The sequence below is a fragment of the Bacteroides sp. AM41-16 genome (assembly GCF_003603495.1).
Lineage (GTDB): Bacteria > Bacteroidota > Bacteroidia > Bacteroidales > Bacteroidaceae > Bacteroides > Bacteroides uniformis.
The window spans coordinates 114292-344977 of the sequence record NZ_QTNE01000001.1; the positions used below are offsets into that span (position 1 = coordinate 114292).

The 230686-nt window shown below is 46.0% G+C and carries 218 protein-coding genes, 4 tRNA genes, 2 pseudogenes and 2 riboswitches (1 of these 226 cut by a window edge); of the genes and pseudogenes, 69 read left to right on the top strand and 155 right to left on the bottom strand.

Annotated features, from left to right (window positions below; translation table 11 throughout):
• The 4 genes in view from DW896_RS00585 to DW896_RS00600 are tightly spaced (at most 42 nt apart) and all read right to left on the bottom strand, a layout consistent with a single transcriptional unit that may run on beyond the window.
• Window positions 1-178 carry the 5' portion of a DUF3873 family protein gene (locus DW896_RS00585; RefSeq protein WP_118936933.1) on the bottom strand. Its footprint begins 29 nt before the window's first position, so only the first 178 of its 207 coding nucleotides appear in the window; its start codon is at window positions 176-178; the stop codon falls past the left edge of the window.
• An 11-nt stretch (window positions 179-189) separates the two neighbouring features.
• On the bottom strand, window positions 190-387 hold the full coding sequence (locus DW896_RS00590) for a hypothetical protein (protein WP_118744112.1): 198 nt from the start codon (window positions 385-387) through the stop codon (window positions 190-192).
• A 36-nt stretch (window positions 388-423) separates the two neighbouring features.
• Complete coding sequence (locus DW896_RS00595) at window positions 424-681, bottom strand: hypothetical protein (protein ID WP_054349667.1); 258 nt, start codon at window positions 679-681, stop codon at window positions 424-426.
• A 42-nt stretch (window positions 682-723) separates the two neighbouring features.
• Entirely contained in the window at window positions 724-972 is a 249-nt protein-coding gene (locus tag DW896_RS00600) for a hypothetical protein (RefSeq protein ID WP_118936935.1), read from the bottom strand.
• 84 nt (window positions 973-1056) lie between these two features.
• On the opposite strand from DW896_RS00600, the gene DW896_RS00605 reads away from it, so the two are divergent.
• Both DW896_RS00605 and DW896_RS00610 read left to right on the top strand, forming a co-directional pair.
• Window positions 1057-1407, top strand: coding sequence for a helix-turn-helix domain-containing protein (locus tag DW896_RS00605; RefSeq protein WP_230327120.1), 351 nt, complete (start codon window positions 1057-1059; stop codon window positions 1405-1407).
• Window position 1408: 1 nt separating this feature from the next.
• The gene (locus DW896_RS00610) at window positions 1409-2014 is read left to right on the top strand and encodes a hypothetical protein (RefSeq protein WP_118462733.1); all 606 of its coding nucleotides are present in this window, start codon (window positions 1409-1411) and stop codon (window positions 2012-2014) included.
• 11 nt (window positions 2015-2025) lie between these two features.
• Here the strand turns inward: DW896_RS00610 and DW896_RS00615 are convergent, their stop codons facing one another.
• The 8 genes from DW896_RS00615 to DW896_RS00655 form a co-directional block, all read right to left on the bottom strand.
• A complete protein-coding gene (locus DW896_RS00615; RefSeq protein WP_119992671.1) occupies window positions 2026-2463 on the bottom strand; it encodes a hypothetical protein in 438 nt (145 codons plus the stop codon).
• Window positions 2464-2960: 497 nt separating this feature from the next.
• A complete protein-coding gene (locus DW896_RS00625) occupies window positions 2961-3218 on the bottom strand; it encodes a hypothetical protein (RefSeq protein WP_119961668.1) in 258 nt (85 codons plus the stop codon).
• Window positions 3219-3233: 15 nt separating this feature from the next.
• Window positions 3234-3656 carry a YopX family protein gene (locus DW896_RS00630; RefSeq protein WP_119992673.1) on the bottom strand — a complete coding sequence of 141 codons (423 nt, stop codon included), beginning with the start codon at window positions 3654-3656 and terminating at the stop codon, window positions 3234-3236.
• 2 nt (window positions 3657-3658) lie between these two features.
• Window positions 3659-4240 (bottom strand): hypothetical protein, encoded by a 582-nt coding sequence (locus DW896_RS00635; RefSeq protein ID WP_119961669.1) that lies wholly within the window; start codon window positions 4238-4240, stop codon window positions 3659-3661.
• Window positions 4218-4514 (bottom strand): hypothetical protein, encoded by a 297-nt coding sequence (locus DW896_RS00640; RefSeq protein WP_165860112.1) that lies wholly within the window; start codon window positions 4512-4514, stop codon window positions 4218-4220. The genes DW896_RS00635 and DW896_RS00640 overlap by 23 nt, the downstream gene beginning before the upstream one ends.
• An 8-nt stretch (window positions 4515-4522) precedes the next feature.
• Window positions 4523-5122: a hypothetical protein gene (locus DW896_RS00645; RefSeq protein WP_243634815.1), complete on the bottom strand. Its 600-nt coding sequence runs from the start codon at window positions 5120-5122 to the stop codon at window positions 4523-4525.
• Between the two features lie 12 nt (window positions 5123-5134).
• Window positions 5135-5545: a hypothetical protein gene (locus tag DW896_RS00650; protein ID WP_133303682.1), complete on the bottom strand. Its 411-nt coding sequence runs from the start codon at window positions 5543-5545 to the stop codon at window positions 5135-5137.
• Window positions 5546-5547: 2 nt separating this feature from the next.
• On the bottom strand, window positions 5548-5940 hold the full coding sequence (locus DW896_RS00655) for a hypothetical protein (protein WP_119992678.1): 393 nt from the start codon (window positions 5938-5940) through the stop codon (window positions 5548-5550).
• A 140-nt stretch (window positions 5941-6080) separates the two neighbouring features.
• Between DW896_RS00655 and DW896_RS00660 the strand changes: the two genes are divergently transcribed.
• Window positions 6081-6836 carry a hypothetical protein gene (locus DW896_RS00660; RefSeq protein ID WP_119992680.1) on the top strand — a complete coding sequence of 252 codons (756 nt, stop codon included), beginning with the start codon at window positions 6081-6083 and terminating at the stop codon, window positions 6834-6836.
• Between the two features lie 34 nt (window positions 6837-6870).
• Here the strand turns inward: DW896_RS00660 and DW896_RS00665 are convergent, their stop codons facing one another.
• From DW896_RS00665 to DW896_RS00795, 29 genes and pseudogenes are all read right to left on the bottom strand, one after another.
• Window positions 6871-7212, bottom strand: coding sequence for a hypothetical protein (locus tag DW896_RS00665; RefSeq protein WP_119992683.1), 342 nt, complete (start codon window positions 7210-7212; stop codon window positions 6871-6873).
• A 2-nt stretch (window positions 7213-7214) separates the two neighbouring features.
• Window positions 7215-7673, bottom strand: coding sequence for a hypothetical protein (locus tag DW896_RS00670; protein ID WP_119992686.1), 459 nt, complete (start codon window positions 7671-7673; stop codon window positions 7215-7217).
• 2 nt (window positions 7674-7675) lie between these two features.
• Entirely contained in the window at window positions 7676-7849 is a 174-nt protein-coding gene (locus DW896_RS21385) for a hypothetical protein (RefSeq protein WP_165860113.1), read from the bottom strand.
• A 2-nt stretch (window positions 7850-7851) separates the two neighbouring features.
• On the bottom strand, window positions 7852-8064 hold the full coding sequence (locus DW896_RS00680; protein ID WP_119992691.1) for a hypothetical protein: 213 nt from the start codon (window positions 8062-8064) through the stop codon (window positions 7852-7854).
• Between the two features lie 9 nt (window positions 8065-8073).
• A complete protein-coding gene (locus DW896_RS00685; protein WP_119992693.1) occupies window positions 8074-8259 on the bottom strand; it encodes a hypothetical protein in 186 nt (61 codons plus the stop codon).
• Window positions 8256-8444, bottom strand: coding sequence for a hypothetical protein (locus DW896_RS00690; protein WP_133303683.1), 189 nt, complete (start codon window positions 8442-8444; stop codon window positions 8256-8258). The genes DW896_RS00685 and DW896_RS00690 overlap by 4 nt, the downstream gene beginning before the upstream one ends.
• A 176-nt stretch (window positions 8445-8620) precedes the next feature.
• Complete coding sequence (locus DW896_RS00695) at window positions 8621-8992, bottom strand: hypothetical protein (protein ID WP_119992696.1); 372 nt, start codon at window positions 8990-8992, stop codon at window positions 8621-8623.
• 2 nt (window positions 8993-8994) lie between these two features.
• Window positions 8995-9222: a hypothetical protein gene (locus DW896_RS00700; protein WP_119992699.1), complete on the bottom strand. Its 228-nt coding sequence runs from the start codon at window positions 9220-9222 to the stop codon at window positions 8995-8997.
• A gap of 95 nt (window positions 9223-9317) precedes the next feature.
• Window positions 9318-9641, bottom strand: coding sequence for a hypothetical protein (locus DW896_RS00705; protein WP_119992702.1), 324 nt, complete (start codon window positions 9639-9641; stop codon window positions 9318-9320).
• A gap of 11 nt (window positions 9642-9652) precedes the next feature.
• A complete protein-coding gene (locus tag DW896_RS00710; protein ID WP_230321527.1) occupies window positions 9653-10369 on the bottom strand; it encodes a DNA methyltransferase in 717 nt (238 codons plus the stop codon).
• Window positions 10370-10511: 142 nt separating this feature from the next.
• On the bottom strand, window positions 10512-10703 hold the full coding sequence (locus tag DW896_RS21635) for a hypothetical protein (RefSeq protein ID WP_119962234.1): 192 nt from the start codon (window positions 10701-10703) through the stop codon (window positions 10512-10514).
• A gap of 29 nt (window positions 10704-10732) precedes the next feature.
• Window positions 10733-11341 (bottom strand): DUF6633 family protein, encoded by a 609-nt coding sequence (locus tag DW896_RS00720; RefSeq protein WP_119962233.1) that lies wholly within the window; start codon window positions 11339-11341, stop codon window positions 10733-10735.
• Window positions 11316-12332: a hypothetical protein gene (locus tag DW896_RS00725; protein ID WP_119962232.1), complete on the bottom strand. Its 1017-nt coding sequence runs from the start codon at window positions 12330-12332 to the stop codon at window positions 11316-11318. Before DW896_RS00725 ends, DW896_RS00720 begins: the two co-directional genes overlap by 26 nt.
• Before the next feature lie 4 nt (window positions 12333-12336).
• Window positions 12337-13509, bottom strand: coding sequence for a DEAD/DEAH box helicase (locus tag DW896_RS00730; RefSeq protein ID WP_119962231.1), 1173 nt, complete (start codon window positions 13507-13509; stop codon window positions 12337-12339).
• Window positions 13506-13979 carry a recombination protein NinG gene (locus DW896_RS00735; RefSeq protein ID WP_119962230.1) on the bottom strand — a complete coding sequence of 158 codons (474 nt, stop codon included), beginning with the start codon at window positions 13977-13979 and terminating at the stop codon, window positions 13506-13508. Before DW896_RS00735 ends, DW896_RS00730 begins: the two co-directional genes overlap by 4 nt.
• 97 nt (window positions 13980-14076) lie before the next feature.
• Window positions 14077-14150 (bottom strand) — tRNA-OTHER (locus tag DW896_RS21390).
• 740 nt (window positions 14151-14890) lie between these two features.
• Window positions 14891-15008 (bottom strand): annotated as a pseudogene (locus DW896_RS21855) (RNA polymerase subunit sigma); the annotation flags it as partial.
• A gap of 65 nt (window positions 15009-15073) precedes the next feature.
• On the bottom strand, window positions 15074-15643 hold the full coding sequence (locus DW896_RS00745) for an NUMOD4 domain-containing protein (protein ID WP_119962228.1): 570 nt from the start codon (window positions 15641-15643) through the stop codon (window positions 15074-15076).
• Window positions 15643-16083 (bottom strand): hypothetical protein, encoded by a 441-nt coding sequence (locus tag DW896_RS00750; protein ID WP_005862496.1) that lies wholly within the window; start codon window positions 16081-16083, stop codon window positions 15643-15645. The genes DW896_RS00745 and DW896_RS00750 overlap by 1 nt, the downstream gene beginning before the upstream one ends.
• Before the next feature lie 3 nt (window positions 16084-16086).
• Window positions 16087-16539: a DUF3127 domain-containing protein gene (locus DW896_RS00755; RefSeq protein WP_119962227.1), complete on the bottom strand. Its 453-nt coding sequence runs from the start codon at window positions 16537-16539 to the stop codon at window positions 16087-16089.
• The gene (locus tag DW896_RS00760) at window positions 16539-17363 is read right to left on the bottom strand and encodes an HNH endonuclease (protein WP_118936949.1); all 825 of its coding nucleotides are present in this window, start codon (window positions 17361-17363) and stop codon (window positions 16539-16541) included. Before DW896_RS00760 ends, DW896_RS00755 begins: the two co-directional genes overlap by 1 nt.
• Window positions 17353-18285: an ATP-binding protein gene (locus DW896_RS00765; protein WP_118358030.1), complete on the bottom strand. Its 933-nt coding sequence runs from the start codon at window positions 18283-18285 to the stop codon at window positions 17353-17355. Before DW896_RS00765 ends, DW896_RS00760 begins: the two co-directional genes overlap by 11 nt.
• Window positions 18286-18304: 19 nt before the next feature.
• Window positions 18305-18604, bottom strand: coding sequence for a helix-turn-helix domain-containing protein (locus DW896_RS21860; RefSeq protein WP_118132122.1), 300 nt, complete (start codon window positions 18602-18604; stop codon window positions 18305-18307).
• Window positions 18601-18957 carry a DNA-binding response regulator gene (locus DW896_RS21640; RefSeq protein WP_118132121.1) on the bottom strand — a complete coding sequence of 119 codons (357 nt, stop codon included), beginning with the start codon at window positions 18955-18957 and terminating at the stop codon, window positions 18601-18603. Before DW896_RS21640 ends, DW896_RS21860 begins: the two co-directional genes overlap by 4 nt.
• Before the next feature lie 19 nt (window positions 18958-18976).
• Complete coding sequence (locus tag DW896_RS00780; protein WP_117880743.1) at window positions 18977-19171, bottom strand: hypothetical protein; 195 nt, start codon at window positions 19169-19171, stop codon at window positions 18977-18979.
• Window positions 19172-19191: 20 nt separating this feature from the next.
• A tRNA-OTHER gene (locus DW896_RS00785) sits at window positions 19192-19262 on the bottom strand.
• A gap of 257 nt (window positions 19263-19519) precedes the next feature.
• On the bottom strand, window positions 19520-19708 hold the full coding sequence (locus DW896_RS21350) for a hypothetical protein (protein WP_118273778.1): 189 nt from the start codon (window positions 19706-19708) through the stop codon (window positions 19520-19522).
• Window positions 19709-20242: 534 nt separating this feature from the next.
• Entirely contained in the window at window positions 20243-20452 is a 210-nt protein-coding gene (locus DW896_RS00790; protein WP_118358017.1) for a hypothetical protein, read from the bottom strand.
• Between the two features lies 1 nt (window position 20453).
• A complete protein-coding gene (locus DW896_RS00795) occupies window positions 20454-20780 on the bottom strand; it encodes an SH3 beta-barrel fold-containing protein (protein ID WP_118132190.1) in 327 nt (108 codons plus the stop codon).
• A gap of 173 nt (window positions 20781-20953) precedes the next feature.
• Between DW896_RS00795 and DW896_RS00800 the strand changes: the two genes are divergently transcribed.
• From DW896_RS00800 to DW896_RS00815, 4 genes are read left to right on the top strand one after another with little or no spacing between them, the layout of a single operon-like run.
• Window positions 20954-21655: a S24 family peptidase gene (locus tag DW896_RS00800; protein ID WP_005828935.1), complete on the top strand. Its 702-nt coding sequence runs from the start codon at window positions 20954-20956 to the stop codon at window positions 21653-21655.
• 38 nt (window positions 21656-21693) lie between these two features.
• Window positions 21694-23172: a type I restriction endonuclease subunit R gene (locus DW896_RS00805; RefSeq protein ID WP_119992707.1), complete on the top strand. Its 1479-nt coding sequence runs from the start codon at window positions 21694-21696 to the stop codon at window positions 23170-23172.
• A 4-nt stretch (window positions 23173-23176) separates the two neighbouring features.
• On the top strand, window positions 23177-23446 hold the full coding sequence (locus tag DW896_RS00810) for a hypothetical protein (protein WP_119992709.1): 270 nt from the start codon (window positions 23177-23179) through the stop codon (window positions 23444-23446).
• Between the two features lie 16 nt (window positions 23447-23462).
• On the top strand, window positions 23463-23660 hold the full coding sequence (locus DW896_RS00815) for a hypothetical protein (RefSeq protein ID WP_005828941.1): 198 nt from the start codon (window positions 23463-23465) through the stop codon (window positions 23658-23660).
• Window positions 23661-23777: 117 nt separating this feature from the next.
• Here DW896_RS00815 and DW896_RS00820 read toward each other — a convergent pair.
• Window positions 23778-23851, bottom strand: a tRNA-Arg gene (locus DW896_RS00820).
• Between the two features lie 288 nt (window positions 23852-24139).
• On the opposite strand from DW896_RS00820, the gene rpiA reads away from it, so the two are divergent.
• Window positions 24140-24844: a ribose 5-phosphate isomerase A gene (rpiA, locus tag DW896_RS00825; RefSeq protein WP_009038481.1), complete on the top strand. Its 705-nt coding sequence runs from the start codon at window positions 24140-24142 to the stop codon at window positions 24842-24844.
• Here rpiA and DW896_RS00830 read toward each other — a convergent pair.
• Genes DW896_RS00830 through DW896_RS00840 form a run of 3 tightly spaced genes read right to left on the bottom strand, consistent with a single transcriptional unit; the run spans window position 24819 to window position 31341 of the window.
• The gene (locus DW896_RS00830; RefSeq protein WP_005829063.1) at window positions 24819-26270 is read right to left on the bottom strand and encodes an AbgT family transporter; all 1452 of its coding nucleotides are present in this window, start codon (window positions 26268-26270) and stop codon (window positions 24819-24821) included. The two genes, rpiA and DW896_RS00830, sit on opposite strands and share 26 nt — an antisense overlap.
• Window positions 26263-26991, bottom strand: a complete 729-nt coding sequence (locus DW896_RS00835; protein WP_005829066.1) for a DUF5932 domain-containing protein — start codon at window positions 26989-26991, stop codon at window positions 26263-26265. The genes DW896_RS00830 and DW896_RS00835 overlap by 8 nt, the downstream gene beginning before the upstream one ends.
• A 3-nt stretch (window positions 26992-26994) precedes the next feature.
• Complete coding sequence (locus tag DW896_RS00840; protein ID WP_119992711.1) at window positions 26995-31341, bottom strand: DUF5113 domain-containing protein; 4347 nt, start codon at window positions 31339-31341, stop codon at window positions 26995-26997.
• A gap of 124 nt (window positions 31342-31465) precedes the next feature.
• Between DW896_RS00840 and DW896_RS00845 the strand changes: the two genes are divergently transcribed.
• Window positions 31466-32404, top strand: coding sequence for a ribose-phosphate pyrophosphokinase (locus DW896_RS00845; RefSeq protein ID WP_005829068.1), 939 nt, complete (start codon window positions 31466-31468; stop codon window positions 32402-32404).
• A gap of 92 nt (window positions 32405-32496) precedes the next feature.
• On the opposite strand, the gene DW896_RS00850 is transcribed toward DW896_RS00845, so the two are convergent.
• From DW896_RS00850 to DW896_RS00870, 5 genes are all read right to left on the bottom strand, one after another.
• The gene (locus DW896_RS00850; RefSeq protein ID WP_057087589.1) at window positions 32497-33660 is read right to left on the bottom strand and encodes a phosphatidylinositol-4-phosphate 5-kinase; all 1164 of its coding nucleotides are present in this window, start codon (window positions 33658-33660) and stop codon (window positions 32497-32499) included.
• Window positions 33661-33734: 74 nt separating this feature from the next.
• Complete coding sequence (locus tag DW896_RS00855) at window positions 33735-35024, bottom strand: pitrilysin family protein (protein WP_119992713.1); 1290 nt, start codon at window positions 35022-35024, stop codon at window positions 33735-33737.
• A gap of 12 nt (window positions 35025-35036) precedes the next feature.
• Window positions 35037-35792: a 3-deoxy-manno-octulosonate cytidylyltransferase gene (kdsB, locus tag DW896_RS00860; protein ID WP_016273726.1), complete on the bottom strand. Its 756-nt coding sequence runs from the start codon at window positions 35790-35792 to the stop codon at window positions 35037-35039.
• 82 nt (window positions 35793-35874) lie between these two features.
• Window positions 35875-36240 (bottom strand): 2-amino-4-hydroxy-6-hydroxymethyldihydropteridine diphosphokinase, encoded by a 366-nt coding sequence (locus tag DW896_RS00865; protein WP_016273725.1) that lies wholly within the window; start codon window positions 36238-36240, stop codon window positions 35875-35877.
• Between the two features lie 70 nt (window positions 36241-36310).
• On the bottom strand, window positions 36311-38641 hold the full coding sequence (locus DW896_RS00870) for a transglycosylase domain-containing protein (protein ID WP_005829073.1): 2331 nt from the start codon (window positions 38639-38641) through the stop codon (window positions 36311-36313).
• Window positions 38642-39256: 615 nt separating this feature from the next.
• Here DW896_RS00870 and pyrB point away from each other — a divergent pair.
• From pyrB to glyA, 5 genes are all read left to right on the top strand, one after another.
• Window positions 39257-40204: an aspartate carbamoyltransferase gene (gene pyrB, locus DW896_RS00875; protein ID WP_005829081.1), complete on the top strand. Its 948-nt coding sequence runs from the start codon at window positions 39257-39259 to the stop codon at window positions 40202-40204.
• Between the two features lie 26 nt (window positions 40205-40230).
• Window positions 40231-40695 (top strand): aspartate carbamoyltransferase regulatory subunit, encoded by a 465-nt coding sequence (gene pyrI, locus DW896_RS00880; protein ID WP_005829083.1) that lies wholly within the window; start codon window positions 40231-40233, stop codon window positions 40693-40695.
• Entirely contained in the window at window positions 40692-41258 is a 567-nt protein-coding gene (locus tag DW896_RS00885) for a flavin reductase family protein (RefSeq protein WP_005829084.1), read from the top strand. The genes pyrI and DW896_RS00885 overlap by 4 nt, the downstream gene beginning before the upstream one ends.
• 23 nt (window positions 41259-41281) lie before the next feature.
• Window positions 41282-42052 (top strand): porin family protein, encoded by a 771-nt coding sequence (locus DW896_RS00890; protein WP_008663573.1) that lies wholly within the window; start codon window positions 41282-41284, stop codon window positions 42050-42052.
• Between the two features lie 102 nt (window positions 42053-42154).
• Window positions 42155-43435, top strand: a complete 1281-nt coding sequence (gene glyA / locus DW896_RS00895) for a serine hydroxymethyltransferase (protein WP_005829088.1) — start codon at window positions 42155-42157, stop codon at window positions 43433-43435.
• Between the two features lie 105 nt (window positions 43436-43540).
• Here glyA and DW896_RS00900 read toward each other — a convergent pair whose 3' ends face one another.
• The 3 genes from DW896_RS00900 to DW896_RS00910 form a co-directional block, all read right to left on the bottom strand.
• Entirely contained in the window at window positions 43541-45211 is a 1671-nt protein-coding gene (locus DW896_RS00900) for a formate--tetrahydrofolate ligase (RefSeq protein WP_119992715.1), read from the bottom strand.
• A gap of 88 nt (window positions 45212-45299) precedes the next feature.
• Window positions 45300-45974, bottom strand: coding sequence for an ABC transporter ATP-binding protein (locus DW896_RS00905; protein WP_119992717.1), 675 nt, complete (start codon window positions 45972-45974; stop codon window positions 45300-45302).
• Between the two features lie 19 nt (window positions 45975-45993).
• Window positions 45994-48414 (bottom strand): ABC transporter permease, encoded by a 2421-nt coding sequence (locus DW896_RS00910; protein WP_117748783.1) that lies wholly within the window; start codon window positions 48412-48414, stop codon window positions 45994-45996.
• 261 nt (window positions 48415-48675) lie between these two features.
• Here DW896_RS00910 and DW896_RS00915 point away from each other — a divergent pair, with 261 nt between their 5' ends.
• Together DW896_RS00915 and DW896_RS00920 are read left to right on the top strand one after the other, a co-directional pair.
• The gene (locus DW896_RS00915; RefSeq protein WP_117748784.1) at window positions 48676-50082 is read left to right on the top strand and encodes a sigma-54 dependent transcriptional regulator; all 1407 of its coding nucleotides are present in this window, start codon (window positions 48676-48678) and stop codon (window positions 50080-50082) included.
• Window positions 50079-51416, top strand: coding sequence for a PAS domain-containing sensor histidine kinase (locus tag DW896_RS00920; protein ID WP_117748785.1), 1338 nt, complete (start codon window positions 50079-50081; stop codon window positions 51414-51416). Before DW896_RS00915 ends, DW896_RS00920 begins: the two co-directional genes overlap by 4 nt.
• Here DW896_RS00920 and DW896_RS00925 read toward each other — a convergent pair.
• Complete coding sequence (locus tag DW896_RS00925) at window positions 51409-53562, bottom strand: outer membrane beta-barrel family protein (protein WP_119992847.1); 2154 nt, start codon at window positions 53560-53562, stop codon at window positions 51409-51411. The genes DW896_RS00920 and DW896_RS00925 overlap by 8 nt on opposite strands.
• A 201-nt stretch (window positions 53563-53763) precedes the next feature.
• On the opposite strand from DW896_RS00925, the gene DW896_RS00930 reads away from it, so the two are divergent.
• The 5 genes from DW896_RS00930 to DW896_RS00950 all read left to right on the top strand — a co-directional run bounded on the left by DW896_RS00930 (window position 53764) and on the right by DW896_RS00950 (window position 58581).
• Complete coding sequence (locus tag DW896_RS00930; RefSeq protein WP_117689311.1) at window positions 53764-55335, top strand: sensor histidine kinase KdpD; 1572 nt, start codon at window positions 53764-53766, stop codon at window positions 55333-55335.
• Between the two features lie 73 nt (window positions 55336-55408).
• Window positions 55409-56128: a response regulator transcription factor gene (locus DW896_RS00935; RefSeq protein WP_035448477.1), complete on the top strand. Its 720-nt coding sequence runs from the start codon at window positions 55409-55411 to the stop codon at window positions 56126-56128.
• A gap of 21 nt (window positions 56129-56149) precedes the next feature.
• Complete coding sequence (locus DW896_RS00940) at window positions 56150-56956, top strand: hypothetical protein (RefSeq protein ID WP_008663564.1); 807 nt, start codon at window positions 56150-56152, stop codon at window positions 56954-56956.
• A gap of 100 nt (window positions 56957-57056) precedes the next feature.
• Complete coding sequence (locus DW896_RS00945) at window positions 57057-57653, top strand: occludin (protein ID WP_119992720.1); 597 nt, start codon at window positions 57057-57059, stop codon at window positions 57651-57653.
• A gap of 25 nt (window positions 57654-57678) precedes the next feature.
• On the top strand, window positions 57679-58581 hold the full coding sequence (locus DW896_RS00950) for an SDR family oxidoreductase (RefSeq protein ID WP_119992722.1): 903 nt from the start codon (window positions 57679-57681) through the stop codon (window positions 58579-58581).
• Window positions 58582-58633: 52 nt separating this feature from the next.
• On the opposite strand, the gene DW896_RS00955 is transcribed toward DW896_RS00950, so the two are convergent.
• From DW896_RS00955 to DW896_RS01045, 19 genes are all read right to left on the bottom strand, one after another.
• Entirely contained in the window at window positions 58634-60850 is a 2217-nt protein-coding gene (locus DW896_RS00955) for an AAA family ATPase (protein WP_009038490.1), read from the bottom strand.
• A gap of 167 nt (window positions 60851-61017) precedes the next feature.
• Window positions 61018-61908, bottom strand: a complete 891-nt coding sequence (locus DW896_RS00960) for a F0F1 ATP synthase subunit gamma (RefSeq protein WP_008663556.1) — start codon at window positions 61906-61908, stop codon at window positions 61018-61020.
• A 121-nt stretch (window positions 61909-62029) separates the two neighbouring features.
• Complete coding sequence (gene atpA / locus DW896_RS00965; protein ID WP_085929908.1) at window positions 62030-63613, bottom strand: F0F1 ATP synthase subunit alpha; 1584 nt, start codon at window positions 63611-63613, stop codon at window positions 62030-62032.
• 140 nt (window positions 63614-63753) lie between these two features.
• Window positions 63754-64314, bottom strand: a complete 561-nt coding sequence (locus tag DW896_RS00970) for a F0F1 ATP synthase subunit delta (RefSeq protein WP_005829118.1) — start codon at window positions 64312-64314, stop codon at window positions 63754-63756.
• 11 nt (window positions 64315-64325) lie between these two features.
• The gene (gene atpF / locus DW896_RS00975) at window positions 64326-64832 is read right to left on the bottom strand and encodes a F0F1 ATP synthase subunit B (RefSeq protein ID WP_005836994.1); all 507 of its coding nucleotides are present in this window, start codon (window positions 64830-64832) and stop codon (window positions 64326-64328) included.
• Window positions 64833-64927: 95 nt separating this feature from the next.
• Entirely contained in the window at window positions 64928-65185 is a 258-nt protein-coding gene (gene atpE / locus DW896_RS00980; protein WP_005829122.1) for an ATP synthase F0 subunit C, read from the bottom strand.
• 56 nt (window positions 65186-65241) lie between these two features.
• Window positions 65242-66312 carry a F0F1 ATP synthase subunit A gene (atpB, locus tag DW896_RS00985; protein ID WP_009038492.1) on the bottom strand — a complete coding sequence of 357 codons (1071 nt, stop codon included), beginning with the start codon at window positions 66310-66312 and terminating at the stop codon, window positions 65242-65244.
• Window positions 66296-66715: a hypothetical protein gene (locus DW896_RS00990; RefSeq protein ID WP_005829126.1), complete on the bottom strand. Its 420-nt coding sequence runs from the start codon at window positions 66713-66715 to the stop codon at window positions 66296-66298. Before DW896_RS00990 ends, atpB begins: the two co-directional genes overlap by 17 nt.
• Before the next feature lie 41 nt (window positions 66716-66756).
• Window positions 66757-67005 carry an ATP synthase F1 subunit epsilon gene (gene atpC, locus DW896_RS00995; protein WP_034523421.1) on the bottom strand — a complete coding sequence of 83 codons (249 nt, stop codon included), beginning with the start codon at window positions 67003-67005 and terminating at the stop codon, window positions 66757-66759.
• A gap of 19 nt (window positions 67006-67024) precedes the next feature.
• Window positions 67025-68560 carry a F0F1 ATP synthase subunit beta gene (atpD, locus tag DW896_RS01000; RefSeq protein ID WP_005829130.1) on the bottom strand — a complete coding sequence of 512 codons (1536 nt, stop codon included), beginning with the start codon at window positions 68558-68560 and terminating at the stop codon, window positions 67025-67027.
• A gap of 610 nt (window positions 68561-69170) precedes the next feature.
• Window positions 69171-70205, bottom strand: coding sequence for a UDP-glucose 4-epimerase GalE (gene galE / locus DW896_RS01005; RefSeq protein WP_005829134.1), 1035 nt, complete (start codon window positions 70203-70205; stop codon window positions 69171-69173).
• A 131-nt stretch (window positions 70206-70336) separates the two neighbouring features.
• A complete protein-coding gene (gene rsxA, locus DW896_RS01010) occupies window positions 70337-70915 on the bottom strand; it encodes an electron transport complex subunit RsxA (RefSeq protein ID WP_008663551.1) in 579 nt (192 codons plus the stop codon).
• 93 nt (window positions 70916-71008) lie between these two features.
• Window positions 71009-71593: an electron transport complex subunit RsxE gene (gene rsxE / locus DW896_RS01015; protein WP_005829138.1), complete on the bottom strand. Its 585-nt coding sequence runs from the start codon at window positions 71591-71593 to the stop codon at window positions 71009-71011.
• Between the two features lie 16 nt (window positions 71594-71609).
• The gene (locus tag DW896_RS01020; RefSeq protein WP_005829140.1) at window positions 71610-72275 is read right to left on the bottom strand and encodes an RnfABCDGE type electron transport complex subunit G; all 666 of its coding nucleotides are present in this window, start codon (window positions 72273-72275) and stop codon (window positions 71610-71612) included.
• Complete coding sequence (locus DW896_RS01025) at window positions 72272-73264, bottom strand: RnfABCDGE type electron transport complex subunit D (protein WP_005829143.1); 993 nt, start codon at window positions 73262-73264, stop codon at window positions 72272-72274. The genes DW896_RS01020 and DW896_RS01025 overlap by 4 nt, the downstream gene beginning before the upstream one ends.
• Window positions 73265-73270: 6 nt before the next feature.
• On the bottom strand, window positions 73271-74608 hold the full coding sequence (rsxC, locus tag DW896_RS01030) for an electron transport complex subunit RsxC (protein ID WP_005829145.1): 1338 nt from the start codon (window positions 74606-74608) through the stop codon (window positions 73271-73273).
• 60 nt (window positions 74609-74668) lie between these two features.
• On the bottom strand, window positions 74669-75571 hold the full coding sequence (locus DW896_RS01035; protein ID WP_117878096.1) for a Fe-S cluster domain-containing protein: 903 nt from the start codon (window positions 75569-75571) through the stop codon (window positions 74669-74671).
• Window positions 75572-75608: 37 nt separating this feature from the next.
• Window positions 75609-76028: a SoxR reducing system RseC family protein gene (locus DW896_RS01040; RefSeq protein ID WP_005836985.1), complete on the bottom strand. Its 420-nt coding sequence runs from the start codon at window positions 76026-76028 to the stop codon at window positions 75609-75611.
• A 230-nt stretch (window positions 76029-76258) separates the two neighbouring features.
• On the bottom strand, window positions 76259-77698 hold the full coding sequence (locus DW896_RS01045; RefSeq protein ID WP_009038495.1) for a DUF3078 domain-containing protein: 1440 nt from the start codon (window positions 77696-77698) through the stop codon (window positions 76259-76261).
• A gap of 270 nt (window positions 77699-77968) precedes the next feature.
• Between DW896_RS01045 and DW896_RS01055 the strand changes: the two genes are divergently transcribed.
• The 4 genes from DW896_RS01055 to DW896_RS01070 all read left to right on the top strand — a co-directional run bounded on the left by DW896_RS01055 (window position 77969) and on the right by DW896_RS01070 (window position 85068).
• Window positions 77969-79588 (top strand): CTP synthase, encoded by a 1620-nt coding sequence (locus DW896_RS01055; RefSeq protein WP_119992724.1) that lies wholly within the window; start codon window positions 77969-77971, stop codon window positions 79586-79588.
• A gap of 31 nt (window positions 79589-79619) precedes the next feature.
• Window positions 79620-81473, top strand: coding sequence for a membrane protein insertase YidC (gene yidC / locus DW896_RS01060; RefSeq protein WP_119992726.1), 1854 nt, complete (start codon window positions 79620-79622; stop codon window positions 81471-81473).
• A gap of 102 nt (window positions 81474-81575) precedes the next feature.
• Complete coding sequence (locus DW896_RS01065; protein WP_057087615.1) at window positions 81576-82907, top strand: MATE family efflux transporter; 1332 nt, start codon at window positions 81576-81578, stop codon at window positions 82905-82907.
• 37 nt (window positions 82908-82944) lie between these two features.
• On the top strand, window positions 82945-85068 hold the full coding sequence (locus DW896_RS01070; RefSeq protein ID WP_119992728.1) for a S9 family peptidase: 2124 nt from the start codon (window positions 82945-82947) through the stop codon (window positions 85066-85068).
• A 372-nt stretch (window positions 85069-85440) separates the two neighbouring features.
• Here DW896_RS01070 and DW896_RS01075 read toward each other — a convergent pair whose 3' ends face one another.
• The 18 genes from DW896_RS01075 to DW896_RS01160 all read right to left on the bottom strand — a co-directional run bounded on the left by DW896_RS01075 (window position 85441) and on the right by DW896_RS01160 (window position 105917).
• The gene (locus DW896_RS01075; protein WP_034529847.1) at window positions 85441-86388 is read right to left on the bottom strand and encodes a glycosyltransferase family 4 protein; all 948 of its coding nucleotides are present in this window, start codon (window positions 86386-86388) and stop codon (window positions 85441-85443) included.
• A gap of 97 nt (window positions 86389-86485) precedes the next feature.
• Window positions 86486-87382, bottom strand: coding sequence for an NAD(P)-dependent oxidoreductase (locus DW896_RS01080; protein ID WP_009038498.1), 897 nt, complete (start codon window positions 87380-87382; stop codon window positions 86486-86488).
• Window positions 87383-87399: 17 nt separating this feature from the next.
• Window positions 87400-88611: a glycosyltransferase family 4 protein gene (locus DW896_RS01085; RefSeq protein WP_117652762.1), complete on the bottom strand. Its 1212-nt coding sequence runs from the start codon at window positions 88609-88611 to the stop codon at window positions 87400-87402.
• Window positions 88612-88618: 7 nt separating this feature from the next.
• The gene (gene wecB, locus DW896_RS01090; protein ID WP_009038500.1) at window positions 88619-89803 is read right to left on the bottom strand and encodes a non-hydrolyzing UDP-N-acetylglucosamine 2-epimerase; all 1185 of its coding nucleotides are present in this window, start codon (window positions 89801-89803) and stop codon (window positions 88619-88621) included.
• A gap of 25 nt (window positions 89804-89828) precedes the next feature.
• A complete protein-coding gene (locus DW896_RS01095) occupies window positions 89829-90977 on the bottom strand; it encodes a capsular polysaccharide biosynthesis protein CapF (protein WP_009038501.1) in 1149 nt (382 codons plus the stop codon).
• A 45-nt stretch (window positions 90978-91022) separates the two neighbouring features.
• Window positions 91023-92096, bottom strand: a complete 1074-nt coding sequence (locus tag DW896_RS01100) for a polysaccharide biosynthesis protein (RefSeq protein WP_009038502.1) — start codon at window positions 92094-92096, stop codon at window positions 91023-91025.
• A gap of 12 nt (window positions 92097-92108) precedes the next feature.
• Window positions 92109-93218: a glycosyltransferase gene (locus DW896_RS01105; RefSeq protein WP_009038503.1), complete on the bottom strand. Its 1110-nt coding sequence runs from the start codon at window positions 93216-93218 to the stop codon at window positions 92109-92111.
• Window positions 93215-94159: a glycosyltransferase family 2 protein gene (locus DW896_RS01110; protein WP_009038504.1), complete on the bottom strand. Its 945-nt coding sequence runs from the start codon at window positions 94157-94159 to the stop codon at window positions 93215-93217. Before DW896_RS01110 ends, DW896_RS01105 begins: the two co-directional genes overlap by 4 nt.
• Entirely contained in the window at window positions 94153-95301 is a 1149-nt protein-coding gene (locus DW896_RS01115) for an oligosaccharide repeat unit polymerase (RefSeq protein WP_009038505.1), read from the bottom strand. The genes DW896_RS01110 and DW896_RS01115 overlap by 7 nt, the downstream gene beginning before the upstream one ends.
• On the bottom strand, window positions 95285-96349 hold the full coding sequence (locus DW896_RS01120; RefSeq protein WP_117652763.1) for a glycosyltransferase family A protein: 1065 nt from the start codon (window positions 96347-96349) through the stop codon (window positions 95285-95287). Before DW896_RS01120 ends, DW896_RS01115 begins: the two co-directional genes overlap by 17 nt.
• 68 nt (window positions 96350-96417) lie before the next feature.
• Window positions 96418-97698 carry a nucleotide sugar dehydrogenase gene (locus DW896_RS01125; RefSeq protein ID WP_009038507.1) on the bottom strand — a complete coding sequence of 427 codons (1281 nt, stop codon included), beginning with the start codon at window positions 97696-97698 and terminating at the stop codon, window positions 96418-96420.
• A gap of 47 nt (window positions 97699-97745) precedes the next feature.
• Window positions 97746-98861 (bottom strand): DegT/DnrJ/EryC1/StrS family aminotransferase, encoded by a 1116-nt coding sequence (locus DW896_RS01130; protein WP_009038508.1) that lies wholly within the window; start codon window positions 98859-98861, stop codon window positions 97746-97748.
• Entirely contained in the window at window positions 98858-99853 is a 996-nt protein-coding gene (locus tag DW896_RS01135) for a GNAT family N-acetyltransferase (RefSeq protein WP_009038509.1), read from the bottom strand. Before DW896_RS01135 ends, DW896_RS01130 begins: the two co-directional genes overlap by 4 nt.
• Window positions 99850-101304 carry a lipopolysaccharide biosynthesis protein gene (locus DW896_RS01140; protein ID WP_009038510.1) on the bottom strand — a complete coding sequence of 485 codons (1455 nt, stop codon included), beginning with the start codon at window positions 101302-101304 and terminating at the stop codon, window positions 99850-99852. Before DW896_RS01140 ends, DW896_RS01135 begins: the two co-directional genes overlap by 4 nt.
• Window position 101305: 1 nt before the next feature.
• Complete coding sequence (locus DW896_RS01145) at window positions 101306-102640, bottom strand: hypothetical protein (protein WP_009038511.1); 1335 nt, start codon at window positions 102638-102640, stop codon at window positions 101306-101308.
• Between the two features lie 20 nt (window positions 102641-102660).
• Window positions 102661-103830, bottom strand: coding sequence for an acylneuraminate cytidylyltransferase (locus DW896_RS01150; RefSeq protein WP_009038512.1), 1170 nt, complete (start codon window positions 103828-103830; stop codon window positions 102661-102663).
• Window positions 103831-103844: 14 nt separating this feature from the next.
• Window positions 103845-104717, bottom strand: coding sequence for an N-acetylneuraminate synthase family protein (locus DW896_RS01155; protein ID WP_009038513.1), 873 nt, complete (start codon window positions 104715-104717; stop codon window positions 103845-103847).
• A gap of 675 nt (window positions 104718-105392) precedes the next feature.
• A complete protein-coding gene (locus tag DW896_RS01160) occupies window positions 105393-105917 on the bottom strand; it encodes a UpxY family transcription antiterminator (protein ID WP_119992730.1) in 525 nt (174 codons plus the stop codon).
• Window positions 105918-106680: 763 nt separating this feature from the next.
• Here DW896_RS01160 and DW896_RS01170 point away from each other — a divergent pair.
• Entirely contained in the window at window positions 106681-107004 is a 324-nt protein-coding gene (locus DW896_RS01170; RefSeq protein ID WP_005829213.1) for a hypothetical protein, read from the top strand.
• 19 nt (window positions 107005-107023) lie between these two features.
• Window positions 107024-108127 (top strand): annotated as a pseudogene (locus tag DW896_RS01175) (VapE domain-containing protein); the annotation flags it as partial.
• Window positions 108128-108256: 129 nt separating this feature from the next.
• On the opposite strand, the gene DW896_RS01180 reads toward DW896_RS01175, so the two are convergent.
• Window positions 108257-108517, bottom strand: a complete 261-nt coding sequence (locus tag DW896_RS01180; protein WP_005829216.1) for a DUF4248 domain-containing protein — start codon at window positions 108515-108517, stop codon at window positions 108257-108259.
• Window positions 108518-108793: 276 nt separating this feature from the next.
• Between DW896_RS01180 and DW896_RS01185 the strand changes: the two genes are divergently transcribed.
• Together DW896_RS01185 and DW896_RS21395 are read left to right on the top strand one after the other, a co-directional pair.
• Entirely contained in the window at window positions 108794-109303 is a 510-nt protein-coding gene (locus tag DW896_RS01185) for an HU family DNA-binding protein (protein ID WP_005829218.1), read from the top strand.
• Between the two features lie 54 nt (window positions 109304-109357).
• The gene (locus DW896_RS21395; protein WP_005836960.1) at window positions 109358-109459 is read left to right on the top strand and encodes a smalltalk protein; all 102 of its coding nucleotides are present in this window, start codon (window positions 109358-109360) and stop codon (window positions 109457-109459) included.
• Here the strand turns inward: DW896_RS21395 and DW896_RS01190 are convergent.
• Together DW896_RS01190 and DW896_RS01195 are read right to left on the bottom strand one after the other, a co-directional pair.
• The gene (locus DW896_RS01190) at window positions 109456-110586 is read right to left on the bottom strand and encodes a glycosyltransferase family protein (RefSeq protein ID WP_005836959.1); all 1131 of its coding nucleotides are present in this window, start codon (window positions 110584-110586) and stop codon (window positions 109456-109458) included. The genes DW896_RS21395 and DW896_RS01190 overlap by 4 nt on opposite strands.
• Window positions 110587-110815: 229 nt before the next feature.
• Window positions 110816-110998 carry a hypothetical protein gene (locus DW896_RS01195; protein WP_005829223.1) on the bottom strand — a complete coding sequence of 61 codons (183 nt, stop codon included), beginning with the start codon at window positions 110996-110998 and terminating at the stop codon, window positions 110816-110818.
• Window positions 110999-111173: 175 nt separating this feature from the next.
• On the opposite strand from DW896_RS01195, the gene DW896_RS01200 reads away from it, so the two are divergent.
• Window positions 111174-111407 (top strand): hypothetical protein, encoded by a 234-nt coding sequence (locus tag DW896_RS01200; protein ID WP_008663499.1) that lies wholly within the window; start codon window positions 111174-111176, stop codon window positions 111405-111407.
• A 494-nt stretch (window positions 111408-111901) separates the two neighbouring features.
• Here the strand turns inward: DW896_RS01200 and proS are convergent, their stop codons facing one another.
• The 12 genes from proS to DW896_RS01265 all read right to left on the bottom strand — a co-directional run bounded on the left by proS (window position 111902) and on the right by DW896_RS01265 (window position 128086).
• Complete coding sequence (gene proS, locus DW896_RS01210) at window positions 111902-113395, bottom strand: proline--tRNA ligase (RefSeq protein ID WP_005829226.1); 1494 nt, start codon at window positions 113393-113395, stop codon at window positions 111902-111904.
• Window positions 113396-113510: 115 nt separating this feature from the next.
• The gene (locus DW896_RS01215; RefSeq protein WP_005829228.1) at window positions 113511-114068 is read right to left on the bottom strand and encodes a YhcH/YjgK/YiaL family protein; all 558 of its coding nucleotides are present in this window, start codon (window positions 114066-114068) and stop codon (window positions 113511-113513) included.
• A gap of 47 nt (window positions 114069-114115) precedes the next feature.
• Complete coding sequence (locus DW896_RS01220; protein WP_118067024.1) at window positions 114116-115195, bottom strand: metallophosphoesterase; 1080 nt, start codon at window positions 115193-115195, stop codon at window positions 114116-114118.
• Entirely contained in the window at window positions 115192-116277 is a 1086-nt protein-coding gene (locus DW896_RS01225) for an aldose epimerase family protein (RefSeq protein ID WP_009038518.1), read from the bottom strand. The genes DW896_RS01220 and DW896_RS01225 overlap by 4 nt, the downstream gene beginning before the upstream one ends.
• Window positions 116278-116282: 5 nt before the next feature.
• Window positions 116283-116951, bottom strand: a complete 669-nt coding sequence (locus DW896_RS01230) for a D-lyxose/D-mannose family sugar isomerase (RefSeq protein ID WP_009038519.1) — start codon at window positions 116949-116951, stop codon at window positions 116283-116285.
• A gap of 29 nt (window positions 116952-116980) precedes the next feature.
• Window positions 116981-118612 (bottom strand): sialidase family protein, encoded by a 1632-nt coding sequence (locus tag DW896_RS01235; protein ID WP_009038520.1) that lies wholly within the window; start codon window positions 118610-118612, stop codon window positions 116981-116983.
• A 13-nt stretch (window positions 118613-118625) separates the two neighbouring features.
• Window positions 118626-120119, bottom strand: coding sequence for a RagB/SusD family nutrient uptake outer membrane protein (locus DW896_RS01240; protein WP_009038521.1), 1494 nt, complete (start codon window positions 120117-120119; stop codon window positions 118626-118628).
• 31 nt (window positions 120120-120150) lie between these two features.
• Window positions 120151-123330, bottom strand: a complete 3180-nt coding sequence (locus tag DW896_RS01245) for a TonB-dependent receptor (RefSeq protein ID WP_016273669.1) — start codon at window positions 123328-123330, stop codon at window positions 120151-120153.
• Window positions 123331-123496: 166 nt separating this feature from the next.
• Window positions 123497-124414, bottom strand: coding sequence for a dihydrodipicolinate synthase family protein (locus DW896_RS01250; RefSeq protein WP_005829247.1), 918 nt, complete (start codon window positions 124412-124414; stop codon window positions 123497-123499).
• A gap of 37 nt (window positions 124415-124451) precedes the next feature.
• Window positions 124452-126920 carry a sodium/solute symporter gene (locus DW896_RS01255; protein WP_009038523.1) on the bottom strand — a complete coding sequence of 823 codons (2469 nt, stop codon included), beginning with the start codon at window positions 126918-126920 and terminating at the stop codon, window positions 124452-124454.
• 11 nt (window positions 126921-126931) lie between these two features.
• Window positions 126932-127678, bottom strand: coding sequence for a FadR/GntR family transcriptional regulator (locus tag DW896_RS01260; protein ID WP_005829254.1), 747 nt, complete (start codon window positions 127676-127678; stop codon window positions 126932-126934).
• Window positions 127679-128013: 335 nt separating this feature from the next.
• Window positions 128014-128086: transfer RNA gene (locus DW896_RS01265), tRNA-Gly, on the bottom strand.
• 141 nt (window positions 128087-128227) lie between these two features.
• On the opposite strand from DW896_RS01265, the gene cobU reads away from it, so the two are divergent.
• From cobU to cobC, 4 genes are read left to right on the top strand one after another with little or no spacing between them, the layout of a single operon-like run.
• Window positions 128228-128749, top strand: coding sequence for a bifunctional adenosylcobinamide kinase/adenosylcobinamide-phosphate guanylyltransferase (cobU, locus tag DW896_RS01270; protein WP_009038524.1), 522 nt, complete (start codon window positions 128228-128230; stop codon window positions 128747-128749).
• A 30-nt stretch (window positions 128750-128779) separates the two neighbouring features.
• On the top strand, window positions 128780-129817 hold the full coding sequence (gene cobT / locus DW896_RS01275; protein WP_009038525.1) for a nicotinate-nucleotide--dimethylbenzimidazole phosphoribosyltransferase: 1038 nt from the start codon (window positions 128780-128782) through the stop codon (window positions 129815-129817).
• Window position 129818: 1 nt separating this feature from the next.
• Window positions 129819-130562 (top strand): adenosylcobinamide-GDP ribazoletransferase, encoded by a 744-nt coding sequence (gene cobS, locus DW896_RS01280; protein WP_009038526.1) that lies wholly within the window; start codon window positions 129819-129821, stop codon window positions 130560-130562.
• Between the two features lie 15 nt (window positions 130563-130577).
• Window positions 130578-131117: an alpha-ribazole phosphatase gene (gene cobC / locus DW896_RS01285; RefSeq protein ID WP_009038527.1), complete on the top strand. Its 540-nt coding sequence runs from the start codon at window positions 130578-130580 to the stop codon at window positions 131115-131117.
• Here the strand turns inward: cobC and DW896_RS01290 are convergent.
• From DW896_RS01290 to DW896_RS01310, 5 genes are all read right to left on the bottom strand, one after another.
• Window positions 131098-133059: a sensor histidine kinase KdpD gene (locus DW896_RS01290; RefSeq protein ID WP_009038528.1), complete on the bottom strand. Its 1962-nt coding sequence runs from the start codon at window positions 133057-133059 to the stop codon at window positions 131098-131100. The two genes, cobC and DW896_RS01290, sit on opposite strands and share 20 nt — an antisense overlap.
• The gene (locus tag DW896_RS01295; protein ID WP_117652725.1) at window positions 133056-134936 is read right to left on the bottom strand and encodes a HAMP domain-containing sensor histidine kinase; all 1881 of its coding nucleotides are present in this window, start codon (window positions 134934-134936) and stop codon (window positions 133056-133058) included. The genes DW896_RS01290 and DW896_RS01295 overlap by 4 nt, the downstream gene beginning before the upstream one ends.
• Before the next feature lie 108 nt (window positions 134937-135044).
• Window positions 135045-136013 (bottom strand): adenosylcobinamide-phosphate synthase CbiB, encoded by a 969-nt coding sequence (gene cbiB, locus DW896_RS01300; protein ID WP_009038530.1) that lies wholly within the window; start codon window positions 136011-136013, stop codon window positions 135045-135047.
• Between the two features lie 3 nt (window positions 136014-136016).
• Window positions 136017-137051 (bottom strand): threonine-phosphate decarboxylase, encoded by a 1035-nt coding sequence (locus DW896_RS01305; RefSeq protein ID WP_009038531.1) that lies wholly within the window; start codon window positions 137049-137051, stop codon window positions 136017-136019.
• On the bottom strand, window positions 137044-138561 hold the full coding sequence (locus DW896_RS01310; RefSeq protein WP_178611733.1) for a cobyric acid synthase: 1518 nt from the start codon (window positions 138559-138561) through the stop codon (window positions 137044-137046). The genes DW896_RS01305 and DW896_RS01310 overlap by 8 nt, the downstream gene beginning before the upstream one ends.
• A gap of 177 nt (window positions 138562-138738) precedes the next feature.
• Between DW896_RS01310 and DW896_RS01315 the strand changes: the two genes are divergently transcribed.
• From DW896_RS01315 to pncB, 4 genes are all read left to right on the top strand, one after another.
• The gene (locus tag DW896_RS01315) at window positions 138739-140166 is read left to right on the top strand and encodes a TolC family protein (RefSeq protein ID WP_008663462.1); all 1428 of its coding nucleotides are present in this window, start codon (window positions 138739-138741) and stop codon (window positions 140164-140166) included.
• A 12-nt stretch (window positions 140167-140178) separates the two neighbouring features.
• Window positions 140179-141174, top strand: coding sequence for an HlyD family secretion protein (locus DW896_RS01320; protein WP_009038534.1), 996 nt, complete (start codon window positions 140179-140181; stop codon window positions 141172-141174).
• Window positions 141171-143561 carry an ABC transporter permease gene (locus tag DW896_RS01325; RefSeq protein WP_034529802.1) on the top strand — a complete coding sequence of 797 codons (2391 nt, stop codon included), beginning with the start codon at window positions 141171-141173 and terminating at the stop codon, window positions 143559-143561. Before DW896_RS01320 ends, DW896_RS01325 begins: the two co-directional genes overlap by 4 nt.
• A gap of 240 nt (window positions 143562-143801) precedes the next feature.
• Window positions 143802-144986, top strand: coding sequence for a nicotinate phosphoribosyltransferase (gene pncB / locus DW896_RS01330; RefSeq protein ID WP_057281158.1), 1185 nt, complete (start codon window positions 143802-143804; stop codon window positions 144984-144986).
• Between the two features lie 31 nt (window positions 144987-145017).
• Here the strand turns inward: pncB and DW896_RS01335 are convergent, their stop codons facing one another.
• The 5 genes from DW896_RS01335 to DW896_RS01355 all read right to left on the bottom strand — a co-directional run bounded on the left by DW896_RS01335 (window position 145018) and on the right by DW896_RS01355 (window position 149703).
• Window positions 145018-145587: a cob(I)yrinic acid a,c-diamide adenosyltransferase gene (locus tag DW896_RS01335; protein ID WP_119992732.1), complete on the bottom strand. Its 570-nt coding sequence runs from the start codon at window positions 145585-145587 to the stop codon at window positions 145018-145020.
• A 3-nt stretch (window positions 145588-145590) separates the two neighbouring features.
• On the bottom strand, window positions 145591-146184 hold the full coding sequence (locus tag DW896_RS01340; protein ID WP_005829300.1) for a zeta toxin family protein: 594 nt from the start codon (window positions 146182-146184) through the stop codon (window positions 145591-145593).
• Window positions 146184-146381, bottom strand: coding sequence for a hypothetical protein (locus DW896_RS01345; RefSeq protein ID WP_005836934.1), 198 nt, complete (start codon window positions 146379-146381; stop codon window positions 146184-146186). The genes DW896_RS01340 and DW896_RS01345 overlap by 1 nt, the downstream gene beginning before the upstream one ends.
• Before the next feature lie 143 nt (window positions 146382-146524).
• Window positions 146525-148243, bottom strand: a complete 1719-nt coding sequence (locus DW896_RS01350) for a fimbrillin family protein (RefSeq protein ID WP_035448418.1) — start codon at window positions 148241-148243, stop codon at window positions 146525-146527.
• Between the two features lie 50 nt (window positions 148244-148293).
• The gene (locus DW896_RS01355; RefSeq protein ID WP_009038538.1) at window positions 148294-149703 is read right to left on the bottom strand and encodes a cobyrinate a,c-diamide synthase; all 1410 of its coding nucleotides are present in this window, start codon (window positions 149701-149703) and stop codon (window positions 148294-148296) included.
• Between the two features lie 94 nt (window positions 149704-149797).
• Between DW896_RS01355 and DW896_RS01360 the strand changes: the two genes are divergently transcribed.
• Together DW896_RS01360 and DW896_RS01365 are read left to right on the top strand one after the other, a co-directional pair.
• Window positions 149798-151228, top strand: a complete 1431-nt coding sequence (locus DW896_RS01360) for a phosphotransferase (protein ID WP_009038539.1) — start codon at window positions 149798-149800, stop codon at window positions 151226-151228.
• Between the two features lie 25 nt (window positions 151229-151253).
• Window positions 151254-151994, top strand: coding sequence for a nucleotidyltransferase family protein (locus DW896_RS01365; protein WP_057281159.1), 741 nt, complete (start codon window positions 151254-151256; stop codon window positions 151992-151994).
• Between the two features lie 95 nt (window positions 151995-152089).
• Here DW896_RS01365 and DW896_RS01370 read toward each other — a convergent pair whose 3' ends face one another.
• The 4 genes from DW896_RS01370 to accC all read right to left on the bottom strand — a co-directional run bounded on the left by DW896_RS01370 (window position 152090) and on the right by accC (window position 157562).
• Window positions 152090-153775: a putative transporter gene (locus tag DW896_RS01370; protein WP_009038541.1), complete on the bottom strand. Its 1686-nt coding sequence runs from the start codon at window positions 153773-153775 to the stop codon at window positions 152090-152092.
• 127 nt (window positions 153776-153902) lie between these two features.
• Entirely contained in the window at window positions 153903-155435 is a 1533-nt protein-coding gene (locus tag DW896_RS01375; protein WP_009038542.1) for an acyl-CoA carboxylase subunit beta, read from the bottom strand.
• Window positions 155436-155489: 54 nt separating this feature from the next.
• A complete protein-coding gene (locus DW896_RS01380) occupies window positions 155490-156005 on the bottom strand; it encodes a biotin/lipoyl-containing protein (RefSeq protein WP_005829357.1) in 516 nt (171 codons plus the stop codon).
• 45 nt (window positions 156006-156050) lie between these two features.
• Complete coding sequence (gene accC, locus DW896_RS01385; protein ID WP_119992734.1) at window positions 156051-157562, bottom strand: acetyl-CoA carboxylase biotin carboxylase subunit; 1512 nt, start codon at window positions 157560-157562, stop codon at window positions 156051-156053.
• Window positions 157563-157696: 134 nt separating this feature from the next.
• Window positions 157697-157902: riboswitch (cobalamin riboswitch) on the bottom strand.
• Window positions 157903-157944: 42 nt separating this feature from the next.
• Window positions 157945-158153: riboswitch (cobalamin riboswitch) on the top strand.
• Between the two features lie 121 nt (window positions 158154-158274).
• On the opposite strand from accC, the gene DW896_RS01390 reads away from it, so the two are divergent.
• The 17 genes from DW896_RS01390 to DW896_RS01470 all read left to right on the top strand — a co-directional run bounded on the left by DW896_RS01390 (window position 158275) and on the right by DW896_RS01470 (window position 182666).
• The gene (locus DW896_RS01390; protein ID WP_119992736.1) at window positions 158275-160635 is read left to right on the top strand and encodes a TonB-dependent receptor; all 2361 of its coding nucleotides are present in this window, start codon (window positions 158275-158277) and stop codon (window positions 160633-160635) included.
• 21 nt (window positions 160636-160656) lie between these two features.
• Window positions 160657-161979, top strand: coding sequence for a hypothetical protein (locus tag DW896_RS01395; protein ID WP_119992738.1), 1323 nt, complete (start codon window positions 160657-160659; stop codon window positions 161977-161979).
• Window positions 161980-161996: 17 nt separating this feature from the next.
• Complete coding sequence (locus DW896_RS01400; protein WP_005829367.1) at window positions 161997-162944, top strand: sirohydrochlorin cobaltochelatase; 948 nt, start codon at window positions 161997-161999, stop codon at window positions 162942-162944.
• Between the two features lie 69 nt (window positions 162945-163013).
• Window positions 163014-164528, top strand: a complete 1515-nt coding sequence (locus DW896_RS01405; RefSeq protein ID WP_005836677.1) for a PepSY domain-containing protein — start codon at window positions 163014-163016, stop codon at window positions 164526-164528.
• A 15-nt stretch (window positions 164529-164543) separates the two neighbouring features.
• Window positions 164544-168455 (top strand): cobaltochelatase subunit CobN, encoded by a 3912-nt coding sequence (locus DW896_RS01410; protein WP_119992741.1) that lies wholly within the window; start codon window positions 164544-164546, stop codon window positions 168453-168455.
• 16 nt (window positions 168456-168471) lie between these two features.
• Window positions 168472-169029: a hypothetical protein gene (locus DW896_RS01415; protein WP_008663409.1), complete on the top strand. Its 558-nt coding sequence runs from the start codon at window positions 168472-168474 to the stop codon at window positions 169027-169029.
• 33 nt (window positions 169030-169062) lie between these two features.
• Complete coding sequence (locus DW896_RS01420; protein WP_008663407.1) at window positions 169063-169668, top strand: MotA/TolQ/ExbB proton channel family protein; 606 nt, start codon at window positions 169063-169065, stop codon at window positions 169666-169668.
• A 21-nt stretch (window positions 169669-169689) separates the two neighbouring features.
• Window positions 169690-170022, top strand: coding sequence for a DUF2149 domain-containing protein (locus DW896_RS01425; protein WP_005829376.1), 333 nt, complete (start codon window positions 169690-169692; stop codon window positions 170020-170022).
• Between the two features lie 115 nt (window positions 170023-170137).
• Window positions 170138-172207, top strand: a complete 2070-nt coding sequence (locus tag DW896_RS01430) for a TonB-dependent siderophore receptor (protein ID WP_207802300.1) — start codon at window positions 170138-170140, stop codon at window positions 172205-172207.
• A gap of 34 nt (window positions 172208-172241) precedes the next feature.
• Window positions 172242-173066 carry a sirohydrochlorin cobaltochelatase gene (locus tag DW896_RS01435; RefSeq protein WP_119992745.1) on the top strand — a complete coding sequence of 275 codons (825 nt, stop codon included), beginning with the start codon at window positions 172242-172244 and terminating at the stop codon, window positions 173064-173066.
• A gap of 209 nt (window positions 173067-173275) precedes the next feature.
• Window positions 173276-174175, top strand: coding sequence for an AraC family transcriptional regulator (locus tag DW896_RS01440; protein WP_005836667.1), 900 nt, complete (start codon window positions 173276-173278; stop codon window positions 174173-174175).
• A gap of 99 nt (window positions 174176-174274) precedes the next feature.
• The gene (cobJ, locus tag DW896_RS01445; protein ID WP_034529850.1) at window positions 174275-175684 is read left to right on the top strand and encodes a precorrin-3B C(17)-methyltransferase; all 1410 of its coding nucleotides are present in this window, start codon (window positions 174275-174277) and stop codon (window positions 175682-175684) included.
• 99 nt (window positions 175685-175783) lie between these two features.
• The gene (locus DW896_RS01450; RefSeq protein WP_034529813.1) at window positions 175784-177049 is read left to right on the top strand and encodes a bifunctional cobalt-precorrin-7 (C(5))-methyltransferase/cobalt-precorrin-6B (C(15))-methyltransferase; all 1266 of its coding nucleotides are present in this window, start codon (window positions 175784-175786) and stop codon (window positions 177047-177049) included.
• A gap of 11 nt (window positions 177050-177060) precedes the next feature.
• The gene (gene cobM, locus DW896_RS01455) at window positions 177061-178914 is read left to right on the top strand and encodes a precorrin-4 C(11)-methyltransferase (protein ID WP_009038551.1); all 1854 of its coding nucleotides are present in this window, start codon (window positions 177061-177063) and stop codon (window positions 178912-178914) included.
• Between the two features lie 32 nt (window positions 178915-178946).
• The gene (gene cbiD / locus DW896_RS01460; RefSeq protein ID WP_009038552.1) at window positions 178947-180842 is read left to right on the top strand and encodes a cobalt-precorrin-5B (C(1))-methyltransferase CbiD; all 1896 of its coding nucleotides are present in this window, start codon (window positions 178947-178949) and stop codon (window positions 180840-180842) included.
• Window positions 180839-181513, top strand: a complete 675-nt coding sequence (locus DW896_RS01465; RefSeq protein ID WP_009038553.1) for an outer membrane beta-barrel protein — start codon at window positions 180839-180841, stop codon at window positions 181511-181513. The genes cbiD and DW896_RS01465 overlap by 4 nt, the downstream gene beginning before the upstream one ends.
• A 67-nt stretch (window positions 181514-181580) precedes the next feature.
• On the top strand, window positions 181581-182666 hold the full coding sequence (locus tag DW896_RS01470) for a linear amide C-N hydrolase (RefSeq protein WP_005829400.1): 1086 nt from the start codon (window positions 181581-181583) through the stop codon (window positions 182664-182666).
• Window positions 182667-182679: 13 nt separating this feature from the next.
• Here DW896_RS01470 and DW896_RS01475 read toward each other — a convergent pair whose 3' ends face one another.
• From DW896_RS01475 to DW896_RS01505, 7 genes are all read right to left on the bottom strand, one after another.
• Window positions 182680-184059, bottom strand: coding sequence for an MATE family efflux transporter (locus DW896_RS01475; RefSeq protein WP_050756867.1), 1380 nt, complete (start codon window positions 184057-184059; stop codon window positions 182680-182682).
• A complete protein-coding gene (locus DW896_RS01480) occupies window positions 184056-185075 on the bottom strand; it encodes an ABC transporter ATP-binding protein (protein WP_009038555.1) in 1020 nt (339 codons plus the stop codon). Before DW896_RS01480 ends, DW896_RS01475 begins: the two co-directional genes overlap by 4 nt.
• A complete protein-coding gene (locus DW896_RS01485) occupies window positions 185068-186105 on the bottom strand; it encodes an iron ABC transporter permease (protein ID WP_034529853.1) in 1038 nt (345 codons plus the stop codon). The genes DW896_RS01480 and DW896_RS01485 overlap by 8 nt, the downstream gene beginning before the upstream one ends.
• Window positions 186105-187274, bottom strand: coding sequence for an ABC transporter substrate-binding protein (locus DW896_RS01490; protein ID WP_009038557.1), 1170 nt, complete (start codon window positions 187272-187274; stop codon window positions 186105-186107). Before DW896_RS01490 ends, DW896_RS01485 begins: the two co-directional genes overlap by 1 nt.
• 102 nt (window positions 187275-187376) lie before the next feature.
• A complete protein-coding gene (locus tag DW896_RS01495) occupies window positions 187377-188732 on the bottom strand; it encodes an FAD-dependent oxidoreductase (RefSeq protein ID WP_009038558.1) in 1356 nt (451 codons plus the stop codon).
• Between the two features lie 4 nt (window positions 188733-188736).
• Window positions 188737-189327, bottom strand: coding sequence for a DUF417 family protein (locus DW896_RS01500; protein ID WP_009038559.1), 591 nt, complete (start codon window positions 189325-189327; stop codon window positions 188737-188739).
• A 90-nt stretch (window positions 189328-189417) separates the two neighbouring features.
• Complete coding sequence (locus DW896_RS01505) at window positions 189418-190275, bottom strand: helix-turn-helix domain-containing protein (RefSeq protein WP_009038560.1); 858 nt, start codon at window positions 190273-190275, stop codon at window positions 189418-189420.
• A gap of 123 nt (window positions 190276-190398) precedes the next feature.
• Between DW896_RS01505 and DW896_RS01510 the strand changes: the two genes are divergently transcribed.
• The 6 genes from DW896_RS01510 to DW896_RS01535 all read left to right on the top strand — a co-directional run bounded on the left by DW896_RS01510 (window position 190399) and on the right by DW896_RS01535 (window position 198704).
• Window positions 190399-191106 carry a precorrin-2 C(20)-methyltransferase gene (locus DW896_RS01510; RefSeq protein WP_187370428.1) on the top strand — a complete coding sequence of 236 codons (708 nt, stop codon included), beginning with the start codon at window positions 190399-190401 and terminating at the stop codon, window positions 191104-191106.
• Window positions 191107-191197: 91 nt separating this feature from the next.
• Window positions 191198-191593 (top strand): DUF1573 domain-containing protein, encoded by a 396-nt coding sequence (locus DW896_RS01515; protein ID WP_005836647.1) that lies wholly within the window; start codon window positions 191198-191200, stop codon window positions 191591-191593.
• Between the two features lie 97 nt (window positions 191594-191690).
• Window positions 191691-193682 (top strand): OPT family oligopeptide transporter, encoded by a 1992-nt coding sequence (locus DW896_RS01520; protein WP_009038562.1) that lies wholly within the window; start codon window positions 191691-191693, stop codon window positions 193680-193682.
• Window positions 193683-193700: 18 nt separating this feature from the next.
• On the top strand, window positions 193701-194588 hold the full coding sequence (locus DW896_RS01525) for an alpha/beta hydrolase (RefSeq protein ID WP_005836645.1): 888 nt from the start codon (window positions 193701-193703) through the stop codon (window positions 194586-194588).
• Between the two features lie 8 nt (window positions 194589-194596).
• A complete protein-coding gene (locus DW896_RS01530; protein WP_119992747.1) occupies window positions 194597-197818 on the top strand; it encodes a glycoside hydrolase family 2 TIM barrel-domain containing protein in 3222 nt (1073 codons plus the stop codon).
• A 97-nt stretch (window positions 197819-197915) separates the two neighbouring features.
• The gene (locus tag DW896_RS01535; RefSeq protein WP_057098063.1) at window positions 197916-198704 is read left to right on the top strand and encodes an N-acetylmuramoyl-L-alanine amidase-like domain-containing protein; all 789 of its coding nucleotides are present in this window, start codon (window positions 197916-197918) and stop codon (window positions 198702-198704) included.
• Window positions 198705-198781: 77 nt separating this feature from the next.
• Here DW896_RS01535 and DW896_RS01540 read toward each other — a convergent pair whose 3' ends face one another.
• Both DW896_RS01540 and DW896_RS01545 read right to left on the bottom strand, forming a co-directional pair.
• Window positions 198782-200347 (bottom strand): ATP-binding protein, encoded by a 1566-nt coding sequence (locus DW896_RS01540; RefSeq protein ID WP_005836639.1) that lies wholly within the window; start codon window positions 200345-200347, stop codon window positions 198782-198784.
• Window positions 200348-200475: 128 nt separating this feature from the next.
• Entirely contained in the window at window positions 200476-201426 is a 951-nt protein-coding gene (locus DW896_RS01545) for a glycosyltransferase family 4 protein (RefSeq protein ID WP_117719859.1), read from the bottom strand.
• Between the two features lie 60 nt (window positions 201427-201486).
• Here DW896_RS01545 and DW896_RS01550 point away from each other — a divergent pair, with 60 nt between their 5' ends.
• Window positions 201487-202347 carry a KilA-N domain-containing protein gene (locus DW896_RS01550; RefSeq protein ID WP_005836635.1) on the top strand — a complete coding sequence of 287 codons (861 nt, stop codon included), beginning with the start codon at window positions 201487-201489 and terminating at the stop codon, window positions 202345-202347.
• 17 nt (window positions 202348-202364) lie between these two features.
• On the opposite strand, the gene DW896_RS01555 is transcribed toward DW896_RS01550, so the two are convergent.
• From DW896_RS01555 to DW896_RS01595, 9 genes are all read right to left on the bottom strand, one after another.
• Window positions 202365-203345, bottom strand: a complete 981-nt coding sequence (locus DW896_RS01555; protein ID WP_005836634.1) for an NAD-dependent epimerase/dehydratase family protein — start codon at window positions 203343-203345, stop codon at window positions 202365-202367.
• Window positions 203346-203466: 121 nt separating this feature from the next.
• The gene (locus tag DW896_RS01560; RefSeq protein WP_022400683.1) at window positions 203467-204297 is read right to left on the bottom strand and encodes a glycosyltransferase; all 831 of its coding nucleotides are present in this window, start codon (window positions 204295-204297) and stop codon (window positions 203467-203469) included.
• Between the two features lie 38 nt (window positions 204298-204335).
• Window positions 204336-205526, bottom strand: coding sequence for a glycosyltransferase family 4 protein (locus tag DW896_RS01565; protein ID WP_009038568.1), 1191 nt, complete (start codon window positions 205524-205526; stop codon window positions 204336-204338).
• 13 nt (window positions 205527-205539) lie between these two features.
• Window positions 205540-206376: a phosphorylcholine transferase LicD gene (locus DW896_RS01570; protein WP_022400685.1), complete on the bottom strand. Its 837-nt coding sequence runs from the start codon at window positions 206374-206376 to the stop codon at window positions 205540-205542.
• A complete protein-coding gene (locus DW896_RS01575) occupies window positions 206376-207626 on the bottom strand; it encodes an oligosaccharide flippase family protein (protein WP_034529821.1) in 1251 nt (416 codons plus the stop codon). The genes DW896_RS01570 and DW896_RS01575 overlap by 1 nt, the downstream gene beginning before the upstream one ends.
• Before the next feature lie 19 nt (window positions 207627-207645).
• Entirely contained in the window at window positions 207646-208629 is a 984-nt protein-coding gene (locus tag DW896_RS01580) for a hypothetical protein (protein WP_022400686.1), read from the bottom strand.
• A gap of 6 nt (window positions 208630-208635) precedes the next feature.
• Entirely contained in the window at window positions 208636-210069 is a 1434-nt protein-coding gene (locus DW896_RS01585; RefSeq protein ID WP_157131994.1) for an O-antigen polysaccharide polymerase Wzy family protein, read from the bottom strand.
• A gap of 229 nt (window positions 210070-210298) precedes the next feature.
• Window positions 210299-211639, bottom strand: coding sequence for a Gfo/Idh/MocA family oxidoreductase (locus DW896_RS01590; protein ID WP_009038573.1), 1341 nt, complete (start codon window positions 211637-211639; stop codon window positions 210299-210301).
• Between the two features lie 4 nt (window positions 211640-211643).
• Window positions 211644-212723 carry an alanine--glyoxylate aminotransferase family protein gene (locus tag DW896_RS01595; protein WP_022400688.1) on the bottom strand — a complete coding sequence of 360 codons (1080 nt, stop codon included), beginning with the start codon at window positions 212721-212723 and terminating at the stop codon, window positions 211644-211646.
• 468 nt (window positions 212724-213191) lie between these two features.
• Between DW896_RS01595 and DW896_RS01600 the strand changes: the two genes are divergently transcribed.
• Both DW896_RS01600 and DW896_RS01605 read left to right on the top strand, forming a co-directional pair.
• Window positions 213192-213824: a BT4734/BF3469 family protein gene (locus DW896_RS01600; RefSeq protein WP_171030143.1), complete on the top strand. Its 633-nt coding sequence runs from the start codon at window positions 213192-213194 to the stop codon at window positions 213822-213824.
• A gap of 51 nt (window positions 213825-213875) precedes the next feature.
• Entirely contained in the window at window positions 213876-215651 is a 1776-nt protein-coding gene (locus tag DW896_RS01605; protein WP_022400690.1) for a DUF3987 domain-containing protein, read from the top strand.
• 124 nt (window positions 215652-215775) lie between these two features.
• Here the strand turns inward: DW896_RS01605 and DW896_RS01610 are convergent, their stop codons facing one another.
• On the bottom strand, window positions 215776-215994 hold the full coding sequence (locus DW896_RS01610) for a DUF4248 domain-containing protein (RefSeq protein WP_005829478.1): 219 nt from the start codon (window positions 215992-215994) through the stop codon (window positions 215776-215778).
• A 208-nt stretch (window positions 215995-216202) separates the two neighbouring features.
• On the opposite strand from DW896_RS01610, the gene DW896_RS01615 reads away from it, so the two are divergent.
• Genes DW896_RS01615 through DW896_RS01620 form a run of 3 tightly spaced genes read left to right on the top strand, consistent with a single transcriptional unit; the run spans window position 216203 to window position 217258 of the window.
• Entirely contained in the window at window positions 216203-216688 is a 486-nt protein-coding gene (locus tag DW896_RS01615) for a DNA-binding protein (RefSeq protein WP_005829481.1), read from the top strand.
• Window positions 216689-216734: 46 nt separating this feature from the next.
• The gene (locus DW896_RS21400) at window positions 216735-216842 is read left to right on the top strand and encodes a smalltalk protein (protein ID WP_005829485.1); all 108 of its coding nucleotides are present in this window, start codon (window positions 216735-216737) and stop codon (window positions 216840-216842) included.
• 2 nt (window positions 216843-216844) lie between these two features.
• Window positions 216845-217258 (top strand): N-acetylmuramoyl-L-alanine amidase, encoded by a 414-nt coding sequence (locus DW896_RS01620; protein ID WP_035448365.1) that lies wholly within the window; start codon window positions 216845-216847, stop codon window positions 217256-217258.
• Window positions 217259-217271: 13 nt separating this feature from the next.
• On the opposite strand, the gene DW896_RS01625 is transcribed toward DW896_RS01620, so the two are convergent.
• The 16 genes from DW896_RS01625 to DW896_RS01700 all read right to left on the bottom strand — a co-directional run bounded on the left by DW896_RS01625 (window position 217272) and on the right by DW896_RS01700 (window position 230625).
• Window positions 217272-217973, bottom strand: a complete 702-nt coding sequence (locus tag DW896_RS01625; RefSeq protein WP_022400692.1) for a PIG-L deacetylase family protein — start codon at window positions 217971-217973, stop codon at window positions 217272-217274.
• 11 nt (window positions 217974-217984) lie between these two features.
• Window positions 217985-219040, bottom strand: a complete 1056-nt coding sequence (gene pseI / locus DW896_RS01630; RefSeq protein ID WP_057098098.1) for a pseudaminic acid synthase — start codon at window positions 219038-219040, stop codon at window positions 217985-217987.
• 11 nt (window positions 219041-219051) lie between these two features.
• Window positions 219052-220020: a GNAT family N-acetyltransferase gene (locus tag DW896_RS01635; protein ID WP_022400695.1), complete on the bottom strand. Its 969-nt coding sequence runs from the start codon at window positions 220018-220020 to the stop codon at window positions 219052-219054.
• A gap of 6 nt (window positions 220021-220026) precedes the next feature.
• The gene (locus DW896_RS01640; RefSeq protein WP_022400696.1) at window positions 220027-220749 is read right to left on the bottom strand and encodes an SDR family oxidoreductase; all 723 of its coding nucleotides are present in this window, start codon (window positions 220747-220749) and stop codon (window positions 220027-220029) included.
• Window positions 220746-221963: a fatty acid--CoA ligase family protein gene (locus DW896_RS01645; RefSeq protein WP_119992849.1), complete on the bottom strand. Its 1218-nt coding sequence runs from the start codon at window positions 221961-221963 to the stop codon at window positions 220746-220748. Before DW896_RS01645 ends, DW896_RS01640 begins: the two co-directional genes overlap by 4 nt.
• Window positions 221963-222187: an acyl carrier protein gene (locus DW896_RS01650; RefSeq protein ID WP_022400698.1), complete on the bottom strand. Its 225-nt coding sequence runs from the start codon at window positions 222185-222187 to the stop codon at window positions 221963-221965. The genes DW896_RS01645 and DW896_RS01650 overlap by 1 nt, the downstream gene beginning before the upstream one ends.
• Before the next feature lie 262 nt (window positions 222188-222449).
• Entirely contained in the window at window positions 222450-223853 is a 1404-nt protein-coding gene (gene pseG, locus DW896_RS01655; protein WP_119992750.1) for a UDP-2,4-diacetamido-2,4,6-trideoxy-beta-L-altropyranose hydrolase, read from the bottom strand.
• A gap of 21 nt (window positions 223854-223874) precedes the next feature.
• Window positions 223875-224228 carry a DUF86 domain-containing protein gene (locus DW896_RS01660; RefSeq protein ID WP_229034671.1) on the bottom strand — a complete coding sequence of 118 codons (354 nt, stop codon included), beginning with the start codon at window positions 224226-224228 and terminating at the stop codon, window positions 223875-223877.
• A 7-nt stretch (window positions 224229-224235) separates the two neighbouring features.
• Window positions 224236-224529, bottom strand: coding sequence for a nucleotidyltransferase family protein (locus DW896_RS01665; protein ID WP_117887272.1), 294 nt, complete (start codon window positions 224527-224529; stop codon window positions 224236-224238).
• Between the two features lie 103 nt (window positions 224530-224632).
• Window positions 224633-225316, bottom strand: coding sequence for a pseudaminic acid cytidylyltransferase (gene pseF / locus DW896_RS01670; RefSeq protein ID WP_117887273.1), 684 nt, complete (start codon window positions 225314-225316; stop codon window positions 224633-224635).
• Window positions 225313-226476, bottom strand: a complete 1164-nt coding sequence (gene pseC, locus DW896_RS01675; protein WP_005829502.1) for a UDP-4-amino-4,6-dideoxy-N-acetyl-beta-L-altrosamine transaminase — start codon at window positions 226474-226476, stop codon at window positions 225313-225315. Before pseC ends, pseF begins: the two co-directional genes overlap by 4 nt.
• Window positions 226473-227495: a UDP-N-acetylglucosamine 4,6-dehydratase (inverting) gene (gene pseB, locus DW896_RS01680; protein ID WP_022400702.1), complete on the bottom strand. Its 1023-nt coding sequence runs from the start codon at window positions 227493-227495 to the stop codon at window positions 226473-226475. The genes pseC and pseB overlap by 4 nt, the downstream gene beginning before the upstream one ends.
• 14 nt (window positions 227496-227509) lie before the next feature.
• Window positions 227510-227998 (bottom strand): UpxZ family transcription anti-terminator antagonist, encoded by a 489-nt coding sequence (locus tag DW896_RS01685; RefSeq protein ID WP_119992752.1) that lies wholly within the window; start codon window positions 227996-227998, stop codon window positions 227510-227512.
• Window positions 227999-228033: 35 nt separating this feature from the next.
• Window positions 228034-228570, bottom strand: coding sequence for a UpxY family transcription antiterminator (locus DW896_RS01690; RefSeq protein ID WP_008663335.1), 537 nt, complete (start codon window positions 228568-228570; stop codon window positions 228034-228036).
• 542 nt (window positions 228571-229112) lie between these two features.
• Window positions 229113-230222 (bottom strand): PspC domain-containing protein, encoded by a 1110-nt coding sequence (locus tag DW896_RS01695; protein WP_119992754.1) that lies wholly within the window; start codon window positions 230220-230222, stop codon window positions 229113-229115.
• Window positions 230223-230298: 76 nt separating this feature from the next.
• Complete coding sequence (locus DW896_RS01700; protein ID WP_005825341.1) at window positions 230299-230625, bottom strand: PadR family transcriptional regulator; 327 nt, start codon at window positions 230623-230625, stop codon at window positions 230299-230301.
• Window positions 230626-230686: the final 61 nt, after the last annotated feature.

Consider the following 230686-nt stretch of genomic DNA (forward strand, 5'->3'; position numbering starts at 1 on the left):
GTCTTTCTCTACACGCCTCTAAGGTAGGCGCACAACAAGAAAAAAGTTCACCGCTATCAGTACGGTAGTCGTACTGGTACATTCTCACTCTTTTTCCTCTCAACCTGGTGTTGTAGGTACAATAATTCTCTTTACCGGGTTGGCATACGCTGCAACCGTTTTCATTTATTGAGTTCATAATCACTATATTTAATGTTTTGCATTCAATCTTTTTTCACTCGTATAAGCCACTACAAGCCCAGTCTCGTCATGCTGTATGGTGATGTACTTTTCACCCCTCTCTATAGTAGAGAAGTCATAAGGGGTTACCATCTTACCTAACACTTTGCCCAGTTGCTTCATCAGTGGGGCTTCAGGGCTGATAACTAAAACTAAATCTGCTTTCATAATCGTGTATATTGTGGCAGCTCGAAAGCTACCGGATTAGAACTCAACCAATATCAATCTTTCTAAAGAACCTGATGCTTTCACCCACATATGATTATGTCCGAAACCATAATCGAAAAACAGTTTAAAATAAGGGTATCTTACTATTAAAGAGTTCATACAGCCTCTTAACTCGTCTTCTGACATACAAGAAGTTATTTCATTGATAATTTGAACGAAAAGGTGTAAAACTTCTGGTTCATTATTCAATAACGGTTTTTCTATAACTGCTTTTAAAAATATATTTTCTTTCATATTCTTCTATATTGCGCAGGGCTTTCGCCCTGCTGGTTAAACTTATAATATTGTAATCTCTTTATTGCCTATCTCTGTATCTACATTCAGAACCTCGTACTTTTGAGCCTTGTAGTTATAAACAACTTCACAGGTATTGAAGCCTCTGCCATCTTCTCTTTGGTCATAAACAGTATCTATATGCTGATACATTTTATTGCCTAACATGAAGTTTACCTTACCTGACGTGCAGAAGTAAAATGCTACTGCATATTTCAATGTCTTCTCTTCATCAATCTTCTTTGTTGCCATATCTTATATATTTTAATTGTTATTCAAACTATGTTTTTATTATCACGATGCAAATATCAAATTTTATTTTGAATAAAACAAATTTTGATAGAAAATTTTTCAAATTATTTTTTGATACTATTCTTTATATATTCTATGTATAATTTGAAAACTATTCCTATCTTTGCATCAAATTATAATTTGAATATCATGCTAAGAGTACAAGAAATCTGCAAACAGCAGGGCATTACCATGCAAGACCTTGCTAAAAGAATGGGAGTGACATATCAGGCCTTGTATGCCGCAGTGTCCGGCAACCCTACCATTGGGAAGTTAGGTGAAATAGCAAAGGCATTAGATGTAGGAATAATTGACTTACTGAATGAGGATAAAGAAGAAAACGCTATTATTTGCCCCCATTGTGGAAAAAAGATAAAAATAGAGAAAGGAGAATGATATGGATGTCAATACAATTATCAATATTATTGCTGTCATTTTAGCCATAGGGAACTTTATATTCTTGTGCAGTATATCTCGAAAGAAAGCATATAACGAAGAAAAAGGGAAGAATCTTGCTACCAAAGAAGACATAGAAAGCATTACTAATATCATTAAATCAGTAGAATCCCAATACAATAATTCATTAGAATTGTTCAAAATGGAATTACTCAATGAATATGAGTTTTCAAAATCACTTTTTGAAATATGCAATAATTTAGACAAAGAGTTAATAAATCATCTAATTGAATGTAAAAAAGACATTGAAATGGATGAAAGTTATGAGTCACAAGGACAATTAGGACAAGCTATTAAATCTATCAATGATTTAGGAGATTTCTTACACTGTTACGAATCTAGATATTCAAATTTAAAGAACTTCAACAAATTAATACAAGAATGCGATAAAATGTATGGTGTCTATATTGATTTAGATAGCGGAAGAGATATTCAATTTACAAATTATCGTCCCATAACAAAGAAGGTTCAGAAGTATATAAAAGACATACTTAAAATAATAATTCCACCAATTAAAGTAGGTAACGCAGAAAAGCCGGAGCACTAAACTCCGGCTCATTAATTGATTAGCCCTTTGAATTTTAACCGATTTACGATTTCGGTGTAAAGATACTCTATATCTCCACTGAAATCCCCATAATTCTGATAGAGAAACACGACATCAGCACAATTGTCGGAAATGGTACATTCTGATTGAACACCAAGAACCTTTGCTATTTCCGGACGTAACCCTGATGTCATTTTCCCACCGGCGAGCGAACTTGGAGAAAACAGATACAGGATAATGAAAATGAACTTCTTCCGCTGGGTAACACTGTCAATATTCGGCGGACATCCCCTCTTATTCAACAACTCAACAAATATTTTATAGATTTCATGGATAAGGCTCTTATCTTTCAGAACCGGGGAAGTTAAGATATTTTCTTCCTCTGAAAGTTCTGATTTTTCGATACGAATCTTTTTAAGACGAATTATTTTGTTAAAATCCAACTCCATAACACGATTATTTTAAAAGTAAATAGTATATTTGCATCATAATCGTGTGAGGAGCTGATTCATGGTCGTGCGTGGGTTGGCTCTTTCTTTTATTTAACAGACTTATCCTTTTCCTGAAGAACCCGATTTTTCTCGTTCACCTCCCTACCCCACATCATAGCGAAATAAATGGCTTTTGCATACAAAAAGAGTTCCTCACGACTGGTAAGGAACTCAACTCGAAGGGCTGCACATTTCGCATCAGTCCAGACATTTTCATTTCTACTCATTGACTATTTGTTAATTTTATAAATCTATTACGTTAATGGTTAACATACATATCCGCTTGCTAAACCATGTTATAAGATGGCTGAACAAAGGCTCATAATTTGCATAACTCCCACAAATCCGTACCTTTGCAATGTGTTTTTCATAGTATTAGATTAAGGTTAATAAAAAAGATTGGCTGTCTGGGAAGATAGCCTTTTTTTGTAACCATTGGCAATATCTTTTCTTTATTAATCACCTGGTCGTTCATACCGTTTCTTCAATTGTTTCAAGACTATTTCCATGCCGTTATCAAGCCCTTTCTTATACCCGGCTACATTCTCCCCTATATTGTAAACCAAACAGCCTGCAACAATAAGAACTACTCCTAAAGCTCTATGCCAATAAGGAAGTGATATGCTGAACGGCGAAAATGTCAACCGGAAATGCCCGATAAACAATACTGCGATGATGAATATCGCAATAAAGAAAATGAGGTCTGTTTTCATATCTATTCCTTATATTTAATTGGGGTTATCGTAAATATTTCCATTGACTTCAAGGTGATTGCCTCTGCACAATAAAAAGCAACGGTGATTATTTGATAGACAAAATCCACCATCAATATAATTGATAATAAAATTGTCATAACCGACGGAGTTAAAACTTACTTTTCCATTGGGAATTTCAATACCATATTCTTTGGTTTTTACAATATCCCCCTCGTAAATCTCTTTCCCGTTTTTATCACGCAGTCCGGTGAACTGCCCGACGGTTTCAGCCCATACGTCATCGCACCGGCAGTCTTCCGGGGAATATATCCTCGCCTTGTCCGTGAGGATAAGTCCGTTTTCGTCCCTTCCGGCAGTATAGAAAAAAGAGAGAAATCCATATACCCATTTCCCCGTATCAGTACTTTTACCTCTGAATTTTATTTCACGCTTCATAATCAATATCTTTTTCCATGTTTATTTTCTCTCAATTCATTGTACCGCATCTTCTGCTCCACATGCCATATAAGGTCTATGTTCATATGCTTGGCAAGCCCGAAGATTGATAATAACATATGACCTATCTGACTTTCAAAAGAATAATCATATTCATAAAAATAACGAATTGGCAATGTGGATATGGCGTATATGCTTTCAGTAAATGTTTCACCTACGCAACTTTCGGATGCACCATATATCGCTTCTTCAGGAAAATCATCAATGGATATATTTCTTAATCCAGCCAAATCAAGCAGGCGTATGCAGGCGTCGGCAAACTCGTCTTCCACACAGTCTTTGATATATTTTTCAAAACTATACTTAAAATCGGCATTGTAATGCGGCTCTTCATCCTCATAATAATCTTTGAAAGATTTCCTATCAGCATATTTATTGTTTCTATCCGCTTCCACAGCTTCCATAAGTTCGGATATGACAAGGCAAAGGCAGTGTTCATTACTCAGCTCTTCATCGTGAAAACCGTGGTTGCAAGCGGTTTTATAGGCGCGGTCGCGCAATTCATTTAGATTCATGTTTACTATTCTTTAATTTGTTATACTCATCCTCAATACATTTATTGATTTTAGCAGCCTCCTCGTACCGTTCCTCATTAATCATTGCGCTTTTCAGCCATTCAAGTTGGTTTATATAAATGAACCGGTTACACTCTGAAACCCTACGGGTGTATTCCCTTATCTCATTCAGCTTGTCCTCCATGCGCCTATGCCATCTGCTTACCAGGATTAGGACAAATCCTAATGCAATGGCATTGAATAAAGAGATGGAGACTTTAATTATCAGTTCCACGGTTTCCATAATAAATTTTAATCAATCAGTTCAAATTCGTAAACGAAGACATAGGGATTCGATTTCCATGTACCCTTGCAGGATATTCTGTCTATCAATGCGGAAAATGCTTCTTGTGATGTCAAATAAACATCATCCTTACTCTTAACTTCCACGTTTGGCACATAGTAAAAGTTTCTACATGCTGGTGAGTGAAATCTTTTAATAACACCTTCTTTCAAGCAATCTTCTTCGGAGATAGATTGTAACTTTTCAAATTTTATGTTTGTAATTCGGATATGGTGCGGCATGAGGTCGGCACGTACAAACATCTTATTTGCCCATCCTGCAACATATTCGTCTTTAACTTCATATCTTTCATCAAGGAAACCGTCATCGGGATGTGCAATATTTCTATATGGTTGTGCAATGGCAACTACTTCGCCAATATAGTATTTCGGGGATGTTGCTATTTCTTCCCCACTTATATCAAATGTGATTATTTTATTATCTTCAATTTCTAATCCTCCGTATGATTTAGCTGGTAATTTATAAACTCTTCTTGTCATAGTCTTCCGACCATCCAATACGGCTTGGGTTAAGCCGTATTTATCATTAAACATTATTTTCTTAGCCATATCATATAAGTTTTAATACTTCTCAAAATTTGGAATTTGCAAATAGAACGAGTTTCGAGACATGGGAAGCCAAACTCTCGTTTCATTGTTGCACGTATTCCAATTATCTTCTCCAAATTCATCATTTAATGCTTCCACTATCTTATAGGCTACATCTTTTACAAAACGAGTATTAAGCACCTTCTTGCCTTTAATGACGATTGTAGGTGTATAGAGTGAAATTTTATATTCACCGCCATTTACTATCGACCAGTCACCTTGCGCTACTGTAATATGCGGATTAGTTTCATTCTTATACTCTTGCGTTATGCTTAGATAACAATTGAAATAATTAGAAAGTAAATCTGATTTATAAACTTTTATTCCCGTTGCTTTTTCTAGAAGCTTTCTAAGTCTATAAGCATCATTTACAATAGGAGTCATTTTCATATAAGTTTTAACGCTTCTTGTATTCCTGCTTCAAGTGCTTCTTCGTAGGTATCCCACAGACCGCCATCATTAGGCCCCCTGGAATCATCATCTTCCTGCCACGTTCCGTTATCGGATTTCACTATAGCATAGCCGTACCCTACGGCACTTCGGTATATTTCAATCTGTAAGTTCTTGGTTTCACGCAGCCATTTCTGGACGATATATTGAGTTGGGGCAGAGAAAGAGTAAACGCTTGCATTGTAATTCTGGGCATCGTAGCTTTCAAATAGCTCATACTCATAACTACCTTCTTCACACACCAATTCGTAAAAGACACTAACATCTTCTTTAAATCCTTTCTCTTTCAGCACCTTCGCAGTTTCCAATGTTACAAGTTCTTCTGTCATATAATCATTTTTTTCCTTTATAAAGGGCACACCCAAATGAAAAAGAGTAAAGTGTCAAATTCTAAACTTATCATTATGGATGTCGGGTGTGCCCGTTTTTATTTGTATATTTGTTTCGTCAAATTTTAAACTTAGTTATTATGCAATACCCTGTTATTGAAGTAAGCCCTAATATAAGGCTTGCCACTGATGAAGCATTCGGTGATTTCAATGTGTATATCGTGAAAGAGATTCTCAGTTATGTCGATATGACATTTAGCGATGCACTTCAAATCCCTTGTTCCTCGATAGATAAATGTACGGTTAGATACAACTACTTTAAGGATAATCCAATGTGCAGCAACATTGGTAATGATAGGATTATTTACCTTCACACAAGAGGTGATTTTTGGTGCCAATGGATTTACCAATTTGCTCATGAGTATTGCCATCACATTATCAACGGAACTATGACGGGTGAGTTGTCTGGTTTGATGTGGTTTGAAGAATCCGTTTGCGAACTTGCTTCCATGTATAATCTGAATAGTTTGTTCCGAATTTGGAGTCAATATCCGCAATCAGTTCAGCGCCATTACGCCCCTTCTTTCCAGGATTATCTAAATGACCTTCTGGCAGAGAATCCAGAGTTATACGCTTCAACTCTTCATCCAAAATTTCTACAATCCTGGGATAGCCTTCTAAGAGAGAATGTATACCACAGAGACCATTACAATGCGATTGCTGCTCGAATGTTTCCTCTGTTTCTCGAAAATCCTTATCTGTGGAAGATGATTCTTCACATTGGCGACTCCCGTCAGTGGAATTCGCTGGAAGAACTGTTTGTCCATTTGGAGAGGAATGCCGATGACAGTTATTCGGATTCTCTGATTCAATTAAAAAATCTTTTGATTCCATAAGTTTTAGTTTTTAATTTCTGATTGTTCAATTCGATTAAAAATAATAATGAGACGTACACAGAGGAGGGAAATTAATGGTTGCCGCACAACCATTAATCTCTTGCCAGAAGTGTTCCTCCTCTATTTTTACCCATGAGGACCATAACAAACCATCAATATCACTGCGTACATAGAAAGGCGGTCCGTAAGGGTCACATACAGCCAATATCTGCACATGGCTGTTTTCATTGTAGGACACAACTTTCATCTTGGAGGAATCGAACAAATCCTCCTCTATTTTCTTTCCCGGACTGATGTTGAACGAGTAGCTGAAGTCCTTATGCACATCCAGGGTCTTCCACGGGTATTCCGGGAAATCTGTAATATGCAGGTTCATTGCTAGTCTTCCGTTTTAAGTTCAATCTTTTCTGCCCGTCCCCACCATGAGCGCTTGTTGTGCTCTTCAATAAAACCTTCCAGCAGTATACGCTTGTATCTTTCATCAGCAGCTTCTCTACGTCCTGCATAAACTTCATCTTGCAGGGAATTTACTTTATTTTCCAACTTGGCTATTTCTTCGACAAGCTTCTTGACATACTCATCCTTCAAGGAATAGATAGCCCGTGTTTTCCTGGAAAAACTGAATCCTTCTTGTACATCAATAAATTCAGCCAGCGTATTCCCGTCACCCAACGCTACGACAAGCTTGGTAAGGCTTTCCGCGCTTATCTCATAGCGCTCTTTTATACTGAAGGAATCAGGCAGTTTCCCGTTCCTAATTTCTATTCCGTCCACGTTGAATATAAGGTCTTTGCCGTCAAAGACCACTTCTTTCTTGTTTTTAAATTCTGCATCCATGGTTATTCTCCTTTCAGTTTCTTTATTAGTGAATCAGCAAAACCAATACTCCATTCTGCCACCATATTTGAGTCAGCATCCATTATCTGTTGATGTGGATTGCTACAGAATCCTTGCATTGCAGCCTTTGCCAGTTCATAACGCCTCTGTTCCCAGTCAATTTCTTTTTCTTCCATTGTCATTCCTCCTTATCTGTCTTAATATCCGTTACTTTGCCACGATTGATAAAACGTTCATCAGAGTTATGCCGTCCGGCAATTACTGTACATAAGAAGAAGTCTGTTTTATCACATGTTCCTTGCAAGCTGCAATTGTCACACGAGTAGTTTTCTCTTATTGACACCATTTCATGCAGCACTCCGTCTATTATTATTCCGTTCTTTACTTCCATGACCTTCTCCTATTCCTTTTTAAGTTTTAAAAACAACATTATTCTGTCCCATAATACCATATAGCTGTCCCAGTAATCGCTAAAGCTGAAATAGTACCAGCTCATTTGCAAATACCATATCGGCAGATAGGCTATGAATATGGCGAACCATAAAGGGATAAGCAGCCATCGGAGCATCAGTCTTAATTTTATCATAGTGTTAAAATAATATCTATTCTTATACACTCTTTGGGTTGAGATAAAGGTTCTGATTTTGCGTTTTCCCGATACACATAAACTATATTGGATTTCAATCCGGTTTCTAATTCGAGATTTTCCAGAATCCGGGCTATCTCCATTTCTGCTTTCGCTTTCTTTATTTTTGCTTCTTCTATATTCATATCAATCACCATTTAAAACATCCAACAACTCTTTCGCTCTCTTATAGGTATCAAATCCCTTTACATTCACCCATTCGGATGAAATACGTTTGTCTTTTCTGACTTGTACAAAATACACGACTATCGGAATACAGCCGCTATACCTTATTTCTTTCACAATCCTATATCTTTCCATTCTAATCTCCTTTCTCCTTAATCCGTTCCAGTACATCCTTGTTGGCTTCGAGTATCTCATCGAAAGATTGAATAGGTCTCCAATGAGTGACATATCCAGTCTTGATGTAGGGGTATATCCATTTATTCACTTCTCGCATTGCCATTTCTTCAATACTACCATCAGCATATTTCACTTGACACATGCCTTTTGCTCGTTTGTTAGGTATTGCATCTTCTACGCTTATCCACGGTGATTGCTTTGCCTGCCATTCGACACCTTTTCTGAACATGTTTAGCATTGCTTGTTGCTGATATGCAAACTCACCTTTAACCACTATTGCATAGCTTGACATAAGCTCTTGCATTGCCGCTTCTTCTACCGTCTGTTTCATAATTATTTAGAATATTGTTGTTTCTTTGTACAAGTATCAGTACCTAATACACCAATCGGGCAATCATCACAATAAAATGTTTCGCTTCTATAATCTGCATCACATCCACATGGATGTTCACTAAGCTCCATAACTTTATCATTCAAAAGCTGTACATCTTCTTTGAGTTTATCTACCTCACTAATAGGGGTTAAAGCTCTATATTCTTGTTCTGTTAATATGTATTGCATAATTCCTTACTATTCAGTTATGAGCAAAAACCACCGGTTTCCGCTCGTGTTAATACTTCATGTGCAGAAATGGCTTCTTTTTGCACATGTTAATCTCAATTCATTTTCCTTTTTCTATTCCGCTCGCTCTGTACCTCTGCCATACACATCTTGCACCATGACGCTTTCAGATGGTATTCCTTACCGTTACGACGGGCTGTCCTATCGAAAAACCGAGATAACGGAAGCGCTCTACCACAGTGGGTGCACAGCTTCCGCTCCACTCCGTCAATCACCACCCGGTTACGTGGTTTCCTTCTAACAATTTCGCATGGTCCGCATTCGGACGCACCGTACCTCCTACAATATGCAAGTGAGTGCTTGCCGCACTTGGCGAAGGTGGTGCAATCCGAACGGGGAACTGTCTGGTGAATGTTCATATGCCTCTGTTTTATACGTCAAATAGACTTGTTTGAACTAAGGTTCCCTTCTTTGTTTTTATCTCTCCGAAGCATTCTGAACGAAATCTTTTTTCTTGAGATTCAAAATACTCTGTATCTATTTCTGTAGCATAAAAATCAAATCCCAATTTAAACGCAACAATCCGACTGCTTCCACTTCCTAAATGGGTATCGAGTATCTTATCTCCCGAATTGGCATATTTCTTGAAGACCCAGTGATATAATGCTTTAGGCTTTTGTGTTGGATGTATTTTTGTTTCTTTGTTTGCTCCTCCGGTATTGGATAAATGGATAATAGCTGCAGGACAATCAAATGAAGTCCATGCAAGTTCAAATTGGGAAAAATTCTCCCACGGTTGCATCTTGTCCCAACACAATATTCCCCGTGTAGGTGGAAGATGGAAATAATTCCCACCCCATATAATCTGATTTCGGCTTATTCTGAACAATTCTTCAAAGTATTCATCGGTAGGTTTGGATAAATCCCAATCACAAGACATTGTATTTAATGCTCTGTTTCTCAGCTTGCCTGCTCCTTGATTTAATCTTCCCTTTTTCAGCCGTTGCGCAACGCTTTCGCCATTGTAGCCACCATGTTTACGGTTCAAGTTGGTTCCCATTGTCATATTGGGTGCATTTATTCCATAAGGAGGATCTACTATAGCTAAATCAAAAAACTTGTCAGGAATATCCTTCATGTATTCCATACAATCCATATTGTACACCTCACTTATCGGCATGATTCAATCCTTTGGTTTCATTGTTTCTGCTTTTTCTTGCAAGTTCATCAATCATTCGCTGATACTCCAATTGTTCGATTTTCTTTTCAATCTCTATGTCCATGATTATTTACCGTTTGTTTCTTATTTGGATAAACCCTCGTTTTTCGCATTCCTTCAACAGTTCCATATCTTCATCCCTTATATCGCATGGCGTCTCATGATTAACACTCATGTAATCCGATATGCCAAACTTTTTGCATATATCATAGTAAAAGCGTCTTTGCCTGTCTCTTGTCGTCCAACATATTGTAAGTCTCATACTTTATTGTCAAATTTATGCTTTCGCCACTACTTACGTAAACTGATACTACATACACGATTTGCCGCTCGTTTCATGGCTTCTGCATCTCCACTTTCCACAAGCTTACGTTCACGTTCAAGATACTCGGCATAGGAAATTCTGTTGTTGCCACGTTCTTCTATCTCCTTTTGGCGTTGTATCCGGTATTGCTCACGCTCATAGCGTTCGATGTCGATACGGCGTTCCCTGATATAGTCAAGCATGGCACTTGTAATCTTCATCGGGTCTATAGCACCATAGAACCGTCCATATTTACCTGACTTAAACCGTGCAATAAAAAAGCATATCTCAGCCGCATTAAGGTAATAATACTCAGAAATAAATATCTCTGCCAACTCATTAAGCTGCTCCCTGGCAATCTTGGTAGATACCTCTGCAAAGTCATTAAGTGTGCCGAATTGGATTTTCAACCATTCCAAAGGGGTTTCATCTCCATAAGTCGAAGCCAATAGCCCTAATGTAGGTATGGAGGAATTCATGGCTAAATCAGAGAGGGTCGCCTTGCATCTGACAATTTTGAACTGCAAATCGGGATTGTAATCAAGAATGAATTGTGCTGGGTCAGGATATTTATTCAATAACGCCCTCTGCTTCAAGTTCTTTTCTTTTTTTTGCGGCAGCTTCTCTGACGGTTGTAGCGACTGCAAGAACTGAATCACGTTTTCGCTGCTCGCTATCCTGTTGATTTTTACTAAGTCTTGTCCCATTATAGTTTCCTTCCAATATTTTAGTAAAGTTTGCTTGTTTGAAAATCCAATCAAAGTCACATTTCCAATTGCGGTCATTAGCTCCCAGCAGGAACGGGGATTGAAGAATGAGATTGAAAACAGTCCTCACTGACTCTTTTCCATATTGGGCTATCCGGGCTTTTACAGCCTTTTTTCTCACATCGGTCATTGATTTTATCTGCTGGAGTCTATCTTTGAATGTGGAATTATAGTATTCCATCAATCCGCTGTAATCAATCTTTTCAGAAAGAGAGGGCGAAGAAAGCTTGTCTTTCTTTGATACTCCATCAGGAGTATTTTCTTTCTTTTGCTGGGAAGATATATCTATATACTCTCTTTCTTCTTCTTTCTTTGTATTTGTGCCCTCCGTGTGCCCTGATTTTTGCAAAAGTTCGGATTGCGGCAGATTGTTGTTCACAGACTGTGCCCCAAGTTGTGCCCTTAGCTGTGCCCATTCGGACTGTAATTCTTTGATTTTCTTTTCAATATCTGTGCCCTTGCATGTGCCCTTACTTGTGCCCATTGGATTATATTCTTCATATTTACATAGGGTTATAAGGTTCATTCCCTGATTGCACTCAACAGTTATCATACCTTTTTTCTTAAGATGCACAAGAAAGGAACGCACTTTCTTTTCAGACCATTTCCAGCGTTGAGATAAAAATCTTATGGATGCAGGATATTGACCTCTTGAATAAGAGATTTCTCGACCTCCGATACTCTCCTTTCGGGGCGTTGCCTCAAATCGTGCAGACTGGATTAAGTCTAACCACGCTTCACAACTGCTAAAAGTACGGGCTTCATTCCACATTTCATTCGAGAAAAACCTGCGGCTTAGCCTCAAAAATCCTTCGTCCATAATTTTAGAATCTCACGTTTGTTAATTGCCTTCCTTTCGAGTAAACTGCCCATTTCCCATTTCCGCTATCAAACAACCGTAAGTCCGACACCTCTCCGAAACGTTTGATATTACCACATAAATCCACAATCCAGCCACATTCTTTGGAAGGATGTGGGCGGATGGCACGACCGACTATCTGATACCACATAGCAAGTGACATTGTAGGACGTGCCATAACGACTGTATCAAGTTCCGGATAGTCAAAGCCGGTGGTTAATACCCCGACATTCGCCACTACCGAAATTTCACCAGCCTTGAACGCTTCAAGTATCCTTTCGCGCTCACCTTTTGGGGTGTCACCCGAAACGATTGCGGCTCCGGGTATAGACCAGGTAAGCCGCTCCGCTTCTTTCAGAAAACGGGTAAATACCAAAATACCTTTCCGTTTTCCTCCGGCTTTGGGATTCATCAGCCTTTGGACAATATGAACGAGATAGCCGTAAAAGTCTATCCGTTCATATTCTCTCTGAACTGACCTATCCGTGTAGTCGGCACCAGTGGTATTTACTTTCAAATTGAGTTCGTTCCATCCCGAAGGATTCATTGGATAATAATTTAGTTTTGCTAAATATCCCAAATCTAATAGGGTTGATACCTGTACATGGTAAATGACCTCTGAAAAGACATGAGGCTTTGTCCGGGTGATGAATTTCAGCATAGAGCCGAAATCACGGCTAGAGCTTAAACGGTATGGTGTTGCAGTCAAGCCAAGAACCTTGCACTTTACCGCATCAAAGAAATCCTTGTACATTCCCTCTTTAGGGTTTACAAGGTGGCATTCATCAACAATGATGTTCTTGAAGTGGGTAAACAGCTCAGGATGATTCTTCACACTGCCGATGGTGGCAAATGTTATCCGGCTTATTTCTTTTGAGTTAAAGGATGCTGAATAGATACTGCAATCAAGAATACCGTATGAACAGAGTTTCTTGAAATTCTGTTCGAGTATTTCCTTCGAGGGCTGGAACACCAAGGTATGACCGTCAAGCCTTGCGGCTATATCCGCTATGATAAGCGACTTTCCGCTGCCCGTAGGTAACACCATAATGGCATTTGTTTTCTTCGCCTTATTGTTAAAGAAAGAAACGGCAGCATCAGAGGCTTTCTGTTGATAATCTCGTAATACATAACTCATAAACCTTTCTCCTTTCGTAACTTCTTATTAAGTGCTTTGTAATACTTGATTAGCTGTTCGTACTCAAAATCAGTCATTTTGGAAGTGCTGGCAGCTTTCACTTTTAGCAAATCAAATTTCTGTTGACCGATTTTAGCAATTAGATTCACCCGATAGCCTTCCAAATGATCAGCTTTGAATCTGTTGCAGTGTCGGCATTCGGCATGGCAATTATTCTCATCAAACCGTGTTGCCAAATGTGTACGACTGAAATAGTGCCCGCAGTCCGCTTGTGTAAGCGGCTTTATCTGTCCACATGATATACATCGGAAGGAACCGTTTGGCATACAATCACGAAGCCGGATGAAAAGGGAAAACTCCTTGTCGAGTTTAGCTTTCAAATCCGGCTTCTTCTTTACTGTTACCCCTGCTTTATCAAACAAGGGTAAAGGCTTGTCTTTCTTCTTAGCCTTTTTCTTTATGTAGTACATACTTTCTGATTTACCTAATTAAAAGCCCCGAAGCGTATTCTCCGGGGCACAACCATTATTTAAGACCCGTGCCATTTATGTGTGGCTCACATTTATGAGGGGCGTGACAGAATCGAACTGCCCTCCTCTACAATGCTGCGCATTACATTAGTCACACCAGCCAAACGCCCCATATTCACCTGCCCAATCTTCACAGACCGAGCAGGCAGGTTAACAAAGTTATTCCATATAAGCCATTGAAAACTCTTTCGGAATAAAACGCCCGACCGGGATAGGTTTAGCAGATTCAATGGCTGTATGGATTTCCCTCTTTCTGAACTCATGTCCCTTTTCTTTGGCTTGTTTCTCACATTCTTCCTCTTTGTTTTTGAGATAGTGGGTAATAAGCATCATCGCTCTGTCAACGTTGAAGGTGTTCACGACAAAAGTCTGAACTCTCTCGTCTTCATTCTCCCCATCCGTGAATGTGATTTTCGTCTCAATCTGGTAGAATTTCTTTTCATTCGGTTTAGATTCTTCGTCACTATCTTCCATCTCATCGTCCATTTTGTCAACGTATTCTGCCATAGTGATTTCATTTTTGAGATAGGCAAGCGAAGCATCGTCAACCTTACGTTCTTTCAAGTTGTCAGTAAGAATCACGCAGGAATCGAACTCCTTTATCATTGTCAAGGTGAACCCGAACATATAGTTTAGTTCGATGTAATCTTTCAAGATACTACAAGTATTCTCCAATCCGGTGGCATACAGCAGGAACTTATGTTTCTTGTCACCTATTTGCGCTTGAGCGATGTACGGATATAAAACGCTGTTCTCATTCTCGAACGCCAAACGGTTCTGGTTGCTGACTTCCACTTCCTTGATACCGTCTGCTTCCATACTGAAACGAATTTTCGCCAAAGTGTCTTGGTCTATCAGCGTGCCACGGTCAAAAAGAATTTCATTCCGTTCGATGGTTACTGTTTCACCTGTATCTTCATCAATGAAAGATTCCTCCCATGTTTTGAGGACACGTTTTGCAAGGTACATGTTGAGCATCTTTTTCGGGTCAGATGTCACATACCTGATTTCTGTTTTTCTTGTTTCTATCATAACTAAATAAATTCTTGATTTCTTTGTATTTCCTGCTGTTCCTCAAATTTCCAACAATATCCACCTGCTGTTTTTCTTTTGTTGTTACAACATTGTGAGATATTTTGAAAATTTATGCCGGTATCTCTACAAGCGTCCATTAATGTCAAATGTCGCTTTATAAAAGCTCCATTCTTATCTAATTGAATAACTACTTTACCTTGAGATACGGCCCTTCTTCTTTGGGCAGTACCATAACTCAAATTATAAGCGTGAGTACACCATTCCAAATTAGACAAGCTGTTATTGCTTTTGTTTTCATCTTTATGATTTACAACTGAATACCTATGAGGATTGGGTAAAAAAGCCTCTGCTACTAAACGATGAATGTTAAGTGTATGTGAGCGTCCGCCTTTGAATAGGTTTACACATTTATATCCACATCTATCTTGTAGTTTAAGGATATGCGGCTTTTTCTTCATTAATTCACCATTTTGTAGTCTTACGTAACTGCATATAGATTTAATTCTACCCCTGTCTGATACTTGATATAAACCTTCATATCCGACAACATCTTTCCATATTTCTGCCATTATAAATAATCTTTATTTCGTCCAATCTCTATTTCCATTAGTTGAATCAATCTATCTTCATCAGCAGAAGGTAAATATATTCCGCATTCAGCACTTGCCCAATTACGAAAACGGGTAATACTTGTACTCATTTCTGCACTATCTAAATCAGCAGAGCTGCGCAATATCTTTATCCGTCCCAAATACTTGTCGTCTCTCTCACGAATGAAAATGGATGGATTAACAAGCTTTTTATAATACTGTTGCTTCACCCACTCCAACGTGTTTCCGGTCTCACACGCAAAGTAACCTAAAATCACATGCAAATATTTATTGCTTTGCAGGCTTCTTTTAGGCTTTTTCTCTGTGAGTTCTACAACCTTACCGCTTTCTGCGAGCTTTGCAGAACGAGCCTTAAATTGCTCTTTCTGCAAAGGGTTTGAAGTATCGTAAAGGGACATACGCTAAAAAGGCAAATCATCCTTTACATTGCCATTAGCATCAACCGGAGGCGGGAAATTCTGCGGCTGTTGCTGATAAGTCGGCTGAGGTGTAGGTTGTTGTATCGATGTTGTCTGTTGGGATTGAGATACACCGCCACGCGCTTCTATTTTATAGCATCGAATGGATACCATACGTTTGAATTCTCCGTCTTGATTCGTCCAAGAACGCCCTTGTAAGACAAATGATACAGTAACAACATCACCCTGATTAAAGCGGTCAAGTTCTGTACACTTGTCACCCGAAAACTCTAAGGGAATAATGTTCTCATACTCGCTACGCTCTCCCGTATAAGGGTCGTAAGTGGTAGCATCTAAAATAAACTCCCGTTTTGTAAATGAGGAACCACCGTTTTTGGATGGTATTTGAACGGTTTGTCCGATTTCGATTATCCGTCCGGTTATTTGGTTTGCCATTAATTTTCTCCTCCAAAAATCTTTTTATCGGTTATAAGTTCTCTGTTTTCTTCCAAAAACCGGATAAATTCCTCACAATGATTAGTGAGAATAGGAATATCACGTTCTGGATTGAAAACGTATGTTTCTGTATAGGTATCTACCACAAAACCGCCTTTATTGAACTCTACAATGTTGTACTCAAATATCCGTACATCCGAACCGTTCTTCATCAAAGCGTAAGGATAAACCAAATGTTGATGGTGGTCTTTGAACTTCCCTACGGTATAGCTTCCAGTTGTTTTGATGTCGTGGATGCTGGCCGGCATCAGCTCGTCAATCACCCCATAAACCAAAACATTGCCGTATGCGGTTGAAAGAATCGCTTCTACCCTTTGTTGGGTCAATGCTCCTTTGAAGTAACCGGCGAACTCTCGGCAAAGTGAGATTGGGAAAGTAAAAACACGATTATTATAGGTAACTCTCAAACCTATAACCTCGTTGGTCTGAACCTCATCGTAATACAAAGGTTTACCTGTTTCGTCACAAGCTCCTTCGCGTATTGCCTTATATACCTTTTCAACCTGCACCGTTTCGGATTTCCGATTTTCAACCATACAGTCAATAACCTCATTAAAGGCTGTTCCCTTGTCTGCCGCTTCGCTGTCGAATGGCCTGCGGTTAATCCGGTCTATCAGTTCTTGAAACTGCTTCTGCCGAAACTCTTCTTCCGTATATGGTGGATTCTCACTCCACCCATAATAACGCTCATATATGACATCGCTATTAAGGTAATTGAAGTAAGAATCCAACAATGTTGCATATATACGATAGTTAGGCTGCATCTGAGTAGATTTTAGTTTCCTTATTGAATACCAGTCCCAAAGCCTTTACCTTTGCAGCAAACAAACTTCTCGCCATCATCAAAGAACTACCAACGTGTTCAAACTCATTGATATGTGAAGCGAACTCATTAGCGGAGTTGGCATCGGTGATAAATTCAATGCTTTCTTTTATTTCTTCTATCACCTTGTCATACTTTTCCTGCGCTTCCTTCTTGGCAGCAAGCATACCCAAATACGAATTGATTATCTTGGCGGTGATAAAGTCGTTCTTTGCGGTTGGATTACCATTCTTGTCAAGGATGGTAGGAACTTCCATCACTGAAGGAAGATTGCATGTATTCTTACCGTCATTTCTTGAAGTCGGGTCAAAAGTTATAGTGCGTCTTTGAACACCTCTTTCGCTTTTCATTTCAAGATAGCCGAGCAAATCCAGTTCGGTAACGATGGAGTTGTAGGACTTTTCACGCAAGGCAGGGATAAACACGGTATCATCACCTTCTTTCCGTGTGTCGCGATGGGCAACGAAAATGATGTGCTTGTTAAGCCCCGAAAGTGTTCGTGTCATCCATGAAAACTCCGCATTGATACCACTCCAATCCCTGATAGACGGTTGGCGGCTGCCACATTTATAAGTAATGATGAAATCCATCATCTTACCGATAGTATCAACTACAATGGTCTGATAAGCAGACAAATCCTCCTGCAAGACCTGTTGAACATCACTCCATGAAGTGACCTGTACGGTATCTATGTTTTCCAAATGCGCCATATTCATACGCTTAACGCCATTATCGAAATCCAATAATAACGGTTTCGGTGCGCTCAATGCCACTGTTGATTTTCCCATACCAGCTTGGCCGTAAATCATCATTTTCACTGTGGTAGGGATTACTAATTCATTTGATTTTTTGATAAGACTCATAATAGTAAAATTTAAAGGGTTAATTATTCTCTTTCTGTAGAATAGCATCTACATCACTTTTTCGGTACAATCTCTTACCTCCTATTTCCAACCTGCACAAATATCCAATTTTATGCCATCTCCATAAGGTTGACTTATCGGTATGTAGAATCTGACTTGCCTCTTTAATGGTTAAGTAGTCCTCTTCCGGTCTGATGAAAGAGTCCCTAATACTTCTCACAGTCTTTTTTACAAGATGTTCTGCGAACTCTTTCAAATCAGTGGACTTTATTGTCAAAGTAACATTGGCACCACTATTTAAAATATCCTCCATGTTCATTCTCTTACCCTTTCTATATGTTCAATTCTAAATCTTCGTAACCTCCTCATATCACCTTGTTCGTGGTAAAGTGACAAAGAAAATATACACAGTAAGCAACATGCGACGGACACACGGACTATAGGCGAAAAATCCATCGTGAGCCTCACACCGGCTATCCGTTCATAAAGCATTGTTGCAAGTTCTCTCCCATTCCGTACATGCAATATTTCAAAAGCCTTTTGCAATTGGTTATTAATCGTGCTAACCGCCCGGCATTTAAAATTGGCGATTTCCTTTTTCTCATACCCTTGTGCATACATCCGTGCTGTAATCTCGCATTCAGGGGTGAGTTCTGTGAATACCCGTTCCATAATCGTGTGAGTTAGATGACTATGACTCCCTTTTTACAACGACAATACCTTTTTTCGGATAAGACTTTGAAGCCCATTTTTTACCCTCAAGAAGATGCTTGGCATTTAGAAGTGATACGTTGTTGCGGATTGTCTCAAGTGAAGATATAGGCAGCTCTATCGTGGCTCCTCTCTTCATGTTTCTCATTTTCTCTTTACTTTCTACTTTTTCCATAAATGTTATATTAGAATGATTGGTGGGCGTTGACGGACTCGAACCGCCAGTCTCCTCCAATGAGGTGTGTTAACCATTACACCGAACGCCCCAATAAGAAAGGTGCGCTATCTTCACAGACGGCACACCCAGTACAAACACAAAATAAAACACGACAAAACAGTTTATACTAACACTTTTTACGCAACTCCATACCGGTTATCACTGCGAGTATAACAGACAAAATAAATATTGTGGATGTCAATACAATCCCCGCCATGTATAGAGGACCATCCTTTATTATGGAATTGCATAACATCATTGTCATACACAGCAGTACAAGCAACGAAAAAGAGAACATAATTATCTTCATAACATCGTCATTGCAACCAGTTCATCGCTATAGAATTCTACAAAATCGTGCTTTCCGAACTCTACCATTACTTTATCCCCATTGATGGCGCAAATCGCCCCAATCTTGCTTTCCCATCCGGGATGTTTACACTTAACCGGCATACCTATATATGGCATACGTGATTTATACATACTTTTTCCCATAATCGTGTGATTTTAAATTTTACCGCCCGTACAAGGATGAGGTAAAGCGGTGCGCACTTCGCTTTGCCCGTGGCTTTTAGTACGGTAGTAGCACTAACCTTTGCTGCGGTTGTGCACCCTACCCGATTCTCGCTATCGGATGCCAGTCTTTAGCTGTCAATAGGGCTATATTGTCGATGTGCGTGTCGGTCGCCTAATCCGTCATTACTTACACCTCAAAGACTATGGTTACACATCTATTAATTGTTAAACATTGCACAGCTCGCAAGCCCCAACTTGCTTATGTGCGTTCGTTATCTTTGGTTGGCAAAAACGGCTTATGAATTACACCGTAATTGCTTTCACAGACTTATCAAAGAACCAATCAATAGTACCCTACCCGATTCTCGCTATCGGATGCCAGTCTTTAGCTGTCAATAGGGCTGTCGTGCGTGATATAATCGTGTGATTAATCATCGTAAAAGAACTTCTCGCCCGGCTTTCTGAAAAGCCTATAACTTGCATACAAGCAGCCTAATACTATCAATGCCTCTATCATACAGCCATTCTATCAAGTTGAAACTCTATGTAATCAATCTCTTCTTGAATAACCTCTAAGGCCTCTTCTTTGGTATCGGTATTACAGAAAGCACAAGCCTCTGTGTCAGACATCTTATCAACTCTATCAAGGTCTATACAAGCCTTATCTAAAGCCTTTTCAAGCCCGTAGGCTTCTACACTGTCACATACTCTAAACTGTCTCATATCAGGCGATTTTTAAAAGGTTAGCTTTCTTAAAGCATCTGAACTCTTGGCGTTCAGTATCATAGTAAGTTTGAACGGTGTCGTTCTTCTTTCTGTTGTCAGTACCAGTGACGGCAGGCATCAACTTTTCATTTAGTGTACCGTAGGCTTCTCTCACAGAACCGTCCACCTTTTGAAAATAGAATTTCACAATCTTGCTTTTCATCTGCAATTTCAATTTCATGTTAGCCCAAGCGCATTTTAATGCTTCTGACATCGTGAAACCGTTCTTGCGAACGAACTGCCATGCAAGGCTCATAACTTCATGTAAAAAACTCTTCGTGCTCATAATCGTGTGATTTAATATGTTTATACTATTTGTATCATCAATCATTTAGTTTATCTTTGCTACGTGATTGAATGATGATGCAAATATACTAGAAGTTCTATATCTAGCATAGAATTTCTAGTTAATTATTGTAAATATGCTAGATTTTCTATAATCAAACCTAGAATATCTATATGACTTTAAAAGAAAGAATGTTCTATCTAATTGAAAAAGAAGGACTTAATCCAAATCAATTTTATACCATCTCTGGATTAGGAAATGGGTACTTAAATAACGTAGGTGAAAGTTTCAGAAAGCCAACGATAGAAAAGATAAAAAAAAGCTTCCCGCATTGGAATATGGACTGGATTCTTTATGAAAAAGGAGAGCCTATTTCCAATATATCTAAAGAAAATATAGAAATTCTAGAAGCCATACCATTAAACCAAAACTATATTATAAACGTACCATTAGTAAATCAATACGCACAAGCAGGTTATTTATGCGGATTTCAAGATGCTGCATATATAGCTACACTACCTACTATACCTTTTATAATAGACCACGAAGCTAAAGGAAACTATGTAGCATTTGAAGTAAGAGGTGACAGTATGAATGATGGAACTGAAGAGAGTTACCTTGAAGGAGACAGACTTCTTTGTAGAGAAATAGCTCCATATCTGTGGGCAGAGTCTAAATTGCATATCCGGAAATGGGATTTCGTTATTGTACATGAAGACGGAATTTTGGTAAAACGAATAATAGACCATAATGTAGAAAATCATACTATTACAATACACTCTTTGAACGATATGTATCCTGACAGAGTTATTGATTTGGCAGAAGTTAGACAAATCTTCAATGTGATAGAATTGCAAAGGCCAAGAAGAAGATAGTTTAAAAGTTTAATATACAAACTATTAAAACTAATACTATGAAATTCAATCAATACACATGGAACCTATATAAGCAATCTTCTGACGGACAAAAAGCTATTAAGGAGTTTGAGGAACCATCCAACAATGATACGATGATGGATTTGGTTTTCAAATACAATCCAAGAATGAAGTTATGGTTTAATGATGACAAATCCAGACTATCCATATCAAACATCAGTGAAAGCTTATGGTGTTACAATATCTGCGAATTTCCAGATGAGGAAAGACCTAATACACTGGAAGAAGCGAAAGAAAAGTATGAAGATGTTCTTTTTCGTGGGTTAACAGACAATGATGAAGTACTAATACCAGTCAACGACTATGAAATGATGTTGAATAGCATAACATGGACATCATTCTTATTATATTATTTTGCACCAGAGTTTTTCTTCCCTAATATATTTATTTACCGTTTCTTTGATTTACATAAGATAGCAGATATGTTTGAGATAGATTTACCGTCTATCCCAAAGAAATCAAACTATAAGGCGAGATGTATGTACTACTGGAGTTTATGCGAAGTGTTTTATCGATTTAGGGCAGAGAATGAGCTTTCTCCAGCAGAATTATGCGCTTTCCTATATGACTTTGCACCCAACTTCATGCCCCAAAAAGAAGCAGACGTTCCACAGCCAACACAAGCATGGTGTATCGGTGGATTGATTGATAAAAATGAATTATTTAGAACTACTTTTTGGCAAGCGAATCCAGAAACAAAGAAAGGCGATATTCTCATTCATTACGAAACCGCTCCAATTAGTGCAATTACCCGAGTATGGATAGCCCAAACAGATGGAGTGATAGACCCATTCTTTCATTACTATGGAAACACCTACATAGGGAATAAAATTGATATTCCACATATCAGCCTGAAAGAACTCCGAGAAGATAAATACTTCTCCAATCATCCGCTTGTTCGCAAGAACTTTCAAGGGGTAAACGGATGGTCAATGAGTGGCGCGGATTATTCGGAACTCCTGCGAATGATAAAGGCAAAAGGATTTGACACTGATGTTCTGCCCAAACTATACGTTCCGACATTACCTAAAGGAATAGTTATAGAGTATGAACATGATGTGGAGCAACTGTTATTAGAGCCGTTATTAAACTCTATGGGATGGTATGAAAAGAAAGACTTCATCCGGCAGTTACCTATTCAAGCAGGGAGAGGACATCGGGTGTTCCCGGATTACGCCTTGCACTATGACAACAAACCGGACGAAGAAAAAGCGAAAGTTCTGATTGAAGCCAAACTTCACATGAAGAACAACCAAGACATAGAAGCAGCCTTCTTGCAAGCACGTTCATACGCTCGGCTATTAGGTTCTTCTGCTATTGTCTTATGTGACAAGGACTATTTACTTGTATATGAGAAGAAAGATAACTTCGACCGGGACAGATACAAAAAATATCATTGGGGAGAATTTGAAAACCCCGATGTGTTTAATGAATTAAAGAACAAACTAAATATCTAAGATTATGAAGAAGATTTTATTTTTAATGGTGGCTGCTGCATTAGCGATAGTTGGGTGTAGCCAAAAACAAAAAAGCATTTCTGATATGACCCCAATGGAAAAAGAAGTATATGTAGATAGTCTCGTTAATGTTGCATCTGGAATAGATGGAGTTACATTGAGAGAAAATAGAAAAAACGCACTCGAAATTCTACGCAAAGAATATCCAAACCTCGAAAATAGATGGAAAAGAATGGAGGAGTGTATTAACAATATGGAATTATATTCAGAATAAATAAAACAATAATGCTATGGTTGACTTTCTAACCATCATACTCCTAATATTCGGAGTACTGCAAATCATCCTCTTCTTCAAGGTATGGGGAATGACGAATGACATCAAAGAGATAAGGAACAAGTACCTTAAAGACGAGGATGAGAAACGAAGACAAAAAGCAGAATACGACCCAACTCCCAAAATCAGCGGTGGGGTTAAAACAACAATATAGCCGGAATTATTTCCCGGCTTTTTCTTTCCCTATTCGCGAGTTGTGCAAATGTTGTGCAACTATCATAAAAAGAAAATGCTAACAAGTTTTCAATGAACCTATTAGCATTTTTTCTTGTGATTCCGTTGCGATTCGAACGCAAGACCCACGCCTTAGAAGGGCGTTGCTCTATCCAGCTGAGCTACGGAACCAGCCTTAATTGCGGTGCAAAGGTACGCTTTTTTACGAATATTGCAAATTTTTGTATCACCTTTTTTCGTTACCTATGTATAAAAGGCTCATTTGCTACATAAAAAGTAATGATTAGTTACCTTTACAAACAAGATACACGGTATTTATATACAGATGTATTAAAACATTTTGCAAATTATCAATGTTACTAATTATAAAAAGTAAAAATATGGAGGAATATTCAAGTAGGAAAAGTAGCATTGACCCGAAAATGAATGAAAGAGTAATAACAACTAAATTTTAAAGAGATGGAATGGGAAAATCAGTTGATACAGGAATTGCAATGGTCAAATAAAATCAGCAATAAGGCGAGTAAGGAATTGGTAGCCCAGGAGATTGCCGGACTGGCCAAAGACGGTGATGTCATAGGAGCAGGCTCCGGCTCTACCGTTTATCTCACTTTGTTTGCATTAGCTCAACGAGTTAAACAAGAATCTTTGCATATAGAAATCATTCCGGCATCTGCCGAAATTTCGATGACATGTATACAGCTTGGCCTGCCGCAAACTACTCTGTGGAATAAGCGTCCGGATTGGACATTCGACGGTGCAGACGAAGTGGATCCGCATAATAACCTCATCAAAGGACGTGGTGGAGCCATGTTTAAGGAGAAGCTCCTAATTAAAAGCAGTGGTAAGACTTACATCATTGTCGATGAGAGCAAGCTTGTCAGCAAACTGGGGAGCAAATACCCCATACCGGTAGAAGTATTTCCACATGCTCTCTCCCATGTGGAAAACGAGATACGCTTATTGGGAGCTTCAAAAATCAGCCTACGTCTTGCAGAAAGAAAAGACGGTCCGGTATTTACCGAAAACGGTAATTTCATTCTTGACATTCATCTCAGCAACATTGTTCCTGATTTGGAACAGAAACTGAAAGCCATTACCGGGGTTATCGAAAACGGGCTGTTCATCGGTTATGATATTACAGTCCTAATGGCAAACCGCTGATGTACCAAAGTACAAATAAGGCAGTCCATGCCAATAGAATGACTAAAGAATATCTCCAAGTATACTTCAGCAGTGAACCATAAGTGGATTGCCTATCATATTGCTGCATATAGGTCAAGACAAGTGGCATGTAGAACATAAAAGGTGTTATGGCATTTGTTGCACTGTCACCTATACGGAACGCACATTGGGTCATATCCGGCGAAATGCCCATACTTGCCAATACCGGAACAAAAATGAAAGACATGAAAGCCCATTTAGCTGTGGCAGATACCATAAAGAGATTGACCAGCGCCGTAAAAAGAATGAAGAGAATCAATATCCATAAACTACTCAAAGAGGCGGAGGACAGCAGATTAGCGCCTAAAATGGCAATGCACTTGTCCAAGTGGGAATATTCAAAACAAGCAAACATCTGTGAGGCAAAGAAAGCTATCACAAAATAAACGCCCAGCAGTTTCATCGGCTGCGTAAGTCCTTCTATCACATCACCGTCCGTACGGTATCGGCCGGAGGCAAAACCATAGACCATCCCCATCAAACCTATTCCAAACGAAAGCAAAAACAGAATACCGACTATAAACGGAGAACGAATCAACCCACCATTGACACTCCGCAATATCCCCCATGAAGAGAATGTAGCCCACAGAATAATGGCAATATACAGCAAGCCTGCAAATACAGCTCCCAACATAGCTCTCCGTTCCTTGCGGGACAGTTGTTTGTAGCCATTAAAATGAATATCCCCTGCATACATTCCCAAGTGCGGCAACAAGCTCCTGCGGGTAATATGATTAATGATGAATGCAAGCAGGAACGTGGAAACAAAGAGAAAATAATAATTGCACAGCGGTCCAGTCTGCCCCGGAGCAATATTCATCCTATCAGCCGCTTCTTGCGTTACAGAGGCAATCATGGGGTCTAATGTACTCAAAAACACATTAGCGCTATAGCCACAAGAGACTGAAACATAAGCTGTAATTATACCTCCAATGGGGTGCAGACCGACGGACTGGAACAAAGTTGCAGCTATCGGCAACAGAATGATATATCCTGCATCTCCCACTATATTGGACAACAGTCCTAAGACAATAACCAGCAGAATAATGCGCCAAGGATCACGTGGACGTCGTACCCCCCTGCGAATACATGCATCGATGAAACCCGAATGCTGTGCCACCCCTATTCCGAACATAGCCACAATCACCAGCCCTAACGGAGCGAATCCCGTAAAATTGGTTATGACATGGCGCAGCAGCCAGCGTATGCCCTCCGGACTCAGCAGGCTCTGCACCCGTATTACTTCTCCAGTCTGCGGTTGCAGCACGCTCAGGCCATAGACATCGAATATCCATGAAAGGAGGATGACTGCCAGCGTCAGCAGGAAGAACATCGTAGCGGGATGTGGCATTCGGAGTTTACTCATCGTCGGCTTCCAGATTGTCTATATTCAGGATTCGAAGTTCCAATGCACGCACCACCAGACGAGTGGCATTCACCCCCACCCGTTCACTAGGCGGGAAAAGACGGCCGACCAAGTCATTCTGCCGTTTCTCCAGCGACTTGACTCCAAAAGGCATTCCCCTAAGATTGGCAATCATTTCTTTGGTATAGCCCAGTGCCAAATGACGGAGGAAACGCTCGTCATACTCATCAATATCATAGCTTATGATTGCTTCCTGACGTTTTGCATCATTTAGGACAGATTTCTTGAAGCGTTCCACTATCTTCTCCAGTATCGGATAGTTAAAGACCAGCTTCTTGCCGTCCATCACTGCCTGCACATCGGTTTTGGTCAGCAACTCTCCGGTTTTCAGGATAATGCCGTCGGCACCGGCTTCAAGTACGTCCACCCATAACTTCTCATTCAATATTTCTCCCGTGAATATCAGCACATGTACTCCCGGATAACGCTTGAAGATATTCCGGCAGATGTCCACCCCGATTGTGGTCGAACCTCCCAGTCCCAAGTCCAGCAGAACAAGATCCGGCACGCCGGCTTCAATCAATGTCCAGAACTCCTGCTCAGTCATAGCAGTACCTATTACCTCCGCATTGGGAATTTCATGGCGGAAAATCTCTTCCGTCCCTTTCAGCTCCAACTTGACATCTTCAACGATGATTACTTTAAATTTTTTGTCTTCCATATTTCATTTTTTCGGTAGCGTAAAATATATTGTAAAACCTCCTTCCTTTCCCGGTTCGGCATTGATACGGCATCCCCGGCGTCCGGCAAACTCGTCATGGTCGCGGATAATCTGCTTGCACACCAGATATTCCGTACCATACAGTTCTCCTTTCTCACCGGCCGTCATGCGGGACAAGTCGGGATAGAACAATTGGTTCAATTCTTCACGGGTCTTTTCCCTGCGCATATCTGTAAACAGAAAACGTATAAATTCCCCATCTTCCCGGGCCGACAGACAGACAGCTCCATCCAGAGTTACGGAGCAAGCCTCGTCTATCAGGTTTTCAAGCAGGAAACGCAACTGGTTCCAGTCACCGGTAATCCGTCCTTCCAACAGTTGTATCTTAAAATCAATATGCGCCTTGTTTCCCTTATACACTTTGCGGAAATATTTCCCGGCAGTAGCCATAAGTTCCGGCACAGATATTGTCGCACGCCTGAAAGTCACCTCTTCCAACTGGCGGGAAGCGCATGAACTGAGTGTCGTAAAGATACCTTTGTAATACTCTATCAATTCGCTGATGGCAACCACCGTTTCCCGCTCCTCCGCTTCTGTCTGTTTGCCGGACCGCAGTTTCCCTATCAGCTGCTTTATCTTGTTCGGATAATAAATCGTTTCATGCTTGATGGTCGAGAGACAATTATCCAGCACCATGTTCTGTACATGCAGCAAACTGTCTTCCCAGGAAGCTCGCCGGGCTTCATCTTGAGCCACTTCGATGTCCCGGTATTTCGTAGCCAACTTAACCACTGCATTGAAGATTACAATGGAGACATAACGGGCTATCAGTTCCAAAAGCAAATGGTCGGTCTCCTGCTCCGTACCTTCCCTGCGTTCCAGACACAGCACACCTATGCAACGACACATATTTCCCGCATCCACAACAAGCGGCAATGTTTGTATACCCTTTTCCGATATGTACTCTTGCTGCTCAAAGCAATTCTCCATATATTTCCTCCAGATAGGCAACTCGTCCACGGCGGTATCTTCCACTGGATTGGAAGTGTATTCCAGCTTATGTGTAGTCTCGTTGTATACAGCTATGCTTAACCGGTCGATACTCAAAAGTTCGTTCACTGCATCAAAAGCGGAACCTACAATCTGCCGCGGGATTTCCTTCAATGTATCCTCCTCACGCTGCAACATTTCCTCCGTATCCGAAACCGGCAACAAGGAGGCATTGAACACCTTTCCATTAATTTCCAGTACTTGCTCCAGATTCCAGCGGTTCACCAGACGTTTACGGAAGTAGAGTATGTAATATCCCAACAGCAATACGAACAGCAAAATCACCGCCAGCAAAATGCCCACCATCTTGTTGTTGGTGGAACGCTCCAGCTGCCGGCAATATTCTTCCAAGGATTGGTCTTCTCCCAACAGTTTGTACAAGGTGGTGTAGGCAGCATTATTATAACTATAGTCATCCCATTGCTTCAATGCAAGAAATGAGACTGCCGCTTCATTCCTGATATCCAGAATTACATGGAAATCCGAATTGAACATCTGGTTCCACCAATCCAGTTCCGCAGGCGTCCCGTCTCCGGTCAGCGTCATATAGCGATGTATAGGATGGGCGTATTGCTTGTAATGTTCGTTCAGGCAATACATTGCCGAATCTATGTATTGTAAAGCCAGTTCGTATTCTCCGTCTACATTGCAGTAATAAGCTTCATTGGCATAATCGGAGGCTTCGTCCAGCAAAGCTTCGTATTCATTCTGTGCAAGCAGTGCCAAAGAATCCGGTAACACCTCTCCGGAAGCAGGCTGTTCCACAGCATGCCGGCAGGATGACATGCACAAAGACAACACGACGAGCAACACCGACACGGACTTACGGATACCCGCAGGCAGACGGAAATAAAAACGGCTGCCTTTTCCCAGCCCGCTCTCCACATTGAACAGACAGACCTTGAACAAATCATTCGTCTTGCGATATTTTTCAATGATGCCCTTACAGTTCATCAGTCCAAAGCCACTTCCTTTGTTCTTCCTCAATTCCTCCTTGTCGGGAGCGTCACTCATACCGATGGCTTTCGAGTCATATACTTTTTCTCCCACGATGCGGGCTACATCTTCCGGTGACAATCCACAACCATTATCCTCTACCGAGATTTCCACGTAATCCTCCTCCTGCCGTGCATATACTTTCACCATACCGCCCTGAGGGGTATATTTACGGGCATTCTCTGCCAGTGTATTTATCATAAACAATGTAAGGGCTTTGTCTGCCTTCACCCGGATATCCGTAGGCTGCACCTCCAACGACTGTCTCTTCATCTCGAATGTACGGCTTCCTTTCCTGAGCAGCTCGAAAAGTTCATTCAATTCGAACGTCTCTATGTTCAGGCTAAGGCTTCCTTGCTTCATCTTTATCCAAAGGGCAAGAATATCATTGTATTCGTTGATGGTAGTAACCAACTCGTCGATATACTGGTATTTCTCCTCCTTTATCCGTTCCTCTTTGATGAATCCTTTTTGAGTCAGTTTCTGCACTTCGTTGATGATACGGTCTATGTACGGATGAATCCCGTTGACAATAGCCATACATGCTTTCTTTATCAGATTTTGCCGTTTGTTCCCCGCGATGTGCTGCTCGTAAATGTAGCGTTGCTTTTCCAGTCTGCGGCGCTCATCCCCAAGGGAGATGGACGTCATGCCGTTGTCGATTGCCCATTGGATATAGGGGGTTATCACCCGTACCATCGCCTGCTCATCCTTGCTCATCCGACGCGGGAACACTAATTGCCCGTTGTCTATGCGGATGTCCTTCACTCCAAACAGCTTTTCCAATTCCGGGCAGACAGCCGTCCGGATAGAGTCGATGATTTCCTCCTCAGTCTGTGCATCTGCCGGAATGGATGCCGTTATCTTCTGACAGATATCCAGCATCAGCTGCAGACGGCGGAGATGCACTCTGTTCCGGTCTTTGGAACGCTTGTTGAAAAACCAGAAGAAGAGGGATACAAGCACGAAGCCCACAATGACCAGTGACAACACGACGTTGAGTTGCCCCGCCTCCTTTTCCAATGCCTGATAGCGGCTTTCCAGTTCTTTATCCTGGCGTGTATCTTCAAGGATATCCAGGTAAATATTGCGGTTATAGTCTGATTTTTCTTTCATTCCGAGTCCTGCATACGAAACGCTCAACTGTTCACGAATACGTGAAATCCACTCGGGCACGGTTTTCAGTTTCTGCTCCATCCATGCCTTCTCCGCACAAATCGTATCTCGACGGTCAAATGCTTTCAGCCAGTCCAAACTATCGTGGCAGTCATAGAAAAGGCGGTGATGGTCATTTACACATTCCAGAGCAAGTTTTAGCGTGTCAAGAGCTTCTGTATAGTGACTGTGGGCATTCAGGTATTTGCCGATAGATACATATGCACCTGCTATCTGATACAAATCCTTGTATTGGCTGAATTTTTGCAATGCCAACTGCCCCAGACGCATGGGAAGCAGCGAATCTACCGGTACTCCAAAACGTGTCAAGGCATGGGAGCGGCGGTCTTGAAAAAATGCGTAATTATCCGGTGAAGCCATCAAGTTGGCAAGTCCCTGCACTCCATTGCCCTCAAAGTAAAGATAGCCCTTGCGCGAAGCCAACTGCCATGCGGTATAGAGCTCATCAAATTCTCTCAGTCTTCGCTCATCCGGTGTCTCACCCTCGCATAAGGCAGCAGAACCTTTGATGTAGTGATAATACAACAGCTGATTGGTATCTGCCAGCAACTCTTGTTTTTTAGTAACTTCATTAATAGAGGCTACAGCTTCCGGACGCTGTTGCAAATAATAATAATACACAGCAGATACAATATAAAATTCCGAACGGGCATAATTCAAACGCATTTGCTCGTGTTGGTCCACAAACAGATTGTCATCCTCCGCTATTCTTTTCATACGGTGCAAGGCACTATTGCGATAATCGTAGAACTCCTTGTTCAACGCCGTCCGCTGATAAATCTTCATCAAACCGATGTCGGCAATAAGGAGTTCCAGTTCATTCTTGGTCAGATTATAGACATCCATATGAAACTTTTCGGCCTGCTCAAAATCCATGCGCATAAAAGCACAAAAGCCCAGATTATTGGATGCTTCCGCTTTTCCTTGTTTATAGAGGCTGACTTCACGGTAGGCCCTTGATGCCGCATGGCAGGATGAATCCAGGTTTTTATAACGAAAAGCATAAGCCACCTGGTTTAGAGAGTCGATAAGGCGTACTTCCTTCATGGGTGCCGTTCCCATACACGAAACCATTGTTGTACAAAGGCACAACAACCCCGCAAACCATATAAAAGAAAGTCGTTTCATAAAGCAAAGCTACGAATAAATCCGGGAAAGAAAAATAATTTTTATACAATAACTCTTGTTTTATGTAACGGGAAATTCCTACCTTTGCATGCAAATTAACAAATAGGTAACATCTATTACACAAATGAGCGAAAAAGCACCCTTTATGGTATTCTCCGGAACAAATTCGAGATACCTTGCAGAGAAAATCTGCGCTAGCCTTGATTGCCCTCTGGGAAAGATGAACATCACCCATTTTGCAGATGGTGAGTTTGCAGTCTCTTATGAGGAATCTATCCGTGGCTCGCATGTATTCCTGGTTCAATCAACCTTCCCTAATTCTGACAACTTGATGGAACTTCTGCTGATGGTTGATGCTGCTAAAAGAGCATCGGCAAAAAGCGTTGTAGCCGTTATCCCCTACTTCGGTTGGGCACGTCAGGACAGAAAAGACAAACCCCGTGTTTCCATCGGCGCTAAGCTGGTGGCCGACCTGCTCTCTGTTGCAGGTATCGACCGTCTGATTACGATGGACCTTCATGCAGACCAGATTCAAGGTTTCTTCAATATTCCGGTGGATCATTTGTATGCATCAGCAGTATTCCTCCCCTATATTGAATCCTTGAAACTGGAAGACTTGGTAATCGCCACCCCGGATGTCGGCGGTTCAAAACGCGCCAGCACATTCTCCAAATACCTCGGTGTACCCCTGGTATTGTGCAACAAGACACGCGAAAAAGCAAACGTGGTTGCCACCATGCAAATCATCGGTGATGTAAAAGACAAGAATGTAGTATTGGTAGACGATATTGTAGATACAGCAGGAACCATTACCAAGGCTGCCAACATCATGCTGGAAGCAGGAGCCAAATCTGTCCGTGCCATTGCCAGCCACTGCGTAATGTCCGACCCTGCTTCTTTCCGTGTACAAGAATCCGCACTAACGGAAATGGTATTTACTGATAGTATCCCCTACTCTAAAAAATGTGACAAGGTTAAACAGTTGAGCATTGCCGATATGTTCGCCGAAACCATCAAGCGGGTGATGAACAATGAATCAATCAGTTCACAATACATTATCTAACCGCTCCGCGGTTAGAAATTAAAAATTAAAGGCTGCGCGGTTCTGAAGTGAACATTGCGCAGCCTTTAATTTTTAATTTCTAATTTTTAATTCTAATTCTCCAGCCTTCCCATCTTGTAGGTTCCTTTTCGTATCACCTTTCCGTTCTTGTCTGTTTCTACAAACGGACCGTGTTTCTTGCCTTGTTTGAAGAAGCCTTCATAACGGTTTCCGTTCTTGTCCTCCTGGATACCGCTACCTTCTTCCATACCGTTCACAAAACCGCCTTTATATTTGGTTCCATCGGTCTGAATCAGGGTACCTTGGCCGTTGAACTTATTGTCTTTCCATTCACCTTCGTAAGAGTCACCTACATTCCATTTGTAAGTACCGTATCCGTCACGTTGGTTATCTTTCCAATTACCTTCGTAAACGGCGCCGCTTGCCCACGTAAATGTGCCGTGGCCTTCCTGCTTTCCATCCTTGAAGCTGCCCACATACTTGTTGCCGCTGGCATGGTAATAAATGCCCTCTCCGGTACGTTCACCTTGAACATAAGAACCTTCGTAACGGTCGCCGGTATGGAAAAAGTAAATACCTTTGCCATGCTGCATGTCGTCCTTCCAGTCACCTACGTATTTGTCACCGTTGGCATATTCAAAAGTTCCTTTACCGTCCCGGACATCATTTTTCCACTCTCCGTCATATTTGGAACCGTCATTCCAGGTCAGTGTTCCTTTGCCGTCTTTCTTGTCATTCTTCCACGAGCCTACATACTTGGAACCGTTCTTCCAGGTATACGTTCCTTGGCCTTCGCGTTTATCATTCACCCAGTCGCCCTCATAAATATCACCATTGTAATAGTACATGGTTCCTTTACCGTGCTGGTAATCCTGAAACCACATGCCGTCATAACGGTTGTTATTCATAAAATAGTAGATACCCCTGCCATGCTGCTGGTCTTGAAACCATTGCCCCTCATACTTTTCACCGTCGGGAAACATATATGTACCGTAGCCTTCACGCTTGCCCTTCACATACTCACCCTCGTAGACGTCGCCGTTCTTGAAAACGGTCTTCCCCTTTCCATTGGGCTTGCGGCCTTTTATTTCACCAGTATAGACGGCCCCGTTATCTTTGAACGTATAGGTACCTATCTTTATCTCCGAAGAGAATGTATTTTTCACTTTATCGAAAAAGCCGCTTTTTTTTTCCTGGGCAGTGGCTCCACCTTGGCATAAGAAAGCCAGAATGAGTGCAGTATATAGATATTTCATTAATTGATAATTGATAGTTGATAATTGACAAAGGTAGGATTTATCCGGTAAAATGATGCGATAACTCCCGCTTTTTATGACATTTTTTTGCCGCACACTATTTCTTTTAATTTCTCTTTGCATAAATGCCGCCCTGCAAGTTCACGGATTTCTTGTGGAGTAACCTCCTTGACAGCATCCAGTGCTTCGGCAAAGTAGGTATCCTGCAAGCCCGATACCTGCACAAAAATCCAGGCATCTGCCAGCGAGAATGCAGATTCATAACTACGGCACATGTCTCCCAACATATAGTTCTTCACCATGGAAAGCTCTCCATCGGAAGCCAGCTCGTTCTGAAGGCGGTCTATTTCATGATAAACCTCACCGATAAGAGGCTCCACAAATTCGTTGGCGGCTTCGGCACTGACCGCCAACACTCCCTGCCCCGGATAGGGCATGATGGCTGCGGAGATACCGTATGTGTATCCTTCATCTTCCCGGATATTGGACATCAGGCGACTGCCAAAATAACCCCCGAACAGTGTGACCAGTACGCGGGCCTTCAAGTAGTCCGGATGATTACGGTCCAGGGAAAGCATGCCCATACGGACGGCACTTTGCAGGGCGTCCGGACGTTCGATGAAGATACGTTTTCCGGAAGCGGTAACCGGATGAAATTCTGTCTTCTCCGGTTTGCGGAAATCCGTACCGAAAGCCTCGCAGCCAAACAAGGACTCTATCCGGCGGATGCAATCGTCGGTAACCTTGCCCGAGAGGTAGATGCTGCAATTATTGGAATGATAATAACGGTCATAAAACTCGCGTAGCACCGCAGGAGTGATGCGCCGATAATCCTCTTCCTGCACCAGACGTCCGCCGGGATGCTGCCCGCCGTACAGAGCCTTCACCAATCCGCGGTGCGCCAGAAAGTCCACCTTGGAAGAGTTGACAAGAAACTGCTGGATATTGTTGTCTACAATCACTCCCAGCTCTTTCTCGGGAAATACCGGCTCTTTGACGATAGACTCCAATATGTCAAGCGTTTGGGGAAGGTATTTATTCAGAGAATAAAGGGTGACATAGGCATACTCGGATGCACTGGACAATTCCAGCCAGGCTCCGTAATAGTCCAGCTTTTCCGCTATCCGGGCGGCATCGTAGCGTCGGGTGCCCTCGCGAAGCATGCGGTTCGTAAACAACGCCTGCAAGGGCTGTTTCTGTTGCCATCGGCCGCCTGCCATGAGGAGATCGATACGTGTCACTTCATTGTCACCGGCATTGAGCACGCTCAATGGTACGCCATTAGGCAACTTGATACGTTCCGGCCTTTGCACCACCAGTTGTTCCGGTTCGAGAATCCGGGGTTGGTCACTTCGGTTCAGCATGGGCTTTCTAGTTTACAGCCCATGGCTTTTAAGAAATTCTTCTGCCCGTTCCAAATCTTGAGGAGTATCTATGCCGATAGTTTCCACATCCGTGATACCTGCTTTGATAGTGTATCCGTTTTCCAACCAACGAAGCTGTTCCAATGATTCGGCAATCTCGAGGGATGACTGCGGAAGGGCGGTTATCTCTTTCAGTACCTCTACGCGATAGGCATAAAGGCCGATATGCTTATAATACGTATGGTTCTTCAGCCAGTCTTCCTTCGCCGCATTGCGCTGGTAGGGAATGATGGAACGGCTAAAATAGAGGGCATTCCTGTTTTTGTTGAGCACAACCTTCGGAGAGTTCACATTTTCCAGTGCCTCGAAACCATTATCTACCGTAAAGGGTTTCACCAGAGTGGCTATCTGGGTGGCCGGATCGTCGAAACATGCTTTGACGGCTTGTAACTGCGAAGGCTGGATGAAAGGCTCATCCCCCTGGATATTCACCACGACATCAAACTGTCCTCCTATTTTTGTACAAGCTTCCTGACAGCGGTCGGTGCCGCTTTTATGTTCGGTGGAAGTCATTACCACCTTTCCTCCGAATGCTTTTACTGCGGCTTCAATACGCTCATCGTCCGTAGCCACGTATGCATCGTCCAAGATTCCTGCCACTTGCTCGTATACTCGCTGTATCACGGTTTTTCCACCTAACACCGCCAATGGTTTGGCTGGAAAACGCGTAGATGCGTAACGGGCAGGTATGATTCCTAAAAATTTCATTTTCAATCTTCGTTTTTTAAAATGAGAGTGTATCCGAAAGTGTTCATATACTATCGACACATCTCCTTATATTCTTTATTAATTATAACAGTTGTTTCAATCCTCGCAGGATATAATCACGTTTCAAATCTTTTGGCTTATAGACAGTCCCGTCACAAGACAACAAGTCTATATCCAGCCGTACAATTTCCTGCTCCTTCTCCTCGGGCTTCCTTCCGGCTTCCCGTTCGATGGCTTTCAGGCAGGCGGTGACTTCCTCTACCGGATTATCGGAAGCAAAGCATGCCACCTGATTAGAGAACAGATTCGGACGGTGAAAGAACAAAGGTGCCGTCTCCTCCTCTTCCGAGAAACGTATTCCCGAAAAAAGTTCCGTCAAGCGTCTGCGAGCCAGTTCCATGTTCTCCCTCCGCTGCTCGTTGCTCCCAATACTAATCGTATAATCCATTTTTTAAGGTGAAAGGGGAAAAGGTGAAAATTGAAAGTTTACCTTTCCACTTTCAATTTTCACCTTTCAACTAATTAAACAGTTCGTCGAGTCCCTCTATCGGTTCTTCTATATGGGTGTCTCCTTCCAGATTCACATCATCCTTGCACGGGTCATAGCCTTCGGGCAACTGGAATGTTTCATTTTCATCATATCCCAGAGATTTGTCACCGAGCACTTTCACCATGTATTTGGTCCAGATAGGCAATGCCATGGAAGCACCTTGTCCGTGAAGCATCGTATCGAAGTGGATGTCGCGGTCCTCACCGCCCACCCAGCAACCGGACACAAGCGAAGGCGTGAAGCCCATAAACCAGCCGTCGGCATTGTAGTTCGTCGTTCCGGTCTTGCCGCCCATGTCGGCTTTCACACCCAGACGGCGCACACGGCCTCCGGTACCTTCGTTGACAACGGCACGCAGCATGACCAGCATCTTGTAAGCGCTGGATACACTGATGACTTCCTGCATTTCGGGAGCAAAGGTTGCCAGCACGTTTCCATCATTGTCCTCGATGCGGGTCACGAACAGCGGAGCTACCCGGATACCCTTGTTGGGGAATGCGGTATAGGCACTTACCATCTCGCCGACGGAAATCTCGCACGGGCCCAGACAGAGTGAAACGGAAGGTACTATATCACGGTTGCGGACACCGAAAGTATGTATAAGACGTTTCAGATTATAGGGATTCAGTTTACTCATGAGATAGGCCGTAATCCAGTTGTCCGAGTTTGCCAGCCCCCACTTCACAGTCACCATGTCACCAATCAGCTTTTTGTTGGCATTACGCGGCGTCCACGGTTTTCCGTTTTCATCAATCAGCGTGTATTCCACGTGGCGCACTTCGTCGCAGGGAGAAAAACCGTTCTCCATAGCCAATGTATAAAGGAAAGGCTTGATGGTAGAACCTACCTGGCGGCGTCCCACCATGGCCATATCGTACTGGAAGTAATGGTAGTTCGGTCCGCCTACGTATGCCTTGACATGTCCGCTGCGCGGGTCCATGGACATGAAACCGGCACGAAGGAAGAACTTGTAGTAACGGATGGAATCCATCGGGGTCATAATGGTGTCTTTCTCCCCTTCCCAACTGAATACGGACATCTCCTCCGGGGTATCGAAGGCTTTCTTTATTTCAGCTTCGGTGGCTCCGGCTTTCTTCATAATGCGGTAGCGGTCGGACAACCTCATGGCACGTCCCAGAATCTCGTCCACCTGCTCCTGGGTCAGACGGAAGGTGTAGGGAGCTTTCTTGGCCCCTTTCTTTTCCTTGAAGAAGTAACCTTGCAGTTCCTTCAGATGCTCTGTCACGGCATCCTCGGCATACTGCTGCATACGCGAGTCGAGCGTGGTATAGATTTTCAGCCCGTCGGTGTAGAGGTTGTATTTGGTACCGTCTTTCTTGGTGTTCTTTTCGCACCATCCAAAGAGCGGGTTGTTCTCCCAGTCGAGTGAATCCTCGTAGTATTTCTGCATCTGCCAACCGCGGTAGTTGGCCTTGTCGGGCTTCTTGGCGGTGAGCACGCCGCGCAGGTATTCGCGGAAATAAGTGGCCAACCCTTCCTTGTGGTCCACACGGTTGTACTTCAGTTTCAGAGGCAATGCCTGGAGGGAGTCGCGCTCGGCTTCCGTAATATATCCCGCTTTCCGCATCTGGTCGAGCACCACATTGCGCCGTCCGCGGGAACGTTCATTGTAGCGCACCGGATTATAGAGAGACGGATTCTTGCACATGCCCACCAACGTAGCCGCTTCCTCAATCTTCAAATCTTTCGGTTCGCAACCGAAGTAGGTAAAGGCAGCAGTCTTGATGCCTACCGCATTGTTCAGGAAATCGAACTTGTTGAGATACATGGTGAGGATTTCCTCTTTTGTATAGTAACGCTCCAGCTTTACGGCAATCACCCATTCGATGGGCTTCTGGAACAGACGTTCCATCACATTGTCGGCACTGGGAGAATAAAGCTGTTTGGAAAGCTGCTGGGTGATGGTACTGCCACCGCCGGCATTCTTCTGCATCAGGATACCGCGCTTCACTACGGCACGCGTCAGGGCGTAGGCGTCAATGCCCGAATGTTCGGCAAAACGTACATCTTCCGTAGCTATCAAGGCGTTGATGATATTGGGCGACAAATCATTGTATCCCACAAACACGCGGTTTTCCTTACTATAGGAATAAGTACCCAATACTTTTCCGTCCTCGGAAAAGACTTCTGTGGCAAATTTGTAATTCGGATTTTCCAGGTCTTCCACCGGAGGCATATAGCCTATCCAGCCCTTGGCTATGGAAAAGAATATAAAGACACACACCAGCGAAATCAGTGCGATGAAAATCCATAGGATTTTGACGACTTTCCTTATCATGTTTCAGTTGCTAAAATCAAAGTTCAATAATAGGGCAAAGGTACGGAAATATATTGGATGTGCCTATGCTTTTTATATCTTTTTCAGGATAAGATTTCCGGCATCCACAAAAAAAACGCCCGTTTATTTTAATGGAAACTCTCAGTGAAATGCAAAACGATTGCAAAACAATTAGAAAACTTGAAGAAAAAATCGGAAAGGAAAAATACATCGTAATGAGCTATAATACAGATTGGGACAACGAAAACTTGCCCTCGCGCGCGTAAGAGGAGATAAGATAAGAAGAGAAGAGAAGAGAAAAAACGACGTTGTCGTTAAAAAGAACGACGGCGACGGCGTAAAGAGATACCACACTTCACTGTCCGGAATGCCATACTTCGACAAGGCAAACGCCGCACTTGACTAAGGCAAATGCCACACTTGAACATTCGCGAAATGCGGCATTTACTTTGTCGAAGTGTGGCATTTCGGATGATGAAGTGTGGCATTCCGGACAACAAGCCACACGGTTAAAAAAACAGCCCATATTTCGCAAAAAACTTCCCCGCATATTTCCGTAGCCCGCATATTTTCCGTAACTTTACACTCTCGAAAAGTATAAATGAATTCAACGATATGGAAAACAGAAGTTTAGTCACCATTGCCGAGCATAGCCGGGAAAAAATCCTCTATATGCTCGAGATGGCGAAAGAGTTTGAAGCCCATCCCAATCGGCATATATTGGACGGGAAAGTAGTTGCCACCTTATTTTTCGAGCCTTCCACCCGTACACGCCTCAGTTTCGAGACTGCCGCCAACCGGCTTGGAGCACGTGTCATCGGGTTCAGCGACCCAAAGGCCACCAGCTCATCCAAGGGCGAGACGCTGAAAGACACCATCAAGATGGTAAGCAACTATGCCGACATCATCGTGATGCGCCACCACCTCGAAGGGGCCGCACGCTATGCCAGTGAAGTCACCACCGTGCCCATTGTGAATGCCGGAGACGGTGCCAACCAGCATCCCTCACAAACCATGCTCGATCTCTACTCCATCTACAAGACACAAGGCACACTGGAGAACCTGAATATCTTCCTGGTCGGCGACTTGAAGTATGGCCGTACCGTCCACTCCCTGCTGATGGCCATGCGCCACTTCAACCCCACTTTCCACTTCATCGCTCCCGACGAGTTGCGGATGCCCGAAGAATACAAAATTTACTGCCGCGAGCACAACATCAAGTACGTGGAACATACGGACTTTACGGAAGAAATCATTGCTGATGCCGACATCCTCTACATGACCCGTGTGCAGCGCGAGCGCTTCACCGACCTTATGGAGTACGAGCGGGTGAAGAATGTCTACATCCTGCGCAACAAGATGCTGGAACATACCCGTCCCAACCTGCGCATCCTGCATCCGCTGCCCCGTGTCAACGAAATAGCCTATGATGTGGACGACAATCCCAAGGCATACTATTTCCAGCAGGCACAAAACGGACTGTATGCCCGTGAAGCTATTCTGTGCGATGTACTGGGCATCACGCTGGATGAGGTGAAAAAGAGTAAAGGAGTAATTCAGTAGAATCGTCTAATAACAAATATTTCAAGATGTTAAGCGAAAAGAAACAAGAATTGCAGGTTGCTGCTCTGGAAAACGGCACTGTAATAGACCATATACCCTCCGAGAGACTGTTTACCGTAGTCTCCCTGCTCGGACTGGAACACATGAGCAACAATATCACTATCGGCTTCAACCTCAAGAGCAAGAAGCTGGGCACGAAAGGCATCATCAAGATTGCCGACAAGTTCTTCTGCGACGAAGAGATAAACCGTATCGCCGTGGTGGCTCCCAATGTAAAACTGAACATTATCCGCGACTATGAAGTGGTGGAGAAACGCGAAGTCCGCCTGCCCGAAGAGCTGCGCGGAATCGTGAAATGCGCCAACCCGAAGTGCATCACGAACAATGAGCCTATGCCTACGTTGTTTCATGTCGTGGATAAGGACAATTGCGTCATCAAATGCCACTACTGCGAAAAGGAGCAGACCAGAGAAGATATTGAGATTATATGAAAGAAGACTGGAAACCCGGAACCATGATTTATCCGCTGCCCGCCGTACTGGTGAGCTGCGGAAGCACTCCGGAGGAATATAACATTCTGACTATCGCATGGACGGGGACGATTTGTACGAACCCGCCCATGTGCTACATCTCCGTACGCCCCGAACGCCACTCCTACGACATCATCAAGCGGAATATGGAATTCGTCATCAACCTCACCACGAAAGATATGGCACGGGCCACGGACTGGTGTGGCGTACGCTCCGGAAAGGACTACAACAAATTCGAGGAAATGCATCTGACACCGGGGAAAAGCACCGTAGTCAGCGCGCCTCTTATCGAGGAATCACCGCTTTGCATAGAATGCCGGGTAAAGGAGATTATGGCTCTCGGTTCGCACGACATGTTTATAGCGGATGTGGTAAATGTACGTGCCGATACCCGTAATCTGAACCCTGAAACCGGCAAACTGGAACTGGCGGAAACGAATCCGCTGGTCTATGTGCACGGTGGATATTATGAGCTGGGAGAAAAGATAGGCAAATTCGGATGGTCAGTAGAGAAAAAGAAGTAATAATGCGATAAAGGTTTTAAGAGATGGAGTTGCGACGAATCTTGATGGGCTTATATCTGTTGGCCTTCCCCGCCATGATGTGGGGACAGACTCCGGTTGTGCCCGGTACTGCCGACGAAGAGCATTCCGGACACCGCAAGGAAACTCCGGTCAATTTCGGTTTCAAAGGCGGTTTCACCTCTTCCTTGTTCCTTGTATCCCAGTTCAGCGTCAACGGAGTGCCCATCGACGAAGTGCAGAACAATTACAAGATAGGATATTTCGGCTCCCTTTTCATGCGGATAAACTTCGATCGCCACTTCCTGCAACCGGAAATATCCTACAACATCAACCGGTGCAACATCACCTTCGAGAAACCTCTGCCCGAAGACGCCGCATCAGGAGCCCGGCTGGAGGAAGCCTCCATTACATCGTCCATCCACAGTATAGACATCCCCGTCATCTACGGATACAACTTCATCAAGGAGGGGCCGTACAGCCTTGCCGTCTTTGGAGGACCCAAAGTGCGCTATATATGGGACAGGAAAAGTGACATCGACTTCGAGAATTTCGACCAGGTGAATATCCGTGAAAGGCTGCGTCCGCTCAATCTCAGTTTCACCGTCGGCGTATCCGTCACCATCTCACGCGTCTTTTTCGACTTCCGTTACGACATGGGGCTGCATAACATCTCCAAGAGCGTGACATACGATATTCCGGCCGACAACAACGCTGCAGACGAAAACACGAAAAACGAAATCCGTTTTCACCGCAGGGACAATGTGCTGAGTTTTTCTTTCGGAGTGTTCTTTTGACAGTAAATTTCTTCCTTTTCTTTCAATTTATTCATTTATTTCCCGTAAATTTGTGCGCTTAATAAGAGAACACAGATTTATCAAACTTATCTAATAAGCAGAATGAAAAGAGATGATTTAATTTTCGAACTTATCGAAAAAGAACACCAACGTCAGCTCAAAGGCATTGAACTGATTGCATCAGAGAACTTTGTAAGTGACCAGGTTATGCAGGCAATGGGCTCCTGCCTCACCAACAAGTATGCTGAAGGATACCCCGGCAAGCGTTACTATGGTGGTTGTGAGGTAGTGGACCAGAGTGAGCAGATTGCCATCGACCGCTTGAAACAGATCTTCGGCGCAGAATGGGCCAACGTACAGCCGCACTCCGGTGCACAAGCCAATGCAGCCGTATTCCTCGCCGTGCTCAATCCGGGCGACAAATTCATGGGACTGAACCTTGCACACGGCGGTCACCTCTCCCATGGTTCACTGGTCAACACTTCCGGTATTATCTATACTCCCTGCGAATACAATCTGAACCAGGAAACCGGACGTGTGGACTATGACCAGATGGAAGAAGTTGCCCTGCGCGAGAAACCCAAAATGATTATCGGCGGCGGTTCTGCTTATTCCCGCGAATGGGACTACAAGCGCATGCGCGAAATCGCGGACAAGATAGGTGCCATCCTAATGATTGACATGGCTCATCCTGCCGGACTGATTGCAGCCGGTGAACTGGATAACCCCGTGAAATATGCCCACATCGTGACCTCCACTACCCACAAGACTCTGCGTGGTCCTCGCGGTGGCGTTATCATGATGGGTAAGGACTTCCCCAACCCCTGGGGCAAGAAAACTCCGAAGGGAGAAATCAAGATGATGTCCCAGTTGCTGGATTCAGCCGTATTCCCCGGTATCCAAGGTGGTCCGCTAGAACATGTCATCGCAGCCAAAGCCGTTGCCTTCGGCGAAATCCTGCAACCGGAATGGAAAGAATATGCCAAGCAGGTGAAGAAAAACGCCGCTGTCCTGGCACAAGCCTTGATAGACCGTGGCTTCACCATCGTTTCCGGCGGTACGGACAACCACTCCATGCTGGTAGACCTGCGCAGCAAATATCCCGATTTGACCGGTAAGGTTGCCGAGAAGGCGTTGGTATCTGCCGACATCACCGTAAACAAGAACATGGTTCCGTTTGACAGCCGCTCGGCTTTCCAGACTTCCGGTATCCGTCTGGGTACTCCTGCCATCACAACCCGTGGTGCCAAGGAAGACCTGATGCTCGAAATTGCCGAGATGATTGAAACCGTTCTGTCCAACGTAGACAACGAACAAGTCATCGCAGAGGTACGTGCACGCGTCAATGCGAAGATGAAAGAATACCCGCTGTTTGCTTATTAATAAGCAAACAGAATTAAAAATTAAGAATTAAAAATTAAAGGCTGCGCAATGTTCGCTTTGAACTGCGCAGCCTTTAATTTTTAATTCTAAACGCGCTCCGCGCGTTTAGCTCAGCCCTTCTATATTTCCGTCCACAATATCAATGTGTTCGGCTTGTGGTTTCTTGGGTAATCCCGGCATACGGAGAATTTCACCGGCGATGGCTACAATCATTTCCGCACCGTTATTGACCACAATATCCTTGATGTGGAACTCAAAGTTGTTGACTGCACCGTATATCTTCGGGTCGGCAGAGAAGGAGTACTGCGTCTTGGCGATACAGACGGGGTAATGGCTGATACCCATCTGCTCTATCAGTTTGATAACCTTGCGGGAGTGGAGACTGTAAGTCACTACGCTTGCCCCGTAGAGGTTGCAGGCTACCTTTTCTATTTTACGTTCCACGCAATCGCTCTCCTCGTAAGTGAAGGTCAGCGGTTCGGATGGTTTGTTCTCGATAGTATCTACTACCAGATTGGCAAGGTCAACGGCTCCCTCTCCTCCTTTGGCAAAGGCGTTGTTCACGGCAAAACCTACCTCGAGCTTTTCTTCGCAATGGCAGCGGATAGTTTCCACCTCCTCGTCCGTATCACTGGCAAAACGGTTGAATGCCACGATGACCTGCTGGCCGAATGAACGCAAATTGCGTATATGCTTGTCCAGATTGCCGAAGCCCTCTTTCAGTCCTTCCATATTGGGTTCCTTGATGCGGTCCAGACTGACGCCGCCATGCATCTTCAATCCTTGTGCGGTAGCAACGATTATCGTCAACTTGGGCTGTAGGCCGCTCTTGCGGCACTTGATGTTGTAGAACTTCTCCGCACCCAGGTCAGCCCCGAAACCGGCTTCCGTCACTACATAATCGCCGAATGTCATCGCCATTTTTGTGGCAAGAATGGAGTTGCAACCATGGGCAATATTTGCGAACGGTCCTCCATGAACAAAAGCGGCAGTACCTTCGGTAGTCTGTACCAAGTTGGGATTGATGGCATCTTTCAGCAGAACAGTAATGGCACCGGCTACTCCTAACTCCTTCACAGTAAATGGAGTACCATCAAAACGAAATCCCAAGATAATGTTTTCGATACGGCGGCGGAGGTCATCAAGGTCTGTTGCCAAGCAAGGAATGGCCATAATTTCGGAAGCCGGAGTAATGTCGAAGCCCGACTCCTCGGTAATGCCGTTAGTGCTCGGACCCAATCCGGTGACAATACTGCGCAAGGAACGGTCGTTTACATCGAGTACACGCCGCCAGATGATTTCTTTCAGTCCGAAGCCGTCCGCCTGATGTTGGTACAAGTAATTGTCGAGTAATGCGGAAATCATGTTGTGTGCCGAAGTAATGGCGTGAAAGTCGCCCGTAAAGTGCAGGTTTATCTTCTCCATGGGCAGCACCTGGGCATATCCTCCACCAGCGGCACCGCCTTTCATGCCGAAACAAGGACCCAAAGAGGGTTCGCGCAGAGCGACAATTGCCTTTTTGCCTATCTTGTTCAGTCCGAGTGCCAGACCGATGGATACGGTTGTTTTACCGATACCCGCCTTTGTCGCAGTAATTGCCGTCACCAGTATCAGATTACTTTTCTTCACCTTCTCTTCATCAATCAGATGAGTGGGAATCTTGGCTATGTATCGTCCATAGTTCTCTACCTCATCACGTGGGATATCCACACTTTCGGCAACCTGCTTTATCTTCTTCAGCTCTATGCTGCGGGCTATTTCAATGTCCGATTTCATACAGAGTCTTTTCTTTAGATAACAACTTTAATGTTTTGAAAGTTGCAAAAGTACGAAAAATCCCCGATTATTCCATCTGTATTTGATACTAAGAATAGCTTTCCGTCAGTATACATCCATCCATCATCCGGACAATCCTTCCCGCTTCGCGGGCATTCTCCTCCGAGTGAGTCACCATCACCACAGTGGCGCCTTCACTGTTCAGTTCTTTCAGCAACGCCATCACTTCGTTGCCGTTGATAGAATCCAGGTTACCCGTAGGCTCGTCGGCAAGAATGAGATGGGGATTGGTAACAATGGCACGGGCAATGGCAACGCGCTGTTGCTGCCCCCCCGAAAGCTGCTGCGGATAATGCTCCGTGCGGTGTGCAATCTGCATCCGTTCCAAAGCACAATTTACACGCTCCACACGCTCGCGAACGGGGACTTCGGCATAAAGCAGAGGTAATTCTACGTTTTCAAAAACCGTCAGTTCGTCTATCAAGTTGAAACTCTGGAAGACGAATCCGATGTTTCCATTACGTAAGTCTGTACGACTGTTCTCCGAGAAGCGGGACACCTCCTGCCCGAGGAACCAAAGTTCGCCCGATGTCGGATTGTCCAGCAATCCCAGTATATTCAATAAGGTGGACTTGCCGCATCCGGACGGCCCCATGATTGCCACAAACTCGCCCCGATTGATTTCAATATTCACCTCATTCAAGGCTGTGGTCTGCACATTCTCCGTGCGGAAGATTTTACTGAGTCCGATTGTCTTTATCATATATCTTTATTTTATGTTATCATTCATATCTCAATGATTTCACCGGATTCTGCGACGCCTTTCTCCATGTCTGCCCAATGACCGTCAGCAAAGCAATGCCTGCAATGACAGCACCCACTGCCACGAATAGCCACCAGCTGATTGGTGTCTGGTAGACAAACTCGCTGATCCAATGCCGCATGAAGAAATATCCCAAAGGGCAAGCTATGATGAAGGCAATCCCCACCCACTGCAAATATTCGCGGCAGAACATTTTCACGATACGGTCGGAATGTGCACCGTTCACTTTACGGATGCCAATTTCCTTGGTCCGTTGCTCTGTAGAGAGGGCAACCAGGCCAAACACTCCCATCATGGCTATGACGATGGCAAGCACTGTGAAGAACAGCAACATCTTGCTCTGCTGTTGCTCTTTGGCGTAGTTCTTGTTTAAGGCATCAGAAAAGAACTGATAACGAAATTCTTTCATAAAAAGCGGTGCCATCTCATCAAATTTCTGCTGTATGAATTTCAAAGTCTCCTTCTTGTTTTCGGGAGAGATTCTAATAAAAAGATATTGCATCTGTTCAGGTGAATAAAAGATAAAAGCAGGCCTTATCTTCTCACGCAAGGACTGGAAGTTGAAATCCTTCACCACCCCTACTATCCGATAATTAAAATGCCCCCACCAAGTATCCGTAAGGCGGAATTCCGTTCCGATAGGATCTGCCACCTTCATAGCCTTCCAGGCAGACTCATTGATTACGACGGTACGCTGTAGAGCGCCTCCACCCCAGTAGTTGTCATAATCTGCCTCCAGCGATTCCCCCTTTATCATCTCCAGGTTGAAAACCTTTATGAAATCATCGTCTGCAATGATAGGCACCATTTTCAAAGTATTCACCTTTCCATCCATATCTATCCATTCCGCTTCGCCCCCCTCTTTCTTTTCTCCGTTTTCATACAGATTTTCTATCGGGCTTCCCATTGCCACACTCTGCACATTGGGATTCTTCAGAATTTCCTGCCTAAAGTCATTGACATTGTACCACAGATTGGTATAGACCGTCACTACATTTTCTTTGTTCAAGCCCAAGTCCTTATTCTGCATAAAATACAGTTGCTTATAAACCAACATCGTAGCAAGCATCAAGGTGATGGTGATGATGAACTGTACGCATATCAGGCCTTTCAGCATCCCTCCCTTCTTACCGGTTTTCTTGCCCCCCTTGAATGCTATCAGCGGATTGACGGATGAAAGGTAGAATGCCGGATAGCTGCCTGCGACACACCCTATCCCAACAATGCCGAACAGGACATAAAGCACGACACTCCAACTCAAATTCAGTGATACTTCAGTACCCATTGCCTCATTGAAAAGAGGAAGCATCAGTTCCGTCAGAGCCAAAGCCAACCCCAAAGAGATGACAGCCTGCACCATACCTTCGGACAAGAACTGTGTAATCAACGTCTTGCGCTTGGCGCCTGTCACCTTGCGCACCCCTATCTCTTTGTAACGCATGGATGCCCTTGCCGTAGAGAGTGTCATAAAGTTGAATGCCCCCATAAAAATGACCAGGACAGCCAGTCCGATAAACAAATAGATGCTTGCCATACTGCCATGATTCTTTACATTGGGATCGGCAAAGTTTGTCTTCAGGTGAATATCCTTGATAGGCTGGAAACGAATCAGTGTATTCTTGTCTCCAAGCTTGGAAAATACCCGGCTCATCTCGCTGTGTTCTTTCGCATACATCTTTCCTGCATCTCCAAGTTTCATCTTGACGTAGACATGCTGATCCTCACGGAAAGTGTTACGATCGATACCATATGCTTTTGCAAAATTATCAAGGTCACAGAGTATATCAAAATAGATATGGCATTTGGAAGGAATCTTCACGACTGCCACCACTTTCTTTGCTTCCCAGCCATATAAATCGTCAGCCACTTCTTTCAATTTCTGCCCGATTGCCGCCGTGGCGCTGCCAAACAGTTTAATCGCCATCTTCTCGGATAACACAATGTAATTACCCTTTTTCATATCAGTAAGGTTACCCGCCATTACTTCAAATGGAAAAACTTGAAAAAAGGCCGTATCCGTATACACACGATATCCTGAAAGACTTTTTCCTTCACCAGTCTCCATGCTCCCTTCTCCGATATACTTGATGGCAGTGGCAGCCTCTACTTGTGGGAAGTTTTCTTTGAAGATTTCAGGCAAGGCGAGAACAGTACTGGATGACTCTGTTATTTCACCGGTTTGCTGCCGGACAACTTCTACTACCCGATAAATGCGGTCGGTATCGGGGTTATAATCTTCATAGGTCAGTTCGTTCACCACCCAAAGATAAATAAGAAATGCCGCCGCCATACCAAACACAAATCCCAGCATGTTGATGAGAGAAAAAAGCATGCTCCGTTCGATAAGACGGAGCGCCACTTTGATGTAATGTTGTATCATACCATTCTACTATTTTACAATGACGATAGAGCTTTTTTCGTTGCAAAGCTTATCTACGAATAATTCGCAATAACCATACCAAAACCATAAATATCTATTTATCAAATATTTAGCTTAAATACACTTACATAAAAATGCACGGTATCGTACACCAAATGCACGCTTCCGTACACTGTACTTTCAAAAAGTTTCTGTACCTTTGCCCATATCTGTAAGGAGAAGATGTTTTTTAATCTCTATCTAATCACTTAATTATCCGCAATGAAAAAAGGCAAAATACTGATTGTCGATGACAATGAAGATATCCTTTTCACTCTGAAGCTGCTGTTGCGCCCACTGGCAGAAAGCGTCACGCTCCTTTCCGACCCTCGGGAATTACTTCCCGTCATTTCCCGTACTCGTTTCGACGTCATTCTGCTGGACATGAACTTCCGACGGGATGCCGTCAGTGGAAAGGAAGGATTCCACTGGCTGGAAGAGATTCTAAGGTTGGACGCAAAAGCCGTCGTCATCTTCATCACAGCCTATGCCGATACGGAAAAAGCCGTGCAAGCCATCAAACAAGGTGCTACAGACTTCATTCCAAAACCGTGGCAGAACGAAAAACTACTGGCCACCGTGTCTTCTGCCCTGCAACTAAGTTTCAGCCGTACGGAAGTGGAAGCCTTGAAGAAGCAAAAGGAAAAACTGAAAAAACAGCAGGAGACCTTGAAAGGACAAGCCGGAACTCTCTGCATTCCTGCCGAACCGACAAAAGTAATCGGGGAGTCGGCTGCCATGCACGCCATTTTCCAGACCATCCGCAAATTTTCCGACACAGACGCCAACCTCCTGCTACTGGGAGAAAACGGAACGGGAAAGGATTTGATTGCCAGATATGTCTACGAACAATCGCCCCGGAAAAAGGAAGTGTATGTGCCGATAGACTTGGGAAGCATCCCCGAAACATTGTTCGAAAGCGAGCTCTTCGGCTATGAAAAAGGAGCTTTTACCGATGCGCGCAACGGTAAACCGGGACGGATGGAAGTAGCTTCGGGAGGTACCTTGTTCCTCAACGAAATAGGCAATCTGAAACTGCCGCTACAAGCCAAACTGCTCTCAGTCATCGAGCAACGGAGAAGTTCACGGATCGGCTCCACCGCTTCTTATCCGGTGGATGTGCGGTTGATATGCGCTACCAATTCCGACCTATACGCAGCTATTGACAAGGGAGAATTCCGCCAAGACTTGCTGTACCGCATCAATACGATTGAAATCCGTATTCCTCCTCTGCGTGAACGGGGCAATGACTTATTCCTACTGGCCGATTTCTTTCTGCAACGCTACAAGAAGAAATACAGGAAAGACCTTCGTGGCATTTCAAAAGAAGCACGCAAGCAGATGCAGCTTTATCGCTGGCCGGGAAACGTAAGGGAATTGGAACATGCCATCGAACGTGCAGTAATTCTTTCCGGAAGTACACTGCTGACTGCGGAAGACTTCAACCTCCGGAACAGGCAATCACAAGAAGCGGTCTCCGAAAGGGAAAGATACAATATAGAACGGATGGAAAAAGAGAACATCAACGAAGTACTCCGCATCTGTGGCGGCAACATCACGCTGGCGGCAGAAATGTTAGGCATCACAAGAACATCACTCTACAGAAGAATCGAGAAATTTAAGCTATGAAACAAACCTGGACAAAATCTCCCCTCTGCCTGACAATGGCCTTGCTGCTATGCTGCATAACCACCGCCTGCCTTGCCCTTCATGGCTTCTACATCAGTTTATGCATCTCCATCCTGCTAACGCTGGGCGTAGCCTATGCCATCTACCGTTATATTCTGCGTTCAGCCCGGGCTATGGCACAATTCATATGGGCTGTACGTTATTCCGAATTTCTTTCTTCTCCGATACAAGGCTGTGAAAGCCAACGTTCGCTGCCGCCGGAACTGCTGGCAGAGATGCAGGAAGCATTGGAGCACTACCGCCGTAATCTGCAAAAGAAGGAGAGTCGGCTGCAATACTTCCAGGCACTTGCCAACCACATAGACATTGCCATACTGGTCTATACCCCGGACGGAACTATGGAGTGGATGAACGAAGCGGCCAAACGGCTCATCGGCTCAAATACCGACAATATAGCCCTCAAAGTACCCAAAAGGATCGACGACCTTCATCCTTTCCACTCCGAATTGCCCGGAAAATTGTATAAGCTCAAGGCCGGTGACCTATCTGTCCTGCAAATTAAACGGAAAGATGAGCATATCCAACTTGCCCTCTCAGGTATGGAATTTACCATTCAAGGCAGACAACTCATCATCGCCAGCATGAAGAACATACACTCTGCCCTGGACAGCCAAGAAACGGAGGCTTGGCAGAAACTGATCCGCGTACTGACGCATGAAATCATGAACTCCATCACCCCCATCATCTCTCTCACTGAACTGCTGTCCAGACAGATAGAAGAGCTGAAGGGCGATGAGGGAACCAAATCCGAAATACTCCAGATGCTCCAGACCATCAGCCGACGCGGCAACGGATTGGTACACTTTGTCGGCAACTACCGGGAGGTTTCCCATCTTCCACAGCCCTTACTGAAACCACACACCGCGCAGGATATTCTGCAAGATACCCTGCAACTTATGCAAAGTGAACGGAACGACTTACAGCTCTCGCTTCCCAGAAACTCCCTATGCATCATTGCAGACAAAGCCCAGATTGAACAGATCCTTATCAACCTCATAAAGAATGCCCGTGAAAACGAGGCAGAACATATCGTTCTTTCCTCAGGCATCACTTCCACTGACCACCCCTACCTGCGTGTGGCAGACGACGGGACCGGCATCGAACCGGATGTACTGGAACGTATCTTCATCCCTTTCTTTACTACCAAGCCATCCGGTTCAGGAATCGGGCTGACCATTTCACGACAAATCATGCACCAGCACAACGGAAACATCACTGTCAGCTCTCACCTTGGAGAAGGAAGTACCTTCACGCTGCTATTTCCATCTATTTAAACCGCGACGTATCCACCGCCTCCCGTTGCTTCTCCTTATATCCTCCGAATTTATAGGTAAACGATACGCCGAATTCGCGGAAGCATGAGTAATGATTCGTCACATTCTGCGTCTGGAAGCGGATGCGGGGAGAAATCTGTCCCGTCTCAAAAATGTCGTTGCAGTAGAGGTTGAGGATGGCTTTGTTCTTGGCGAAGCCGTAGCGCAGGGCAATATTCACATTGCCCGACGTAGGCAGGTCGTAGATGCCCTGAATGGCTTTACTATGCACAAATCCGGTCACCGTCAGCTTCAAGTCGGGTTTGGTGGAGAGAGTAAAAGTATTGTTCATCTGGGCAATGCCATAGCATTGCTTTCTGTCGAAAGGAATATCCCAGAAATCACCATCCTTTTCGCGATGCCACAAGCCGATGAGGGTAAGGCGAGAATTCAACCAATCCTTCACCTTAAATGGGATAGAGGCTTGTATTCCTGCTTGTTGCTGATAATCAAAATTGAGTGTCTTGTAGATTTCAACCAGACGTTCGGAAGATTGGTAGAGCGTCTGTACGGAGTAGTCCTTGGTATGGTTGAACCAAGCGCTGAAGATGTATTTGCTCTTCAAAATATAGGTCATTTTAAGCTCATACTCTTGCGCCGGTTTCAGCAACGGATTACCATGCAGCTCAGAGTATCCGCCACCGATGTAAGAGACGGCATCCTGCACCGCCCAGTAGTCGGGATAGTCCTTGTCGCTGCTCAGAGAGAGCTGAAGGATATGTCCCGGTGACGGCATATAGTTCAAGTTGACGATGGGATACCAGTCCCACTGGTTCCAGACGGGAGTCTTGTAATGCTCCACAGCCAGGGAAGCGTCCAAAGCGAGTTTGTCGCCGAAACTCTTGCTGGAACCTGCATAGATATTCCAGGTCTGCTCGCGGCGGCGGGACTTCATATTGCTCAAGGCATCCGATGAGGTCAGTTGTCCGCCGGTTTCGGGGTCATAATAATATTGGTAGCTGTTGTCGATGCTGGTAGTATAGATGGCTCCGTAATTCAAATCCCAACCTTTTCCCAGACTGTGCTCCTGGGCCAGAAAGAATTTCCATCGGTTGATACGTTGGCAATCTTCGGTGTAGAAGTCGAGTTCCTCGTCCTGCATGCGGCTATGCAGCAACTGGTCGGACGGGGAACGGTAGTAGGTCAGTTCGGCACCGGCTTTGAGGCCGAAAGGGGTACGATAGTCCAGACGGCCGTTGTGCAGCCAGTCGGTGCTATTGCCATGAGTTGTGGACACCTGCGTGCCCGTCACGCCCTTCCAGTTGTGGGAGGTGGAATAGCCACCGTTATAGACGAAACTCAGCTGATGGTCCTTGGCGATGTTATAGTCCGCCCCTACCCTGAAATTATGGGTATGACTGCGGCCACGGCCCACCTCATATGTTGTCATGGGGTGAACCGAGCCGTCTGCCAGGGTGTGCACAGCCTCTTTGTCGGTAGTAGAGTAGCCCCGGCCATGGCTGTGCGAGTAAAGAAAATCTGCTGAGAATTTATTTTTGCTGAAGAGCAGGCTGGCGCGTTCCTCAAAGCCTTCGTTATGCTTCTGGCGATACTTGGCATAGAGTTCGCCTTGCCAGGAGTCTGGGCCGCCTGCCGATTGTTTCAAGGTGATATTGATCAGTGCGCCACGCACCTGGTAGCGTGCAGGGGCGTTGTACATCACTTCCGCCTTCTCTATGCGGCTGGCAGGGATGCTGCGCAGCAAGGAATAGAGCTGCTCTGTGCTGAGGGTGGTTACTTTGCCGTCCAGGATAACGGTGACTCCCTGGCCTGCCAACTGCAGCCCGCCATTCATCTCGATGACACCGGGAAGCTCTTTCACGGCATCGTAGGCATTGTCTACGGGGAGGTTCCGGATAAGGCGGGGCAGGTCGTACACCAGCTTGCCTTGCGCTGCCTTAACGATGGGGCGTTCACCGGTAATCATCACTTCCGGCAAGGTCTGATAAAGACTGTCCAGACGGGCATCGGTCGTAATAAGGCTGTCGGCGCTGAGGATGCGGTTGTCGTCCGCACCGGAGGTGGTTGCAGTGCCGTTGTTCTCTTGTGCCGAAAGGCTGATGCTCAAAGCACAGCATACAATAGGGAGTAAATAGAATCGTTTCATGTTCTTCTTTTTATTTATGTTTATATTCTTCTTCTGCAAATCTTCGTCTGCAAAGTACGGCAGAATCAGCAGAAACTTGTGTTATCAGCGGCTTACCAAGTGTTATCCAGTGTTATCGGGAGTGTTATTTAGTCTTATCGGATGATAGGGTTCACAATATTAATCTTACCTTTGTATGTATAAAAGTAACCGGAAACAAACATGAAACTGCCATTCAAATATATTGCCATACTTGTCATCGTCTCCCTGGCTGGCATCTTCGCCTACCAAGCCTACTGGCTGACGGGGCTCTACCATACCATGCACAGTGAAATGGAAAGGGACATCACCGAAGCCATGCGCATGAGCGACTATAACGAAATGATGATACGCGTGGATAAAATGAAGCAGGACGACATAAACCACGGTGAAGTCAGCGTATCAGCCGGATACAGCGATGACGGAAAATCATTTGTCCGTAGCAGTACCACCATCTCCCGTGAAGATTCTTTGGACAACACCACCCTGCACGAAACCTTCATGCCCAAAGGAGACAGTGTTTACGTGACCCACCCGAACGATTCAACCCGCGTGGAAGTCAGTGTCAGGGACTCGGACAGCTCTCCCCAATCCGCATTGAGTGCCAAAGGGGGACTGGATGTGATTTTGCGCGACCAAAACAGTATGCTGGAACTCGCCACCTACTTCCAGCGCGGACTGCATTCGGGACTGGACATCATTTCCGACCCCGACGTAATGCTTTATGACAGCCTGCTGACTTCATTCCTGCACGACCGTAACATCAATCTTCCCCATAGGCTGCTACATCTTCACAAAGGCAGTAAATGGGACTCTACCATTCTCTATATAGATACATTGGTAAACATCGGTACTCCCGGCTATGTGCCTACCTCAAAAGCTGTGGAATATAATTATTCTTTCGACATCAATACAAGTCAAAGCTACCGTCTCATCATGGAACCGGTCGGCATGCTGGTTCTGCGGCAGATGTCGGGCATTCTCACCACGTCATTCATCATCTTGATTGTACTCGCTTTCTCCTTCTGGTTCTTGATACGCACCATCTTGAAACAGAAGACACTGGAAGAGATGAAGAGCGATTTCACCAACAACATCACCCACGAACTGAAGACCCCCATCGCCGTAGCCTACGCCGCCAACGACGCTCTGCTCAACTTCAACCAAGCGGAGGAAAAGGCCCAGCGCGACAAATACCTGCGTATCTGCCAGGAACAGCTTCAGCGCCTCAGTGGACTGGTTGAACAGATACTTTCCATGAGTATGGAACGCCGCAGGACTTTCCGCCTGCACCCGGAGGAGTTTGCAATACGTGATATTCTGGAAACGCTCATCGAACAACACAAGCTGAAAGCGGAAAGCTCCGTCCACATATCGGTGGACATCGAACCGGAAGATTTGAGCGTACTTGCCGACCGCACGCATTTCAGCAACATCATCAGCAACCTGATAGACAACGCCATCAAATATTCGCACGGAGAAGCCGAAGTGGCCATCCATTGCCGCAAGGTAACCGTCGAAGGGCAGAATGAACAGACTGAAATCTCCGTCAGCGACCACGGTATCGGTATTGCTCCCGAGAAGCAGAAGCACATCTTCGACAAATTCTACCGCGTACCCACGGGTAATCTGCACGATGTGAAAGGCTATGGGCTGGGATTGTTCTATGTGAAGACCATGATAGAGAAGCATGGTGGCAGCGTATCGGTAAAGAGTGAGTTGGGAAAAGGAAGTACCTTTACGATAAGGATATGATAACATTATTTGTTAGGGTACTTTACATTACTTGTTAAGGAGCTTTACATTACTTGTAACAAAAGCGACAATTATGGAAAAGATAACCGTACTTCTGGTTGAGGACGAACAGACCCTCGCCATGATTATCAAGGACACATTGGAAGGGCAGAACTTCATCATCCACACCGCAGCAGACGGTGAAGAGGGATTGCGCAAGTTCTTCGACCTCCGTCCCGACGTGCTGGTGGCAGACGTGATGATGCCCCGCATGGACGGCTTTGAAATGGTGCGCCGCATCCGGCAGACCGACAAACAGACCCCGGTACTATTCCTTACCGCCCGTTCCGCCATCAACGATGTGGTGGAAGGGTTTGAGCTGGGTGCCAACGACTACCTGAAAAAGCCTTTCGGAATGCAGGAACTCATTATCCGCATAAAGGCCCTGGTAGGCAAAGCTTTCTCCTTTACAGAGGAAAAGCCCAAAGAAACTACCGTTTTTGAAATCGGTGACTACCGTTTCAATTCCGTCACTCAACGACTTGCTTTTGCAGGCACCCCGACTTCACCTAACGCGGATACGGAAGTGGAACTCTCCCACCGCGAGTCCGAGATACTGAAACGTCTTTGCGAGAACCGCAACCAGGTGGTCAACACCCAGAATGTATTGCTCGACCTCTGGGGAGACGACAGCTTCTTCAACTCCCGCAGCCTGCATGTGTTCATCACCAAACTGCGGCATAAACTGGCCGGAGACGAGCGCATCCGTATCGTCAATGTGCGGGGAATAGGATATAAACTAATAGTGAACTAAACTAAAACTAAACTACTATTTATGAAAAAGTTATTATTCATTACTTTTATCTGTTCCTCACTCTGCGCCTATGCACAGAGCGAGATTCCGGAAGACACAATAAAGAACCGGCCTCCCGTAAAGAAAGAGCAGATTCCCTTTTCTCCAAAAGAGAACAAGCGTACAGGCCTTGATGAAAGCCAGCCCCAACAAAGTCTGCAGGGCGAACAGCAGGAAGAGATAAATCTCCATCTCCCTCCCTCCGACTATGTGGAGCCCCTGCCCTGGACGGACATGAAGAAGATACACTTTCAGAAAAACATCTTTGAATGGGACTTCCAGCGTTTCGCCGATTTCCTGCTCTCGCCGGAAGTCGTACTGACGATGTACGGCAGCCATAACACCTATCCTGCAATGGGCTCCATCATGCAGGCTGGCGCAGGAGTTACTTATTACAGTCCCGACGGACATTGGGAATTGAGCGGCGGAGTGTATGCCGCCCACTATTCCATCTCCCAACCTTCATCCATTACCGGTGCCCAGTATGCCAAAAGGGATGCCCCCCGGGGTACTCAATGGGACATAGGCTACAATGCCTCCGTATCCTACCGCATCAATCCCTACATGCGTCTACATGCCTTCGGCCAGTATTCGGGCTACGGGAGAAGTAACTCCTTTCATGGATATATGAACCCGATGTATCCGCAAAGCGGTTATGGCATGGTACTGGAACTGAAAGTGACGGACTGGCTCGACCTCAACGGAGGGATGGAACGAAGATACGACCCCACTAAAATGAAATGGGTAAATTCGCCCATCTTCGCCCCTACCATTCGTATAAAGAAATAGAAATAATACAAAGATATTTCCGGAAATAGAGGGAAACGAGTATCTTTGTTCAGTCCGCCCCTATGCGGCAGACAGCAACTGAAATTGTGAACAAAGAACTATGAAACGAATCTTCTTCTGCATCATCATTTTACTTGCAGGCATGTCATCCGTCAGCGCACAGAACGGGATGCCTGCCGATACGGTACGTACTGCAGTACATGGCGAAGCGTCTCCCGAAGGCATGTCTCCGTCTGAAAAGGAGCTTCTGCCGGACGTGAAGAATTACGACGGCTTCCTGCTGGATATGGGGCTGATGAATCTGTCCACCCCCACTCTTCCCAAATTCACTTTGGAGATACCGGATGCCAGCAAAGACTATAGCCGCATCTTCCAGTTGAACCCGAACGTGACTTATTCACAAGGTCTTTCGAACATATTCTCACTCAGCAACTCTCGGTATTTCAGTTCGAATCCCTTCGGACTGACGGGCTTCTGGGGCTCTACTGACAACCTGCAAATGGGAAGTTTCACTTTGAAGAACGGCATGCGCATCCATACGTACGGCGAATATGACAAGGACGGCTGGAAAGTGCCCAACCCTTCCGCACTGCCTTGGGAAAAGAACAATTTCAAAGGGGCGTTCGAGCTGAAGTCTGCCAACGGAGCCTTTGGCATACGCATCGAGGTACAGCAGGGCAGACACGTGCCCTATTGATGCCCATCACTTAACAACAGAATCAATGACAAGAAAGAAAATACTGGTGATAGGCGCCAACGGTTTTACCGGCAGACGCATCCTGGATGATTTGTCCCGCAACTTGTCTTACCAGACAACGGGCTGTTCCCTGCACGACGACATCTGTCCCCATTCGGGCGACTATCGCTTTATCCGTACGGATATATGCAACCGCCAGGCGGTGAAAAAGCTTTTCCAGGAAGTACAGCCGGATGTTGTAATCAATACCTCCGCCCTCTCCGTCCCCGATTACTGCGAAACGCACCATGCAGAAGCGGATGCCGTCAACATTACTGCCGTGAAGCATCTGGCAGAATGCTGTGAGGCGGGAGGCAGCCGTTTTATCCATCTTTCCACCGACTTCGTTTTCGGTGGTGATACGGACCGACCCTATACGGAGGAGGATATTCCCGCTCCCGTTAATTATTACGGCTACACCAAACTGGAAGGTGAGAAACGTATCGCTGCCGTTTGCAGGGATTATGCCATCGTGCGCGTAGTGGTGGTGTACGGTGCCGCCCTGCCCGGACAGCATGGAAATGTGCTCCAACTGGTGGCAAACAGATTAAGGAACAATGAGGAAGTGTTCGTCGTATCCGACCAATGGCGTACGCCCACCTTCGTGGGAGACGTGTCGCAAGGAGTGGAGAAGCTGATAAGTCATCCGCAAAACGGTATCTATCATCTCTGTGGCAGCGAGTGCCTGACCATTGCAGACATCGCTTATCGGGTAGCGGACGTATTGGGGCTGAATCGCTCGCTCATCCGTCCCGTCACCACGAAGGAGATGAACGAAAAGACACCACGTCCCCGTTTCAGCGGGCTGAGTATAGAAAAGGCACACCGGGAACTGGGGTATCAGCCGCGCACGCTGGAGGAAGGAATAAAGCAGATGTTCGGATGGTAAATGATGCAGTCGGATGGTAAATGATGCAGGTTGAGGATGGCAGCAGATTCGACTACAGCAACTCCGGCTCTGCCAGTCCTTTCTCTTTGCGATACACACGTACCATCTCCAGAATCACATCTCCATATTTCTCCGCCCCTTTCTTTCCGAAATACGGAATGCGTACAAGCATAGCCTTATCCGAAGGAAGCAGATTGCTGATACCCAGAATTGCCTTCTGCTGAATGACGGTGTATACGGGCAACCCCAACGCGGAAGCTTCTGCATTGCGCCATGCCACCAAGCGGTTGTAAAGTTCCGGATGCAACACATCCGTGGGTACTTCAACAGCCGCAGCATCGCGTTTCCGCTCACGCGGACGTTTCTCTTTATCAGCCTGCTTACTGCTTCCCTGCCCTTCTTTGGCAGCGGCACTTCTCCCTTTGCCTTTACCCTTCTGCAAAGCCGAATCATCAATGGAAAGCAGTGCTTTCTGCTTCAAGTATTCTGCCACATGGAAACCATTCTCCAGCACATAATCCAGCAAATCAGTCTTCAAGTCAAACATTTCCTCCAGCTCCTCCATGGCATCCCGGAGCTTCTTCTTCAACTCTTTATTATCAGAAGTTACCGCACTCGCCATCACCGCATCCAGCGGTTGCAACTGCTCTTGAAAATAAGTGGCGGCAGCGTGTATGCGCCCCTGCAAAGTCGGGTCGGCTGCATAGTCCTGCGCAGTATCAATCAGGCGGGTATACTGGATACCGAACTTCTGGGCCACTTTCGTCACTTTGTCGTGAAAACGTTCCACTTCCTCCTTGCAGGCTGCGAGTTGCTTGGGAAAGAGCTTGTACAAGTGTTCGTCTATCAGCCGCACATACCGCCGCAAAGCCTGCTCCATGGGCTGGAAATCGAACAAGCCCGACAGCAGTTCCAGGAAATAGGTCTGCTGCAAGGAACGGAAGCGTTTCTCGTCCGGCTCGTTTCTCCGTGCCTCCATCGTGAAGGTATCTACTGCATGGTCACTGATAACGGCCTTTGCAGAAAGCGGGGCACTGAGCACCACTCCCTCCAATGTCTTGCAGCGGCTCAGAGCCACATAGGTCTGCCCATGCGCAAAGGAGGCACCGGCATCAATCACGGCACGTTCAAACGTCAGTCCCTGGCTTTTGTGAATGGTAATCGCCCACGCCAGCTTCAGCGGATATTGCCGGAATGTTCCTTCAATATCTTCTGTAATCTCCTTGGTTTCCTCATCAAGCACGTATTTGGCATTCGTCCACTCTTCCTCCTGAAGTAAGAAGGTAGCGTCGCTTCCCTTACTGCGCACTTCAATTCCATCTGCCGACACGGCTGTCACCTCTCCAATCATGCCATTGTAGTAACGGTGCTCACCGGAGGTGTCGTTCTTCACAAACATTACCTGGGCACCGCGTTTCAGTTCCAGTACTTCATCCGTGGGATAGGAATATTCGGGAAACTTTCCGTCAATCTTGGCACGAAAGGCATACGAGCGTCCCGGAAGTTGTTCCAGCTCATGGTCATTAATCCGTTGGGCCTGATAATTGTGGGTCACCAGGCGGATGTATCCTTCTTCTTTATCTGGTACGAAATTGGGAATATACCGGCGGTTCAAGGCTTCCAGCACTTGCCCGTCACAACGGTTTTCGCGAATGCGGTTCAGTAATTCAAGAAAAGTCCCGTCGTTCTGCCGATAGACTTTCTTTAGCTCTATGGTGCAATATTCCGTCTGCTTCAAGGCCTGGCTGGAGAAGAAATAAGGCGTGTCATAGTATTTGCGCAGCATCTGCCACTCATCGTCTTTCACTACGGGAGACAGCTGCTGTAAGTCGCCAATCATCAGCAGTTGCACGCCGCCAAAGGGTTTGTTCCGGTCGCGGAACCGCCTCAAGACGGCATCCACCGAATCGAGCAAGTCGGCACGGACCATACTGATTTCATCGATGACCAATAAATCTATGCTGCGTATAATGTTGATTTTCTCTTTCCCGTAACGAAAACGGTAGGTTGCCTTGCCATCTGCGCTGAATGAGCTTTCGGGCACATAAGGAGCGAAAGGTACTTGGAAAAAGGAGTGGATGGTGACACCGCCTGCATTGATAGCGGCAATTCCCGTCGGTGCAAGTACAATCATCCGTTTCGGACTCTCTGCCCTCAGTTTTCGCAGGAAAGTTGTCTTACCGGTACCTGCCTTGCCGGTCAAAAAAAGATGAGTGCCTGTGTTTTCAATGAATTGCCATGCAAGCGCTATTTCGGGATTATTCTCCATTGATATGTTTATTATTCAACCAATCCGCTCTCTCTCAGAATGATACGGATTTCATCAGTAGCCATATATGATAATAGGACAAAGATAGCGGTTATTTCGTTATCCTTGTCCTATTATTCCATTTATTTGTACCCATCCTGAGAAAGCCCTTTACGGGGCGATCCGGGCTATTTCAAGCTACCGCCGATAATATCGAGCAGCTCATTCGTAATGGCCTGCTGACGGCTCTTGTTATACTGTTTCGTCAAATCTTGAATCAACTCGTTGGCATTATCTGTCGCCGTCTGCATGGCTAGCATACGGGCAGCATGTTCCGAAGTATTGGAATCGAGAAGCACGGTAAATATCTTCTGACTCAACACTTTTGGCAGAAGTTCCGCTATCAGTTCACCGACGGAAGGTTCCACAATGTAATCATTATTAAAACTGCGGGCATCCTCCGGTACATCTTCTGCCGCCTCCTGCGCTACTTGCGTCAGGTCAATGGGCAGATAATTCTCGCGGAGCAGCACCTGCGAACCCATCGATTTGAAGTGATGGTAAATCAGCTCCACATGGTCAATCTGCTTTTCCACAAACTCATGCATCAACTTCTCTGCCAGCTCATACGCTTCAACGTACGAAGGCTTGTCTGCCATCACCTGGTAGCTGCCTTGCGGCACATATCCCATTTTCTTGACGGCTTCCTCCACCTTTCTCCCAACGGGATATATCAGAATATTCTCCTTGCCCAGCGACTGGTAATCTTCCAAAGTCCGTTCCAGCATCTTCGCCACATTCGAGTTGAATGCACCGCACAAGGAACTATTGGACGAAAACGCCACGACCGCTACCCTCGTCACGGGTCTTTTCTCGGTATAGGGCGACTCGAAGGAAGCATCCGTACGCAGAAAGTTCGTCAGAATCTCATTCAGCTTCCGTTGATAAGGCAGCATATTCTCAATCCGCCCCTGCGCCTTATGCAGTTTGGCAGATGCCACCATCTTCATAGCCGATGTTATCTGGCGTGTACTCTTGACGGAGCTTATTCTATTTTTTACCTCTTTCAGTGAAGACATATATCTATTTACGATTTAATTATTTACGATTTACGATTGAAGTTACTTTTGCTTGCAGCCGATTTACCACTTACCATATAGAGTAGCCCCAATCGTAAATCGTAAATCGTCCAATCGTAAATTACATGAATTGCCTTGCAACCGCCTCTGCTGTCTCCTCAATCTTCTTGCAGACATCGTCATTGATGGCACCCGTCTTTAAAACGTCGAGTACCTCCATGCGATAGTTCATCTCAAGAGACTCAAGGAAGTTGCGTTCAAACTCGCTGACCTTGTCCAAAGGAACATTCCTCAACAAGCCGTGCGTGCCGCAATAAAGAATGGCAATCTGCTTTTCTACCGGCATCGGGCTGTATTGGGGCTGTACCAGCAGGCGTGTATTCTTCTGTCCCTTGTCGATGGTCAATGCCGTCACGGGGTCCATATCGCCACTGAACTTGGTAAACGCTTCCAGCTCCCGGTACTGTGCCTGGTCAATCTTTAATGTACCTGCCACCTTCTTCATAGCCTTGACTTGGGCATTACCACCCACACGGCTCACAGAGATACCCACGTCAATGGCCGGACGGTTACCCTGGTTGAAGAGGTTCGTATCAAGGAATATCTGCCCGTCAGTGATTGAAATCACATTCGTTGGGATATAGGCGGACACGTCTCCTGCCTGAGTTTCGATAATGGGCAATGCAGTCAGCGAACCGCCACCTTTCACCTTGCCTTTCAGACTGTCCGGCAGGTCGTTCATCTCGCGTGCCACTTCCTCCTGGCTGATAATCTTCGCCGCACGTTCCAACAAACGGGAGTGCAGATAGAAGATATCACCCGGATAGGCCTCACGTCCTGATGGACGGCGCAGAATCAGAGACACTTCACGATAGGCCACCGCCTGCTTGGACAAGTCGTCATAGACCACCAACGCATGACGGCCGGTATCACGGAAATACTCTCCGATGGCAGCCCCTGCAAAGGGAGCGTAATACTGCAATGCAGCCGGGTCTCCCGCCGTAGCAGCCACCACAATGGTATAGTCCATCGCACCGTACTGGTGCAGGGTATTCACGATAGAGGCAACGGTAGAACCTTTCTGGCCAATGGCTACATAAATGCAATATACCGGATCGCCAGCATCAAAATTGGCACGCTGGTTGATGATGGTATCGATGGCAATGGCCGTCTTACCGGTCTGGCGGTCACCGATAATCAGCTCACGCTGTCCACGGCCGATAGGTATCATGGCATCCACAGCCTTCAGACCGGTCTGTAGCGGCTGATTCACCGGCTGACGGAAGATAACTCCCGGCGCCTTGCGTTCCAGCGGCATTTCATAAAGTTCTCCGCCTATCAGTCCTTTGCCATCGAGCGGCGCACCCAGAGGGTCTATTACACGGCCCAGCATACCCTCTCCCACCATGATGGAAGCAATACGCTTGGTACGCTTTACAATGAAGCCTTCCTTGATTTTATCCGTAGGGCCAAGCAACACAGCACCCACATTATCCTCTTCGAGGTTCATCACAATGGCCTTGATGCCGTTGTCGAACTCCAACAACTCGTTGGCTTCGGCATTGCGCAACCCATAGATACGGGCTACACCGTCACTGACTTGCAGTACCGTGCCAATCTCGTCCAACTGTACGCGGGTGTCAATCCCTTCCAGTTGCTTGCGGAGAATATCGGAGACTTCGCTTACTTTTATATTTTCAGACAACATCTTAGTATTTACTATTTTACAATTTACAATTTACTATTTACTATTTGAAAGAACCCGAATCATATACTGTTTGACCTCTACAACTTACGCATCACAAGACTATTAAATAAGTAAATTGTAAATTGTCAAATCGTAAATCACACGATTCTTCTATTCTTATCAATGAACTGCTGTTTCACTTTCTTAAGCTGCGTAGCAATACTGGCATCCAGACGGAAGTCGTTGATGTCGAAGATAAAACCACCTTCAATGGAGGGATCCACTTCAGTCTGCAGCTCCATGCTGGCATGCAGCAGGGAGGAAGCACTGTCATGGATGCGCTCCCGCACTTCCTGGCTGACGGGAACGGCTGTTATCAGCTTTCCTACACCGATATGCTTGTCTTTCCGGTACAAATCCAGAAAACTCAGGCAGATGTACTGGAGAAAGTTTTCCCGCCGGTTCTTCAACACCAGGGTCATGAAACGCGCAAACTCACGGCCCGCAGGAGCATCCCCCACAGCAGCGGTACAGATAAGTGTTAACTTCTCACGTATCGTCAGGATGGGGTTTTCCAATGCCATGCGCAAATCGGGATGTTTCCTGAAGCTACGGTCGAGCATACAAAACTCCTTGTACAGAGTATCTTCTGCCCCCATGCTCTTGGCATATTCCATCAATGCTTTCGCATAACGCATCGAAACGATTCCTATATCCATTTCTTTGAGAATTAATTGTTTTTACTTGCGGCCAGCACTTCATCCAACATCCGGTCTATCATCTCCATCTGCTCATGTTTCTCGTCCAGATTCTTGCGGATAATTTTCTCGGCTATATCTACGGACAAGACTGCCACCTGGCGGCGAATATCGCGGATGGCCTCTTCCTTCTCTTGCTGTATCTGCTTTTTAACTTCGTCCAGCTCCTTCTGCGCGGCGGCTTCCGCCTGCTTGCGTGCTTCGACGATAATCTTGTCACGCTCATGCATCGCCTCCCGCAGAATACGTCCTTGTTCTTTGTTGGCAGCAGCAATCAACGCTTCACTCTCCTCTTTCAGTTTGGAGAGCTGGGCATTTGCTTCGCGTGCCACTTCCAAAGACTGGTCGATGTAGGTCTTGCGACCTTCCACCATCTTGGTGATAACGGGAAAACCGTACTTGGCAAGCACCACAAACACCACACCGAATGAAAGGAGCATCCAGAACAGCAGACCACTATCGGGTAATAACAATGACATAATTTTATTTACTATTTGACAATTTACGATTTACAATTTGGCTGCGCGGTGATGCTGCACGGACAAATTGTAAATGGTAAATGGTAGATTGTACATTATAAAAAGAATACCAATAAACACACAACTACTGCCAACAAAGCAACACCTTCAATCAAGGCAGCGGCAATAATCATGTTCATACGGATATCTCCGGATGCTTCCGGCTGGCGGGCAATGGCCTCCATAGCAGAACCGCCGATTTTACCAATACCTACACCAGCACCAATAACAGCCAAACCAGCACCAATGGCTGCACCCAGTTTACTAACTCCCACACCTGCCGCAGCAGCTTGCAATAATACAGATAGTAACATAACTTTCAGTTTTTAAATGGTTATTTTTATTAATATTTATATTCCCAATAATCGTATCACTTCACCGCCTTCTCCTTATGCTCTTCCTGCGCCAGACCGATGAACACGGCTGACAGCATGGTGAACACATATGCCTGGATAAAGGCAACCAACAACTCAAGTGCATTCATAAAGATATTGAACAACACCGATGCCACGGTCAGCGTTCCGTTCAAAGCAGGTCCCATACTGGCCGAGATGAATATCAGGCAGGTAAGCACCAGCATTGCCATGTGCCCTGCCAGCATATTGGCAAAAAGACGTATCATCAAAGCAAACGGTTTGGTGAAAATACCGAAGAACTCGATAAACGGCATCATGGGGACCGGTACCTTCAGCCACCAGGGCACATCCGGCCAAAAGATATCTTTCCAATAAGTCTTGGTTCCAAAGATATTCACGGCCAAGAAAGTACAGATGGCCAATACCATCGTAATGGCTATATTTCCCGTCACGTTGGCCCCTCCGGGAAAGAAAGGAATCAGCCCCATAATGTTGTTGATGAAAATAAAGAAGAAGGCCGTCAGCAAGTAAGGTGCGAATTTACGGTACTTCGGACCGACACAGCTCTTTATAATATCATCGTTCACCATCATGATAAACATCTCCATAAACCCGATGAAACCACCGGGAGCGGCACTTCCCTGCGGGTGCTTGCGATACCAGTGCGCCACACTCAAAATGATGAGAAGCAGCAATGCGCTGTTGATGAGCAAAGCCAGTGTCACCTTCGTGATGGAGATGTCCAACGGGCGTATTTCGTTTCCGGTGGCATCATACTCCACCAGCTTGCCTTCGTACTTGCTTCCTGCGGGAGCGATGGAAAAGCCTTCATAACTTCCACCGTTCTCCTCCAGACGTGAGGATAGAAAGGCATGCCATCCGGTGGTAGAGCTATGCACTATTACCGGCAAAGGAATCGTAACGTGAGTTTCGCCCCACGTCGTGATGTGCCATTCGTAAGAATCGCCGATATGCCCGAAGACAATCTCCTTCACGTCCACCGTATTCTCGGCCCGCACCGTGGCGGGTAGCAACATGCCCAGTGCCAGCAGAATTACAGTCAGTATGTTACGCAATCTTTTCATTGTTACTTTTCTTTTTCAGTTTCCGATTCGCCTCAAAAGTGAAGAAGAACCAGGAATCATAAATCAAATATATCAGATAGTTGGCTATAAACGTCAACAAAAACGCCCTGGCTTCCTCACGTACTGCAACGCAATAAACCAGCATCACAATCATGGAGACCAGCATTCTCATCACACGCATCAGCAGATAAATCTGCAACATTCGTCCTGGCATCCGGTGACGGCAGCTTTCGGTCATATTAATCATGAATACTCCGAAAACAAAGAAGAAAAGCGGAATCAGCGGATAACCGCCGAAATAGTGATGCGGATTTATCGAAAAATACGCCCAACCGCCTACAATTCCTATCAATACCGTCAAGAGCGCTGTATGCAATAAGTAGTTTCTCTTAGTAATAGTCACGCCAACAACCTCTATTTTTTAATTTTTAATTTTTTAATAGCCTATTGCTGTTCTATACAGACGGCAACCCTTCCGTTACTCATCTCCACGAATCCGCTTTGAATATCCAACTCATGTTCCTCACCGTCCGTTGCGTAAATCAATTTCCCCGTTCCCAACGATGATACAATCGGTGCATGCTGCGGCAGGATAGAAAAAGAGCCCATAGTGCCCGGCAATGTAACACTTTCCACTTCCCCGTTGAAGAGTTCCTTCTCCGGTGAAACAATATTCAAATGCAACTTTTTCATCATCAAAGCTCCCAGACTTTTAATTTTTAATCGTTTTTCCCCCTGCCTGCTCCAGTAGTTTCTTACCCTTCTCAATGGCTTCTTCAATGGTTCCCACATTCAAGAAAGCAGGTTCGGGCAGGTAGTCCACCTCTCCGTCAAGAATCATCTTGAAGCCTTTGATAGTGTCCTCAATGGAAACCATTGTACCTGGGACACCCGTAAACTGCTCGGCAACGGCAAACGGCTGTGAAAGGAAACGCTGCACACGACGTGCACGGTTCACCAACGTACGGTCGGCATCAGAGAGTTCCTCCATACCAAGGATGGAGATAATGTCTTGCAATTCCTTGTTGCGCTGCAATATTTGTTTTACACGTTGTGCCACTTCGTAGTGTTCTACCCCCACGATGTGTGGGTCGAGAATGCGTGAAGTAGATTCCAACGGGTCCACAGCAGGATAAATACCAAGTTCAGTAATCTTACGACTCAACACCGTGGTGGCATCGAGGTGGGTAAACGTTGTGGCAGGTGCCGGGTCCGTCAAGTCATCGGCAGGCACATATACAGCCTGCACGGAAGTGATGGAGCCGTTTCTTGTAGAGGTAATACGCTCCTGCATGGCACCCATTTCCGTTGCCAGTGTCGGCTGATAGCCTACGGCAGAAGGCATACGGCCCAGCAAGGCCGAAACCTCGGAACCGGCTTGGGTGAAACGGAAGATATTATCAATGAAGAACAGAATGTCACGCGGACCGTCCGTCTCCGCTCCCATGTCACGGAAGGACTCGGCCACCGTCAACCCAGACAATGCCACGGACTGACGCGCACCGGGAGGTTCGTTCATCTGACCGAATATCAAAGACACTTGTGATTTGGCCACTTCGTCATAATCTACTTTGGACAAATCCCAATGGCCTTCCTCCATACCTTTCTTGAATTCTTCTCCGTAACGGATAACGCCGGATTCAATCATTTCTCTCAGCAGGTCGTTGCCTTCACGTGTACGTTCTCCTACACCGGCAAACACAGAGAAGCCGTGCTGCTTCTTCGCAATATTATTAATGAGCTCTTGGATAAGCACCGTCTTGCCTACACCGGCGCCACCAAACAGACCGATTTTACCGCCCTTGCTATATGGTTCCAGCAAGTCGATAACCTTGATGCCTGTATAAAGCACCTCTTGTACGGTAGTCAAATCTTCAAACTTAGGGGGGTCGCGATGGATGGGATAAGCACCGGTACGGTCCAACTCCTTCATGCCGTCGATAGAGTCGCCCACTACGTTCATCAGGCGGCCTTTGATTTGTGTACCTATCGGCATGGTGATGGGGCCTCCCAGCGGATGCACTGTCATTCCTCTCTGCAGGCCGTCCGTACTGTCCATAGCAACAGTACGCACCGTGTTTTCACCAATGTGCTGCTGTACCTCTACAATCAGTCTTTTGCCGTTCGACCTTTTTATTTCCAGTGCGTCGTGAATACTCGGCAACATCATTTCTGCCTCCGTTCCTTCGAAATAGACGTCTACTACAGGCCCGATTACCTGTGAGATATGTCCGACAATCTGTGACATAAGCAATCTTTTTATTCTATATTTCCTTAATTATTTTTCCCAATACTAAGTTGTAAGTCGCGTGTATCCTCATTAACAAGTCAGCCAAGTCGCGTCTTTCATCAGCTATGTACTCGTACCTATTAACGTTTGTCAGCTATGGTTTGTTCATCCCAATAGTTACATAAACAACAACGCAAATGTATAAACAATTTGCATGTAGTTGTTACCGTGTATAGCATTTTTTGAACAAAAAAGACTATTTTGAACGATTAATACTACAATTGGAACAAATTGTTACAGACATGATAACGTCAGTTAACAATTAGTAAGAAAAAGGAATTGCCTACCCATCTTATGAAAAAACACTGAATTGACAACAGAGATTCTGTATATAATATACAAAAAATAAGCCTTGTCTCTCGACAAGGCTTATTCACAACACAAACACAAAATAAAACACGACAAAACTACTATGCAATCTTACCTGTCTATGCCGGGGAGGCATACGTACTAGTTACGGATATTCACATATACATAAACAGCTTCAGGCTGATTTGCACATTATAAACAAATGCGGGGAGGCATTTGTTTATTGCCTATTTGTTAAAAAACACAAATTCAAAGTTTGTCATTGAATACCTCTTTCACGAAGCTTCAACTGCCATTTCCATGCAGAAAGTAAAGTATCTTCAATACTTGTTTCTGCCTTCCAACCCAGTTCATTGTTTGCCAATTCCGGGTTTGCCCATACCTTCTCAATATCACCGGCACGCCGACCTACTATCTGATAGTTCAGTTTTACACCGGTAGCCTTTTCGAAAGCATTAATCAGTTCCAATACGGAAAGTCCACGACCTGTACCGATATTGAATACTTCCACTTTTTCCTTCTGCTTGTTCTCCAAGATACGGTGGATAGCCACTACGTGTGCTTTGGCCAAATCGACTACATTGATGAAGTCGCGGATACAAGAACCGTCGGGAGTATCATAATCGTCACCAAACACGCTCAGTTTCTCACGGATGCCGATAGCGGTCTGGGTAAGATAAGGAATCAAGTTCTGCGGTACACCGTTAGGCAACTCTCCCAACAATGCTGTGGGGTGTGCACCTATCGGGTTGAAGTAACGCAACAAGATGGCGTTTATCGGAGCACCGGAAGCAACCGTATCACGTACAATCTCTTCATTGATTTGCTTCGTGTTTCCATACGGAGACTCAGCTTTCTTAATAGGTGCCTTTTCCGTTACCGGAAGTTCGTCCGGCTGGCCGTAAACTGTGCAGGAAGAAGAGAATACGATACCTTCCACTCCATGCTTCGGCATCAATTCCAGCAGGTTTATCAGTGAAACCAGGTTATTACGATAGTAAAGCAATGGTTTCTGGACAGATTCACCCACAGCCTTGCTGGCCGCAAAGTGAATGATGGCTTTAATGCCTTTATATTTGGTAAACACAGCGTCAAGACCGGCATAATCCAAGCAATCCAATTCCTCGAATGCAGGGCGGATGCCCGATACCTTCTCTATGTTATCTACAACATCTGCGCTGGAGTTTGACAAATTATCAATAATAACAACTTCATAACCTGCGTTTTGAAGTTCCACCACCGTGTGAGAACCAATATAACCGGTTCCACCCGTAACTAAGATTTTCCCTTTCATATTAAATATAGATAATTTAGCTTTTAGGTTATCAATACGCCACAAATGTAAGGAAATAAATTAATAAAAACAGAAAAAGGGGGATAAATTTTAGTTTATCCCCCTTCCACTTTATTTCCGTTTTTTCTTCTTTAAATCTTCACAACCCCCGAAAAGCCCATGAATGCCATTGCCAGCAGTCCGGCAGTAATCAAAGCTATCGGAGTACCCTGCATACCTTTCGGTACACTAACCAGGCTCATTTGCTCGCGCAGGCCTGCAAACAGTGTCAGTGCCAAGCCGAAACCAAGTGCCGTGGAGAATGCATAAACCACTCCCGTCAGCAAATCATAATCTTTTTGGATAACAAGGATAGCCACACCGAGAATACAGCAGTTGGTAGTAATCAACGGCAGGAACACGCCCAAGGCCTGATACAGAGAAGGAGAAACTTTCTTCAGGATAATCTCTACCATCTGCACCAATGCGGCAATCACCAGGATAAAGGTAATAGTCTGCAAATAGCCCAAATCAAAAGCGTCGAGCACATACTTCTGAATAAGGAATGTCACGATAGTGGCGATGGTGAGCACGAATGCCACCGCTGCCGACATGCCCAATGCAGTCTCCACTTTCTTGGAAACTCCCAAGAACGGGCAAATTCCCAAGAATTGCGACAATACGATGTTGTTTACAAAGATTGCCGAGATAAATATCAATATATATTCCATAATCATTAAATTAAGAATTAAAAACTAAAAATTAAAAGCCCGGCAGCTTACCGCCGATACGTTCTCAATTTTTTCATTTTTAATTTTTCATTATTAATTCTTCTTCATACTGTTGATTAAAGCAATGAGATAGCCCAATGCAATGAATGCACCCGGAGCAAGGACAAATACCAACATGCCGTATTCTTCGGGAAGGATACTCAAGTTGAATATCTTGCCGGTTCCCAGGAACTCACGCACGGCACCCAGTAATGTCAGTGCAATGGTAAAGCCCAAGCCCATGCCCAGACCGTCGAACAAGGAAGCCACCGGATTGTTTTTGGCAGCAAATGCCTCGGCACGTCCCAATACGATACAGTTTACAACAATCAGCGGAATGAACAAGCCCAGCGTGGCGTACAATGCAGGAACGTAGGCTTGCATTATCATCTGCAACAGTGTCACAAATGATGCTATGACTACAATGAATGAAGGGATACGCACCATATCGGGAATCAGATTCTTGATGGCAGAAATCACCACATTGGAACATATCAGCACGAACATTGTAGCCAGTCCCATACCCATACCGTTAATGGCAGAGGAAGTGGTACCCAGTGTAGGACACATACCCAGCAGGAGTACAAACGTAGGATTCTCTTTGATAATCCCGTTCATCATAACTTTAAAATTATTCATATCTTCTACTCCTTTCTCATTTAGCGCTGAGTGTATCCACAGCTTCGGGAGCTGCGGAATCAGCAGGTTGTTCAACATTCTTTTGAGTAGCGCCGGTAGTGCCGTCGGCAGTTTCCTGACCGGCATAGGCAGCATAAGCCGCATTCACTGCATTCAAAAAAGCACGTGAGGTGATGGTAGACGCTGTAATGGCATCTACTTTACCACCGTCCTTGCTCACTGTCAATGCAGCTTCACCCGGATTCATGCCGGTGATGTCACCTTTATTGCCTTTCTTGAACCAGTCGGCAGCCTTGGAACCCAACCCCGGAGTTTCCACATGCGACAACAAGGAGTAGTCGATGATTTTGCCTTCAGCATCGAAACCGACCAACACTTTCAGCTCACCGCCAAAACCCATGGCAACAGCTTCCACAGCAGCTCCGATATATTCTCCGCCTTTGGTGGCAGGATATACAGAATACTGTACTCCGTTTACTTCCTGCATCTTCTTCTCGGCGATGGGGTCATTGTCGAAGCCCGGAACCACCGCACTTACGGCATCGCTCAAGGTCTTTGCATTGGCCTGCGCAATGGGCTCCTTCGTCAATTCGTTTACATAAGCCAGCAACGCTACGGAGATTGCGGTAACGCCCGTAAGTACCAGCAACATATTCTTCAAGGATGATTCTAACTTTTTCATTTCTTCTTCGCTACCTCCCCAAAGCGTTTAGGTTTAACATAGGTGTTGATGAGCGGAGTGAACGCATTCATAATCAGAATGGCAAACGACATACCCTCCGGATATGCACCGAACAGACGGATGATGACAGTCAGTAGGCCGATGCAAACACCATAAATCAGCATACCTTTGTGGCTCATCGGAGAAGTCACGTAGTCCGTAGCCATAAAGACAGCACCCAGCATCAGACCACCGGACAACAACTGTACGACCGGGGATACATAAAGTTCCGGATTGACCAGATACATGATACCGGAGAACACGAATACCGTCACCAGAATAGATACCGGAATGTGCCAGGTGATGATTTTCTTCCACAACATGTAGAACAAACCAAGCAGCAGCGCCAAGGCACTCACCTCACCGAGACATCCTCCATTATTACCTATCAGAAGGTCGAAAGCTCCCGGAAGGTCGCTCAGGGACATGCCCGGAGCACCATTGATGACACCTTTCATAATAGCCAGCGGCGTAGCAGCCGTCGTGGCATCCGTATAGGCTGTCAACTGGCCTACAGCCGGCCATGTCGTCATCTGCACGGGGAATGAAAGCAACAGGAATACACGTCCTGCCAGTGCAGGGTTAAAGGGATTGCAACCCAAACCTCCGAAGGACATCTTGCCTACCCCGATGGCAAACAAGGCACCAAGGATGATAATCCAGATGGGCAGGTTGGAAGGCAGGTTAAAGGCCAGCAACACACCGGTAATGATGGCAGAGCCGTCGGTGATGGTTGTGGTCTCTTTTTTCATGAGGAATTTGCCGATGGCCCATTCAAAGAACAAGCAGGCTGCTACGGAAGTGGCCGTAACAATCAGCGCACCCAGTCCGAAAAAGTAAAGCGAAACAAGGAATGCCGGAATCAATGCGATAAGCACACCGTACATATTCTTCTTCACGCTGTCACCGCCGTGAACGTGGGGCGAAAGGGATACGATTAATTTATTCATACTTCGTTATTTTTTAGCTTGACGTGCACGGATCATCGCTCCTACCTTACCCTTACCCAAGCGGATATAATCCAGCATCGGACGGTTGGAAGGACAAGTGAACTGGCATGAACCGCATTCTATACACGACATAATGTCTTCTTTCTCTACTCTTTCAAAATCTCCGTGGGCCGAAACGGTAGCCAGCAGATACGGCTCCAACCCCATCGGGCAGGCTCCCACGCACTTGGCACAACGGATACAAGGCTGTACTTCGCCGCGCTTGGCTTCCTTCTCGTTCATAATCAGAATACCGGAGCTTCCTTTGGCTGTCGGTACATCCGTATTTACCAGAGCTTTACCCATCATCGGGCCACCGCCGATAATCTTACCCGTATCTTCGGGCAGACCGCCGCAAGCTTCAATCAGCTGCTTCATCGGCGTACCGATACGTGCCAGGAAATTGGACGGCTTTGCCAACGACTTACCAGTCACGGTAATGACACGCTCAAACAGAGGTTTGTTCTTCTGTACGGCCTGGTAAACGGCAAATGCGGTACCCACATTCTGCACCACAGCTCCCGTGGAGATAGGCAGCGCACCGGCTGCAACCTGGCGACTGATGACAGCATCAATCAACTGTTTTTCACCACCCTGCGGATATTGCACCTTCAAGGGTACCACCTCGATACCTGCATAGCTGGAAGCGACTTTCGTCATCAGCTGGATGGCATCGGGCTTGTTGTTCTCAATGCCGATGAACGCCTTGTTCACCTTTACCGCTTTCATCAGAATGGATACACCTACCATAATTTCTTCCGCATGTTCCAGCATCAGCTGATGGTCGGCAGTCAGATACGGTTCGCACTCTACGGCGTTGATGATGACACACTCTGCCTTGAATGCAGGAGGAGGACACAACTTGACCTGCGTAGGGAAGCATGCACCGCCCAGACCTACGATACCGGCATCGGCAATTTTCTTCACGATTTCCTCGGAAGTCAGACTGCATTCCTTCACCAACGTTTCGGAACGGTCAATGGATTCTTCCCATTCATCCCCTTCTACGTCAATGAATATAGCAGGCTTGGCGTAACCGCTGGCATCGACAATCGTGTCAATCTTAGCGACTTTCCCGCTGACAGACGAATGAATGGCTGCTGATACAAAACCGCCGGGCTCGGCAATCTTTGTACCCACTTTCACAACATCACCTTTGGCAACGATAGGCTTGGCAGGAGCACCGATGTGCTGTCCCAGCAAGATAGCGGCCTTGGCCGGAATCTCTGCCTTGATGATAGGCTGATGTGCTGAAAGTTTATTTTCGTGTGGATGGACTCCACCAATTGAAAATGTCTTCAACATACAATTCTGTATTTTTAGTCGTTTATTTACTTTATTAATTCATACCTCAACTTGGGAAGTCTAAACCTCTGCTTTGGGAGTCTCAACCTCAGCATTAGGAGCTGCAACCTTTACTTGGGGAGCTGCATCGTCAGCCTTCGGTTTGCGCGGCGGGAAGTTGAGGGCAATGATTGTGTTTTGCGGACAAGCTTCCTCGCACTTGCGACAGGATTTACACTTATTGGGGTCAATGTAAGCCAGATTGTTTTCCAGCGTGATAGCCTCGAACGGACAAACCTTCACACACTTGCCGCAACCGATACATGCCACGGTACAAGCCTTGCGTGCTACGGCCCCCTTGTCCTTGTTTACACACTGTACGTAAATACGACGTGATTTCTTGCCTTGAGGACGGATTTCAATAATAGATTTCGGACAAGCCTTGGCACAAGCTCCACAAGCCGTACACTTTTCCTCATCCACTTCGGGAAGTCCGGTCTCCGGATTCATGTGGATAGCATCGAACTGGCAGGCAGCCACACAGTCGCCGCATCCCAGACAGCCATAACTACAACCCGTTTCACCACCATAGAGAGAAGCCGCAATGGCACAACTCTTGGCGCCATCGTATTGGTTCACACGAGGACGGTTGGCACAAGTTCCATTACATCTCACCACCGCAACCATAGGTTCGGCAGCAGCGGCATCCAAGCCCAGAATCTCGGCAATCTTTGTCATGACGGGCTGTCCACCCACCGGACAAAGTTTACCATCCAGCGAACCTGCCTTTACGCAAGCATCTGCAAATCCGCTACAACCGGGGTAACCACATCCACCGCAATTTGCCTGGGGAAGCACCTCTGCTACCTGGGCAATCCGCGGATCTTCATACACGGCGAATTTCTTGGAAGCCACGTAAAGAATAGCGGCCGATACCAGCGCTATAACTCCCAATGAAATCACTGCAATCAGAATTACATTCATAAATTAGTTGTTTATTAATTATTTGTTTTATTATTAGTTAGTTCATCGGTCGTACGGAGAATGAGAACTTCTTACCCATCCGCGACTTGTTCAGCCACAATATATAATAATAAGGTATAAGAAGTGCCAGCGAACAAAGTGCAGAACGCAGCTCGTCATTCCAGATAGCCATAAAGACAAACAGTGAAATTATCAGAATAAGGAAAGGAAATATAAAGGCAAACAGAACTGCCATCACTCCCATTGAAAGTTCGCCCGTCACCCATACACGGTCACCGGGCTGGTAGGATGCGGCATTGGCATCGGCCACATCGACAAGTTTCTCTTTCGTATCCGCAGAGGTACAATGCCCCTTGACACTACACGAAGCGCACGCTGAAGTCTGGATGATTCTCACTTGGAGATGAGAACCGTTTATGTTTTCCACAATACCTTGATGTTTTATAGTATTCGCCATTTTGCAAAGTGTGCATTACAAATCACGGCAAATTTACGCATTATTTGTGAACTGCAAACCTTTCCTATGCATTTTCTGTGTTCGTAAACGTGCTTTTTCTATGTTTTTATGTTTTTTCACCTGCCACAGACTACAAAAAGACAAAAAACAGACGGTCTGTCAAGGAAAAACAGACCGTCTGACTAACCAAAACAGATAATCTGTTCACTCCGAACAGACCATTTGTTTATTTACCATTTATAATTGATACCGAAACTGAGCAATTCTTTTACCTGAAAATAGCTGTCCCCTTCCGTCGGCTTGGCACTGTCGTCATAGCGGGCGTGCACATAGAGCTTGGTGGAAAGATAGCGGTTCAGCACAAAGTTCACCGTGTTTTCCCATTCAATACGTGTCCACTCATAACTGGTCTGGAAGTCCAAGCGGGAATCCAGCGTGATGGAAGGAATGATGGTCCATGAAAGTGTAGGCTGTATCTGCGAACCGAAGTTATGCTTCACGCATTTGCCCTCATCAAGACCGAAACTCACTTCATTCACCCCCTTATTTCCTACATAGCGCAGCATGTACGTCAGCGGAGCCATGAAAACGGACAAGCTGAATTTCTGCTTCTTCAACTTGTAGTCCATACCGATACTGCTCGACCAGTCCGCCGGAGCAAAGAAAGCCGAAACCAGCTCTTCACTGTTGGCCTTGTAGCCATTGCAGAACTGGGTCTTAAACTCAGTCGTGATGGTATAATACCACTTGGACGCAGCCTGAATACCCAGTTTACTGTACAGCCGGAGTTGGTCGGTACTTACCAGATAGTTATGAAACTCGTCGGAAGGTGCGGAGCTGAAGCCCAGCTTGGCATCGAGCAGATTTTCCCACTGCACCTTTTCACGGTCATTATAGTTGGCAAACAGTTGCAGGTTGGCAAGCACGGCGTTAGTGCTCTCACCTCCCTTGTACCAGTTGTCGGAGATATAGTTCTGGGTAATCTGCAATGAACCGTTTCCACCCGTCACCCACCAGTTGGGCTTGTGGATAATCACGTCGGCTTCCTCCTTCACTCCCACCATATTCTCTTGTGCAAACAGTTTCACGACGGACGGCTTGGAAGAAGCCTCCTTCTCTATATTATCCTTGAATATCTTCCCTTTCATCACCTCCTTCTCGGTCATTACAACCAGATTGGGACAATTCACATACGTGTTCAGCAGCGTACGGTCCACCAGTTTGTTGGCTCGGTCCTTTGAGGTGAAACTCAGTGTGTCGAACGGCAACATCTCGCGCGTCAGGGCAGGCACCGTATCAGGCACCTGGAAATGCCAGTCCACCTTGGAAAGGCGTCTCATGGGGGCATAATAATAGGTAAGGGGAAGGAACAACCTATAGTAGTTCGGATTGGAAGGTATATAACGCTCCGGAGTCGTGGGGTCATTCAAATAATCCAGCACTCCGATATACCTTTCATATAATATGGAAACAGTATCCAGCCTGTACCCCATACCTTCCGGTTTCAATTTCAGAATCATGTATTCTTTCATTATATCCGGCAAGGTGTCGGCTTTGGCAGTTGTTTCCTGTCCACTGTTCTTCGAGGCGGTATCCAGCGTATTCTGTGCCATCACCGACGAAGAAATCATCGTAGCAATTAACCAAAATGCAATGTGTCTATTCTTCATAATGCCCTAAAGTCTATGTTTCGAGCGCAAATTTAGCTTAAAATGTTTAGAAAACATAGAAAAGCCATAAGAAAAAGGCAAGAAGGACTTTCTTCGATGAAATCGTATTTTTTAATAATTGTTTCATCGAAACTTTCTCTACTTCCTCTTTTTTTTATAATTTTGCGCTTTTTAAGTTCTACGTGTACTGACGGGAGCAGTGCGCACCCTGAACGACAAGCCGTATAGGCTCTTGGCATTAGATTAAACAATTAATAAAATAATATAGTTGTGGGAGAAACAAAGTATATTTTCGTCACCGGTGGTGTTGCCTCTTCATTAGGTAAAGGTATCATCTCATCCTCCATCGGTAAATTGCTGCAAGCAAGAGGTTACAAGGTAACCATCCAGAAGTTTGACCCGTACATCAACATCGACCCGGGTACACTGAACCCTTATGAACACGGCGAATGCTACGTTACCGTGGATGGCCACGAAGCCGACCTCGATTTGGGCCATTACGAACGCTTCCTGGGCATCCAGACCACCAAGGCCAACAATATCACGACCGGACGCATCTACAAAAGCGTCATCGACAAAGAGCGCCGGGGTGACTATCTGGGAAAGACCATCCAGGTTATTCCCCATATTACAGACGAAATCAAGCGTAATGTAAAACTGCTGGGAAACAAATACAAATTCGACTTTGTTATTACCGAGATTGGCGGTACAGTGGGTGACATCGAGTCTCTGCCCTATCTGGAAAGCATCCGTCAGCTGAAGTGGGAACTGGGAAAAGACGCCTTGTGCGTACACCTTACTTATGTCCCCTACCTGGCAGCTGCCGGTGAGCTGAAGACCAAGCCCACCCAGCACTCCGTAAAGGAACTGCAAAGTGCCGGTATCCAACCCGATGTCCTCGTACTGCGTACGGAACATGAGTTGAGTACCACCCTGCGCAAGAAAGTGGCTCTGTTCTGCAATGTGGACGAGAATGCCGTGGTGCAAAGCATCGACGCGCCTACCATCTACGAGGTGCCCATCTTGATGCAGAGCCAGGGACTAGACGTTACCATTTTGAAGAAAATGGGACTTCCCGTCGGCGACACTCCGGGACTGGGACCGTGGCGCGCTTTCCTCGAACGCCGTCACAAAGCCGAAGAGACTGCCCCGCTGCACATCGCATTGGTGGGCAAATATGACTTGCAGGATGCCTACAAGTCCATCCGCGAGGCCCTTTCACAAGCAGGAACCTACAATGACCGCAAGGTATCGGTAGACTTCGTGAACAGTGAAAAGCTGACTGACGAGAATGTGGCAGAAGCCCTGAAAGGCATGGCAGGCGTACTTATCGGTCCGGGATTCGGCGAACGCGGCGTTGCCGGCAAGTTCGTAGCCATCAAATATGCGCGTACACACGACATCCCCACCTTCGGTATCTGTCTGGGTATGCAGTGTATCGCCATCGAATTTGCCCGTAACGTACTGGGTTATGCCGATGCCAACTCACGCGAGATGGACGAAAAGACACCACACAATGTCATCGACATCATGGAAGAGCAGAAGTCCATCACCAATATGGGTGGAACCATGCGTCTGGGTGCCTACGAATGTGTTCTGCAGAAAGGCAGCAAGGCATACGAGGCATACGGTACCGAGCATATCCAGGAACGTCACCGCCACCGCTACGAATTCAACAACAGCTTCAAGGAGGCCTACGAAGCAGCAGGCATGAAGTGTGTGGGTATAAACCCCGAATCGGACCTGGTGGAAATTGTTGAGATTCCCGCATTGAAGTGGTTTGTCGGTACCCAGTTCCATCCCGAATACAGCAGTACGGTATTGCATCCGCACCCACTGTTCGTAGCATTCGTGAAGGCCGCCATCGAAAATGAAAACGAAAATAAATAATTTGTAATAAGTAATTTGTAATCAACAAAGAATGGATAAAAATACCATCACAGGTCTTGTTCTGATAGCGATATTGTTAGTAGGTTTCAGCTTTCTGAGCCGTCCCAGCCAGGAGCAGTTGGAAGCACAGCAACGTTACTACGACTCCATAGCCCAGGTGCAACAGCGCGAGGCTGACTTGAAAGCCAAGGCAGAAGCAGCCCTGGCCAACGAAAGTGGAGCGGAAGCAAGCGTTGACTCCACTGCCCTCTTCTTCGACGCCCGTCAAGGAACCAACTCGCAGGTAACCATCCAGAACAACCTGGCAGAAATAACCGTAGATACAAAAGGCGGACGCATAGCTTCGGTCACACTGAAGGAATACATGGGACAAGACAAGACGACCCCCGTCACACTGTTCAGCGGCAATGACGCTTCCATGAATTTCCTCTTTTACAACAAGAAAGAGACTATCCAGACGGAAGACTATTATTTCACCGCAGTAAACCGTACGGACAGTACCGTCACCATGCGTTTGTCGGCAGACAGCAACAGCTATATCGACTTTACATATCGCATGCACAATGACACATACCTGATAGACTTTACTATTCAGGCAGTCAATATGGAAGGTAAGCTGGCGGCTACCAACAATTATGTGGACATCGAGTGGTCTCAGCGTGCCCGTCAGATAGAGAAGGGTTACACCTACGAGAACCGTCTGGCTGAACTGACTTACAAAATCACCGGAGAGGGTACCGATTATCTGTCCGCCAACAAGAACGACGAAAAGGAAGTTCCGGAACGCCTGGACTGGATTGCTTTCAAGAACCAGTTCTTCTCTTCAGTATTTTTGGCAGATGCCGACTTTGAAAAGACCAAACTGAGTTCCAAGATGGAGACTCAAGGCAGCGGCTACATCAAGGACTATTCTGCGGAGATGAGCACGAAGTTCGACCCTGCCGGCAAGGAACCTACCCAGCTGTTCTTCTACTTCGGCCCCAATCACTACAAGACTCTGACCGCACTCGACAAGGGGCGTGACGAGAAGTGGGAGCTGAACCGTCTGGTCTATCTGGGCTGGCCGCTCATCCGCTGGATAAACAAATGGTTCACCATCAACATCTTCGACTGGTTGTCCAGTTGGGGGTTGAGCATGGGTATCGTACTGTTGTTCATGACGTTAATCGTAAAAGCTGTAGTATTCCCCGCAACGTGGAAAACCTACATGTCATCCGCCAAGATGCGCGTACTGAAACCGAAAATCGACGAGATAAACAAGAAGTACCCCAAGCAGGAAGATGCCATGAAGAAGCAGCAGGAAGTGATGGGCCTCTACAGCCAGTACGGAGTCAGTCCGATGGGCGGATGTCTGCCGATGCTGATACAGTTCCCTATCTTGATGGCCTTGTTCATGTTCGTGCCGAGTGCCATTGAACTCCGCCAGCAGAGCTTCTTGTGGGCAGACGACCTTTCCACTTACGATGCGTTCATCAACTTCCCGTTCCATATCCCGTTCCTGGGAAGCCACCTCAGCTTGTTCTGCCTGCTGATGACGGTTACCAACATATTGAACACGAAGTACATGATGCAGCAACAGGATACGGGTGCCAATCCGCAGATGGCTGCCATGAAGTGGATGTCATACCTGATGCCTATCATGTTCCTCTTCATATTGAACGACTATCCTTCGGGATTGAACTATTACTACTTCATCTCTACGTTAGTCAGTGTGGTAACAACGCTCATCATGCGCAAGACAACCAATGAGGAAGCCCTTCTTGCCCAGTTGGAAGCCAACAAGAAAGACCCGAAGAAGATGAAGAAAACCGGTTTCGCCGCCCGTCTGGAAGCCATGCAGAAACAGCAGGAACAGATGATGAAAGAAAAACAGAACAAAAAGTAGTAAGACTACCGTTCAAGATATTCTTTTGCAGAAAGCCGGACAATGACATTTGCCCGGCTTTCTTATCCTTACACCAACGAAAAAATTCACAGACTCTAAATTATGCAGACTAAATACACTTACAAACAAATCTGGCTCATAGCCTACCCTATCCTAATCAGCCTCCTTATGGAGCAGATGATAGGTATGACGGACACCGCCTTCCTCGGGCGTGTGGGCGAAGTCGAGCTGGGAGCATCTGCCATCGCCGGTGTCTTCTATATGGTCATCTTCATGGTTGCCTTCGGTTTCAGCATCGGGGCACAGATACTCATTGCCCGGCGCAACGGCGAACGGCAGTATAAGGAAATCGGTGACTTGTTCTATCAGGGCATCTATTTCCAAGTCGGAATGGCGGCAGTCATGTTCCTGCTATCCTATTGTTTCTCACCGATTATCCTGAAACGCATCGTCGCTTCGGAACATATCTACGAAGCAGCCACCAGCTACCTGCATTGGCGTGTATTCGGTGCCTTCTTCTCGTTCAGCGCAGTCATGTTCCGTGCCTTTTTCTTGGGAACCACCCAGACCAAGACACTGACACTGAACTCTATCGTCATGGTGTTGAGCAATGTTGTATTCAACTATATCCTGATTTTCGGTAAATTCGGTTTTCCTGCACTCGGCATTGCCGGAGCCGCCATCGGCTCCTCATTGGCCGAGCTGGTTTCGCTGTTATTCTTCATCCTCTATACCCGTAGCCGTATTGACTGCCGCAAGTACGGGCTGGACCGTATTCCGAAGTTCCGGCTGGACGTATTGAAACGGATGCTGAACGTCTCTTTCTGGACCATGATACAGAATTTCTTCTCCCTCTCCACCTGGTTCTTGTTCTTCCTTTATGTGGAGCATCTGGGAGAGCGCTCGCTGGCAGTGACCAACATTGTCCGCAATGTGTCCGGCATACTGTTCATGGTACTCATGGCATTTGCCTCTACCTGCGGTTCATTGGTCAGCAACCTCATCGGTGCAGGCCACTCCGATTGCGTGGCAGGCACTATCCGGCAACATGTACGCATAGCCTACGTTTTCGTACTTCCGCTGGCATTGCTTTTCGCGCTGTTCCCCAAGCTGATTCTGGGAATTTATACCGACATACCCGACCTGCAGGATGCTGCCGTGCATTCGCTTTGGGTGATGTGCTCCACCTATCTGTTCCTGGTTCCTGCCAATGTCTATTTCCAGGCAGTTTCCGGAACCGGCAATACGCGTACTGCATTGGGCATGGAGCTGGCAACGCTGGTCATCTACACAGCCTATATCACCTACATTATTCTGATTCTGCAACTCGACGTGGCCATTTGCTGGACCTCGGAAATGGTTTATTCCAGCTTTATTCTCATTTTCTGCTGGCTATATATCAAACGTGGGAATTGGCAAGGAAGGAAAATTTAGTATCTTTGCATTGAAATAACCGAAACAAAAAACATATATGAAACAAGTAAATCTACTACTTATGTCAGCAGCCATGACATTGGCCTCCTGCGGAGGAACAAAAGATGCCGGACAGCAGCAGGACGCAGCAGCGCTCATCCAGCGGTCGGACATCAAGATTGAAGGAAAGCGTATGACACCCGAGGCACTCTGGGCGATGGGACGTATCGGCAGTGTAGCCGTATCTCCCGACGAAAAGCAAATTGCCTACACGGTATCCTATTACAGCGTGCCCCAGAACAAGAGTAACAGCGAAGTCTTCGTCATGAATGCCGACGGTAGTGACAATACCCAGATAACGCATGACGCCTGGCAAGAAGAACAGCCCACATGGTTCAAGGACGGCAAGAAGCTTGCCTTCCTTTGCAACGAAAGCGGCAGCAGCCAGGTATGGGAAATGAATCCCGACGGCAGCGGACGCAAGCAGCTGACCCAATACGAAGGAGACATCGAAGGGTTCTCTTTCTCGCCCGACGGCAAGAAACTCCTTTTCATTGCCCAGGTAAAGACCGTGAAGAGTACGGCAGACAAACATCCGGACCTTCCTAAAGCCACCGGCATCATCGTTACCGACCTGATGTACAAGCATTGGGATGAATGGGTGACTACTGCTCCCCATCCGTTTGTTGCTGATTTCGACGGCAATGCCATCAGCAATGTCACTGATATTCTTGAGGGAGAGCCATACGAAAGCCCGATGAAGCCCTGGGGCGGTATCGAGCAGCTGGCATGGAGCCCGTCTTCTGATAAGGTGGCCTATACATGCCGTAAGAAAACCGGACTGGCGTATGCCATTTCCACCAACTCCGACATTTATATCTACGACCTTGCCTCCAAGGAAACCAAAAACATCACGGAAGAAAACAAGGGATATGATACGAATCCCCAATACTCTCCCGACGGCAAATACATCGCCTGGCAGAGCATGGAACGTGACGGCTACGAAGCCGACTTGAACCGCTTGTTTATCATGAACCTCGAGACCGGTGAGAAACGTTTTGTAAGCAAAGCTTTCGAATCGAACGTGGACGCCTTCTTGTGGAACAAAGATTCCCAGAGCATCTACTTCATCGGTGTATGGCATGGCGAGACACAGATTTACAACATCGACCTTGCCGGAAACGACAAGCTTACCCAGCTCACCGACGGCATGTACGACTATGCTTCGCTTGCCCTTTGCGGAGACAAGATTATCGCCAAACGCCATTCCATGAGCATGGGCGACGAAATCTATGCCGTAAACAGTGCACGTAACGGCGACGCTTTTGCAGAAGCAGTGCAACTGACCACAGAAAACAAGCAGATTTACGACCAGCTGGAAATGGGTAAAGTGGAAGCCCGCTGGATGAAGACCACCGACGGCAAGCAGATGCTGACCTGGGTGATTTATCCTCCGCAGTTCGACCCTAACAAGAAGTACCCCACCCTCCTCTTCTGTGAAGGCGGTCCTCAGAGTCCCGTCAGCCAGTTCTGGAGCTACCGTTGGAATTTCCAGATTATGGCGGCAAACGACTATATCATCGTAGCTCCCAACCGTCGTGGTCTTCCGGGCTTCGGTGTAGAGTGGAACGAAGCCATCAGCGGTGATTATGGCGGCCAGTGCATGAAGGACTACTTCACTGCCATTGACGAAATGGCGAAAGAACCTTTCGTCGACAAAGACCGCCTGGGTTGCGTAGGTGCCAGCTTCGGAGGTTTCTCCGTATATTGGCTTGCCGGACACCATGACAAACGCTTCAAGGCATTCATCGCACACGACGGTATCTTCAACATGGAAATGCAATATCTGGAAACGGAAGAGAAATGGTTTGCCAACTGGGATATGGGCGGCGCTTATTGGGAAAAGAACAACGCTACGGCACAACGCACTTTTGCCAACTCCCCGCATCTCTTCGTCGACAAATGGGACACCCCTATCCTCTGCATCCACGGAGAGAAGGACTTCCGCATTCTTGCCAACCAGGCAATGGCCGCCTTCGATGCAGCCGTGATGCGTGGCGTTCCTGCCGAACTGCTTATCTATCCGGACGAAAACCACTGGGTACTGAAACCTCAGAATGGCGTGCTGTGGCAACGTACCTTCTTTGAATGGCTGGACAAATGGTTGAAGCCGGCTAAGTAAAGCCCCTCAAAAACGATAAAAACAAATAGTCCCGGATTCTTGACAAAGAATCCGGGACTATTTGTTTTTATTGTACACCGCCCGATTCATTTTTTATGACTATAATTTGAAAGTATTAGGTGTAATACGTACCTTGATAGAAGTCCAAGAAAAAATCAAATCTCATCCCGATTTAAAGAAACGTTACTTTCTTAAGCCTGATGAAGTTATTTTATTGGCAGACGGAACAAAAATTGTTGTCAACAACCAGTGGGGAACATTATTTCCAAGATTTCTTGAAGCAGCAAAGAAACTGTACCAAGTAACCAATGATTCGGAAAGCAATACTCCAATATCCCGATTAAAGATTACTTTTGGTAATGGGAAAGTAATTCAAGAGATATGTCTTGAAAAATACTTTTTCATGAAGAGTACGTATATTACGCTCAATAGTAAGATACACCCTATCAAGAAGATATAGCCATACTGTTGGTAATAAATATATCCTACTATTATAAAAGTCTGTATTGTCATATAGGCCAGAGAGACTATGACATGAGGAATCTTCAGCTCATTCGCCATAATCTGATACAGATGTTTGCGATGCGGCAGCCCGATATTCTCATGAAGCATCAGGCGGTGAATGATAGTCAGTACACTATCCACACCATAAACGGATAAAAGGACTATCCAACTGAAATCTTCCGTTTCAATGATGAGCCTGCCTATCAGGAAAAGAAGGATAAAGGCAATGCTCACCGACCCCACATCACCGGCAAAGCATTTAGCACGCTTGCGGAAATTGAAGAAACAGAAGACTAGAACGGAACAGATAACGGTATAGATGAAATCCGCTTCCACAAAAGTAACCACCTCCTTATTGATATAGGCCAACGCAGCAAGAATAACCAGAGAATAACCACCGGTTATGCCGTTAATGCCATCCATAAAGTTGTAGGCATTGATGATGCCCGTACAGACTATCAAGGCTATGACTATCCACCACCAGGACAAGGAGAAAAGTCCCCACTGATAAAACATCATAGCCATAGCAGAGAAATGAAAAAGCAGCCTTGTCATCTGTCCGGTGGATTTTATATCGTCCACGAAGCTGATGAACGTCACCAGTGTCAAGGCAAGCAGGAACCAGGGATATTCAAAGCCACTCGTCAGGAAATAGGCCAACGCTCCGAAATAGAAAATAATCCCACCACCGCGTAAAGTCACTTTCGTATGGGAACTCCGCTCATTGGGCTTGTCGATGATATTGTACCTATCAGCCACTCTAAAATAAAAAAGTTCTGCCAAAAACAGCAGAACCAAAACCATTAAATAATACATCATCCGTTTTTGATTATCCAGTAAAACCAGAGCTGAATACATGTAAATCCTAAAGATACAATACCCAGCCCTATCAATAAGACACCTAAATATACATTCATTCTATATTGAAGTTTTCCAACACATTGGTCGGCTTCCATCCCAATTCACGTATCGCCTTTTCATTACTGAAAGTCAAGGATTTCGTAATCTTATCTAACTTCAAGGAATTGATTGGAGCTTTCCTTCCCAAGCAATCACCTGCCAAAGCCATGCATTTAGCCACCCAGTACGGTATTGATAAAGGCAATTTCTTATCCAGTTGCCTGCAAATAGTAGTCTCAAGTTCTCTGAAAGTCGGGTGATGACTGTCACATACATTGTAGATGCCTCCCTTTTCTGCCAACAGAGGAACTAATTTTGCAATATCCTGCACCATCAATACACTCTTTCGTGCCTGACTGCCAGCAATACTGAGGTATTTCCCACTGCGGATACCATAAATCATAGCCCCCAGATTTCCCGGAGGGTTGGGACCGGCAATCAAGGAAGGACGGATTATGCCTAAAATGACATTATGTTCGTAACACCACTTTTGCAGATATTCCTCCGCAAGACGCTTACTCATGGCGTATGGTGTGTCTCCATTCAAAGGATGGTCTTCCGTAATATTCTCGCCATAAGCACAACCGTAAACTGCCACCGTGGAAATAAAAATAAATACTCTCGGTACTCCAACTTTTTCCAATGCAGCACAGAGATTCTTTGTACCCTGTAAATTCACATCAAAAAACATCTGTTTCTCGGCTTCACTTCTGGGCACAGAATGGGCTTTTCCTGCAGCATGGAGTATAATATCATACCGTTCATGTAATTCAGGAATCTCATTGGCTATATTTACAGTATAGTCATTCTGCGATAGCAGTCCTACAGTTGCAACAGTATACATTCTATCCAAAAGGGAACGTATGCCATTACCCAAAAAACCTGAGGCTCCGGTAAATAAAAGCTTCATAAAATGAATAGGTTATCTTAGCTCAACAGTCTATAATACTTTTCCAGTATCCGTTCTTTTGCAAAAACAGTATCCGCCACCGTTTTCGCATTGTTTTGCATTGCGGACAGACATGTCCTATTAGAATAGATATGCTCTATCATACGGGCCAGCATTTTAGGATTATCCGGCTCTACAACCCAGCCCAACGAATATTCTTCAATGCATAAAGCAATCTCCGACTGTCTGTCACCGATAAATAGCATAGGCTTGCCGCTTGCCATTATATTATATGATTTGGAAGGAACCCCCAAACCGTACATCCCATCAGATAAAGTCACAATGCCAATATCACAAGCATTCAAGAAATCATTCTGATTCGCACGATCCTGGAAACCCAACAAGGATACATTCTTATGTGTCCCTTTTTTCATATATGACACTATGTCACCAGCCTTGGCACCATCACCTATGAATAGGAAATGAATGTTATCATTTTTAATGAGTCCTATAGCTTCCAGCAGATTATCTATACCTTGGGCATAGCCCAAATTCCCTGCAAACTGAAATACAAATCTGTCCTGCAACCTCAAGGATGAACAAATCCGGGTACCTGCTTTATCCATAGGAAAGACCACTCCATTCTCAGCCCAAATAGGTATAAAACAGATTTTGGAAGCATCCCCTATTTTTTTTTTCAACACCTCACTCATATCCCTGCCTATCGAAATACAAAGTACAGCTTTAGAATAAGCGGCATCAAATACCCTTTTCAGACTTTTGTAAATGAAGGAGGAAGAAGACAGACGCTTTATGGCCACCAAATTTTCAGGAAATATATCATGTACGAGAATCTTATATGAAACGCCTTTTATCCATGCAACAAGTGGCATCATCAGTATTAGAAAAGCAGGATTGGTTACCACCAGGACCTCATCTCCATTCCTTACCAGCTTTAGTATTTTGCCGAACAGCAACAAACTGGACAACGACAACCTAAGAGTTCTTTTTACGAAGTTGTTCTTATCAATATTGGGTACATATACCCTATGAACCTTTACTCCATTGCGTGATTCCTCATTCAAGCGTGACCGCTTTTCGCCATTATTATATACAGACCCAGTACATAACACATGCACGTCCATAGCTCTAGCTGCCAGATATTCGGCTATTTCAGTCATGTAATATCCCGTAGAAGTTTTTACTGGATAATATATTTCAGAAACAACCCACACTCTTTTAGAAGACATTGCGTTTTCAGAATTTTCTCCAAACCATCTTGTTCACCACCCCCGTATAGCTCTGAATTATCTTCACGACCTTGGCCGATACATTCTCATCCGTATAATTGGGCACCGGCAGACCGTGATCCCCATTCCTATTCATCTCCACGGCAGTATCTACAGCCTGAAGCAAGGATTTGCCATCAATGCCGGCAAGGACAAAGATACCCTTGTCAAGAGCCTCGGGACGCTCCGTACTGGTACGGATGCATACAGCAGGGAAAGGATGCCCCACAGAAGTGAAGAAACTGCTCTCCTCAGGCAGGGTACCGCTGTCACTCACAACGGCATAGGCGTTCATCTGCAGGCAGTTGTAGTCGTGGAAACCGAGAGGTTCATGCTGAATCACACGTCTGTCAAGTGCAAAGCCGCTTGATTCCAGACGTTTCCTGCTACGAGGATGACAACTGTAAAGTATGGGCATGTCATATTTCTCGGCCATAGCGTTAACCGCGCTGAAAAGAGACAGGAAGTTCTTCTCCGTGTCAATGTTCTCTTCCCGATGCGCGGAAAGCAGGATGTATTTACCTTTCTGGAGATGCAATCTCTGATGAATATCGCTGGACTCTATTTCGGATAAATTCTCATGCAGGACTTCCGCCATGGGCGAACCGGTTACGTATGTACGTTCTTTCGCCACGCCCGAAGCGTTCAGGTATCTGCGGGCATGCTCCGAATAGCAGAGGTTCACATCGGAAATGACGTCCACAATACGGCGGTTGGTCTCCTCAGGCAGGCACTCGTCAAAGCAGCGGTTGCCTGCCTCCATATGGAAGATGGGGATATGCAGACGTTTCGCACCTATCACGCTCAGGCAGGAGTTCGTGTCTCCCAACACCAGCACGGCATCAGGTTTCACCTGCACCATCAGCTTGTAGCCGGCGTTGATAATATTCCCCATCGTGGCACCGAGGTCATCGCCGACGGCATCCATATACACATCGGGGTCTTTCAGCTTCAGGTCACGGAAGAAGACACCGTTCAGGTTATAGTCGTAATTCTGGCCGGTGTGGGCCAGAAGACAGTCAAAATAACTGCGGCATTTGTTGATGACAGCCGCCAGGCGGATGATTTCCGGACGGGTGCCCACTATAATCAGAAGTTTCAGTCTGCCGTTCTCCTGAAACCTGACTTGCGAATAATCCAATTTTATATCCATCTGTTCCTATATTCTTTAACTCGTTTCAGACTTTTTCAAAATAAGTGTCCGGACGTGCCGGGTCGAAACACTCGTTGCACCACATGAAGGTCACCAGGTCTTCCGTTTCCGAAAGGTTGACAATGTTGTGCGTATAGCCGGGAATCATCTCCACGACCTCCATCCTCCCGCCGTTTACCTCGAAGCTGACAATTTCCTCCGTACCTATCTTGCGGAGCTGTATCAGACCATGTCCGCTCACCACCACAAACTTCTCGTTCTTGGTATGGTGCCAGTGCTGGCCTTTCGTAACGCCCGGCTTGGAGATGTTCACCGAGAACTGCCCGCGGTCGGAAGTACGGATAATCTCTGTAAAACTGCCGCGGTCGTCCACATTCATCTTCAGGGGATAGCTGAACCGTTCTTCAGGCAGGTATGAGAGGTATGTGGAATAGAGTTTCTTTGTAAAGGCATCGCTCAAATCCGGGACGGACAAGGTACCGGGCATTTGCCTGAAAGACCTTATCAGTTCCACAATGCCGCCCAAGGTAATGGTATGCACCACGGGCACTTCGCAATAATCACCGTTGCGGTGTTCCCTGCCGCTCAGGGCAGAGATAAGCTCGTCCACCACATCGTCTATGTAAACCAGATGCATCACCACCGAAGGGTCGTTTACCCGGATGGGCAAGTCATGGGCGATGTTATTGCAGAAAGTGGCCACCGCGCTGTTATAGTTGGGGCGACACCATTTGCCGAAAACATTCGGGAAGCGGTACACCAGTACCTTTGCACCCGTTTCCCTGGAGTACTCGAACAACAGTTGCTCCCCTGCCCGCTTCGATTCACCGTAAGGGTTGTCGAGTGCGGCCTGCGTGGAAGAGGAAATCATTACCGGACAGGTATTGCCGTGCTTCTTCAATGTATCAAGCAGCGTGGAGGCGAAGCCGAAGTTCCCTTTCATAAACTCAGACGCATCCTGGGGACGGTTCACGCCCGCCAGATTGAAGACAAAGTCAGCCTGTCTGCAATAGACATCCAGTTCGGCAGAGTCACTGTCCATGTCATATTCGTAGATGGTAAGTTCCTCACCTGCAATGCCGTAATTACGGGCTTTCCCGTCACGGATGTTGTGCAGCTGGGATACAAGGTTCCGGCCGACAAACCCTCGGGCGCCGGTTACTAAGATTTTCATAAACTAATGGGATTGGATAGGATGGAAAAGTTAACAATGGCTATACTATTCACTCTTGATTTCCGCGCTCTTCGCCTTTTCCTCCATCCCGAGGTCTTCGCGGATGAAACGGAGTTTCAAAAGAAGCTTTTTCATGCCCTCCACATCCAGGCGGGCGGTGTTATGGCTGTGATAGTCCTCTATACGGGCAATATCCTCATTGCCTTCCGTGAAGAACTTGTCATAGTTCAGGTCACGGGTGTCGCAGGGAATGCGGTAGTAGTCGCCCATGTCGACAGCCTTTGCCATCTCTTCGCGGGTTACCAGTGTCTCATACAGTTTCTCGCCGTGGCGCGTGCCGATGGTCTTCACCTCCGTCTCACCGTATTTCGGATCAACCTGCGCGTATGTTTCCTTCAAGGCCTGCGCCAGTATATCCAAGGTGGCGGCAGGAGCCTTCTGCACGAACAGGTCACCGTTATGCCCGTGCTCAAACGCATAGATTACCAGATCCACGGCATCGTCCAGCGTCATCATGAAGCGGGTCATGTTGGGGTCCGTTACCGTAATGGGCCTGCCGTTCTTTATCTGCTCCACCCACAACGGTATTACAGAACCGCGGCTTGCCATCACATTGCCGTAACGGGTACAGCAGATGGTCGTACCGGCTTCCTCACCCAACGCACGGCCCTTGGCTATGGCAACCTTCTCCATCATGGCCTTGCTGATGCCCATGGCATTGATGGGATAGGCGGCCTTGTCGGTAGAAAGCACCACCACATTCTTTACACCATGCGCTATGGCGGATTCCAGTACATTGTCCGTACCGATCACATTGGTCTGCACAGCCTGCAACGGGAAGAACTCGCAGCTGGGAACCTGCTTCAAGGCGGCGGCGGAAAACACATAATCCACTCCCATCATGGCACCGTCCACAGACTGGCGGTCACGGACATTACCAATGTAAAATTTTACTTTGGAATTTTGCAGGTGATGACGCATGTCATCCTGCTTTTTCTCGTCACGGCTAAAAATACGGATCTCTTTGATGTCACTATCAAGAAAACGACGCAATACGGCATTACCAAAAGATCCGGTGCCTCCGGTGATAAGGAGGACTTTATCTTTGAAGATGGACATATAAAAATACTATTATTTATTCAATAATTGAGAATATAATTGCACGACCTGATTATTAAATGATTGCCTATATGAATCTATCCTTTCTTTTTTAATAGAAGTTTCCTTATGTAACTCTTTATAAAAAGAACACATTTTTTCAAATAAAGAGTTACTATTGCCACATTCAAAATAAGATTCTTTGCCAATCAATGGATTATTTTTAAACATAGGAATATCAGATACTATCAAGTCAGACCCTAATGAATATACAGATGAAGGTATTCCGCTATTAGTTCCTCTTAAATACGGAAGTATTACACATTTCGCCGATGCTATATATTGTGCATAAACAGCATCATCTACATAATGAAGAACAAACTTTATATTATACTTCTTATACTTAGTAACATCAATACCTGAATTTGGTGGATTATTCCCTACAACATATAAATTAGCTTCAGGATATAAACTGCTAAATTTTTCCCACGATTCCAATAATATATTTATCCCTTTTTCACATCTTAAATGGCCAATAAAAAGGAAATCTATTGTTTTTGTTATATCTGCCTTTATCCACGGATTTAAATCCATAATAGGAAAAGGATGGCAAATTATTTTTGAAGGCTTTATCTGATAATATTGCATCAAATCTACTATTGAATTTTCATTATGTACCAACAAGAAATCAGCCATATTCAACAAATAAGCACGCCGACTATTTTCCTTTGAAATATTTAAATATGAGTTTGCAAAAGGCACCACATCGTGACAAGTTATTATGAGTTTTATTTTCAACATTTTTTTTATTAAAACCAAAAAAGCATATTCTGGAAGGTATGAAGAATTAAGAGAGTAATTTATATATCGAGGACGTTTAAATAGAGCTTCAAAAAAAATGATAAGTAAGCCACAAATTAATTCTACATATCTAATATACGGCCTATACTTAGTTTTCTTCTTTCCTGCTGCTAAATCCGTAAAACGATAAAAAATTTTTTTTCCATTTTTAAACGGATAATAATAGCTGACAAATGCATTTTGCTTTATATTAGCTAAATCAAGAGCTTTAATTATCTCATTAATATATAGACCTGCAGAACCTTGTGTACCAGCATAAATATGAAAAAGGCTATTACTCATCTGTTTAAAAATAAATTAAGAATTACTCTTATATATTCTTTGAATAATACTTTTGAACGTGAAATGCGCCCATTAATTAAGCGTAATAAGATAGTAAACGCACACATCGGCAATACAGATATCAAACACAAAGGATAAAATCTTTTCGTAAAAAGAATACGATTTTTTAACTGACAGATATCTGCAAATTCACTAATCATTATCCCTTTTTCTTTTGTACTCCCCCCTTCTTTATGGAAAACTATGGCTTCTGGAATATATCCTATATTCCAACCACAAGCTTTACCTCGAAGAATCCAATCCAATTCTTCAAAATATAAAAAATAGTCTTCTGACATATATCCAACCTCCTCAATAAATGTTTTTCTAACAAACATGGACGCTCCTACCACATAGTCCATTACTGGTATTGGATTATCGTATTGACCTCTATCCGTTTCATAAGCCCCAATATGTTTACAACGTGCAAACCATTTATTATATACACCTCCAATTGCTTGAATTTTTGTAGGATCATCTAAAAACAATAGTTTATTTCCTAAAATACCTAATTGAACATCTGCATTACTCATGTAATTAACTAAACAATATAATGTATTCGGTTTAACAGTTGTATCATTATTTAATAACCAAATGTATTTTAATTGTTTCAGAGTATCGACAGCATATTTGACACCTATATTATTTCCGCCCGCAAAACCACAATTTCTACTAGAAAGAATAAGAGTAACAAATCCATTAAAATAAACTATTTTTCCATTTTTTGATTCAAAACTCCCATACTTTTCTAATCCCATTCTAAGAATATTCAATGAATCAGGAGTTGAAGCATTATCAACGACTATTATGCGATAATCTGTATAACTCGATTTTAGCAAGGACTCAATACAAGTTAATGTATCAACACTGCCATTATAATTCACTATAACAATTGCTACCATCTAATCTTTCGTAAAAAATAACTAATAGGTCCCCAAATTATAGGAAATGAAATCGCAGAAAAAGTCCACATATTAGCAAATGCATTTAATATTACGACCGAACAAGATAAACTTACAGTCGTTGTATAATATGGATTTTTTTTAGCACTAAAAGCCAAGAGTACAGTATACAATACAAATGTTTGCATAACAAATAATATCCCCATACCCAAGTATCCAAGTTGTGCATAAGCATCAGTATACATAGTAGACACATTAAAAACTGGGGAAATCAAAGGAGGTGATTCTAATTCAGACTTATAAAAATGTTTTGAAATAAAATCAGGACATATACACTTCCAAAAAAAAGTAGAAAATGATCCCGTAGGCTGATATATATCAATACAATTTTGAAGATTACCAATAGGAGAAGCTATATACATGTATGGCCAAAGAAACATATTAGATATGCCTAATGATTCGAAATCATCAGTTGGCTGTGTAAAAGCGACAAATACTGTACTATTCTCATCGTCATTAATACGTACACTACCTATGATACTGAAAAGGTATAATGCCAAGGATATACTAATAATACAATAAATCAATATTTTTCGTTTAAATGCTTTTAATGAAAAAAGATACACAAATAAACATGCAAAAAAAATCGTGAAAAGCATACCTCTATTTACCATCAGTAAAGGAGGGAAAAAAGCTATTATAAGGAAATTATACAAAAGTTTTCGACTAAAATTGCAAATTAGTCTATGAAATATAAAAGTACTGAAGAACACTGTATAAGTAACAAGAAGTACATGAATTGTCGGAATTCCTCCAAAATGAACAAATCCTTCCGTGCCCAATAAAATCTCTAATAAAGGTAACCGTTTAGCATATAAAAACTCTAATACATATAATATTCCCAATAACACAACTCTCCTGTTAACATTTATCGAAACATCAAATGGATTTGAAAAAAAAGACTTCCTACATTTTTGAATATGCAGACCATAAATTAGAGATAGAATAAATGTTATCAACAAAAAGACTATTAACTCTATTGACAAATCAGGTAAAAGAATAGACCAATGCAATGAATATAACATCAAAATAATTACAAAAACATAAATATATAAATAAAAAGGATTAATTATTTTTTTCATTACACATCTTGTCTATCAATGTTCTACAACTCTTATACTGATATCTATACCATTTAATATAGACGAGACGAAATCTAAGCTCATAGATAGGGCACAATAGCATAAGAGAAAGATTTATAAATAGCTTATTTGAAATATTCATTTTATTTTTTATCCATGCTATTAAAACCAACTTAAATCGAACAAAAGGATGTTTTAAGTAGAACGAACAAGAAAGAAGTTTTTTAATATTACTATAATTCATATTAAAAGAGAATATTTTAAACAGTAAATCTGAAAATACTAAAAAATCATTTTCATATAGATTACCATTATGTAACCGATTAAATTGCTTCTCAAAAAAATAAATATGCGAATCAACATGAACTGAAGTAATAATTTTTTTAGATATAGAGTGCTCATTACCAGAAATCCTATAATAATAATCAGGCTTTAAGTTTGAATAACAATATTTGCCTCCAACAGCAATAACTGATAAATTAAAATCAGAATCTTGGAACGATTTTAACTTTATATCCCACTCAATGCTATTTTCTCTTATAAAATCTAATCTATATATATTCGTAACAACAACAAAAGGTAATGTGCGTCTAACCAAATTAGAAATGTCATTACCATTTTCTCTATAACCATACAAAATAGTATCTACATCCATCAATTGTTTTTTAAATCCTATCATAGGAAATACTGCAAAATCTAATTCGGGATGATTTTCAAGGTAATCAACACGTTGTTCAAAGCAATAAGAAGCTATCAAATCATCAGCATCTAAATAAATAAGATATGTACCATTCACAAAATTTATAGCATAATTTCTACAAGACTGAGCACCTTTTATTAATAAATTTGGACGAACAAACAAATGGAAACGAGAATCATAAGAAACCATTTTTTTTACCACCTCTACACTATTATCTGTTGATTGATCATCCACTATTATGACTTCAAAATTCGTATAACTTTGATTTTGTATTGCTTTTATCATACTAGCAATAAACTTTTCAGCATTATACATAGGTATGATTACTGATAACAACCTTCTTTCCATTAATCCCAATTTTTTTAATCCTCTAAAAAAGCATTACAATAGTCTATATCAACTAAAACATTTCCTTTTTATAATCTTCCATCAATCATCTCCCTATCCAAAATACCTTTCACATCATACACAACACCATTTTCATTCTTCAAGAATGAACGTATATCAAGAGAAACAAACTCTTTATGTGCAACAGCAAGTATTACCGCATTGAATTTGCCTTTCAGGCTTTCTAATGAAGATGAAGTGAGTTGCACACCATATTCATGCTCAACTTTATCTGCATTTGCCCAAGGATCATAAACCGTTATGTTCTTGGTATATTCCTCCAATGTGTGATATATGTCAACAATCTTAGTATTTCTTACATCCGGACAATTTTCTTTAAACGTAAAACCAAGGATCAATACATTACTATCTTTCACCAAGACACCCTTTTTATTCATCAGTTTTATCACCTGGTTGCCCACATAATCACCCATACCGTCATTCAGGCGACGGGCAGAAAACATCACACGAGGCAACACACCATATACTTGCGCTTTTTGAATCAGATAATAAGGGTCCACACTGATACAATGACCACCAACCAAACCCGGCTTCAACTTAATGAAATTCCACTTTGATGAAGCAGCCTCTATCACATCGTTGGTATCAATCCCCATCGCATTGAAAATTTTCGCCAACTCATTCATAAAAGCAATATTCACATCACGCTGGGAGTTTTCTATAATCTTTGATGCCTCTGCTACTTTTATGGAAGGGGCTTTATGAGTACCGTTTACCAATACCGAATTATAAACATTATCCACAATATCAGCAATTTCAGGCGTAGAACCGGAAGTCACTTTCTTAATCTTCTCAACCGTATGTTCTTTATCGCCCGGATTAATACGTTCAGGCGAATAACCAGCAAAAAAATCCTTATTAAATTTCAGACCTGACACACGTTCTACTACAGGCAAACATTCCTCCTCAGTAACACCTGGATAAACCGTTGACTCATAGACCACGATATCTCCTTTTGATATGACTTTACCAACTGTTTCACTTGCTCTCCATAAAGGTGTCAAATCCGGACGATTATTCGCATCTACCGGAGTGGGCACTGCAACCACATAAAAATTACATCCACGAATTCTATTGATGTCTGAAGTACACACAAAATCATAATTGCTAATAGCATCTTGCAATAATTCATCAGAGACTTCAAAAGTTGAATCGTGCCCAGCCATCAATTCATCCACACGCTTTCGATTCATATCAAACCCAACAGTGAAATATTTTGTTGAAAAAAGACGAGCTAAAGGAAGCCCTACATAACCGAGACCGATTACGCAAATCTTAATTGAATTCATATACTCTATTTTATTGATTTATAATAACATACAATCATACAGACTCATTAAAACTCATCACTCCAAATCGGTATATTTACATATTCTTTTATTACCGAATCTGCTATAGGATAATTATTGTCAGAGTCAATAAGATATGGCCAATTATATAGAGCAACTTCTACATTCTCTTTATTTATAGTTGGCCCATCATGAAGAATTCCACGTTTTGCTAAGGAGCATTCTATCAAAGAATTGCACATATATAAAGGTAAATGCAAATGATTTTTTCTGCAATAAGCAATCAAATTTTTATTGTTATTATTGAATCTGTCAATCATATGTAATACATATTGCTTTTGCAAATCAGACATGCGCTTTATTTTATATTCATGTTTAACAACCAAATGGAGTTTACAAAAAACTCTTCCCACAATAGAATAAAGCAATGCCCTTAATAAAAGAAGGGGGCATGATAAAGGATAATATCCTAATAATACTTCATTCCACAAAGAATTATTACGAAAATCATATTTATAATACTGAGGTTCCAACAAGTAACTCATCCAAAATAATTTCCGTAATAACAACTTTCCACGACTATCAGATTCTTTCTCTAAAGCATTATAAACATCAAAAGCTTTTGTATATAAATCATCTGACAACTTTAACATCCCCCCAGAAGTAGCTGAAATTGGCTTGTCATAAAAGAAACTATAAAAATAATTATCTGACAAATCCTCTAAAAAATATCCACCTATTTTAGCATGAAAAGTCTGACATAAATCATCTATCAAGACTACTCCTCTTAATTGACAGAGTTGTTTTATACGCAAATAATCCGGGTTGGGAATGCCAAAAAGATGAGAAAGAATAAGAATATCTATCGAATCAATATGTTTCTCTACAATGTCATAAGTTGTAGTAAAATAGTCTTTATCAATATCCATTAATACAACCCTATCCTCGGCCATTTGTATTACATCAAGAACAGTAGAACATGTAAAAACTTGCAACCCTACACGCTTTTTAGTTCCAAATAAATTCAAAAAGAAAAGCAAGGAAGAAGCTCCACTATTAAAAAAAAAACTATTAGATATAGTATTATCAATTTGTTGTCCTTTTCCACAAATACACTCCCACAAAAAATTATAATCTACATTGGGTTTAGAACGTGCTATCATATTCTTCCAAGCATTTTATTTATCAAATTTTTCGCATATTGCCAAGTAGTATCATAACCATATTGTAATTTAAAATATTGACGAGGCTTAGAACTGAAATTTCTAAAGTTTCGTTCTACATGCTCTATCATTGAACCTCCAAAATTAAAAAAGTGTACTTTTGACGAAAAATAACGTATTGCATACCATGTAAGATAAGTATGTCCCCCACTATCACGTAGTTTTTCATCGCTGGCTCCCAGCCAATAATATACTTCTTTTTGGTTATGAAGATAAAATGTTATTGCATGTATCTGATTTTGAGAATCCACTATTTTCAATATCGTCCCCATACCTCTTTTCATAACTTCCTTATATAATTTCCGGACTGTATCATTAAAATAAGGTTTCTTTAGTCCCTGACGCAAATAAGTTTTATCAGACTCTACAAGATACTCTTCCACATCATCAGTCTTTACAACCTGCAAATCAGACTTCTTCTCGACTTTATTCAAGATCCATTTATGTCCTTTACTAAACCGTTTAAATTCCTCTTCAAGCACATAGTTAGAATAGTCTATCACATAAGTATACAAAGTAGTTTGAGTAAATTTTTTCCAATACAAAGGCAACCAATAATCATAATTGTAGTTGAAATGCATAGAAAATCGTTTTATATCCTTCATAACGAATTCTATGATTTGATTAGAATATTCTTTTTGATTAGTAAGCTGCTTTTGTAAACGCATATTATTACGTTTACTCATATCTTCATACAACATACCTAATGATTGCGTCAATGGGGGCTGATGAATATTCCCCGATGAAAAATACGGAAGAGCTAAACCTGCAACAATAAGATTATCTTCATCAAAAAGCGCACAAATTTTAAAATCCGAATCTGTTATTGCATCAAGCCACCAAGAATAATCCCACAAAAAACCTTGAGGCGATTGGTCGACAAAATGGTTCCATACTTCATAATCATCCTCGGATAAATAACGTACAATCATATATACTTATTCTTATTTAATATTTGATTTTTGAATAAACGCAAACTATGCCTATAAATATAAGAGACACACCCTAACACACTTAGCATGAAAGCAATTTTCAGTATCAATCTATACCACAAATCATCTACTAACTGAAAGAAAAAAATTGAAATACACAATAGAAAAAAAATGAAACAAAAAAAATACATTTTTTTCCAATAATATCTAAGATAAGGAACTAACTTCATTGACAAAAGCAATGAGATAACTGAACTTACAAATTGAGATAGCAAAAATGCAACACCTGCCCCTAGATAGCCATAATTAGGAATAAGAATCATATTAAATACAAAATTCAATAAGACTGTGGAGAGGCTTATAATCATTACATATTTAGTATAGGAGAAAAATAGAGATTTGGAAAAAAAGAAATATAGTCCATTTAAAACATACCCAAATGTAATAAATACAATCGGTTGCCAAGATGAATAAAATTCGTCTGTGGTCATGAGCCGTATGAATTCAGGCGAAAAGAAAGTGATAACCAAAGCAACAAAACAACACAGTACATTGGAAATTTCGGCAAATTTATATATTGATTTATAATTTGATGATTCATTTTCTTTCTCCAACTTTTGGTAAAGCCAAGGAGTAAAAGCTTGATTAATACTCGAAGTAAATAAGTTAAGAATATTGCCAAATTGATTAGCTACGCCATACAAGCCCACTTGCTGAATACCAATAAGCTTATTCAATAATATGCGATCTAACATGACAGATAAATATCCTGAAACAGAATGGGGAATCAATGGCAGCGAGTATTTAAAAGCAGCAACTGATATTTCTTTATTAATACACAATGTAATATGAGGTAAAAAACTAATCATAGAATATATAAAGAAAATCATTGATACTATGAATGAGGATATAATTATACCTAATACACCTTGATGAAATACCATCAACATGAGTAAATTTAAAAAGACTTGCAATAGAAAATTACACATCAAATTTAATGTATATCTTAAGCCATCTTGTGTACATTGAAGCCATTGCTGATAAAACAAATACAAAGGACTAAGCATTGTCCCTAATATGGCAAGAAGCAACAAAGGATAAAAAGGTATTCCTTCTGCCAAAGGAACCAGAAGGGCATCATGGAAAATGATACAAATCAATCCCCAGAATGCGGAATTAAAAAGTACCATTAGCAAAATAGTTCCCCACACTATAGCTTGACCTTTAGATGTAACATATTTAAAATGAAAACGGGCAGCAGCAGCATGAAGAGAAACAAGAAATAAAATAGAAAGGAAACCCGTTATAGATGTTATCAAATTCATTATACCATAATCTTCCGGCTTTAAATAAGTTGTGTAAATTGGCAATAGCAAAAAACCAGTGCCTTTTTGCAATAGTGCACAAAAAGTATATAAAGATGAATTTTTCAGTATTTTATTTACAGTCATGTTATTTGGTATACCCCTTTAACCTTTGCTTCACTTTCTCTTCAAATCCATCAGCCCATAATTGACTTGAATCTATGGTATTCCAATTATCTCTATCCAACATCTCTAATTCTATCGCAGACTTCACCCAAACACCTACATCTGCAGGAAAATATTTGCGCACGATGGGAATGTCTATAATGATAATCTTTTTATGAAAAGCCATAGCTTCAAATAAACACGTAGAATAGCCACCCACAATGTAATGCGACTGCGAAATATCCTTATAAAGATTTATTTCTGAAAATGATAACGAAAGATTGGAATATTCATCTATAATCTCTTGATAGAACTGGATGACATCACGAGGATGTAATCTAAGCACAATCTTCTTTTCCGGATAAAAAGACGCCAAATCTTTTGCGAAAGACAACACATGTTCTCGAATGGAAGGTTGTGAAATTATTAAAAAATCATTAATCACTTCCTCACTGGCATATTGCTTAATATACCGATTCAGATGAGGACTGCCAACCGAAATAATCTCATACTTCCAATCTATATATTGTTTCCAATAGTCACCAAAGCTATATAAAATATCAGGAAGATAAGTTGCATATTCATCATGATTTACAATAAAATCATCTGCATGATAGCCTAAATGAGATTGCAAAATAGCACCATGTTGCATTTCTATTACTTTAATACCTAAATCGTGAGCAGCCTTGATTAGAGGAGCATAAGTTTCACCGTACGAACCACAGTTTACAGCAATCAAATTGCATTGTGTCTTTTTTAAGACCCATTTTATCAAAGAATAATATATGCGATGAAAATAATCCAAACGCCCTAACTCTTCAATTGTATAAAGTTCAGGATAATTTTTAATTATATAATCAAAGTCTATTCTCCTTATAGGTTTAATCTTATTAAAAACACGACTAAGTGTAAAAGACAAAAACAGCAAATAAGTTCTTATAAATGACATTGACTTATAAGAATTTTTGGCACGCCATTTAAATTCTTCATCAGCATCTTCAATCAATAGACTATCCTCAGGAAATAGATCATAATAGTAACCATCCATTGAATTATAATAAATCCCTTTTTCGCCTTCTACTTCTACATTAAAAAGAGTAGAAGAGAAAAATACAAGTTTTTTCTTCTTTACTCTTATTCGGATTAGATTACTAAATAATCTAAAAAAAATAGTAGGTTTAGACACTGGATTTCTACTAGAGGATGAAGTATTATCTTGATTCTTACTGCATAACAATTTATATCGCACAAATGGTAAGATCATCATTCCATTACTAAAACGTAACTCTAGCAGTTTTTTATCTTCCAAATAATCCATTCGAAAATGAAATTAAAAATTCACTCCTTTTTAAGAAAATCAATTATCTTTTCTGCAAATTCTCTCACACACCCTTCGCCTCCCTTTTTATTCATTAAAAGAATATCATCAATTTGCTTTACCTTTTCACAAGCATCAGCAGGACAAGCCTTTATACCTACAGCATTAAGTAATTTGCAACAATTTATATCATCGCCTATATAAGCCACTTCATCAAGCGATATACCTTCTTGTTCACAAATACCCATAGCAGCCTCTAACTTACCCTCCCCATGTTTACCTTGAATTAAATAATCTATTTTCAACTTGTTAGCTCTATCTTCTACCATCCGAGTATTTTCACTAGTTATGATACCAGTTTTAATACCTGCCTCACGCAAAAGCTGAAAGCCCATTCCATCACGAGTATTGAATTTTTTGAGTTCATATCCTGGTTCAGCATAATACATCCCTCCATCTGTCAACGTACCATCTACATCACTAATGAACAATTTGATTTTTCTTGGCCTTTCGATTCGTGAAAGTATATGCTTTTGCATCAATTTTTCTAAAATAATCCAATCGTCAGGTTCATCAACTTCAAAAGCTGTATATTCTGGCATTTCATATATACCAATATTTCCACTCAAACGATTACCTTTTTCTAAAATATTCTTTATGGTATTAATATAAAATGCACCATTTTCCATCAACATACCCGAGAAATTTTGACGGCGGGGACGTTTATGGTAATCATAATTTAAAGGGGTACCATCCTCATTCCAAAAAAAACGATAATTACGGACACAAGTCAACATAGAATCATATTTACCTTGCTTATATATAGAAAGAGCTTCTGTAAAATGGAGAGTTCCAGTTAAAGGTGAGGTCGCTTGAACTAGCATAAAAACGTCAAGTTCATTGAGCTTAGCCAATTTAATGTATTCAAGCATTACACTCTCTGTAGTAGCTGTATCAGAAGCATTTTCAGCTAAACGACGATAAATTACTGTTTTTTTATATGATTGTGCCACTACTGCGCATTCTATTTCATCACTATCAGTAGCTATTACTATTTCATCTACCAGAGAACAGTTCTCCAAGGCCTCAATATTCCAACAGACCAGAGGTTTACCACAAAAAAGTTTTATGTTTTTAAGAGGGATAGATTTACTCCCTCCTCTTACCGGTATAAATGCTATCGTTTTCATTTTTTATTCTAGAATTACCATTTTACTTGGTGCTTTTTCAATTTATCACGCTGAATCTTTTCAATATCCAAAATTTCCTCTTTTTTATAAGTCAGAGATTTAGCAACTGCCTTACAATCACGTACAAGTTTTCTTACGCCATCAGGTTCTAATGAAGCTGCATGGTCTGTTCCTTTCCAAGTACGGTCAAGCGTATAATGCCGTTCAATCCATTCTGCACCTAATGCAACAGCAGCCGAATCCACAGCAATTCCTAAATGATGTCCCGAAAATCCGATAGCTTTTATCCGGTCAGCATACAATTCACGTAAACGAGTTAATTCAAGTAAACATATATCTTCAAAAGGCACAGGATAACCAGATGTACAATCATAAATTACAAGATCTTTATTTCGTCCTTTCGATTCAAAAAAACGTATAATCTTTTCTTCTTCATCATGAGTAGTCATTCCAAAAGAAAGATGAATTTCTCCTTCAAAATGCTCACATAGATATTCAAGTAAATCTCTATTTAGATTACAAGCGGATGGAACTTTTATTAAATTAGGCTTTAAAGAACAGATTTCCTTCGCTGATGTAACATCCCATACTGAGGTAGAGTATTCAATACCATATTCATTACACCACTCTTGCAATTGGCGGTGTTGGTCAATCGTAAATTCAAGAAATTCACGATGTTTACCATAAGTATCGCCATAAGAATTCTCAGGATGAGGATGAGGGGAATTATATTCTTCAAAAGTGAGAAGTTCTCGATTACATCGCTTCTGAAATTTCACGACATCAGCGTTACAATAAGTTGCAGCTGTTTTGATTAACTCTTTTGCGATTAACATATCACCTTTGTGATTACAACCAATTTCTGCAATAATTTTAGGATTTTTCATTGGAATATCTATTTTATATGGAATAAATAACACCATTTATCAATATTCCATTTTTGACATTATAAGTCAACAATGCCCATTACTTCATGTCAAAAACAGATAAAATATATAAGCGTCCAATTTTGACGTATTGTATAGAAGAAAACACCATTTAATAATTTCCCTTTAAATAAAAAAATAACACTTGATTTTAATATATTAGTACTGATTCCTATCATTATGGACAGAAGATTCAAGTAGTCGAATATTGATATCCTGTTTATCCTTCAGTGATATCAATGTGTGGTGTACAATGACCACATTAATCGCTCCTCTTCGGGAGCGATTTTTTTTCTATACAAGAGGTCGGATTTTACTCATGCAGACATCTATTATGATTCTTACCGAAATTATTGCTATTAGAAGCAAAAATACATTATATGGGAATATTTACATATTGCAAAACATGATGCTAGAAAACAGTTTACGTAAACGAATTACATCTATTTATTTTAAGTAGAGCTTCGCTTTCCTTTACATATTGTCGAAATTTCTATCTAAAAAAACAAAAATAAGGATCCCAATACGAGCTATAACAAGTATTATCTTTATTCTTAACAAAAAATCATTACTCCAATGGATATTATTCTTCAACAAAAAAAAGAAAAAACTCAAAAACACAATCTGTTTTCCCTTCTACCCTTCTCCTATCTCCTCCACCAGCGACGCATGCACAAACGTCGTCGCCACCGCCATCACCCCCTCGATGTTCACCACCACCCTCCTATCATGGCGCACACGCACAAACACCCCTTCCACTCCTTCGAAGATGCCGCCGGTGATACGTACCCGGGTTCCTTGGGAGAGGTTCAGCTCGGTGGGTTCAAGATAGAGCACAGCTTGGTCGTAGGTGCCAGACACGGCGATGAAGCTGCGCATCTGCGAGTCCGGGATGACGATGGGCTGGCGGGTTTCGCGGTCCATGATATAGCGGATGGGGATGTTCATGCCCGGTTGGTTCTTTATTTCGTCCATACGCTCACGGGTGGAGCGGACGAAGACCAGGTTATGGACCGCAGGAACAAGCTTGCGCAAGCGGCGCTCTTTCCTCACGACATACTCATAGCGCATGGGTATATAGTTTTCAATGCCCTCTGCATCCAGGTATTCCTTGAAAAAAAGCTCTCGGCTATAGGTGACACGCACTGCATACCAGTGCATTTCTGCATTCTCGTTCACAAAAAAATATGATTGGGGGACACCGGAGTAGCGAAGTACCTCCCGGTCAAGTAATGTAATGCGGTTACTTTAAATAGACTATGTGCATTCATTTTATTTCAAAACCCTCCACCATCTCGGAAGGAAGGCGACGAAATAGTTATATTCAAGCTATCTTGCGATAAGCTGTTATAAACGAAAGGTTTATAATAAAAAAAATGTTTTATGACACGCTCCGTTTAATGAACGCAAAGGTAATGTCAAGAAATGAAAGTACAAAATATTCTGATTGATAAAATGATAATCTTTTTTAATGCAGGTATCATCGCACTATATATCAAATAATTACGCTCATTAGGTAAGATACACGCGCACGCGCGTCATTTCTTATTTTTTTAAAGAAAGAGTGTGTTACATATATAACCATAGGTTCCGGTACCTCACCCTATACATACAGACTACACACACGCTTCACTAGTTCACGGAGAGGGGCACCACAGATTACACAGATTGGCACAGAGGAGCACAGAGAAGAATTCTTCGCTACGTTCTGAGTGACGGATACTCACGGAAACACAATAAGGATGATACGCACGTACATACACAAAAGTGATACGCACAAAAACTACAAAAATCCGTGCCAATCCGTGTAATGCATAATGCACCGGTTCTTTTTTTTGTTAATTTTGCAACCGATTTACTAACTTAATATAAAATTAGATTTTCAAATTGTAATTATGAGAACAAAAAAACGCCAATTAGCGTGATGCAAATCAAAGGGAGAGATTACCAAGTGCTGTACACCAAAGAGAGCAAAGAGGTGCAAGTGGCTATCGACCTGCTTTCTATGGTAGAACACAAGTCGTTAACCGTGGAATACAAGGAGCGGAAGGCTTTCCTGACACCCTTCATCCCGCTGCTGATAAATCCCCAAAAGGAACACGGACTGAAGGGGGTAAGCCCCTTCGCCAAGCTGCTGCATCTGCTTGTAAACTTTATGGACGCGGACGGAAGCGGCAATACGCTGAACCCCGATTGTATTGAGGATGAGATATATAAGCTCTTCAATGAGCTATATCCCAAGGAGTAAAACGGACCGAGGAATTCAAATTGTAAAAAAACTCATCCTGGACCGCCTCGAATTCATGCCCTACACCCCGTCGGCAGATGCCGGAAAAGGTTACCGCCCCATGCGCGGAAAGGACTACAACACCATGTTCGTAGACCTGCAGATGGCCGGCATCTCCTGCTACCAGAATTTCCTCAGAGCCGTGATAGACTCCAACTACGCCAAGGAGTTCAACCCCTACACCGACTATCTGTACGCGCTTCCCCCCTGGGACGGGACGGACTACATCGCCCAACTTGCCGACACCCTGACGACCGAGAACCGGGAGCTATGGCAGAAGGGCTTCAAACGGTGGATAGTGGGCCTGGTGGCCTGCGCACTGAGCGACGAGGACATGAACCAGCTCGTCATCATCCTCTACAGCGAGCAGGGAAAGGGAAAGAGCAGCTGGATTCGGCGCCTGCTGCCGCCCGAGTGGAAAGAGTACTTCTACAACGGCATAATAGACCCGAGCAACAAGGACGATGCCCGCCTGCTCGCCACGCGAATCATCATCAACATGGAGGAGTTCGAAGGCGTGAAGCCCGGCGAGCTGGCAGCATTGAAGCGAATCATCGCGCAGGACAACGTGACGCAGCGCAAGGCCTACGACATCGAAGCCTTCACCCTGCCCCGCCACTGCTCCTTCATCGCGAGCACCAACAACCGGCAGTGCCTGCAGGACATCGGCGGAAACCGGCGTTTCCTCCCCATCACCATCACCGGCATAGACTACCACACCCCGGTGAACCATCCCGGTATCTACGCCCAGGCGCTCGCCCTGCTGAAAGGCGGTTTCAGATACTGGTACGAGGGCGAGGAGATAGAACAGCTGAACAAGCACAACGAACGGCACCGCATGAAAGACCCCGTGGAGGAGAACCTCTTCGTCTTCTTCCGCAAACCGCTGCCCGAGGACCTGCAGGTAAAATGGCTCCCTGCCAGCGTCATACTGACCAAGCTCAGCATATTCGGAAAGGTGCAGGTGAACCCGCACACCCAGCTGGTACTGGTGCAGGCACTGGAAAAGTACGGATTCGGCACACGGACCAACGAGCAGGAGACGACCGAATATGAGGTAGTGGACATCCAGCTATATCAGTAACCGGCATTCGAGGAGAAGAGAGAAGCCCCGTAACATATATTGTTGTGCATGACAACATATATTGTTACGGGGCTTTACATATATTGGCGTTTTCCTTACAAGGCTTCCCTATTTCCGGCCGGCATCCTGTCAGGGTTCTCCCAGATACTTCACCAGCACTTTCACTTCCAGCGGAGTGAAGGTGCGTCGGTATTTGTTGTAACCCACCTTCTCCAGCTCACCCTTCAGCGCCTTGTTGTGGCGTATCCATGCCGCCAGGGTATAGATGGCATTGCTGATGCAGTAAGTCGGGTTGTAGAGCATGGCAAGCTCCTCCTTCGAATAGGCGTGGATGCGGAACGGACGAAGGTCTTCCTCCTCCTCTTCCCTCTTTTCTTTTTCTGTTTTCATTCCTTATGTTATTGGTTGATTATTACACCATAAAGATACTGAATATCAGCGGTATGACCAAGCGTATACAGACATAAACGGGCATCGGACGAAGAACTTTTCCTGAACAGAAAGGAAACGGGAAAGAGACGGCGTAACCCGAAGAAAGCCATGAGCAGAAAAAGCCGGAGAAGTACTTTTGCAGCACCCCTCTTCCCCCCCTAAAGGAGAAAGAGAAGAGTATTGCAATACGGGACTTTAATTTCTAATTGTTAATTTTTAATTATTTAATTGTTTATGGGAGTACCATTCAAGAAGATTGCGAGGAAAGATCCTCGAAAGGCAGATGCGGTGGCAAAGTTCTACCCGCAGCTGGTGACACTGGGCGACAATGCGACGCTGGACGACATTGCGTATGTGATGAAAGAGAAGAGTTCGCTGACACTGGGAGACATCCAGAGTGTATTGACCAATTTTGTGGAGGCCATGATAACAACCCTCTACAGCGGCCAGTCAGTGAATATCAAGAACTTCGGCGTATTCAGCCTGTCGGCGCGTACGGCAGGCGTACTGGATGTAAAGGAGTGCACCGCCAAGAACATCAAAGCGGTGAAAATCAATTTCCGGCCTTCCAGCACCGTAAGACCGGACATCGCCGCCACGCGTGCCGGGCAGAAGATTGACTTCTACGACCTGGAGGCATTGGTGAACAAGGGAGACGGTGAAGGAGGAAGCTCCGGCGGCGGTTCCGGCTCGGGAGACGGAGGCGGTTCGGACGGAGACCAGGGCGAAAATCCGTTGGGATAAGTATGACTGATTTTACTACCGATTCGTATGTTCAACTTTTAAAACGTATATAGCATGAAAAAAAGTATCTGGGATAAAATTCTGAAAGTCGTAATTGCAGTAGCCTCTGCCATCTTAGGGGCATTGGGAGCCAATGCGATGAACGTGAACATTTAAGTCGCCGGAAAGAAAGGACGGCAGGAAGAGGAAACCCCGAAAAAGGTTTCCTCTTTCTCTTCCCTCTCTATACAGCGCAGGATACGCCAGTCGCAGCTACGCACCCAATAGCGGAAAGCCATGTTCGGGTGGAAATGCTCCGAGAAGTCCAGCAGACGTTCCAAATCAAACTCCTCGGAGATGACACCGGCACCGCTACGGAATGCATCGTAGGCGTTACAGTCCTGCTCGATATGCGCCGGAACCATCAGCAAAGGCTTGCCCAGATACATCGCCTCGCAGACCGACTCGAAGCCGGCAGTGGTGGCATAGGCCTTGCAGCCTGCCATGTAGCGCAGGAACTTGACGTCATCGAGCTGATGGAAACTCAAGGTGTCGTCCACACGGCACACCTCGGCTTCGTCCTGCTTGTCCCAGAAGAAGTGGAGGGGTATTTCCGGATGGGCACTGTGCCAGTGGAGGATATTCTCGCCAAAACCGGAGTTTACCATGTATCCGTGGAGATAATCCCCTTCCGTACCTTCGCACGACAGCACCTCCCTCCGCAGCAATGGCGGAACCACGCGGACATACGCTTCTTCGTCATCCTCCATCTCGCGGAAGGAAAGGGCGAGCTTTTCGCGGGCACCTATGCACGTGAGGCGGGTGAAAAGGCGGAGCAGCCACAGATGGAAGCCGTTCTTACCGGGAAACTCGAAATCGCGGTGCAGGAACAGGTACTGGTGCCCGACGCTTATTTGAGGAACGGAAGGACGGAAGAAGAGATAGGTCATCCCCGTGAGCAGTTCGTAGAAGTTGATGACCAGTTCGGCACCACTCTCCTCGATGCGGCGGTGTATATAGTGCATGCTTTTCAGATAGACGGGCAGACGGGTGAGATTATAGGCCACACTACGCGCAAGACTTGCCCGCTTGTTGGCAGGCGTAGGCAGGAAATTGGGACTGAGAAAACGTTTCACCGGAGCTTGGATGCTGCGGTTGAAGAAACCGGGCAGACAGCGCGAATTGCTTTTGCCCACCAACACTTCCACTACCTCGTGACCGTTGCGGCGCAGCAGCTCTTCCATTGTTATGGCTTGGGTCAGATGCCCGCGGCCTTCTCCTTGAACGATAAAAAGGACTTTCATTGGGACGACTTGATGATTTACAAATTAATGTTGAAACACATGCAGCACATGACGTTGCATTTAGTTGATGCAAATATCGCACCTCCGTGTTACGGCAGAATGTGAAGAATGTGACAATTCGGTTATAAATGACAAAAGTCACACCGGCATCGCGCAGACATGACTTCAAGAGAATTTATGGAATAAATACGTAAAAAGGATAATTCGGTCGGCATATGATGCCGGAATATCAGACAAATTCCTCGACCATATACATATCACTGACAAAGTCGTCAACAATCTGTTCCAGGTTTTCGCAGGCTTCGTCAGGCGTTTCACCGTAGGCGCTGCACAACACATTATTCATAAAATAAGCGTAAAAACCACCGCCGGCTGCCGCCTCTACGGTATAGTCATTTCTGTTCAGTTTCATATTCGGGCCTCCTTCTTTTTTTACGCTGCAAAAATGAGGGAAAGTTGTTACGAGGAGATGTGAAGGAGGTTACAATAGTATGTAGATTGGTTGGCTTTGATGCAGTAGAAAATAAATGGATTGAATATTAGGAGTTTTCATTTATTCAGTTTACCTTTGATTAAAAATAAAAGCAATGGGTAAAATTAAACCATATAAAGAGCAGGACTCTCCCAAACAAACGGCACAAGAACCGATGATGGCAACTTATCATCAATCAGCCATACCGATGGACGACTTTATCAACAGTATTCCCCGAGATGCTTTGGCTGAAGCCCTTCTATTTGCCTTAGAAGAGAATAAAGCAGGACACTGTATATCAAACTCCCAAATAGAGAGTATGATAAATGAACGCATGGGATGGAAATAGTCTGGTCTAAGTTGGCTTATGAGCACTTTTTAGAGATACTTATTTATGTAGAGAATAATTTTGGCATGTTGACGGCACAGAAAACACGTCAAAAGATACAAGACAAAGTAAATCTTTAAGCAAAACATCCGTATATAGGAATTATAGACAGTGATTTTTCTACTCTATTTAACAACATTACTGTCCGTCATTTAAAACTTTCCCCTAACGTGATATATTATTTGATTGATGAGAATAGGATTGTCATTGCAGCAATGCTTCATTCAAAACAATCTCCGGAAACTGTACGTAAAACAATCTCAGAATTTCTGAAGCAATATAAATAGCTGTTCATCAATTCATGATGAGAGATAACTCTATAAATTTAAAACCGAGAGGACGTATCAAGATATACAATCACCCCGGATTACGCGGATTGACACAGATAAAAGTTTCTGATTATCAGAACTCCTAAAATCATCTGTGTTAATCCGCGTAATCCGGGGTGGGTATTATTAATAGGAACGTGCGAAAATCACGCGGCAGGCAGAAGGCTTGCCGGTAACCATACACTTGCCCGGTTCCTTGTCACCCGGAACAAATGAATCGAAAGGAATACAACGGATGGTTGCTTTGGTCTCTTCCTTGATTTTCTCTTCGGTTTCGGTAGTCCCGTCCCAATGAGCCAGAATGAAGCCGCCTTCTTCAATCTTTTCCTTGAATTCCTCGTAGCTGTCCACGCTGGTGATGCGGCTGTTACGGTAATCGAGCGCTTTCTTGTAGACATTTGCCTGAATGTCCTCGAGCAAATCCTTCACGTACTCTTCGATACCCTCGCAGGAACGCGTCTCCTTCTCCAGTGTATCGCGACGCATGATTTCCATTGTATTGTTCTCCAGGTCGCGGCCACCCATCACCAGACGAACGGGAACACCCTTCACCTCATAGTCGGCAAACTTGAAGCCCGGACGTTTGTTGTCGGCATTGTCGTACTTCACGGAAATACCCATTGACTTCAGCTTGGCAACAATGCCTGCCACTTTCTCGTCAATCTTAGCCAGCATCTCCGCATTCTTGTAGATAGGTACGATGACTACTTGTATCGGAGCCAGGTGCGGAGGAAGTACCAGACCGTTGTCATCGGAATGCGTCATGATAAGCGCTCCCATCAGACGGGTGGAAACACCCCAGGAGGTAGCCCAAACATACTCCAGCTTGTTCTCCTTATTGACGAACTGTACATCGAACGCCTTGGCGAAGTTCTGTCCCAAGAAGTGGGAAGTACCGCTCTGCAAAGCCTTTCCGTCCTGCATCATCGCTTCGATGGTGTAGGTGTTGAGGGCACCGGCAAAACGCTCGTTGGCAGACTTCACGCCCTTTACCACGGGCACCGCCATGTATTTTTCGGCAAACTCGGCATATACATTCAGCATCTTTACCGCTTCTTCTTCGGCTTCCTCGCGAGTGGCATGTGCCGTGTGTCCTTCCTGCCAGAGGAATTCGGCGGTACGGAGGAACAGACGGGTACGCATTTCCCAACGGAACACGTTTGCCCACTGGTTGCACAAGATAGGCAGGTCGCGGTATGAATTAATCCAGTTCTTGTAGGTGTTCCAGATGATGGTTTCGGAAGTGGGGCGGATAATCAGCTCTTCTTCCAGTTTTGCAGCAGGGTCCACCACCACACCGCCGCCATTCGGATCGTTCTTCAAACGATAGTGCGTCACGACGGCACACTCTTTGGCAAAGCCTTCCACATGTTCCGCTTCACGGCTGAGGAATGATTTCGGAATAAGCAAGGGGAAATAAGCGTTGACGTGTCCCGTTTCCTTGAACATATCGTCCAACTGACGTTGCATCTTCTCCCAGATAGCGTATCCGTAGGGCTTGATCACCATACAGCCGCGTACTGCCGATTGTTCTGCCAAATCGGCTTTTACCACCAACTCGTTGTACCACTGAGAATAGTTCTCACTACGTTTGGTAAGGTCTTTCAATTCTACTGCCATTCTATTTCGTTTTTTAAAGTTTTCGTTGATTTCTCTAAACAGTCGGCAAAAGTACAAATTTTAAAGGAAATTTATTTGAAAAACAAATAGTATTTTTAGTAGAACCCAAAACACACTAATCTACATATTCTATTTTAATCACAATCTTCCTGCTTTTAACAAGTTCCCCCTTTCCCCGGACAGAAGGCTGGTGAATGTCCGAAGGGAAAAACAAGAAGAAACTGCCGGCATCGGCAGAGTAGTGTTTTATCCGGGAAGAGGTATAAAAAGCAACATCTTTTTTTGAATTATACGCCTGGCGTACTTCGACGTCACTTGCCAGCCCCATCTTTTCATTTCCCCAGAGTACATACTGAAGGTCGACAAAACGGAGGTGGCTTTCAATATTCCCTTTCTCCACCTCTTTGGGAATGTATTCACTGACCGTAGCCCAGCATTTCCCCTCCAGAATGACATGGTTGCCAATGGACAGCGCTTCCAAATCATGTTCGGCAAGAAAGCGGAATGCAGCATCCCAGACATCCTTGTTCTTATGATATTGGCAGGCAAATTCAACAGCATTGACTGATTTATGGGGAGAGACAGTCCAGCCATTGGACCAAACGGCACTTTTCATCCATTTCTTCGCATTTCCGGAAGTCCACTCCGGACTTGTCTGTGCTGATAAATACATACAAAAGAGTATTAATGAATAAATAATTGATATACGCTTCATATTTTTTATTTTATCGTGAATTGAAACTGGTCATAAGATTCCGTACGCCATGCCTTGTCCTTGGTTTGAGGAGAAAAGCCGAAAAGCGGAGAATAGGTCCTGACCTGCACCGTATGTCCGTCGGGCAGGAATTCGAGCAGACGCAGCCAGCCGTCTCCCCCGTTTCCACTCATGCCGCCACCCAACGCCTGGCAGTTGAACATCATCTGGTGCACATCGTGTCCGGCTGCATTCTTGTCGGTACGGAATCCCGTGGTATAGTCCAACCGTTCATTCGGAGTGGCATAGTGTCCGCACAGCACAAGACGGATGTTGGCAGAAGGTTGCACCAGCTTCTGCCAGATGCCTTCGCCCGTATTGGACGGGGTTATCTTATAGCCTTCTTTGGTGATGCGCTTGCTGTCGAAGCCGGTAAGATAGGAATGGGTGATGAGAATCACTGTGTGGTTTTTGAAGCGTGGGGTAGCCACCAGCTCCCTTGCCCATGACAAGACCTCATCACGTGGGGCAAATTCAACGGCAATAATCAAAATCCTCCCCCAATGCTCGTCCGTTATCTCCATTGCGGCATTTTCCAGCGTAGGCAGGCCGTTTCTATTATTGGTTGCAGCCACGATGGTCTTTTTCCATTGGCTGTTGCGCTCTATCGGGAAATATTCCGGGAAACGGGTCATCGAGTTCTCCGAACGGGTGTAGCCGTAATCATGGTTTCCGGTAGAAATGAGATAAGGGACCTTGTTGTCCAACCGCCCGAAAGCCCGCGACACAAATGTCCACTGCTCCCGGCTCGTAAGATTCCCGAAACGTGGGAAGGGAGGTAGAATACATTCATTCTGGTCTACCAAGTCGCCCGTACAAAGCACCGCCTTTACACGGAGGGAGTCTATATGATGAGCGGTCCACGCCGTCATCAGCTCAAAAACCGGTTGGTTATAGTCATACTTCACGTAGTTTTGCGGGTCGCCCAGCAGGACGATGGAAAAAGAATTAGGATTGCACAAATGCTGCTGGTTGGTATTGACTTGTGCCCGGAGCTGGAGGAATGCCAGCAGGCATCCCAAACAAAGAATGATTCTGTTTTTCATGGTTGCGTACTGAATTGATAAATACATGTCTGTTTATAAAGGTCTCCTTCACGTAATACGATGGAGGGGAAATGCGGATTGTTCGGTGTATCGGGAAAGCACTGGGTTTCAAAGCAGACGGCGCTACGACGCGGATACACAGTGCCATGCATGCCCGTGAAGCCCGGCAAATAATTGCCGGTGTACATGATAAGCCCCGGCTCTGTGGTATAGATATCCATTCTGCGCCCACTGGACGGACTGATGCAGGTGGCGGCGAAAGAGAGCTCATGCAGCGCGGGTTTCTTCAAGACAAAACAGTGGTCATAACCGTGGCCGTTGAGCAACTGCAAGTCTTTCCGGTTGATGCGTTCGCCTATGGAATGGTAGTCGCGGAAATCAAAAGGCGTATCGCCCACTGCCCTGACTTCACCGGTATTGTTCGTATTCATGTCGATAGGCAGGTAGAAATCCGCGTTTATCCTCACCAGATGGTCTTCAATGGAGGTAGTGGGAGTTTCCATGCCCGCCAGGTTAAAATAGGCATGATTGGTGGGACAGAACAAGGTGTCGCGGTCTGTCTCCGCCTCATAATCTATACGGAACCCATTGTCGTCCGTCAAGGTATACATCATCCTTACCGTAACATTGCCCGGAAAACCGGCTTCTCCATCGGCATGGAAATGCCGGAGGAGAAGTTGGTTTTCACACGGTTGCTGTGCTTCCCACACCACCGTGTGAAAACCGTTATCACCACTGTGCAGAGTATTAGAAACAGAGTTAAGCTGTAAGTGATAATCTTTTTCTCCTACACGGAAAGCGCCGTGCAATATGCGTCCGGCTACGGGGCCTATAGTAGCTCCTATATAATAGTCCTTGCTTTGCCTGCGGGCCTCTTCCAGCGTATCGAAGCCTATGACGACATTTTCAAACTTACCATGACTATCAGGAGCCATGATGGATAAGACGATGGCCCCGTAGTTCGTGACGCACATCTCCATACCGCTGCCATTGCGCAGTATATAAAGGCCGGTATCCTTTCCGTTGATTACGGACCGGAAATTATCAGGATTCAATCCCGTCAGGTTGGTCTTATCTTTCATACTTTCTAAACTTCGGGATATTCGTTGCACAATAGATGTTCGGCCGGAACATCCTCTTCTATCTGCGGGAAACGCCCCTTGGGGGTGAGGAAACGGTTGTCTCTCATGTCATCGTTCACTGTAGAGACTTCGCCTACCAGACAATGGTCGTCCTCGGCCCAGAAAGTATGGTAGAGATAAGGCTCATAACAAATGCTTTGTCCGGGAGCAAGACGCACCGTTTCTCCGGGAGCTACCCGTGTACTGACTCCGTCGATGGAAACGACAAGCGGTTCTTCAGTCAGCATTTCAGTTTCCTTGTCGGCCTTCCACAGACGCATGCAGAGGATTCCTCCGCCCCGGTTGATGATGTCTTCCGTTTTCAGCCAATGGAAATGGGTAGGAGTAACTTGTCCGCAGCGGACAAACATAATCTTTTCACAATAGGGTTTGTCTTTCTTCTGCAGACTTCCATTACGGAGGGTTACCAGAGTCAGGCCGATTTTCAGGAAATCGCCCCAGCCGAAGTCGGTCAAGTCCCAGCCCATGGCTCTTTCCCGGATATCATTACATTCCAGTCCTTTGCTTTTCCAGTCGTCCGGAGTCCAGTCCGCCCATGGCGGCAGCATGAAGTGATACTTTGTCATAAATGCTTTGGCTTCGCGGATATATTGATTGATTTCACTGCGTTTCATATTTGTCTATTTTTTAAGGTGTTATACTTTTATTTCTTCAATAATTCTTTCAGCGGGATAGCCTGGAACTGAATGTCGGCTTGACTCCCCTCATAAAAGATACCTATGGTATGCTCGTCAATGGAAGTCATGCAAGAGTACCCCGCCCCCCTACCTTCATCCAACAACATCCAATACTCCTCGGGCCAAGTTTGCCCGTCATCGAAACTCACCTTAATGGTAATGTTGTTACGGCGCTCTTTTGAATTAGGATTGGCAAAGAGTAATACATGACGTTCTTCTCCGTCTTCAATATAATCATGGCGCAGCAAGGATGCCTGGCAAGCCGGTTCAATGAGAGCTCTGCGCGACGTGGGATGTTCCGTCCACGTTTTCCCCAAATCGGCAGTGACGGCAATAGCCCGCCCATTACCTTCCTGACGTCCCCGGTTGCTGCGCTCACGCATGTTCAACATCAAGGAATGGTCTGAAAGTTCTACCACCTGACATTCGTTGGTATTGTAGTAGGCCGGTTCGCCTACGGTCCAGTTTTCGCCCTTGTCTTTACTCCACATGATTGTAGAGAACTGAAGCCCGTCTTCGTTTCGCCCCTCTACCGGAAATACCAATGTACCGTCTTCCATTGTGATGCCACGACCCGGTCCGGGAGCAAGCAGCCACCATTTTTCCTTTTTTACTTGGCGGGTAATGTTACGCGGCTCACTCCAGGTAAGTCCGTCGTCAGTACTCTTACTAATCAGGAATTGGGAACTCTGTTTAACGTCATATCCCGGCTGAGAACCGTGCGCACGCCACTGGTGGTTCCATACGGTCGAGGTATCGGTAAGATTCTCTATCCATTTGCCCGTCTTGGGGTCCAAGACTCCGTGCATCCATAACCCTATGACATAGAGGTCTCCGGTGAAATCATCCGACAAGATGCAACCATCACTCACTCCATTATATTTCTGAGGTAACCCGCCCCATTCTTTCATATCCAGAACAGTCTGCATGGGTTGCCAAGTCCGCCCTCCATCTTCACTGCGATTGATGGCAATATCAATGTCACCCTGCAAATCGTCATCTCTTTCATTGCGTGCATCATACAAGGCCAGCAAGGTACCTTTCGTCGAAGTCACCAATCCGGGAATGCGGGAAGTGTGTACCCCGTCCTGACCCGGCTGCCGCAGGGCCACTCCTATACGGAGCGGCTTTACTGCGGGCAACTGGCGGATGCCCACCAGCCCCAAGTCTGTCTGGACACTGCTGCATGAGATTTCAATCTTGCTTGTAGCCTGCGCCGCATCATCCCTCAGTCGGAGTGCCACCCAGCATGTCAGTGTATCTTCCTCTATCTGCCGGCCTACCTTAAAACTCAATTGTTTGTTCACCGGTTTGGCACTTGCACAAACCTGCCCACAATTCTCATCCAAGAACAGCGAAGCGGAAACGACATCACCGGAACGGACAGTTCCATCCAAAGTGAAATTTATCTTTTCCAACTGATATGCCACGCCGCTGTTCCTAATCAGACGCAGACACAATACCGGATTATGCTCCTTCAATGTCAACACCGGATATACCGGTTGCCGAATCTCCACCGCTATCTTATCCGTATAATTTTGGCATGCCATGATGCCCCAAGCAGACAAGACCAGTAAAAGTATAGTCTTATATCTCATATCATCCCAATATTTATTTGTAACCTTCCGTTTGTGTTATATTCGGATTAGTATTGAGACAAGCAGGAGCAATAGGCCACAAGGTAACATTCTTCTCCCCTTCACGCCCCTTCAAGGTCTCAATAAGCTCGAATTCCTTATTAAAGCGAAGGTATGCCCACCATGCTTTTGATTCTGCGACAAACTCTTTCAGTATTTCGCTGATAATGGCATTGTCTATGGCATCCTGAGTCCTTGCCGTGTAGTAGTTGTCTACCCCATAAGCACGCTTGGCCACTACATTCAGATTCTGCAAAGCGGCATCCGTATTTCCCAAGGCATTTTCCACTTCAGCTTTCAAAAGATAGGCTTCGGCCAAACGATAGACGGGGACATCACTGTCAAAACTACGCGTATCATTGGCAAAGGAGCCTTTGAACTTCACAACCATCCTTTTAATCTGTACTTCTTCCGTCAGGAACTTATCCTCGAATACCCGTACTGAAACATCCGTACGCGTGTCACGTGCATCCTCAGCCAGGAAATCGCAATAGGCTTGCGTGGGCACAACATACTGGGCATGGGAACCGGCAGGAACCTCATCCTCGGTATATCCGGCTTCCCTCAGCCGGGTTCTGTCACCGTTAGGTGCCAGATAATAGGCGAAAAAGTTGGGGGATGTTCCCGGAGTCACATTTTCATTGACGATATAGGGCAATGTCCAGATAAGCTCAGAATTGGCTTCGTTGTTTAAATTGAAAATATCGGCAAACGTGGGAAGAAGTGTATATCCGGCTTTCAATACCGCATCAACAGAAGACTGCGCCGTACTCAGAGCCGCATTCCCTCCTCCCAGACGCTTTGCCTTCCATAAGTAATATTCAGTACGCAACATGTTGATGGCTGCCGGAGATGCCTTATGGAGAAGCTTGGAAGAAGCGGGCATCAACCTTAAAGCTTCTTCTATATCGGTTTCGACCTGAGCATATACTTCAGAGGCCGCCGTACGGCTGGGATACATGTCCTCCTGCTTTTCTGACTCAAAGCCGGAAGTCAGTAACGGACAGTCACCGAATACCCGCACCAGAGTAAAGTAACAATATGCCCGTAGGAAATAGGCATTGGCCATCACTTCACTGCGTGTAGCTTCATTGGTGAAAGAGATTTCCGGAGTATGCTTCAGAATCAAATTTGCACTGTTAATGGTAGTATATATGCTACTCCAATTTGTACCTGCATCACCGCTCAGCAATACGTTTGTACCCACTCTATTAAAAAACGCATCATTTACCGCCCCACTCTCATACCAGTTTGAGCGCATCTCTCCATAGATGTTGAGCAAATCGGAAAAGGCGGAACGGAATTGAGTATATGCTCCATTTACCGCACTCGTAGCATCGCTCTCCTCTGTCCACATGGATAGGCTGGTGAACTGGCTGGGCTGTATCACATTCAGGTCTCCATGACATGATGTAAAAAACGAGACCCCACTTATAAGAAGAATGCCGGATAATATTTTTATTTTCATAATTCTTATTTTTCGTATTAAACTTCTTTTATCACAAAGTAACTTTACATCCGATAGAGAACTTACGGATAGGCGGATAGGTGTTGAAACTACCGGAATAGGTACTTGATGCACCTACTTCGGGAGAAAGGCCTATTACTTCCGTAAAATAATGCAGATTGTTTCCGGCCAGGGTCAATACCAGCCCTTTCAGACCAATCTTTGCCAGCAATGCCTGAGGCAGAGCATATTGCAGAGAGATTTCACGGATACAGAGATAATCGGCTTTCTGGGTGAAAACATCGGAGTTGTCCCGGAAATTCTTATTCAACTCATCGGAGTCATTGCCTGAGAAACGGGCATACTTGGCCTTACTCGGGTCATCCCCCACATTCCAGCATTTTAGGATTTCAGCAGGCAGGCTGGTGTTTCCATTCATGAAATTACACATCTGGCGTTGCAGATAACCATTGGAAATGGAGTGCCCCAAAGCAAAATCAAGATAGACATTCAAAGTGAAGCCCTTGTAAGTGAAAGTATTGTTCAAACCTCCGGTGGTATGGGGAATCGTATTTCCCAGCAGGAACATATCATTGCTGTTGATGATATTGTCTCCGTTCAGGTCTTTCCACTCATAGTCTCCAATAGTCTTTTTTCCGACACCCAGTTTCTGTTTCGTGGTCCAGTCCCAACCTTTGGATGAGGTGTCATAACGGGCATTGGCAGCCTGCTCGGGAGTTGTAATGATAAAGTCTTTCTTATATCCATAGAAACGCCCCAACGGTTCACCCTCGGCAACACCTCCGAATTCTTTGGTCGTGCCATCCTGCATTTTTACAGAGTATCCTCCCTGGCGGTTCTTGTCCCGTCCGTTTTCGGGCAGTTTAAGCACCTTGTTCTTTACGTAAGTAATGGTGAATTTAGATTCCCACGTGAAATCCTTCTTGACAATGTTACGTGTTGTTATTTCAGCATCGAAACCACGGAAACGTACTTTTCCAAGATTGGTAAGGATGGAACCGTATCCCGACGTATTGGGCAATACTTTGGAAGTAATCAGGTTATCCGTAATCTTATTAAAGTAATCGATACCCAGAATGATGCGGTTCTTGAACAAGCCTAAATCAAAACCTAAATCCAATTGTGTGGAAGTCTCCCATTCAAGAGCCTTGTTAGGCATGGCCGAAGAAACGGTCGCAGCACTTTGATCGTAACTGGTGGTAATGGCATACAATCCTAATGCATCGTAATAGCCGATGGAGTTGTTACCGGTCTGCCCATAACTGCCACGCCACTTCAAATTACTTATAAAACCGATATTCTGCATAAAAGGCTCATCACTCATAACCCATCCGACAGACAATCCGGGGAAGAATCCCCATTGGTTGCCTTTGGCAAAACGGGAAGAGCCGTCCTCACGGAAAGTAGCAGTCAACATATATCTTTTCAGATAATCATAGTTCAATCGGCCGAAATAACCGATATTCACATCTTCCTGCTTGGTCGACGTTGCATCGGAATAAACAGAACCTCCGTTCAATGTCGGTATCTTGTCGGAGCTGTGTCCGGTAGTGGCAGCATACACATACTTGTACAAATATTGCTGATAGGAATATCCTACCATCGCACTGATGCTGTGTTTATCGGCAAACGTTCTTGTATAGCTGGTGTAGAATTCCAGTTTCTTCCGTTGCTCATCCGTCATGTTGGTAGTCGCCTTCCGCGTTCCATTCATCGGGTTGGCACGCATGAATGTATCTCCATGGCTGTTTTGCGTAAACAAAGAAGCGGTGCCCACAGCATGCCATCCTTTCAAAACTTCCCAATCAAGAGAGCCGACTAACCCCAAACGGTTGGTACGCTGATTGTTATCATTAAAATACGAGTAGAAGCTCGGATTCGGAGACGAAGAGTTTGGACCTGGCGTCGGGGTTCCGTACCATTCATTGTCAGACACCCAATATTTACGTTGAACAGCCGGGGTCATCAGTCCACGGGAAATCACCTGATACTGACTGGCATACTCTTCGCTATTCGTCTGGCTGTAATCTATGTTGCTACTGAAAGTCAGGTTCTCTCTGATTTTGGCAGTTACATTAGTACGGGCATTGAAACGGTCGAATGCCGTGCCTACACCTACACCGGAATCTTTCATATAGCCAATACTGCCCACATAGCTCAATTTCTCCGTACCTCCTTCTATCCCCACATAATAATTTTGCCAAAGAGCATTCTTGAAACAAGTACTGGCCCAATCATTATCTTCAAAAATCAAAGTCTTACTGGGATCCAACGGATCAGCCACAGACTTCCATCCTGCCGGAATGCTCTCTCCATCCCTCAGGTAACGGGTAGAAAACTTGGAAGCATCCGTATTGCCGGAACTATAAGCATATCCGTCAAGGTATAACTTTTCCGGACTGGGTCCGGAAGCCCAACGATCGCGCATGATAGTAACAGCTTGGGTAGCATCCAGATACTCAATCATCCGCTCCACATTCTCGTTTGCAAAGGAAGCCTCAAACGTCACTCGAGGAGCACCGCTTTTTCCTTTTCTTGTCGTAATCAGGACAACTCCATTCGATGCACGCGAACCATAAATAGCAGAAGAAGCGGCATCCTTCAAGACTTCGATAGATTCGATGTCATTGGGATTGATACCCGCTGTACTGCGCTCTACGCCATCAACTAATATAAGAGGAGAATTACTCTGACTGATAGATGAACCACCACGAATCAAGAACGTAGCCTCTGCACCCGGAGTATTGTTCTCATTGTACACGCGTACACCCGCAATTTTACCCTTCAGCCCTTCTCCCACAGTATTGATAGGAGTTGCCTTCAATGTTTCTCCATCCACCTTACTGATAGCGGATGTTACGGTACGCTTGGATTGGGTACCATAACCTACAACCACCACTTCATCCAGCCCCATGGTGGTCGGTTCCATCCGGATGTTAAGAATCTTTTGATTAGTAATCAGGATTTGCTGTTCATCATAGCCCACATAGGAAAATACAAGAGTTTCCCCCTTGCTTACTTTCAGCTGGAAAGCGCCATTCATATCCGTAATAACTCCTCGAGTCGTACCCTTCACAGCGATGGAAACTCCTGGAAGAGTTTCACCAGTATTGTCCACTACTACACCTGATAGGTTAAATTCTTGTGCCCAAAGCAAAAATGGGCAAAATAGTAGAAAAGTTATGAGGTGAAAATGAAATATTTTTCTCATCTTTGTTACGATTTTAATAATAAATTGTTTCAGTAATTTATTTAAGGGGAAACGAGAAGTGCCAATACTCGTTTCCCCTCCCTTTTCGGGGGTCAAACTTAAGTTGGCCAATGAGTTTTTTCATTGGATGTATTGTTGCAATATCTCCATAGGCAATCGTTTTTAGTTAATTAATGTATTTGAAGAATTCCGTATTTTTCAATTCGTTTCTTGTCTCCTCCAGCTCTTCTTCAGAACAAGGAGCTATCGGCAATCGACATGGTCCACAGTCTATTCCTGCCAGTTTCATGAATATCTTACCAGCTCTGACTCCTCCCCCATGCTTTATCAGCACATCAATGATTTCAACAGATTTCCATTGCATTTCACGGGCTGTTTCAAGGTCTCCCTTTTCCATGGCTTCCATCACAGCTTTGTATATACCCGGAACATAGTTGTAGGTACTGCCTACGGCAGCCTTAGCTCCAACCGACAATCCGGTAATCAGTATCTCATCAAAACCGTGCAAGACTTCGAACGCCCCACCGTCCGCATGAATGCACTGCTGCATCTCCATCAGGTTGTTATGAGTAAACTTGACTCCCACCAGATTGGGAATTTGCTTCTTGCCCTCTATAAGGAACTTGTGTACCGGCAAGGAAACCCCGGTTATGGACGGCATGTTATAGTAATAAAACGGCAAGCGGGAAGCCGATGCAGCTATCGGCTTGAAAAAACCTATCAGCTCATCTACAGAACCGGGCTTGAAAAAGCAGGGCGCCATGGCTGCTATCATATCAGCTCCAATAGCTTGCGCATGGGCTGCCAGCTCGGCACACTGAACCTGCGACATGCCACCTACATGCACTATCACTTTCAGTTTTCCCTTGGCTGCCTCCATCCATTTTTCCGCAACAGCCTTTCGTTCTTCTGTTGTCAGAGAAACGGATTCTCCCGTCGTGCCACAAATAAACACTCCCGTCACACATTTCTTTTGCATCAGAAACTCTGCATACGGCCCGATCACCTGCAAATTTAAGGAACCATCTTCGTGCATTGGCGTAAATGGTGCAGCGATTAATCCTGTTAAAAGTCGTTTGTTCATAAATAAAATTATATTATAATTAATGATAGGTTCAAACCTATTTTTTCTTAAAGAACAAGCTTGCCAGATAACCTATGACAAAACATGAGATAAAGCCGGATGCCGTGTACAAAAGCAAATGGAACGTCTGGAATCTGGCAACAAACAATTGTACGATGATACTTGCGACTATACCAATGATTGCTCCTCCGGAATTGGCGCGTTTGGTAAGCATGCCCAACATGAACAGTCCTCCCATACTGCCCAATATGAGCCCGAGTATCTTGTTAAATTCGTCCCACAATGAAGCGATATTCCATGTTGCCATAAGAAAAGCAAAAGATAGACTAATGATTCCTATCACACAAGTTGCCATACGTGCCGCATGCAATTCATTGCCACCCTCTCCCTTATGAAAGAAACGTGAATAAATGTCTACTATATAAGCTGTGGCTGCCGAATTCATACTGCCGCTCAAAGTGGACATTGCCGCAGCGAAGATGCCCGAAATCAACAACCCTACAATACCGACCGGTAATTGGGTAAAAATATACCACGGAAAAATAGCATCGCCGTTAGGAATACTGATACTCAGATTCTCAGGATACACCTTGTAATAGGCATAAAGCGCAGTGCCTATAAAGAAGAAAATCAGTGTGGCGGGAACAGTCAGTATCGCATTGGTCCATACACTCTTCCGTGCCTCTTTCATCGAAGAGGTAGTGAGATAGCGCTGCACCATACTTTGGTCCGTCCCATAGGTGGTAAGATGGGTAAAACATGCGGCAATAATGACAGTCCACATCGTAGCATCCTTCAAGTCAAAGTTCGTCGCTCCCAAATCGAACTTACCGTTTGCCACGGCAATATCAATCGTTTCACCCAATCCACCGGGAAGAGAACACGAGATGTATATCACTGCAAATATCGCTCCTCCCAACAGTACAATTACTTGAATGGCATCTGTCCATACAACCGCCTCTATTCCCCCTATCATTGTATATAGAATACTACAAACTCCCATAATACCGATACATAGGAATATATCCAATCCAGTCACCACATTCAAAGCAATGGAGGGCAGAAAAAGCACAACGCCCATACGCCCTACCTGGAAAATAATAAAGGCCAGACTGCAAATAACCCGGATAAAGACATTGAAACGTATCTCCAGATATTCATAGGCAGTCGTTATATTCAATCTCCGGAAAAAAGGAATAAAGACATAAACAATGACGGGGGCAACAAACACAATACCGGTATTGAACAACACATAACTCCAGTTAGTGGCATATGCCTTGGAGGGTATAGCCATGAAGGTGATGGCACTCAACGCGGTTCCGAAAAGACTCAGCCCGGCAGCCCACCACGGAATACGTCCTCCACCCTTGAAATAGTCATTCGTACTTTTCTGGCGCCGTGAAAAGTAAATTCCAATTCCGGCCAATACGGCAAAATAACCGATAATCACAAGGATATTGACAAGTCCCAACCCCTTTTCCAAAGGAACAATATCCCCTTGAAGGCTGTACAGTCTATTCGTTCCGGAACTGGCATTGCTACCGAGTATAACGAAGGAACGGTTTCTTTGCAAGACTTGCATAGTGTCATAGGTACCTGGAATACATTCAGACTTGACAAGAGTCTGCGTAATTGTATGGTATTTCCATAAAGCATTCTCTTTTTTAAGATGCTGTGTATCTTCCGGCTCTTTCTGAAAAAGAAGTATATGGTTGGCTCCGCTGGCGACAGCAGCACATATTCCTTTCGGAAAATCCGAACCTAATGAACTCCATTTACCCAATTGGGGGTTATAGACATATCCATCAGTCAAGCAAGAAGACAACCCTTCTTCCGTTTCCGTCTGTCCACCCAATAAATACAGACAAGGGGAAACGCCGTTGTTCTGTACCACGAGAATTGCATCTTCCCGGACGCATCCCGGATAGCCCGGTAGTTCTTTCCATCCTCTGGACTTGTTCGACAAGTCCAGCACAAAAAAAGAATCCGATAACCTGGACGGACTTACCGACTTCCTGCCTCCAAACAAATATACCTTATTGTCCAGTAGTGCTCCTGCCGCGTTAGACAACGGAAAAGGAAGTGGCGGCCAATCTTCCGAAACATTCAGTTTGCCCTGCTGCATTGTGACAAAAAATACATCTTCGTAGCATTGGGAAGAATCACGCCCTCCAATACACAAGATACCGTCAGAGAGTGTTATGGAAGCGCCATAAGCCAACGGCTTGGACAACACATCTTCATACAAAGCGAATCCGGCATTTTCAGAAAGGCATACCGCATTTCTTCCCCATCGGCTATAATCGTCGGAAGTGCCGCCTGCCAATACAATTTGTCCGCCAAGTACTCCGGAAAAGAGTCCCAAAGTGTTGTGTTCCTCATTAAAAACACTCTCGTTGCCCCACTTTATCTGCTCAGAATGAGAAGCATCTGCAGCTCTCAGGCTTTGACCCCAAAACAAACAAAGGCATACCAATGCAACACAATTATTTACAATCCGTGTCATTTGTCATATTTTTATTGTGATTGACCCTTATTCTGTTCTCCTAACACTGCCCTATCATAAATCAGCTTCTTATAGACATAAAAGTGTTGCTCGATAGCATTTCTGTAGCCCATTTCATCCTTATTCTTGATAAAGTTCAATAAATCGGTGTGAGTTACAATCTTTCCCTTTTTCTCCAGTTCTATATTTATAGCTTCCACCCGTTCCCTCAAATTGGTTTTTACAAAGTTCATAACCGGATGAATGATGCTTTGGAACTGTACAATCGTCTTATTCCCCGTTATTTCGTATAGTTTTGAATGGAAAGTATATTCGCTGAGATTGGCATATTCGTTGTTCCCCAATGCAACGCCTGCATTAACAATCTCTTCCAGTTCCATAATATCCTGCTCTTTAATATTATGAAATATGTCACTACTGATTCCTATCTCCAAGGCAACCCTGAATCCCAAAAGATCGAGAAGTGATTCCTGGCTCATAATACGGGGATCAACCACTCTCTTCATTCCCCCTAAGATGAAAGGCTCAGTTAATATCATTCCACGACGTGTACGGCTTTCAATCATTCCCATCATTTTCAGACGGCTAAGAGCTTCCCGAAGAACACTACGAGCTACCCCCAACGCTGACGACAACTCAATTTCGTTAGGGATAGAATCACCCACTTTCAAGTCCTGACTTCTGAAATAATTCAATAACTTGTCTTCCACTTGGTCTACCAAAGTAATCGACTGCCCATCAATTTTTAAGTTTTCCATATATTAAATCGTGTTATTATTAGTCCTATTAGTATTATTTGTCAGACAAATAAATGGATAATTTTTAATAAAAGCAACATATAAAGAATATATTATTACTTCTTTTATATTTATTAACTTTTAAAGTGTTGCATTTTTGTAAATTTACTATTCACGATGTAATATATATTTCGGCTATATTACATATGCGAACAAACAATAAGAAAAACAGAAAAAGGGGAAAAACAATATAAGTGCAGCTTAAAAAATAGTTTAGAAGAATTATTAATACCTGAGAATGAATGTTCTTAAAAAAGAAAAAGACTGAATAACTAAGTATTCAGCCTTTTATAAAGAGCGGCAAGCGAGACTCGAACTCGTGACCCTCAGCTTGGGAAGCTGATGCTCTACCAACTGAGCTACTGCCGCATAAACATTTCCAAGGTCATGCCTTAAAAACGGTGGCAAAGTTAATAAATTCCTTCCTAAAAAAACAAACGTTTCGTCAAATATTTCCTATTTTTGCTCGGGAAAACAAAGATATTCTTTCAAAATACAGACTAAATACCAATGAAACGAATCATACTCATCACCGGAGGAGCACGTTCCGGCAAAAGCACCTATGCGGAAAAGTTGGCACTCAAGCTCTCTCCCACTCCCGTTTATCTTGCCACAGCACGCATTTGGGACGAAGAATTCCGCCAGAGGGTAATCCGGCATCAGGAACGCCGGGGACCGGAATGGACAAACATCGAAGAGCAGAAAGAACTCAGCCGCCACCGGCTGGAGGGACGGATCGTCCTGATAGACTGCATCACCTTATGGTGTACCAACTTTTTCTTCGACCTGCATTCAGATACCGACCGGGCACTTGCCGCAGTAAAGGCAGAGTTCGACCGCTTCACGGCACAAGACGCAACCTTCATCTTTGTAACCAATGAAATAGGTATGGGAGGAGCTTCCGAGAACGAACTGCAACGAAAGTTCACGGACATGCAAGGCTGGATGAACCAATATGTAGCCGCCCGTGCCGACGAAGTGATACTGATGGTATCCGGCATCCCACTTACCGTAAAAAACACTCATTCATAAAACAACAAACAATTAAAATTCAACAGACTGATGAAAACATTTCATATCACCCGTCCGGACGAGTCAATCCGTCCCGCATTGATTGACAAAATCAACAACCTGACCAAACCCAAAGGTTCATTGGGCATTTTAGAAGAACTGGCACTCCAAATCGGACTCATACAACAGACATTATCCCCCGCCTTGAAACATCCGCAAAACATTATCTTCGCCGCCGACCACGGCATTGTAGAAGAAGGTGTCAGTCTGTCTCCAAAGGAAATCACCTGGCAGCAAATCAGCAACTTCCTTCATGGAGGGGCAGGTGTCAATTTCCTCTGCCGGCAGCACGGCTTTACCCTGAAAATAGTAGATGCAGGAGTAGACTACGACCTCCCCTACGAGAAAGGCATCATCAATATGAAAGTGCGCAAAAGTACCAGAAATTATCTGCACGAGGCAGCCATGACGGAAGAGGAAATGGAGATGTGCCTGGAACGGGGTGCCGAGGTGGTGCGCCAATGCCATGAAGAAGGCAGCAATGTCCTCAGCTTCGGTGAAATGGGTATCGGAAACACCTCTTCATCCTCCCTGTGGATGACCTGCTTTACCAGTATTCCTCTGGAACAATGTGTCGGCGCAGGCAGCGGACTCGACAGCGCGGGCATCCGCCACAAATACGAAGTGCTGAAACAGTCTATGGAGAATTACAAAGGCGACGGCTCTCCCCGGGACATCATCCGCTACTTTGGTGGACTGGAAATGGTAATGGCCATAGGCGCCATGCTGCAAGCTGCCGAGCTGAAGATGATTATCCTTGTTGACGGATTCATCATGACCAACTGCCTGCTTGCCGCCGCCAGGCTCTACCCGGAAGTGACGGATTACGCCATCTTCGGACACTGCGGAGACGAGTCGGGCCACAAACTGGTGCTCGACGCCCTGCATGCCCGTCCGCTGCTGAATCTGGGGCTGCGTTTGGGAGAAGGAACAGGGGCCATCTGTGCATATCCCATTGTCGACTCGGCCGTGCGGATGCTCAATGAAATGGATAACTTTGTACATGCCTCCATCACCAAATACTTTTAACATGAACAATGTCTTGGCTGCATTCATAATGCTCACCCGACTGCCCTTCTGGAAAATCAAGGAAGTACCGGCAGAATGTTTCAAGCATGTGGTTCCCTATTGGCCGCTTATAGGCTGGCTGACGGGAGGCGTGATGGCGGCAGTGCTGTGGCTTGCCGGACAGATTATGCCGGTGTCATTGGCATGGATTCTTGCCCTCATCGCACGCCTGCTTGTCACCGGTTGCCTGCACGAAGACGGACTGGCGGACTTTTTCGACGGCTTTGGTGGCGGCACCACCCGAGAACGGACTCTTGCCATCATGAAGGATTCCCACATCGGAAGCTACGGTGTCATCGGATTGATATGCTATTTCCTGCTGTTGCTCCAACTTCATCACCTGCCACTGGGACTTCTCTGCATCCTTGTGCTCAGCGGTGACTGCTGGTCCAAGTTCTGTGCCTCCCAGATTGTCAACTACCTGCCCTATGCCCGGAAAGAGGAAGACAGCAAAAGCAAAACCGTCTACAACCGCATGAGTCGGCACGAGTTACTGGCCGGATTTCTTTGCGGCCTGCTTCCTTTCGTACTGCTGCTGCCTATAAAACTGTGGATTGCCACCCTCTTCCCACTGCTCACCTTCTTCCTGCTCTACCGATTGATGAAGCGACGCCTGCAAGGATATACGGGGGACTGCTGCGGGGCTACTTTCCTGCTATGCGAACTGTCCTTCTACTTGGGAAGCCTTATCCTAATTATAAATTAAAACCAAAAATTAAAGATGGAAGTAATACTCATTCGACACACTTCGGTAGATGTTCCTCCGGGCGTATGCTACGGACAGACCGATGTTCCCCTGAAACCCACGTTTGAAGCGGAAGCCGCCGTGACAGCAGAAAACCTGAAGGCATACCTTCCGTTCGACCACGTCTACACCAGTCCCCTGACCCGCTGCGTGCGCCTCGCCACCTATTGCGGCTATCCCGATGCAGAACGGGACAAACGGATTATGGAAATCAATTTTGGCGACTGGGAGATGAAGCCGTTCGAGCAGAATGAGGACCCACGCCTGCAGGAATGGTATGCCGACTACATAAACGTGGCAGCTACCGGTGGAGAATCTTTTGCTATGCAATACCGGCGTGTCAGCCAGTTTTTGGACGAATTAAAGAAGAAGCCCTATACACGCGTTGCCATCTTCGCACACGGAGGCGTATTAATCTGCGCACAACTCTATGCCGGAATCCTTAAAGCCGAAGAAGCCTTCGACGCATTGACGCCCTACGGCGGCATCGTCCGCATCAATCTCGACAAGGAATAGTGAACGAAATAGTAGGGCCTTCCTCCGCTTCGGTTTGCACCTTGTAGATACCTCCAAAATAATGAATAAAATGGGCATTGATTTCATGGCGAATCAAGCTCGTTTTATTCTCAAAATGTACCTTTGCAAACGGGGCGTTGACCACGTCGAAATAAAGGAGCGGTTTACTCCGGTCGCGTCTGATGCGGATAATCGCCTCATAACGGGAAGTGTCATTCTCTGACGGAGTCAGCAGGCTGACAAGCAATGTATCGAACCACCTCCGGTCCGTCCTTGCAAGCTGTTCCTTGAGATCGGTCTGCAGGCTGACAGACACAGTGCTCTCCCCACGACCGTTCACTTTATCCAGCACCTCACTGCACAACTGAATAACGTCACACTCCTCGTCCTCATACTGAATCTTGCCGGACTCCAAGCGGGACAACTCCAGAATGCTGTTGACATAATTCAGCAGACTTTCCGCATTGGTCTGAATCATCTGTCCGTACTCCTTCTTAGTCTCTTTATCCAGCTCCTCTTTCCCGATCAGCAATTCGGCAAAGCCCACCACCACATTCAGCGGGGTACGTATATCATGGCTGATTTCCGATTTCAGACGCTCCTTCGCGATGTTGTCCGTCTCTGCCTGCAAGGCGGCTTCAGCCGTCTTCTTCTCTACGACAGCAATCTTTCCGGAGACATAGCGCGTATACAGATAGAAAAGCAGCATCAGCAGCAGGCAGACACCCAGGAATATAAATCCTATACGGTAATTCATGTCCTGAATCTTCTGCTTCTCCAGCAACAGCTCGTCAATGTGGTAAATCTCCTTCACCTGCTTCAACTGGTTGGCCGAGAAGGCATTGTTCAGCGAATCCTGCTTGCGTATGAGGTAGCGCCGGGTCTCGATGGCCCCGTCAATGTCCCCCTTGTCATATTGCGTACTCGCCTTGTAGTTTATCAAAGTGGCAAAGGTGGAGACGTAGTTGTTCAGTACCGTAGGGGTCACCTCGTCTATCAATGCGATGCTTTTGTCATACTCATCGGTCTTGGCATAATATTGAAGCTGTATCAACTGGACATTCAGCCAGAAGACGGGATCTACATGCGGCTCAAGCAGTTTCTTTACTTTCTCGATATGCTCGTGCGCCACTGTAAAGTTCTTCTGGTTCATGTAGTGCAGGATATACTTCACTTCGCAGTCAATCTCGAAATTGCTCCAGTTCTTCCGTGTCTCGGGTTCTTTGGAAATGACCGCCTGCAACGTCGTGTCCATTTCATGCAAATAGGGCAGCTTCAGGCTGTCTTTACCGCCATTGCCGTATACCTGGGCAATACGCGACAGTATATCCACCTTCAGGCTGGCCTTTGTCTGGGGAGAGAAATTCCGGTAAGCCTCCAAGAAAGAGTCCAGTGCCTCATTCGGGCGGCTGGACACTCCGTAGGCACATCCCAGACTGTTATACGCTGCTATCATCCCGTTATTGCTATGGCGGAGTTTTGATTCCTCCAACGTCTCCTTAGCCACATACACCGCTTTCTCTATCTGTCTCTTGGAAGCCAGGGCGCGGCTGATGGCAGCCTTCTGCTCCAGATAATAATCGTAAGTGCCTACCTGGGGGACAAAATCCTTCAGCACATCCACCCAATACGACAGACTGTCCGGGTCGTGTTTCTTGTCATAACATGCCGCCAGATAGTAAGCGCCCATATTCTCATAGAAAGCGTTCTTCTGCCGCCGCGCCTCCTCGTACAGACGGGTGGAAAAAGTCATGTTATAGGGAGCATACTGGTGCTTGTAGGCCATGTCACGGAGATACGTCAGCCGGACAAGGGTGGCCGGCAGGGTATCGGCAACCTTCAGGATGCTGTCCTGATACCGGACAGCCCCCGTGTCTTCTGCCAGCAGCGGACAGATATATCCGCAAAACAAAACATGGATGAGAATCAGTATTCGTTTCATTGCGCCGTTCCTCCGTGTAATGCGGGATTATACTTCAAAGGATGCGTAAAACAGAAACGCGCGCCACGGGTGTACCCACTGTCCACCCACAGCTTGCCGTTCATATATTTCACAATCAGTTGGCAGATGGAAAGGCCCAGTCCGCTTCCCTGCACAAAATCATTCAGCTTTTCAAAGCGTTCAAAAATCAAGTGCTGCTTCTCCGGTGGAATGCCGCATCCGGTATCCGTCACGGAGAAAAGTGCCGTACCGGCATCAGCCATCTTCAGTTCCAGCACGATGGAGCCTTGTTCCGTAAACTTGGTGGCATTCACCAGCAGGTTTATCAAGACTTGGCGGAGGCGCGCATCGTCCGTATCCAGCATCAGGACGGACAAATCCGTGTCAAAACGCATTTCAACCTCCAGCTTGCGCGAGGCCATCACGGTCTCCACGACCTCATTACACAACTTCACGGCATCATGCGTGCGGATGTTGAAGGTTATATTGTCATTCTCGAAATCCGAGAAATCCAGAATGTCATTGATAAGTTTCAGCAACTGAAAGGAATTCACCTTGATAATTTCGGAGAACTCCCGGCGCGATTCGTCATCGAACGACTCGTCCTCATCCGTCAGTACCGCCGAGAATCCGACAATGGCATTCAGCGGCGTACGTACCTCATGGCTCATGTTCGAAAGAAACATATTCTTCCGTTGTATGGCTTGCACCGCTTTCTCCTTCATCGCCTCCTGCCGCATCTGGGAACGCTTCAAACGGAATATCTTCTTCCAGCCCAGCACCAGGAGGAATATCAGAAACAGTACGGACACAATGATGCCTGCCAGATAGAAACGCATGGATACAATGCGGTCGCGTTCGTTCTGGTAGGCCAGTTGGTCGGCCTGGAAACGGGTACAGAGCCGGTCTATCTCCTTGGGATAGTTCTTCTCGAACGAAGTCTTGATATACGAAAAGACCTTGCCGTACTGTCCGTAGGCTTCTTCCTTATTTCCCATCTTCACCAGTAAATCCGCTTTTTCGAGCAGAGCTTCCTTGTAGATGTTATGGTTTATCCGGGCATATTCGGTTTGAAGGAAATCATTGTAGGCGGTCAAGGCTGCCTCATGCTCTCCGGTGGCCACCAGATAACGGGCATCTATAATCAGAAGGTATTGCCGTATCTCCGGAATCAGCTGCGTTTCAAGCTGGCCTATCTGTACCAGACAATGGCTGGCAGCTTTCAAGTCACCCTTGAATAATTGGCAGGAAGCATTGGAGATGTGACGCATGGCCAGCTCCAGCGGAGAAAGCCGGTCTTCCGGATAGAGGTTCAGACGTGCAAGATAACGCGAGGCACCGTTTACATTCCGTATGCGCAGGTTATAATCTATCAGTTCCACCAGTAGCATACGGATATGCACATCCTCCCCGTCCATCCCATCCAGCAGTCTCAAGGACTCTTCATAAGCGACACCGGCTTCCCGGAGCCTGCCGGTATAGCTGTACACCTCTCCCATGGCATTCAGCGCAAGGGCATTGCCGAAGGGGTAGGCAAGCGCGCGGGCTTTGGAGTACATCTGGTCGCTCTGGGCAATAGCCATACGGATTTCTCCACGGAAAAGGGAGGATTTTATAAGTATTCTTTCCAGTTCGAAATAGGTGTAATAGCGCTGGGATTCATCCAATTGGGACAAAAGGCCGTCGGCATTCAGCGAGTCACACTCCTCCCGGGTCAGATAGTCGAAACCGAGGCTGTTGTGAAAAGTGGAGATGACCTCATGGACTATACTTTCCTTTTCTTTAGTCCAAGAATCCGCTTTATCTGTTGCCGATGCAATTATTGTGCTCCCGAACCAAATAAAGAAAAGGAATATATATAGTTGCTTTATCCTCATTTATAAGACTTTGTCTGCTTTAAAAGTTACATTTTTAATGCAACGCGGTCTTGCAAAGATATTATATCTTTTTGGAACGGACAAAGAATCAGTTAAAATAACAACATTTTAAAAACAAAAGGAAGCCAAGGTCGATGTCACTATTACGGCAACTACCATCCACCACTCCACACGCCGGTTGATGCGGACAGCCACACGCATATCTTCTGTCTTCAGAGGCCGTTCATTAGAACCGATATAAGGTTTCCATACCTCCTCGCCGAAATAGTTGTGCGGCCCCCCGAAACGGCAATTCAAAATACCGGCAAGGGCGGCTTCCGGATAACCGGAATTGGGACTGGCATGCTGGCTGCCATATCTGCCCACAAAAGCAAACAAGGAAAGGCGACCGGAAACCAGTACCATCAGAAAGGCTGTCAGACGAGCAGGAATATAATTGGCAACATCATCCAGACGGGCGGCGAAACAGCCGAACCGACGATAGCGCTCGTTCTTGTAGCCGACCATGGAATCCAACGTGTTCACCATCTTATAGGCAAGCATGCCCGGAACTCCCAACAGCAGATACCAGAATAAGGGAGCAACGACCCCGTCACTCAAATTCTCTGCCAAAGTCTCCAATGCCGCGGTTCTCACCTCCTGCGCCGAGAGCGCAGACGTATCACGCCCAACGATACGTGCCACTTGCATCCTCCCTTCCTCCAAGGAACGGTCCACCGCCTTGAACACCATACGCACCTCGCGAACCAGCGTAGTGCCCGCCAAGCAATAGAATATCAGCAGTATCTGCACCGTCAGCAGCATGCCCGGAGAAAAGAGTGCAGCCAAGCGGAGTAGCAGAAGCGTGACGAAATACACACCTGCCACGAGGAGCACCGTCATAAGCGCTCCTTTCAGGAAACGCGAATCGCCCCGGTTCAACCGGTGCTCACAGAAAGAAATGGCTTTGCCGAAAGCCACCACCGGATGGGGTAGCCACGCCGGGTCGCCCAGCCAGTGGTCGAGCAGCCAGGCTGTGAGAAGCGGCAGGTTCAAGTTGAAGGCGACACCCAAAAGTATAAGCACATCTTCTTCCATCGGTTATTCCTCCTCAAGCCATTGTCCTATTGCTTTTACAAGCCTGTCATTCTCCTCCCGGCTCTGGGCGGCTATACGGAAGAAATGCTCATTCAGTCCGTCGAAGTTGGAGGCGTCCCGAATCAAGATACCATGCTCCCCTGCCAGATAGTCTTTCAAAGCGGAAGCCCTACCCATACGGAGGCACACCAGCATGAAATGGGTTTCGGTGGCCCATACCTCCAGTCCTCCCAATGCCTCGAGCGCACTGCGCAGGCGGGCAGCCTCTTGCAAGTAAGACGCCACATCCAGCGGATTGGGAACATCATGTTCCAGCAGATGGAGCCCTGCCTCAATGGCAAGCTGGTTGACCGACCAGGGCATACGGTTGGTACGCAGACGGTGCAGCAGGTGGGGGGCGCCGGTGACATATCCCAGTCGCAGACCGGGAACGGCATAACGCTTGGTCATGGAGTGCAGCAGCAAGACGTTGGGAAACTCCGCAGCCTCGGCAGCAGAGAAAAGCGGACGCAAGGTGAAAAACTCGTAGGACTGGTCGATGACGAAACAGACCTGCGGATTATGACTGATAAGTGTTGCCAGATATTCCTTCTCCACAACCGTTCCGGTAGGGTTATTGGGATTGCACAGCCACAGCATGCGCACCTCTTCCGGCAAGCGATACCCCTCGCTCTCCGCAGGAAGCCGGTAGAGGGAAGTGACCCGATGGCCGTGCATGCGGCAGGCATCGGCATATTCACTGAAAGTGGGCTGCACAATGGCGGTGTTTGTCCCGCGGAAAGTCTGTGCGGTAAGATAGATGGCTTCGGTAGCTCCGTTCGTCACGCACACTGCCTCGGCAGGAAGACGGTGGCAGCGGGCAAGGCAGGCCTCAAACGTGTAAGGCTCCGGTTCGGGATAGTTGCCGATGCCGTCAATCCGGGCACACAGATGCGCCTTCAAGGCAGAGAGGTCTACCCTGCTGTAAACGTTCGAGCTGAAGTTTGCCGTAATGGGACGGCTGTATTTATAGGAATCGTCTCCGTGTCCTTCAATCATGGTTCTTTGTCAATATTTGGTAGATAAGCGGCAGGTTGACGTGGCGGCGCACGTGCTCGGCAAGCCTATCGTATTGTTCTTCTTTGAATGTATGGTAATCGAAAGCGCCGGCATTCCCGGACAGTTTGTCTGCAAAAGGCGCAAGCAGGAAATCTATGAATTCCGGATTGTCGAGAATGCCATGAATATAGGTCCCCATGCAGGTGGAGTCCACGCAGTAACCGTCGGTAGAGCCGTTCTCCAAAAGATTCAGGGGAGAATCGGGAGTACCTTCCACGGGGGTGGTCACTCCCATATGGATTTCATAACCCTGCATTAATGAAGAATGGAGAGTGGAAGATGGAGAATGGGGACTGCACAGACCGAACTTCACCTGGCGGGTCACCTTCTCTCCCGACATGCGGGTACTGATGGGCAACAGCCCCAGTCCGGGCAGGCGTTCAATGTCCCCCTCCACATGCTCAGGGTCGAGCACCTCCTGCCCCATCATCTGATAGCCGCCGCAGATACCCATCACGGTGGCACCTTCACGGTGGGCACGGATGATGGCAGCCGCCACACCGTTACGGCGTAATTCGTAAAGGTCATCAAGCGTGCTCTTGGAGCCGGGCAGCAGGATGACGTCGGCCTTTGCCAGCTCATCCACATTGTTGGTATAGAAGAGATGTACGCGCGGGTCACGTTCCAGGACATTAAAATCGGTAAAGTTACTGAGGTGGCGCAGCAGAATGACGGCGATGTTCACCTTTCCCTTCTCGGCACGGACAGACTTTGCGGCAAGCGCCACGGAGTCTTCTTCTTCAATGTAGATATCACGGTAGTAAGGTACTACCCCGACAACGGGAATGCCGCAAAGCTCCTCCAGCATCGTAATGCCCGACTCGAAGAGACGTATATCCCCCCGGAACTTGTTGATAAGAATTCCTTTAATGCGTTCCCGCTCATGGGGACGAAGCAACATCAGCGAACCATAGACACTGGCAAACACACCGCCACGGTCAATGTCCCCCACAAGGATTACATCGGCTCCGGCATGCAGGGCCATCGGCAGATTGACAAGGTCGGTATCCCGCAGATTGATTTCGGAGATGCTTCCCGCGCCTTCCAGCACAACGGGATTATAGCGAGCGGCAAGGCGGTCGTAGGCAGCACAAACCTCCCGGCGCAGCTCGTCGCGTCCTTCCTTGCGGAAATACTCATAAGCATTGCGGTTGCCGATAGGACGCCCGTTGAGGACAACCTGCGAGGTATGGTCCGACTGTGGTTTCAGCAGTAGCGGATTCATGTCCGTGTGGCAAGGCACTCCGGCGGCTTCTGCTTGCACAGCCTGGGCACGGCCTATCTCCAGCCCTTCGGGAGTGGCAAATGAATTGAGCGCCATATTCTGTGCCTTGAACGGTGCGGGCTGATAGCCGTCCTGCTTGAAGATGCGGCAGAAGGCGGCAGCAATGATACTCTTTCCCACATCACTGCCCGTCCCGGCAAACATAATCGGATGAAGTTTCTCCATAAATTCCATTTTAGCGAATGCAAAGATAGTGCAAATCCGAATATCTCTCCCATTCATAAGCCATATCTTCGGAAACTATTCGTTATATTTGTAACGTTCTATTCAAAAAGATGACTACTGAACAATTCCCACCTCCTCTTGTTTAGAGAAACAAGAACCCCTAAACCGAACGAACTTATGAATAATCTATTATGCCGGAGATTCTTTCCGGCTGCTGCCTGCGTGCTGCTTGCCATCGGTGGAGTGGCCGCACAAACCTCCCTTCCCCTTAGCTTCGGTGATGCCCTGAGGCAGATGCAAAACGGCAACCGCAGCCTGAAAATAGCCGACAAGGGAATTGAAGCCGCCCGTGCGGAACGTGACAAACTGAATGCCCTCTGGTACCCCTCCCTGCAAGGTGCCGGTACGTTCGTGCATCTTTCCGAAAAGATAGAGGTAAAACAGCCCCTTTCCCAGTTCACCGACCCGGCAAAGGACTTTGTGCACAACATCGTGCCGGACGACCAATTCATCAGCAGCATACTCGACCAGATAGGCTCCCATACCCTTGCCTTTCCACTGGCTCCACGCAACCTGACTTCCGTCGGCCTGACCGCCGAATGGGTCGTATTCTCCGGCGGCAAGCGCATCCGGGCCTCGAAGATAGGCAACACCATGATAGACATCGCCCGCGAAAACCGGGGACAGACCGATGCCACGCAACGCACCCTGCTGGCAGAAAGCTACTTCGGGCTGAAACTTGCGCAAGAGGTAGTACGCGTGCGGCAGGAGACTTACAACAGCCTACAACGCCATTACCAGAATGCCCTTAAACTGGAAGCTGCCGGCATGATAGACAAGGCAGGCCGGCTCTTTGCCCAAGTGAATATGGATGAAGCTGCCCGTTCACTGGAGGCTGCCCGGAAGGAGGCCTCCGTCGTGCAAAGTGCCCTGCGCACCCTGCTCAACCTGCAAGACACATGCAGCATCCATCCTACTTCGGAGCTTTTCATCAACAACCAACTGCCCGCCAAAGAGGAGTTCCTGCAAGCCATGCGGGTGGAGAACTACACCGTGAACCAACTGCAACTGCAGTCACAGATTGCCCGCCAGCAGCTCCGCATCGACCAGAGCGGCTACCTGCCGGACATCGCCGTATTCGGCAAGCAGACCCTCTATGCCCACGGCATACAAAGCAATCTTGTCCCCCGCACCATCGTAGGTGTGGGCTTCACCTGGAACCTGTTCGACGGACTGGCGCGTGAGAAGCGCATCCGCCAGTCGAAGATAGCCCAGCAGACCCTTGCCCTGGGACAAGAAAAAGCCAAAGAAGACCTGAGCGTAGGCATCGACAAGCTATACACCCAACTGCAAAAGGCACAAGACAACGTACGCGCCCTGAATACCACCATCGAGCTGAGCGAAGAGCTGGTGCGAATCCGCAAGAAATCCTTTGCCGAAGGCATGGCAACCAGTACCGAGGTCGTAGATGCGGAAACGATGCTGGCAACCGTCCGCGTGGCGCGTCTGGCAGCCTACTACGAATATGATGTGGCACTGATGAACCTGCTGGCTATCTGCGGAACGCCGGAACGGTTCGAGAAATATTTCGAGACAACTTATTAAAACCTACCCTTTATGAAAATCAATAATAAAAGCATCAGCATTGCATTCGTCATTATCCTGGCCGCAACGGTCATCATTTCGCTTGCCGGCATATTACTCATGAGCCGGCAGCCCCTGGTTCTGCAAGGACAAGTGGAAGCAACGGAAATACGTATCAGCGGGAAGCTGCCCGGACGTGTGGACTCCTTCCTCGTACAAGAGGGCGACTGGGTGAAGGCAGGCGATACGCTTGTCGTCATCAACAGCCCCACCATCGAAGCCAAATACCGCCAGGTGAATGCCCTGGAGCAGGTGGCCCAGGAGCAGAACAAGAAGATAGACGCCGGTACCCGCCGCCAGATTGTGGCCACCGCCCGGCAACTCTGGAACAAGACGCAGAGCGACCTTGCCCTCGCCAAGACTACTTACCAGCGCATTGTAACGCTTTATAAGGACAGTGTCGTCACCTCCCAGCGGCGTGACGAGGTGGAAGCCATGTACAAAGCCGCCCAAGCCGCCGAACGTGCCGCCTACGAGCAATACCAGATGGCCGTGGACGGAGCGCAGAGCGAGGACCGTGCCTCGGCCCGCAGCCTGGTGGAAGCGGCGCGAAGCACCGTCGATGAAGTCTCCTCCCTCCTCGTCGACTCCCGTCTCACCGCTCCCGAAGACGGCCAGATAGCCACCATCTTCCCAAAACGCGGAGAGCTGGTGGCCCCCGGCACTCCCATCATGAGCCTTGTCGTGATGGACGATGCACACGTGGTACTGAACATACGCGAGGACCTGATGCCGCAGTTCAAGATGGGAGGCACTTTCCGTGCCGATGTCCCCGCCATCGACGGCAAGGACATTGAATTCCGCATCTATTACATCAGTCCGCTGGGCAGCTTCGCCACCTGGAAATCCACCAAACAGACGGGCAGCTATGACATGCAGACGTTCGAGATACACGCACGTCCCACACAGCAGGTAGAGGGATTGAGACCGGGGATGTCCGTACTCTTAAAAATGAAGAATAAAAAATGAAAGATAAAGAATTTGGCTACGCAATGAAAGCGCTCCGCATGGTTATCCGTCGCGAATGGCACCGCATGACCTCCCGCCGTCTATACCTCGGCGTCTGCGTCGTGCTACCCTTGCTCTGTCTGTTCTTCATGGCCACCATCTTTGGAAACGGACAGATGGAGAACATTCCCGTGGGTATCGTCGACCTGGACAACACTGCCACTTCGCGCAATATCTCCCGACGCATCTCTGCCGCCCCCACCTTCCGTGTGACGGAGCACTTCACCGACGAAGCCGACGCCCGCCGGGCATTGCAACAGAAGGACATATACGGCTACCTCGTCATCCCGCCCCGCTTCGAACAGAAGGCGGTGACGGGAACTGGCGCAACGCTCACCTATTATTACCACTATGCCCTTCTTTCAGTAGGCAGCGAGCTGATGGCGGCGTTCGAGAATACGCTTGCCCCCGTGGCGCTCTCGCCCATCGTGATGCAGGCCGAAGCTCTGGGAGTCAGCGGAGAACAGATACAGACCTTTCTGCTCCCCGTAGAAGCCAGTACCCATCCCCTCTACAATCCGGACATGGACTACTCCATCTACCTGAGCCAGCCTTTCTTTTTCGTACTGTTCCAGATACTCATCCTGCTCACCACCGTCTACTCCATAGGCAGCGAACTGAAATTCGGCAGCGCCGGCGAATGGCTGGAGATGGCACGAGGCAATATCCTCACTGCCGTAGCAGGGAAACTGCTGCCCTATACCCTCATCTTCTCGTCCATCGGTATCCTGGCAAACTATGTACTGTTCGGCCCGCTACATATCCCCTTCGCTGGCAGTCTGTGGCTGATGAATGCAGTGACCGTGCTCTTCATCATCGCTACCCAGGCATTGGCGGTCTTTATCTATTCTGTCTTTCCCAAGATTGCCTATATCATCAGTGTAGTATCCATGGTGGGGTCGTTGGGGGCTACGCTGTCCGGAGTCACGTTTCCCGTTACAGCCATGTATGCGCCCGTGCATGCGGCCTCCTACCTCTTCCCCGTGCGGCACTTCACGGAGGCGGCACAAGCCATGATTTACTTCGATGCAGGATTTGCCTACTTCTGGCAGTCGGTAGCTACACTCTTCATCTTCCTATTGGCAGCACTGCTGATACTGCCATTGCTGAAATGGTGGATAAAAAAAGAGATAAGGGAAGAAGCAATCTCCGCCTCCCCATCACCTTGCCCACCTACCGCATTGTCAACAGCTTCCGTCATCCGCCACGAGTGGCATGCCATCGCCACCAATCCCGCCATCCTGCTCGTGCTGGCAGGCGGTATCTTCCTCTACGGACTGCTCTACAACTACATGTACGCCCCCAACCTGGTGCGCAAGGCTCCCGTCGCAGTGGTAGACCTCTCCCACTCCGCCCTCAGCCGCGAATACATCCGACTGCTCGACGCCACTCCCCAGACCGCCGTCTACGGCCAGACACCCAACATCCTCGAAGCCCGCCAATGGATGAAGCAGGGCGACGTGGCAGGCATCCTTTACCTGCCTGCCGACTTCGAGGCACGTGTGGCACGGGGCGAGACTTCGGTCTTCGTACTCTATGCCGCCACGGACGCTTTCCTCAACTTCAAAGGACTGCAAGAATCCAGTGCGCGCGTCATGCTTGCCGTGAACGATGCCCACCGCATGGAGGGCACCGTATTCCTACCTCCGCAAGGACTGCTGGCAGTGGCTTCGTCCGCTCCCGTCAGCGTGTCCGGCACGGCGCTCTACAACTATACAGAGGGCTACGGTTCCTATCTGATTCCCGCCGTCCTAATTGTCATCATCTTCCAGACGATGCTGATGGTGATTGCCATGCTGACGGGCGAGGAAGCGGAAGCCCGAAGAAAAGGAATACGGCTGATGCGTGCCGACTCATTGAAGGATACATTACGGATTGTCGGAGGCAGGACCTTCGTATACTTCATGCTCTACGTGGTGTTTTCCCTATTCCTGCTGGGACTGTTGCCGCACCTGTTCAGCATCCCACACATCGGCAGCGGAGGAGACATCGTCACAATGATGATACCCTTCCTGCTGGGCACGAGTTTCCTTGCCCTGGCCGTCTCCCGCTGGTTTACAGACTCCGAAGCGCCGTTGCTGATGATAGCCTTCTTCTCTGTGGGCTATATCTTCCTTTCGGGCGTGTCCTATCCGCTGGAGCTGATGCCGTGGTATTGGCAGACAGCCCACTATCTGTTTCCGGCAGGTCCTGCCGTACTTGCTTTTGTAAAACTGAATTCAATGGGTGGAACGCTGGCCGACGTATGGCCGCAGATGTTGACGATGTGGATACAAGTATTGGTCTATGGAACTTTGGCGCTCTGCACTACACGCCACCTCTACGGAAAAGGAAAAGTGAAGGCATAAAAAAAGGCTATCTATCCCAGACAGCCAATCTTTTGTTAACCTTAAATCTAATACTATGAAAAACACATTGCAAATATACGGACTCCTCCGAATTCTCCAAAATTTCAGCTCATAACGGTCTTATTTATAACATGGTTTAATAGGAATATGCCGTTGTTAACAGATAGAGGCTGGTCAAATAAGAAATTTTCACTATCTTCATCCCCAAAATCGAACATCATAACTAAAGAATATTTTGCCATGATTCATACCATACTCGATACAGACCTTTACAAATTCACCACCTCGTATGCCTACATCAAATTGTTTCCCTATGCCATGGGCACTTTCAGCTTCAAGGACAGAGACGACACCGCCTATACGGACACGTTTCTGAAGGAACTGCAAAAGGCGGTGGACAGCCTGGCACAGACCGTACTTACTGCCGAAGAGCTGGAATACATGACCCGCCACTGCCGTTTCCTGCCGAGGGTCTATTGGGAGTGGCTCTCCTCCTTCCGCTTCCAGCCGGAGAAGGTAAGCATCCATCTGGACGAGGACCGGCACTTGAACATTGAAATCACGGACTATCTGTACAAGGCCACCCTTTACGAAGTCCCCCTGCTTTCCATCGTATCCGAAATAAAGAACCGTTCTTTGGGAAACGTGGCCGACATGGACGGCATACTCTGCAAACTGTCCGAAAAGGTGGCACTCTCCAACCGACACCAGCTATATTTTTCGGAGTTCGGCACCCGGAGACGCTTCTCGTTCGAGGTACAGGACAAAGTCATAGACCGTCTGAAGGAAACCGCCGAATACTGTACCGGGACTTCCAACTGCCACTTCGCCATGAAATACGGCATGAAGCCTATGGGGACGCATCCGCATGAATGGTTCATGTTCCACGGCGCACAGTTCGGCTACAAACACGCCAACTACATGGCCTTGGAAAACTGGGTGAACGTGTACGACGGTGACTTGGGCATCGCACTGTCCGATACCTATACCTCCGGCATTTTCTTAAGTAACCTGAGCCGCAAGCAGGCCAAACTATTCGACGGTGTACGCTGCGACTCCGGCGATGAATTCGATTTCACCGACAAGCTCGTTGCCCGCTACCGCGAACTGGGTATCGACCCTACCACTAAAACCATCGTCTTCAGCAATGCGCTCGATTTTGGCAAGGCACTCGACATCCAGGAGCATTGCAGGGGCAAAATCCGCTGCTCCTTCGGCATCGGCACCAATCTGACGAATGATACCGGATTCAAGCCCTCCAACATCGTAATGAAACTGACGCAATGCAAGATGAACGTCAACCAGGAATGGCGCGAATGCGTGAAGCTGTCCGACGATGCAGGAAAGCATATCGGCAGCGAAGCGGAAGTACGGGCATGTCTGTATGATTTAAGGCTCGGACAGCAAATAGAACCCCTATGCTGAAAACAGCTTCCCGGCGGTTAGCGATAAGTGCTTACTGTCTTTTCCTTTTGTAGGCAAACTCTTGCCATTTCTCCTCCGGCCAGTCCTGCCGCTGCATCTCCATGCGGGCCATGACGAAGAACAAGTCCGAAAGGCGGTTGATGAAGCGCAGAATATCCTCGTTCACGGGGTCTTGGCGATGGAGTGTCCACAAACGGCGTTCGGCACGGCGGGCCACGGTACGGGCAAACTGCAGTTGGGCTGATATGGGAGTGCCACCAGGCAAAAGGAAGTAGCCGTTGTCCGTCAGCAGGACGGTCATGGCATCCATCTCCTGCTCACAGCGCAGCGTGAGCTCTGCGGCAGAAAGCGGATTAGGGTTCACCACTCCCGAGGGAGTGGCCACATGGCTCATCACCACCATCAGTTCCCGCTGGACAGCATGCAGCAACTCCTGCCATCCATCTTCTGCCGCCAGCATGGAGCGCACGATACCAATCACGGCATTCAATTCATCAAGGCATCCGTTTGCCTCGATACGGATATCGTCTTTCGGCACGCGCATGCCACCATGAATACCTGTTGTTCCTTTGTCTCCAGTTTTGGTATAGACTCTTTTCATTCTCTATTTGATAAGGAACTGTGCCCACTGCGGGATTTCCTCTACATATTGTTTGAAGAGGGTCCCGTTTACAGTGCGGAACAATAATCGAGGAATTTGATTTTCTATTGAATTATCGTAGACATATACCCTATCAACCAAGGATATTGCTTTGCCTATATTCAATAACGATTTATAATAACGGGAAATAATTTTGGAAATGGGAACTTCATGCCCTCCATTCAAATAGCGCTGTGTAATACGCCGTACATTTATCTCAGGATTATTTGTACAGACAAAAAAAATGCGAATAAAAAATCCTGCTTTTTTTGCTTCTTCAACAAATGCAAGTTTTTCGTCTGAGGAAAAGACTGTTTCAAATACAAAATCTTGCCTTTTCCTTAAACACTCATAACGCATTTTAGTCGCCAATTCTGCTGCCTTCAATACTGCAACGGGAGAATTCCAATCACCATATTGTTCTTGCGCTATATTATCAGGATTAATGTAAAGGCTATTTTCTGCCCATTCATTATGAAGCAGTTGCACTGTCGTAGAAGTTTTACCCGAACCATTCGGACCAGCTACTATACAAAGTGTCGGATTTTTTTCGTTCATCACATGGATATATCACTTACATTTTTAGCTCTATATGCTTTCAATTTTTCTCTCACCTCTTGCATTCTCCGCTCCAATTCTCTTTTTGCCTTGCGAGAACTTTCACGGGCCGCAACAGCCACTTGTTCCATCAAAGCATGCAGTTGTTCATCAGTAGGGTCTTCCAAAGAAGACAAGCGATAAGTATTCAGTTTCATAATCATAATATATTTAAATGAAAACAAAGATACTCCACTATTTCGAGAACACAAACGAAATTACATAAAATATCAATGCGCTATCCGGACTTTTTCATAATGAATTCAAACTTAGATTAGGACTATTTTTAATCAAGGAATGATTAAAATGCAAAAAACGGCCGGACATGCCATGCAGAAGTCTTATTATATCCTTGTAAGCAAACCCTTTCCCACTTATATAAGGGATCATCAATATGCCAGAGAAGCATCCAGCTTCTATCTTTATCATATTGAGAACTGCAACTGAAACCAAGTCTGTAGTTCACGTTAAACTGCGGTAACGATTTACCAACTTTGGATAACTGTCCTTCTAATTTATCTAACGTTTCCTGTCCCCACTTTTCATCTTGTAAACCATTACCGGTATTGTGTTGGAAGTTTTCCGGAGATCTTCCACAAATATTCACCAACATATCAAACCATTGCCCTATACTTGGCAGAAACCACGGACTGCGTTCAATCCCATCCGGTACCTTATTGCTGTTATTGTAAGTTTTCACCAGATAAAAAGCACGACAGTCGCTTACAAAAGATGCATCACCCTCATGATTTGCCAGCATCTGTAAAGTTTCAGAGTAGCCATTCATGTTATTCTTGATTCTACTAAAATCATGCTTTGACTTTACATCAGCTATTGATATTGTGTCAATACCCACTTCGATTAAATCCACCGGTCCCCAATTCCCTTCTTTCAAACTATCCAACATCATCACATAGGCATGATTCCATCCCTTTTCATTGCACTTCTTGTCTGTCATCCTTTTCGGATCGCAAGTAATTACCATTCCGATAGCATTTTTATAATCATAGATTTTCCCATCTTCTTCCAACATTCCATTTCCTGGATGTACCTCTATTCTTCTATCGATTTCGTTCTGAAAGATAAAATCCCCGGGATAAAGCTTTCTTTCTATACTTCCTTTACCGGGTACGGGACTGATAACTTTCAGAGTATAGCATTTTCCAGAAACAAGAGTGATGGAGCTGCCCGAATAATTTATCTTTATATTCGTATCATCTCTTCCATTGGTAGTCGTATAGTTTCCGGTAACCCGTGCATTTGCTTGTGGCGGAACAATGGCACAATATTTCAAAGAATCTATCTGATATGGAGTAATACCATTCAGACTCACATTAATAGCTACCGAGTCTGTTCCTAAAACCCTCGATTCCATATGGTAAACAAAGCCTGCCTTTTCAGGAGCAAAACAACCTACGTATACTTGCGGTTGCAACACAAGCAATGCAAACTGGTGTTGAAACTGCAAGCTCAAGATTATTCCGGAAGAATTGTCAATAGCAGGTACGCCGGTGGCAATCAACAAGTCGCTGACAATATGCTTTTCTGTTGTGGACTGGTCTTTCGAAGGTTGCAGTTTTTCATTCCCGGTCAGTGAGGCAATAGCTCCGTCCATACCCTTTGAGACATCTATTGTGATATTCCTCCTATATGGATAGTATGCGACATAACTCACTCCATCATACCAATAAAGTGTACCATTTCCCACCGGATTCCAACTGCCGCTTGACCTATTGTAAACCAATTTGGCATTATCAATATCATCCATTATAGCACCGTCCTTTATGGCAAAAACACCAATCGAATCACCATCGACAAACTCCATTTTAAGATGTTCATCCTTTACAGAGGTACGTGTAGAGGACTTTCCTGCATGGGATAACTCTTCAAAATCAGCTACTATAGCCCGGATTGTAAAGGGGACTCCCTCACAGCCCGTAGACCTTTTCTCTATCGCAAAGATACAAACAAATTTGGAATATAAATATGCAGAAATACCGGGACTTTTCAAGCAAAACATGAAAGGAAAAAGAAGGAAAGTCCAGCAGATTCAAAAGATGTTTTACAAGATTAGGCTCCACCGAACAAAGACATCACATCCATCTCGCCCCAATACAGATGTGTATAGCTGGCAATCAGGTTCTTATAACGAAAAATGGGAGTAGCGACCTTCTCTCCTCTGGCATTGAAAACCTGCACTATCGAGGGAGTAAGACTGTACGCACCACTTTCTTTTCCACCAGCTTCGGGCACAGCAAGCTGCGTATAATGGAATTCGTGTCCTTTAAGCCGCCATCCGTTATAGTCGAACCGACGGTATCCCAATGTCAGTTTCCTGCGTTTACGCTCGTTCGTGATGCTGAAAGGTAATACTCCCACCATCTCATTTCCGACATTGCTTACACTGTTCCCGGTGCTTCTTCCGTCTGTATCACTGCCTCCCCCGTCCGTATCCCCATCAGAAAGAACGGACTGCGAAAGATATATCATCCCCCCGCATTCTGCCAGCGTCCTGCCACCAGCCTCTATATAGCTGCGGATAGACTCCCTGGCAAGCCTTGCCCCGGCAAGTTCCTCCAGACGGTTCTCGGGATAGCCGCCGGGCAGATAGAGCAAATCCGTCTCTTGCGGAATAGCCCGGTCCTGCTCCGGATTGAAGAAAGTGACCGTGCCCATACAGCGCAGAATATCCAGATGCTCCGCATAGAGGAAGGAAAAGGACTCTTCGTTGCGCGCTACCGAGATATGCAGCTTCCCCGGCTCTGATAGTACCGACTTCTCCTCCACAGCCGCCGCAGGCAATGGAAGCCCGATTGTCGAGAGTAGCAGTTCCCAGTCCACATGTTCCTCCAGCAAGCCTGCCAGCATGTCCAGCCCCTCCGTCTCCTTAGAACGGCTGAAATCCAGCCCCAGATGGCGTGACTCCTGCTCCAGTTCCTTCCGTTTGGGCAGATAGCCCAGACAAGTCACGTTCAAGTCTTCACAGACCTCCTGCAGCATCCGGTAGTGGTGGGGTGAGCCGACACGATTGAAGATAACTCCCGCAATACGTATATCCGGACGGAAATTGATGAACCCCGACAACAAAGGAGCCATGGAATAGGCAGCCGACTTGGCATCGACCACCAGCACCACAGGAATACCCAAGAGCCGTGCCACTTCTGCCGACGAGCCCCGGTCGCGGTCGTACCCGTCGTACATCCCCATCATCCCCTCGACCACGGCAACATCAGCATCTGCCGAATAGCGTGCATACAGACTGCGGACATGCTCCGGAGATGCCATGAAAGTATCCAGATTGATGGAAGGACGGCCACATACCGCCTCGTGATACTTAGTATCTATATAATCGGGACCGCACTTGAAAGGCTGCACCTTCAGACCTTTCTTCACAAACAATGCCATCAGTCCACGACTGACGGTGGTCTTTCCACTGCCCGATGTAGGGGCGGCTATGAGAAACTGAGGAATGGAATCCATTATGAAGCTATCAAATTAAATATTTTCCTCCTGCAAAGGTAAGCATATCTCCGACAAAAGTTTTATCTTAGCTGCGAAAATAAAACATACCACCATGATAACCGAAGAACTTAAGAAACTCTACATCGCACATACCGGACACGAACCGGAACAGATTGACGAACTCCCCTCCTCCGGCTCCAACCGCCGTTACTTCCGCCTCATCGGAAGTCCTACACTTATCGGCGTCAGCGGAGAGTCTGTGGAGGAGAACCGCGCCTTCCTCTACATGGCAGAACATTTCCGCCAGAAAGGACTGCCCGTACCGCAAGTGTTCATCCGCTCCGAAGATGATATCTATTATCTGCAAGAAGACCTGGGCGACTCGCTCCTATTCAATGCCATCGAGAAAGGCCGCAAGACCAGCGTATTCGGTGAGGAAGAGAAACAGTTGCTGCGCAAGACCATCCGTCTGCTGCCCGCCGTACAGTTTGCCGGAGCCGACGGCATGGACTTCTCCTACTGCTACCCGCAGGCAGAGTTCAATAGCCGCAGCATTCTGTGGGACTTGAACTACTTTAAATACTGCTTCCTCAAGGCTACGGGAATGGACTTCCAGGAAGACCGGCTGGAAGACGACTTCCAGAAGATGGCAGACGTGTTGCTCCGTAGCAGCTCCGCCACCTTCATGTACCGCGACTTCCAGAGCCGTAACGTTATGATAAAGGACGGCGAACCGTGGCTCATCGACTTCCAGGGCGGACGCAAAGGTCCGGTCTACTACGACGTTGCCTCCTTCTTGTGGCAGGCCAAAGCAAACTATCCCGACAGCCTGCGCCAAGAGTTGCTGAAGGAATACATCGACGCCCTGCGCAAGTACCAGCCCGTGGACGAGGCTTATTTCTATGCCCAGCTTCGCCACTTCGTATTGTTCCGCACCATGCAGGTGCTGGGTGCCTATGGTTTCCGCGGTTACTTCGAGAAGAAGCCCCACTTCATACAAAGTGTCCCCTTCGCCATCGAGAACCTTCGCCAACTGCTCCAAGAACCTTATCCAGAATATCCCTACCTCTGCCGGATTCTGCGCGAACTCACCGATCTGAAACAGTTTACAGACGACCTGCAAAAGCGTCGCCTCGTGGTGAAAGTCACCAGCTTTGCCTACAAAAAAGGTATCCCCGAAGATTCCACGGGCAACGGAGGAGGTTTCGTCTTTGACTGCCGCGCTGTGAACAACCCCGGCAAGTACGAGCGTTACAAACCCTTCACGGGACTGGACGAACCCGTTATCCGCTTCCTGGAAGACGACGGCGAGATAGCCGTATTCCTGGAGCATGCCTACGCCCTTGTCGACGCTTCCGTGAAGCGCTACATGGAACGCGGCTTCACCAATCTGTCTGTCTGCTTCGGCTGCACCGGCGGACAGCACCGCTCCGTATATTCGGCACAACACCTGGCGGAACATCTGCACAAGAAGTTCGGCGTGCAAGTGAACCTGATACATAGAGAACAGAATATTGAACAGACGTTTAAGGCCAAAGTTTAATGTGCTAATGTGAGAATATGCCAATATGAAAGCCATGATTTTCGCCGCCGGCCTGGGCACCCGGTTGCGCCCCTTGACGGACCACATGCCCAAGGCCCTCGTTCCCGTAGCAGGAAAGCCCATGCTGGAACGGGTGATACTGCGGTTGAAGGAAGCAGGATTCAACGAGATAACGGTCAATATCCACCACTTCGGGGAGCAGATTATCGACTTCCTCCGTGCCCACGACAACTTCGGCACGGAGATTCACATCAGCGACGAACGCGGCATGCTGCTCGACACCGGAGGAGGCATCAAAAAGGCACGCCCCTTTCTGGACGGACAAGAACCTTTCCTGGTGCACAACGCGGATATTCTGACGGACATTGACCTTGCAGGTCTCTACCGCCACCATCTGGAGAGCGATGCGGAGTCTACCCTGCTTGTGAGCGAGCGCAAGACTTCCCGCTATCTCCTTTTTGACGACGACTACCACCTGCACGGCTGGATAAACAAGTCCACCGGAGAGGTGAAACCGGCAGGCTTCGACTACCGGGAAACGAAGTACCGGGAACTCGCCTTCGGAGGTATCCACATCATCTCCCCCTCCCTCTTCCGCCTGATGGACGATGGGCAGTGGAACGGCAAGTTCTCCATCATTCCTTTCTACTTGTCCGCTTGCACAAAGGTGCACATACAAGGCTATCCGCTGCAAGGATTCCGCTGGTTCGACATCGGCAAACCGGAGACACTGACGCAAGCGGAGGAATACTACAAACAAAAATAACAAGTAATGTAAAGCAGCCTAACATTACTTGTTAGCTCCCTTTACATTACTTGTTATCAAATCAACCTATGTACCATAGATTATCTATGGTGAAACTACGCCAACGCCAGTATCAGCAACTGAGCCGTCAGCACCCGCAGGAACATAGCCAGCGGATAGACTGTGGCGTATCCCACCGCAGGGGCATCGCAGGATGTCAAGTCCGAGGAATAGGCCAATGCAGGCGGATTGGTGTTAGCTCCGGACAGCACACCTATCAGCGTATAGTAGTTCAGCTTCCAGAAATAGCGCCCCATGAATCCTGTCACCAGCAACGGAACGACCGTGATGATGGCCCCATAGCCAATCCACACATAGCCGCCTTCGTAGATAATGGTATCGATGAATCCCTTTCCTGCACCCAACCCCACGCAGGCCAGGAACAAGGCGATACCGATTTCGCGTATCATCAGATTGGCACTCATCGTCGTGTAGGTTATCAGCTTATATTGAGGCCCGAAACGGCTGATGAGGATGGAAACCACCAACGGTCCACCGGCCAGTCCCAGTTTCACGGGTTGGGGAATGCCGGGGAACATGAACGGCAGACTGCCCAAGATACATCCCAGGGCAATACCCAGGAAGATAGGAATCAAGTTGGGATGGTTGAGACGCTTCAGCGAGTTACCCAGCACCTTCTCCGCATGACTCACGGCAAGCTCACTGCCTACAATCGTCACACGGTCTCCCATCTGCAACTGCAAGTGGGGAGTTGCCACCAGATCCACGCCCGAACGGTTGATACGGGTGATGCAGGCACCGAAGTTGTTACGTATCTTGAGCTGAGACAGAGACTTGCCGTTCAGTTCCGGCTTGGTGATGAGGATGCGGCGTGAAATCAAGTTCTTGTCCTCCCGTTCCCACTCCACCGAAATTTTTCTTCCGAAGAAGGCAACAATGGCCTCCACATCTTTCGGGTTGGCAATGAACAGAATTTCATCCTGCATGTGCAGCACCGTATCGGCATTCGCCAGTTCTGTTTCCTGACTGCCGGTGTGCCGGATGCGGGAGATGACAAACGCACGGTTCAACAATGGTTTCACATCTCTGATCCGCTTGCCGTCTATTGCCTCATTGCGTATCTCTACCGATATGGGACGCACGGTCAGCTCCTGCAGATGACCCAGCCCGTGCTCGGCATCCTCCTCTTCTTTTTGGGTATTAATCCGCATGAAAATCTTCAAGGCTAGCAGCGCCAGGATGCAGCCCACCACACCCAGCGGATAGGCAACGGCATATCCGAGTGCGATTTCCGGAGCATCCACCCCGTTGAGGTCACTGTTTGCCTGCTGGGCAGCACCCAGACCGGGGGTATTGGTCACGGCTCCGGACAAGATACCCACCATCGTAGTAATGGGGATTCCGGTGGCAAAGTGCAACACAATGGTGATAACCACGCTGAGGAAGACGGAAAGCATTGCTACCATGTTCAGCGTAAGTCCGCCCTTCTTGAAAGCGGAGAAGAATCCCGGTCCCACTTGCAGACCGATGGAATAGACAAACAGTATCAAGCCGAACTCCTTCAGGAAGTGCAGCAGATGTTCGTCGAGGTTCATGTCGAAATGTCCGAAGACAATGCCCACAAACAAAATCCAGGTGACACCCAGCGAGATGCCTGCCACCTTCAACTTGCCCAGCATGATACCGAAGGTGATGACCAGGGACAGAATTAGGACAGAGTGTGCCACTCCTCCGCCCCAAAGGTTGGGATAACCCTCAAAGAGGTTTCTTAATAGTTCCATAGTTTCTATCTTTAGTTTTTACTTTTCAGCCTTATTGTTTAATTCTTAATTCTCTATTTAAAAAGTGTATCCCCACAGAAATCACTTCTCCGGGGATACGCATTTCACACATAAAAAATAACTACTATTATAAAGGCATGTTGCCGTGCTTTTTCGGTGGATTGCTCTGATTCTTGTTGTGCGCCATCTCCAATGCCTGCACCAGCTTGTAGCGGGTGTCACGCGGCATGATGACCTCATCTATGAGGCCACGCTCGGCGGCGCGGTAAGGGTTGGAGAACTTGTCTTCATACTCCTTGATAATCTCCTGCTTCTCTTCGGCAGAGGACTTGCGGTAGAGGATGTTCACTGCACCCTCGGCACCCATCACGGCGATTTCCGCCTGCGGATAAGCCAGGTTCACGTCGGCACCCGTCGGTTTGCTGGACATCACGATGTAGGCGCCGCCGTATGCCTTGCGGGTAATCAGCGTTATCTTGGGCACGGTGGCCTCGGCATAGGCATAGACAATCTTGGCGCCGTGGCGGATGATGCCGTTGTGCTCCTGCATCGTTCCGGGCAAGAAGCCGGGAACATCTTCGAAGGTTATCAGCGGGATGTTGAAGCAGTCGCAGAAACGAATGAAACGTGCCGCCTTGTCGCTGGCATCAATATCGAGCACACCCGCCAAATAGGCAGGTTGGTTTGCCACGATACCTACCGAACGCCCGTTCAGACGACCGAAACCGATAACGACGTTCTTGGCAAAGTGAGGCATCACTTCGAAGAAGTACTGGTTGTCCAGCACCGGTTCTATAATATCCTTGATGTCATAGGGCATGTTCGGGTCCTCAGGAATGACGGTCTGAAGCGCCTCTACCCGGCGATGGATATCGTCGGAGCAGGGAGTGAAGGGAGCATCCTCCATATTGTTGGACGGCAGGAAGCTCAGCAGCTCGCGGATGCTCATCAGTGTCTCCTCCTCCGTATTGCACATGAAGTGGGTAACGCCGCTCTTGCTGCTATGCGTATAGGCACCGCCCAGTTCCTCCTTGTCCACCTCCTCGTGGGTCACGGTCTTTACCACGTCCGGACCGGTGATAAACATGTGGCTCTGCTCCTTTACCATGAAGATAAAGTCGGTAAGCGCCGGAGAGTAGCATGCCCCACCGGCACACGGACCCAGAATAGCGGATATCTGCGGAATGACACCCGACGCAATGGTGTTCTGATAGAAGATGGAGGCATAGCCTGCCAAGCTGTTCACACCTTCCTGGATGCGTGCGCCGCCCGAATCGTTGAGGGCAATGACGGGAGCACCGTTCTTCAGGGCAAGCTGCTGCACCTTTACAATCTTTGCGGCATTCGTCTCGCTGAGCGAACCGCCATGCGCCGTGAAGTCGTAGGCATAGACAAATACAAGGCGGCCGTCTATCTTTCCGTAACCGGACACCATGCCGTCTCCGGCAATCTGTTTCTTCTCCATGCCGAAGTTGGTGCAACGGTGGTTCACGAACTTGTCCAGCTCATTGAACGAGCCTTTGTCCAGCAGCATGTCAATACGTTCGCGGGCAGTCATGCGGCCGGAGGCGTGTTGTTTCTCTATCTTGTCTACGCCCCCACCCAGCGAGGCACGTTTATCCAGTTCCTCAAACTGGCGGTATATTTCTTCTCTGTTCATATTTGCATTTACAATTTAGTGATTTATAATATACGGACTGAATGCGACTCGGGATTATTCCTCCTTTATCAACTCCAATTCAATCAATACTTGGTTGGCATTTACCGGTTCGCCCTCGCCCACGAGGATGTTGCGGACGATGCAGTCGGCATTTACCTTATAGTTACTCTGCATCTTCATGGCTTCCAGCACCACGGCAATGTCTCCGGCAGCCAGTCGGTCGCCCACCTTGACGGGGATGCTCACTACCTTGCCCGGCATCGGCGCCAGAATCTTGTCGCCCTGCTTCTCGTCGGCTCCTTTCTTCATGTGCAGATACTTGGCTTGCGTGTCCACGATGTCCACATGAAAGGAACGCTGGAGCATGCTGATGTCATAACTCTTGCCGCCCTCGCCGCGCACAAGGCCTGCGTTGAACGAGTTTCCGTTGTGCAGGATGGAGCAACTTCCGTTCTCTGCCATCACAATGTCCACTTCGTAGGGCTTTCCGTCAATGGTAAGTTGTACCTTATTCCCTTCCTTACCCACCAGGGTAATGTCTGCGATACGGTCTCCTATATGTATTTCCATTATTAATTATCCATTATCAATTATCCATTATCAATTATCCATTCCTTAAATCCTGAGCACTCCCTTCTGCAAGCCAAATTCCCTCCAACGGCTGATGGGGCGGGCATCGGGTAGCTGTGCCGAAACATTCTCCTCCAGATTAACCAGATAGTCCATATAGGCAGCTATCATGGCTATGTTCTCCAACTCTTCGTTGGCAGTGTTGGTGCGTACCAGCATGCGGGCGTTCTTCTCGATAAAGAGGGTGTTGTACTCTCCCTTCACAAAGTCGGGCACGTGCATGATGCGCTTCAGATAGGCAAGGTTGGTCTTTACGCCCGTAATTTTGTACTCGTAGAGCACACGGCGCATACGCTCGATGGCATACTGGCGGGTGGTTGCCCATACGATGAGCTTACCTATCATAGGGTCGTAGTAGATGGGAATCTCATAGCCGTCGTACACATAGCTGTCTATACGCACACCGATTCCGTTCGGCTCCGTCAGTTGCTTGATGACACCGGGAGACGGCATGAAGTTGTTTTCCGTATCTTCGGCACAGATGCGGCACTCTATGGCATGACCGCGCTGGAACAGGTCCTCCTGCTTGAGGTGCAACACCTCGTCGTTGGCAATACGGATTTGCTCTTTCACCAGGTCTACGCCTACCACCTCTTCCGTGATGGGGTGCTCCACTTGCAGGCGCGTATTCATTTCGAGGAAATAGAAACGGCGGTTCTTGTCTACCAGAAACTCGATGGTACCTGCACCGGAGTAGTTCACTGCCTTTGCTGCGGCAACCGCCTTCTCTCCCATTTCCCGGCGCAATTCCGGCGTAAGGAAGGGTGACGGGCTTTCTTCTACCACCTTCTGGTTGCGGCGTTGCACGGAGCATTCGCGGTCGAAAAGGTGGATAACGTTGCCGTGGTTGTCGCCCAATATCTGGAACTCGATGTGATGCGGTTCTTCCACGAACTTCTCCAGATAGACCGTGTCGTCTCCAAAGGAGGACATGGACTCGGAGCGTGCCGTGTTGTAGGCTTCCACCACTTCGCTCTCGTTATGGATAAGGCGCATACCTTTACCACCGCCACCCATAGACGCCTTCAGCATCACGGGGTAGCCTATCTCGTTGCAGATACGCACGGCTTCTTCGGCACTCTGCAAAGGTTGTTCCGTTCCGGGAACCACGGGTACGCCTGCCGCAATCATTCGCTTGCGGGCAGCTATCTTGTCGCCCATCGCCTCCATCGTCTCGGCGGCGGGACCGATAAAGATAATCCCTTCCTCCTTGCAACGGCGTGCAAACTCCGAGTTCTCCGACAAAAAGCCGTAACCCGGATGGATGGCATCGGCACCGCATCGCTTTGCCGTGGCAATCACTTTTTCAATATTCAGATAACTCTCTTTTGCCACGGCCGATCCTATCGGATAGGCTTCATCGGCATATGCCACATGATGAGAAGTACGGTCGGCATCGGAAAAGACGGCAACCGTAAGCAGTCCCATCTCCCGGCACGAACGCATGACGCGCAAGGCAATCTCACCTCTGTTGGCAATCAATACTTTCTTAATCATTTTACTTTTTCTTTAATATATAAAGGATATATATAGTCACACCACAATGCGGACATACCTTCAACAAAGGCATTCCATTTCTTGTTTAAATGTTCAACTAATATCTTCGTACTGTCTTCCTAACCCACGAGCAAAGGCAGCCTTTAATGAATGGCAGGTCTTCTGACTGACTCCTAATCCTGAAGCCTTCCCGATATTTCAATGCATATCAGTGGCAAAGGTGTTTTTCATGATATAAACGGAGCTTCACAGCAGCGGGACTGTCCGGGATTTACACCCGATTCCCTTTTAATCCAGATGATGGAAACATGCATCCGGAACCAATTCGCGGGCAAAGATAAGAAAAATTATCAGGAGTATTCGCAAACCTAATAGTTTTTGTTATCTTTGTCCCAGTTTTGGTTTCACCTCTCCCGGTTCTGTTGGAGATGAGTGATGAAAAAGGGAATCAGGTGCAAATCCTGAACAGACCCGCTGCTGTAAGTCCTTCCAAAATCTTTGAATATTCTACAAGCCACTGTCCGCCCGGCGGATGGGAAGGCATTCAAAGAGGGATAAGTCAGAAGACCTGCCAAGACAACATAGTTTTAGTGCTTTCGGGGAATAAAGCAACAAAACATTGAGTCGAGGCATTCTTTATCCATATAAAGGAATCTTTCTCTTTGTTCATTTTTCCTTGAGGGCAAGTTACGAACGCTTATAAGGAACTGAAATGAGATTCATCACAGGACTGCTATTTACATTTATCTGCCTACTGCCTGCAGGTAGTATGGCACAGAATAAGGTCACCTTATCCGGAAAAGTCAAAGACCAGCACGGGACACCGATAGCCCAAGCCACCATCGCTGTGGAAAACACCACCTCCGGCACCTATACGGATGACCGGGGGAAGTATTCACTGCAAGTCGCCCCGGGTAAACATACCTTCGTCGTCTCCTTCCTGGGCTACCAAACCGTGAAACAATCCCTCGACATCCGGCAGGATAAAAAACAGAACTTTACATTGCAGGAAAGTGCCGTAACACTGAGTTCTGTCGAGGTCTACGGAAAGACCCAAACGCAGAAAGTGAAGGAAGGAGCCTTTTCCGTCAATGCACTCGACATCAAGCCGATAGTAAACTCACTGAATAACCTCAACGACCTGGTGAACCGTACAACGGGCATTAAGGTGAGAGAGGAAGGCGGAGTTGGCTCGGACTTCGACCTCTCCATCAATGGAATGTCTGGAAATTCAGTCCGCTACTTTTTGGACGGAATGCCACTGGACACCAAAGGAAGCGGTGTTTCCCTCGCCAACTTACCCATTAACATCATAGACCGGATTGAGATATACAAAGGAGTAGTCCCTGCCAGCTTGGGAACAGATGCACTGGGCGGCGCCATCAATATCATTACAAAGCAGGAAAAAAAGGATTATCTGGATGTATCTTACGGCATCGGCTCCTTCCATACCCACAAGGCAGACTTGAATGCACAGTTCGTAGAAAAGAAAAACGGACTAATAGTCCGGCCCACCGTTGGCATCAACTACTCCAAAAACGATTATAGAATGAAGAATGTACAGATGCGCGACGAAAGCGGGGACAACTTCATATATGGCAATCCCAAGCGTTTTCATGACGACTACTTCTCGCTACTGGCACAGGTGGAAGCCGGATTTGTCAACAAATCCTGGGCTGATGCTTTCTTTGTTTCCGCCTCCTATTCAAAAACAGACAAGGAACTGCAGACGGGGTCTGTTCAAAACAAAGTATACGGAATGGCAGAAAGGAATTCCGATTCCTGGAACATCTCTGCCCGCTATCAGAAGTACAACTTCATCCTGAAGAACATGCAACTGAATGCCTCCCTCTCCCACACCTGGGACCATTCCTTGACCGTGGACACTGCCTATCGGAAGTACTATTGGGACGGAGGATACATCGTGAGCCAGCGCAACGAGATTATGGGCAAAGAACCATCCATGCGCCACTACAAGCGTCCGCTCACCATCATGCGCACCAACCTGGACTATCAGCTGAATACCCATCACAGCTTTAATCTGAACTACCATTTGAGCCGTACCGGAAACGACCGCTTCGATGACCTTGATACCAGCTTCGAGCCGTCAAAAGATGTGGTTACCAAACATATCCTGGGACTCTCCTACAACCAGTCTCTGTTGGATGGCAAGATGGAAAACGTATTCTTCATAAAAGACTACATCAACCATCCCAATATCCGGCAGACCGACCAATCCAGCGTGACCGGCTCGAAGGATGTGCAAGGCTCCACCACCAAGAACTACCTGGGTTACGGTGCCGGACTCCGGTATATCATCGTGGAACCTTTATCCATCAAAGTATCCTACGAGCATAGCGTAAGACTGCCCATCGCCCGCGAGCTGTTGGGAAACGGTACCACCATCTATGCCAACGTGGCACTGAAACCGGAAAACAGCAACAACTTCAATGCCTCTCTGTTCGGCACATGGCACCCGGGCAATGGACATACATTCTATTATGAGATGAGCGGATTTTTCCGTAAGGTAGACAACTACATTCAGACCAGCATTGCCGAGAAAGAGGGTACAATGCAATATACCAACGTCCCGGCTGTCCATGTAAAAGGTGCGGAAGGGGAAATGCGCTACGACTGGCAAGGCAGACTGCAACTCGCCACAAACGTCAGCTACCAGGACACTCGCGACCAGCAGAAGTACAAGGGTGACGGAAAGCCCTCTGCCACCTATAACAACCGTGTGCCCAACCGCCCGTGGCTATTCGGTAGCGTAGAGGCTTATTATACCTTCCGCAACATTGCCCTGCCCGAAAGCAGATTGCGCCTGGGTTGTACCTATCAATGGGTACACTGGTACTTCCTGACCTGGGAAGCTTACGGCGCATATGATAACAAGGCACGCATTCCCGCCCAGCACATCTGTAATGCCGACATCACTTACTCATGGAGACGCGGACGCTATAATCTGGCTTTGGAGTGTACCAACTTCCTCGACAAGACAGCCTATGACAACTACAAGCTGCAGAAGCCCGGACGTGCTTTTTTTGCTAAATTCAGACTATTCATTAACTAATCATTTAATAATTCATTCAAAATGAGAAAATTCAAATTTACACTGATTGCCTTTATGGCTGCCATGATGGCACTGTCATTCACAGCGTGTTCCGATGATGACCCGGAACCTAATCCTAATCCCGACCCGGAAGTCAATGAGGATAACTATCACTTCGACCTATTTGTCACCGTAGACAAACACGGTGGGATGAGTAGCAAGAATACCACTATTGTCCATAGCGTCAACTCATTGGCCGCAGAGCAGGGTGTCATCACTGTGAAAAGAGAAGGTTCGGAACTGGGAGATTATTCCATGGAGACTATCTCAAAAGGAAAATATTACTACCAAATACCCGCAACCAACGACCGTTTCGTAAAATATCAAATCAAGAACAATGCAGTTCAGGTTATTGCAGAACGTCCCTTCAAGACCAACAGCTATAAGGTGCGTGCCTACACACATGCCTGGATTGACGACAATACACTCATCATCATGTCTACCAATGGCGGGAAAGACCAAGTGATTTATACAAAGCTGAACGCAAAAGACCTGACAATCCTCGATGAAGGTACTCTGAACATACCTGATCCTACCAACTGGACCAAGCTGACAAGCTCCGGTATCCTTACCTACCGCAAATCGGACAATAGATTGTACTACTTCTATTATTGGAAAGAAAAAGCCGGTCTGACAATTGCAAGCGAACAAGAGCCTAATTTCCACACAGCCATCATCAATCCGGTAACTATGGAAGTAGAAAAAGACATCAAATCTCCCGTTGAAGGTGAAATGGCAGGAAGTGCCTATGGAGAGCTGATGCAAAACTGCGTGATGTATGACGAAGCAGACAACCTCTACCTGGCTTGTTTCCATGAAGAGGCAAGTGGTATTGAAAAGGGGATGCTACTACGCATTAAGGTAGGCGCAACAGAATTTGACACTTCCTACAACGGTTATCAAAATGCAGACGGTAAGTTGATGACAGTTCAGTATTTAGGAAACAACAAAGCTTTGGTCTATGCTCGCAATGACAAAGCTCCTATCAGCGATAAAGCAGCTGCTGCAGGAATCAAAAAGCCTACAGCTATCGATGCATTCTCACACTACTATACCGTCATCGACCTTGCCACCGAAACCAAGACACGCTTAAGCTATGATGGCAAGGAAATCGGTTACAGCGGCGGTCGCTTCTCACAGCGTTCTGTCATCTTCAACAACAAAGCATACATTGGTGTAAACACTGAAGAAGATGCCAACGCCGTTATCTACATCTATGACATCAAGACCGGTAATGTAGAGAAAGGAGCCGAAGTGGACGGACGCTTCTACTTCGATATGATACGTGTCATAGAGAACGATTAAAACAAGCATCAGTATTTATGAAGAATTTGTTTGTCTTTTTATTCCTTTGTAATTTCCTCCTCCTCTGCCATGCGCACGGGGGAGGCAACTACGAGCACAGCGATATGCTTGCAAGTATGAAACCCGGCGACAAAGCCGCCCTGCTCATGGTGCACTTCGGCACTACGCACGACGATACCCGCGCCCTCACCATTGATGCCATCAACGCCAAGGCACAAGCCGCCTTCCCGGAGTTGAAGTTCCAAGAAGCCTATACGTCGCGCATCATCATCCGCCGCTTGAAAGAGCGCGGCATCACGAAGCTGACTCCACTGGATGCCATGCTGAAACTGCGCAGCGAAGGTTACACACACCTCATCGTACAGAGTACCAACATCATTGACGGAGTAGAAATGGAATCCCTCCGCCGGGATGTGGAAAACGCACTACCCTTCTTCAAGGAAATACGTGTAGGTACTCCCCTGCTCTACTCTATCGAAGATGCAGAGAAAGTGGCAAGTATTCTGGGGAACCGCTACAACGCCCCGGCACAAAGCAAGAAAGCTACCAAAGAACACTTCGTCCTTGTGGGCCACGGCACCTATACCCCCAGTACCGCCATCTACAGTCAGATGGACTATATGCTGAAAGCAGGCGGACTGACCAATTTCCATGTGGGCACCATCGAAGGTTATCCAACCTTTGACACCATGCTGGCACAACTGAAAGCCGGGAAAGCCAAACGTGTGACCCTCATACCCTTCATGTTTGTTGCCGGAGACCATGCCAAAAACGACATTGCCGGAGAGTGGAAGGAGATGCTCGAGAAAGAAGGCTTCACCGTCAGTGCACAACTGGAAGGACTGGGACAAATTCCGGAAATTCAAGAAATATTCATTGACCATATCCGTTTCGGACTGAAGCACCGCATGCTGGACATCATGACGAAGAAGGCGGCCTATGCTGCCGGAAAAGACACAGAATAATATACCCATTAGTGGGTATTTAGTGTTCTTGAATCATCTTGTACTTTTGCAGGAAAAACGCGAACGACAATGAATGTTATCACCAAACTGATGTACTCTATTCATAGGATACTGGGCACTTTGCTCTGTATCCTATTTCTCATGTGGTTCCTCTCCGCCTTCGTGATGATGTACCACCGCTTTCCCCGTGTCAGCGCCAAAGAGAAAATGCAAAAGCTGGATATGCTCTCCCAAACCGGAGACTCACTTCCGGACATCTCCTCCGTCACAGCCCGCCTGCCCCGTGGCGTAAAGGTCAGGTCTACGATACTGAACCTCAATGCCGGACACCCCGAGTTCAGCTTTAGTACCACAAAAGGCACGCTTCATTTCCTTGCCGATTCCACCATCTCACGACCCTCTCTGGACAGTGAACACCTGCACCGGACAGCAGCTTTGTGGTGTTCTTCTCCCATTACCCGTATCGACACCCTCCACTCTCTGGACCAATGGATTCCCTTCGCTGAACTGAAAAAGGAAATGCCCATTTATAAAATATACTTTGCCGACGATGCCGGGACACAGCTCTATCTGAGTTCACAAAACGGTGAGGCCTTGCAGTTCTCCAACAGAAGCGAACGCTTCTGGGCATGGCTGGGTGCCATTCCCCACTGGGTATACTTCACCTGGCTGCGGCAGGACACCGTCCTTTGGACTAAGACCGTCATCTGGCTCACAGCTCTGGGTTGTCTCATGGTCATTGCCGGCATTTGGGTAACTGTGGATGTATGGCGTAAGACGCACCGAAGCCGCCATCCCAAGTTCTCCCCCTACCGAAAAAGATGGTATCACTGGCACTACGTCAGCGGAATCTTTTTCGGCATCTTCGTACTGACCTTCACCTTCAGCGGCATGATGTCTCTGGCAGACATTCCCGAATGGATTCATAAACCGGCACTGAAGAAAGGCAGCGCCACACGCACGCTCCATGCCCGTGCCCCACAACCGGAGGATTACCCCTTGGACTACCGCCGTGTCATAGCTGCCTATCCCCAAGCTTTGCAGATAGAGTGGCGCAACTTCCGCGAACATCCCTACTACATCGTAAAAGATAGAAAAAACGAGTATTACATCGATGCCGCCGACAGCCTGCCGCGTCCGTTACAACTCTCCGAAGAAGAAATCCTGAAAGGCGTGGAAAGCATTTATACCTCCCAGCGTGATTCTTCACAACATATCCCCGGCATACGTATCTCCCGGCTCGAACATTTCGAGACCTACTATCGCGACATGAGCAATATGTATCGCGGACGACCCCAGCTTCCCGTCTGGAAGATAACGGTGGACGACCCGGACCGGAGCGTCTATTACATTCACCCGGAAACGGGAATCATCCGCCATGTAGACACCTCCTCCCGCTGGAAATACTGGAGCTATACAGCCCTGCACCGCATGCGTCTGCCCGGTCTGAACTCCAATGCCACCCTGCGCAAGACTGTGCTTTGGGTATTGCTGCTTGGAGGTACAGCCGTTTGCATCACGGGTGTGGCGTTAAGTGTGAATTATATAAGAAGAAAATGTTGTAAAAGACAAAAACGCTATTAACGAGAATAAACTTGTATGAATAAGAAAAGACTTGGAATATTCCTCGGCAGCATAGCCCTATTGATTGTCTGCAGCTTTGCGGCCTATCAGTACTGGCTTGCTCCTACACGTATACTTATTATCAACGCAACCCTGGCACAAGCTGCCGACATTGCCCTGAACAATGACTGCGCCCGGATAGAAGTCACCTGCATAAAAAAAGAAGAGGTGAAGGACCTTTCCGGCTATGATGCCATCGTGATGTACAGCAGAGGGCTATACCTTGACGACGGCCAGATTGCCGAAGTGGAACGGGTGGGTGCCAGCGGAGTACCAGTCTTTACGAATACGTTACGAAATTTCACCCTCTCCCTCAATCACAATGTTACCAATGAACAACAGCATACGCTACGGGAGTATCTCAAGAACGGCAACAAGCACAACTACCGGAATGCCTTACTCTACCTGCGCCACATCGCCACTCCCCACCGGTGGGGACACCAGGATTACGAGCCTCCCATCCCATTGCTGGAGAACATGTTCTACCACCGCGAATACGGCCGCTACTTCAGTACTCCGCAAGAGGTGACCGCCTATCTGAAAGAAAAAAATCTCTACCATGAGGACGGACGCAACCTTGCCCTGATTTCCGGACTCAACTTTCCGATGGAAGGAAACCGTGCCCACGTAGATTCCCTCATCACGTGCTTGACACAAGCAGGCTTCAATGTCTATCCTTTCACAGCCGGAGGTCAACCGCGTGCCGATATGATACGTACCCTCCATCCCGATGCAGTAGTCTACCTGCCTATGGGACGGCTGGGCAATGACTCACTCATCAACTGGCTGCACCAGGAAAACATTCCTTTATTCATGCCCTTCCCGCTGATTCAGCCCCACGAGGAATGGCTGGACCCGGATACCCCCGTCAGCGGTGGCACACTGACCGCCCGTGTAGTGGTGCCTGAGATAGATGGAGGCATGCTACCCCTCTGCATCGCTACCCAAAACGAAAACAAACACGGATACTATCTGTACACCGCTGAAAATGAACGGATAGATGCCGTAGTGGACCATATTACCAAGTACATGTCCTTGAGAGACATGTCCAACAAAGAAAAGCGCGTTGCTATCTGTTACTTCAAGACTCCGGGAAAAGACGCCCTGCTGGCAAGCGGTATGGAAGTGATTCCTTCACTCTATAACTTCTTGAAACGCCTGCGTTCGGAAGGGTACGACGTCAGTGGACTGCCTGCTACTGTAGAGGAGTTCGGCAAGCGGATACATCGTGACGGTGCCGTCATGGGTTCGTATGCCAAAGGAGCACAAGAACAGTTTTTGAAAACGGCACACCCGATATGGCTTTCTACCGAGCAATACGAACAATGGGCACACGAAGTACTCCTTCCCGAGAAATATCAGGAAGTGACAGACAGATATGGAGATGCGCCCGGCAATCTGCTGGTAACAGAGGACAGTATTGCCATTGCCTGCCTGCAATTCGGCAATATCCTACTCTTCCCCCAGCCCCGCCCGGCATTGGGAGATGATGAGTTCAAACTGGTGCATGGAATGCCGGTAGCGCCGCCCCACAGCTACCTGGCTCCTTATCTGTATATGCAAAAAGGATTCAAGGCAGATGCAGTGATTCACTTCGGCACCCACGGCAACTTGGAATACACGCCCGGAAAGAATGTGGCACAGTCGCAGGCCGACTGGTCGGATGTACTGATTGGTAACCTCCCCCACTTCTATTTCTATACCACCGGAAACGTAGGCGAGGGTATCATTGCCAAACGCCGGACACATGCCGTACTGGTCACCCATCTCACTCCGCCCTACGTGGAGAGCGGTATGCGCCAACGCTATTCGGCCTTGCTCGAAGATATTCACAAAGTGCTGGACGAAGGTACCGAAAAACACCGAACCCTAGGAATAAGTATCAAAAAAGAAGCCATGCGTCTGGGACTGCATCGCGACCTCAACCTCGACTCCATCTCCAGTGACCCCTACACAACCAAGGAGTTGGAACGTCTGGATGCCTTCACCGAAGAGATAGCCAACGAAAAGATACTGGGTGCGTACTACACCATGAACGAGCCTTATTCTGACCGCGACCTGCTGACTACCACTCTCGCCGTCGCTGCCGACCCGCTGGCATACGAAACGGCCCGCAAGGACCGCGATAAAGGCAAAATCACCACAGAGCAGTTGCAAGACTTCACCTATATAGCCCACCACTACTTGCCTGCCGCCAGGAAAAGGCTGACCGCCTTACTCCAGAATCCACCCAAGGATACTGCATCTGTAGCACCGGAGCTTCGCCCCGCCCTACTCTATCGCGAACAGTTGCTTGCCTCCCCCGTCAACGAACAGAATGCCATGGTGCGTGCACTCAGCGGAGGAACCGTATTCCCTGCGCCGGGAGGTGACCCCGTACTGAACCCGAACGTTCTGCCCACCGGACGCAACATGTACAGCATCAACGCCGAGAATACTCCCAACCCAAGGGCTTGGGAAGATGGAAAGCGATTGGCAGAAGCGACTTTAAAACAGTACATCAGCAAGCACGGCGAATATCCCCGGAAAGTAAGCTATACCTTCTGGGCAGGCGAATTCATCAATACGGAAGGAGCTACGCTGGCCCAGGTATTCTGGATGCTGGGAGTAGAACCCGTACGCGACGCCCAAGGCAGAGTGGTTGACCTGAAACTGGTGCCCAGTGAAGAACTGGGGCGTCCGCGCATCAATGTGCTGGTACAAGTGTCCGGACAGCTACGCGACATAGCCGGTTCCCGCTTGAAGTTACTGACCGATGCTATACGTCTGGCATCGGAAGCCGGAGATGAGACCTATCCCAACTATGTGGCATCGGGTACACTGTTGCAGGAAAAATTACTGGTAGAAAAGGGAACTTCCCCCAAACGTGCCCGTGAAATGTCTGTGATGCGTGTATTCGGACCGATCAACAGCGGATACAGTACCGGTATGATGGCCTATACCGAGCACAGCGGCTCGTGGGAAAGCGAAAAGGAGATAGCCGAAGGATACCTCAACAATATGGGTGCCTCTTATGGGGACGACGGAAATTGGGGAGACGTCCAGGAAGGTTTGTTTGCCTCGGCACTGTCCGAAACGGATGTTGTCATCCAGCCCCGTCAAAGTAACACATGGGGCCCCATCTCCCTGGATCATGTATACGAATTTACGGGTGGACTCTCGCTCACCGTCAAAACCGTGACCGGCAAGGAACCGGATGCCTATATGGCAGACTACCGCAACCGGACCAACCGCCGCATGCAGGATGCCAAAGAGGCCATTGCCGTAGAGACACGTTCCACCGTCTTGAACCCTACCTTTATACAAGAGCGGATGAAAGGCGGGGAAGGTTCGGCACAGATGTTCGGCGAAATCTTCCGCAACATCTTCGGCTGGCACGTCATGCGTCCGTCGGCCATGGACAAAGAACTGTTCAATGACTTGTATAGAATGTATATAAAGGATGAGAATAAGCTGGGCATTCACGAGTACTTCCTCCGCGTCAATCCCGCCGCATTCCAGGCTATGACAGCCGTCATGCTGGAAAGCGCCCGCAAAGGTTACTGGAAAGCATCTGATGAGCAACTGAAAACCACTGCTTCCCTGCATGCACAAATCACACGCGAAAAAGGTGCCGCTTGTACCGAATTCGTTTGCGACAATGACAAGCTACAGTCGTTCGTTGCCGACCAGTTGGATAATAGCGAGAAGCAGACCTATACCCAGAACATGAAGGAGGTACACGAAGCATCCGCAACCGATGGCAAGGATGTCGTACTGAAAGAACACAAACTGACTTCCGAACAAACGGTACGTAAGAACAGGGTGAACGGAGTGATTGCAGGCAGTCTTGTCGTCATCACCTTCATCGGACTGGTCGTACTGTTGAAGAAAAGAAAAAAAGAATAAATAGAAACAGAGTATTATGGAATACGCCATTCATCTGTTAGCCCTATTCATCGCCCTCAATTTTCTATTAAAGGTGGGGTTCTATCCACGCTGGGGAATGTGGACGGTTGCCGCAGGCTATGCCTTTTTTGCGTGGCTGGTGACTCCATGGATGACGGAACAGTCCAAGACCGTGGTGGCAGCTTTCTTTGCCTCCCGTCCACAGATGTTGAACTTGTCGGTATGTGTCACTCTGGAAGCCGCCGTAATGATAACTTTCTGTTTCGACTGTTTCGCAGAAATGCGTACCCGCAACACGGCCTTCAAACAAGCGGTCACCCTCTTCCTGAAGTTATACCCCGGCATACTGATAGGCGGAGTAATATGCTATGTCCTGGCACTGCTGCTTTTCACTTTTCCCGGAATAGATTTCGGCAGTCTCTCATGGATAGCAGCCGGCGTTACTTTCCTTGCAGTTTGTGCTGGGAGCCTTCTGCTGCGGCATGCTATCGGTGATAAACCACTGCGCTTGGAAGTACTGTTCATTGTTAATATTTTCATTGTTATATTGAGCATCATTGCCACGGGCTATTGAAATAAATTAAAGAATTAAAAACTAAAAAGATATATGGAAACAATCTCAAACACACTGTTCTGGATTTCAAACGGGCTGCTGGTTCCCGTCGTAGTCCTGCTGCTGCTATTCTTTCTACGTGCCATTATCCTTGCGGGAGGTTTCTTCGGTGAGTTCTACCAGCGGATGAATTTACAGAAGCAATTCACTGAAACACTGGAGAACATCACCCCAGAGAATATAGACGGACTGCTGCAGCAACTCCCATCGGCAGGCAACTCCCCTCTCCTCCGCAACTTGTCCAAATTGTCCGCACACCGGGACGACGCTGCCTACTGCGAACACCTGCTTGCCAACTATGAAATGGAAGCCGAGAAGGAGTTGGGACGTTCGCGTACATTCATCAAACTGGGTCCCATGTTGGGACTGATGGGTACCCTCATCCCGATGGGTCCCGCACTGGTGGGGCTGGCACAAGGAGACATCTCCTCCATGGCCTACAATATGCAGGTGGCTTTTGCCACTACAGTGGTAGGGCTGGTCATTGCTGCTGTCGGCGTCATTACCCTGCAAGTGAAACAACGCTGGTATGCCCGCGAAATGAACGACTTGGAATATCTGTACAAAGTGATAAGCCGCCAAACGGCCGAAAAGGAATAACGGACTAACGATACGAAAACTATGAAGAGTAAGAGAAACAGATTACTGCACAGCGATTCGGACTCCGACCCCATGGGTACGGTAGCCAATCTTTTTGACGTAGCGATGGTCTTTGCCGTAGCCTTGATGGTGGCTCTCGTCTCCCGCTTCAATATGACGGAGATGTTTTCCAAAGAAGACTTCACCATGGTGAAGAATCCCGGAAAGGAAAATATGGAAATCATTACCAAAGAAGGGCAGGAAATCAAGAAATACACTCCCAGCGAAGACCAAAAGACCTCCGGTAAAAGAGGAAAGAAAGTGGGAGTTGCCTATCAGCTTGAAAATGGAGAGATTATCTATGTGCCGGAATAAGGGAATACAGTACCTATTAATAGCTATTTGGCCATCGCAGTATAACAACTATTAAGTATTTCACCCTCCGATAATGGTATGTACATTTGCAGCGTTATATAAAATAAAACAATATATGATAAAGAAAAGACTTCTCACAGCTCTCCTTATGGGAGGAATCATCGCCACCGGTGCCTATGCACAAGCAGAAAAAGGTGACAGCGACGATATGACCAAGAAAACTCACGAGTTGAACCCGGTCGTAGTAACGGGTACGGGTACACATCAGCGACTGAAGAACACTCCGTCTCCGGTATCGGTTATCACTGCCAACGAGATAAAGCGTGCCGGTATCACCGACTTCCAGCAGGCCTTGACCATGATGGTACCCTCGCTCTCCTTCCGTCCGAACGCAATGGGGTCCTATCTGATGATGAACGGACTCTCCAACAAACACGTGCTGATATTGGTAAACGGACGCAAGGTCACGGGAGACATTACCGGTAACATCGACCTCAACCAAATAGACATGACCCGCGTCAAGCGCATCGAGGTACTGAACGGAGCCGCTTCTTCCCTTTATGGTTCGGATGCCATCGGCGGTGTAATCAATATCATTACCAACGAGCCTAAAGATGTGGTAGCCTTCAGCAGCAATAGCAGCTATACGAGAAAGAATCAATTCTCCCAAGGCTTGAATCTGGACATCGCCCAAGGAAAAATAGGGTCCTATACTTCCTATAAATACGACCACTCCGACGGTTGGCAAAACAGCCATCTGACAGAAGATGGAGAAGACATCATCGAAACGATTGCCCCGCTCTCCCTGGGCTACAGCTCGAATAACTTTTCGCAGAAGTTTACCTATGATGCTACGGACCAGCTTTCCTTCTATGCCAACGGCGGATACTATAACCGCGGACTCGAACGTCCGGTAGAACGCGAAGACATCACCGGCGGAAGCAAGTACAACACTACCTACGAAGGTTACAACTGGGGGGCAGGCGCCAAATACAAACTGAGTAAACGCAACGTTATCCAGTTCGACTATTCAGGAAACAATTACGCATCACGCTACAAATACCTGATAGAAAACAGCGGATACCTGCCCGGACAGTATGCGCTTACCAAGCTTCAGAAATTCCATGATGCCGAGTTGAAAGGTATCTTCGGTTTTACAACCAACAGCACTACGGTGTTCGGTGTGGACTATCGCCGTGAAGTGCTCCGCCGTCCCGACTCCGATTTGGACAAAAGTGTCTATACGGCATCAGCCTACGGCCAGCATGAAGTGAAGCTATGGAACCATCTGACCGGTGTTGTGGGTGTACGCTACGACCATCACGAACAGACGGGCGGACGCTTCACCCCCAAAGTGGCAGCCATGTACAACATAGGCAACTTCAATGTACGTGCCACCTATGCTGCCGGATTCCGTGCTCCGGGCATCGACGAGCTCTACTACCACATGTTCAAGAAGACAATGGGTACACGGGCCACCATCTCATTGGGTGACGAGAACCTCGACCCCGAACGCAGCAACTATTACTCCATCAACATGGAATACCGCACCAGCCGTTTCAGTGCTTCCGTCACCGGCTACTTGAACTACGTAAAGAACATGGTAACTTCCAAATCCACCAAATTCGATGACCTACCGGAAGCAGAGCAGAACCGGTTGCGTGAAGAGTTCCCCGAAATCGGTGACCTTTCATCCACGAAAAACCTAAGTGTCAAGAACTACTTCAACTTCGAGAAAGCTACCGTCAAAGGCTTTGAAGTGAACTTGAACGGCAATCTGTTCCCGGGCTTCACCCTGGCCGGAAACTATACCTACGCCTATGGACGCGGTCTGAACGAAGGAGGCGAATGGCAAAACATCGAACGCAGCATACGCCATACAGCCACCATCACCGGAAACTATACACACAGCTGGAGCGACTATACCTTGAACCTCAACTTGAACGGTCGTCTGCAAAGCAAAGTCTACTATCCGGGTGACGCGGACGGCAATGCTCCGGGCTACGGCATCTGGAACCTCAATACCCGCCATACCTTCGACGGCTTCCGCAACTTTGTCATCGAACCGGGCATCGGCATAGACAATATCTTCAACAAGAAAGACAACCGCCCGCTGAACAAGAACTTCGCCTTGTATTCTCCGGGACGTTCGGTAGTAATCAGCCTGGCACTCAGACTAAAATAATCTCTCCATAACGCATTTAGAAACAACAACAATTATGAAACATTTTTTCATCACTCTCTATTTACTCGGCATCAGCCTCTTCTCCTCCGCACAACAAGAGGAGAAGGCGGCTCTGCTCATCACCCATTATGGCAGTTCGGACCCCCAGACACGTGCCTTGACGCTCGACGTCGTGACCCGTGAGGCACAAGAAGCCTTTCCGCAGTTTACAGTGCGCGAAGCATACATCTCGCCGATTGTACGAAAAAGACTTGCCAAGGAGGGTGTGTACAAAGACAGCCCTACGGATGCACTGCTGAAACTTTGCGCCGAAGGCTACCGGACCATCTACGTCCAGAGCACCACCTTGATAGAAGGCAGTGAGATGACCTCCGTCCGCAGGGATGCAGACAAGTTCCGTCCCTTCTTCAAGGAGATAAAAGTGGGAAATCCCCTGCTCTACTCCGTCGAAGACTGCGAGAAGGTAATCGGTATACTGACCGCCGAACAGCCGGAAAAGAAAGAAGACATTGTCTATGTGGGGCACGGCAACCAGCTACCCAGCACGGCTACTTACGCCATGCTCGACTTCATGATGAAAGCCCATGGACTGAAGAACTTCCACGTCAGCACCATTGAAGGATATCCTACCCTGGACGCAACCCTGCTGCAACTGAAAGAGACACGCCCCAAGAGCGTGACATTGGTTCCGTTGCTGTTGGTATGCGGCAACCATACCAAGGAAGACATTGCCGGCGTGTGGAAGACGGAACTTGAAAAGCAAGGCTATCAAGTGAATGTACGCATGCAGGGACTGGGCGAAAACAAAGCCATCCGCCAGCTCTATATGGAACACATCAAAGCTATGCTAAAAGATTGATAACCAGCAAGCGTAAAAGGGCTACACCTTTTACATACCAAGGCTACACCCTTTGCTCCGGATGGCTACACCATCCCGGACAAAGGGTGTAGCTCTTTTCAATGTACACAGATTACGGACATTTGTAACCATATTACGGATTCCTCCTCCTGCGATATGGAACTTTCCGGATTATTCTCTACATTTGTACAAAACTAACAGGAACGTTTATGGAAGAAGTAATCAAGCTCAATGCTGTAGACCAATACAACAAGATGTTCGGTCTCGAAACCCTGCATCCGCTGGTCAGCGTAGTCGATTTGTCCGAAGCCACCGGATATCCCAGGCATTTCACCTTGAACTATGGCGTATACGCCCTTTTCCTCAAAAACACCAAATGCGGAGACATACGCTATGGAAAACAGTATTACGATTACCAGGAAGGCACGGTAACCAGCTTCGCCCCGGGCCAGGTGACCGAGGTCAACATGCTGGAAGGTATGCAGCCCAGCGCCTCCGGCCTGCTGTTCCACCCCGACTTGATAAAAGGCACCTCGCTGGGACAGGGAATAAAGCAGTATTCCTTCTTTTCCTATTCCTCTACCGAGGCACTGCATTTGTCCGAAGACGAGAAAGAAATCTTCCTCGACTGTCTGAAGAAGATTAAGATGGAAATCCAACGCCCCATCGACAAGCACAGCAAGGGTCTGATTGCACGCAACATCGAGCTACTGCTGGACTACTGCATGCGTTTCTACGAACGCCAGTTCATCACCCGCTCGGCAGCCAACAAAGACATCCTGATGAAATTTGAAGCACTGATAGACGACTATTTCCAGAGCGACAAACCGCAGACCGAAGGACTGCCTTCCGTGAAATACTTCGCAGACAAAGTGTTCCTCTCCTCCAACTATTTCGGAGATTTGGTGAAGAAGGAAACCGGAAAGACGGCGCAGGAATATATCCAGAACAAAATCATCGACCTGGCCAAAGAAATGATTATAGGAAGCGGGAAGACGGTCAGCCAGATTGCCTATGAGCTGGGATACCAGTATTCGCAGCACTTCAACCGCGTGTTCAAGAAGAACGTAGGCTATACTCCGAGCGAATACCGGCACTTACAGGTTTAGACAATAAGGATTCACCACAGATTACGCGGATTAACACAGAGTTTTTTCGGTTTCATCAAATATAAGTTCTATCTTTGTATGCCAATAGAACATATGGATATGAAACACCCCAAAATAATTGTTGCCGGCATCGGACCGGGCAATGAATCGGATATAACTCCCGCCGTAATTTCCGCTTTGCAAGAATCAGATGTAGTGGTGGGATATAAGTACTATTTCCAATTTGTAACCCCTTATCTCCACCCCTCAACAGCATGCATAGATACCGGCATGAAGCGTGAGCGCGCCCGTGCCGAGCAGGCTTTCGAGCTGGCGGAGCAGGGAAAGACGGTCTGCGTCATCAGTTCCGGGGATGCGGGCATTTATGGTATGACGCCGCTTGTCTACGAGATGAAGCGGGAAAGGAACAGCGACGTAGAAATCGTTTCGCTGCCGGGCATCAGCGCTTTCCAAAAGGCAGCCTCACTGCTGGGAGCTCCCGTAGGACATGACTTCTGTGTCATCTCCCTTTCAGACCTGATGACTCCCTGGGAACGTATTGAAAGACGTATCACCGCAGCCGCTGCCGCCGACTTCGTGACGGCAGTCTACAACCCCAAAAGTGAAGGACGCTACTGGCAGCTTTACCGCTTGAAAGAACTCTTTCTGCAGGAAGGACGCTCACCGGAAACGCCCGTGGGATATGTGCGCCAGGCAGGACGCCCGGAACAAGCGGTACACATCACCACGCTGGGAGATTTCAATCCCGAAGAGGTGGATATGTTTACAGTCGTATTGATAGGCAACTCACAGTCCTACGAATGGAACGGAGCCTTCATCACTCCGCGCGGCTATTACCGGGACACGAATACCGAAGCCACGGGCATCGGGCAAGACATCATGATTCGCAGTTTCCGTACCATCGAAAAGGAACTGAAGAACAAGCATATTCCCCTCGACCATAAATGGGCTTTACTCCATGCCATACATACCACCGCCGATTTTGAAATGGAGCATCTGCTGCATACGGACGAAGGTGCCGTGGCTTCCTTGTATCAAGCCATCGAGAAAGGCGGAATCAAGACGATTGTCACAGACGTCACGATGGCAGCCAGCGGTATCCGCAAAGGAGCTTTGCAGCGGCTGGGCATAGAGGTGAAATGTTACCTCGGCGACCCGCGCACGGCGACGATGGCTGCAGAGAAAGGCCTCACCCGTACCCAGGCAGGCATCCGCCTGGCTGTGGAGGAGCATCCCGATGCTTTCTTTGTATTCGGCAATGCACCTACGGCACTTATGGAACTCTGCGACCTGATACGTAAGGGCAAGGCACATCCGGCGGGCATTGTTGCCGCACCGGTAGGCTTTGTGCATGTGCAAGAGTCCAAACACATGGTGAAACCCTTTACGGAAATACCCAAGATTATCGTAGAAGGACGTAAGGGAGGCAGCAACTTGGCTGCCACGCTGGTGAACTCCGTGTTGTGCTACAACGATGCGGAGCAGTTGCGCCCGGGCAGGGATGTGTAAGTGAAAAAAGACATTCCATAACATTACTTGTTACGACCGATAACATTACTTGTTATGCCCCTTTACATTACTTGATATTTTCATAAGATTACCCGTTGAATGAAACACAGATTTATAATCATAGGAATGGATGACAACCGTTCCCCCTTCTTTCCACCGGAAGCACTGGCACAGATACGGAAGGGGAAGGTCTTCTCCGGTGGCATACGGCATAAGGAGATTGTCGGTCCTCTGCTGCCTGCCGGGGCCGAATGGATTTCCATCACCGTACCGCTGGACTGTGTCTTTTCCCATTATGAAGAAATATTTACCCGCTTCGAAGAGACGGCTACGGACAACTCCATCATTGTATTCGCGTCCGGCGACCCGTTGTTCTTCGGTTTTGCCAATACCATAAAGCGTAAGCTTCCCGAGGCAGACATTCTGCTCTATCCCGCTTTCAATTCCTTGCAGACATTGGCACACCGCCTCGTCATGCCGTATGACGACATGCGCACCGTCTCCCTGACAGGACGCCCCTGGCAGGAGTTCGACCGTGCCCTCATAGAGCGTGCCCCCAAAATAGGCATCCTCACCGACCGCGAACATACCCCGGCCACCATTGCCGCCCGCATGCTGGAATACGGGTACTCCCACTACACACTATACATCGGCGAGCATCTCGGCAATCCCGAAAAGGAACGCATACGCCGGATGACACCCCAGGAAGCGGTTTCCGGTGACTTCGAACATCCCAACTGCCTGCTGCTGGACAGCCATCCCGGACAATGCCGCACAAACTCCCTGCACGGTAGCGAAGCCCCAGACTTTCCAGTCCGTCCCTTCGGCATCCCCGATGAAGAGTTTGCACATCTTGACGGACGCGCCCGCATGATAACCAAGGCTCCCATCCGCCTGCTCACCCTGCAGGCATTGGAACTGAACCGCCGCCGCGTCTTCTGGGACATCGGTTTCTGTACCGGTTCCGTCTCCATCGAAGCCCGCCTGCAATTTCCTCATCTCGCCGTCATCTCCTTCGAGATACGCCCCGAAGGAAAAGAGCTGATGGACACCAACTCCCGCCGCTTCGGCGCACCGGGCATTACGGCGGTAACCGGAGATTTCCTGCACACCGACCTCACTCCCTTTGCCCGCCCCGATGCCGTCTTCATCGGTGGACACGGCGGACATCTGGAGGAAATGATAGAGAAAGTGAAACAAGTGCTGCACCCCGAAGGCTGCATCGTCTTCAACTCCGTATCGGCAGAAAGCAAGGAGGCGTTCTGCCGAGGAATCGAGCGGAACGGAATGGTGCTCCACCCTTCCACCCATATCGCCTTGAACGAATATAACCCCATTGAAATTATGAAAGCCACGCTTTCTTAAACATACCCATTATGAAAACAGCTATTATTCTAATCTCCGAAGCCGGTTTGAGCATAGCCCAATCACTACTCAACGAACTTCCCGACTCCGAAATCTTCACCCTCAGGCACGAAGAGGGATGCACACATATAGAATCCGCCGGCAAATTCACAGCGGAAAACTTCAACCGCTATGATGCCTTTGTCTTCATTGGCGCCATGGGAATCTGTGTCCGCACCATCGCTCCTTGCGTGAAGAACAAATATACCGACCCTGCCGTGGTTTGCGTGGACAGTACCGGTAAATTTGCCATCTCCGTACTTTCCGGACACATCGGAGGAGCCAACGAACTGACCCACCAGGTAGCGAATATCCTCGGGGCCGAACCGGTAGTCACCACGCAAAGCGACTGCACCGGTCTATGGGGACTCGATACCCTGCCCCAACGTTTCGGGTGGTTTCCGGTCATCAACGCCGAGCCCTCCACCCTCCTGTTGGCAGAACTTGCCAAGACGCCCGAAGAGAAAAAAAGAGTATGCATGAACGAGCATATCAGCCTCTTCGTTTCCGGCAAGCCCACCGCCCTGCTGCTCACGGTGCGCAATGAAGGTACGGACTGGATGGAGGCGCACCTGCCGCCTCATGTAGAAGTATTCTACCGGGTGCAGGACATTAAACCTTCACGCTTCAAACTGATTCTGTGCGTATCTCCCCAAGTCCCCAACTTCCCGGAAATGCCTATGATATGCTACGTGCCCTGTGTCGTACACCTCGGCATCGGCCTTGCCCGGCTGGCAGGCCCTGTGCGGAAAGTGGAGAAAGAGATTATGAACACGCTGAAGGAATACGGTATCATGCCCCAAAGCATCGCCTCCATCTCCACGATTAAAGCCAAAAGTGACGAACCGGTAGTGAAAGCGCTCCAAAAGAAGTTCCCGGTCTACTTCTATACAGCCGAGGAACTGGCAGAGATAGAGGTGCCCCATCCCAGCAAAACCGTCATGAAGCACATGGGTACCCCCAGCGTCAGCGAAGCCGCCGCCTTACTGAGTGCAAACAACTCCCGGCTGCTGGTGCCCAAGAAGAAAGGAGAGAACTATACCGTGGCCGCCGCCCTTGACATAAGAACTGTGCGCCAGGGCCACATCGAAATAGTGGGTGCCGGCCCGGGCGACCCGGACCTGGTTTCCGTACGCGGACGCCAAATGCTGGAACGCGCCGACCTCATTCTGTATGCCGGCAGTCTCGTTCCCAGGGAGCTGACTCTCTGTGCCAAGGCCGGGGCTACCGTACTCAGCTCCGCTTCCATGGATTTGGAAGAACAATTTGAAGTGATGAAGAAGTTCTATGACAAGGGAAAATTCATCGTACGCCTGCATACGGGTGACCCTTGTATCTATGGTGCCATTCAGGAACAAATGAACTACTTTGACCAGCACGGCATGAGCTACCACATCACCCCCGGCATATCCTCCTTCCAGGCGGCGGCAGCTGCCTTGAAGTCGCAGTTCACCATTCCGGAAAAAGTGCAAAGCATCATCCTAACACGCGGCGAAGGACGTACGCCCATGCCCGAACGCGAAAAGCTACATCTCATGGCACGCTCACAAAGTACCATGTGCATCTTCCTCAGTGCAAGCATTGCGAAGCAGGTGCAGGAAGAACTGTTGCAGGAATATCCGGAAACTACCCCCGTAGCTGTCTGCTACCACTTGACATGGAAAGACGAACAAATATTCAGGGGGGAACTCAAAGACCTTGCCAGAATAGTGAAGGAAAATAACCTCACCTTGACAACCATGATTGTCGTAGGCGAAGCCATCGGCAACCGTGAAGGTCTGTCACGGCTCTATGCACACGAGTTCAAGCATCTGTACCGGAAATAAATCAACGATTAATCACCCATAAACATTCAAACATGATATTAATATTTGGCGGAACCACCGAAGGACGCATAGCCATCCAAACCCTTGAAGAAGCCGGAAAAACTTTCTACTATTCTACCAAAGGGGATGAGCAGGACGTACTTCTGCATAATGGCATCCGCCTGCAAGGCGCGATGGATGCAATAGAAATAGAAACATTCTGTGCACAGCATCACATAAAGCTGCTGATAGACGCCGCGCACCCCTTTGCCACACAGCTGCATGAGACTCTGGAACAAGTCTCCGTGGAATCGAATATCCCCGTCATCCGTTTCGAGCGTATCTTCCCGGAACGCGATGAAGAACACATCACCTGGTGCAGGGATTATGACGATGCCATCGAGAAGATACAGAAAGAAAAGATTTTCATCTTACTTGCACTGACCGGCGTACAGACCATAGGTAAGCTGAAGCCTTTGTGGCAGAATGCCTGCTGTTACTTCCGCATCCTTGACCGTGACAGCTCGCGCAAGCTCGCCCGGGAACAAGGTTTCTCCGAGAAGAACCTCTACTACTACACGCCCGGAGAAGACGAGCAAATCCTGATGAAACAGCTTCATCCCGAAGCCATCCTCCTCAAAGAAAGCGGGATATCCGGTGGATTCTGCGAGAAGGTGGAAGCTGCCCGGCAACTGGGTATACGCATCTTTGCCATCTGCCGCCCCAAGACATCCGGCAAGTTTATCTGTGTAAACGGCGAGCATGGCCTGCGCCGCATAATCGAGAAACATTTACCCGACTTCTTCCCCCTGCGCAGCGGACTGACCACCGGAACATGTGCCGCCGCTGCCGCCGTAGCCGCCACCTGGGATGTATTCAATATCTACTTCAAAAAGCGTCCTACGGAATTTCCGGTAGTTCTTCCCAACGGAGAAACCATCCAGGTTCCCGTAGAGCCTCAGCACCATATTCCCCACTCCGACCTTCTGGAAAACGGTGACGGCATGTTCGAGACAAGCGCTACCGTCATCAAGGATGCCGGCGACGACCCGGACATCACCAACGGGATGAAAGTTGTGGCCAATATAGCCATACCTTTCCGCATAGACGACCCGCTGCCGGAAGACACTCCCCAGGACGACTACAACATCATCGTCTGCGGCGGCGAAGGCGTAGGTGTCGTCACCATGCCCGGTCTGGGACTTGAGCTCGGTAGCTCTGCCATCAACGACACCCCGCGCGAAATGATAAAGAAGAACGTCAAGCTATGGCTTGAACGCCTCCATATTGCCAAACAGCCCAATCCTATTCTCATTACCATCTCCATCCCCGGTGGAGAAGAAATAGCCAAACGCACCTTCAATCCCCGCCTCGGTATCGAAGGAGGCATTTCCATTATCGGGACCTCCGGCATCGTGAAGCCATTCTCCTCGGAAGCCTTCGTCAATTCCATCCGGAAGTCCATGGAAGTGGCAAAGGCGACCCGGAACCCTCGTATCGTCATCAGCTCCGGTGCAAAGAGCGAACGTTTCATCAAGGCGTATTATCCCGACCTCCCCACCCAGGCTTTCGTGCATTACGGCAACTTTATCGGCGAAACCTTGAAAATAGCAGCCGAAGAGCAAGTACCGCACGTCACCCTCGGCGTGATGATGGGAAAGGCCGTGAAACTGGCCGAAGGCAATCTGGATACCCACAGCAAGAAAGTGACCATGAATAAGGAATTCATTCAAGACCTGGCACGCCAGACGGGATGCAGCGAAGAAACACTTGCCGCCATCGGACAGATGAACCTGGCGCGCGAACTCTGGGACATCATTCCCGAAGAGCTGCTGGAAAAGTTTGGCAAGGCACTGATTGAGCTCTGTCACCGGCACTGTGCCCCCTTACTGCCCAATGGCGAACTAACAGTATTACTCATAACCGAAAACGGAAAAATTTACTCATGAAGAAGAAGATAATCATTACCGTCTGTATGGCAATGACCGTACTGACCGGTCTGGCACAAAGCCCGCTGTCCTTTCATGCAAAAGCTGGAATCGGTACCTCCCATTTTCATGGAAAACACTCCAGTAGTGACACCCAAATAGCTTACAAAGCTGGTGTCGGTGCAGAATATGTCCTCAACAAGACCTGGGTGCTGCAATCCGCATTGGAGTTTGTGTCCATCGGCGGTAAAGACGAGATAAGCCACATCGGCAAGGCCAAAATGCATGAACTGTATCTGCAAATCCCCCTCATGATAGCGGCCCGCCTCCATCTGGGCAGGGATTATCATGCCTCGCTGAGCGTCGGCCCTTATGCGGCCATAGGCGTGGCAGGCAAGACCTCCGGCGAGACCTACGATTATAGCAGCAGCAGTATGCAGGGAGGATACCAGTTCAAGATAGACACTTTCGGCAGTATGGTAGACGGGAAAATGGGTAACAACCGTTTCGATGCAGGTATTGCCCTGGGACTTACTTTTGAATACAGAAGATTCATCATCGGTGCAGAGACACAAGTGGGACTGGTAAAAGTCAATGAGCAGATAAACCAGATGATAGGTCATTCGGAAGAAGGAGGATATTTTCCCAAGAACTTCGCCGCATTCTTTACGCTGGGGTACCGGTTCTGGTAAGGGAACATTTTGCCATACAGAGTTGTTTAGTATACAAACAGATACTCAACAATATAAACTGAATAATATGGCAAAAAGAATTCCTATCCTGCTGGCAGCAATGACAGCCCTCACCTTCGCCCCTCAAACAGCAGAGGCATGTACCGGTATCACCCTGACGGCCAAAGACAATGCGCACGTCGTAGCCCGCACCATCGAATGGGGAGGCAGTGAGCTGAACAGCCAGTACGTCATCGTACCGCGCGGTTATTCGCAACAATCACTGACACCCGGAGGCAGTCTGTCCGGCATGGAGTTCACCTCACGCTATGGCTACGTAGGCCTGGCAGTGGAGCAAAAGGAGTTCGTGGCCGAAGGTCTGAATGAAGCCGGGCTCTCCGCCGGGCTGTTCTACTTTCCCGGATATGGCAAATATGAGGAGTACGACCCCACACGAAAAGCGTCGAGCATAGCCGATTTACAATTGGTATCATGGCTGTTGGGAAGCTTTTCTACTGTGGACGAGGTAAAGGAGGCTATTGAAAATGTGACGGTCATAGCCATTGACCCACGCGCCTCCACCGTACATTGGCGGATTGCAGACAAGACCGGCCGCCAACTGGTATTGGAGTTCATCGACGGACAGCCCCGTTTCTATGAAAACAAACTGGGAGTATTGACAAACTCCCCCGGCTTTGACTGGCAGATGACCAACTTAAACAATTATGTGAACCTCTACCCGGGCAGTGCCGAAAGCAAATCGCTAGGCAATGTGACTATAGCCCCTTTCGGTTCGGGAAGCGGCTTTTTGGGAATTCCGGGAGATGTGACTCCCCCTTCCCGCTTTATCCGTGCCGCTTTCTACCAGACTTCTACACCACCACAGAATACCGCACAGGAAACCGTTCTCCAATGTTTTCAGATACTGAATAACTTTGATATACCCGTAGGCATCGAGTTTCCCCTCGGCCAGGTTCCTGCCAATATTCCAAGTGCCACCCAATGGACATCGGCCACAGATATGACAAACGGTATCATCTACTATCGCACCATGTACAACAGTACAATCAGAAGCATTGATTTGAGACAGATAGACTTCGGGCGCATCGAGTACCATGCAGCTCCCCTCGATAAAGTGAAGCGGCAACCGATAGCTCCCGTGAAAATTGAATAGGGACGCAGAAACTTCAAGATTGCCGCTGTTGCAGTTGTTCCGCCTCCTTCCTCTTCATCTCCGCCAGCACCCCGCAGGTCAATGGAATGGCGAGGAAGAAGGTCAGCATGTCCGACGCCGCCTGGCACATCTCCACCCCTTTCAGTCCTAAGAAATAAGGAAGAATGAAGATGAGGGGGATGAAGAACAGCCCTTGACGGGCAGAGGAAAGTATCGTAGCGCGTACGGGCTTGCGGATAGTCTGCAGCATCATGTTGCTGACCACAATCCATGCACCCAACGGATAGGTGATGAACTGCCAGCGCAATGCTGCCGCACCGGTAGCTACAACAGCAGGGTCTCCCTTGCGGAAGATGGAGACAATCTCCTCGGCATATCCCATACCTGCCACCACACAAACCAGCAAAAAGAAAAAGCCTACCTTCACACAGAACCAGAATCCTTGGCGCACTCTGGCATACAGCCCGGCACCATAATTGAATCCGCATACCGGTTGGAAGCCTTGCCCGAAACCAATTAGGAAAGCATTGATAAACATAGAGATACGCGTCACAATGGACATCCCTGCAATAGCTGCGTCACCATATGCACCGGCCGCCACGTTCAGCAAAATGGTTGCCACGCTTGCCAGTCCCTGCCGGGTGAGTGACGGAGTTCCACCCCCAATAATTTCCTTGATGAAAGCCAGTGTAGGCGTAAAGTTTCTGTAACGTATACGTATATTTCTTCCTCTGCGCCCCATATATAGCAAAAGGATGAAACTACATATCTGGCTGACTACTGTGGCAAGTGCGGCACCGGATATGCCCATATCGCATACAAAAATCAGGATAGGGTCGAGCACCACGTTGATGACCGCCCCACTCACAATCCCCACCATGGCATACGCCGCATTACCTTGAAAACGTATTTGGTTATTCAGCACCAATGAGGCGGTCATAAAAGGAGTACCCAGCAGAATGATTCCCAAATAGCGCTCCGTATACGGAAGAATAGTAGGCGTCGACCCCAAAGCAAGGGAAAGCGGTGTAAGGAACAGCAATCCCAGCACAGCCAGAGCCGCTCCGATAAACAAGGCAAAAAAGAAGCCGGTGGATGCCATCTTCTCGGCACTCTCCGTTTCCTGCGCCCCCAACTTACGGGAGATGTAGTTCCCCGAACCATGACCGAAGAAGAATCCCACAGCCTGGATAATGGACATCACAGAAAACACGATACCTACGGCAGCCGTAGACTGGGTATTTATTTTACCCACAAAATAGGTATCTGCCATGTTGTAGAAGGACGTCACCAGCATGCTGATGATGGTCGGCACAGCCAATGACGTAATCAGCCGGGGGACCGGAGTCGTCGTTAAGTGGACATAATTATCCTTTGCAGAATGGTGCATCATAGGGAATGGAATGACAAGACTATTTGCAGCAATTTCTCAATGGAGTACACTGTTACCGGCTCCTTGCCCGGTCGATGGAATACGAAGCTGCCGTCTCCCTTCAAATCTCCGGTTTCGATATAAATCTCCGATTCAACATTCCGGTTTGCCAGAATCCCGTTTCTCTGGAGTGCCTTGCGCACCATGGCATACTTCTGCCCGTGGCCCGCCAAGCGTATCTGGGAGGTATATTCATTGGCTACCCTGAACAGTCCCGTTTCCAAATCAAAGGCAATACCCTTACGGGCAAAGAAGTTGCTCAGGCTGCCGTTCAACGAAAGGTCCTCGGGCGTACCGATAGTTACGCCGTTCACCTTGTCCATCAGCCATATTTTGTCCGCTATCTGCAGGGCCAGTTCCAGGTCGTGAGTAGAAAGGAAAATCGTCTTGTCCGTTTGCCGGCTGAGCTGGTGAAGCAGTTGCATCATCTCTACTTTACTGGGAAAATCAAGGAAAGCTGTCGGTTCATCCAGATAGATGACGGGAGTTTCCTGGGCGAGCGCCTTGGCTATCATCACCTTCTGCCGTTCACCGTCACTCAGCGTATGCACCATGCGGTGTGCCAGATGGGGAATGCCTACCAGGGCGATGGATTTGTCCACCACAATCTTGTCCTCTTTCGAAAGGGTTCCCCAGAAACCGGTGTAGGGGCTACGCCCCAGACCTATCAGTTCTACGACGGACATATTGCGTATATCGCACTTCTCCGTCAGCACCACACTAATGACGCGCGAAAGCTGCTTGTCGGTATAGTCCCCAATCTCTTTTCCTTCAATAAATATGTTTCCGCCAAGTTTCGGCTGGAAGGCGGACAACGTACGGAGCAGCGTGGACTTCCCCACTCCATTAGCTCCCAACAAGCAAGTCAGCTCACCACTGTTGATTCCGGCGCAAATGCCGTCTGCCACCACTTTCACATCCCCCTTACCGGGGTAACCGATGGAAAGATTCTCTATATGTATGGTTTCCTTATTCATTCAATTCTCCTTTCCGTTTTCTAAAAAGTACAGAAGCCACTACCGGCGCACCTACCAGTGCCGTCACCGAGTTGACCGGCAAAGCTCCCTCGAAGCCGGGCATACGGGCTATCAGATTGCAGACCAATGCCAGGGAAGCGCCTACCAGCAATGTGGCAGGCATCAGTACCCGATGGTCCGAAGAGTGGAAGATGGCACGGCACAGATGGGGAACCGCCAATCCGATAAACATAATCGGACCGCAATAGGCCGTTACAATAGCCACCAGCACGCCGGAGCATGAGATAACCAGCAGGCGTGCCCGCTTGATGTTCAGTCCCAGATTGCGTGCATAGCCATCGCCCAGCAGCAACAGATTCATCGTCTTTATCAGCAGGAAGGACAACGGAAGCAGCACAGCCATGATGCAGACAAACAGCACCATCTGGTCGCCCGAAACACGGGCAAAGCTACCCAATCCCCAAATGACATATGCACGTATATCTTCCTCCACACTGAAATATTTCAATACGCCGATGACGGCACTTGCCACATAGCCTATCATCACACCGATTATCAGCAGCGTCACGTTGCCCTTCACCTTCTGGGAGACATAGACAATGAGCGCCATCACAGCCAGCGCACCGATAATGGCGGCAACCGACAAGGCAACCTCGCCCATATACCCCAAACGGCTCAATGCCACACCGCCCATCGCCCCGGACAGTAATACCACACAAGCCACACCCAGGCTGGCACCTGAACTGATGCCCAATACCGAAGGCCCTGCCAGCGGATTGCGGAACACCGTCTGCATCTGCAGACCGCTGACTGACAGCCCTGCTCCCGCCACCAATGCCGTCAACGCTTGGGGCACGCGGGACTTCCAGATAATATTCTGCCAAATAACGGATTCATCCGTATTTCCCCACAATATGTTCCACACGGAGCGCAGAGGAATGTGAACCGACCCCAAAAGCAGGTTCAGCAGGAAAAAAAGAAAGATAGATGCCAGTGTCAGCAACATCAACGGAAGTACGGGTCTTTTTATCATTTCAGCAGTTCGTAGTAAGTCGGTTTATAGTCAGGCAACAAATCGGGATGGAAAGCATGTATCAAGTCTTCCAATACAATTTCGGGCTGCATGGGCATACTTTCGTAGAAGGGTTTCTCACGCATGTTGCAGTATACCACTCCCTTCTCACGAAACGCACGGAAGTCGGCATAACGCGGGTCGAGGGACTTCAAGGCATCATACGTGAATGTCCCGTCATAGCTGTTGACAATGCGCCAATAGTCGGCACTCTCCGCCTGGCTATATACGGTTTCAAAATCCAGCGTGACACCTCCCGAACGGGGATCGTCTTTCAAGAAATAATCCGCACCGGCATCACGGAACAGTTCGGCAAGAAAGCTCTTTCCTCCCACTGCATACCAGTTGCCACCCCGTATCTCGCCGCTGAATACCATCGGACGCTTCTTCACGTTGGCAGCCAGCTCCTTCAATTCGTTATAGCGCTTCTCTATCGCAGCAAACTTTTCATTCGCCTCCACTTCCTGGCCTATAAACATGCCGATGAATTTTATCCATTCAGCCTGCCCCAACGGGGTCATCTCCTTATATCCCAAATGGGGAACCAGTGGAATACCGATTTCCCGCATGGCATCATATCCGCCCCGCTTGAAAGGAGAGATAAAGATAACATCCGGATTCATGCTCATTATCACTTCATTATCAAAGTTCCCTTCGATACCAATCTTCACGGTCTCGCCGGACTTCAAACGTTCGTTCATCTCCTTGTTGAAGAGATGGCGCGTACTGGTGATGCCCACCACATAATCGCAGGCATCCAGACGGATGAAGTTGGAAAGTTGCAGGGATGTCATACACATAACGTGCTCTACCGGCGTTTCAATCACCGTATAGTCGCTCGGTATACCGACAGGCTTTATGCCTTTCGGTACCAGCGCATAGTGGAAAGTGCTGCTGCTTTCTTTTTGAGGGTCGTGTATATCCACCAGACGGACATGGTGCGGAAGATATTTCACCGTATAGCCTTTGGCATAGCACGGTACAATGGTGGCTGCCGTGTCTGTCGTAACCGGAGAATAGCCCGTTTCGGAAGAAGATTCGGTAGTAGTCTGTCTTGATTTTAAGCCGCAAGAGGTTACGCATAAAATGCACAGCAGTGCAATGCCTATGGCAGATATCCGGGTCATGACTATTGGGGTTTATAGAATTCGGGCACAATATTCGTCATTTTTGGGGAAATACGCAAATGCTCTTCCCGCAAATTGGTGGATATTGTGCCTAAATAATCTTTAAAAGCCCATCAAGTCATTCAGCGCTTCGCTCATGCTGGGATGTGTAAAGACAAAATCACGGAGGAAGGTATATTCCTGCCCGGTCTTCATGGCCATTGCCACCAGGTTGATGACCTCGCTCGATTCCGGACCAAACAGCGTACATCCCACTATCTTGTCCGTATCGGCGTCCACCACCACCTTGAACAATCCGTTCGTATCGCCCAAAGTCCTGGCACGCGGAACAGCGGCTACCGGCAGTTTGTTGACCTTTATATTCAATCCTTTCTTGCGTGCTTCCGCTTCGCTCAGCCCGATGCGTGAAAGCGGCGGGTCGATGAATACCGAATAGCTCACCGGGTCACGGTCGGACACCTTGCGTTCTCCTGCCCCGAAAAGGTCTTCGCGCAGAATGCGGTAATCATCCAAAGAAATGTAGGTAAACTGCAAACCGCCCTTTACATCACCGATAGCATGTATCTTGGGGTTGGTAGTCTGCAAATAGTCGTCCACCACAATAGCACCGCGCTCATTCACCTCTACACCTGCCGCCGCCAGATTCAAGCCAGCCGTATTCGGACGCCGGCCGGTAGCCAGCAGGATGGCATCTGCGTGTAACTGATGTTCCTCTCCCGTGACCGCATCCCGGTAAATGACGTCAGAGTCTTTCACGGACTGCACGCGTGCATTCAGCTTGAAAACGATTCCTTTCTGTTCCAATACCTCCCGGACACTGTCCGCAATGTCCCGGTCCTCCCGGGATATCAGTTCGGAAGAGCCCTCGAGCACCGTGACTTGCGAACCGAATGAAACATACATGGAAGCAAATTCTAGTCCGATGTATCCCCCACCTACAATGACGAGCTGTACCGGCAGCTCAGTCAGTTCCATAATGGAGGTGCTGGTATATACCCGTGGGTTACCTTGTATCCCCTCTATCGGTGGAATGACGGTTTCGGCACCCGTATTGATGAATATCCGGGGAGCTTGCAATTGTAATGTCCCTTCCACCATCCCAACTTCCACCACATCCGGACCTGCAAAGGAGCCGATACCCGTATAGACCGTTATATGAGGATTGTCGGCCAGATTGTGATAATTCTTCTGACGCAGGAAAGAGACGACCTCTTCCTTCCTTGCAATGGACTGACGATAGTATGCCTTCTTGACCTCCCAAGAAGCGTCTTTGTCCGCATGCTTTGCCGCATGCACCAATGTTTTTGTGGGAATGCAACCGATATTGATACATGTCCCTCCGTACATCTTTTCCGAACGCTCCACTACGGCAACGTCCAGCTTCCGTTTTGCCAACTCGGCAGCCAGCGTCTTTCCACCTTTGCCGAATCCGATGATAATGGCATCATACTGTTTCATACGTCTATTTCCTTAATTGGTTCAATACTCTTTTTGCACTGTCAGACAGTACGACAATGGCACCGGCAAGAATGGCCGTATCCTTGATGACCAAGCGCCCTGCCCCCGTCAGCAACGGAAAGCCGTGCTCCTCGCTTCCCAAGTCGGGCACCCACACCTCAGGGGTTGTCACCAGGAAAGAGAGGGTACCCATCGTCATGACAATGACAAGTGCGGCTCCCGCCAGTCCGATTTTCGGAGAGAATATCCCCAGAAATGTCAGGATGCCGATGGCCATAATCAGAATGCCCAGACCGTGAGAGAAACCATACGTATTGTTCTCCACGTGCCACTGATGTTTCGCCTCATTGAACTCGCCCTCTTTCAGCTTATACTCCTTGTACTCCGGGGCACTCTTTGTATAAAAGAAGCTCATGAACGGGCTGTTCGCCACAAAAGGGACAATCCCTTCAGCCTCATAATTCCAGAATTTCAACCCACCAATCCATACGAAAATAACCAGGATGGCTACACGAATCAAATTAACACCCAACTTTTGAGTGGAAGCGGCCAGCGTCAACGCAGCCATAAACAAGTTTTGCAATTTCGTTTTCATCTTTGTTCTACTTTTTAAATGGTTTCAGTAATATGACTTGATTTTTGTTTTTGCAAAGTTCCTTGTTTTCCACCACGTACGAAATGGCAATTATTCCGCAACAGTTGGCAATTCTTCCCGTTTCACTCTTTTCCGGTAGTCCGAGACACTCTCGCCGGTCATTTTCTTGAAAAAACGGCTGAACGCGGGCAAGTCTTCAAAGCCCAGAATGGAGCTGATTTCTTTGGCGCTCTTGCGGGTATACAACAGCAGTCTCATGGCTTCCGCCTCAATGCGCTCATGAATCACCCGCAACGGGGAAGGCAACCCGCAGGCCGAGAACAGATTGGAAAGTGTCTTGGGAGAACGGCAAAGAATATCGGCATAATCCTGCACCTGCTTCTTCTCCTTGAAGTGCCGGTCCACCAGCACATAATACTGCCGGATGATGTCAAACGTCTTTTCCTTCTCCTGCCCCACCCCGAAAAGCTGGCGCGCAATGCGTGTGCAGGTAATGATGAAACGTTTCAAGACAATGCGCAGCATCTCCTCCTGCAGATTGTCATGAATGACCGACTCCTGCCGGAAAATGCGGACTATGTCATGCAGGTTGGAAGACTGCCCGGCAGAAAGCGCCAGTCTCATCACCCTGGAAGAGCCATAAAAAAGGAGTCCGTTGCAAGAGACCTCGTTGTCATGTCCATAGATGCAATAAAAATTGCTGTTGAATACAAACGTCAGGTATTCACCGTCCACCTCTTTTACCTCCAGGTGATGCAACGGGGTCAAGGTCACGATTTCATCCTTTTCCAGGCGCATGGGGATATGGTCTATTTCCAGAGTCAGCGTACCGCTCTGTACCCAAATGAATTTATACAGAGTCTTGTCACGTTGCAGCGACGCACGCTCATGGTAGCTGGAAGTCATGGCTATGTTGCCATTCAAGCGGGTGTTCAGTTGATAATCCATAAAAAACAGATTGTTTTAGTAAATAACAAAGATAGCGAATATCTTGTTTGCTACTGATTATTTCCCCACTTTTGTAGCCGTTTTGCTGTTCTTTAATTTTTAACCTTTAATGTCTTCATGCAAATGTTCCCCGTCATATTTGTATCTCTCGGTCCCGGCGAACCGGAACTGATTACCGTAAAAGGCTTGAAAGCCCTGCAGACAGCCGACTGTATATTCTGTCCCGAGACACTGGCCAAAGATGGAAACAGAGTTTCACGCGCAGCCGACATCCTATTGCAACTCGACATTCCGGAAAACACGGTGTACCGCTTTCCACTCCCCATGAGCAAACAGCGCGAAAAAGCCCTGAGCGCCTACGACGAGGTCTATATGGAGAGCTCCACCCTCCGGCAACAAGGAAAGAAGGTCTGTATCGTTGCCGAAGGAGATGCCGGATTCTACTCTTCCATACATTATGTATATGACAAACTGCAGGCAGACGGCATCCCCGTGAAGCACATCCCCGGTATCCCCGCCTTCATTGCCGCCGGCGCACTGGGCGGGCTCCATGTGGCCAGCCAGGAAGAGCGGCTGACGGTGATACCCGGCATTACTACGACAGAAGAGATAGAGAAACTGACAAGCGAAAACAGTGCGGTTGTCATCATGAAGCTGTCCAGATGCACCGATGAGATTCACCGCTGCATCCGCCTGCATCCCGAATACCGGTATCACTATTTTGAGAATGTAGGCACTCCGGAAGAGAAGTATATCAATGACAGCAAGCGGATAGCGACCATCCGCTTCCCCTATTTTTCCCTGCTTATCATTCGTACAGAGACCTTTTGAGCCCGATTTAATACAATTTCGCACGCCATAGGCATTATTTTAATGAAAATGGGTTACCTTTGCGCCGTTGAAATATAAAAAAGATAAGAACATGAAGAAAGTCGTTTTTTATATGATGCTGCTGGTTATGAGCATCGGTTATGCCTATGCACAAGGAAAGGCAGACATCAAATTCGAACAGACCACCCACAACTTCGGCACATTCTCCGAAAACAGTCCTGTGGTCAGCTACACCTTTAAGTTTACGAACGTAGGCGATGCTCCGCTTGTCATCCATCAGGCTGTAGCTTCCTGCGGATGTACCGTTCCCGAATATTCACAAGAACCGATAGCACCGGGAAAGACTGGAACAGTGAAAGTAACTTATAATGGAACCGGAAGATACCCCGGACACTTCAAGAAATCCATTACCCTGCGCACCAATGCCAAAACGGAAATCATGCGATTATTTATCGAAGGGGACATGACCGCTAAAGATGCCAAATAAGCATTTTACCATACAGAATTAAGGAGATTTTTTTAAATCTCCTTTTTTTTTGCTTTCTTTGAAGTCTATTAAAGAAAAACATAAAACTACAAAACCTATGAAACAAGAAGAAGAACCTATTACCGGACTACCGGAAAATGCGTTCCGTGAATTGAAACCGGGAGAAGTGTACAACCCTCTGATGAGCCCGGATAAGAAGTATTCAGAAGTAAATGCCTGGTCGGTGACATGGGGTATTCTGATGGCCATCCTCTTTTCGGCCGCAGCCGCCTATCTGGGGCTGAAGGTGGGGCAAGTATTCGAAGCCGCCATCCCCATCGCCATCATTGCCGTCGGCGTATCGGGTGCCGCCAAACGCAAAAACGCATTGGGCGAAAACGTCATTATCCAGTCTATCGGTGCCAGCTCGGGCGTCATCGTGGCAGGTGCCATCTTCACCCTTCCGGCACTCTATATTCTCCAAGAAACCTATCCGAAAGAAATCACCGTCACCTTTGCACAAGTCTTTATCAGTTCCCTGCTGGGAGGTGTGCTGGGTATTCTTTTCCTTATCCCCTTCCGCAAATATTTCGTGAGCGACATGCACGGCAAGTATCCCTTCCCCGAGGCGACAGCCACCACACAAGTGCTCGTCTCCGGTGAAAAGGGCGGCAGCCAGGCAAAACCATTACTCATGGCAGGTATTATCGGAGGTCTATACGACTTCATCGTGGCAACCTTCGGCTGGTGGAACGAGAATTTCACTACCCGCGTATGCGGCTTCGGCGAAATGCTGGCCGAGAAAGCCAAGCTGGTATTCAAGGTTAATACGGGTGCTGCCGTGCTCGGTCTGGGTTATATTGTGGGACTGAAATACGCGTCCATCATCTGTGCCGGTTCGCTGGCCGTATGGTGGATTATCATCCCCGGCATGTCCATGATTTGGGGAGACTCCGTACTGAACCAATGGAACCCCGAAATCACGGCAACCGTAGGCGCCATGGCTCCGGAAGAAATCTTCAAATACTACGCCAAGAGCATCGGTATCGGTGGTATAGCCATGGCAGGCATCATCGGCATTATCAAGTCCTGGGGCATCATCAAGAGCGCTGTAGGACTGGCTGCCAAGGAAATGGGAGGTAAGTCCAACGTGGAAGCCAGTGTGAAACGCACACAGCGGGACATCTCTATGAAGATTATCGCCATCGGTTCCATCATCACGCTGCTGCTGGTTGTTCTCTTCTTCTACTTCGATGTGATGCAGGGCAACTTGACACATACCATTGTAGCTATCCTGCTTGTTGCAGGTATCGCTTTCCTGTTCACCACCGTGGCAGCCAATGCCATTGCGATTGTGGGCACAAACCCCGTATCCGGAATGACGCTGATGACATTAATCCTGGCATCCGTAGTCATGGTAGCCGTAGGGCTGAAAGGTCCCGGAGGAATGGTTGCGGCACTGGTGATGGGTGGTGTTGTATGTACGGCACTGTCCATGGCGGGAGGCTTCATCACAGACTTGAAAATCGGTTACTGGCTGGGTAGCACGCCTGCCAAGCAGGAGACCTGGAAGTTCCTCGGAACCATCGTTTCTGCCGCTACCGTAGGTGGTGTAATGATTATCCTAAACAAGACATACGGTTTCACCAGCGGACAGCTGGCCGCTCCGCAAGCCAATGCCATGGCGGCCGTTATCGAACCGTTGATGAACGGTGTGGGTGCGCCCTGGCCGCTCTACGGTATCGGTGCAGTGCTGGCCGTCATCCTCAATTTCTGCAAGATTCCCGCACTGGCATTTGCATTGGGTATGTTCATCCCATTGGAACTGAATGTTCCGTTGGTAGTGGGCGGTGCCATCAACTGGTACGTGACCAGCCGCAGCAAGGATGCCGCTCTCAATGCCGAACGCGGGGAGAAAGGTACCCTGCTTGCCTCCGGTTTCATTGCCGGCGGTGCATTGATGGGCGTGGCAAGTGCTGCCATGCGTTTCGGAGGAATCAACCTCGTAAACGATGCATGGTTGCAGAACACCTGGTCCGAAGTGCTGGCGCTGGGTGCTTATGCCATTCTGATATTCTACCTCATCAAAGCTTCCATGAAAACCAAATAACTTTTAAATACCAAGAACATGAAAAAGATTCTACTTTTATCTTTTCTATTTGCAGCGACCATGTTATCTGCACAAAAGCCCGTTGAGCTGCCCCTATGGCCCAACGGTGCCCCCAATAACAACGAACTGACCAATTCCGGACAGAACCATAACAACGAATGGGTGTCCGATGTCACCACCCCTACCCTTACGGTGTACCCTGCCTCCCACCCCAACGGCATGGCCATCATCATGTGTCCGGGAGGCGGCTACGGGGGGCTGGCCATGAAGCACGAGGGACACGACATGGCTCCCTGGTTCAACACACAAGGCATCACCTATGCAGTACTGAAATACCGTATGCCCAACGGGCACCATGAAGTGCCCCTTTCCGATGCCGAACAAGCCATCCGCATGGTACGCGAACATGCCGCCGAATGGGGTGTCAATCCTCAGCGTGTAGGCATCATGGGCGCTTCTGCCGGCGGCCATCTGGCAGCTTCGCTTGCCACACTATACAGCAGTGACAAGACCCGTCCCGACTTCCAGATCTTGTTCTATCCGGTGATTTCCATGCAGAAAGGCGTTACCCATGGAGGTTCCCGTAAGAACCTTATCGGAGAAAATCCATCTCAGGAACTGGAACAAAAATACTCCCTCGAAAGGCAAGTGTCCCCACGCACTCCGCAAGCTTTCATCATGCTTTCTTCGGACGATGACGCGGTGCCGCCCATCAACGGCATCGGTTACTTCCTTGCCCTGCGCGACCATAAAGTACCTGCCAGCCTGCATGCCTACCCCACCGGCGGACATGGCTGGGGATTCCGGGACAACTTCACCTACAAGCGTCAATGGACGGAAGAACTGGAGAAGTGGTTGCGTGAAGGGCTCGTATTCCCGGTCTCTGAACCTACCACAAAGAAATAAAAGCAATTATGAATAAAAAGTATTTTTTACTCACTTGCCTCGCAGCGTTTCCCTTTGCCCTGACTGCTCAGGAGAACAATCGCTACGAAGAGATTACCAACCCCAAGCTGACAAGCATCAACCGGGAGCCTGCCCGCAGCACGTTCACCTCCTACGTCACGGAGGCTGATGCCGTCATCAATGACCGCAAGAACGGAACCTTCCGCTTATCCCTTAATGGGAAATGGAAATTCCATTACGTGGAAGCCTTCGCCGACCGCCCCACGGACTTCATGATGGACCGTGTGGACGCCAGCCGTTGGCCGGACATCAATGTACCCGGAAACTGGGAGTTGCAGGGATTCGGCACGCCCATCTATGTGAACCAGCCTTATGAATTCTGTTCTTCGGGCTATCCTCCTTATTGGGACAAGCCCAATCCTCCATACGTTCCCCAAGAATGGAATCCCACCGGCACCTACCGCCGCGAGTTCACTCTTCCGGGAGACTGGGACGATAAGGAAATTTTCCTGAGTGCCGACGGCGTACGCGGGGCAGCCTTCTACTACCTCAACGGCAAGTTTGTAGGCATGAGTAAAGATGCAAAGACTCCGGCGCGTTTCAACGTCAGCGCCATTGCCAAGAAAGGGAAGAATGTCATTGCCATTCAGATACACCGCTTTTCCGATGCCAACTATCTGGAATGCCAGGACTTCTGGCGCATCAGTGGTATCGAACGGGACATTTACTTATATGCCCAGCCTCAAATCCATCTCACGGACTTCAAGGTGGAGTCTCCTTTGGATGAGAACTACCGGAACGGTATCCTCAAGGTAAAGGTGCAGTTTACCAATGAAAGCGGACAAAATTCCCCATTTGTCGTTGGTTACCGCCTGCTGGACAAGAACGACCAGCAGATAGCCCAGTCCTCTACTCAGGTCAGCGGTGACCAGACAGAGGTGGAGTTCACCAAGAAAACCATCCAGGAACCTTTGCAATGGACAGCCGAAACGCCCAACCTCTATACCCTTGTCATCAGCCTAAAGCGCCCGAATGGAGATGTGATTGAAGCGACAAGCTGCAAAGTAGGATTCCGCACAGTGGAAATCAAGGACAAACAACTGTTGGTAAACGGACAACCTATCCTCGTGAAAGGCGTGAACTATCACGAACACAACGAGAATACCGGTCACTATGTCTCCGAAGAACTGATGAAGAAAGATTTCGAGCTTTGGAAGAGATACAATGTCAATACCGTCCGCACCTGTCACTATCCCCAGCAGGAACGTTTCTACGAACTCTGTGACGAATATGGTATCTACGTCATCGACGAAGCCAATATAGAAAGCCACGGCATGGGTTACGACCTGCGTGTAGGCGGCACGCTGGGAAACAATCCGCTCTTCATGAATGCCCACCTCGACCGTACCATGAATATGTACGAACGGGACAAGAACCATCCGTCAGTCATCATCTGGTCGCTGGGCAACGAAGCCGGAAACGGATTGAATTTCTACGTTACCTACAACACCTTGAAGACGCTCGACAGTCGTCCCATCCAGTATGAACGCGCACTGTTGGAATGGAATACGGACATCTACTGCCCGATGTACGCTTCCCCTTCCTATCTGGAAAAGTATGCCCGGAACAAGGAGATGACGCGTCCCCTCATTCTTTGCGAGTATGCCCATGCCATGGGCAACAGCCTCGGCAACTTCCAGGACTACTGGGACATCATCGAGAAATATCCTATCCTCCAGGGCGGCTGTATCTGGGACTGGGTAGACCAGGGCTTTGCCGCCAAGACAGACGACGACCGTAAATACTGGACCTATGGCGGCGATTATGGCGAGAACGGCACGCCCTCCGACGGCAATTTCTGCATCAACGGCGTGGTATACCCCGACCGCAGTGTCAAGCCGCAGACAGAAGAGATGGGAAAAGTATACCAGAACATCAAGTTCCTTGATTTCGACAAGCAGACTTCCACCGTGAAAATCCGCAATGATTTCTCCTTCACCAATCTCGACAAGTACGACTTCTACTACATCATCCGCGACCACGGAAAGGAAGTCTACCGTGGCAAGATTGAAAATATCCATGCCGCACCGGGCAAGACGGTAACCACCGGCTTCCTGAACGGCATACCCAAAGAGAAACAGACAACGGGAGATGTGCGTATCGAGTTCTATGCAGCCATCAAGACGGCAGAGCCTTTCCTCCCGGCCGGCACGGTCATCGCACGCGAACAGACCTACGTCCATACTTTCTACAAGAAAGAGGCTACGGCACAGCAGCCCGCCACTTCTAAGGAAGAGGGAAATTTGGTGGCGTTCTCCGGTCCCGACTTCAAAGCCACCTTCGACAAGCAAAGCGGTCTGCTCACCTCCTATTTATACAAGAAGCACGAGTACATACTGAACGGTCAAGGTCCCCGCCCATTCTTCTGGCGTGCACCGACGGACAATGATTATGGAGCCAACCTCCCCGTCCGCCTCAAAGCCTGGAAAGAGGCAAGCTATCAAGAACCAAAAGCCGAAAGTTTCCAAGTGACTCCGGGCAGCAATGCCACGACAATAAAGGTGACCTACCGTTTTCCACAGACAGATGCCCGTTGGGACATCACCTATAAGATATATGCCAGCGGAGTCATCAAGGTAGACAACCGGTTCGTGGCCGAAGGAGACCAAGCTCCGATGATACCGCGTGTGGGCCTGCGGATGCAGTTGCCGGAAAGCTTTACAGACTTGACCTACTACGGTCGCGGTCCGAAAGAGAATTACCGAGACCGCCGTACCTCCCAGTTCATCGGAGAGTACGCCATCCCGGTCAAGGATATGTACGAGCCGTATGTCCGCCCACAGGAGAACAACCATCGCACGGACATCTATTGGTGCGCCCTTACCGATAAGACGCAACGTGGTTTGCTGCTCATCGCCGACCGCACCTTTGAGCTGAACGCCTCCAACTATCCCCTGGAAAGTATGGACAGCGGCGATACGATTGACAACGGCGCTCCGCGTACCGAAAAGACCCATCACCGCCACCTCACCGACCCTCTGCCGGAAAAGATGGTCGATTTGTTCATTGATTACCGCATGATGGGTGTCGGTGGAGACGACAGTTGGGGCGCAACCGCCCATGAACCCTATCTGATTCGTCCGGGCAAAGAGAACGCCATTGAATACGGTTTCTCCCTTGTTCCGTTCGATAAAAAGGAGGATTATAAATATTTAATCCGGCAATATTGAATTTAATCCCTCCGGATTAAGCTTTTATAAAAAGGATGTAGTAAATTTGCTGCATCCTTTTTACGTTCAAGAACAATAATAATCAAAAGAAAGAAAAATGAAAACAATGACTAAATTTATGTTCAGCGCCCTCTGCGCCGCAGCCATGGTAACTTCCGTTTCTGCCCAGGGAGGGAAAGATATGTTGAGCAATGGAATAAAGTATCTGGATGTGCCATACGTAGCCCATACGCTGGAGGCAGATGGTCCCGAGGAACTCGTCATCAACTGCGATGAGGTAGACTGCACCACGCTGGTGGAATATGTGCTGGCAGAGACACTCACCCCCAAATTGGCCGACGGAGACATCTCGGAAAGCGCTTTCGCCGATAACCTGCAAAAAATCCGTTACCGTGACGGTAAAATCGACGGGTACACTTCCCGCCTGCATTATATTGCCGACTGGATAAACAATGGCGTACGCAACGGCTTCCTTCAAGATGTAACGGGCGCCATGAGTCCCGACACCGAACGGTTGTCCATCTCCTACATGTCTTCCCACCCCCAACTCTACAAGCAGCTGGCAAATTCTCCGGAGAACATAGCCAAAATGAAGAAGATTGAACAATCCTTGTCCGGCAAGGAAATTCACTATCTTCCCAAAGCCAAACTTCCCGCCGATGGTCTCCCGTGGATTAAAGACGGCGATATCATAGCCATCACCACCAACACTCCGGGGCTGGACGTAGCCCACATGGGAATCGCTTTCTATGCAGATGGCAAACTCCTGCTGGTACACGCTTCCTCTACCGACAAGAAAGTGGTCGTCTCCAAAGTCCCCTTGTCCCAAATGCTGAAAGACAATAATAAGTGGACGGGAATACGGGTACTGAGGATGAAGAAATAAAATGAAATCCTATATATGGAAAAGGCGATGAAGATTTGATTCTCCATCGCCTTTTCCATATATAGGATTGTTCGTTCCTATTCCTCCACAACAATATATTCATCAATATTCCGTGTTTCTTTACTGAAGTTCACACCCACTTTCACTAATTTCCTGCCATCCAATGTATAAGGAATCAGATAACCTTTCTCATCTATTTGCTTCAGAGCTGCGTCGGCTGTACCGTCCAGTTTGAACTCAAAAACATAAATAGCGGTAGGGGTATGAACTACTGCGTCCGCACGGCCGCGGCTGCTGCGAACCTCGGACCGGATGAACTGTCCCAGCAAAGTAAACACTACATGAAAAATAACCTGATAATGACGTTCCGTATCATCACTCAACTCGTACGGAATACCGGAGAAGAATATCTTAAGACGCTCCATAAACGCCTCCACATCCCCACTCTTCAATTCACGCATGAATTTAGCGATGTGGAAACCAGTTTCATCATCAGTAACTTTAGTATAAAAAGGAACCAGAAAATTGAGGAAACCATAACAAACTTCATCATTCGGAAATTGAAGCGTATAAAGGCAAACCTCCTTATCATAAGCTTTTATAGTCAAGTAACCGCTCTGATAAATCATAGGCAGAGGATTATTAGCTTCTGCACGATATTCAGAGAAGGCAGAGGCAGTAACCTCTACGCCATTCAGCAAAAGGCGAAGATCATAGTCACTCTTTTTTAATAAATCCACCAAATAAGTAGGTGTACCCGTCTGAAACCAGAAGTTGCCGAACTTCAATTTCTGGAATACATTCAGAAGGCTGAAAGGGTTAAAAAGCCCCACCGAAGTATCTTCACAAAAATGATAGCCGTCATATTTCTTTGCCAAACGAAAAATCGTTTCCTCCAAAGTCAGTTCTTCATTCTCACTTAACCGTTGTATTTCCGGGCCAAATGTTTTTATAAGTTCATCTTGTGTAATGCCGCACAAAGCATTGTATGCTCTATCCATGCTGATATCATTCAGCTGATTCAAGTCACTGAACACACTTACTTGCGCAAACTTGGTCACTCCGGTCAGGAAAACAAAACGAAGATAACGGTCAGCGCTCTTCAAGACACCGTAGAACGCTTTCAATATTTTCCGATACTCATCCAGCAAGTTCTCATCCAAGACCGCTTGAAGCAATGGCTTGTCATACTCATCAATCAGCACAACAACCTGCTTTCCCGTCAGCGTGCATGCCCGCTCTATCACGTAAGCAAAACGCTCCTCCGGACTACGGTCTTCCTTCTCCTGACCATAGAGCAGCTCCCATTTCTCCAGATATTGATTAAGCATAGCCGTCAGGTCAGCAGCAGTTTCATATTTCCGGGCATTCAAGTCAAGATGTAGAACAGGATACTGTTCCCACTTCGTTTCCAACTGTTCGATGGCCAAGCCCTGAAACAAGTCTTTGCGTCCTTGAAAGTAAGCTTCGAAAGTGGAAATGAGCAGACTCTTGCCAAACCGACGGGGACGGCTTAGGAAATAAGGAGTAGAAGTAGATGCTATTTGATAAATCATAGCAGTTTTATCTACATAAAGAAAACCGCCTTCACGTAGTTTATCAAAAGTCTGTATGCCTATCGGCAGCTTACGTATCTGTTCCATGTTATTATTATAACCTGATTGGTGTATGACAAAGGTACGATTTATATTTCAAAAATAAGACGAAAGGCGATGGAGATTTTAGTCTCCATCGCCTTTCATTATTTTACTAATCATCATTTCAGCATTACTCACGTAGACTGGTGCAATCCGAAATACTTCTTCATAAAACAGATATAAAGAAAACAAAGCAAAAGAATTATACCTGCCAAATACCAATAACTGTAACCTAAACACATTATATATCCTACGATGATGATTGCCTGCACTGCCATGTAAATAGAAGAAACCATTATATGGGGAATCTTCAGCTCATTCGCCATAATCTGATACAGATGCTTGCGATGCGGTAGCCCGATATTCTCATGAAGCATCAGGCGGTGAATGATAGTCAATACACTGTCTACCCCATAAACGGACAAAAGAACTATCCAGCTGAAATCACCCGTTCCAATGATAAGTCTTCCTATCAAAAAAAGAAGGATGAAGGCAATGCTCACCGAACCCACATCACCGGCAAAGCATTTGGCACGCTTGCGGAAATTGAAGAAGCAGAAGACTAGAACGGAACAGATAACGGTATAGATGAAATCCGCTTCTACAAAAGTAACCACCTCCTTATTGATATAGGCCAACGCAGCAAGAATAACCAGAGAATAACCTCCCGTTATCCCATTAATCCCATCCATAAAATTGTAGGCATTGATGATGCCCGTACAGACTATCAAGGCTATGACTATCCACCACCAGGACAAGGAGAAAAGTCCCCACTGATAAAACATCATAGCCATAGCAGAGAAATGAAAAAGCAGCCTTGTCATCTGTCCGGTGGATTTTATATCGTCCACGAAGCTGATGAACGTCACCAGTGTCAAGGCAAGCAGGAACCAGGGATATTCAAAGCCACTCGTCAGGAAATAGGCCAACGCTCCGAAATAGAAAATAATCCCACCACCGCGTAAAGTCACTTTCGTATGGGAACTCCGCTCATTGGGATTGTCGATGATATTGCACCTATCAGCTATTCTAAAATAAAAAAGTTCTGCTAAAAACAATAAGATTACAATTATCAATAAATACATGTCTTAAAAGTAAATTATCAAATTAAAAAGGTTTATCTTTGTGAAAAATAGAAAACACGAATGAGCCCTATAAAAAAAATAAAAGTCAACAACCTGGATATTTCCATTTCGATAGAAAGCAATAAAGACGACTACTTCTGTTTAACAGATATCATAAAAGATAAAGAAGGAGAAGATCACATACGAAATTGGATGAGGAATAAAAACACAATTGAGTTTCTAGGTACTTGGGAAATCTTAAATAATCCGGATTTTAAAGGTGTCGAATTCGACACCTTTTTAAATCAAGCCGGACTCAATAGATTTAATATGACTCCCAAAAAATGGATCGAAGCAACCAATGCTATAGGAATAGTCTCTAAAGCAGGTAGAAATGGTGGAACCTATGCACATAAAGATATTGCATTAGAATTCTGCTCTTGGTTCAATCCCACCTTCAAACTATATCTTTTAAAAGAATATCAGCGTTTAAAAGAGTTTGAAAATGACCCATTAAAAGTAGAATGGAAAATTAAGCGCATATTATCTAAGACAAACTATCACTTACATACTGATGCCATAAAAAGCTATATACTTCCTCAATCCAATATGTTAAAAGACTCACAATGGCTAATATATGCAAAAGAAGCAGATTTATTAAATGCAGCGTTATGGGGATGTACAGCCTGCGAATGGAGGGATGCAAATCCTGAATATGCATCAAAAGGCCTTAATATAAGAGACATGGCAAGCATAAATGAATTAGTCGTATTATCTAATTTGGAGTCTTTTAATTCTGAGTTAATCAAGTTATCTATACCCAAACAAAAACGTTTCAAACAACTGCAAGAAATGGCACAAAAACAGATCCAGCAATTGAACACATGGGAAACTGAAAAAAAGTTCAAACAAATAGATAATAATACAAATTTGATAGAATAGTGCTTATTCTATCAAATTCATAGTGAGAACGACTTTATCGTTCTCACTATCCCCTCCTCTGCCCTCACCGGCATTCTGTCAATACCAAGGGCAGCCTTTATCTTCGCATTACTCACCACATAATTCTCTGTCAACTTGCGCAGACGCTCTGCATTCAAAGGCAAATGGAGCAGAGTCCCAAGCCGGGCACAGAATTCCATCAGTCCTCTGTTTATCTTCCAGATATGCGGCTTGCGCTCCAAAGCCCGACACATCAAAGTTATCAGTTCATTTGTGGACAAGGCTTCGTCATCTCCCATGTGGTAGATACCACTCGCCACCTCCTTGGTCAAAAGACCTTCCACCACGTAGCAGAGATTGTCTATCGAAGTAAAAGACCTTCTGTTCTCAAAGGCCCCCAAAGGCCAGGGAATGCCTTTCCTCACCACATTATAAAGAAGATTCAGATTGCCTTTGTTGCCGGGACCATGAATCATGCAAGGACGCAGGATATAGACATCTTTGCCATCATATAGATTAGCTTTCAATCTGCCATCCTCGGCCTTCAACCGGCCAAGGATGTAATTCTCCGCAGCTATCTTGCTTTCCCCATACGGCCCTACCGGGGCAGGCACCACATCTTCAGTCAGCATATCCCCCACCACACTGTCGGCAGCAGCTTTTACCGAACTGAAGAATACGAATTTCTTCGCGGACGATTCCAGAAAAAAATTAAATATCTTTTGGGTCAATCCCGTATTGATATCAAAATAGGATTGGGCTGCGGACCGGTTTTTCATATCATGGGCTTTACCAGCCAGATGAATAATGGCATCGAATTCAGGAAGATCCCGCATCGGAAAAGAAGCCGGTTCAATATCCTTCCAGAAAAAAGTCTTTATCACCCCCTCCTTTTCAGGTGCGACAATATCCAGCCCGTAAAGACAATGACGTTCCTTTAGGGCAATAACAAGATTGGAGCCCACAAAGCCGTGGATTCCAGTGATTAATATGTTCATGGAATTATTCTATAAAATATACTGACCAGAAACGTGATTACCAGTTAGGGACAAAGCCTTTACCGAGGACAAAGGTAGGTCATTTATTACTTGCCAGAAATAGCATATAAGATATTCCTATTTACTCTCTCATTTTACGGGGATTCATGCGATTCATCAGCCCTTGAAAATAAACATTTAAAGGATATGGCAATAAAGAACGGACAAAGGGTATACAAACTCCAATATATGCAATGAAAGACAAATGAAGTCTTCTACAGCCACGTAAACCTATTTTCATTCTATGCCACCCTACTTCTATACTGTTTTTTCTCACACTGTCAGCAAAGAAGCGATAATGCAACAATGGTTCCGAAATATTGGCAAAATGCAATCCTTTTTCTGCACACCTGAACCATAAATCATAATCATCCTGACGCGGACCGGCATCAGGTTTATACCCACCTACTGATAAGATTGCATTTTTTCGATACATCACAGTAGGATGATTCAAGGGACAAGTCCAGACCAGACGAACAATATCCTCATGCGAAACTGGAACCTTTATAACCTCTTCAAGATTATTTCCACATTCGTCAATTTTAGTCGCATAGGCCCCCACAATATCTATCGTAGGATGTGATTGCAAAAAAAGAACTTGTTTCTCAAAACGAGATGGATAGCAAATATCATCTGTATCCATACGAGCCACAAACTCATAGCTACAATGCTTTAAGCCTATATTAAGTGCCTTGCTTAATCCTAAATTATTAGGCAAAGGAATAATTTTAAGCAAATTAGTATCGTAAGAAGATAGAACTTTTTCTAATTCAACAGTGAGAGGTCCATCCTTAATCAATATGATTTCAGAAGGAGGAAGCGTTTGGTTCAGTACACTATCAAGTGCAGACTTCAAATAAATCGGCCTTTCTTTATAATAGACCGAAATCAATACAGAATAGTTAGGTGACATTTATATAAGATGAATTATTTAAGAATCCATAGCTATTCTCAAGCCTTCTGCCATAATTTCGCATAAGATAATATCATAGCCTTTTGAGAAAATTTTTCTTCATAAATAATTCTTGACTTTTTCCCCATTTTTACAAAATCAGGTCTGTCAATCAATATCTTTTCAAACAACTCAGAGAGTTGTTGTTCATCTACATCTACCAAATAGCCTGAAATACCTTCAACAATCATTTCTGGAATACCTGCTATACGAGTAGATATAATGGGCAAACCACAACGCATAGCTTCAATAATTGATATTGGCAATCCTTCGTCTTTAGAAAACAAAATAAAAGCATCCGAGTTAGTCAAATAGTCATTTACTTGGTTTGAGTTGCCCACAAAATAAATATCAGCAGAAAGTGTAGCTGCTACTTTTTCCAAAATATTACGCGAAGGACCATCTCCGACAAAAGTCATGGAAAAAGATTTTTGTTGTTCAGAGGTCAATTTAGATAATGCATGAAGTATGCCTATTTGATTTTTACGATTACACAATGTTCCTACGCATACTAACCTAGTCTGATTGGTTGAAGATATACACTTACTTCCACCTTCAATATCAGGGATGCCATTATAGACAAATGAAGTCTTTTGCGAAGATATGTGGGGGTAAAGATGACAAAAATTCCAACGTGGGAAATCGGCTACAAAATTTACTTTATCCACTCTATTCAGTACAACATCCTCTATCCTACGTTTCATAATACCAAAAAAACAAGAACGAAACAAAGGGTAATACTCTTCATACATTGACCATAAAGAGCCATTACTATGCAGTGTCAAATACACAGATTTTTTGTTTTTTCTTTTACGCTTCAAATAGTAATAACAAGCAAACAAGTCTTGGAAATGAATAATATCCGGCAATTCATCATTGGGTATTTCATCGAAGGCTTCTACTATCCGTTTGGAATATCGTAATCCAGAAAAATAAATCATAGCATACGTCATGAGATGGCTATATTTAGCATATCTCATTAACTTGTTTTTTAGTGACGCTTTCCTCTTGATTTTATCATTGTTAGAAAAATTTCTTACTTCACCATGTACATCGTCAAGTGTGAAAGTTGATAGTCCGATTCCCTGATTCGCAAAATCATTGATGCAACTTCTTAACCCAAAGACAAACTGTGCAGCCCCATTAGGTGCTTTTATCCATCCGGGGAAAATAATCGTTACTTTTTTCATTATACTCCTATTTTCATTCATTCCATTCTAAACTTTCTTTGTGATTACAGCGTGTAAAAGGTTCTATTCCATTATTATGCCTGACTCGTTTGTTAAGAGGAGGCAATTGCATATAATCGCCAAAATATTCGCGCAAATAAGTATCATAATTACATGGGATATTAAACATCTCTCCTTCAAACTCGTGACGTTTCAAAGGGAAAAGAACATCTTTGGATAAAAGCTTATACTCATTTATTTCCATGGCCCAAGCCAAGCTATCGGCTTCCTCCATTGTTTCAGCATGGAAAAAGTCATTGAGCCAATTATAAAGAGGAATATGTGAATATCTAATAAAACGTTTCATCAAATACCCCACTGTACGTTGCAAAAAAGCTCCATGTCTTACTACTGAATAATTGGTATCGTGAAGAAATAATTTCAGATGCGATTGCCACCATGAATGTTTTACATAATCAAAAGGGAAAATATCTAAAAATATACCTTTATGACATTTCAATCGTTCATACATTGGCTCATGAAAAGTACTGTATTTATCACGTAATTTCGCAAAAAACATGGGATAATCAGAATCTGTTTCTCTGGTTTGCAGGTAGATATCATCGCGTAATTCAGTTTTTGCAACTTCTAAAAAACGATAATAATCATTACGCAACATCGCTACATCAATATCATCGTCCCAAGGAATAAATCCACCATGGCGAATAGCTCCTAACAAAGTTCCTCCATCAAGCCAATAAGGAATATCATATTTTGTACAAATGCGATCTAACTCTCTAAGTAATTTAAGCATAACAAGCCTGGCTTGCTCATTCACATTCTTACCTTTTTCACGGTCATCTTTCAGCATTATCTTAATATTTTAAATTTTCTAATGTAATATGCTCTTGCCACTAATAATGAAATATTAGTTATAAGCTGTATAATCAAAATTGATAAAAGATTGGTATGCAAGTTGAAAATAAATACAAATAACATGCATGCAACGTAAACCCCCAAAGAGCACCACATGGTTATGTTAAATGCTTTAAAATAGCCAGCTGCAACCAAGATGGGACTACCTTGCAAATAAATGATAGAATTGGTAACTATCAGCGGAGAAAGAATATATACTATTTCAACAGAGGGTTCCATCAACCCTTTGCCCAGAAGTTCAACTCCCCAAGGTGCCAGCAGCACACACAGCCCCCATATCAGTATAGCAACCCAAAAAGATATTGCCATAACCTTACGCATTAATCGAAAATTACGTTCAGATGCCACTTTAGGATAGAGAACTTGATTAAGAATCATTATAGGAAAAGAACCTAAACGAACTATCTTATTAGCTAAGTCATAATATGCCACTTCCTGCATACCAATAAAATTACCAAGCAAAATAGCATTGCTTCGTTCTATTATCATATCAGCAATACGTGAATAAAAAATGGAAGTAGAGCGTTTGAAACGATACACCACATTGCGCATTTTTACCCCTATCAGCCTAACCTTATATTTCTCAAACATCACATACAATCCATAAGCAGTGCCAAACAAGCTACCAAGACTGAACAAAATAGGATAATACAGATAGTCGGCTTTCGAATGAATGAATACAACCATCAATATCACAAAAACAAGTTTACAAATCAACTGAAAATAGGTAACATACTTCAGTTCTTGTATTCCTTGAAAAAACCAACCCGGGAATAATACAGAAGCTATGCAATGTCCTGAAAAAAGGATATAAAGCATTTTCATCTTTACATCAAATAACATTAATGCTCCCACTAATAGCAACAGCAAAAACATACAAAATATAAAGCGAATGTAAAGCACCGATGATACAATCTCATTCAATCTGTGCTTGACATGTTGATATTGGGCTACATCTTTCACCGCAGAGATATCAAATCCCCACGCAGCCACCATTTCAATATATGTAATTACCGTAAACGAAAATACAATGTAGCCATATAATTCATCACCCAGTTTACTAATAATGTAAGGATAAGTAATTAATGGTAAAAACAAAGCTAATACATTAAGTATAGAAACAAAAAAATAGTTCTTTACCAAGATTTTATTTGATAATATTTTATCTATTATTATCCGTTTCAACTTTACCTATTTAAGATATTCAACATCCATTATTTATTAATAGAGCCCTCATTTCTTCCCTACTTTTAACACAATCAAATCCCCAATATTTGAAGGCAAGAAGTCGTTTATCCACTTGTGCTTGTGATGAATCTTTTTCAAAAGTTTCCCATAAATCACGCCATAAAGGATTCACTTCTTCCAAGGTTTGTACAGGATTAATTACAAGATGAGGTTTGCCGAGATATACGCAATATCCTGTATGAGTACCAATACTATTTGAACAAGTATAATCAGATAATAAGATAATCGTTTTCAGACGATTCAAGAAGTTTATATCCAACTGATGACCAGCAGTGGTCACTTTAAATCCAGCTTTATTATATAAATCACCAAAACCGTTTTTATTTTCATCTAAATAATACATATTCACAATTACAGTATCAAATCCAAGCTTCTCTTTAAGTTCTAGCAATTCATCAATCATACAATGTATTTCATATTCTAAGCCACCCTCACAGCATGTATGTGTAGGAAAGAAAAGAAGAGTTTTGCCTAATTCCTTTTTCAAGGAATTCATCTCTTCACTATTCAACATACATTCAGCATAATGTATGTAAGGGCCAATAGCAATCACGGGTTTATGTAAACTTCCAAGCCCCTTCACTCGTATGTTGCTGAAAGTCATGATACGTTTGGTCGTTTTACACCACGCGGCCATAGGCACATAATCATCTACATAAAGTCCATGTTCTATTGACCATCCAAACTTATTTACACCTGAGTATTGTTTCAAAGCATAAGCCTGACCATAAAAATTAGAATCCTTAATAGCCTCTATTGGATAATAAGGTATAGGTTTTACTAATTCCTTATAATCAAACATGCTCAATGCCTGACGACGGTTAATCTCTTTCCAAAACCGTTTCTTGTTTCTCAAGCGATAATAAGTGTTATAGAGTGACAATAAAAGGAATGATTCTTTAAGTATTTTTATTAAGAAAAGTTTCAACACATTACTCATTGCTATTCAAAAAATAATAAGTTTATTAAAAAATGCATCTTTCAATTTTCGTTTATTCCATGTTACAACAACTGCCCTTAACGTAACATAAAATAAAACTCCTATCATAATTAAGAATGGAGATGGGAAATAACTACCTCTTGAGGTCCATATTAAATGTGGAATAATAAACCAAGAAAAATACACATAAGTATATGACTTATTATAATTCCGTTCATACCATTTTATGATTCGCCCTATTAAATAGCTACCTATAATCAATGCCAACACACCTCCTAATTGATAAAGTTCAGCAATATACGAACTCCCATAGCCAACACCAGACAAATATAACTCCGGATTGACGGCATACATTAATTGATCATCCAAACTTAAGGTATGTTGTACCAGTTCCTCTGACTGTCCTTTCCTATAAAGAGGGTTAAAAAACCATAAGAAAGTAGTACATAAAGAAAACAGAATAGAATATCTTGTGGAATTAGCGAAATCGCTAGAATAATCTAAATAATTACCTAATAAGACATAAGTAGCACCTTGAGAATAAAATAAAGCAAAGAGCATCTGAGAAATGCTTAGATTAAAAGAAGCATCTTTGTCCCTCAAAAACAAGATTCCCTGAGCTACAAATGCCACAAAAAGAATGAAACAAGCTATATTTTTTACTGAAATCTTTTTAGTAGAATAAAAAGAATAATAAAACCAAATAAAATAAACGATAGGAGCTAATAATGTACTTCTACTCCCTTTCAAAAAAGATACTGAAGACACCAGAAAAAATAGTACACAGTAATATTTAAACTGTTTTCTTGACGGAACAAACATTAATAGCATTGGAAAAACTATATTAAAAAATCCCCAACTAGCTCTCGCAAAAAGAGGTGCAGGAGGCATTTCCATAAACATGATTAAATAACCATATTGTTTTATCAACATCAAGTCATGCATGCCCTTATAAAGTACTCCTGGTGCAGATAGCAGAATTAAATAATAGAGAATTTTTTGTAATTGTTTGTCCGTATAAACATAAGAACTGGCTTGCGATGTAAATTGCGTGTAATCCTTTGCTTTAAAATCTGATTTTGCATAACTCGATAAATATCCGATTATTACCGAAACAAAACTCACAGAAAGTATTAATAATACTTCAAGAACAGTGGTATCAGCAAAAGTATAAAAGACATACTTATCCGATTCAAACAAAATCGAACTATCAAAGATGGATAAAAATACTCTTGAACAAAGAAAAAGAATAAATCCATAAATAAAAATCATTATACAGCTAACGACCTTAACAAAACGAAGAAAGCTTACAAGTATATATACGATAAATAAAATTAGAGCATATTGCAAACAAGGAATAGACTCAATAACATATCGAGCAAAAAACACAAATAGTGCAAAGAATATTGACACAATCAATATTTGTAATTCTTTTTTCAACAAATACAATTTCAAATTTACCATTTCACTCTTTGTAACTCTATTAATAGCACTATGTGAGAAGCTTTCTCTTTAAATAGATACCTCTTACGTCTTAAATAATCAAAACATACCATATCTATTAATATTGAATTTTGCCAAGTCTATTTAATCGGAACATAAACTGAAAGATGTTTTGTAATACTTAAATATTTTAGTTACTAACTACCCTCGCCAGTCAATAATAGTGCTACAACTTGTACACATTCTTTCCTAATATATATATTTCCTGAACCTCTGCCATCATAAGGTTCTCTTCCTTCGACACCTTACTAAAATAATAACCATCCGTTAAGATTGCAGCTACAAAGTCTTTGATTTCATAGCGTAAACCTTCACCTACATATGGATAAAAATACTTCTTATTATAATTTTGGTCTTCATAACGGACTTCAAAACAATCAGTCTTCCACCATGGAGCCGGTACATACACATACCCCTTGGTTCCTGCAATAGTCAAAGAGCCCTCTGTTTTAACCCCCAACCCTACCTGAAATGAAGCAACAGCATGATCATAACGAAAAACAGCCTTAGTGAACATATCCACATCATTCTTCATCTTTGAATAAAAATTAATGTTTCGGAACTTTGTCCCCAAAAACTTAAAGATAGGCAGCAGAGGAAAACAAGCATTCTCGCTCATACTACCGCCAAAATGTTTACTGTCAAGCTTTGCTGAATTTTCGTCTGTAAGAGTGGTTACAGAAGCATTTACCTCAACGATCTCACCAATCACACCGGATTTGAGCAGAGAGAATAAGTGCCCGAAAGCAGGACAATAAGCAGTTTTGAGTGCAATCTGAAGCAATAAACCTTTTTTCTCTGCAATCGAGTAGAGTTCTTCTGCCTGCTTCTTACTAAATACAAATGGAGTTTCACAAAGAACAGGCTTTCCCGCGTTCAAAGCAGACTTTGCATATTCATAATGAGTATAGTGTGGAGATGCAATATAAACGGCATCGCAATTTTCATACAACTCTTCTAAATCACGAGCAACTATAGGAATCAAGAATTTTTCACAGAACGAAACACATTCTTCTTGATTAGGATTGTATGCAACAGAAACGGACGCACTATTCACATTTTTCGACTCTGGAACAAAACGTGAAGCAATACTGCCAGTACCAATAATGCCAATATTGACAATAGGATATTTCTGGCGAAGCAAAGTAGATGATATCCCTTGAGTACGAGGAAGATAAATCACTTTACAGAACTCGTTGAGATAGTCAAAATAGCCTTCCCAATCTGAACCGATTGCAAAAATATCCACTCCATATTTCTGTATATCATCAATCTTCTGCCCACGATATTCTTCTATCACAATCTGATCTGCAAGACCGGTGGATTTAACCGCTTCAATACGTTCCATCACGTTATTGCACGTGTTCATCTTGCCTCTCTCCAAGTCGAAACTATCTGTGGTAACACCCACAATGAGGTAATCACCTAAAGCTTTCGCACGTTTTAAGAGGTTATAATGCCCCTGATGAAACAAATCGTATGTTCCGTAAGTAATAACCTTCTTCATAACCTTAGATAAATCGCTTTTCTCTTAAATCAATAAATGCAGCAATCAGTTTGTCGTAATCCTCCTTCTGAAGATGACCAATATGACCTATACGAAAAATTGTATCCTTCATATTTCCACCATTAGGACATATCCACATTCCATACTCATCCTTCATCTTAAGGAAAATTTTAAAAGCAGATTGAGTTATGGGATGGAGCGGAGTGACAGCATTACTAAGGCTTTCACTGACAATTTCAAAAGGAAGATTATTCTCAACAAGCTTATCACGAAAATACTTAGCCAATTCTGCACAACGCGCAATCTCCACCTCCGCACCACCTGCAGATTCAATTTCTTTTAAACGGACATTAATTTGACGAAGGATACCAACAGCAGGAGTCCAAGGAGTCTGCCCTCTCTCCATATTTTTAAGAGCAAGCTTCAAATCAAGATACTGACAGCAACATTGGACCTTTTCTATACGTTTAATAGCCGAAGGAGCAAGAATCATAACTGCAATACCCGGAGCGCAAGCAAGAGCCTTCTGACTTCCAGTAATCATCACCCCTGCATCCATTGCCGCCATATCAAATGAATCGCAAAGGAAGGTAGAGATTGTATCAACAATCAAGAAACAATTATTACGTTTGCAAAAATCAGAAACAAGATTGATATCGTAATGTACCCCCGTAGAAGTTTCGTGCTTCTGCATAAGGAAAGTAGTGTAACCCTTGCTCTCATATTCAGCAAGATGTTCAGGCTTCAAAGCTCTACCATACTTAAGCTTAATTTCCGTAAAGGGAATTTTATGAAGGGTAAGCAATTCCACAAAACGCTCACCAAAGCTACCACCATTGATTACAAGAGCCTTATCCTGTGGCGTAAGGCAATTTATGATGGCAGCCTCCATACCACCAGAGCCAGAACATGTCATGAAAACAACCTTACTATCTTTAGTCGCATTAGCAAACTTCTTAACAAGACGCTCATTCTCAAGCATCATTTCTGAGAACTCTGCTGTTCTAAAATATGGCACCTGTTCGGCACCTATGGCCCGTACAGCATCAGAAGATTGCACCGGACCTACTGTAAAATTAATCATTTATATAGATTCCTTTAATTATCAGTAATAATCAACCAATCCAATCATCACTCCCCCTTCTTCCTAGCCTCCAGCCATTTCTCCACCCATTCCCCAGCCAATTTCCTGATTTCGTCATCATCCAGTTCCTCCAGTTCATCGATATAGTATCGCAGAAGAGTTTCGTATGTACTAAGTGGGGCGTTACACCCTTTTTTTTAAGTCTATGTACGTGGATGGAGAAATATGCAAATCCTTGCAAAGAGTTTCAATAGTGACTCCACTCTGTTTTCTCGTTCGCTCGATAAAAAAGCCCAATGAAGGGTGAATAAAATTTTTGCCCATTTAGATAAATTTTAAGTAATTAGATAGAATACTATGTTATATATTGTTATTATTTACTTTGTTCCTTTAAAATCTTTCTTACATGTGGGAAAGATTCAACGAAAGAGAATGAATACCTTTGAGCCAACCATTTAAACATATAATATGCCAAAATCTTTTAAAATGTCGCTTTTCATGCCACCCATCTCGCCGATGAAGGACGGAGCGACCGGGAAAACCGTGAAAAGCGCCACGCTTACCCCCCTGCGTACTTTAGAACTGAACGAAGTTTACCAACTCATCACAGCCAACAAACGGCTGATCACCCTAACACAAGCCATCCGCGAAGCTGCCCTACAAGGCGATGATAACAACTGCCGGATGCTGAAACAGCAAACCTTACCCTACGTCACCCCCTGCGGCGTATTCACCCGACGACGGAGCGACTGCCTAAAGCTACCCTCCGGACTGGTGGTGGTGGACGTAGACCATCTCGACTCGCCTGACGAAGCCGGACGCCTGAAGCAACTACTGTTCAAAGACCCTTACCTCGCACCGGTACTGGTGTTCATCAGCCCTACCGGACGAGGTGTAAAGGCTTTTGTACCCTGTCCTATCGGAAAAGACAGCACGGAGGCGGTGCGCTGGGCCATGAATTACGTCCACTGCATGTATGACACCGAAAATACACAACCCGGAAAAGGAGTGGACACTTCGGGGAAAGACCTCGTACGTGCCTGTTTCCTCTGCCATGACCCGAAAGCACTGCTCAGAAAAGTTGTGAACTTCGAATTATGAGTCATTGCAAATCACCGACAACAAATTACTAATTATAAATTACCAAATCCGATGGAACCACTATCTTCATTGCACCTTCTGGCCGAAGCAGTCAGAAATGCAGGAGCAGACATTGCTCCAACCTATCAAGAATATATACAACTGGCATTTGCCATTGCCACCGACTGCGGAGAAGCAGGACGGCATGATTTTTTAAGTCTGTGCAGCCTGTCGTCCAAGTTCGACCGACGGGCAGCCGACAAGCTCTTCAGCAATGCCCTAAAGACCGGCCGTAACGACGTGCATCTGGGAACTGCCTTTCATCTGGCCGAGCTTTGCGGCGTGAAGATTCAGCATGAAGCCGCACCCGCCATTGGTACACTTGGTACACAAAGTTCACCCCTCTCTTCTACCTCACACACACGCGCACGCGAGGAAGAGTCCGCATCGGGCATTGAACCACTGTCTCCATTACCCACTTTCGACGAACACCTCCACTGGCCTTATCCCCTGAATCGCATCATGAGCTGCGGAACCTCCCTCGCCCAATACGATGTACTGCTACTGGGTGCCATCACCGTATTGGGTGCCAGTATGGGAAAACACGTCCGATGTTCCTACGGAGGAAAAATGATGTCCCCCTGCCTGCAAACCTTTGTAGTAGCCCTACCTGCATCCGGCAAAGGAGTGCTCTCCTTGGTACGCCTGCTTGCCGAACCCATTCACGATGAAATACGTGGGCAGGTAGACGAAAGTATGGCATGTTACCGCCGCGAAAAAGCAAAATACGACACACTGGGCAAGGAACGTGGAAAAACGGAGACTCCCGTAATGCCTCTCAACAAGATGTTCCTCATCTCGGGCAACAACACCGGAACCGGCATCCTGCAAAACCTGATGGACTCCGACGGTACCGGACTGATATGCGAAAGCGAAGCTGACACCATCTCCACCGCCATCGGTTCGGAATACGGACACTGGAGCGACACCATGCGAAAAGCCTTCGACCACGACCGACTGTCCTACAACCGCCGCACCGACCACGAATACCGAGAGGTAAAGAAAACTTATCTTTCCGTACTTCTGTCAGGCACCCCCTCACAAGTGAAACCACTGATTCCCACTGCTGAGAACGGGCTCTTTTCCCGCCAAGTATTCTACTACATGCCTGCCATACATCATTGGCAAAACCAGTTCGACCGCAATGACAGCGATCTTGAAGATACCTTCAAGGCGCTGGGCATGGAATGGAAGGACAAACTGAAAACCATTGTCATGAACGGAATATTCACCCTTCACCTTACGGACGGACAGAAAGATGAATTCAACCGACTCTTCTCCCGGCTTTTCGTACGCTCCGGACTGGCCAACGGAAACGAGATGTCAAGCAGCGTGGCACGTCTGGCCATCAACATCTGCCGCATCATGGAAGTAGTGGCCATGCTCCGCGCAATGGAACAAGGGGAAATCACCGCCTCGCCTTACGTGTCGCCCGACCCTCACACAGCCACAGACAATCTGAAAGACCACATTGTCAGCCGATGGGATCTCCTCATTGCTTCCGATGACTTTCATGCCGTACTCTCACTGGCCGAAAGCCTTTACCGGCATACCACCCATATCCTCTCCTTCCTGCCCAACACCGAAGTGACAAGCCGCGGCAATGCCGACCGGGATGCGCTGGTAGACAGCATGGAAGAAGAATTCACACGGGCCTCTTTCCTGCAGAAAGCCGGAGAGATGGGCATCAAATCGGAAACCGCCTCCACCTGGCTCAAACGCATGCAGAAACACGGGCTGGTAGAAAATGTAGATGGCAAGGGAAACTACCGGAAACCAAAAGTCTGACATTCACTTCGCTTCACGCACGCGTATGTGTGTGAGGCGAAAGGATGGATGAACCTCTGTACCAAGTGTACCAACCTCACCTTTACGATTCCCGGCCTGACCTTTACGCCATCCAACCTCAGGTTTAAGGCTCTCCAAGTGCAGCCACTATCAGCCGCACTTGGGCAGGCGTATAAGAGCGGGAACGGGAAGAACCGCCCAAAGCGGAAAGTCCGTCACGCAAATCGGGACAAAGGTCTATCCAGTGTTTCAGTTTGCGGAAGGCAGCCTCCGGACAAAGATTGGGACAATAGATTTGGGCCAATTCGGTACGCCCGTATGTACGTATGACAAAAGAATCCATAGTTGACAGTTACGATTTATATTTCATCAAAAGTAACTATAAATCATGACATTATCAAACTTACAAGCGTAAATAACCGACTAAAACAGACCCAAACAGACGAGAACCTGCAAAAACCGACAAACGCCCGTATCCACAGCCTTATCTTTGCATCGTTGAGTTCAACACAGCAAATGTTTTTATCCTTTAACTTCTAAATTTTAATTGTATGATTCGTTACAAAAAGTATCAAGTGACGGGCGAAGACAGCCCACTGAAAGGCCTCTGGTATGCACGCCCCGTAATCGAAGAAACCTTCGACATCGAAAAATTGGCCAAGCACATGTCCAATCACAACACCCCCTATTCGAGTGGTGTCATCAAGGGAGTACTGGCAGACATGGTTTCCTGCACCAAAGAATTGATTCTGGACGGCAAGAACGTGAAACTGGATGACCTTGCCATCTTCTCCGTAGGAATCGTCAGCAAGAAAGGGGCGCAATCCGCTGCCGACTTCTCGCTGGCCAACAACGTGAAGGGGCTGAAGCTCCGCGCCCGTGCCACCGGCGAACTGAGTAATGCCCAAATCAACCTGGATGGACAGCTGAAAGAATCTTCCCTGTACACCGTAGGTGGAAAAGCTCCCGATGGCAGTGGTTCCGACGGCGGTTCCGGAGGAAGTGACGGCAATCAGGGCGAGAATCCGTTAGGATGAGAATAATTACAAATTACAAATTACTAATTATCAATTACCAATCATCATGAGTGAAGACAAAAAGTCAAAATCCGTATGGGGCATTGTCCTCAAAGTAATCATCACCGTAGCTACCGCCATAGCGGGAGCTTTAGGTCTGGGCGCTTGCAAATAGCCATGCGTACGATTACCCTGCTCATTGTTCATTGCTCAGCCACGCCTCAAGGCGTGGCCCTGGGCTTTGAGGATTGCCGCCGCGACCACATCCACCACCGCGGCTTCCGCGACATCGGCTATCATTTCTATCTGACCCGCAACGGCGAAATACACCGCGGCCGCCCGTTGGAAAAAATAGGTGCGCATTGCCTCAATCACAACCGCCATTCTATCGGCATCTGTTATGAAGGAGGACTAGACGCTGCAAGTTTTCCTGCCGATACCCGTACACTGGAACAAAAAGCTTCGTTACTGGCACTGCTACGTGAGTTGAAGCGTATCTTTCCACGGGCGCTGATTGTGGGGCACCATGATTTGAATCCAGCGAAAGCTTGTCCGTGTTTCGATGCGGAAAGGGAGTATAGGGGGCTGTAAAAGGCTCCCTTCTTCATTCTATCATCCGCACTATCTGAAATGCCTCGGCCAAGTGTTTGCCTACGGTATAACCGCGAAACCGGGCAAGGGCTTTCAATGCCTCCGAAGAGCGCGGATGCGGAAAAGCACGGCTCTCAAACTCATAGGCTGCCATCGCAGCACATTTTGCTTTCAAATCATCCTCCGAAATCTCCATATAGAAATTGGCCGTGAAATGGCGTGGGTCGCAAGTAGCCTGCCACTCACTGGCTGATGGGGTCTCGAATGTAAATATAGCCTTCACCGGTTCGTCCTCCATAGGGCGTGTGGCAGTCATCACTGCTTGAAAAGTCATCTGATGGTCAATATTAAGGTCGCCACCATGGTGAGTAAAGATAAAGTCCGGACGAAACTGTTCCTTCTCATGCTCCACTACCTTTACGATATCAAGCAGTGCATGGCTGTCAAAACGGTTGTCGGAAAAATTATATGCCTGCACGCTGTGATAGCCTATCAACTGCCGCGCCGTCTCCACATTCTGATGATGCCTTTCCAAGACTTCCTTCCACTGTTCCGTGTCACGGGTATCTGAGCGTGAAGTAATCCCCTCTCCCAAAATGATGACCCGAGTCTGTACTCCTTGCGTCTTGATTAGTTTGTGCATGGTAGCGCCTAGGCCCAGCAGTTCATCATCGGGATGGGCGGCAACGACCATGATACGTTTATTGGTAAACATAGACATAAAAATTATTCCGCAATAAAACTCAAGCTGAAGCGAGTTCCCTTCTTCAAATCAGCATTAACTTTTTTCCCCACTATCTGTTTCAAATATTTGGGATGTAAACCGAAACCCGGACGAACAGATACGACATTGTCTGCTGTGATAATATCCCCTTGTTTCATATCACACCCTACATAAAGAGAACGCATAAAACGGCGGCTACTTTCATTCTTTTCACTCAAAGTATAAGAAACTCTTCCCAATGTTTTTTCCGAAATTCGGAGGCGCTCCACCATAGATTCAAATTCATGGGGTTCCATGGAAAAAGCAGAGTCCGGACCTCCCAGACTACGATTTAAAATGAAATGTTTCTCTACTATCCTTGCACCTAAAGCCACAGACAAGCAAGGTACAACATCACCTAGTGTATGATCGGACACACCTACCATACAATCGAAATCCGCAGAAAGCCGAGGAAGCATATTCAAATTTACATCCTCCCATGGAGTAGGATATTCAGAAGTACATTTCAACAATATAACCTGATTATTTCCTACTTCTCTACAAGTATCTATTGCCAACTGAATGTCCTCTTTGTGGGCAATACCTGTTGATATTATTATAGGCTTTTGTTTAGATGCTACATATTCAATCAAAGGAGTATCTGTAATTTCAAAAGATGCAATCTTATAAGCCGATACATTCAATTTTTCTAAAAAATCAACCGCACTTTTGTCAAATGGTGAAGACAAAAATTCCACTCCTCTTGATTCCACATAATCCTTAATAGGTTCATGCCACTCCCAAGGAGTCTGCGCCTCCACATACAACGAGTAAAGAGTCCGATTATCCCAAAGAGTCCCCCCCTTAATAATAAAATCATCGCTATCGCAATTTAAGGTTATCTTATCCGGTTTAGCAGTCTGCAGCTTAATACAATCCACTCCAGCATCTATCATCGCATCTATGGTTTTCATAGCCAACTCATAGTTGTTAAGATGATTACAAGACAGCTCGCCAATACAGAACACCGGAGAATTTTCAGAAATAATGTGATTTCCTATTTTAATATTTTTGTTCATAATCAATGGCATTAAAAAGCATCAGAATCACCCATTACAAGGCGCCAATTATCAAAATCCAGCAAAACGTCAAGTTCTGATAATGATTTATCCAATAATTTGATAGCTAAAAAGGTTTCAAATCCGGTTTCAACAAATCCGGATTTCTCAATACTTCGTTCAAATACAGAATCTCCTTTCCAAAAGGAAAAATAGTCACATTCAGCTTTCTCATTATTTAAGTAGGAAGAAATCACATCATCCATATATGAATTATCAGACAAAATATAGTCAACAATATGAGAATAGCAATTTCCATTATTCTTATATCTTTTCGTAACCATATAACCAATAGGTACTCCACATTTTGACAAAGCATATAACAAATATGGAGTTTGAGGATTTAACATATACCTACTAATCCAATAATTGGTATTTGTTTCCAGCCTGACTTCATTCATTACACTTTCCGAAGCCAACATTTCACTCAATCGAAACAAATGTTCATAATCAATATCCTTAATCTCATCAAACTGTATGGTAGTCTTAATATTGTCAAGCCCCTTATCCGAAGGCAGTTCATAGGATTTAAATAAAGCAACCTCTTTCCATCTTTCAATTCTAACCTGAATCTGCCGATAATTGACATTTGGAAAACCGTATATAACCTGAATGCCCTTATCTTGAGCAATACGATACAAATAGTTGGATATTTCAAAAATAGAAATCTCACGGCGAAAATCGGGATCAACAAATGCATGGATACCTAACGCAGCCTTTAAGACCCTATTCTTCACTATCAAATTCCGAGGAACAACAGCATAATGCCCTATAATTCTATCATCACACTCCGCAACCACTGATATAGATTGTCCCACTATCCTATTTATCCAAGTCCAATAAGCGTCATCACGAAGATAAGGGGTATGCTTTGTAAACATTTCATTGATTCCCTTTGCATCTCCACTCTTGTACAGACGGATTGAAGTTCTTTTTCCCATAGTCTTTTATATCGTTCCGTTATCTACATGAATATTTTGTCCGGTAATGCTCTCTGCCTTTTCACTCAGTAGAAAAGCTACAGTTTCTGCCACCGAACGTATTGAAGTAGCAGCCTTCAACGATGTACGTGCATAGATTTTATTCCTCTGGTCGTCTGTAAGGGTAGAACTCATAGCTGTTGCCATAAAACCCGGAACAACCACATTGGAACGGATTCCCATCGGTCCCCACTCGCGGGCGGTATCTTTGGAGAAAGCTTCCAAGGCTCCTTTGGATGAAGCATACATTGCCAGCCCCTTGTAACCGGTGTGAACACTGATGGATGAGATATGGATAATCACCCCTTTTGTATGATGCAAAATCATGTTACGAATAACATTCTTTGTCATCATCATTGGGGTGAAAACATTTACATTGTACATTGCCTTCAACCGTTCAAGATTAAGATTGGTGACAATATCATCATAGGCAACAGCCGCATTGTTCACATAGCCGTCAATCCTTATCTTGTTTCCGCAATAATCTTTGAATACATTCTGCCGGACATTTTCACAATCCGAAAGGTCAACGCTCTTAAAAAAAAGTTTACCCCCGTATTCGGACTGCAATGCCTTAAATTCATCGGGACAGCTACGGGCAATACCATAAACCGTATTGCCTTGTTCGAGCAACACCCTACATATTTCTAAGCCCACTCCCCGTGAACATCCTGTAACAATAATATTCATGTTCTTCTTAATTTACCCGTTCTTGTTAATGAGAAAGCCTCTACAAACTTAATCTTGCGAGGTATTTTAAAATCTTGAAGTTGCCCCTTCAGTGTTTTACGGATGTCTAAATCGGTCAACTCTGTACCCTCTTCTTTTTGAACTTCCGCAATCAACACATTGCCAAGGATAGAGTTAGCCTTACCGTAAACCAAAGATTGACGGATGCCTTCAATTGCATTAATGGCATCTTCCACTTCACCTGGATTAACCTTGTAGCCACCTACATTGATTAGTTCGTTTTTACGACTTTTGAACTTAAAGAAACCTTCTTCCTTATCAACCCACTCTATTAAATCTCCAGAGTGATAATAGTCGCCATCAAAACTGAAACTATCCGACTTGCCAAGAAGGGATTTGTGAATCAACAGTTCATCTTCCACTACTGCAAACTTATCGCGAATGGCAGCAGGAATCTGAAAACAATCGCCTTTAGCCGCAAACAAGGAGCCTGCCTCTGTAGAGGCATATACATTGTTTATCTTTGCTTCAGGGAATATCTTATGAATATTCTCGTAAAGATGATTATTCGATTTCTCTCCACCCAAAGTCACCTTCTGAACAGATAAATAGCTTTGCTCAAACGGCAAGAGCAATCGGTAAAAAGTGGGAGTTGCAGAAATGTGGGTTATCCGGTGCCCGGCAATCTTCTCATATACTTCATCCCTCTGCATATTGAACACATTCACAAGTGTATTCTGGTTTTCAAATGCCTGAAAGAATACCTGCAATCCGCCCATGTGAGTAGGATTGTAAGCGTATGCCCACACTTTTCCTTCGTATTTCTCTCCTATACGGACTGAACGTGTCAGGGTATCGACCGAATGAACGACTTTCTTAGGCTGACCGGTAGTTCCTGAAGTGAAAATAGTAATTTCAGATGTTGACTGTCGGAGCGCTGACAAAACAGCAGTCATATCACTGAAATGATAATTTGTCAATTTAGTGGGTTTATTCACCATACTCTCCTCTATACCTGGCACTTCGGATAGGTTCAAATCAGAATCAAGCAGCACCAAAGGGCTATTAGTTACAACAGCCTTGATGAGATTCACAAAATATGAAAACAAATCCGGTGCCTTGTAAAGAGGAAAATATTCTTGATGCTGGTTAATGGTATTAATCAACACTTCATAAGAATACTTCCTTTCACCATTATAAAGAAATGCAGCCATCATTTCTCGAGTTTGGTATAAATTTCGCCAATCGTATTTACAAAGCCACTTTCAAAAATATCAATATCAAATTCATCTTCGATATTGACTGTCAATTCTGCTAAATCAAAAGAGGTTAAACCAAGGTCATTACGGAGATTATCCTCTATGTGGAGCTCTGCTACCGGTGCCATATCTTTAGCGGCACGAATATTGTTAATGATTTCCAATACTTTTTCTTTCATAATTATTCGTTTTTTAAATACTGACGCACAAATTTTAGAAATTCCTTTATAGACAGTTGCTGAGAGGTTCTTTGATTAAAAGAATCTGACGTTGTCAATGTATGAATATATTTTATCTTGTTCACTTCCTCTTCTCTCTCAACAGAAGCTCCCATAAACAAGGTAAGCACCAAAAAATTTTTATTATCCTTACGAATATTCCCGTATATCCTGCCAATATGCAGTTGATTGATTACAAAATCATATAAAGTATGGATACTATCTATATATTCTTCTTGTATGATAAAGTAAAAAGTGATTCATTCGCATACTCCAAGAAACCATTCTTCAGAAAAACACGCTTAGAAGCCACATTTGCCGCCTTTACATGAGCAACCAAAGAATTGACATTCTTCATGCATCTAACTTTCTCACTTATTAATTCTATAATGACATAGCCTAAACCTCTACCCCGATATTCCGATGCAATGGAATAATCAATCAGAGCTTCACCCTTTTCAATATTCAGCCTCACTTGTCCCACTGGCATACCGTTCTCTATTAAAATATAAATCTTCACATCTTCCCTTTGCAAACATCGGGTAAACCAATTACAATGCTCCTCATAATTAATCTCATCTGTATTAAATGCGCTCTGCCTGACTATGGGGTCATTTACCCACTTATAAAGCAAATCCCTATCCATAGAACGAACTTCACGTAAATAGCAGTTATCCGCTAAGTTTCGGAAAAATGAAATATAACGCCTCTGAACACAATTATTCACACTGGTATTGCTTAATCGCAAAAAGCTCACATTACACAAATCAACAGACGGTTGCCTTACATTCCCTAACCCTATGATCCAACCATTTGAAATGAGCAAATCATAAAACTCCTTTTGATTGTCTACATACCATCCCGCCGCAACTTTAGCACCACATGCCAATGCTTCTATACAAACCGAACTGGCAGAACAAATCACTAAATCGGAGTCGCAGAAAAGGTCTGCCATTTCTTGTGCCGTAAGGCGCGAACGATAAACAAGGCGACTGTCCTGCACACACGATGAATGAGGAGTGTAAGCATCTCCTACTACTGCCGTAATACTGTTCACAGTACAGAGTCGAAGTACCTGATTCACAAAATAACCAGTTATATCATGAATGTCACTTCCTCCGAAACATACAGCCACTTTCTCTATTCTATCTGAAGAAATACTTTTCCTTTTTGCCGCCTCTAAGAACGGCTTGCGCAACAGTGCCCAATCAAATCCCAAACAGAGCCTGGTGTAAAATTCCACGTCGAAAAGTGCAGGATTGGTCTGACCATGGTTAATCACAACATCAGCCACATAGTGCTTGTCGTGCATATCATCCACACACACCAGGCGGCACCCTTTTTGCTTGATGGCACGCTGGTAATCGGTAGTGAAGAAATAATTGTCGAGCACCACAATTTCATCACCTTGAAGACTAGAAAGGAACTCATCATAATGCGCTTCCTCTTGCAAGGTGACAAAAGGACACACTTTCTCCATCTCACTTACCTGATATGAGGTGGGATGGCAAGTAAAGAAGGTACAATCAAAATCGTCCTTCAGCATATCGGCCAAAGCCAGAGTACGGATAAAGTGGCCGTAGCCGATGGTAGCGCTTGCGTCGGCACGGAAATAGATTTTTTTCAAGAAATGAAATGAATTAAAGAATTACAATTCTTTTCTAATCTTCTTTATAGTTGCCAGCATGAAAGGAAGATAATTCTTCACCACATCATAAACAACTGCTGCATCAAGGTCAAAGTAATGATGTGCTATGATATCTCTCATTCCCATTGCACCTTTCCAATCAACTTCCGGATATTTAGCAAATAGCAGTTTTTCTGTAAGTTTATCAATACCTTTAAGTCCTTCACCTATAGCCATCAGAAGCATGCAGGTACTTTCAAGGCGTTCCATCCCTCCGGGAGATACAAGGTAGTAATGATAAGAATCTATAGGACGAGAATTATCCAAGATTCGCTCAATCGCTTGCTCTATCTTACCCAACATGGCTTCAACCATTTCCCTTTTATGCATAAACGCCTTCCTCTATTATGTTCTGTTTCAATATTCCATCCATATCTTCACGTAGCCTCACAATATCCACTGCACAGCCAAACAGGTGTTGAAGCTCTTCTTTAATGTGAACCAAACTAAACATATTGGGTGTCTGCAATTCTACACAAACATCCACATCACTCTCAACCGTTTGTTCACCACGCGCTACAGAGCCGAATATTCCCATACGCATAATGCCGTATTTAGAAGCATTTTCAGCCATATATTTACGCAAAAGAGTAATGTATTCAGACGTTGTCTTCATATTTCTTTGTTTTTACTACATACAAAGATAGGGATAAATATCAAAACTAAAAACATTCAGAATCTTTTTCTACCTACACTCCCTTTAAAACCATACACGAAAGTTATTTATGAAGCAACTCATACTTCATCTCTGCCAATGCCCAGTCAGTCAGTGTATCAAGGTCCTGCACTTCAAGTTCGGAAAGTACCAACCCGGCTGTATTCTCACCCCAAAAAGTCCGGCTCTCCACAAAGGGAGCAGTGCGAGAGAAATAGAACTGACCGGCATCGTGATAAATCGGTTCTAAATCTTGGGAACGTGTATTTTTGTATTCGGGATAAACCATACTAATTTTTCCATCCACGATGTGAAGGCTGCGCTGTATGGGATAGGAATAAGCCACACAAGTGAAGACGGAATCTATCTCCGAATTCATTTTTCCGTATGCTTCCCGGAGTCTTTCGGGAGTGACGAAAGGAGCCGTTGAATAAATGCAACAAACCGTTTCAAACTTCCTGCCTTGCTCTTTATACTTCCTCAGTACTTCAAGAATTACATCATCAGTACCGGCATAGTCATTTGACATCTCGGCACTCCGCATAAAAGGAACTTGAGCACCATATTTACAAGCTATCTCAGCAATCTCTTCATCATCGGTAGAAACCATCACCTCATCAAAAAGACCGCTTTGTAAAGCTGCCTCTATGGAATATGCAATAATAGGTTTACCCATAAAGGGTTTGATATTCTTACGCGGAATACGTTTACTGCCGCCACGTGCAGGAATGATTGCTATATTTTTCATTTCGCTACAAATTCTATAACCTTTTCAATCACATACTCCTGTTCCTCGTCCGTCAGCGTGGGATACATCGGAAGACTCAGACAATGTTCGTAATACTCTTCTACTATAGGTAAATCGCCTTTCCTATTGCCCCACTGCTGATAGTAAGGCATCAGATGAAGCGGAGCATAATGAACCTGCGCATAGACATTGTTCTCGTGCAGATAATTATAAAGACCCAAGCGGTCAGCTACTTGAATGATATAAAGGTGATAAGCATGATAGACATCGGCAGTATTGAACGGAGTCTTGATGCCATCTATTCCGGAAAACGCTTCATTATAGCGTCTTACGATTTCATGGCGGCGTTCAAGACCTGCTTTCGCACGCTCCAGCTGAGAAATACCCAAGGCAGCCTGAAAATCAGTCAGACGGTAATTATACCCTAACTCCTGCATCTCGTAATACCAGCCACCATGATGCTCGTGCAATAAAGCAGGGTCTTTCGTAATGCCATGCGTACGGTAAAGACAAAGCTTGTCATAGAGCTCCTTGCTGTTGGTGGTCACCATGCCTCCCTCACCCGTAGCGATATGTTTCACGGGATGGAAAGAGAATACGGCACAGTCGGCAAAACAACCGTTACCACAATGTTGTTTCTTGCCTTTACTGTCCATGAAATAGCCGCCGGGAGCATGGCAGGCATCCTCGATAATCCACAAACCGTACTCGTCGGCAAGCTTTCTGAACTCTTCCAGATCCAAAGGATAGCCTGCAAAATCAACCGGAACAATACCTTTGTAAGTACCGCGGGGAGAAGCTTTAAGCATGGCTTCGAGTTTACGGATATCCATGAGGTAAGTATCCTTGTCAATATCACAGAATACCACCTCGCCGCCACAATAGCGGATGCAGTTGGCACTGGCAGCAAAGGTCATGGGAGTGACAATCACCTTGTCACCCGGCTTTACATTCAGTGCGGTAGCTGCAAGATGAAGCCCCGAAGTGGCATTGTTCACTGCTACGGCATATTGTGCACCTACATATTCGGCAAATTTCGTTTCAAATTCCCTGATTTTGGGACCTTGTGTCAGGTAATCGCTTTTCAAGGTATCGATGACTGCCCGGATATCCTCATCTGTGATATGCTGACGACCGTATGGAATAGGCTTGCTTATCATTTCACCTCGAAATTAGGGTCAACGTATTTCTTTATATTCTCGCGCATAGTCTCTACTGTCTCCCACTCCGTATTGTTGTCACTGCTGTAGTGGAAACCGTCGGGAACGGGTACTGCATTGTGATGTCTGATGAACTCTTCGCGACTGTGCTTGAAAGATACGGAAGGAAGAATGACATAATATCTGCCCAAATCGATTGTATCAAGAGCATCGGTTACAGTAATCATCTCCTCGTGCAGCTTCTCTCCCGGACGGATGCCCACTTCCACCTGCGGCAGATTGGGTGCAATGGCGGTAGCCACGTCCTGGATATGATAGGAAGGAATCTTAGGAATAAAGATTTCACCACCCAGGTGATGTCCGATGGCATACATGACCAAAGCGACACCGGCTTCCAGCGAAATGTTGAAACGGGTCATGCGCATATCGGTTATGGGAAGTTCCTTCGCCCCGTTGTCACGCTTGTTGATAAAGAAAGGGATTACGGAACCGCGGGAACCCATCACATTGCCATAACGGACTACGGAGAACCGGATGTTCTTGGAACCGCTGATATTGTTGGCAGCAGTAAACAGCTTGTCGGAAGTGAGCTTGGTGGCGCCATAAAGATTGATGGGGGCACATGCCTTGTCGGTAGAAAGGGCCACCACATGCTGTACACCGGTGGCAAGAGCAGCCTTTATCACATTCTGCGCACCGTGTACATTGGTTTTGATGCACTCTTCGGGATTGTATTCAGCGGTATCCACCTGCTTGATGGCGGCTGCATGGATAATCACGTCCACTCCTTCGCAAGCCCGCGTCAGACGTTCGAGGTCACGGACATCACCGATAAAGAAACGCAGTTGCGGATACTTATGACCGGGATATTTCTGTTTCAGCTCAAATTGCTTCAGCTCATCGCGGGAGTAAATAATGATTTTCTTTACTTGCGGATAATCACGGAGAATGGTTTCCACAAACTTCTTTCCGAAGGAACCCGTTCCTCCGGTAATCAATACGGATTTATTGTTAAGCATTATAATGAAAAGTTTTATTCATCGATATATTCCCACGGATAGGGATTGTCTGTCACATTCTGAAACTCATCAACCGCTTCCTGCTGTTCGGGAGTAAGTGATAAGGAATCCCAAGAGGCGATGATGGAACGGCCTTCGTCGGCCAAAGACTCGTCGAACACTTCACCGTAGCAGGCGGTAAGCAGACGGAGCTTCAGTAAGGAAGCGGGAAGGGCATCGAGCACATCCCAACAACAGTCCAGCACTTTCTGGACATGCCGCTGCTTTTCGCCATGGTCGACAAAAGAGGCGCCGTAACCCATAAGAAGGGCAAGACAGACATTTGCCTGCTCGTCGATGGTAGTGCCTTTTACACCCGACCGGTACAAAGCCATGGTAAGACGGTAGACCTCACCGTTCCGCCGTGACAAGTCATCACTATAGACGGGACTGCCGTCCATACCCAAATACATCAGTTCGTGCGCAGCACGCTGAAGAGTGATTGCTTCTTCGGAAAGAGACATAAGCAATTATAGAATTAAGAATTAAAAATTAAAGTTCAGCCGATTACTTCTATAAGATCGGGGTGGATAGTGGCCATGGCAACAGCTATGACACCTTGTATTTCGATAACCACGCGACGGTCACGTGCACCTTTCACCTTCAGAAACACACCCTCTTGCCCCTCAAATTCACCGCCGGTAATCCGGACTTTGGTACCTTTGGACAAGTTCAATTCATCCGGTTGAAAATAAAGAAGATGATCATCGTAAGTGCCGGATACGGCAATGAAACGTTGCATCTGACTGTCGGGGACAATAATCTTCTGCCCACTGCGGGTATCGGTAATATATTGCAGATAAGTGACTTGAGATTTTACACGCTGCACATCGGAAGGACGGGCATGGACAAAAAGCAGATTATGAACGACCGGAACCAGAGCACGGACTTTTTTCCCTTTTTTTATACATATCTTGTATTGCATAGGAATGAAACAGCCCAAATTTTCTTTCTTGAGCAGATGCATGGCATCCGGTTCTCTGCGGTAGGTGGCACGCATAGCATACCAGATTTCGACCTCTTTCTCTATTCCCATTTTTATGCTTTTGTTCAGACAAGGGTGTTCTCCTGGGGCTTTGAACCTCTTGCATACACTTGAAATTCAATTACTTGCGGACACTTTATGTAGAATACGACAAGCTTTATGCCCTTCTTGTCAACAGATTTTTTGCAGTCATTCATTACCTAACAGGTAAAATGCTGTAAACGAATCTATTGCAAGCAAAAAGCGTTCAATAGACGTTCGTTTTTTGAACGTCAATATTTAAGAAAATTAAAGAGGGAAGATTACTTAAAAATTAGTAAAAGGAAGAAGTTAGAGAAATACAATGCAACAGGCTTACTGACAAAGTATTATACTCACTAAAAAGAAATTTATAGAATATTTTTATTAAACATTTTGCGAGATTCAAAAATACACGTTATCTTTGCGTTCATTAAACGAACGTTTAAAAAACGCCTTTTCCAAACGCAATATTTCACTGTATAACAACCAATTACAACCAAATAAAAAATATCGTGTTTATAGAAATCAGATTTCCACAAACACGATATCAATTAAAAAAGAAATTACTATTCTCAGAAATTAAAGATACCCAATTCCGGGAAAGTAGCCCCCTGCACCGCAAAACAGATTCCGAAACAAGCCGCACTTACAATCCAAAGGATAACCAGCGTCCACTTCAAGCCGGAGTTCATCGGCTGCCACTTGAATATCTGGCTAAAGATGGCCCACACAAGGCTGACCAAAGGAATTCCTACCAGCAAGATTCCTGCAATGTACATCACAATGGCAGACAGTGGAGAAGTAGGCAGTACCACATCAGCCATCGGGAAAAGGGAAATGAGAGCTGCACCACCACCAACAGCCACCGCTATCGCAGCAAACAACAGCGCCACGAATACCACTCCAAACACAAACAGTATCGGACTGCAAATAATGGCGAATATCACCAGACAGATTTTCAACAGCCAACCGACTACCATCACCAGCGTATCTCCCAACTTCTGCAAGAAAGTACGGGGCTTGTCCGACCTCATATAATCATTCACCCCATTGGCAACCTTCTCGAAGCCATCCGTCACCGTCTTTCCGATATTCTCTACCGTAACAGCCTCACCGCGCATGCTTAACTTCTCGGCAGCCGTGCGGGCTTCCGGGATAATCAGCCAACATACGATATAAACCGGTATCAACGTTCCTACCCCACAAATCAAGACGACAAGCAGCAACAGACGGAGCAAAGTCACATCCCAACCCAGATAGGCAGCCATTCCACTAATGACACCACCCAGCATCTTGTCATCAGGATTGCGGTAGAGACGGCGGCATGTAGTGCTATAAGCGGTATTGCTGCTCCATGCACCGGCACCATAACCACCTCCGGCATTTGTACTACCGGCATCGGCACTGCTGCTCTCTCCTTCCGTCTCCATGTCCTCCGGCTTTCCCATGCGGGCAATCACCTCTTCCACATCGGCAATCGTGATTACTTGTGAACCGGCCGACAATTTCTCGGCAAAGAGTTCGGAAATGCGGCGTTCTATATCATCTACAATCTCGTCGGCACCGGCTTCCTTACGGAAGTGTATCTTGAGATTACTCAGATAATTATCCAAAAGGCGGTATGCGTCATCATCAATATTAAAAACGGTTCCACCTAAATTTACAGTTAATGTCTTTTTCATAACACACTATTTATTTACAATTTGACTATTTACGATTTACCATCCGGCGAATTACGGTATATTCTCTTCGGCTATTTCAAGAATTGCTGATGTGATTCACCGTCTCGTTCAACTCTTTCCAGGATGTTTCCAGTTCACCGAGAAAGACTTCTCCTTTTTCCGTCAACCGGTAATATTTACGGGGAGGCCCTTGTGTAGACTCAATCCATTCATACCCCAAAAGGTCGTCGTTCTTCAAACGGGTGAGCAACGGATAAAGTGTACCTTCCACCACAATCAGTCTGGCTTCTTTCAACTTCTGAATGATATCCGAAGCATAAGCCGGCTCTTTGTGAAGCAGCAGCATGATGCAATATTCAAGCATGCCCTTGCGCATTTGCGACTTTACATTGTTTACATCCATAATGGTATTTACTATTTGACAATTTACTATTTGGCTGCGCAATAGAGTAATGAGTGTCCTT

Coding starts and splice junctions, on each gene's coding strand:
- DW896_RS00780 (WP_117880743.1), bottom strand. CDS start 19,171: ATGGAAAAAGTAGAAAGTAAAGAGAAAATGAGAAACATGAAGAGAGGA.
- DW896_RS01665 (WP_117887272.1), bottom strand. CDS start 224,529: ATGAAGACAACGTCTGAATACATTACTCTTTTGCGTAAATATATGGCT.
- DW896_RS01095 (WP_009038501.1), bottom strand. CDS start 90,977: ATGAAAATCTTAGTAACCGGCGCCCGAGGGTTTGTCGGCCGGAACCTT.
- DW896_RS01045 (WP_009038495.1), bottom strand. CDS start 77,698: ATGAAGAATAGACACATTGCATTTTGGTTAATTGCTACGATGATTTCT.
- pseB (WP_022400702.1), bottom strand. CDS start 227,495: ATGCTTAACAATAAATCCGTATTGATTACCGGAGGAACGGGTTCCTTC.
- pyrI (WP_005829083.1), top strand. CDS start 40,231: ATGTTAAGCGAAAAGAAACAAGAATTGCAGGTTGCTGCTCTGGAAAAC.
- cobU (WP_009038524.1), top strand. CDS start 128,228: ATGAAACGAATCATACTCATCACCGGAGGAGCACGTTCCGGCAAAAGC.
- DW896_RS01555 (WP_005836634.1), bottom strand. CDS start 203,345: ATGAACATATTAATCACTGGAATCCACGGCTTTGTGGGCTCCAATCTT.
- DW896_RS01410 (WP_119992741.1), top strand. CDS start 164,544: ATGAATAAGAAAAGACTTGGAATATTCCTCGGCAGCATAGCCCTATTG.
- DW896_RS01530 (WP_119992747.1), top strand. CDS start 194,597: ATGAATAAAAAGTATTTTTTACTCACTTGCCTCGCAGCGTTTCCCTTT.
- DW896_RS00745 (WP_119962228.1), bottom strand. CDS start 15,643: ATGGCAGAAATATGGAAAGATGTTGTCGGATATGAAGGTTTATATCAA.
- DW896_RS00905 (WP_119992717.1), bottom strand. CDS start 45,974: ATGATAAAGACAATCGGACTCAGTAAAATCTTCCGCACGGAGAATGTG.
- DW896_RS01600 (WP_171030143.1), top strand. CDS start 213,192: ATGCCAAAATCTTTTAAAATGTCGCTTTTCATGCCACCCATCTCGCCG.
- DW896_RS01315 (WP_008663462.1), top strand. CDS start 138,739: ATGAATAATCTATTATGCCGGAGATTCTTTCCGGCTGCTGCCTGCGTG.
- DW896_RS21400 (WP_005829485.1), top strand. CDS start 216,735: ATGAGTGAAGACAAAAAGTCAAAATCCGTATGGGGCATTGTCCTCAAA.
- DW896_RS21860 (WP_118132122.1), bottom strand. CDS start 18,604: ATGAACATGGAGGATATTTTAAATAGTGGTGCCAATGTTACTTTGACA.
- DW896_RS01550 (WP_005836635.1), top strand. CDS start 201,487: ATGAGCCCTATAAAAAAAATAAAAGTCAACAACCTGGATATTTCCATT.
- pyrB (WP_005829081.1), top strand. CDS start 39,257: ATGGAAAACAGAAGTTTAGTCACCATTGCCGAGCATAGCCGGGAAAAA.
- DW896_RS00640 (WP_165860112.1), bottom strand. CDS start 4,514: ATGGAAACCGTGGAACTGATAATTAAAGTCTCCATCTCTTTATTCAAT.
- DW896_RS01660 (WP_229034671.1), bottom strand. CDS start 224,228: ATGGTTGAAGCCATGTTGGGTAAGATAGAGCAAGCGATTGAGCGAATC.
- DW896_RS01525 (WP_005836645.1), top strand. CDS start 193,701: ATGAAAAAGATTCTACTTTTATCTTTTCTATTTGCAGCGACCATGTTA.
- DW896_RS01465 (WP_009038553.1), top strand. CDS start 180,839: ATGAAGAAGAAGATAATCATTACCGTCTGTATGGCAATGACCGTACTG.
- DW896_RS01110 (WP_009038504.1), bottom strand. CDS start 94,159: ATGGTAGCAATTGTTATAGTGAATTATAATGGCAGTGTTGATACATTA.
- DW896_RS01435 (WP_119992745.1), top strand. CDS start 172,242: ATGAAACATTTTTTCATCACTCTCTATTTACTCGGCATCAGCCTCTTC.
- pseF (WP_117887273.1), bottom strand. CDS start 225,316: ATGAAAAATATAGCAATCATTCCTGCACGTGGCGGCAGTAAACGTATT.
- DW896_RS01185 (WP_005829218.1), top strand. CDS start 108,794: ATGGGAGTACCATTCAAGAAGATTGCGAGGAAAGATCCTCGAAAGGCA.
- DW896_RS00810 (WP_119992709.1), top strand. CDS start 23,177: ATGAAGAAGATTTTATTTTTAATGGTGGCTGCTGCATTAGCGATAGTT.
- DW896_RS01440 (WP_005836667.1), top strand. CDS start 173,276: ATGGAAGAAGTAATCAAGCTCAATGCTGTAGACCAATACAACAAGATG.
- DW896_RS01690 (WP_008663335.1), bottom strand. CDS start 228,570: ATGGGAATAGAGAAAGAGGTCGAAATCTGGTATGCTATGCGTGCCACC.
- DW896_RS00855 (WP_119992713.1), bottom strand. CDS start 35,024: ATGCTGAACCGAAGTGACCAACCCCGGATTCTCGAACCGGAACAACTG.
- DW896_RS01235 (WP_009038520.1), bottom strand. CDS start 118,612: ATGAGATATAAGACTATACTTTTACTGGTCTTGTCTGCTTGGGGCATC.
- DW896_RS01535 (WP_057098063.1), top strand. CDS start 197,916: ATGAAAACAATGACTAAATTTATGTTCAGCGCCCTCTGCGCCGCAGCC.
- DW896_RS00730 (WP_119962231.1), bottom strand. CDS start 13,509: ATGAGTTATGTATTACGAGATTATCAACAGAAAGCCTCTGATGCTGCC.
- DW896_RS01130 (WP_009038508.1), bottom strand. CDS start 98,861: ATGATAGCACGTTCTAAACCCAATGTAGATTATAATTTTTTGTGGGAG.
- DW896_RS01340 (WP_005829300.1), bottom strand. CDS start 146,184: ATGAACGAAAAAAATCCGACACTTTGTATAGTAGCTGGTCCGAATGGT.
- DW896_RS01605 (WP_022400690.1), top strand. CDS start 213,876: ATGGAACCACTATCTTCATTGCACCTTCTGGCCGAAGCAGTCAGAAAT.
- DW896_RS01245 (WP_016273669.1), bottom strand. CDS start 123,330: ATGAGAAAAATATTTCATTTTCACCTCATAACTTTTCTACTATTTTGC.
- DW896_RS00685 (WP_119992693.1), bottom strand. CDS start 8,259: ATGATAAAATTAAGACTGATGCTCCGATGGCTGCTTATCCCTTTATGG.
- DW896_RS00615 (WP_119992671.1), bottom strand. CDS start 2,463: ATGGAGTTGGATTTTAACAAAATAATTCGTCTTAAAAAGATTCGTATC.
- DW896_RS01215 (WP_005829228.1), bottom strand. CDS start 114,068: ATGTATTTATCAGCACAGACAAGTCCGGAGTGGACTTCCGGAAATGCG.
- DW896_RS01365 (WP_057281159.1), top strand. CDS start 151,254: ATGAAAGCCATGATTTTCGCCGCCGGCCTGGGCACCCGGTTGCGCCCC.
- DW896_RS01650 (WP_022400698.1), bottom strand. CDS start 222,187: ATGAAAGAAAAAGTATTGGAAATCATTAACAATATTCGTGCCGCTAAA.
- DW896_RS01225 (WP_009038518.1), bottom strand. CDS start 116,277: ATGAAAGATAAGACCAACCTGACGGGATTGAATCCTGATAATTTCCGG.
- DW896_RS00690 (WP_133303683.1), bottom strand. CDS start 8,444: ATGAATATAGAAGAAGCAAAAATAAAGAAAGCGAAAGCAGAAATGGAG.
- atpB (WP_009038492.1), bottom strand. CDS start 66,312: ATGAAAAGATTGCGTAACATACTGACTGTAATTCTGCTGGCACTGGGC.
- DW896_RS01475 (WP_050756867.1), bottom strand. CDS start 184,059: ATGATGCACCATTCTGCAAAGGATAATTATGTCCACTTAACGACGACT.
- DW896_RS01560 (WP_022400683.1), bottom strand. CDS start 204,297: ATGTCACCTAACTATTCTGTATTGATTTCGGTCTATTATAAAGAAAGG.
- DW896_RS00925 (WP_119992847.1), bottom strand. CDS start 53,562: ATGAAACGATTCTATTTACTCCCTATTGTATGCTGTGCTTTGAGCATC.
- DW896_RS00700 (WP_119992699.1), bottom strand. CDS start 9,222: ATGCAATACATATTAACAGAACAAGAATATAGAGCTTTAACCCCTATT.
- DW896_RS01065 (WP_057087615.1), top strand. CDS start 81,576: ATGCAGACTAAATACACTTACAAACAAATCTGGCTCATAGCCTACCCT.
- DW896_RS01400 (WP_005829367.1), top strand. CDS start 161,997: ATGAAGAATTTGTTTGTCTTTTTATTCCTTTGTAATTTCCTCCTCCTC.
- rsxE (WP_005829138.1), bottom strand. CDS start 71,593: ATGAATAATTTTAAAGTTATGATGAACGGGATTATCAAAGAGAATCCT.
- rsxA (WP_008663551.1), bottom strand. CDS start 70,915: ATGGAATATATATTGATATTTATCTCGGCAATCTTTGTAAACAACATC.
- DW896_RS01230 (WP_009038519.1), bottom strand. CDS start 116,951: ATGAAACGCAGTGAAATCAATCAATATATCCGCGAAGCCAAAGCATTT.
- DW896_RS01520 (WP_009038562.1), top strand. CDS start 191,691: ATGAAACAAGAAGAAGAACCTATTACCGGACTACCGGAAAATGCGTTC.
- DW896_RS00590 (WP_118744112.1), bottom strand. CDS start 387: ATGAAAGCAGATTTAGTTTTAGTTATCAGCCCTGAAGCCCCACTGATG.
- DW896_RS00735 (WP_119962230.1), bottom strand. CDS start 13,979: ATGTACTACATAAAGAAAAAGGCTAAGAAGAAAGACAAGCCTTTACCC.
- DW896_RS01310 (WP_178611733.1), bottom strand. CDS start 138,561: ATGGAGAAACTTCATCCGATTATGTTTGCCGGGACGGGCAGTGATGTG.
- DW896_RS01220 (WP_118067024.1), bottom strand. CDS start 115,195: ATGAAAAACAGAATCATTCTTTGTTTGGGATGCCTGCTGGCATTCCTC.
- DW896_RS01415 (WP_008663409.1), top strand. CDS start 168,472: ATGGAATACGCCATTCATCTGTTAGCCCTATTCATCGCCCTCAATTTT.
- DW896_RS01490 (WP_009038557.1), bottom strand. CDS start 187,274: ATGACCCGGATATCTGCCATAGGCATTGCACTGCTGTGCATTTTATGC.
- DW896_RS00935 (WP_035448477.1), top strand. CDS start 55,409: ATGGAAAAGATAACCGTACTTCTGGTTGAGGACGAACAGACCCTCGCC.
- DW896_RS00900 (WP_119992715.1), bottom strand. CDS start 45,211: ATGAAATCGGACATTGAAATAGCCCGCAGCATAGAGCTGAAGAAGATA.
- DW896_RS00950 (WP_119992722.1), top strand. CDS start 57,679: ATGACAAGAAAGAAAATACTGGTGATAGGCGCCAACGGTTTTACCGGC.
- DW896_RS01135 (WP_009038509.1), bottom strand. CDS start 99,853: ATGATTGTACGTTATTTATCCGAGGATGATTATGAAGTATGGAACCAT.
- DW896_RS01140 (WP_009038510.1), bottom strand. CDS start 101,304: ATGACTGTAAATAAAATACTGAAAAATTCATCTTTATATACTTTTTGT.
- DW896_RS01025 (WP_005829143.1), bottom strand. CDS start 73,264: ATGAATAAATTAATCGTATCCCTTTCGCCCCACGTTCACGGCGGTGAC.
- atpE (WP_005829122.1), bottom strand. CDS start 65,185: ATGTTACTATCTGTATTATTGCAAGCTGCTGCGGCAGGTGTGGGAGTT.
- DW896_RS01145 (WP_009038511.1), bottom strand. CDS start 102,640: ATGGATTATTTGGAAGATAAAAAACTGCTAGAGTTACGTTTTAGTAAT.
- DW896_RS01200 (WP_008663499.1), top strand. CDS start 111,174: ATGGGTAAAATTAAACCATATAAAGAGCAGGACTCTCCCAAACAAACG.
- DW896_RS00630 (WP_119992673.1), bottom strand. CDS start 3,656: ATGAAGCGTGAAATAAAATTCAGAGGTAAAAGTACTGATACGGGGAAA.
- DW896_RS01540 (WP_005836639.1), bottom strand. CDS start 200,347: ATGGAACAGATACGTAAGCTGCCGATAGGCATACAGACTTTTGATAAA.
- DW896_RS00725 (WP_119962232.1), bottom strand. CDS start 12,332: ATGGACGAAGGATTTTTGAGGCTAAGCCGCAGGTTTTTCTCGAATGAA.
- wecB (WP_009038500.1), bottom strand. CDS start 89,803: ATGGATATAAAATTGGATTATTCGCAAGTCAGGTTTCAGGAGAACGGC.
- DW896_RS01305 (WP_009038531.1), bottom strand. CDS start 137,051: ATGATTGAAGGACACGGAGACGATTCCTATAAATACAGCCGTCCCATT.
- DW896_RS00885 (WP_005829084.1), top strand. CDS start 40,692: ATGAAAGAAGACTGGAAACCCGGAACCATGATTTATCCGCTGCCCGCC.
- DW896_RS01470 (WP_005829400.1), top strand. CDS start 181,581: ATGGCAAAAAGAATTCCTATCCTGCTGGCAGCAATGACAGCCCTCACC.
- DW896_RS01620 (WP_035448365.1), top strand. CDS start 216,845: ATGCGTACGATTACCCTGCTCATTGTTCATTGCTCAGCCACGCCTCAA.
- DW896_RS01080 (WP_009038498.1), bottom strand. CDS start 87,382: ATGAAGCTTTTATTTACCGGAGCCTCAGGTTTTTTGGGTAATGGCATA.
- proS (WP_005829226.1), bottom strand. CDS start 113,395: ATGGCAGTAGAATTGAAAGACCTTACCAAACGTAGTGAGAACTATTCT.
- DW896_RS01070 (WP_119992728.1), top strand. CDS start 82,945: ATGAAACAAGTAAATCTACTACTTATGTCAGCAGCCATGACATTGGCC.
- DW896_RS01360 (WP_009038539.1), top strand. CDS start 149,798: ATGATAACCGAAGAACTTAAGAAACTCTACATCGCACATACCGGACAC.
- DW896_RS01610 (WP_005829478.1), bottom strand. CDS start 215,994: ATGGATTCTTTTGTCATACGTACATACGGGCGTACCGAATTGGCCCAA.
- DW896_RS01545 (WP_117719859.1), bottom strand. CDS start 201,426: ATGTATTTATTGATAATTGTAATCTTATTGTTTTTAGCAGAACTTTTT.
- DW896_RS01615 (WP_005829481.1), top strand. CDS start 216,203: ATGATTCGTTACAAAAAGTATCAAGTGACGGGCGAAGACAGCCCACTG.
- accC (WP_119992734.1), bottom strand. CDS start 157,562: ATGATTAAGAAAGTATTGATTGCCAACAGAGGTGAGATTGCCTTGCGC.
- DW896_RS01695 (WP_119992754.1), bottom strand. CDS start 230,222: ATGAAAAAGACATTAACTGTAAATTTAGGTGGAACCGTTTTTAATATT.
- DW896_RS01150 (WP_009038512.1), bottom strand. CDS start 103,830: ATGAAAACGATAGCATTTATACCGGTAAGAGGAGGGAGTAAATCTATC.
- DW896_RS00710 (WP_230321527.1), bottom strand. CDS start 10,369: ATGGAATACATGAAGGATATTCCTGACAAGTTTTTTGATTTAGCTATA.
- DW896_RS00795 (WP_118132190.1), bottom strand. CDS start 20,780: ATGAGCACGAAGAGTTTTTTACATGAAGTTATGAGCCTTGCATGGCAG.
- DW896_RS01380 (WP_005829357.1), bottom strand. CDS start 156,005: ATGGAAATACATATAGGAGACCGTATCGCAGACATTACCCTGGTGGGT.
- DW896_RS01570 (WP_022400685.1), bottom strand. CDS start 206,376: ATGCTGAAAGATGACCGTGAAAAAGGTAAGAATGTGAATGAGCAAGCC.
- DW896_RS00800 (WP_005828935.1), top strand. CDS start 20,954: ATGACTTTAAAAGAAAGAATGTTCTATCTAATTGAAAAAGAAGGACTT.
- DW896_RS00835 (WP_005829066.1), bottom strand. CDS start 26,991: ATGGAAGACAAAAAATTTAAAGTAATCATCGTTGAAGATGTCAAGTTG.
- rsxC (WP_005829145.1), bottom strand. CDS start 74,608: ATGTTGAAGACATTTTCAATTGGTGGAGTCCATCCACACGAAAATAAA.
- DW896_RS01020 (WP_005829140.1), bottom strand. CDS start 72,275: ATGAAAAAGTTAGAATCATCCTTGAAGAATATGTTGCTGGTACTTACG.
- DW896_RS00695 (WP_119992696.1), bottom strand. CDS start 8,992: ATGAAACAGACGGTAGAAGAAGCGGCAATGCAAGAGCTTATGTCAAGC.
- cbiB (WP_009038530.1), bottom strand. CDS start 136,013: ATGGAAGAAGATGTGCTTATACTTTTGGGTGTCGCCTTCAACTTGAAC.
- DW896_RS01375 (WP_009038542.1), bottom strand. CDS start 155,435: ATGAACAGAGAAGAAATATACCGCCAGTTTGAGGAACTGGATAAACGT.
- DW896_RS01040 (WP_005836985.1), bottom strand. CDS start 76,028: ATGGCGAATACTATAAAACATCAAGGTATTGTGGAAAACATAAACGGT.
- DW896_RS01635 (WP_022400695.1), bottom strand. CDS start 220,020: ATGGGAAAAAGAACTTCAATCCGTCTGTACAAGAGTGGAGATGCAAAG.
- DW896_RS01580 (WP_022400686.1), bottom strand. CDS start 208,629: ATGAGTAATGTGTTGAAACTTTTCTTAATAAAAATACTTAAAGAATCA.
- DW896_RS00830 (WP_005829063.1), bottom strand. CDS start 26,270: ATGAGTAAACTCCGAATGCCACATCCCGCTACGATGTTCTTCCTGCTG.
- DW896_RS00960 (WP_008663556.1), bottom strand. CDS start 61,908: ATGTCTTCACTGAAAGAGGTAAAAAATAGAATAAGCTCCGTCAAGAGT.
- cobM (WP_009038551.1), top strand. CDS start 177,061: ATGAAAACAGCTATTATTCTAATCTCCGAAGCCGGTTTGAGCATAGCC.
- DW896_RS01625 (WP_022400692.1), bottom strand. CDS start 217,973: ATGTTTACCAATAAACGTATCATGGTCGTTGCCGCCCATCCCGATGAT.
- DW896_RS00600 (WP_118936935.1), bottom strand. CDS start 972: ATGGCAACAAAGAAGATTGATGAAGAGAAGACATTGAAATATGCAGTA.
- DW896_RS01640 (WP_022400696.1), bottom strand. CDS start 220,749: ATGAATATTATTGTTACAGGATGTTCACGGGGAGTGGGCTTAGAAATA.
- DW896_RS01085 (WP_117652762.1), bottom strand. CDS start 88,611: ATGTCTTCTAAAAGAGTGTGGGTTGTTTCTGAAATATATTATCCAGTA.
- kdsB (WP_016273726.1), bottom strand. CDS start 35,792: ATGAAATTTTTAGGAATCATACCTGCCCGTTACGCATCTACGCGTTTT.
- DW896_RS01430 (WP_207802300.1), top strand. CDS start 170,138: ATGATAAAGAAAAGACTTCTCACAGCTCTCCTTATGGGAGGAATCATC.
- DW896_RS21395 (WP_005836960.1), top strand. CDS start 109,358: ATGAAAAAAAGTATCTGGGATAAAATTCTGAAAGTCGTAATTGCAGTA.
- DW896_RS00645 (WP_243634815.1), bottom strand. CDS start 5,122: ATGGCTAAGAAAATAATGTTTAATGATAAATACGGCTTAACCCAAGCC.
- cobT (WP_009038525.1), top strand. CDS start 128,780: ATGAAAACATTTCATATCACCCGTCCGGACGAGTCAATCCGTCCCGCA.
- cobJ (WP_034529850.1), top strand. CDS start 174,275: ATGAAACACCCCAAAATAATTGTTGCCGGCATCGGACCGGGCAATGAA.
- DW896_RS01155 (WP_009038513.1), bottom strand. CDS start 104,717: ATGAAAAATCCTAAAATTATTGCAGAAATTGGTTGTAATCACAAAGGT.
- DW896_RS00650 (WP_133303682.1), bottom strand. CDS start 5,545: ATGACTCCTATTGTAAATGATGCTTATAGACTTAGAAAGCTTCTAGAA.
- DW896_RS00850 (WP_057087589.1), bottom strand. CDS start 33,660: ATGAAATATCTATATACTGCACTCATTCTGGCTTTCTTATGCCAAGGT.
- DW896_RS01370 (WP_009038541.1), bottom strand. CDS start 153,775: ATGGAACTATTAAGAAACCTCTTTGAGGGTTATCCCAACCTTTGGGGC.
- DW896_RS01335 (WP_119992732.1), bottom strand. CDS start 145,587: ATGAAAAGAGTCTATACCAAAACTGGAGACAAAGGAACAACAGGTATT.
- pncB (WP_057281158.1), top strand. CDS start 143,802: ATGATTCATACCATACTCGATACAGACCTTTACAAATTCACCACCTCG.
- DW896_RS00930 (WP_117689311.1), top strand. CDS start 53,764: ATGAAACTGCCATTCAAATATATTGCCATACTTGTCATCGTCTCCCTG.
- DW896_RS00665 (WP_119992683.1), bottom strand. CDS start 7,212: ATGAACCTGCATATTACAGATTTCCCGGAATACCCGTGGAAGACCCTG.
- DW896_RS01255 (WP_009038523.1), bottom strand. CDS start 126,920: ATGACACGGATTGTAAATAATTGTGTTGCATTGGTATGCCTTTGTTTG.
- DW896_RS01295 (WP_117652725.1), bottom strand. CDS start 134,936: ATGAGGATAAAGCAACTATATATATTCCTTTTCTTTATTTGGTTCGGG.
- DW896_RS00805 (WP_119992707.1), top strand. CDS start 21,694: ATGAAATTCAATCAATACACATGGAACCTATATAAGCAATCTTCTGAC.
- DW896_RS01500 (WP_009038559.1), bottom strand. CDS start 189,327: ATGAAAACGAAATTGCAAAACTTGTTTATGGCTGCGTTGACGCTGGCC.
- DW896_RS00970 (WP_005829118.1), bottom strand. CDS start 64,314: ATGGATATAGGAATCGTTTCGATGCGTTATGCGAAAGCATTGATGGAA.
- DW896_RS01450 (WP_034529813.1), top strand. CDS start 175,784: ATGAAACACAGATTTATAATCATAGGAATGGATGACAACCGTTCCCCC.
- DW896_RS00870 (WP_005829073.1), bottom strand. CDS start 38,641: ATGATAAGGAAAGTCGTCAAAATCCTATGGATTTTCATCGCACTGATT.
- DW896_RS00910 (WP_117748783.1), bottom strand. CDS start 48,414: ATGATACAACATTACATCAAAGTGGCGCTCCGTCTTATCGAACGGAGC.
- DW896_RS00670 (WP_119992686.1), bottom strand. CDS start 7,673: ATGGATGCAGAATTTAAAAACAAGAAAGAAGTGGTCTTTGACGGCAAA.
- atpC (WP_034523421.1), bottom strand. CDS start 67,005: ATGAAAAAGTTGCATTTGAATATTGTTTCACCGGAGAAGGAACTCTTC.
- DW896_RS01250 (WP_005829247.1), bottom strand. CDS start 124,414: ATGAACAAACGACTTTTAACAGGATTAATCGCTGCACCATTTACGCCA.
- DW896_RS01325 (WP_034529802.1), top strand. CDS start 141,171: ATGAAAGATAAAGAATTTGGCTACGCAATGAAAGCGCTCCGCATGGTT.
- DW896_RS01105 (WP_009038503.1), bottom strand. CDS start 93,218: ATGAGTAATAGCCTTTTTCATATTTATGCTGGTACACAAGGTTCTGCA.
- DW896_RS00940 (WP_008663564.1), top strand. CDS start 56,150: ATGAAAAAGTTATTATTCATTACTTTTATCTGTTCCTCACTCTGCGCC.
- cobS (WP_009038526.1), top strand. CDS start 129,819: ATGAACAATGTCTTGGCTGCATTCATAATGCTCACCCGACTGCCCTTC.
- DW896_RS00840 (WP_119992711.1), bottom strand. CDS start 31,341: ATGAAACGACTTTCTTTTATATGGTTTGCGGGGTTGTTGTGCCTTTGT.
- DW896_RS00865 (WP_016273725.1), bottom strand. CDS start 36,240: ATGGATTATACGATTAGTATTGGGAGCAACGAGCAGCGGAGGGAGAAC.
- DW896_RS01240 (WP_009038521.1), bottom strand. CDS start 120,119: ATGAAAATAAAAATATTATCCGGCATTCTTCTTATAAGTGGGGTCTCG.
- DW896_RS00945 (WP_119992720.1), top strand. CDS start 57,057: ATGAAACGAATCTTCTTCTGCATCATCATTTTACTTGCAGGCATGTCA.
- DW896_RS00765 (WP_118358030.1), bottom strand. CDS start 18,285: ATGAGTCTTATCAAAAAATCAAATGAATTAGTAATCCCTACCACAGTG.
- DW896_RS01125 (WP_009038507.1), bottom strand. CDS start 97,698: ATGAATTCAATTAAGATTTGCGTAATCGGTCTCGGTTATGTAGGGCTT.
- DW896_RS01495 (WP_009038558.1), bottom strand. CDS start 188,732: ATGAAACAGTATGATGCCATTATCATCGGATTCGGCAAAGGTGGAAAG.
- cbiD (WP_009038552.1), top strand. CDS start 178,947: ATGATATTAATATTTGGCGGAACCACCGAAGGACGCATAGCCATCCAA.
- DW896_RS01645 (WP_119992849.1), bottom strand. CDS start 221,963: ATGGCTGCATTTCTTTATAATGGTGAAAGGAAGTATTCTTATGAAGTG.
- DW896_RS01480 (WP_009038555.1), bottom strand. CDS start 185,075: ATGAATAAGGAAACCATACATATAGAGAATCTTTCCATCGGTTACCCC.
- DW896_RS01505 (WP_009038560.1), bottom strand. CDS start 190,275: ATGGATTATCAACTGAACACCCGCTTGAATGGCAACATAGCCATGACT.
- DW896_RS00955 (WP_009038490.1), bottom strand. CDS start 60,850: ATGGAGAATAATCCCGAAATAGCGCTTGCATGGCAATTCATTGAAAAC.
- DW896_RS00815 (WP_005828941.1), top strand. CDS start 23,463: ATGGTTGACTTTCTAACCATCATACTCCTAATATTCGGAGTACTGCAA.
- DW896_RS21640 (WP_118132121.1), bottom strand. CDS start 18,957: ATGGAACGGGTATTCACAGAACTCACCCCTGAATGCGAGATTACAGCA.
- DW896_RS00660 (WP_119992680.1), top strand. CDS start 6,081: ATGCAATACCCTGTTATTGAAGTAAGCCCTAATATAAGGCTTGCCACT.
- DW896_RS01395 (WP_119992738.1), top strand. CDS start 160,657: ATGAGAAAATTCAAATTTACACTGATTGCCTTTATGGCTGCCATGATG.
- DW896_RS01120 (WP_117652763.1), bottom strand. CDS start 96,349: ATGGAAAGAAGGTTGTTATCAGTAATCATACCTATGTATAATGCTGAA.
- DW896_RS01115 (WP_009038505.1), bottom strand. CDS start 95,301: ATGAAAAAAATAATTAATCCTTTTTATTTATATATTTATGTTTTTGTA.
- DW896_RS01700 (WP_005825341.1), bottom strand. CDS start 230,625: ATGGATGTAAACAATGTAAAGTCGCAAATGCGCAAGGGCATGCTTGAA.
- DW896_RS00625 (WP_119961668.1), bottom strand. CDS start 3,218: ATGAAAACAGACCTCATTTTCTTTATTGCGATATTCATCATCGCAGTA.
- DW896_RS00610 (WP_118462733.1), top strand. CDS start 1,409: ATGGATGTCAATACAATTATCAATATTATTGCTGTCATTTTAGCCATA.
- DW896_RS01405 (WP_005836677.1), top strand. CDS start 163,014: ATGAATGTTATCACCAAACTGATGTACTCTATTCATAGGATACTGGGC.
- rpiA (WP_009038481.1), top strand. CDS start 24,140: ATGGAATGGGAAAATCAGTTGATACAGGAATTGCAATGGTCAAATAAA.
- DW896_RS01075 (WP_034529847.1), bottom strand. CDS start 86,388: ATGTATTATTTAATGGTTTTGGTTCTGCTGTTTTTGGCAGAACTTTTT.
- glyA (WP_005829088.1), top strand. CDS start 42,155: ATGAAAAGAGATGATTTAATTTTCGAACTTATCGAAAAAGAACACCAA.
- yidC (WP_119992726.1), top strand. CDS start 79,620: ATGGATAAAAATACCATCACAGGTCTTGTTCTGATAGCGATATTGTTA.
- DW896_RS01565 (WP_009038568.1), bottom strand. CDS start 205,526: ATGAAAAAAGTAACGATTATTTTCCCCGGATGGATAAAAGCACCTAAT.
- atpD (WP_005829130.1), bottom strand. CDS start 68,560: ATGTCACAGATTGTCGGACATATCTCACAGGTAATCGGGCCTGTAGTA.
- DW896_RS01595 (WP_022400688.1), bottom strand. CDS start 212,723: ATGATTAATTTTACAGTAGGTCCGGTGCAATCTTCTGATGCTGTACGG.
- DW896_RS00845 (WP_005829068.1), top strand. CDS start 31,466: ATGAGCGAAAAAGCACCCTTTATGGTATTCTCCGGAACAAATTCGAGA.
- DW896_RS00595 (WP_054349667.1), bottom strand. CDS start 681: ATGAAAGAAAATATATTTTTAAAAGCAGTTATAGAAAAACCGTTATTG.
- DW896_RS00790 (WP_118358017.1), bottom strand. CDS start 20,452: ATGAGACAGTTTAGAGTATGTGACAGTGTAGAAGCCTACGGGCTTGAA.
- atpF (WP_005836994.1), bottom strand. CDS start 64,832: ATGTCATTGTTATTACCCGATAGTGGTCTGCTGTTCTGGATGCTCCTT.
- DW896_RS01195 (WP_005829223.1), bottom strand. CDS start 110,998: ATGAAACTGAACAGAAATGACTATACCGTAGAGGCGGCAGCCGGCGGT.
- DW896_RS01320 (WP_009038534.1), top strand. CDS start 140,179: ATGAAAATCAATAATAAAAGCATCAGCATTGCATTCGTCATTATCCTG.
- DW896_RS01180 (WP_005829216.1), bottom strand. CDS start 108,517: ATGAAAACAGAAAAAGAAAAGAGGGAAGAGGAGGAGGAAGACCTTCGT.
- DW896_RS01685 (WP_119992752.1), bottom strand. CDS start 227,998: ATGTCTCTTTCCGAAGAAGCAATCACTCTTCAGCGTGCTGCGCACGAA.
- DW896_RS01355 (WP_009038538.1), bottom strand. CDS start 149,703: ATGGATTCCATTCCTCAGTTTCTCATAGCCGCCCCTACATCGGGCAGT.
- DW896_RS01390 (WP_119992736.1), top strand. CDS start 158,275: ATGAGATTCATCACAGGACTGCTATTTACATTTATCTGCCTACTGCCT.
- DW896_RS01260 (WP_005829254.1), bottom strand. CDS start 127,678: ATGGAAAACTTAAAAATTGATGGGCAGTCGATTACTTTGGTAGACCAA.
- DW896_RS21350 (WP_118273778.1), bottom strand. CDS start 19,708: ATGGGAAAAAGTATGTATAAATCACGTATGCCATATATAGGTATGCCG.
- DW896_RS00755 (WP_119962227.1), bottom strand. CDS start 16,539: ATGGCAAACCAAATAACCGGACGGATAATCGAAATCGGACAAACCGTT.
- DW896_RS01345 (WP_005836934.1), bottom strand. CDS start 146,381: ATGAAACTGAATACTTATCGCTTGTCTTCTTTGGAAGACCCTACTGAT.
- DW896_RS00915 (WP_117748784.1), top strand. CDS start 48,676: ATGAAAAAAGGCAAAATACTGATTGTCGATGACAATGAAGATATCCTT.
- galE (WP_005829134.1), bottom strand. CDS start 70,205: ATGAAAGGGAAAATCTTAGTTACGGGTGGAACCGGTTATATTGGTTCT.
- DW896_RS00890 (WP_008663573.1), top strand. CDS start 41,282: ATGGAGTTGCGACGAATCTTGATGGGCTTATATCTGTTGGCCTTCCCC.
- DW896_RS01035 (WP_117878096.1), bottom strand. CDS start 75,571: ATGAATGTAATTCTGATTGCAGTGATTTCATTGGGAGTTATAGCGCTG.
- DW896_RS01190 (WP_005836959.1), bottom strand. CDS start 110,586: ATGAAAGTCCTTTTTATCGTTCAAGGAGAAGGCCGCGGGCATCTGACC.
- DW896_RS00760 (WP_118936949.1), bottom strand. CDS start 17,363: ATGCAGCCTAACTATCGTATATATGCAACATTGTTGGATTCTTACTTC.
- DW896_RS01510 (WP_187370428.1), top strand. CDS start 190,399: ATGTTCCCCGTCATATTTGTATCTCTCGGTCCCGGCGAACCGGAACTG.
- DW896_RS01290 (WP_009038528.1), bottom strand. CDS start 133,059: ATGAAACGAATACTGATTCTCATCCATGTTTTGTTTTGCGGATATATC.
- DW896_RS21385 (WP_165860113.1), bottom strand. CDS start 7,849: ATGGAAGAAAAAGAAATTGACTGGGAACAGAGGCGTTATGAACTGGCA.
- cobC (WP_009038527.1), top strand. CDS start 130,578: ATGGAAGTAATACTCATTCGACACACTTCGGTAGATGTTCCTCCGGGC.
- DW896_RS01350 (WP_035448418.1), bottom strand. CDS start 148,243: ATGTTTTGCTTGAAAAGTCCCGGTATTTCTGCATATTTATATTCCAAA.
- pseI (WP_057098098.1), bottom strand. CDS start 219,040: ATGAACAAAAATATTAAAATAGGAAATCACATTATTTCTGAAAATTCT.
- DW896_RS01590 (WP_009038573.1), bottom strand. CDS start 211,639: ATGAAGAAGGTTATTACTTACGGAACATACGATTTGTTTCATCAGGGG.
- DW896_RS01420 (WP_008663407.1), top strand. CDS start 169,063: ATGGAAACAATCTCAAACACACTGTTCTGGATTTCAAACGGGCTGCTG.
- DW896_RS00680 (WP_119992691.1), bottom strand. CDS start 8,064: ATGGAAGTAAAGAACGGAATAATAATAGACGGAGTGCTGCATGAAATG.
- DW896_RS01160 (WP_119992730.1), bottom strand. CDS start 105,917: ATGCACTGGTATGCAGTGCGTGTCACCTATAGCCGAGAGCTTTTTTTC.
- DW896_RS01100 (WP_009038502.1), bottom strand. CDS start 92,096: ATGTCCATCTTCAAAGATAAAGTCCTCCTTATCACCGGAGGCACCGGA.
- pseC (WP_005829502.1), bottom strand. CDS start 226,476: ATGATAAGCAAGCCTATTCCATACGGTCGTCAGCATATCACAGATGAG.
- DW896_RS00750 (WP_005862496.1), bottom strand. CDS start 16,083: ATGTCCCTTTACGATACTTCAAACCCTTTGCAGAAAGAGCAATTTAAG.
- DW896_RS01170 (WP_005829213.1), top strand. CDS start 106,681: ATGCAAATCAAAGGGAGAGATTACCAAGTGCTGTACACCAAAGAGAGC.
- DW896_RS01515 (WP_005836647.1), top strand. CDS start 191,198: ATGAAGAAAGTCGTTTTTTATATGATGCTGCTGGTTATGAGCATCGGT.
- DW896_RS00705 (WP_119992702.1), bottom strand. CDS start 9,641: ATGAACATTCACCAGACAGTTCCCCGTTCGGATTGCACCACCTTCGCC.
- DW896_RS00920 (WP_117748785.1), top strand. CDS start 50,079: ATGAAACAAACCTGGACAAAATCTCCCCTCTGCCTGACAATGGCCTTG.
- DW896_RS21635 (WP_119962234.1), bottom strand. CDS start 10,703: ATGAGACTTACAATATGTTGGACGACAAGAGACAGGCAAAGACGCTTT.
- DW896_RS00655 (WP_119992678.1), bottom strand. CDS start 5,940: ATGACAGAAGAACTTGTAACATTGGAAACTGCGAAGGTGCTGAAAGAG.
- DW896_RS01425 (WP_005829376.1), top strand. CDS start 169,690: ATGAAGAGTAAGAGAAACAGATTACTGCACAGCGATTCGGACTCCGAC.